Below are 211,232 nucleotides of genomic sequence, written 5' to 3'. Positions count from 1 at the left end.
ACAATGACCGCAAGGCCTGGGGCGAAAAGTTCGGCATGACGCATTTCGTCAATCCGAAGGAGGTCGAGGGCGACATCGTGCCTTACCTCGTCAACATGACCAAGCGTGGTGCCGACCAGATCGGCGGCGCCGACTACACCTTCGACTGCACCGGCAATGTCAAAGTGATGCGCCAGGCGCTCGAAGCCAGCCATCGCGGCTGGGGCGAAAGCATCGTCATCGGTGTCGCCGGTGCCGGCCAGGAGATCGCAACGCGGCCATTCCAGCTGGTCACCGGTGGGACCTGGAAGGGCACCGCCTTCGGTGGCGCACGTGGCCGCACCGACGTGCCGAAGATCGTCGAGTGGTACATGGAAGGCAAGATCCAGATCGACCCGTTGATCACCCACACCCTCAAGCTCGAAGACATCAACAAAGGCTTCGACCTGATGCACTCAGGCGAAAGCATCAGAAGCGCCGTGGTTTACTGAGCTCCCACTGCCGGCCAGGCCCCCATGGCCGGTCCCCTAAACGCCACGGCTTTTCGCCGGCCCTCAAGCCTCCCAGCTTGGCCCGCGTGTTCCCAAAGCCATGGCGTAGACCGGCGGTGCGTCCGAGGTTCCACAACCCCTCGGCCGCGCTGCGGGCATCTTTTTGAGCGGTGGCAGGTCGATGTCCCCAAGGTTATGCCGGGGCGGGACTCGCGTACAATTCGCAGCTGTCATGTTGCAGCGACCGCATAGAGGAAAGTATGCCGCGCTGACGGTGATTTTGGGAACCCTCATGGCGCATCTATTATGATCGACTGGGAACGGGAGAAGACCTATCCGTCAGAATCTGACACTTGGAGTGCGTAGCGCGTGTGCCTGCGCTCGCCCTTTTTTGTTAGGGCATGTTTGGCCACCAAGTCCTGCAAGTCTCTTGTCGCCGTGGCGCGGGACGCCTGTGTGATGGCGATATAGTTCTCGGCGCTGAGCCCCCCTTTGAAGCCGTCAATGCCCTCGCGGAACATCCGGGCGATGGCCTTTTCCTGGCGCTCGTTGAACTGATCTCGGTAGCGTTCGTAAAACTTGGCCTTGGCGATGGAGAATTCGACACGAGCGAGTGTTACGCGCTGAGCGTCAAGGATCGTGTTGGCAAAGTAGAGCAGCCATTCCGTTATCGCATTGCTCTTATTGCTGGCCTCCAGGTTGTCGTAATAGGCCTTGCGGTGGCGTTCGATCGTGTAGGCCAAGGCAATGAGGGTGGGCTCACCCAGGTTTTGCGCCAGAGCCTTTTCGCACAGAGCACGTCCTATGCGGCCATTACCGTCCTCGAACGGGTGAATGCTCTCGAAGTAAAGGTGCGCGATACCGGCACGTGTCAACGCAGGAAGCGGCATCTTGCCTTTGGGCGAAGTATCGTTGAACCACTTGGCGAAGGCGTCCATTTCAGTTTTTACACGCACCGAAGGGGGAGCTTCGAAATGAACTTTTGGCTTATCCAGCCGATTGGAAACGATCTGCATCGCATCGGCATGCTGGCGATAGTTGCCGATGGTCTCGAGACGCCGCTCACCCGACATCACCATCTTATGCCAAGCACAAAGTGTGCGATGCGTGAGCGGATCGGCAAAATGCAAATACACGTCGGCCATCATTTCAGCGATGCCGTGCTCCGCAGGCGGAACGCGCCTGGTCGTGCTGTCCAAACCAAGTTGCTGGCGCAAGGATGACTGCAGGCTTTCGCGATTGAGGTACTCCCCCTCAATCGCGGACGTCTTCAGTGCTTCTTCGCTGATGAGATCGACGCGAATCTGGTCGCGTTCGTGAGAGCCGACATGACGAAAGACACCCAGGAACTCGCCCGAGCGCAACAGGAACTCGCTTTCTAGCGGCTCCAGTACCTTACTGTCGTAGGAAAAATTCGGCCAGTCGGCCTGCTGCCAGTTCCATACCATGAGTTATAGGGCTCCATTCTATAGCTCACGATATGCGTAATTGTGAGTGATAGCAATCTTCCCTATGCCTCATACTTGGCGGCTTTGTGGCGCGGCACAAAGGTTGGACCCGTCGACTACAAACGTTGCCGTTCTGCCTCTTCTAGCAGAGTGATCACGTTCTCGACGGTTTCCTGAACTGACACCGAGTGACCGTTCCGATCTGAGTTTATCGCTGTTGTGAGTTGGCATCGCTGCCGATCACGAACACCACATTGGACATCATCGAGGCAGCCGGCCTCGGTCGGGGCATCTTCAGCATCGCTGGGGTGCTCAATCTTGTCGGCGAGCTCGTTTGCGTGAATTCACCGACAAGGGGAGGTACCGTACCAGGGGAGTTATGTTGGGCCGAGCCTGCGCATCCTCTCTTCGAGCGCACGTCGAGTGGCGACAGTGATTGTCTCACCTGTTCGTTCTGCAAGGCTGCGCGCAAGCTTAGAAATGAATTTGCACGACCATTTGGTGGACGGTGCGACGCAAACCCGCGGATAATGCTGTGCCCGACGCTCCGTGTCCTTGCTCCCTTCGCGGCCCACCCGGCCGGCGCCTTTTTCAAGGACCAATCGCTCTACTTGGCCGATATGGCCTCATCGGGCCGTAGGTGTCCGTGCCGCTGAATTTATCGCTGCCGATCGGTTGTTCACGTCTCGCTCCTATCGATGTTGCCAAAAGGGATGCGACAATTCGTTATGACAACGACGGGTTCCGCGTTGTCTTTAGCGCTTCCGGTTCCGATAAATCTTTTCGACTTCTTCTCGAGGGCTCGTGTTCTGCACGTCGCCATTTGGATTTGGCGCTGGATTGTCTCGCGTGTCCCTCGTCGGCTTGTCCTTGGGATCGGGCTGTTTGGGATTGGGCGACTTATCTGGTTTGGATTTGGACATCTGTGTGAGCTCCTTTTGCAGCAACAATTCGCGACTTCGAAAGATGGTTCCGCAAACTGGCAGACGCGGCATTCAATGTGCGCTTAGCAAATGACCGTAGCTAGAAGTGGGGGTGAAGCTGTTGCCGTCGACTCTGCTAACAGCGGCCGGCCGATTGTGGAGTTCCAGATCCGCATTGTCCGGATGGCGTGTCAGCCGAACTAAAGGCGTATGTTGGTTTGCGCCGAGTCGAGCGCGCCCGGGGGAGATTGATCTCGGCGTTGTCTCTCGATCTCAAGCCGTGTCATCGGCTAGCGACCGGTAACGTCGCTCGTCTGCTCTGTCATGCACAAGGCTGGACGCCAGTCTTGAGCGGAGAGGCAGGTGCCGAACACATCAGATGCCCGACCCAGTCGAGAGCGATATCTTTGGTCTTGGCGCGCCATGTCAGGAATGGCTGGCTGCCTTGCGCCTTGCTTACACGGGCCCAGTCGCTCCATTCCTGCATTGCCCAGATAAGCACCACTTCCGAGTCGTTGCGCATGGCGGTGCGAAATGCGCCGACGAGGTGGAGCCCAAGTTCCTTCGCCGGCCCGAGCCAATGCTCCGACACCAGTTGCAGATAGTCCTGTGCAAAGCCTGACTTGATGCTGACGATCTCATGCAAAAACACCTTGGCACCCACGACGGTGCCTTCGGCACAAAGCTGTTCGATAGGGGGCGAGCAAGGAGCTGCAATCAACACGCGGTCGAAGCCGCCGCTACGGTAGCTTTGCGCGGTGAGCCACCATGTCTCCAGGGCTTTGTCCTGCATGGTGTCGGTGCCTGTCTCATGCGCGAAACTGGCTGCAAGGCTCTCCCAGTCGTCGTACTCCCACAGGTTGACCACCTGAGGCCACTGCCCGGTACTGCCGAGCGTGCCCCAGACACCGAAGCACTTCTGATGGCGTTCGGCACTGTGCCGACCCCAGTCGGTCGTCATATGCCTGAAGTAGTTAGCCCGGTTGGCGCCAATGATGTCGATGTATTCGTGGATGTAGATCTTGGAACTCATTCGTGGCCTCCCACCGGTCACCGCTAGAAGGGCAGACGAAGAAAGATGCCCATTTCGCCAAACGCCGCCCGGAGCATCGAGCAATTGCATCTGAGGATACTTCGGTCGTTCCGCTGGACTTAGCGGGACCTCTTGGTCGACGACGCCGTCCAGGGCAGCATCACATGTCCCAGCCAGCGCACCAGCGAACTGAACAGGAAACCCATCAAGGCCACCGTGCAGATGCCGACATACATCCGGTTGGCTTGAAACAGCGACCACGAATGCCAGATGCGGTAGCCTATGCCCTGGCTTGCCTGGACGAACTCGACGCCGACGATGACCAGCACCGCCGTGCCGATGGCGATGCGCATGGAAATGAACAGCTGCGGCAGCAGCGCCGGCCAGGTGACGTGCCTGAACATGTTCCAACCCTTGGCGCCAAACGAACGGGCCGCCTCGTGGTAGTTCTCGGGGATGGCGAGCACCGCCTCCATGCATTGGATCCAGACCAGGAAGAACACGGTCATGCCGACGAGCAGCACGCTTGGCAGTTCGCCTAGGCCGAAGATCAACAGCAGCAGTGGCAGCAGGGCAAGCTTTGGCACCGTGTATAGCGCGGTGAGGAATGGCTCCAGCGCTGCGCGTGTCAGGCGCGACAGGCCGAGCAACAGCGCGGCGCCCAACCCGGTGAGGACGCCGATGGCGAAACCTGCAAGCACGCGAAGCGCGCTTGCCATCACATCTTGCTGCAACATGCCGGTGCGCGTCATCTCGACCGCCGACATGAAGATCGCGCTTGGTGCAGGGAAAAAGCGGGAATCGAGAAGGCCGGCGCGGGCACAGATCTCCCAGAGGATGAAGAACACGACAGGCGTGGCCATTGCCAGCACCTTTTCCTGCCTTTGCGCCCGGCGTGCATAACCGCGCGGGTCGCGCTCTGCTTCGCCCGGCCTGATAGTGATGGTCTTTTCCATGCTCGTCGCCTCCTCCGCGTCGATCTTGATTTTCAGGCAGCGTGCTTGCCGACCTGCTCGCGCAGCAGGTTCCAGATTTCCTGTTCGAGCTTGGCGAACATCGGCTCACCGCGGATTTCCGGCGCACGCGGCCGCGCGAACGGCACCTCGAATTCGGCGATGATGCGTCCCGGCCGCGCCGACATCACAACGACCCTGTCGCCGAGCAGCAGCGCTTCTTCGAGGCTGTGGGTGACGAAGACGACAGTGCGTCTGTCCTCTTGCCAAAGCGTCAGCAATTCGTCCTGCAGGATACGGCGGTGCTGGGCATCGAGCGCGGCGAAAGGTTCGTCCATCAAAAGGATTTCGGGCTCGACCGCCATGGCGCGGGCGATGGCGACGCGCTGCAGCATGCCGCCGGAGAGCGCCGGCGGATAGGCGTGGGCGAAGTCGGCAAGACCCATTTTGCCGAGCCACGCGGTCGCGCGCCTGTCGGCCTCGGCGCCGGCCATGCCGGTCATCTCCAGGCCGAAGCGGACATTGGCCTGGATCGTCTTCCACGGAAACACATTGTAATTCTGGAACACCATGGCGGTGGGGACCGCTCGCGTGCCGCTGGCGTGCACCAGGATCTCGCCCTCGCTTGGCTTGTGCAGGCCGGCGATCATCCTGAGCACCGTCGATTTGCCGCAACCTGACGGACCAACGAGGCAGACGAATTCGCCGCTCCGTATGTTGAGGTCGACACCGGCGAGCGCTTCGACATTGCCGTTGGCGTCATAACGCTTGCGCACGCCCCGCACCTCGATCTTGGCGGCTGCTTCGGCGACCAGCGGCATGGCCGTCGCAACGTCGGTTATGCGCAATGAGTTCATCTGTCGCTCCGTCAGGAAGTGCAGTTCGGTGGGCGCCCGCAGGCATTCGTGGACGAAAGGCTAGGCCGGCCAGCAACGTCAAAACAATCGCTTCCGCAGATTTTCCGGATAGCCGGAAAATTGCCGGTTGCGTTTGACAGCCTGCTCCGTTCGACGCCTAATCGACGTGTCTCAAGTGGTGGAAATCATTGCTGCTTTGGACGGCGGATGCGCTGCGGCGAAAGTTGTGCTCCGCAATGTTGTTTCAATCCCGCGCCGGGTTTCTGGCGGTCACAGCAGGCCACGAACGGTGAGCGCCAGGCGTTCGGCCGATGGCGGACTGCATCTTGAAGAATGATTTGCGAGATTGCACATGCAGATCGTCGGCATCGACACTGGCGGCACCTTTACCGACACGGTCATCCTGACTGCGGATGGACGCGTCGGCGTCGGCAAGGCGCTGACGACACACGGGCGGCTGATGGAAGGCGTGATTACCTCGCTTGGCGTCGCCTCGCGCTCGCTAGGCAAGAGCCTGCGCGAAATCCTCGACACCACCGACATCCTGTCGCACGGCACTACGGTTGGCCTCAATGCGCTTCTGACGGGTACAGGTGCCAAGGTCGGCCTGCTTGTAACTGCAGGCTTCGAGGCGACGCTGCCGATGGCACGCTCCAACAAGGTGCACGGCCTGCCCGACGAGGACAGCATCAATGCGCTCAAATGGCGTAAGCCGGAGCTGCTTGTTCCCCGCCGCCGCATCATCGGTGTGCGCGAACGCATCGATGTCGACGGCAATGTCATCGTGCCGCTGGACGAAGAGCAGGCCCGCCTCTCGATCCGCCAGCTCGTTGCGCGAGGTGCCGAGGCGATCGGCATCGCGCTGATGTGGTCGCCCGTCAATGGCAGTCACGAACGCCGCCTCGCCGAGCTCGTCGCCGAAGAGGCGCCAAGCCTGCATGTGACGCTGTCGAGCGAGCTTGCCCCGCGCATCGGTGAATACGAGCGGACCGCGACCGTCGCCATGAATGCCTATGTCGCGCCGCTTGTCCGCGACTACCTGACCTCGCTCGATGAGGCACTGCGCAATGAGGGATTTGGCGGCCTGTTCCTGATCGTGACCATGGGCGGCGGCGTGCGCCGCGCAAGCTCGCTGTGCGATGCACCGGTACATCTGCTTCAGTCAGGACCGGTGGGAGGCATCATGGCGGCTCGCCAGGTCGGCGCACGGCTCGGGCATGCCGATGTGCTCGCCACCGATGTTGGCGGGACCAGCTTCGATGTCGGCCTAGTCGTGGGGGGCGCTTTGCCTGCCGCTTCACGGCCACGCATCGACCGGCACAGCCTTGCCGTTCCGGCAATCGACCTTTCTTCGATCGGAACGGGTGGCGGCAGCATAGCTTACGTCGATCCCGAGCTTGGCGTGTTGCGCGTCGGCCCGCAAAGCGCGGGCTCGATGCCCGGCCCGGCCTGCTACGGCCGCGGCGGTGCGCAACCCACAGTGACCGATGCAGCCGTTGTTCTGGGCCATCTTGATCGCCTTGGCGGTGCACTCACGCTCGATCGCGCAGCGGCGCGATCAGCAATTGCGCCGCTAGCCAGCAGGCTCGGCTTGGAAGTTGAAGCGGCGGCCGAAGGGATATTGCGCGTCGCCAATGCACAGATGGCCGATCTCGTGCGTCGTGCCAGCGTTCAGCGCGGTCATGATCCTCGCAACTTCGTGCTTTACGCCTATGGCGGAGCGGCCCCCCAGCATGTCGGGCGCTACGCCGCCGAGATCGGTGTCAAGGCAATCGTCATACCGCGCCTTGCGCCGGAGTTTTCCGCCTGGGGTGCAGCCTCCAGCGATTTGCGGACATCCTATGAGATCGAGCTTCCCGCCCGACCGCTTCAGGATTTCCGCGACGGCGAGATCGAAGCATTCGGTCGGCTCGAGCAGCGCGCTCGAGGCGAATTTGAAGGGCTGGTGGAGGCAGGCCTGTCAGGTGCCATCGAGATCAAGCGCAAGATCGGCTTGAAATTCTCCCGCCAATTGCACCGCATCGACATCGAAGTACCAGTGTCGCGGCTCGGAAGCGCCGACATCGCCAATGCTGAAGCGGCATTCCGATCCCGTTACGAGCAGATCGTGGGCCGGGGCTCAGCCCACGCCAAAAGCGCCATCGAACTCGCGGCCATCGTTGTCGAGGCGCGCATGCCGATTGCCATGCCCAATGCCGCTCCAGCGCTGACGCGCGGCGTGCCTCTGCCGTCCCGGTACCGGAAGGCCTGGTTCCTGGGCCGTGAGTGGGAAACGCCTGTTTTTTTGTGGGACGAACTTGGCGCCCGCGCGGAGATATCAGGGCCTGCCTTCATCGAATCCGAGCAGACAACGGCAGTGATCCATCCCGGCCAGATGGCGACAATTGACGAGGACGGCAATCTCACCATCGCCGTGTATTCTGCCCACACGCGCTCGCTGTCGTCCAGGATCGAGGAATTCGCATGACGGTCGGCCCGATCGAACTCGAAATCATCCGCCACCGGCTGGAGGCCATCAATGCCGACGCCGGCGAGACGCTTGTCCGTGTCTCAGGTTCGCAGATCGCGTCCGAGGCGAGCGACTTCAACACCGCAATCATGACCGCCGACGGCACAGTGGTCTCATGCAGCAAATTTATTCTCGTTCAATCAACCTCGCTCAACCTGATCGTCCGCGACATCCTTGATCGCTACGGCGAAAACCCGGGCATTGGTCCCGGCGACCAGTTTCTCACCAATGACCCCTATCTCGGGACCCTGCATCAGCCCGACGTCACGCTGGTGGCGCCGTTCTTTGATGGCGAGCGGCTGGTCGCCTGGGCAGGATCGACAGTGCACGAGCCGGATGTCGGTGGGCCGGTCAGCGGCGGCTTCAACTATGCCGCCCGCTCGATTTTCGACGAAGCCATACCGATCCCGCCGATCAAGATCGTCGAGGCGGGCCGCATCCGCCGCGATATCGAGCGTGACTATCTTGCCCGCACCCGAACGCCCGAGCTCAACGCGCTCGACTTGCTGGGCCAGATCGCGGCGAACCGTGCATCCGAGCGCCAGGTGCTTGAGCTCTGCGCCGCCTATGGCACCAGCGGCCTCGTCGAGGCGATGGACAGGCTGCTTGCTTCAACTGAGGCGGCATTCCGCCGCCGCCTCGCCGAACTGCCTGACGGCGTCTGGCGCGAAAACTCTTTTATCCAGCATGAGCAGCGCAGCGGCGCCGACTATCTGCCGAACCAGGTCTATGCGGTCCGGCTCGTCATGGCCAAGACGGGCGACAGGCTCACCTTCGACTTCACCGCGAGTGACGATGAAGCGCCAGGAGCGGTCAACGCCACCTATCCGACACTGGCCAACTTCACCATGGCGGCAGTGCTCGTCCATATCTGCCAGGGACTGCCGTGGATGCCGGGCGCCATCTGGCGGACGATCGACCTCCGCACCCGCAAGCGGTCTGTGGTCGATGCCGAATGGCCGGCTGGCGTGGCGATGAGCACGGGTACCTCGGCCCAGGCGATCCGCAATTGCGTCAGCGGTTGCCTGGCCCGCTTGCTCGACGGTTCGGCAGCGCATGCGCACATGGCCATGGCGTCGTCGCAGTCGTCTGGTGCCGGTGGCATGTCGATTTCCGGACACAGGCTCGATGGCAGTCCCTTCACCACGCTGTTTCTGGATGAGCTGAGCGGCGGCGGCGGCGCCACCTGCAATGCCGATGGAAGCGACACATCAGGCACTGCGACGTCACCGGGTGCTACGCCCTCGAACCTCGAAACCAACGAAGCATATTATCCGGTGCTCTATCTGACGCGCCGCGAACTTGCCGATTCAGGCGGGCCGGGCAGGCGCCGTGGCGGTGTCGGCGCGATGCATGCCTATCGTCCGCATCAGACGCAGCGTTCGATCGCTCTGTTGTCCATGGCGCAAGGATTGCAGCATCCAGCGACCATGGGGGCGGCCGGTGGCGAGCCCGGATTGCCGAGCGGCTTTGCCATCATGAGCAGCGACGTGCCTATAGCAGACTCGAAAGGCTGGTCGGATCTTGCGGATGTCACTGATGTTCGGCTGCCGGATGCTGCGACCAGGCTCCACCCCGATCAGATACTGGTCACGTCCTCGCAAGGCGGGGGTGGCTTCGGCGATCCGCTCGAGCGCGATCCAACTGCTGTTGCTGTTGATGTGCTCGATGGCCTTGTCAGCGTCGGCGGTGCGTTGCGCGACTTTGGGGTGGTCCTGCGCCTCGACGACGACCGGGCAGTGATCGACTATGCCGCGTCGGAGGCGGAGCGACAAGCGCGCCTCAGGGCCCGGCTCGGCGGTCGCAAGCCGCGCAAGGGTAAAGGTCCGGTCAGCGGACGTCGACTTTCCAGCCATTTCCGGGCTGTCGAAGCGCCCGGCGGCGAACAGGTAGTATGCGCCAGCTGCGGCCATGGCATCTGCAACGTGGGTGCCGGCATCTATGCTTGCCTTGACGTTTACGAAGCGGCGGCAGGCGAGCGATCGGCCATCACCGATCGCTATCCCGGAAGTGAGCGTTTCCGCATCCGCCATTTCTATTGTCCCGGCTGTGCCCGACAGGTCGACGTCCAGGTCGCGCTCGCAGGTGAACCGGTACTCGAGGCGATTGAATTGCCGGCCCTCGGCAAACCGACAGAGGCAAGACCATGACAGCCATCCCTTTGCCCTACGGCGACGATCCCGACACAAAGGGTTTTTGGGACGCGACCCGTGACAAGCGCCTGGTCGTGCAACGCTGCAAGGCCTGCTCCCATTGTCAGTTTCCGCCCCATCCGTTCTGCGCTCAGTGCGCCCATGACGAAACAGAATGGGTCGAAGCGGCGGGCAGGGGGCAAGTGTGGTCGTTCGGTATTGCCCACGGCCCGACGCTGCCAGGTTTCCAAAATCTGGTGCCATATCCGATGATCGTCGTCGAACTCGAAGAACGCCCACATATCCGCATGGTCGGCAGCCTGGTCGCCGCACCCGACGCTTCCATCAACAGCGTTCCAGCTTCGGCCATCCGCATCGGCCTGCCGGTCGATATCACCTTCACCGCCGTCTCCGACGACATCACTCTGCCGCGCTGGATGCCGCGCGCATCCGAGAGTCTCAAGCCATGACCGATACGATCTTCCTCAAGGACCGCACGGCAATCGTTGGCATTGGCGAGACTGCTTTTGGCAAGGCGATGGCGCAGAGCGAGGAGCAGCTTGCCTGTATGGCGATCAAGGCGGCACTCGATGACGCGGGCATCTCGCCGTCGGAGGTCGATGGGCTGTGTTCGCTCAACATGGAAAATGTCTTCCAGCATGACATTGCGCGCGACCTCGGCATGAAGGAGGTGACCTATTATGCGCAGATGCCCGCCGGCGGTCATGGCGGTTGCGGCACTGTCGGTCACGCCGCTATGGCAATCGCCACCGGCCAGGCCAACGTCGTGGTTGGTTGGCGCTCGCGCAAGCGCAGCGGCCGGGCAAGCCGGGTCTGGGCCCAACTGGAACAGCGCATCCAGGGCAGCCGCGACACCTGGTTAAGACCCTGGGGCATCATCCGGCCGGTCGACGAGGTCGGCGTGATGTACACCCGATACATGCACGAGTTCGGGGCCACCCGCGATCATCTCGCCAATGTCGCATTGGCATTCCGAAGCCATGCCAATCGCAATTCCAATGCCTTCATGTATGCCAAGCCGATGAGCCGCGAGGACTATTTCGCCGCGCGCTGGGTCAGCGAGCCGTTGTGCCTGTTTGATTGTTGCCTTGAGACCGACGGCGCGATCGCATTCGTCGTAACCTCGTCGGAGCGCGCCAGGGATTGCCGCACCAGGCCTGTCTACATCCATGCCGCAGCTCAGGGCTTTGACGGCGGCAGTGCCATCCTTGCCAACTACTTCACGGCCGATCCGATGCGCTCGCAGGCTGCGACCTGCGCGAAGTCGCTGTGGCGCCAGAGCGACTTCCGCGCCTCCGACATCAAGGTGGCGCAGTTCTACGACGCCTTCACGCCAGAGGTGTTCTTCACGCTTGAAGGCTATGGCTTTTGCGGGCGAGGCGAAGGCGCGGCCTTCACCGAGGACGGCGGCATCGCGCTTGGTGGGCGCCTGCCGGTCAACACTGGCGGCGGCAGCCTCTCGGAGGTCTATCTGCATGGGTTCAACATGATCAGCGAAGGCGTGAAGCAGATGCGCGGCAGCTCGACCGGGCAGGTCGACAACGCCGACTGCTGCTTTGTGAGCTCAAGCGATCTGGGCCCGACCTCCGCGGTCGTGCTGCGCAACTGAGATGGAGGGCTAACGATGCACGACACTATCGTCTGGATCAGCGGTGCGACGCAGGGCGTCGGCCTCGGGCTTGCCCGCAACGTTCCTTTCGCCAAAGCCCGAGTCATCAATCTGTCGCGCCGCAAGCACCCCGATTACGAGAGCGTCACGTTCGACCTGGCCGACCCCTCGACGTGGGATCGTATCCGCGGCCATTTCATTCGGGAATTGGCTGCGTTTCGCGGCAAACGCGCCATCTTCATCCACAACGCATATTATTCCGAAGCGATCGGCGTGGTCGGCAAGGTCTCCTCGCAGACGTATGAAAAGGGCGTGCTTGCAAATCTCGCCGCACCCTTCGTGCTTGCCGAAGCGTTTCTCGACGCTTGCCGTCCGGGCTACGAGGCAGGACTGGTAATGCTCTCGTCTGGTGCAGCGGTGGCTGCGCTCGAAGGTCTTGCCACCTACTGTGCCTCCAAGGTTGCGATCGAACACTGGGTCGAAGTTGTCGCGCGCGAGCGTGAAAGCCGCGGCGGAACCGGACCGTGGGTGGTGGCCGTGCGGCCGGGCGGCGTCGACACGCCGGCCCTGCGCGCCGCATCCGAAGTCGATCCCGAGCTTTATCCGCGCGTGGCGAGCCTTAAGCGCAACATTGCCAATCGCGTCGACATCGACACAGCCGGCAGGCGGATCTGGGCGGCGTTGCCGCCAGCTCCGGATACAGCGGTCATCTCGTTCGCCGAGCCACCTAGCGACCCGGCATTCCACTTCGGTGGACCGCGCATAAGGCAACTCGCCGGGTCGAGCTGGAAGCTGGTCTACGACGCCGGCTGATGATGAGTTTGCCGACCGGTGGAGGCCGGCGGCCAAGAGGATCAACAGGGAGGAAGCAATGAAATCTCTATGGAAGAAGCTGGCGCTTGCCGCCGCCATGATCGGGGTCAGCTTCGGCGTCCATGCCGAGGGCTCTGACGCGCCCAAGCCACTGCCGCAGCGCGAGAAGGTGATCGTCGCCATGACCGCCAAGGTCGAGGCATACATACCGATGCTCCTTGCCGAGCGAATGGGTGAGTTCGACAAGGAAAACATCGACATCGAATACACCTTCGCCAAGTCGAGCGACGGCATCGTGCTCCTGTCCACAGGTCGCGCTGACGTGCTTGGCGGCCAGCCGAGCGCGGCCGTCTTCAACGCCATCGCCAGTGGGGCCGACATTCGTGTGGTGGCGCCGCTCTTCGTCCAGTCGCCGGCGTCGAAGCAGGGGATCTGGGCCAACAACGCCTTTCTCAACGGCCGCAAGTTCACCGTCGATCTGTTCAAGGACCAGACCGTCGCCAGCGCCATCGGCCTTGGCTCGACGGCCTCCTACTTCCTGCAGACGGAACTGGAGAAAGTCGGCCTGTCGCTCAAGGACGTGAAGTTCCAGACCATGGCTTCGCCGGACATCCTGGTGGCGCTTGAGAACGGTGCCGTCAATTTCGGTTATCTGATCGATTCCATCTGGCAGAAGGCTGATGAATCCAAGGTGTCGCTGGCCTTCGTCCAGGGACCGGAGATGTCGGCAGGCTCGTGGAGCTTTGGCCCGCGCCTGCTCAAGGAACGCCGCGACGTCGGTGAGGCGGTGATGCGGGCGCTGGTACGCACGACGCGCACCTATCTCCAGGGCGACTACCATAACAACCCTGAGATCATGAAGATCATGCTCGAGGAACTGCAGCTGCCCGAGGAGACGCTGAAGAAGGGTGTCTCGCTGACCTTCGATCCTAATCTCTACATGCCGGCCGATCTCGCCATGCGCCTGCAAAAGACTTACGCGCTCATTCCCGAGGTGCTGTCTTACAGCGAGCTGATGCCGGAGGATCGCGTTGTCGACCAGGGCTTCATTGCTGCCGCGGGAATTCCCATTCCGGCGAAATAGGCAGGTCGTCATTGGCCCGGTGCAATTCCGCGAGGCGTTGGTGCCGGGTCGCTATCTGCCTGAGGGTGGACCCTAGCGCAGCCGTGCCGGGGCTCTCCTCGGGGGCGTTGCTGATAAGCCCCACGGCGACCGGGATACGCATGAACTTCGACTGGAAGGATGCCGCGACCGCGGTCACGCCTTCCGCCGAGAAGCCGCGGGAGGTGGCATAACCTTGTTTGCGAACCGATCTGACCTTGTCGAGCAGTGCTGTCACGCTGGCTGTGCGCCTGGCCGGCGGTTCGGTGCGGAACATGCGCTTGGCAATCTCCACCACCATCTCCTGCGGCTTGCCCGACAAAAGCGCCATGCCCGCCGCTGTCGACCAGTCGTAATCGGTAAAGCCTTCGACATGGACGCCTGCGTGAAAATCGGAGCCGGGAATGATCGCCGAACACTGGACCCAGCGGTCGTTTTGCATACACAGCCACACTGTCAGACCGGTGCGGCGATGAACCTCGTCCATCAAGTCGGAAACCGCCGTACCACCGAAGAAGGAACCTTCGAGGCGCCGGGCGAGCGTGACGATCCGGTAGGATGGCAGGTAGACCTTCTGGCGCGGGTCGAAGGCGAGGTAGCCAGTGCGCACCAAGGTCTTCAAAATGTCGTCGGCGCTGGAGTTGGGGATGGCGAGCGCACGGCTGATCTCGGTCGTTCGCGCCGGCCGCGGATTGGCCTGGAAGTATTCGAGTACAGAAAGCACGCGCAGACTGGATTTCACCACACCGCCAGAACGGTCGTTGGTGACGCCCCGCAGCAGTTCGTTGGGTTCTTCGAATCCCAACTCCGCCCGTCTCGCCGTGCTGGCCGCGGATCCCATGGCGCTCTCCTCTCCTTGCGCCGGTATGCCGACGCAGAGCGTTTCGTGCGCAGCTTGGCACCTCACCAGGAACTTGAATTCGGCCATTTGGCCTAGGCCAATTGCCCGTCAATCCGAAAACCCTACCGAAAGACCCCGACATCATGCAGACCATGCCACAGGCAATCCGGCACGCCCGCGACGAACTCGATCTCAGTCTGGCCGATCTCCAGCGCATGTTCCGCAAGAAGACCGGGATCGCCTATGTCGGCCGTGTCGATGCGTCGCCGCAGGCGCACAGCTGGTTTCGGCGCTTCGGCGAGGATGTTCGATTCTGCTACGTCAATCCGCGCGGTGGCGAGGCCGGCGGCGTACCCGTCTTCACTTCGATGGCAGAGGTGCCTGACTACATCGACCTCGCCGTGGTCAAGGTGGCGCCGGCGATCGTTCCGCAGGTGATCGCCGATTGCGGTCGCCGCGGCGTGCGCGACGTCATTGTCTTCAGCTCCGGTTTTTCGGAAGTGGGTGCTGAAGGTGCTGCTCTTGAGGCCAAGGTCGCCGAGGCGGCGCGCGAACATGGCGTGCGCGTCATCGGGCCGAACACCAACGACAATACCTTCGAGCAATTTCCCGTACCCGAGCATCATCGCGGCGGCCTGATCGGGTTGGTCACCCAAAGCGGCTTCAACGGCCGGCCCGTTGTCGAGGGCGTCGCCATGGGGGCAGCCTTTCGGCGCTGGGTGACGGTAGGCAACGAGGTCGATCTCGAGGTTGCCGACTTCATCAACTACTTTGCCCACGATCCGCAGACGTCAGTCATCGCTGCCTATGTCGAGGGCTTCAAGTCGATCGCCAAGCTCAGGCTGGCGCTTGAGGCGGCGAACGCAATGAACAAGCCGGTGGTCATGCTGAAAATGGGGTCGACCGAGCGAGGTGCGCGCATGGCCGCTTCGCACACCGGCCACCTCGCTGGGGCGGATGCGGTCATCAACGGCTTGTTCAAGCAATATGGCGTGATCCGGGTCCGCGATCTCGACGAGTTGCTCGAAACAGCCAATCTGCTGGCCAAGCTGCGGGCGGGCCCGGGCCCCAACTGTGCGCTCTATTCGGTTTCGGGGGGCTCAACGACGCTGATGGCCGAGCTGGCCGATAGCTATGGCGTGAGCTTTCCCGAAATGTCGCTGCCGACGATTGAGAAGCTTTACACCTACCTGCCCAACTACGTCACTGTCTCCAATCCGATAGACAATGGCGGCGGCTTTGTCATCGCTGCCCCGCAGCAACAGCGTATCGAAGTGCTCGAAACCATCGCCGCTGACCCCAACGTCGACGTAATCGTGGTTGGGCTGACAGCAGCACTTGGACTGCTCTCCGACAGTTTCGCCGCCGACGTGCTGGCTTTTGCACCCCGCTCACCCAAGCCCATCGTTGCGGTATGGGGATCGGTGCTGACGGACAGTCCCGGCTATCGTGACCTGGTCAAATCCGGCGTGCCGATCTTCCGCTCGTTCCGCAAATGCTTCCGCGCCATGCGCGCGCGGGCCGACTACGAGGCTGCGAAGGGGGCATTCCGGCGCCGCTCGTGGCAAGCAACGCCGTTGTCCGTCGCCCAGCAGATAGCGTTACGACAGAATGGCTTGCTTGACAGCGGGCAGGCCGCCGCCCTGCTTGAAGGTGCTGGGATAGACCGTGCGCAAGAATGCCTCGTGACCTCGCCCACGGAAGCTGCCGACAGGCTCGCGGATTTGGGCGGGCGGGTCGTCATGAAGCTTGCCTCGCCCGATATCGCGCACAAATCGGACGCCGGATTGGTGGAGCTCGGAATAACCGACGATACAATGGCTGCCAGTGTGTTTGATGTGCTGATTGCAAAGGCCAAGGCTCATGCTCCCGATGCCAGGATCGAAGGGGTTTTGATGCAGGAGCAGATCGGCTCGGGTGTCGAAATGATCGTTGGCCTGACACAGGATCCCGACCTTGGCCCCACGATCACCGTCGGAGCAGGCGGCATCTATGCCGAGATACTGAAGGATGCCGCCACGCGCCCTTTGCCTGTAGACAGGGACGACATTCGCGAAATGATCGCAAGTCTCAGGCTTTCCCCGCTGCTTGAAGGTGCCCGAGGTGCTGCTCCATCGAACAAGGAAGCGCTTGTCGATTTGGTCTTTCGGACCGCGCAACTGGGGCTTGCAGCAGGCCCGCGCATCGTGGAGCTGGACCTGAATCCGGTAATTGTCTTGCCAACCCGTGCGGTGGCCGTGGACGCTCTGGTTATTAGTCGCATCACCGACTGATACGGGCCATCGGTACTTCCGTATTGGCGACCCCGCCGGCCAGGGTAACCGTCCTGAGTGATTAGAGACATCGTCCTACCCGGCCTACGTTCAGCTGCTTGATCAGCGGCGATGCTGTCATGGTAGTTCGTTCATAATCCTGAACGCATCGTCTGTTTCTGCTCTCTTTCTTGTTCGGTCGATCTCGGATTACCCTATGCCTCATACCTCGCGGCTACCACTCAAGCCAACGAGCGTGTAGCGGCGACAATGCGCGCGCAGCCTTCCTTGATGACGTCTTCCGACGTGGCGAATGAAATTCGGAAGTAGGGGTCGCATAAAAAACCGGCCCCTGGAACAGTCACGACACCAAAGGCCTCCAGCAAGTATCTGCAGAAATCGGCCGAGCTTTCGATCGCGCCGCCTGACGGGGTTTTGCGGCCAAGCAGCCCAGCGCATTTTGGCATGATGTAGAATGCTCCTTCCGGCACCGCGCATTCAAGGCCCGGTGCATCGCGCAACAGGCTGAGTGCCAGGTCGCGCCGCTGCCGATAGATCGCAAGCCATTCGCTCAGATAGGCTTGTGGCCCGTTCAGCGCTTCGATCGCTGCAGCCTGGCTGACCGAGCATGGACCACCGTTCGATTGGGTGAAGACCTTGCGAATTGCCTTGACCCATTCGCTGGGGCCGCCTGCATAGCCAATTCGCCAGCCGGTCATCGCATAACATTTGGACACGCCGTTCACAGTCAGTGTGCGCTTGCCGACAGCGGGCGAGACAGCAGCGATCGTAGCGAAATGGTCTTTTTCAAACACGATGTGCTCATAGAGGTCGTCGCTCAGAACCCAAACATCGGGATAGTCGGCAAGCACGTCGCCCAAGGCCGCAAGCTCGTCAGCCGTGTAGACCGCGCCTGTCGGGTTGGAGGGTGAGCACAGCAGCAAAAGGCGCGTGTTTGGGTTCAATGTTCGAGCCAGTTGCTCCGGCGTCATCTTGAATCCGGTTTCAATGCCCGTCTCCATCAATCGCGCAGTAGCGCCGGCAAGCTCGATCATCCCGATATGCGATGTCCAGCACGGGGTTGAGATCACCACCTCGTCGCCTTGGCCGGCAACAGCTTGAATGGCAACCGCCAGCAGCGGCTTGGCACCTGAGGCCACAACGATCTGATCGTTGGAGAAATCAAGCCCGTTGTCGCGTCGGAATTTTGCAGCGATGGCTTGTTTCAGCAGCGCTGTGCCGTCAACGGCTGTGTAGCGGGTTTGCCCGCTTTCGATGGCGACCTTGGCGGCTTCGCGGATGTTTTGGGGTGTGTCGAAATCGGGTTCGCCGACCGAGAAATCAAAAAGCTCTCTTCCATCTTCTCGCAGGCGGTTGGCCATGTCGAAAACATCCGAAATCGCCGAAGGGCGTAGTCGGTCGAGGTCGGGGTTCAGTCGTGGCATCGGATGCTCCTCACGCCGGCTGGATGTCTGACAAGTCCATGTTCGGCCCAAAATTGTCCGGTCCGACAACAACATGGATCACTGCCAGTTTGCCGCTTGCCCAGGCCCGTTCGAAGGCAGGTGCAAAATCTTCGGTGCGGGTCACCGTCTCGCCATGTCCGTAGTAACCCTCGGCTAGTTTGGCGAAGTTCGGGCTTTCCAGTTCGGTGCCGGTATGGCGGCCGGGATGACGGCGTTGCTGGTGCATGCGGATGGTGCCGTACATTGCATTGTCGACGACGATGCAGATCGGGTTGACGCCATGTTGCGCGGCCGTCGCCAGTTCCTGTCCGTTCATCAGGAAATCGCCGTCGCCGCCGATGTTGACCACCGGCCGGGTGGGATCGACGATCTTGGCTGCGACCGCGGCCGGCACGCCAAAACCCATCGCACCAGATACCGGCGCCAGACCGCAACGGTACGAGCGATAGGAGTAGTAGATGTTCGGCCAGTCGCCGGCATTGCCCGCGCCCGTGGTCATCACGGTTTCTGCTGGCAGGCGCCGGTTGAGAAAGCGCATGACTTCGCCCATGTCGACCGGACCCCTTTGCGGCGGCAGATCCATCATCTGCAGATATTGCGCCCGCAATTCCTTCCGGGCAGCGCCCCAGGCCACAGGCCGTAGCGGCGCCATCTCCAGAAGTGCCTCGGCGAATGCATTCGGGTCGGCCTGAACCAGCATTTGTGCATTGTAGAGACGGCCGAGTTCCTCGGCGCCGGGGTGAACGTGGATCAGTGTGTTTTCGGGTTGGGGCGATTTGATCAGCTGAAATTTCAACGTGTCCCCATCGCCCAGCCTGCTGCCGATGGCTACGATGACATCAGCCGTGAGCGCATAGTCATTGGGCACCGGCGTACCGCCGAAACCAAGGTTGCCGACATAGTTGTCATGGTCGTTTGGAAACAGCCCGTGTCGGCGAAATCCAACACAAACCGGCAGATCGTGCTTCTCGGCTGCAGTGATCATGGCGCGATGGCCGGCTTCGCTCCAGCCATTGCCGCCGAGCAGGATCAGCGGGCGTTTGGCGTCGGCTAAAAAGTCGCGGATGCTGGCCATGTCGGTAGCCGAAGGCGCGACCGGGGTATATTTGGCCGCTGGCAGATCAGGCACATCGCTGGTTTCGCGAAGCATATCTTCGGGCAGCACCAGTACCACTGGGCCCGGACGGCCGGAGCGGGCTACACGATAGGCGCGGTTGACCAGTTCGGGGATGCGGTCGGCGCTATCGATCTCACAAATCCACTTCGCCATCTGGCCAAAGACACGGCGATAGTCCATTTCCTGGAAAGCTTCTTTGTCGCGATGCGCACGGGCGATCTGGCCAACAAGCAAGATCATTGGAGTAGAGCCCTGAAACGCCGTGTGGACGCCGATGGATGCGTTGGTGGCGCCTGGACCGCGTGTCACGAAGCAGACGCCTGTCTCGCCGGTCAAATCAGCATGGGCTATCGCCATGAACGCCGCGCCGCCCTCATGTCGGCAACTGACATAAGCCAGTTTGTCGGTCTGGTCGGTCATTGCATCAAGGGCAGCCAGATAACTTTCACCAGGTACGCCAAAAATCGTCGAGCAGCCGTTCTTGATGAGGGCATCCACCAAGATTTTTCCACCAGTTCTCGTCACGGTCCGTCTCCCGATTAGGCGCAGTCTGGGAGCATCGGTAGCCGCATCAACTTGGGCCGGACAATCGAATTGCATTCAGGCCCGATGAAAGAATCTTTGTTTTGGATCGGCACGTTCGGTTGCCGACAAACCAACGAATTCAGTTCGCCGGCCCCTTGGGGTTCGCCAATTTTCTGCACTGGGGCCCAATTCTATTCAATTGAACCTCTTGGAGTTGAGGCCGATCAGTCCACCCGACTGCAAATCTTGCGGAAGGTGACCGGTAATGACGTCGACAAAAGTGGAAATTCCATACCCCGACATACAGCTCTTCATTGGCGGGGCTTGGCGTCCGCGCAGTGGCATAGGGATAGAAATTATTGGCCCGGCAACTGGACTTGCCGTCGGACACTGTGCTGTTGCCGAACAAGCGGATCTAGACGACGCGTTGGCGGCGGCGCTGAGCGGCTTTCGGCTTTGGGCCGGTACTCCAGGGCATGATCGAGCCATGGTTTTGCGCCGCGCCGCCGATATTCTGGATGCGCGTGCTGTCACTATTGGCGGGCATATCCATCTTGAACAGGGCAAGCCGCTCGATGAAGCCGAGGCTGAAGTGCGTTTTGCCGCCGAAGTCCTGCGCTGGAACGCCGGCGAGGCGGAGCGCATCTACGGTCGGGTGATCCCCGCGCGCCGGCCCGGCGAGCGGCTGATGGTTCTGCCCGAGCCGATCGGCCCGGTGCTTGCTTTGACGCCGTGGAATTTTCCGATCTATCAGCCCGTTGCCAAGATCGCTCCAGCTCTTGCCGCGGGCTGTTCGGTCATCGTCAAGCCATCGGAAGAAACACCGGCTGGCGCGGCAGCCCTGGCCCGCGCGCTGCACGAGGCGGGGCTGCCCGCCGGCGCGCTCAACATGGTATTTGGCAACCCTGCAGAGATTTCAAGCTATCTGATTTCCTCGCCTGTCATCCGCAAGGTCTCGTTCACGGGTTCGGTTGCCGTTGGACGCATAATCGGGGCGCAGGCAGGGCAGGCGTTGAAAAAGGCAACCCTGGAACTTGGAGGCCATGCGCCTGTCATCATCTGCCCCGATGCCGACCTGGAGCGGGCAGCAATGCTCTGCGCAGAACACAAGTTCCGAAATGCGGGTCAGGTCTGTGTCTCTGCAAGTCGCTTCATCGTACATCGATCGGTGCTGGAAAGGTTCACCAGTGCCTTTGTCGTGGCGGCTAAAGCTCGAGCAATCGGCCCGTTGATCAATGCGAGACGGGTGGCGGCGGTTGCAGAGCTGGTCCGCAATGCGGTGCAGGCCGGTGCTAATTTGCGGGCCGGTGGGCAAGAGGGCACGGCACCTGGTTTCTTTTTCCCGCCGACAGTCCTGTCTGATGTGCCGCCAATGGCTCGGATCATGCGCGAAGAGCCGTTCGGCCCGGTTGCCGCGATCTGCGCTTATGACAGCTTGGACCAAGCGCTCGACATCGCAAACAGCTTGCCCTTTGGGCTGGCCGCTTACGGGTTCACCAACACCAGCGACGTGGCTGAACGCCTCGTGAGCGGGTTAGAAGCCGGAATGGTGCTGATCAACGACTTCGCAACGATGTATCCCGAAACGCCTTTCGGCGGCACCAAGGACAGCGGATTTGGTAGTGAAAATGGCAAGGAAGGCGTCGAGGCCTATCTTCGCCCGAAGTTTGCGGCACTGTCACGCGGTGCCGATTGCTAGGCCTGTCACCGTTGTTGGATAGCCGCGGTGCGGCTCGTTGCCTGCGCGCGCTTCAAATCGCAAGGCGCAAACGGCATGCCCGCAGTATGATGCCTACATAAGCAATTGAGAATGTTATGAAAAACGAAACCTGCAGTCGAAGCGGGCAGGTTCCACATTCAACAGGATTGAAAGTAATTCATTAGCTGGATGGGCACAACAAATGCCAGCTACGCACTGCCGGACGTGGAGGAGCGAACGGCAATCTGTGCAGGATACAAACACGGGAGGAAAACACTGTGAACAACGACGATCTTGTGAACGTTGCCTTGTCGCGACGCCAGTTTGGCAAGGGCCTGTTTGCCGCAACGTCCCTTATAGCCGGCTCGACTTTTGGCCTCATCGGCAAGGCCTATGCCTCCCAGCCCAAGACGGGCGGCCACTTGCGAGTTGCGAGCTACGCAAGCAGCGCCAACGACACCATGGACCCGGCCAAGGCCGTTTTCGCCAATGACTACTTCAGGTGCTTCACCTTTTACAATGCGTTGACCCGCCCCGATGTGAAGGTCCAGGCGCAGCCCGATCTTGCCGAGAGCTGGGAAGCTTTCGACGGCGCCAAGCGCTGGGTCTTCAAGATCCGCAAGGACGTGAAATTCCACAACGGCAAGGCTTTTACGGCCCATGACGTCGTCTATTCGATGAACCGACACAAGGTCCCAGAGACCGGATCGGCTGCCAAGGCGATTGCCGACACTTTCGCCTCCGTCACCGCCACGACTGACCATGAGGTTGAGTTCGTTTTGACCGATGGCAATGCTGATTTGCCGCTGGTCCTGGCAACGGCCCATTTCGTCATCGTCGCCGACGGAGCTACCGAATTCTCCGACGGCGGCAATGGCACCGGCCCTTACAAACTCAAGGAATTCCGCCCGGGCGTCAAAACCCTCGGCGAAAGAAACGCGAGCTACCACCGACCCGGCGCCTATGTCGATTCCATCGAAGTGTTTGGGATCAATGACGGCATCGCGCGCACCAACGCGCTGGTTTCGGGCCAGGCGGACATTATCTTGAAGGTTGAAAAGAACACGCTTGCCGTCATCGAAGGCAGCGGCACCGCAGAAGTGTTCCGCACGCCCTCTGCTGGCTTTCCGTGCGTGTCGATGCAAATGGACCAATCGCCGTTTGACAACAATGACCTGCGCTTGGCGATGAAGTACCTGATTGACCGCGAACGGCTTTTGAAGACGTCGTTCCACGGGTACGGCGTTATCGCAAACGACCATATCTTCCATCCCGACAGCGCTTACTACAATGCCGACATCCCGCAGCGCACGATGGATCTCGACAAGGCAAAGTTCCACCTCAACAAGGCAGGCATGGTTGGCCAGACCATCGACATGCATGTATCCGAGGCTTCGGTTGGCGGCATCGATATTGGTCTGACGATGCAGCAAGCCGCGGCGAAGGCTGGGCTGACCTTGAACCTGCGGCGCGAGCCGGCTGACGGCTTCTGGTCCAACATCTGGGCGAAGCGCGCCTTTTATGCGGCGGAGTGGAACCCGCGACCCGTCTACGACATGATCCTTTCACTGGCCTTCATGCCGGGGGCAGCCTGGAACGAGACGCACATCAAAGACGAGAAGTTGGCGGGTCTTATCGCCGAGGCGAGGGGCGAGACCGATCAGAAGCGTCGCAAGGAGCTTTACGGCGCTGTCCAGCTGATCAGCAATGAATCCGCCGGCTATGGCATCCCGCTGTTCTTCGATTTTGTCGATGCGACGACCACCAAGGTCAAAGGCATAGATGCAATCCCGCTCGGCTATCTTGGTGGGCTTTACTTTGCCGAGAGCGTCTGGCTCGATCAGTGATCAAAGTGGGGCTGCGGGACTTGCCCGCAGCTCTTGTCGATCCATTCCAATAATTGCTTGCGCAATTGAACACGTCTCGCGCTCTCCGGGTTGAACCGGAGACGTTTGAGGTGGTTGTTTCTGAACGATGAAAGGGCAGGCCTTGTTTGCCACGCTCATACTTAAACGAGCCGGCGCCGGGATCTTTACGCTTTGGTTCGTCTCCATTTTGGTGTTTGCCGCTTCGGCCATCTTGCCTGGCGACGTGGCCGAAGCCGTGCTTGGTCAGTCCGCCACGCCTGAAACCATTGCGGCATTGCGCGAAAAGCTCGGCCTGACCCGTCCGTTATGGGAACAATATGGCGATTGGCTGTTTGGCTTCGTCTCGGGCGACCTCGGCCAGTCCCTGGCCAGCGGCGCCGATGTCACGCAGCTGATCATGGACCGATTGTCCAACACGCTGCTGCTGGGCGGCCTGACAGCGGCGATAGCAGTGCCCTTCGCGCTTTTGATCGGGCTGGTCGCGGCAACCTTTCCAGGCAGTGCCGGCGACCGGGCTGTCACGATAGGCTCGCTGGTGCTGGTCTCGGTGCCGGAATATCTGATGGCGACGATACTAGTGATGATCTTTGCCATCAAGCTGGGCTGGTTTCCGGCTGTTTCATACACCACCGAGTTCACGTCGTTTGGTCATCTGTTTTCGGTCATGGTGCTGCCAATACTGGCGCTTTCGGCCTCGATTACCGCGCAGATGGCCAGGATGACGCGGGCTACCGTGCTGAACATCTTGGGCAGCACCTTCATTGAAATGGCCCTGCTGAAAGGCGTTTCGCGCTGGCGGATCATCTTCACCCATGCGTTGCCCAATGCGATCGGCCCCATCGCCAATGTCGTGGCACTTAACCTGGCCTATCTGCTGAGCGGCGTTGTGATCGTTGAGACGATCTTTGCTTATCCCGGCCTTGCCAAGCTGCTGGTCGACGCTGTGGCCAGCCGTGATTTCCCGGTCGTGCAATCCTGCGCGCTGATCTTTTGTGCCTCATACACAGTGCTGATGCTGGTCGCCGATGTGCTGGCAATTCTCGCCAATCCGCGGCTGCGTCGCGGCGGCCATTAAGCACCGACAGGAGAACCACAACATGCAAACATCGATTTCTTCCGAGCCAGCCATCGTAGCAGTGCCAGCAAAGGCTGCACGTCTTGGCGCTGCGGGTTACGTCGGAGTGGCAATCTTGGTGTTCTGGCTGCTTATCGCTATCGCGGGCCGGTTAGTTGCACCTTACGACCCAACCGAGTTCGTCTCCGATGAGGGTTTTCTTGCGCCGTCGCTGCAGTTTCTACTTGGGACGGATTACCTCGGCCGCGATCTTTTCTCACGGCTTTTGGTCGGCACTCAACTGACGCTGGTCATGGCGCTGATCGCGACGATGATCGCTTCGAGCGTCGGCACGTTCTTAGGGGTGTTTGCGGCCGTGGCCGGAGGATGGGTCGATATGGCGTTGAGCCGGGTCAACGATGCGTTTTTGTCCTTTCCCACAACCATACTGGGACTTGTGATCATCGCTGCGCTTGGCTCGCATATCCCCGTATTGGTCATCACCACCGGGCTGATCTACTCGACCAGCGTCTTTCGTGTCTCGCGAGCACTGGCCATGGACCAGGCGCAACTGGACTATGTCGTGGTGGCAAAAGCGCGAGGCGAGGGACGCTGGTGGATCATCGCCCATGAAGTGCTTCCTAATATTTTTGCGCCGTTGCTCGTCGATTTCGGCATGCGCCTGACCTTTGCGATCCTGTTTCTCAGTGCACTCAGCTTCCTTGGACTAGGCGTCCAGCCACCGCTTGCCGATTGGGGCACTTTGGTGCGCGAAAACATGACCGGGCTGACATCGGGTGTTTTCACGCCGATTTTTCCTGCCATGGCGATCGCCAGTTTTGCCATCGGCCTGAACCTGATCGTTGACGATCTGGCGACGCGCTCCGGCCAGCACATTGTGGGCAAGCTGATCTGATGAAAAACCACCTGAGCTTCAAAAACCTGACCATATGCCGGGACGATACGGGCGCTGCGATCGTCAAGGACATCTCGTTTGACGTGGCGCCAGGCAAGGTCGTGGCACTGATCGGGGAGTCGGGGTCAGGCAAGACCACAGTGTCGCTGACCGCCTTGGGCTATGTCCGCAGCGGTTTGCGCGTGACTGGCGGCACGGTGACATTCGGCGACACCGATATCCTGGCCTTGAGCGGCCATGCCTTGCGCGACTTCAGGGGGCGACGCATCGCCTATGTCGCGCAAAGTGCGGCCGCAGCGTTCAATCCTGGATTGACGATCGGCTTTCAGGTCGCCGAAACGGCAAGCATCCACGCACTTGGCACAGCGGCCGAGCGTCAGGCCCATGTCTTCAAGTTGTATGAAGAGCTTCAGCTACCCGCCGCTGCCACTATCGGAGACAGATATCCCCATGAGGTCTCCGGCGGCCAGTTGCAGCGGCTGATGGCGGCTATGGCGATGTCGGCTGGGCCTGAGTGCATCGTTTTTGACGAACCGACAACCGCGCTTGACGTCACAACCCAGGTCGATGTGCTCAAGACGTTCAAGGACCTGATCCAGGGCCACGGCATCGGCGCGGTTTATGTTTCGCATGATCTCGCTGTGGTTGCCCAGATCGCCGATGAAATCGTCGTGCTACAGGCTGGCGAGATTGTCGAGCATGGCACGGTCGAGCAGGTGATCAACAAGCCTCAGCATCACTACACAAAGCTGCTGATCGCAGCCAGCGATCCTGAAATCGCCAGCAAGACGGCAAAACTGCCCAAGCGACCAGCTACTGTGCTGATTTCTGACAGCAGTAAACATGCCGAGATGATGCCCACTGAAGGCGATCCTGTGTTGCGCATCCGCGATCTTTGCGTCGGTTACGGCGCCACCAACAGGCAGGGCGAGCCGAGCGTCAAAGTGCTGAAAGACATCAATCTGGACATCAAGGCGCGATCAATCCACGCCGTCATCGGTGAGTCCGGATCGGGCAAGTCGACGCTCGCGCGCGCCATATGTGGGCTGACGCGCTTTTACCAGGGGCAGGTCCTTCTTGATGGCGCAAGCCTCTCACCCGACTTGAAAAGCCGCACTCGGGCAGAGCTTGGTCGGGTGCAGATGGTGATGCAGATGGCCGATGTCGCCCTCAATCCCGCTCATACGATCGACAAGATCCTGCGCCGACCGATTCAATACATCACCGGCGAAACAGGCAGTGCTGTTGACGATCGGATCGCTGATCTGCTGCACAAGGTGAAGCTTCCAGCCGATGTGGCAAGGCGTTTGCCGCGCGAATTGTCGGGCGGGCAAAAGCAGCGCATAAATCTGGCGCGCGCCCTTGCCGGTCAACCGCGGGTCGTGCTGTGTGATGAAGTGACGTCGGCACTGGATACGGTGGTGCGCAATGCCATCATCGATCTGATCTGGAGCTTGCGGGAAGATCTAGGCCTGACTTTCGTGATGATCAGCCATGACATTTCAACCGTAGCCGCCCTCTGCGACGAGGTTGCGGTGATGCACCGCGGCCACGTCGTCGAACAAGGTGGAACCGAAAGCACGCTGCGCGCACCTCGCCATGCCTATACGCGCAAGCTGATGCGCTCGGTTCCGCATCTGCGTGTCGGTTGGCTGGAGCAGGCTATTGATCACAGGCACACAGACACCCAATTGGTTTTGGAGGGGTGAGGACCACAGGCGGCGCCCAGGCTGGATCGTCCATTGCGAGCGGTGTTGATGTAAGAGTGCTGATTGAAGCGTGTCTGTCGCTGGCAAGGAATGATCATGGCAAGAAAACTCCCGCCCTTTGCGGCCCTTCGTGCCTTTGAGGCACTGGCGCGCCGCAGGACGTTGCAGGACGCGGCGGACGAGTTGTTGATCTCGAGCTCCGCCGTCAGCCATCAGGTCAAGTCGCTTGAAACTTTCCTGTCTGCAAAGCTTGTCACACGCACCGCCAGCGGCCTGATCCTGACGCCGATCGGGCGCAAATTCGTCGACGGACTTGGCGATGCGCTTGATCGCATCGAAGCCGCAACGCTTGCTGTCTTGAGCACCCGCCAGCACGGTGTGTTGAAGATCCATCTGTTTCAATCTCTGGCGCAGTCCTGGCTGATTCCGCAACTTGCGGATTTCATGTCCACCAACCCCGACATTTCCATCCGCACCCACACCATGCAGGACGATGTCGATCTGTCGGGAACGGACATCGATCTGGCGATCGCGTTTTTCGACGGCAAACCTGACAATCCCAATGCCACCGAAAAACTGATCGACGAGAAGATATTTCCCGTTTGTTCGCCGAAGTTCATCGAAACCCATGGGGCAATCACATCTCCCACCGATATCTTGCGCCACAAACTGATCGCCTGTTCTTACACACCCGATGAATGGCGTATCTGGCTTGAGGCGGTCGGGGTCGATGCCTCCAATATCGGCCCGCCGCAGCTGATGTTCGACAAACGGTCTCATGTACTGCAGGCAGCCGATGAGGGTCTGGGCATTGCGATGGAGCGGACGCCGTTTTCGTCGGTGATGATAAAGCGCGGCCAACTCATCCCCGCAGTCGATATCCGGATCGCCACAGGCGCGGGGTATTATCTGGTGGCGCCGCCGCGCTCGCTTGTGCTCACCCATGTGAAGCAGTTTCGCGCCTGGTTGAGAACCATCTGCGCCGACGAAGGGGCGGTGTCCCCGAAATAGGACTGGTGCATCTCGGCGAGCTCAGAGCCGATCGGGATGTTCAATGGAGAGGCCCAGCAACGCACGACGGCGTAGCCATTGGGACGGCCGATAGCGACCGTCCTGGTAGTGCTCCGAAAGATTCGTCAGGATCTGCAGTATCCTGTTTGGGCCGATCACATCGCCGAGCGCCAGGGCGCCATGCGGATAGCCAAGCCCAAGCATTGTGCCGTCATTGATGTGTTGCGGCGTTGCGATCCTTTGACCGGCGATTTCACTGGCGGTGTTGACGATCATTGCCAGCATGCGCTGGGCGATGAAGCCGGGGCTATCGTGGATCATGGTGACCTTGCGTCCAAGCGCTGCAAACAGGGCGCAAGCCGCAATCTGTATTTCTGATGTGGTGGCCGGCGAATGCATCAGCGTGATCCGTCGGGCATCGGGAAACAACATGTCCACCGCGATTGTCCGACGCGGATCCAGTCCCTGGTCGACAGCACTTTGCGTGGCGTCGTGTCCAAAGGGGGTGACGAGGATCAAGGCGTGGCTGGTGGGCGAGGTCCCGTGCTCCAGCTCGATATCGGCTATGGAGCCAAGTATCGCGCAAAGCCTGTCGCGGCTATCTGGGTCCACTGGTGAGACCCAGACGGGACAGGGCAACTTTGCCCAATCGAGCGCTGCCGGCTCTGGCTGACGCTGTGCCGTGTCGCCGTCATAGGCGTAAAAGCCACCACCTGTCTTGCGACCGAGCACACCGCCGGCAACCCGCAGCGCAGCTATTGGCGCTGGACGGTAGCGTGGGTCTTCGTAATAGCGGTGATAGATCGATTCCATCACGCCGTGTGAAACATCCAGCCCCGTGAGGTCGAACAGTTCGAACGGCCCCATGCGAAATCCGGCCGCCTGCGTCATCACCATGTCGATGTCCTGGTGGCCACATATCCCTTCCGACAGGATGCGTAGGCCCTCTGTGCTGAAGGCACGACCCGCATGGTTGACAAGAAAGCCGGGCGTGTCGGCTGTGCGCACAGGTCGATGACCCATCTGCACGGCCCAGCCGCAGAGCAGGTCCAGCACATGCGGTGCTGTCTTCAAACCGCCGATGACCTCGACAAGCTTCATGACAGGAACCGGGTTGAAGAAGTGAAAACCTGCAACGCGCTCAGGTGTTGAAACAGCACTGGCTATGGCTGTGACCGACAATGAAGAGGTGTTGGTGGCCAGAACGCAATCTCTGGAAACCTGGGCCTCCAGCCTCGCCATGATGTCATGTTTGACCGACAGCTCTTCAACTGCTGCCTCTATGACCAGGTCGCAATCTGAAAAGGTGGCAAAGGACGATGCCGCTTTCAGTGAATTCAGTGCGTTTTGGGCCTGTTTTGCCGACAGGCGGCCTTTCTCCATCCGTCGGTGCACCATGTCGCCGACAAAGGATATGGCATTGCCCACATTTTCAGGGTCGATATCAAAAATTCGAACCTTGTTCCCGGCTTCCGCTGCGATCTGCGCGATCCCGCGCCCCATGGCGCCGGCGCCAACTATGCCAACGGTAAAACGTCTATCCATGCTTGATCCACCGGGTTGGCCGTATCGACGTGGCAGTCCGAGATGTTGCCGCGCAATAGATGCGCAGATTTAACGCTATCTGAAGTCGAGAGATTGCTTTCGCATAGATCGCAACAACGAAGTTGTTCACGTGTCGTCGCGATTATGACAAGTTCTTCGCCGTTGACGAAAGCTTACAATTCATGGATGCCAGATAAGTTATTCTCCGATTGTTGTATCGCGCGAGCCGGCGCCGCGTCATGTCGATTCTATTCAAAGGCATTGCGTTTTTTTCAATTACGAAACCGGATCGCCAAGCGTAAGCCTCTTGCGAGTTGGCGGGGCGCAACACGACCCTGATCGACAAAAACGCGGCACAAGTCCGCACAGACAGGAGCTCGGGAGGCGAATGCGCATCATCCCAACGGAAGCCGAAGCCGCCGACCTGCGTGGTCAGGCCTTGGACTTTTGTTACAAGACAATCCCCTCGACGGTGCGTGGACTTGAACGCCAGGGCACAATGAGCGACGGCGACTCGGGGGCGTTTTTCCAAGCACTTGGCATGGCCGGCTGGATTGGCCGCCATTGGCCCGTTGAATATGGCGGGCGCAGCGCAACCCATGTTGAGACAGCGATTGTCGATGAGGCTTTGGGCTACGCGCGCGCTCCGCTTTCAGCCTACCTGCTTTCGGTGAAGGTCTTTGGCAACTCGTTGATGCTGTTCGGCACCGCCGCGCAAAAGAGCAAATATCTGCCCATGATCGCTGCCGGCGATGCGATGTTCTGCCAGGGATTTTCCGAACCCATGGCGGGATCCGATTTTGGATCGTTGCGCACGACGGCCGTTAAGTCGGGTGATGAATACATCGTCAATGGCCACAAGATCTGGACCTCCTCGGCGGAGGTCGCAACCCACATGTACCTGGCGGCGCGCACTGATCCACAAGCGGTCAAGCATCGTGGGATCAGCCTGTTTGCGCTGGACATGAAGACGCCGGGGATCACCGTCAACAGCTTCCCAACACTGGGCGGCGGGGTGCTGAACGAGGTGTTCTTCGAAAATGCCCGCATTCCGGCGGAAAACCTGCTGGGTGACGAAAACCGCGGCTTCCATCAGGCAATGCGCAGCCTCGATCTGGAACGCTCCTGCATGGACCGAGTCGGTGCGGCGCGGTTGTCGCTCGACCGGTTGGTCGAATATGTCGGTCAAGATGGCAGCGACGGGGCAGGTGGACGTCTTGGAGACGTGAAGGCGGTGCAAGAAAAGATCGGCGAATTGCGCACCAAGCTTCAGGTCGCCCGCAGCTTTGGCTATCTGATCGCGCGCAATCTCGACGCAGGCAAAGGCGTCAGCGCCGAGTTCTCGTTCGGCAAGCTTTACGTCGGTTTGCTGACCCAGGCGATCGCTGATGCGACGGTCGATATCGTCGGCACCCTGGCACAATTCGAACACGGCTCAGCGCATGCGATTTTCGATGGCCTGTTTCCTGCGGTTTATCGTGCCTCTCCAGCGCTGACGCTGGCTGGCGGATCGAGCGAAATCCAGCGCGGCGTGATCGCGGTGCGTGGCTTGGGGTTGCCCAGATGACCAGTCTTTCCGGGCCGCTGGATGGCATCCGCGTCGTCGATTTCTCAGGCTATATCGCAGGTCCATTCTGCACCCAGCTGCTTGGGGATATGGGTGCCGATGTCATCAAGGTAGAACCGCCGACCGGCGAGCAATGGCGGGTGCAGGATCCGTTCGCTGCCGGCTTCAGCAAGAGTTTTGTCGCGCTGAACCGCAACAAGCGCTCCATCGTCCTGGATCTCAAGACCGATGCGGGGCGTGAGACCGCAAAGGAGTTGGTCGCGTCGGCCGATATCATGGTCCATAACTATCGCCCCGGTGTCGCCGAACGTCTGGGCATCGGTTATGGCGCGATGCACGCGCTCAATCCAAAGCTGATCTATGCGGTGAATTCTGCTTACGGGCCGAATGGCCCGCGCGCGCTTCAGGCCGGATACGATCTTGTGATCCAGGCTGTTTCCGGGTTGATCGCTTCCAATCCGCGCCCTGACGGCAAGGCACCACGTCGTTACGCCGGCATAGCGCTGATCGATTTTACAGCCGGCCAGATGCTGGCCTTTGGAGTGATGACAGCACTGGTGCAACGCCTTCGCAGCGGCGTTGGCCAACGTGTCGAAAGCACGTTGATCGAGGCGGCACTGAGCCTTCAGCGGCAAAAGCTCGTCTCGGTCGAGGCGGTGGATGGTACCCATCAGCAAAAGGCGACCGGAACGGTGCTTGATCGTGTGCATGCCTGGGCCGTTCAGATGAACGACCTCGTTGAGCGTGAGCTCTATTATCGTACTTACGAGACCAGTGATGGTTATGTCACGGTGGGCTGCCTGAACGTTCCCCAGCGACAGCATTTCATGGCCATTGTCGGCCTGGATGACCCGTGGTTTGAAAATCCCGACGCCCCACCGCAATCACCAGAAGAAGACAGAAGTCGCCGCGCGTTGACGCTCTACGCCGAAGCCGCGTTCACCGAAAAAACGACAGCAGCCTGGGTCGAGACCTTTGAGGCATGCGGTGTTCCTTGCGCGCCTGTGCAGATGTCGGACGACCTGATGTTTGACGAACAAGTCGAGGCCGGAGATTATTTCATCGACTTCGAGATGCCACAGTTCGGGCGTGTCCGGACAATGGGCTGCGGCCTGTCTTTCAATGGCCGGCCAAACGGCCACCGTCCTCCGCCTGCATTGGGTCAGCACACCCAGGAAATCCTAGACGAGTTACGTGCCTATCAAACGTCGGCGAAACACGCCTGACGGACTTTGAAGGCGTTATCTTCAAATATGGGAATGCCAGCATGAATGCCGTGTCGCACGTAAGTGACAAGATCAGCGAAGCCGATCTGGAGATGATCCGCGAGGTGGCCCAGGCCTTCGTGGCGAAGGAATTGACGGCAAAGATTGCCCGGCAGGCCGAGGCTGGAAACTGGGCTGCTGCCAGTGCGCTTTGGCGTGAGGTTGCCGATTTGGGCTGGGTTGGTCTGATGGCTCCAGATGCCTTTGGGGCCGAAGGTCTGCCTGCGGTCACCTTGATCGCGCAAGAGCTTGGCACCGCAGCGTTTCCGATGCCCTATGCGGAAACAGCGGCCTTCGTGGTGCCGATGCTGGCGCGCTACAATGACGGATCGTTGGATGGGCTTATCGATGCGGTCAAGATGGGCCGCCAACTCGTCGCGCTAGCTATGCCGGCGAGTGGATTTCCCACGACGGCGGCAAGCTGTGCGCGGCCGTTGCTTGAGGACAATGCTGGCGGCACGCCTTGGGTCGCCGAACATCTTGAGCGAGCGGATGCCGTTTTGATCCCGCTAGAGGCGAAAGATGGCCTTGCTTTGGCATTGGTGCACAGGCCAGCTACCGGCTGGGGCGGCAATAACAATCCAGATATTGCCAACAACGCCTTTGTCACACTGGATTGGGCCGCCGTCGCGCAGGGCGAAACGAGACTGCTTGGCCAGGGCAATCTTGGCTGGGTCGATCTGGAGGCAGCCCTTGATGTGCTGCGTACGGTGATTGCGGCACAGGTGGTTGGTCTATCTCGTGCAGCACTTGAGCTGGCGGTGAGTTATGCCAAGGAACGCGAAGCCTTCGGCACGATGATCGGTTCGTTTCAGGCGGTGCAGCAACGTCTTGCCGAAGCCTATATGGAAAACACAGCCGCCCGGCTGCTGGTGGCGGATGCTGCGCTCGCCCCTACGGCGGCCGCGGTCGCCATGGCCTCGATCCAGGCCTGCGAAGCCGGGCGCAAATGCACCTTCACCGCTCAGCAAATCTGGGCCGGCATGGGCTACACGCTGGAGGTGGACGTTCAGCTGTTCTTCCGCCGCGCCCGCGCGCGCCAGCTTCTGCTCGGATCGCCCTGGCACCAACGCGAGAAGGTCTGGGACGAGGCAGCCCAGCAAGGGTGGGCCGCCTGAGCCCATGCCAGCCATCACACGTGTCTAGAATTTCGACTTCGGTTCGCTCATCGGCGATCGCTGGGGGCGCATCTTGGAGGCCGGGCAATGTTCCAAACCAAACTTACCGAAGTGCTGGGGATTCAGCATCCGATCGTGTGCGGTGGCATGTTTCGCGTCGGACGCGCGCCGCTTGCCGCTGCCGTCTCAAATGCCGGGGGACTGGGCATCATCACGTCTGCGACTTTTCCTGATCTGGAAACATTTTCTGCGGAAGTCAGGATGCTGCGCCGGCTCACCGACCGGCCGTTTGGCGTCAACATCAACCTGTTTCCTACCGCGCGCCAATATTCGCCCGCCGATTTCCTCGAGGTCTGCATCAACGAGTGCGTCCCAGTGCTCGAAACGTCTGGCCACAGTCCTGAACCCTATATGGAGCGGATCAAGACCGCCGGATTGAAGATCATCCACAAGGTTCCCGCCGCCCGCTATGCGCGCAAGGCGCAAAGCATCGGTTGCGATGCCGTTGCCATTGTCGGCAATGAAACTGGCGGCCATCCCGGCATGAGCGATGTGAGCACACTCGTCATGTTGCGCCAGGTCGCGGGAACCCTCGATATTCCGATCATCGCGGGCGGTGGATTTGGTGATGGCGCTGGACTTCTGGCAGCGCTCGGCCTTGGTGCCGACGGCATCGTGATGGGGACGCGCTTTGTGGCGACACGTGAATGCGCAACGCATCAGGCGGTGAAAGACTGGATGGTCGACGCAACGGCGGAAGACACCGTCATCATCCAGAAATCCATCGGCTCGCCGATGCGCGTGGCTAAAAATGCATTGGCCAATCGTGTCGTGCAGATGGAAACCGAAGGCGCAAGTCTGGAGGAACTGTTGCCGCTGATTTCGGGCAACAGGAACCCCGCGGTCTATTCCGAAGGCAAGCTCGATGATGCCGTCTGGTCCTGTGGCCAGGTTGTCGGGCTGATCAAGGACGTACCCAGTTGCGCCGAGCTCATCGACCGCATCATTGCCGAGGCCGTGGCGACCTTGGCTTGCCTGAACATCAAACGGATCTGAACGGGGAGTTGTCGGTGTGAAAGAATCTTTCTCCAGCTTTGTCCACGGTCTGGCCCATGCCGACATTCCCGAACCGGTTTTGGCGGTCCTGCGGCGAAGCATCGTTGACACGATGGGCGTGGCCTGCATCGGTCGGACCACTGAAATGTCGGTGCGGACAGCAACGCTTGCCAGCCGGTTCTGGGCGGCTGGGGTGGGCACGCCAGGCGCAAGAATGATGTTTGATGGTTCGGTGGTCAGCCCGGCAGGGGCTGCCATGCACGGTGCCTATACGCTGGATTCCATCGATGCGCATGATGGTTATTCGGCCGTCAAGGGGCATGCCGGTTCGGGAATTTTTCCTGCGGTGATGGCCACCGCCGACTATCTGCGCGCCGCGGGGCGTCCGATCGACGGAAAGACCTTCATCACGGCTTTGGTGACGGGATATGAGGTCGGCTACCGTTCGGGCCTGTGCATGCATGCGACGGTTGCGGACTATCACACCTCAGGCGCATGGACCGCCGTGGGTGCGTCTGCAGCAGTTGCCAAACTGATTGGGCTTGACGCCGAAGGCATCCGCCAGGCCGCCGGTATCGCCGAATATCAGGGCCCGCGCAGCCAGATGATGCGCTGCATCGACTATCCCACGAACCTTCGCGATGGCGTCGGCTGGGGCGCGCCCACTGGTGTCATGTCGGCGCTGATGGCGGAAACCGGCTTTACTGGCGCACCGGCGATCACCGCCGAGGGCGACGCCGCCGAACCGTTCTGGGCCGACCTCGGTACAGTATGGGAGATCATGAACACCCACTACAAACCCTATCCGGTTTGCCGCTGGGCGCACTCCTCGATCGATTCCGCCCATGACCTCATGGTCACCCACAGGCTCAAGGCGAGAGAAGTCGCCAAGGTGCAAATCCGTACCTTCCACTATGCAACTCGGCTCGCCGGACACGCGCCGAAAACGCTGGACGAGTTTTGTTATTCGATAGCCTTCCCGGTTGCGGTGATGATCGTGCGTGGCCAGATCGGCGTTCCCGAACTGCATTCATCGGTGTTGAGCGACCCCGAAATCACCGATCTTGCCCTGCGGGTCGAACTGATTGACGACGACCATTTCACCAGGATCAGCACGCGCCAGCGGTGGGCACAAGTTACGATCACGACCAAGGATGGCACACAATATCGCGCCGAGCCCCGCACGCCGCGCGGCGATCCTGAACTGCCGATGTCGGACCAGGAAATCTCCGACAAGTTCCACCTCTTTGCCGACCCGTTGTTGGGGATGCATCGGGCAACGGAGATCGAACGGCTTAGCGCGGTTATCGACACCCAGCCTGGCGCGTTCGAGGAATGGTTCGAACTGGTCCATGCCCCGCTCAGCCCACAATGAGCCGGGCAGGTGGCACGCATGCAGCCTGCCACGGGCACTGATCAGCTAGTAGCGGAGGTAGCATGAGCGTCGCCGAATCCGAGCCGCAAGCCCCGCCTGTCCTTCTGGTCGAGCGGCTCTCGGCCGCCATCGCCATCTTCCGTATCAACCGGCCGGAGGCCAGGAACGCCCTCAATCAGGCGGTTCGCCACGCGCTGGCAACAGCGTTCCGCAAGGCCGCGGCTGAAAGCGATTTGCGCTGCATCATCCTGGCTGGAAACGAAAGCAGTTTCGCAGCCGGAGCTGATATCCGCGAGATGGTTGATACGAGCGCTGTCGATCTTCATCTACGCCACAATGAGCGGCTTTGGGGCGCCATCGCCGACTGTCCGGTGCCAGTGATTGCCGCCGTCAACGGGTTTGCCCTTGGCGGTGGAATGGAATTGGCAATGCACGCCGATATCATCATCGCTGGCCGTTCCGCGAAATTTGGCCAACCTGAGGTTCGTTTGGGCATCATGCCTGGCGCCGGCGGTACGCAGCGTCTGGCGCGGGTGGTCGGGAAGTTTGTTGCGATGCGCCTTTGTCTGACCGGCGCGATCATTTCGGCGCAAGAGGCGCAGGCCATCGGCCTTGTTAGCTTGCTGGTTGACGATGACGCGGTGATGCCTGTTGCGATGGAGACCGCACAGGAACTGGCAAGGCTTGCGCCGATCGCTGTGGCGCAAATCAAGGAGATCATCTTGCAGGGCGCCGACATGCCGCTTGGGGCCGCTCTCACCTTGGAGCGTAAGGGTTTGCAGGTCCTGTTTGCCACCAAAGACAAGCACGAAGGCATGAGCGCCTTTTTGGAGAAACGCCAACCGACCTTCCTCGGAGCCTGAGCAGATGCCCCAGCAGCCCGTGGTCTATGAATACAGCGCCGGGATCGCGCGTATCCGCCTCAACAGGCCGGAAAAGCTCAACAGCCTTTCGGCACCGATGGTCGCGCAACTCGTCGAACTGCTCGAACAGTTGCATCATGACCCACAGGTGCGCTGCGTTGTGCTGGAAGCTGCGGGGCGCGCATTTTGTGCCGGTCAGGACCTGTCCGAGCGCCGCGCCATTGTCGACGGCGCGACGATGGATCTGGGAGAAAAACTGGATGGTGGGCTCAACCGGGTCGTTCGCGTACTGAGTGATTTGCCTCAACCGGTGGTCTGTGCGGTTCAAGGGGTTGCCGCAGGTGCTGGGGCCAGTCTTGCCTTTGCCTGCGATATCGTGATCGCCGCAAACTCGGCGTCATTCGTGCAGTCTTTCGCCAAGCTTGGTCTTGTGCCGGATGCAGGCGCGAGCTGGGCCTTGCCGCGGCTGGCAGGCCGGGCGCGGGCGGCTGGTCTTGTGCTCCTGGCTGAACCACTGCCGGCGCAACAGGCCGCCGACTGGGGCATGATCTGGAACTGCGTTGACGATGATGTTCTGGCTGATCATGTGACCGAGGTCGCCACCACATTGGCCACCCGTTCGGCCACCGGCCTCGCTTTGTGCAAGGTCGCCTTGCAGGCATCATATGGAAACAGTCTCGATGCCCAGCTCAATTTGGAGCGCGACTTGCAACGCGAGGCAGGCTTCACCGAATTCTACCGGCACAGCATTCGTGCGTTTTTCGCGCCACGCTAGTCGATGATCACGCCAGGGTTCATGATGCCCAACGGATCAAGCGCGTGTTTGACCGACTTCATCAAGGCTAGCTCGACGGGGTCGAGATAATGTGCGAGTGCCGACATTTTTGTGCGTCCGATGCCATGTTCGGCGCTGAACGAGCCGCTGCGGCGCATCGCCTGGCTGTAGCATAGGCGGTAAAACCTTGCGTCAAGCCCGACGGGTGCCTGCTCCGGTGTCTCGCCTTTGGCAGGCAGCAGATTGAGGTGCAGATTGCCGTCGCCAGCATGGCCATAAGCGATAAATCGCGCCGCGCCGGCCTCTTGCTTTAGACCTTCGCGGATATCGCTCAGATATGCAGCCAGTTCGCCAAGCGGCACCGATACATCCGCCGAGGCGATCCAGCCGGCCCGGCCGATCCCGTCAGTTGTCGCTTCACGCAATTGCCAAAAGCGCGCCCGCTGCGCCTCACTCTGCGCAACGACAGCGTCGGAAATGATGCCGCTCTCCAGTGCTTTCGCCAAAGTTGCTTCCAGCAGGCTGCGCGAGCCGGCATCCGCGTCGATCTCGATCAGGGCATGGGCGGCTGCATCGACGTTGACCGGTGCCATTGCGCTTCCGTCTTCAAGTGCCAGCGCCAAACCACCTTCGCCGAAAAGCTCAAAAGCTGAAACGACCGCGCCTGCGCCCTGCAACTGTCGTAGAAGTCCAATTGTGACGCCTTCGCTTTGAAGTGCAACGACAGCGCATATCCGTTGGACAGGTTTGGGATCGAGCCGCAACACGGCGGCACAAATCACCGCCAATGTCCCTTCAGATCCAATCAGCAAATGCTTCAGATCATAGCCGGTGTTGTCTTTGCGCACCTTGCGCAATCCGTTCCAGATCGCACCATCGGACGTTACAGCCTCGATGCCAAGGCAGATATCCCGCGCCGAACCAAAGCGGAGCGCCCGAAATCCACCGGCGTTGGTCGCCAAAGCGCCGCCGATCTGCGCTGAACCTTCGGCGCCGAATGACAGCGACAGTGACATGGATGCGTCCATGGCCGCTGCCTGGGCATTGGCGAGCAGGCACCCTGCCTCCACCTCGATACATCCATTCGCCGGTTCGATGGCGCGAATGGTGTTCATGCGCGCCATCGACAACAGCAATGTCCCTTGGGGCGCCCTTGTGCCGCCAACAAAGCCTGTGGCACCCCCCAAGGGCACCACACCGATGCGCTCCTCGGCGCATATGCGAAGGACATGCGCCACCTCGGCAGTGCTGCTGGGCCGGGCCATGTGCAGGGCTTGGCTCGCTGGGACGCCATATGGCGCATGCGGTGCGACCGCTTCGCCTTCGACAAGACCTCGTGGTCCGAGCGCGCCTTCAATCCGCGCTGCTATTCGTTCAGATATGGGGTTCAGCATTTGATAGCCCGATCTTGCTTTGCAGAGTGAGGCCCTGTGCAGCTGAAAGTCGGCCACCACCGGCGCGACCAAGATTTTGACATTGCACGTTAGTCCAACAATGAGGCTGCCGGATAAAGGCCAACTTGGAGATGTTTGCAGCTAGGTGCTTGGATCTCCTCTCTGCCATGATCGACCAAGGCGCTGTTATCCATCGCTTTAATGAAACGCACCATCAATTGAATTGTATTCAGAGGTGTTGGTATCAATTTCAGGAAGCGGAACGCCAAGTGACTGATCTGCGTCGTCTAAGGAAGTTCCAAAGCCTAAATCGACCGGATGGCACTGCGGTTCTGTATGGCGTATCCACAGCAAACGTCTGGGGCTTCACTTTCCGTTTGGCCTTAGCGCCAAGATTCTGAGTAGCTTTTGTTCCGGCCCAGGAGGGCCCAAAGCCTCGCTCCTGCTGCCGACCCATTGCGTTCGGCGACGCAGTTGTCAGTCGGTCTCTGGAAATTGCTGATAGTGCGCGCCGGTCACGCCGGCGGCATCCAACTCGGCTTTCAGGACTTCGCTGATGCCCGGGTTGGGCATCACGATGAACTTGTCGATCCAGACATGATGATCGCCGATCTGCGAACGGCTGAAGACCAGATCCTTGTCTTTGCTGCCGTCAAGGAACCATAAGTTACGGAACTCGAACGTCGTCTTCTGCCTGTCCACCGTATCCAGGCGGGTGCAGGGCGCGAACCAATAGCGATGGGCGGCGTGGCTGCCGTTTTTCCAGACGAACTCGACCGGGAAGAACTGATGCAGGTTCGGTTCGAGCCTCTCCACTACGCCCTTGAACTTCTCATCAACGAACAATCCGTAGCCGCTATAGATGTCGGTGATCCTCCGCCTCGGGCCGTCGAGCGTGAAGCGGGTCGGAACATGGTCCTTCTCATAGGGCCGACCCCAATAACTGTAGCCGGCCCTGATCCGAATCCCGTCATCGCGCGTCATATCGACTGGCTTGATCCTGGAGGCATCTCCATCGAGCGCCTTCATGCCGTAGCTATAGATTTCCCTATTATCGTGGCTGAGAAAGTAGACCATCCGATATCTCTGTTGGGCACCCTGTCCTAGCATAAGGGGAGCGTCCTGAACGCGCAGCCCCCTCCGCCCTCCCGGCTTCGCAGCGGGAAGGAGCCGAGCGACCGCTCCCTACCCTATCCAAGACGTGGTCCGATTATGGGTTCACGACCTAGGGTCCGAACCCTAGGTCTTTTCGCATGCCCGCTGCCGTGACGCGGCAATGACTGCCAGACCGATCGCGCAGCGCGTACCCGGTCGCACGATCAGCTAGTGAGCTCTTTGCGCTGGGTGTCTGCAGTGACGCTCATCAATGCGTCGGCCACAAGCTTGGGCGCGACCAACGGACCGCAGTGGTTGGTATCAATCTCCAAGTAGGCCCAACCAGCGTGAGAACGGAAGCGCTCGGCTATTGGCGCAAAGAGCGGTTCGAATGCCTCCCCACGAACCGGAAAACGGAAAAAAGTTCTTGAGAGCTTGTTTGCAGGGTCTGAGCCTAGAAGGCGGATGGGTTGTCGAAAGGTCTCGATTGGCTGTGGGCTGGCTGCGAGCTTTTCGACGTACCAGCGACGCAGGTGGTCATCGGCAATCCACCCACGCTCACCTTCATCCATCTCATCTGCAGATCCGAATGATGTCAGCCACCCCTTGCCATGACTGCACGCCCAAGCCTCCATCTCGTTGCGGAAATCCTGACCGTTGAGGTCGAACAAGGATTGGCCGTCTTCTGGCACCTCTGCATCCAGGTACACAACATGGGCCAATTGTTCAGGCAGGCGATCGGCAACGCCGGTAACAACCATGCCGCCGTAGCTCCATCCCACCAACACGACATGACGCCGTCGTCGTTTGAGACTGTGGCCTCAGGGTTTTCCGTATTCCGCGGGGCGTAGCTCATCATGAGCATTTTTACGACTGTGTGGTGATGGACCGGAACCCTAAAGTCTTCTGCGCATTTTGGTTGCGTGACAAAGCCGGCGCCCACGATTGAGCCCGACCGAATTCCAGCGGGCTGGACGGTCAAACTGGGGGATTCTCCAGTAATAGGCACAGCTATCCACAGCGGGACCGACGTTGGCTCTTGCCGATCGTCGATGTGTCTCGCCGACCCTGATCGACGCCGCGAAGAAGACCCTTTCACCGAGCGCTTCATCGCTGATTTTCCAAGCCGCATTATTGTTCATCGGTCACGCTTCCAGGTTGACCTGAACAGGGCGCGCGAAGCTGCAATCTATCTTTCGCCCGAACAATCGTGGGGGCTTAAGGTATGGCGAGACCTGCCCTCTGTGGACATCGTCGCGGAGTCGCATTCCTTTCACGACGCCTATTACGGCGAGTTGAAACGTGTGCTCACCGATATCGAGAAGCGCTACGGCAGGTTCGTCCTCGTCGACGTCCACAGCTACAACCATCGACGCGATGGGCCGGGTTCGATGCCGACGTCGCAGAATTCGGCGCCCGACATCAACATCGGTACGTCCTCGATGGATCGTGAGCGATGGGCGCCGATTGTGGACGCGTTCATCGACGCTCTGCGCAGCCGGCGCCTTAATGGCCAAGCCATCGACATACGCGAAAATGTATCGTTCCAGGGCAAAGGGGAACAGACCCGCTTCGTCCATGCCAATTTTCCCAATACCGGATGCGCTATCGCGGTGGAGTTCAAGAAGATCTTTATGGACGAATGGAGCGGCGAGCCTGACTGGGCAACGATCGAGCAGTTGCGCGCAGCACTTGCGTCAACAGTGCCGGCTCTTGAGGCGGCGCTGCGAGGTATGGAATGAAACCGAAGCTCGTTGACCCACCGTCGCTACTGGCAACAATCGAAGCTGACCTGGATGCGCTGGTGGTGCGAGGGAAGCCGATACGCCACGATTTTGCCGAGGGGGGTCGTTTGCATATCGATCGACCGCTGCCCTTTCTCTGGGTCTATGTCGGTCCCGATCACACGGCTGCATTCCAAGCAGCTTCTGCCAATGCCTCCTATTTGATTGCGACCGACATTGGCCTTGCCGGAGAGATTTGCCAGCTTGTCGCGATGCGAATGCGCCGCTGTTGCGGCGCGTTCCTGGTCGTCGACATGGGCGAACTCGCAGAAGACCGGTTCCTGAGCGACGACGCACCGTTCCTGCCGCCTTTCGAAATCGCGTTGGCGAGCGGCGAGACGACTGAAGAAAAAGCCGCGCTCAATCGTTTTGCCGCGGCTGCCTCCGGTCGCGAGGCCAAATACCGGACGCCGCGGGTTGGCGATCTCGACCTGGTCGCCAGCCCACGGCAGCATCTTCCTGACGCTCTGGTTGACGTTGCCTGGTTGACCGTGCGGTTCGCCCCCGTCTATCGGATTCCCGGCAGCGAACGTATCTATCCGGCATTGCGCGATCTAATCGTAGCCAACATGGTAGATTCCGCGCTTCAGGCAGTCAGCGCTTTCCTCAAGGCATCAAAGCTTGAAACTCCGAAAACGCACCGGTCGCTCGGGCGGCGTGTCTTCATCGATACAGTCGCCCGCGCCGACAGAGCGATAGATAAGGTCGCGTCAGCATTCGATTTCCTGCTTGCTGTCACTCCGATCAACGCTGAGCCTGCGTGGCAGGAGTTCAAGGCAGGAGGATTCGAGCGAACACCGAAGCTGCTTTACCGGCCCCTCGAATTCGAGATCTCTACCGAAAAGCGGAACCTCTACTCGGTCTCGCTTGAGCATCTCGAAGATCCACTTCTGGCTGGACTACTCTCTGAAAAGCAGCTGGAACTGGATCTTCAGTTGTCGATGCTTGCGGCACGTGAGACACCTCGTTTCAAAGAATTGGGGCGCGCGCTATATGGTGGCGTCGAAACTACCTTGGCTGCACTGGCGCGGTCTATTCTTGAGCACATTGCAAGTGAAGCGCCACCAAAACAAGACAGGTCTCTCAGTGCCGAAGCTATCGCTTCGGCAGCCCGAGAGATGATTGCTGGATACAGGATGGCTTCGCCCGATTTCGATGCATCGGTGGAAATCCGTTCCGACTTGCCTGCCGGCCTCCTTGTCTCTCGCAACCGGCTTTTCATTTCACGCGATACCACGCTCCCCCCCGAACGTCTGGCGGCGCTGCTAAGTCATGAGATCGGCGTGCATTTGTTGACCTACTTCAACGGCAATATGCAAGGGCTATCCATCCTGCGCAGCGGGCTCGCCGGCTACGAAGGCATGCAAGAGGGACTGGCCGTATTGGCGGAGTATCTGGTTGGTGGCATGACTGCGGCTCGTTTGCGGCTGATCGCAGCAAGGGTCATCGCTTGCCAGGGAATGCTTGACGGAGCGATGTTCGGAGAAACATTCCGGATTCTCAATCAGGACTACGGCCTTGATCGTCGCAGCGCCTTCAATGTTGTCTTGCGGGTGTTTCGAGGTGGCGGTTTTGCAAAGGACGCCATATATCTGCGCGGTGTAATCGAGGTGCTCGATCATTTGAAGGACGGCGGCAGCCTTACGCCATTTTGGATTGGCAAAATCTCCGCAACTCATTTCGGAGCGATCCAGGAGCTCAGTGCCCGGGGACTGTTGCAGGCACCGCGGCTTGAGCCTGCCTTCCTCTCTTCCGACACTGCGCGTCCGCGCCTCAAAAAGGCGATGGCGGGCATGAATCCGATGCAAATGGTAGCCTGACGGAGCTCTGAGATGCGCATTGCGTTTTTTGTAAACTCCGTCGTGAACGAGACGGTCGGATATACGACGACAATATTGGCGCTGACGGCGACCCAGCGCGGGCACTCGGTAGTGTATGTGGAGCCGGGAGATTTCATATTGAGGCCCGATGACAGCCTGGCTGTCAGCGCCGTAGTCGTGCCGGACACTCCTTACAAGACCCCAGACAAGCTGTTTGAGGCGCTCCAGGAGGCAGCCCGGCAGAAGAAGACATTCGCAATTGGCGACATCGACATTTTGTTTCTGCGTAACGACCCATCGCTTGACGCGACCGACCGGCCATGGGCCGCCAATGCAGGGATCATGTTTGGACGGCTCGCGGCAGAGCGCGGTGTGGTGGTGGTCAACGATCCAGACGGCCTTGCACAGGCACAAAACAAGCTCTACCTGCAGGCGTTTCCTGAAGTGGTCCGGCCCGCGACGCTCATATCGCGCAGCATCGCAGAGATCCGCGCTTTCATCGACAAGCAGCCGAAAGGCTGCATCGTCAAGCCGCTCCAGGGGTCGGGTGGAAAGAATGTCTTCCATATAGCTACGCCCAACGACTTCAATCTCAACCAGATATTCGAGGCTGCTAGCGGTGAAGGCTATCTGATAGCCCAGGCCTACATTCCAGAAGCCAAGACCGGCGACGTGCGCCTCTTCTTGATGAACGGGATCCCGCTGCAAAGCGGCGGCAGCTATGCTGCCTTTCGTCGTGTTCCCGCAAAGGGCGATGTGCGTTCCAACATCCACGCGGCCGGTACCGCGCGCAAGGTCAAGGTGACCGACAAGATGCTCGCACTGGCCGAACTGGTTCGCCCCAAGCTGATCAGCGACGGAATGTTCCTTGTTGGCCTCGACATCGTAGGTGACAAACTGCTCGAGATTAACGTGTTTACGCCAGGTGGATTGGCGAGGCTTGCCGCCATGTACAAGACGGATTTCGCCTCGAGCGTGGTTGGCGCGCTTGAAGAGAAATTGACGCAACGCCGAGCCTACGGGATGGCAATCGCCAACGCCCGGCTAGCGGCGCTTTGAAGAGCAGTCTGGCGCCGAAAAGTTCGCTGGCTCTAGTCGTTCAGTCACCGGCCGCTGCCGATTTCTTTCCGATGAACACGGTAGCCATTGCGCTAGCCCAATCATCTGCGTGATGGGTCAAAGGTGTTGGAATCGGTTGCTTGATAGACGATTCCTATCAACCGTGGCGGCACCTGCAGCTTTGCGGACCCTGGGCTTCCTCAGGAGGGAAAGGGCACAACGTAACATTGTGGTTGTGTCTTGAATGGCGTCACTGGCGGCATTGCCGTCGAGGACCACCATCGAAAGGCTGGTAGGAATTGTCCTCGGGCCGATATGACCGGTATCTGGCAAAACAGTAATCGACGTGGCCCGCGGCTGGGTAGACTACCTCAGCTGAAACGAAGTCGCCCGAGATTGTAGAAGTTTGAATCGCTTGCACCTCTGCACCGCCTGTACCCGACATCGGGTTGCTGGCGACGTTTTGTGCCATGAATGGGGAGACGCATGCGCGGAGCCTCCCACTGTAAGACAAGTAGGAATTGTCGTCGGGACGATAGGAGCGATACTTCTCAGTGCACCATTGCAGATGCGCCGTGACCGCCTGGTCCTCTTCTTGAGGTTGCCCTGAGGCTGGTTCAAGCCCCTTAATGCCTGATGCGACTCGGGTCTCTGAAGCAAATGCCTTCTGCGAAACGGGTCGGGCTGGCAGTCGCTCAAATTTTTGTTCCGTTACATCCACCTTCACGGGCCGGCCAGTCCAGAGGGTGCTTTGATCGGTGATCAAATCATGGCCAGGTTCGGCCGTGAACAGCGCCGTCGCAGTTATCAAACCACCCACGAATGTGATCAATGCCAGGCCAAGACTGCTCAAGGCATTCAGCAGCAGCTTCATGACGCGCTCCCTGCAATGTCAGGGCTAGAATGCGCTGCCGCCTATCATGGTTCCAAACATCAGCTGCCGAGACTGGCGAGTTCCGAGGGTGCGTCATTATCAGACACGGGAGCGCGCGGCCGCATAATGAAAAGCATGCAGATAGCGCGACGCCGCGAAGACGAGAAACGGGCGTGACGTAAGTGGCTGACCATCACTTTTGTCGTTCGCGCGCGTGTTGATGGAACGGAATTGTCGTTGAGCGGTTACGCCGGTCTAACGCAAAAGGAAGCCAAGCTATGGATCACACCAAACATGCCAGACTTGCTAGCGACGAATTGATCGAGTCCATTCTGGATGGCGCAACGGTATACGGTGCTGACGACTCCAAGGTCGGTACGGTTTCGCATGTTCACGGCAGCGGATCCGCTGCCCAGATTGTCATCGACGTTGGCGGGTTTCTTGGTATTGGCGCCAAACCTGTCGCCGTTTCTGCCGGCGAACTCGATTTCATGCGAGACGAAGATGGGGAAGTGCACGCAATCACGTCCTGGACCAAGGACCAACTCAAAGACATGCCGGAGCATTACGACTAAGTCCGCTACTTTTGGTCGCGGCGGCGTCTGGGCATGGCGCCGCCGCCGGTTACTAGGGCGGTGTTTCCCGACCATCATTCTCAGCGTGATCTACCCTGGCATTTCGATGGAAATAATCCTCGCGGAGTTTGTTTTGCTGTACACAGGGAGGCGACGATGACGACCGAAGTCGTCACGCGGTGCATATGACGATCGAGGACGTTCTTTACCTCGCCGTGGTTCTGGGTGCAGCCGTGTCTCTGACTTAGCACCTGGTCAGCATTTGAGCGGCCGTGCCGGGCTTGGGTCTACTGATTTGTTTTACGTTGCTGTCGCATTTGTTGTGGCCAGCGGATTCTTCTGGTTGGCTGGCTATTAAACGCACCGTCCACGGAAGAGGGCCGGTGCGATGCGTCCTTCTGCTCTTAACTTTTGTGAATGCATGAGCTCACGCCACGGCAGTAGTGTCCTCCATAGGGGTAGCTGCACGGGAGGGACACAATGAAGGGACGCCGGCGATCTGAATTGACATTGGGCGATCTCGAAACGTTCCACAGCTTGTTTCAGCGGATTTGCGTCGAGCGAAGCCTAGCCTTCAATTCTGCTGCTGCAATAAGGATCCGCGATACCCTCTATGCGGTCTTCAACGCAGGGGTCCGCGACGAGCGCTTACTGCGTGAGTGCGTGCGATCGCGGGGGCGGCGTGTGTAGTGAACCGCACACAAGCAAAGCTGAAGTGGTACTAGGATAGATTGAGGTCAATGTCCGATGGGGCATTTCACGCACACCCTCCATTCGCCAGAGTCGTTGGCCGCCATGTATGTGGAAGCGCGGAAGAATAAGTCCACGACGATTTCGACCCGAAAAGGTATCCGCGCTCTTCGAATGGTGTTGCCTGCCTATCGCTTCGCGGACGAGGAATTGATTGCATTTGTTGTCGAGGCTGCCATCGACGCAGGGCTTGCGGTGGAATTCGACACTTACCAAACCAAATGAACCAGAAGCGCATCACATAACATCGTAAGCAAACTGCTGATCCCAGGTCTTCGTCACCCGGATCATTTTCCTTCCAGTGCAAGGCGAACCCAATCGAGTGCTTGTTCAAGGGAGGGGAATACGCGTTCTTCACCACTCAGCGGACCGAAACCAGCTTCCAGGTTCCATTGGCCTTTTTGTTCGTAATAATCAGTCTCGAGATGCGCCAGTATGGCGACCAGAACGTTGTCGAACATGACCAGCCTGCCTTCAACAGGAAGGTCGTGGTTTGCAACGGCGACCTTGTGTGCTTCAATCATTTCACGCCTCCGCTCCTCAAAGCCGGCCGTGCGAATTTGGTTCCTGGGTCGATGGAACAAATCCGCCCTTACACTTTCACTGGTAAGCCGAGTTAGGTGATTGGGCATAATTGGCACGCTGGCCGCAGGAGCAGAAATGCCGCATTCCCTTGTCCTGCAATTGTCAAAGCGCGATCTGATTACTGCAAACGAGCAGCAAGTTCTCCTAAACGCTTTCGGTAGGCAGTTGCGCTTCAAGGCTGGAGCCGAGATTGTAGCCGATGGGTCGAGGCCCATGACAAGCCTGATCTTGAGCGAAGGCATAGTCGGCCGCGCCAAGATTCTTGCCAACGGTACCCGCCAGATTAGCGCTCTTCATGTTCCAGGCGATTTTCTCGACCTTCACGGCTTTCTCCTGAAGACGATGGCGCACGGCGTGGTCGCACTGACAGATTGTCTCATCTCTGTCGTCGACCACGCGGTGCTCAAAAACATTACGGAGACCGCCCCACATCTCAGCCGAATGCTCTGGCTGAATACCCTGATCGACGGATCGATACACCGTGAGTGGATCGTTCGAATGGGCAGGATGTCGGCAACGGCACAAGTGGCGCATCTGGTTTGCGAGATGTTTGTAAGGCTGGAAATCGTAAACAGAACCGTCGGAAGGACCTTTACCTTCCCCCTGAGCCAGATCGTATTGGCCGACATTTTGGGGCTGTCGACGGTTCATGCAAACCGCTCTATTCAGGAGTTGAGAAGATCAGGTGCCATTACCTGGCAGAACTCGCGGATCGAGATTAGTGACTGGACGATGCTGGTCGACATTGCGGAGTTCGATTCGACATATCTCTGCCTCGACTTCGAACCGCGGTGACCCTCAATTTTGTAATTGCGCAATGCAGTTGGCACCAAGCGATCGATCATGCGTTCCACCCGCCTCGGCCAACGATCTGGGGGAAATTGAAAAGTCGCGCATATAGGTCGATTGTGCAGTGATGAAACGTTTTGCCTTTGTGCTTGCCCGAGATTTCACCTTATCGCCGCTCTCCTTGTTCGTGGACACGCTGCGTCTGGCAGGTGACGAAGGCGATCGTAGCAGGCGCGCAGCTTTCGACTGGCAGATCGTTGGAGAACTTGGGCTCCCAATACGGGCGAGCTCAGGCATAGAATTGATACCCACCGTGCCCATCCGCCGTCCCGAGGACTACAACCAGATACTGGTCGTCGGCGGGCTGCTTGAGCGCAAGAACTCGCTCCCGGATGCGTCGGTGGCGTTCATTCAGCGCGCAGCAAGACAGGGGGTTCCCGTGGGTGCCCTGTGTACTGGCAGCTTCGTGCTGGCTGAAATGGGCCTGCTCGACGGGTATCGTGCGTCGGTAAGCTGGTTTCACGTCAAGGACTTCCGGTCCCGCTTCCCGGATGTGAACGCATCCTGCGACCGGCTCTTTGTAATGGACCGGGACCGAGCGACTTGCTCTGGGGGAGCGGGGGCGGCTGACCTGGCTGCTCATTTTGTATCGGAAACCGTGGGTGAGCAGCTGGCGTCCAAGGCGTCACGGATATTGCTTCTGGACAGGATAAGGGATGCCGATGCACTCCAGCCCAACTTGGAGCTCTTTCCGGAAGCAAAATCCGCTGCCGTACGCCGGGCGCTGCTCGTAATGGAAAGCAACCTGCAAGAACCGCTCGCCATTGGAGACGTTGCAAGTGCTGTGGGAGTGTCCACCCGGCAGCTGGATCGAGATTTCGCGGTACAGCTCAACACGAGCCCAGCACGTGCGTACATGAAGCTGAGGATCAGCCTGGCAACCCGTTTGCTTCAAACAGGCAAGACCGCGGTCGCTGATGTCGCCCTGCAGGCGGGTTTTGTGAGTCCAGGACATTTCAGTCGTGTGTTCCGCAAGGTGACAGGGCGAACACCAACGCAGGTGCTTCGAGACCAATAGGCTGCCGCACGTTTCTCGTCTTTGCTAGGTCGAGCCGCACCTCCCGAGGTTAGTACCCGCCGATGATCGGCAATATCTCTCCGGTAATGTAGCTCGAGCAATGCGACGAAGCGAGAAACACGTAGGCTGGCGCGATCTCTTCGGGTTGCGCGGGGCGCTTCATCGGGGTCTTGGCGCCGAAGGTCGACACGTCTTCCGCTGCCTTGTCGGAGGGGTTGAGCGGGGTCCAGACAGGCCCTGGCGCTACCGCGTTCACCCGTATGCCCTTGTCGATAAGGTTGGCGGAGAGCGCTTTTGTGAACGCATGGATGCCGCCCTTGGTCATCGAGTAGTCGACCAGCTCCTTGCTGCCGCTAATGCCGGTGACCGAGCCTGTATTAATGATGGCCGATCCGGGCTGCATGTGATCGACGGCAGCCTGGCTCATATGGAAATAGCCATACAGGTTGGTCTTGAGGGTGGTGTCGAAATGCTTCTCTGTCAGGTCGGCGAAATCGCTTGAATGGACCTGAAAAGCGGCATTGTTCACCAGGATATCGAGGCTTCCGAGTTGTTTCACCGTCTCCGCAACGGCCTTGCGGGAAAAGGCTCTGTCGGCGACGTTGCCGGGAAGCAGGATGCACTTGGCACCCTCTGCCTCCACTGCTTGCTTGGTTCGTTCTGCATCGCGATGTTCGTTGAGGTAGCTGATAGCTATATCGGCGCCTTCGCGCGCAAACAGCACCGCCACCGCCCGTCCTATGCCAGAATCTCCGCCCGTGATCAGAGCGACCTTGCCGGCAAGCTTTTCCGATCCCTTGTAGTAGGGCGCGTCATAGAGAGGCGCTGGATCGACCTGCGTTTCATGCCCGGGCTTCGCCAAGTGCTGCTTAGGAAACGGAGGGACGGGGTAGAGGCGCGCTCCTGCCTGCATTGCCTTCGTTTCGGATCTCTGTTCCTTGGCGTCGTCGGCATCTACCTTGCGCTGGATTGATTGCTGCTTCTTGACTTCAGCATGCGCGGACATGGCAATCTCCGATTCAGTGAGCCTCGCGGCGGTCTCGAGTTGCGATTGCGTTGTTGCCATAGGCGGGACGAGTTGGACGCGTTCGCGTCGGGCTTTTTCCCGGCCGGAGCCCGCCCGGCTTTGCGCTTTTGCTTGTTGGCATACGTGTCCTGTCGGCTCGTGGCGTCTCGCGCTCCCGTGGGGGGATTACATGCGGTGCAAACGCCTATCTGGACGGACAGTTCCCGACGCGTGGGAACCTTGAGCGGGGCGAACGCTTATTTCCCCGGCGCGAGGACCAGTCATGCATCGACAGAACCAATCCCCATCGACTGCCCCCCAAGCGGCGGCTGCGGCTGTCTCGTTGCGCTATGTAAATGACGACGAAGCGGGGATTTCGCGCCATCGCTCGGGCAAGCGTTTTCGTTATCGGGACACGAATGGGCGGTGGCTCGATGATCCCAGCACGATCGCCCGGCTCGACGCGCTCGCCATCCCTCCAGCCTGGACTGACGTTTGGATCTGCAGCGATGCTCGCGGGCACGTCCAGGCGACCGGACGCGACCAGCGAGGGCGCAAGCAGTACCGGTATCATGCGAAATGGTCGGAAGTCCGCGGCGAGGACAAATTCGCCAGTCTGCGCGATTTCGCCAAGGCCCTGCTCAAGCTGAGACGGCGTGCGAACCTCGACCTTGGCAAGCGGGGACTGCCGAGGGACAAAGTGATCGCCGCCGTGGTGTGGCTGCTCGACAACGCAATGATCCGCGTTGGAAGCACAAGCTATGCCCGCGACAATGGCAGTTTCGGGCTGACGACGCTGCGAAACCGTCACGTCAAAGTTGATGGCTCAGAACTCAGGTTCGCTTTCAAGGGCAAGTCTGGCAAGGATTGGCGTCTGCGACTGACCGACCGGAGGATGGCCCGCATCATCAGACAAATCCAGGAATTGCCGGGTCAGAGCCTGTTCCAATATCTTGGTGACGACAGTTCCAGGTCCACCGTTACGTCCGACGAAGTGAACGACTATATCCGGCGCGCCACCGATGGGCCGTTTTCCTCAAAGGATTTCAGAACCTGGGGCGGCACGGTGCGCGCGCTGGCGCTGTTTGGGGGGCGTCCACTCCCGGAGGACAAGCGAGCGGCGGCCGTGGCGTGCAATGCAGCTATCGACAAGGTCGCGCACCAGCTTGGAAACACCCGAGCTGTTTGCAAAAAGGGCTACATCCACCCCGAGGTGATTGCTTCCTGGTTGCAAGGACGTTTGCCAGCTGAGCTTGCCGCCATCCGTCGCCGGCGGAATGCATGGATGGATGCGGACGAACAAATTGCCGCGCAGTGGCTGGAGCGGCAAGAGCGCTCGCGGCGCGGTAGGGACGCAAGCTCGGCTCAGTCAGGCCCATCACGTGTACGCTAAGGCCATCGGCATCTTGCAGGATTGATCGGGCCTCGACGCCATGAATACGCGCCTTCTAGGCGAGTGCCCCAGCTACAAGCACGATTGCGCCGATAGTGATTAGCAACAGGCCTGGCCAGTTTTGACCTATGCCAAGGACACCCACACCGCCACGCCGAGGTTCCAATGTGCGACCTGCAATGGGATCGGCATGACTGTCACTGAGCCGACCCCGATATATGGCCGCCAATGCCAACATCACGACGCCGCAAAGGACCAGCAAAGCGCCAAACCACATAATTGTTGCCATGACGTACCTCCCCATCGGCAGGGTTCGCATGCCCTAGCCTTGGCTGTCTTGCCTGCGCAAACGTTCGTGAAGAGCGGTTATCTGCTCCCATCCAAATTGCACTTTGGAACGTGTGACGATCTTAGCCGAAGGATGCTGCCGGCTCAGTGGAACATGTGCTGCGTGGCGCAAGGCTTGCGACAGGTGGTCGAACGCCATTCCGTGTGGCTGGTGCTCCTTGCTTTCAAAGAAGGTGGCGGGCTCGTCGAAATCGACAGAATTGATGTCTTTCATCGTACAACCCCCAGCATTCGAGGTGCTGAATGAAGAAGCTCTCTTTGAACGCGCAACCTGGCAAACTCGATCCATCGTAAGTGCGCGATAGAGCAGCTGGCCAACTGGTCAACCTAACGCAGTGCACAAATTTACTAAGTAGCCGACGCCCTGCCACTTGCGATTGCAGCCGCTTGCCCAACGATTGGGGCTGGAGAAAGTCGGAGGCCGGGTTGCCCATGCCGTACAGAGCTTCGGTGGCTTCCTTGGATGGGCGAGGACCATTTGTCAGGTTGGCTGGGGTCAGCCTCGAGGGCTTCAGGTCAAAATCAGCAAGGATCAATTCCAAGGGGTACCAAATGTAACCGGGGAGCCGAATACAGCTGGTCAGAAGAGAACAGCCGAAGCATGTATAGTTACTACGAAACACAGCCCTCACGGTGAGATGTCAGCCCCGCAGCTCAAACGCAGCTGAATCTTCGTTGCAACCATGCCCATGGGAAAGCGTTGGTAGGGCTCGGGGGCTACAACCAAGGAGAACGATCGTGAGGAAACTCATTATTGCACTCGGTGCCGCTGCTCTCATGACCGGAACAGCCTGGGCCGCCACTGTTGACGGCGTGGTCAAGGAGTACATCAAGGAGACGAAGGTTATCACACTTGAGGACGGCAAAAGCTTTACGGTGCCGCCAGATGTGGCGATCCCTCCGGAAGTTGCCGTTGGCGCGAAGGTCTCGATTTCCACCGCCGATGACGATGCCACCAAGGTGACCGGAGTAACGCTCTCGCCGTAACGAACCTGCTTTGGCATTCTACCTTGTTTGGTAGAGGCCACGGCGTGGTTTCTACTCCTTTTCTCCATGCCTTCAGAAGCCCCGCCGCAATGCCTGCGGCGGGGCTTTCGCTTGAGCCAAGGATGCGTTGACAGATTATCGCGGCACGCGCCGCTCCTTTGCTCAGCTTTCCGCCTTGAACGACTTGGCAAGGGTATCGAGCTTGGCCCTGTCGCGTCCGTGACGACGGACCAGATCCTGCGCTTGCAAGGGCGAGAGATCGCTCGTTTCGACAAGATGCTTTACCAGTTCGTCGTCCGTGGGCAGCCTCGGTTGTCGTGGCGACTTGGTGTCCTTGGGGTCCATAAGGCTCATCCTTTTTGAAAGGGCTGTTCGCTGCGCTAGGCGGGCAGATTGGTTGAGCGGGTTCCATGTTCGGCAGAAACAGCCGAGATTCGTGCAACTTCGGGGTTGAAGGCACCGTGATTGGCGAGCGTCGCTGCCGCCGGCTCGGGGGACGGGTAGGCCCACATGACGTCGTGCGCCGCTTCACCTACGGCGGATACGCTCCAGAAATGGGCTATTCCCCAGTCCGGCCGGTGGACAGTCTTGTGCGATTTCGTCAGCATTTCGAAGTAGATGTCTTCGAAGGGGACATAGAACACGTCCGGCTCGCCTTCGACGCAGATCACCTGCGCGTGGGTCGTGGAGGCTATAATGGCATCCGAAAAGGCGACGGTTACCGTCCCATTGAACGGGCTGATGTTGAGGTGTTCCGTTTGCATCACGATCTCCAATCCATGACGCTTGAGGCTCGTCAGGCTTCTTTTTGATTCTGGTGTTCAACTCCGCAGGCAGAACAAGGGTTCCTTGTCTTTTAACCGCGTGGTCGATGTTCACTCGTCGCCACGCGATAATGATGAGCGCGCGTCCCAGCTATGGCGTGGGCGGCCTGCGTCGACGGTCTAATCAAGCTTTTGGCTGATTACGTGGCTCTCACCGCCTGTTTCCAGGCTGCGATCCGGCAGGCCGAGGATGAGCAGGCTCACGACAGTGATCGCGGCAACCGTAAGCAAGATGTAGAGACGTGACTGCATAATCGGCTCTTGGTGAGAAAGGATTAAATTGATTGGTGTCCTGCTGAGTTCCCAAAATGGCCAAACTGCATGGCCATGCGCGCACCAACGCAAGACTGCGGCTGAAGAGTGAGAAATCATCAGCAAAGGCCGACAACGGGGCCCAGGAAGGCCTGCCGGTAGAACCGGCAGGCCTTTATGAGGGTGGATGGGGCGTTATGCCGCCAGTGCCTCACGGTTGGCCTTGCTATCGGCCAACATGGTCAGAGCCTTGTCTGTCGTCTCTTCTTCAGCGAGGGTCGCTGCAAACAGCTTGGCAGCTTCGGGCATTTTCATGATTTCCGCCCAGCGGCGCAGCGTGCCGTAACGGGTGATCTCATAGTGCTCAACTGCCTGCGCAGCGGAGATCAAGCCGGCATCGCCAGCCGCGGTCCCCTTGAAATCTTCAAGAATTTCCTCGCCCTCTTCAAGGATGCCGTCGATTGCAGGGCAAGTTTTCCCCTGCGCACGCTTGCCGAGGATTTCGAACACCTGCTGCAGGCGCTCGACGTGGCCTTCCGTCTGCTCGCGGTGCTTGTCGAAGGCGGCCTTCAGTTCAGTCGAACTGGCGCCGCGCGCCATCTTGGGTAGAGCTTTAAGGATCTTGCGCTCGGCGTAGTAGATGTCGCGAAGGGTGTCATAAAACAGGTCGTCAAGACCCTTTTCCTTGGTTGGCATGGTGCATTCGCTCCCTTGGGTTGAAGTCCCCTGCAGAGAACGGATGGCCTGAATTCAGGTTCCAGACCTGACGGTTTTATTCCGCTGCTGGCTGTTTCGCGCGTTGGGAGCGTTACCCCGAGCGCTTTACCGATGGGTCTTCGGCCGGCAGTTCTTCGACCTGGTTCTGCGGAAACACCGAATGAAAATCGACGGTTGCGATCACGTTACCCGCTTCATCATATATGCGTGTGGACAGCATGCTGGGATCTTGTCGTTCAGCGACATGATCGAGAACATTTTCCGCCATGGCCTGTTTTGCCTGAGCCTTGGCGGCCTCCACGTCAGCCAGCTCAAGCACAACGGGTGCAGCATCAGTCTCATGCATGAATTCGAAACGATATTTGGGCATGTGTGCCTCCGAAAGTTGCTCGTCGGATAAGCGCGTCGGTGCCAGTAGGTTCCCGAAGAGCCCGTGCAAGATAACAGAACCCGTAGACAGCGCGGTTATGACACAGCGTTTCCTGCGCTTTTTTGGCAACTTAGGAGGAACCGCTGAGGAGCGCTTGCGCGGCCCCTCGTGGGCGGAGAGGCACCGCACGTTGGCGTTGATCACATAAGACAGACAAGAGCGCGCGCAGTTGCGAGCTCACGTTTGCCGGATCCGCATCGGCAAATCAGCATGAGCGTCTCGAGCGAAGCCGCCATGCCGCGAGTACTCCGACAATCGATGCTCCTGCCACCATCGCGAGCATTGGCAGATCGCGCATGCCCACTGAAGCCTCACCGGTGGCGGGTTGAGCGTTTTCAGCTGGAGCAATCACCGTTTGGAGATCGGACCGGCTGCCGTGCAGCACAGAGTATGCGCGCGTCAGCTCGGCACCAAACAGGAATATCTGCGAGGAATAATAGACCCACAACAAGATCACCAACAGGCCCCCAGCTGCCCCATACGAGGATGCTATCGAGCTGGTGCCGATGTACCAGCCGATAAGTGACTTCCCTAATGTGAACAGCGCTGCTGTGACGAGCGCACCGGTAATGACGTCGCGCCACGCCAACCTGCGGTCAGGCAAGACTTTGTATATTGTAGCGAACATTCCTGTGATGAGCGTGAAGGAAACAACCGTATTGGTAACACTAACGATCATGGTCCCGAAGGGCATGTAGGCATTGATCAAATTGCCCATCGCGGAGATCGCAGCACTTGCAATGAGGGACACCAACAGCAAGAATCCCAGCGCTGCGACGAGACCCAAGCTTGCTGCCCGGGCCCTCACCAGCCGCGATACCGAGGTGCCCTCAGGCTCGACTTTCCAGATGACGTTTAAAGCCGTCTGCATTTCGCCAAAAACTCCGGATGCCGTCACGAAAAGGGTCACCAGACCGATCAGAGTTGCCCACAATCCTTTAGTGCTGGAAGAAGCAGTTTCGAGGGCAACCTGAAGCAAATCCGCACTTTGCACCCCCATGAGGCCAGTGATCTGGGCTGACAATGCCAGCTGAGCAGCTTCATGGCCGAACACCGCGCCGGCGATGGCTACAACAATCAGCAGGATTGGTGCCAAAGAGGTCGCGGCATAAAACGCCATCGCTGCCCCATGGCTGAGCGCGTTGTCGTCAATAAATGCGATCGAACTTTCTTTCGCCAGCCGCCACATGTTTGCGATCATCATGGCATTTCCTCCTGGCCCGGTGACGTAGTCCCATTCGCTTGCGAGATGAGCTAGGCCGGTGCATGGCGGCTGCAGCCTTTTTGGCATCTTGTCGGCCGGAGTGGCCGCTCAGAGCTCCGTTTCAGCGTAGCCGGATAGAACTTGTCAGCTGGAGCTTGGTCACCTCATCCGCAAGCTGCATAGAGTGGTTGTCGCTCGAGCTGCCGCAGCTACAAGAGCCTACTTCAGGCTCACCGAGGCAACGCTGTCTTCATAGTCCTTCTTAGGGTCACCCAGGCCCAAGAACATTTTCACGCCGGCGACCAGACTGGATGCGTCGAGCCATATTTGCGCGTCGGCCGGCTCAAACCGAAGCAGGCAGAGCTTTGGGTCATCCTTGCCCTTCTCGAACCATGCCGCCACAAAGCGGTTCCAAAGCCGGTCGATCGTTTCGCGGTCATTGTCGATCCTCAACGTGCCATGAACCGTTGCAAACAGGTCATGCTTTTTAGCCGCGTAGACCAAAGTGGCCTTCCTGGCGCGGGTAACCTTTTGCGCAATTTCCGTATCTTTGGCGGTGAAGAAATAAAGTGTCTTTCGCTCGCCATCAAACTGCGCAGTCATCGGGCGCGCATCGACACCGGCAACACTCAGCATGACTGTCATGTCTGCGCGAATGTACTTCCAGAACTTCTCTTCGAACGCTTGCTTGTCGGGCATTCTTGGATCCTCCAAATGATGAGCGGGCAACGATTTGCGGCCAGCGCTGGACCTAGGCGCCAGCTCGACGGTCGGGTTTCGGAGCTTTGGCGTCTTCCGATCTTTCGGCGATTTCCTGCCCGGCCCCCGAGGCCTTTTCGGTAGCGGGGCTTGGAACGGGCCGAGGGGATCGTTTTTTCATCCGGTAGCCGGGTTGCTCGCTTCCACCGGGTTCGACTTCGAATCCTCTTTCGGAGCCTGCAGGGTTTTGCCCATCTGAATGGCGGACCTTTTCCTCAGCCTCATCGAGAGGTGCAGTATTTCCGTATTTGTCGGATGGTTGCTTGTTTGCAGCGGCTTGCTGGGAAAATTCCTCATGGCTGTCGCTTGAACTCTTGGAGCGAGGTGCGCGAGCGCCTGTTTCCCGCTTGTTGTCGTCTGGCATGGCGAGATCCTCTTTGGAAGAAACTCAACCGTCGAGAGCCGCAGAGGTTCCTCTCAGACCAAGCGGGAACCCAGGGCGGACGCGCTGGCAACGAAGAGAACTATTGGCGGCTGAAGCCAATGCTGGCAGTGACAATTCGTGCCCCGGTTCGCGGGTGTCGTTCAATTGTAACAACACGCATTTCGCCCAGTCTTGAGCTTGCCAATTGCATCGACGCAATGCGGGTGCCCGACCCACGATCGGGCCATTTGACCTGAAGATTGAGGGTATCGCCGCTTCGTTGCCCAGACAGGCTGGCGCGTCCACGCGTCGAGCCGACATACGAGCCGGAATAGCTCAAGCCCTTGGTGTGCAAGTCGATGCCAATGCGCCGGGACAGGATAACCTTCGCACGGCAATTCCCGTCCAGGTTAAGAGTACTGCCGATGGTGCGGGAGTTCAGCGTGCAGCGGACCGAAACCGCATTGGCGTCCGGTCTCAACCTCACCTGCCCGGTACCTTGCCAGGTGCCCGACAGCGATTGGAGAAAGTCGTTTTCCGTTTGAGGAGTTGCCGACAATGCAAGCGCCGCGAGCGGCAAAGCCAGAAGTGCCCTATTCATCGGTCCTACCCTTGGCAACGCCCCCGTTCTGACGATGGTGTCAGAAGCGCCGTCGCACAACGTTGAGTGAACCTGTCGGTTCCATCCCCAATCGAGCGGGGCAGGGAACAAACGATAGCGGAGGCGATCGCACCGAGGCCTGGAGCAAAGTGGGCCCCACTGGTAGCAGCTGGGGCCCTTTGCTTTTCTGATCTTTCGGGTCGACGGCCACCGATGCGGCCGGACTTGTGATCAGCCGTTCAGAGTGTCCTTGATCGCCTTTGCAGGCGCAAAAGTCAGCTTTTTCGACGCTGCGATTTTGATGGTTGCCCCAGTCGAAGGATTGCGGCCCTCGCGCGCCGGCGTCTCTTTCACTTTGAACTTGCCGAAGCCAGGAATGCTTGTCTCGGCCCCGCCCTTTGCTGCGTCAGCGATCTGCTTGAAAACGCTTTCGACGACCGTCTTGGCCTGCGCCTTTGTGAGGTTCTGGTCGGCAGCGATCTTGTCTGCAATTTCATTGGTCGACGTCATTGCGAAAATACCTTCTGTTTCGTGACCACATTTGTATGGCACGAAAAATCGCCTCGGCTAGAGGCATGCAGGTGTGGGGCCGAGCTATCCCACCAAAAAATACGCCGAATTGGCTTACTATTGCCGACTTTGCCCTTACCGAGGACCAAACTCGCTCGGCGCACCCCCCGTTGCTCCGCATTGACATGTCCAGACGGGCCGGCCTTGGCGGGGGCGGGCCGCAATGGTAGCGACCCGGGTCTGAAAAAGGAAAAGCCCGCCGCGGGGAGGAGGTCGCGACGGGCTCAATATAAGGAAGCGGCCTTGGGAGGAGTTGGCCGCTTTGTGTTGCCACTTCAGGGAGGAGGAAAGCGGCAACAACAGTGAGATAGTTATTCGCGCTGGAAGCTTCAAGGCGTGGCCAAGTTCCCTACGCACTCCTTGGCCTCTGGTTCGCCAGGAAGGGCAGGCATAGCTGTTCGACGTGCAGCCTAAGATATGTTCGAGTCTGTACGGACCATCCCATTTCGCCTAGGGAAGCCGCCAGTCACAGCCGCTGGTGGTGATCTGCCAAGGTGCGGATTCCAATCTTTGCCGTGGTCATCGCCCCAGGGCGATTTCGTGCTCATGCAGCACGGGCGATAGCGGAGCCGTTTTCATCGAACAGTGTCACTCGGTTGCTGTCGATTGCGATACCGACCGTCTCGCCGATGCGGACTGATGTGTCTGCAGGCGCGTTGACGTTGATCAGGCCGAGGCGGTCGTTTCGGACGAAGACGCTGGTGTTGCCGCCGAGATATTCGGCGACCTCGACCGTTCCGCGGCAGTTGCCATTGTCGGAGGCGACGAGCGTCAGATGCTCGGGGCGGGCCCCGAGCTGGGTCGGCGCGCCGGTGAAGGCAAGCGACAGCGCGCCTTGGCCGGACAGGTCGAGTTTGCCATCGCCCGATGGGGCGCAGGCGAGAACGTTCATCTTGGGGCTGCCGATGAACTGGGCGACGAATAGGTTGGCGGGACGCTCGTAGAGCTCGTGTGGGCTGCCATGCTGCATGACGCGGCCCTCCTTCAGCACGACGATGCGGTCGGCCAGCGTCATCGCTTCGACCTGGTCGTGGGTGACATAGATCATCGTGGCGCCGAGGGCCCGGTGCAGCTTTGCGATCTCAAGCCGCATGTCGACGCGGAGTGCTGCGTCCAGATTGGACAGCGGCTCGTCGAACAGGAAGGCGACCGGTTGGCGCACGATGGCGCGGCCAATGGCGACGCGCTGGCGCTGGCCGCCCGAGAGCTGGCGCGGGTAGCGGTCGAGCATATGGGTGAGCTTCAGCGTGTCGGCGGCCTGGTCGACCTTGGCCTTGATCGCATCCGGCGACAGTTTCGCCAACTTGAGCCCGAAGCCCATGTTCTGGCGCACGGTCATGTGCGGATAAAGCGCGTAGGATTGGAACACCATGGCGAGCTGGCGCTCGACCGGCGGCGCCTTGGTGACGTCGTGGCCGTCGATCAGCAGGTGGCCGGAGGTGGTCTCCTCGAGGCCGGCGATCATGCGCAAAAGCGTGGACTTGCCGCAGCCGGACGGGCCGACGATGACGACGAACTCGCCGTTTGAAATGTCGAGGTCGAGATCCCGGATGATCTCGGTGCCGCCATAACGCTTGCCGGCCTTTTGCAGAGAAATCGTAGCCATAGAACCTCCTGGCAGAAACTGTGTCAGCCCTTGACCGCGCCTGCTGTCATCGAGCCGCTGATCTGGCGATACATGATGAGGCCGAGCAGTACAGGCGGCAGCGCGCCGACGATCATGACGGCCGAGGCCACGCCCCACTGCACGCCGCCGCCGCTGGCGGCAAAGAAGAACGAGGCGCCGACGGTGATCGGCACGGCCTTCGACGTGGTCAGCATCAGGCCGAACAGGAACTCGTTCCAGGCGGTGATGAAGCCGAAGATCAGGCTGGTAACGATGGCCGGTCGGCACAGCGGCGCAATGACCTTGGCCAGAATCTGGAAACGCGTCGCGCCGTCCATCAGCGCCGCCTCGTCGAGCTCGCCTGGCAGGTCACGGATGGCGTTGACCAGGATCACCAGCGCCAGCGGCAAGTTGACGATGGTGAGGATGAGGCCGAGGCCGAGGCGCGTGTCGAGCAGCGAAAGCCACTGGAACATCATGTAGAGCGGGATGGCGAAGATGATCAGCGGCACGGCGCGCAGGTTGATGGTGAGCGGCAGCAGCGTGCGTTCGCCGAGCTTGCCGCGGGCGATCGCGTAGGCTGCTGGCAAGGCGAGCGCCACAGCGAGCAGTGTTCCGAGGGCAGCGACCGCAATGCTGTTCATCAGGTAGAGGAAGATGTTCAGCCGGTCGGAAACCGTGAAGACGGTGGCGTAGTTTTCGAGCGTCGGCGCATAGACCCAAAGGCCCGGATTGGTCGACAGTTCGCGCGCACTCTTCAACGAGGTCGAGAACGTGACGAGGATCGGGAAATTCATCGCAAGGGCGGCGATGGCAAAGACGATCCAGCGGAGGGCGTTGATCATCAGCGGGCTCCCTTGCGGCGCGCGGCAAGTGCGTTGAGCCCGTAAAGGACAGCGAACGACACCACGAACAGGATGACCGAGGCGGCGACTGCCTTACCGATGGCGCCCTGCTTGAAGAAGGCTTCATAGATGTAGATCGATAGCGAGGCGGTGGAGCCGCCAGGGCCGCTGCCGGTCAGTACATAGACATTGTCGAAGACGCGGAAGCCGTCGATGAAGCGGATGAGCAGGGCGACAACGATCGTCGGCGCCATCAGCGGCAGCTCGATGTAGCAGAGACGGTGGCGATAGCGTGCGCCGTCCATGGCAGAGGCCTCGATGATCTCCTTTGGGATGGCTTGATAGGCCATGTAGAAGAGCAGGAAGGCGAAGGGTGTCCACTGCAGCGTCTCGACCGCTGTCAGCGTCCAGAAGGCCGAAGTCGGCCCGAGGAACGAGAAGCTCGCGCCGAACCAGGTCCAGAGATAGTAGGGCACGGGGCCGACGAATTCGTGCAGCACGAGGCGGTACATCAGGCCGACAAGCGCCGGAGCCACCATCAGCGGCAGCATCAGGATCGCCATCAGCCAACTGCGCCTTTCGACGAGCGGCGAAAGAAAAATGGCGAGGAACAGGCCGAGCGAGCATTCGAGCACTGCGGTGAGCAGTCCGAAGCGGAATGAAAACCAGCTCGCTTGCCAGAACGAACTGTCGTTCCAGACTGCAGCGAAGTTGGAAAAGCCTGATATATCGGGGCTGCGCAGCGTCTCGAAGCTGACCTCGGAGACTGAGTAGACGAGGTTGACGATCGCCGGGAAGCCGAGGAAGACGAGGAGAAACAGCACCAGCGGGACTGCCAGCAACCGGAATTCGGACGAGGGGGCGCGTTGCGAAATCGTTGTCATCAATCGATCTAAGGCTGGCGTTCCAAGGGAAGCAATGGTGGCTGGCCAATACCCGAAGGCCCGCCTAGGCGGAAAAGGTGGCAGGATCCCCGTGCCATGGCAGGGCATGGAGCGGGAGGAGGTGCCGAATCCTGAACCGGTTGAATGGCCGGCGGCGGCCGCCGCCGCCGGCCATTCGCTTACTTGAGCAGCTCAGCCATGCCCTTTTCGGTGTTGGCAAGGGCGTCGTCGAGTGACTGTTGGCCCGACCAATAGCCGGTGAACTCCTTGGCCTGAAGCTCGTAGACCGAGAGTGCCTTGGCCGAGGTGCCGCCGTTCATGACGTAGCCGTATTTGCTGGCGAACTCGCCGAGCTTGACCAGATCGGGACGCTCGGTCGCCACTTCCTTGACGACGTCGGGCGTGAGCGCCGGTGCACCGTTGTTCTTGGCGTAGATAAGTGCCGCTTCCTTCGACGATAGCCACTTGATGAAGGCCTTGGCGCCATCCTTGTTCTCGGCGTTCTTGTTGAGGCCGAAGCCGAGGCCATGGATGTGGGTGAAGCGCCCCTCGGGTCCGGCCGGCGGCGCGATGGTCTCGGTGACCCCGGCAACCGTTGGCGACTTCTCCTTGGAGGTCAGGTCGGATGCCGCGGCGTTCCACTGCATCATCGCGGCAACCTGGCCCGAGGCGTAGGCGGCATTGGCCTCGGCGAACTCGTAGGACAGCGAGTCGCGGGGGGTGGCGCCGGCGTCATAGAGTAGCTTGTAGATCTCGAGGCCCTTGCGGTAGGCGTCGGAATTGACCGTGACTTTGCCGCTCTCGTCCATCCAGTTGCCGCCATAAGAGCGCGGCAGCGACTGGAACACCATCATGTTGAAGAGCAGGTTCTTGAGTTGCAGCACGGTGCCGTAGCGGGTCGGGCTGTCCGGGTTGACCGCCTGGGTGAAATACAGCGCGGTCGCCGCATAGTCGTCCCACGTCCACTCGTCCGGGTTCTTGGGCTCGAGCTTCTTGCCGAGGTGCTTCTCCGAGATTTCGGCGAACTTCGCCTTGGCCGCGTCGTCCTTCAGCACAGCCTCGATCAGGTCCTTGCGGTAGTACATGAAGTGCAGCGAGAGATCGGTCGGAACGCCGAACTGCTTGCCTTCATACTGCATGGTAGACAGCACGGAGTCGCCATAGACGGCCTTGGCCTCATCCGAAAGCTCGACCGGTTCCATGAATGGCGCGTAGCGGCCAATGGAGTAGGTGGCGAGCAGATTGGCGTCGAAAGCCTTCGAGCCGGCGGCGAGGTCGGCCTGCAGCTTGTCCCAGAAGCCGTCGCGGTTGAAGAACAACAGCTCGACCTTGTTGGCGTCGGTGACATCAGCCTTGGCGTTGTAGGCATCGGCAGCGGCGCGCAACGCGGTCTCCTCGGGACCGCCCGGCCAGCCGAGCACTGTCACCTTGGCGAAAGCGGGGCTCGCCATCAGGCTGGCGATCGCGACCGCGATCAGGCCGCCCTTTCTGAGCGTCGAAAATGTCATATGTGTTCTCCCTCTTGGTCAGTTCTGACGTTTTGCTAGATCCGCGATGCCCACGACGCCGGCGCTCTCGCCGAGTGCTGCTGCATGAAGCCGCGGGGTGAGCCGTGGCGGCAGGCTTCCCAGCGCCTGCCGGACGGATTCGAGATAGCCAGGTGCAAGGCCGATGCCGCCGCCGATCACTATGCGGGCAGGGTCGAGCATGAGCTTGATGTTGCGGCACAGGAGTGCGGTCTGGCCCACCGATGCCATTATGATGTCCTGCGCCCAGGCATGGCCCGAAGCGGCTGCTTCGAAGACCTCGCGCGCGGTGGCGCCGGGCTGGTGCGGTACTGCCTGTGCAGCGATCCAGTTGCCGGACACATGGTCCTCGAGAACGCCTGCATTTTCATCAAGGCTGCGCAGCAGGCCGAAATGTCCGGCTACCCCGCCAAGCAGGCGGCCGTTGACGATGATGCCGCCGCCGATGCCCGTGGAGATGGTGAGGAAGACGAGATCCTGGCTCTGGCCGGCACCAAATGAGAACTCGCCCCAGGCCGCTGCCTGGGCATCGTTGGAGGCGAGCACCGCATCCGTGCCGGTGAGCTTTCTTACGGTGGCGACCAGCGGGAAGCGGTCAGGAATATCAAGGGTCTTGCGGTTGAGCGGCGACCAGAAGCCGTCGTCGATAATGCCGGTGACGGCGACACCGACGCTGTCGTAGCGGCCATTCCAGCCTGAAATCGCGTTGAACAGAGGTGCCAGCCACTGCTCCGGATTGCCGCTACGCGGCGTTGGCATCTTGTAGGTTTCGAGTACCTCATCCCCACGCACCAGTGCCGCGAGCATCTTGGTGCCGCCGATGTCGAGCGCGAGAACGGTGTCGGTCATGGCGATCACGCCCCGGCCTTGGCGATGGTTTCGTCGAGTGCGGCGCGGAACCATGAGGTCACATATTCCGGCCGGGTGATGGCCGAGCCGACGACCACCATCGAAGCGCCGGACGCCAGCGCCTGCTGCGCCTGAGCAGGGGTGCGAACATTGCCCTCGGCCACGACATGAGGCGTGAGCTTGCGCATTGCCGATATCAGCGCGAAATCGGGTTCAGTTGGCTCGACCGGGCCGGTGTAGCCGGCGAGTGTCGAGCCCACCACGTCGGCGCCCTCGGCCAGTGCCTGCTCTGCGTCGGCGAGGATGGAGCAGTCAGCCATGGCGGCACGGCGGTGGGAATGGATGCGCTCGATCAGGGCCCTGGTCACGACCGGGCGGACGCGCTGGGTGGCGTCATAGGCGATGACGTCGGCACCGGCGGCGGCAAGCGCATCGACGTCTTTGAGCCAGGGGGTGATGCGGACGGGTGTGTCGGCAAGGTCGCGCTTGATGAGGCCGACGATCGGCCTGTCGGTGGCGGCGCGGACGGCGGCGACATACTCGGCGGATTCGATGCGAAGGGCGGCGGCACCGCCGTCGATGGCTGCCAGCGCAAAACCCACTACCATCTCGGCCTTGTCCATTGCTCCGCCCTTAACAGGCTGGCAGGACACGATGAGGCCATTGTCCAAGGCTTTGAAGTCAAGCGGCACGCGGGCATCTCCTGTGATGCCCAAACGGTAGCAGTCTAATACCAGATTGCAACAGGCTTTAAACTGGTATTATCGCATCAGTTCGATTACGAAGTCGTAGACGTCGCCGCGATATTTGGTCTGGGTGAATTCGACGATCTGGCCGTCGGCGAGGAAGCAGCGGCGCTCCATGACCAGCAGCGAGGTGTCTTCGGCCGTGGCGAGAAGCTGGCGTTCCTCGTCGGTGGCGGGCTTGGCTTGCATCCGCTGCAGCGCCCGGACCGGCAGGGCACCGGTGGCCTCGAGATATTCGTAAAGCGACTCCCTGACTGCCTCGGGATCGGGAACGAAGCGGGCTGGCAGCGTGGCGATCTCGATGGCGATCGGCGTGTCGTCGGCGGTGCGCAGGCGACGCAGGCGCACGACCTTTTCGCTGCCGGAAATGCCCAATGCCATCATCTCGGCAGGCGAAGGGCGTGAAATCTCTCGTGAAATCCAAACGCACCCGGGTTCCAGCCCGCGCGAGCGCATGTCCTCGGAAAAGCTTGTCATGGTCGCCAGAGATTTCTCCAGGCGCGACGATACGACGGTCTTGGCACCCTGGCGACGGTCGAGCAGCCCATCTGAGACAAGACCGTCGATGGCTTTGCGCACTGTGACACGTGAGATGCCAAGCGCATCGCACAAGGTGCGCTCGCTGGGGATGACGGCGTTACGCTTGAGTTGGGTGGTGGAGATCGCCTGCTTGATGGCGTCTTCCAGCCGTCGGTAGAGCGGCTCGCCGCTCTCGCCCGAAAGCTGTCGTGAGAGGAAGTCGAGGATTGCCTGATCGCCCATCGGAACCACCTTTGAAAGTCGCGCCTTTATGCAGAATTTTTCTCAGGTGTTAAACTGGTATTGTCTATTTCGCTTGATTTGGCACGAATTGCTGCCGACACACGGCACATCGTAGGTGTCGCAATTCGGGTTGTGTTGCAAAGTTTTCTGGGTTGCAGCGGTTGGCCTGATGGCGGCCTCTATCATGCCGCCAGAATGGTGAACTGCTCTGCCAGGGAGGGATTTGGATTGAAGGTGTACCTCGCCTGTCGTTTGCGCATCATATGAACCATTTCGATGCCGGACAGGATGATGCTGGTGGCGGCCGGCGACTTGAAGCCCAGCATCGGTCGCACACGGTGCTTGATGCGCCGGTGGTCCTGCTCGATCCTGTTGTTCAAGTATCGACTTTTCCCGATCGTGATCGGTTTCAGCCGGCGCCGGGAACGATCCCGCAATCGATTTGCCGCATCGCAGGAAGCGATTGCTTCGTGGTTGGTCTGGCTGCCGTCAATGACGATGCGATCGGGCCGGCCATGGCGCTCCAGGGCCTTCCTGAAGAAGCGCTTGGCCGCCAGCAGGTCGCGATGCTCGCTGAACCAGAATTCGACCGTGTCGCCAACACTGTCGATGGCGCGGTAGAGATACATCCACTCACCGCGAACCTTGATGTAGGTTTCGTCGACATGCCATTCGCCGGTGACAGCACGCTTGCGCCGGTTGAAGCGCTCCAGCAGCAGCGGCGCGAAATGAATGACCCAGCGATGGATCGTCGAATGATCAACGCCGATGCCGCGTTCGGACATCATTTCCTTCAAATCACGCAGGCTCAGATTGTAAGCCAGATACCAGCGCACGCATAACAAGATGACAGACTGATCGAACTGGCGGCCCTTAAACATTCGGAACTTCTCAAAAATCGATGACGGTTCCTCCCACGCCACCAGTTACCAAAAACGTTGCAACAGATCCCCTTGAAGTCCTCACTGTTTGGCCCTGTCTAGCCACCATCCTCGGCCGGGTTGTTGACATAACGACCTAAATTGATGGCGGGGTTGCGCGGTCCAGCCAGCGAGCGGCCGGGCCGGCCTACCGGCGCATTGGCCTGTTGGAGGTAGGCGCTGAAGCCGTCTGTCGGTATCGCGCAGTTCAACATTGATGCCAGCCCTCTTCAGAGTTTCGCCCACAACGGCCATAACGCGTGGCTCTTCGGGAAACGACGGGCAGAAGACTATCGGAGGAAGGTCGAGGTCGTTCGGATGGCCTACTTCCGCAAGCAATTGCTTTGAAGGGGCGGGAGTGCTCTGGCGTAGAACGGCATGGACAAAGGCGGGTCTGCTTTGCGTCTTATCTAGGTTGTGGAAGCTCGCCTCATCGTTCCTGGCGGCAGATATTGCGTTCGCCATGCCACTTGCAAAGGGAGTCTTTCGAGCCGGGCGACCTTGCGCCGCCAGCTCTCAGATCGCCGATCTAGGTAAGCCCAATCCCGCATTGGCGTTCGGTCTCAACCTCACCTGCCCGGTACCTTGCCAGGCGCCCGACAGCGTCGCCTCGGCTAGAGGCATGCAGGTGTGGGGCCGAGTTATCCCACCAAAAAATACGCCGAATTGGCTTACTATTGCCGACTTTGCCCTTGCCGAGGATCAAACTCGCTCGGCGCACCCCCGTAGCTCCGCATTGACATGTCCAAACGGGCCGGCTCGGCAGGCATCGAGCGGTGCGCTGTAAAGCGCCACCACCGACTGCCCAACCCGAAGCTGTTGCGGATGGCAGGATTATCCGGACTTGTCGGTCGACAGCTATCCATTTCCGCGGCAAGTTGCTATGTTCCATGTTTGTTCTTGATTTGCCAAGGTCGATCAGAGGGACCCGGGAGCGGCAAGGCTGACGGAGTGGGGCATTTTCAAGTGCGGGGAATGATGAGCACTGCCTATCTGGAAAAGCTGAACGATCGTCAACGCGAGGCGGTCGAGCATGGAGTTGGCCTGCCTGATGAGGAGATCGGCGGACCCCTGCTGATCATTGCGGGTGCTGGTTCGGGCAAGACGAATACGCTCGCCCATCGGGTCGCCCACCTGATCGTCAACGGCGCGGATCCCCGGCGCATTCTACTCATGACATTTTCGCGTCGTGCGGCCTCCGAGATGGGGCGACGCGTCGAGCGGATCTGCCGGCAGGTCCTGGGCGAAAATGCGGCCGTCATGACTGACGCCCTGGCATGGTCAGGAACGTTCCATGGGATTGGTGCGCGCCTGCTCAGGATCTATGCCGGGCAGATCGGAGTGAATGTCGATTTCACGATCCATGATCGCGAAGACAGCGCCGACCTGATGAATCTGGTACGGCACGAGCTCGGCTTTTCGAAGACAGAAAGCCGGTTTCCGACCAAGGGAACATGTCTTGCCATCTATTCTCGTGTGGTAAATTCGCAAGCCTCTGTCGGTGACATACTGAAAGCCGCCTATCCCTGGGCGGTGGGATGGGAGGATGAGCTCAAGCAGCTCTTTTCTCGTTATGTCGAAGCCAAGCAGGCGCAGAACGTCCTCGACTATGACGACCTGCTGCTTTACTGGGCCCAAACCGTTTCCGAGCCGGAGCTTGCCGAGGACATCGGAAGCCGCTTCGACCATGTCCTTGTCGATGAATACCAAGACACAAATCGCCTTCAGGCATCGATACTGATGGCCCTGAAACCGGGCGGCCGCGGCTTGACGGTTGTTGGTGACGACGCGCAGTCGATCTACTCCTTCCGCGCCGCCACCGTCCGCAACATCCTGGACTTTCCAAACGAATTTTCACCGAAAGCCGCCGATGTCATCACGCTCGATCGCAATTACCGATCGACACAGCCGATCCTCGAAGCCGCAAACGGCGTCATTGGGCTCGCAAGCGAACGCTTCACTAAGGACCTCTGGACGGATCGCCAATCGCTGCAACGTCCACGTCTCGTGACTGTCCGGGACGATGCCGACCAGGCGAAGTTTGTAGTGGAGCAGGTGCTGGCGGCCCGGGAGACGGGCGTCACGCTCAAGCAGCAGGCCGTGCTGTTTCGCTCCTCCAACCATAGCGGCGTCTTGGAAATCGAGCTCACGCGACGCAACATTCCGTTCGTCAAGTTTGGCGGGCTCAAGTTTCTCGACAGCGCACATGTGAAAGACCTGCTCGCGGTCTTGCGGTTTGCCCAAAACCCGCGCGACCGAGTCGCCGGTTTCAGGCTGCTCCAGATGCTTCCAGGAATAGGCCCCCAGACGGCAGGCAGAATCCTTGATACGATAGCATTAGAGTCAGAGCCGCTGCTGTCGCTTGCAGAAGTGCCGCCGCCGCCGAAGACAGGCGACGATTGGACGAGTTTCGTCGCGCTTCTTTTGGGCCTGAGGAAATCCGCTGCCGGCTGGCCTGTTGAACTCGCGGCAGCACGCGCCTGGTATGAGCCGCATCTTGAGCGGATTCACGAAGATCCAGACACACGTAAGGCCGACCTCGTGCAATTGGAGCAGATCGCGGCCGGTTATCCCAGCAGGGAGCGCTTTCTCACCGAACTGACGCTGGATCCCCCTGATGCGACGAGTGATCAGGCAGGTGTGCCCCTTCTTGATGAGGACTATCTGATCCTTTCGACGATCCACTCCGCCAAGGGCCAGGAATGGCGCTCGGTGTTCATGTTGAATGTCGTTGACGGCTGCATCCCCTCCGATCTTGGGGCGGGGACCACTGCAGAATTGGAGGAAGAACGGCGCCTGCTTTATGTCGGCATGACCAGGGCGCGGGACAGCCTGGCGCTAATCACGCCACAGCGCTTCTTTACCTACGGACAAAACGCCCAGGGCGATCGTCACATCTATGCTTCCCGCACTCGCTTCGTCCCAGCGCCTTTGCTCAAGCTCTTCGAGCAAACGACCTGGCCGAAAGTTCCCGCAACCGGCGTAGAGCCCAGTTCACGTCAGGTGCGGGTCGATGTAGGCGCACGCATGCGGTCGATGTGGAAGTGAGGATGGCTGGGGGCGTCCTTGGCAGTTTTGGAGGGGCGGAGAGACAGAACAAGGACTGTCAGGTGGCGCTGTCTATGGATCGTTTGCTGAAACCGTGCCGGTTTCGCCGATGATCTTGCAGGCCCTGATGGTTGATGCGGCTTCCTGGAGCAGGGCGGAAACTTTCTGTGGCGAAAACAACTCGACGGCGCTGGCCATGGCCAACAGATCAAAGACGATGTCACCCTGGCTACAGTCGTTTGCCGGTGTTTCGGAGTGGCCGACCTGCTGGCGATAATTGCGGATTGTTGCGGCGGCCTGCTGCAAAAGCCGGGCGGTTTCATTGGGCGTCAATGTGGAAGCCTTGTCTGCGGCATAAGTAAGTTCGATGATGAAGCTACTATTCGCCGTCGCCTTCATGTCGCCTCGTCATTGACAGATTCATATCATCCGGTCGCGTCTATATTGGCGTAATTAGAGACTTAGCAATCGGGCATAGACCCTCGAAACGGGCAATCACCGACATCTGCTCAACGGCCACCGCACCGTTTCAACGACTGGCGGTCTCTTCGCTGTTGAAGAGCGCTGATAAGGATTGCTGGCCAATACGTGCGTCGTGCATGTCGTCAATTGAGGTGGGCCTGCGAAAGCGGCCCGCTTGGACGTCGCCAAGTCGGGCCGCCTGTTACGCAGCATGGGGTTCGGCGGGGCAGCCAACGCAACGCTCAATTCGTCGATGTAAGGCGTTGCACCGGCATGCCTGCCCCACTTTCCCAATGTCAAAATCGTACTCTCAGTCGCAGTGCGATGACAATTAGCTCATTGGATTTGGAGGCTTAGGCACTCTGGCTAAGGCCTGGAGCTCCTGGCGTAGTGGGTGATAGTGGAGCGTGTGGCGCTCAGCCTCGCTCCAAGCGGCGGGCCTGTCGTTTCCAGCCTCAGGCTGCAGGCGTCACGCGGCCGGATCGCCAAAGTGCTGGAATTGCTCGCGATCGGGAACTTGGGGACGACGAGCACGTTGATCTTGGCGAAGTGACCTCACTCCCCTTTGAGGTGTCGCTCCGACCTCAGGCCCCCGGGCCTCATCTTGTCAGGGCAGGTTTTGGAACGACGTTGGCCCTGATATCGAGGCGTCGGGGCACCGAACCTACCGGCGGCACGATTGCATGCCTTGAACCAACCACGCTTTCTGGCAAGGCACATTTATCGGCAGCGCCATTGTGCTCGCCGTGCTGTTCGACAGAATCCGCAATTTCCGACTGAGCGAATAGATTGTTCCTGGGTGGCGGACTGTGCATGAGGATCGCAACCTCGACGCTGCATTTCCGGTGCATTGAGACCGAGCAGATTTCCACACAGATGCGCGCGAAGATGGTGCTGAAGATCGGCCCATAAAGACCCCGAGGCTTGGGTTTTCGGCCTTGGGTCTGTGTGGTCTATCCGCGTTTGCGTATACAGCGTTCTTATACGACTTCGCGTATAATTCGAAATCAGACGCATTTGCGTATATTGACGATATATACGCTATCGCGTATATCAATGCACGGAGGCTGCCATGAGCGAACAGATCGCCCGTACGGAAAAACAACTCGGCGCTATCTTGCGCCGCGCCCGCAAGCAGGCGCGACTGAGCCAGGGCGCACTGGGCGAACAAATTCACCTGCGGCAAGGCACGCTTTCGCGCCTCGAAGCCGGGGAGCCCGCCGTGCAACTGCGCACCCTGATGGAAGCCCTCTCGGCCCTGAACCTTGAGATAGTCGTCCGGCCGCGCAGCCAAGGCAGCGCAAGCGACATCGAGAACCTATTCTGATGGCAAGGAAGCGAACTCACATCCCTCTCAATGTCTTCCTGAACGGCCGCCATGTCGGCGTCTTGCGCCGCGAGGCGACAGGCGCAATCGACTTTCAATACGTAAGCGACTGGCTGGACTGGGGCGCCACATTTCCGGTGTCGCTGTCGCTGCCCCTGCGCGAAGACCGGTATATCGGCACCCCGGTCATCAATGTATTCGACAACCTGTTGCCTGATAGCGACCCTATCCGCAAGCGTGTCGCCGAGCGCGTCGGCGCTGACGGCACTGACGCCTTCAGTCTGCTGAGCGCCCTCGGTCATGACTGCGTGGGCGCCCTGCAATTTCTGCCCGACGGTGTCGACCCCGGCGGCGCCGGTGGCACAGACGGTAAGCCGGTCACTGACGCCGACATCGCCGACATCGTCAAGAACCTCCACGCAGCACCGCTCGGCATGGGCGAGGATGAAGATTTCCGCATCTCGATTGCCGGGGCACAGGAAAAGACAGCGCTGCTGCGTAAGGATGGACAGTGGTTCAAACCCACCGGCACCACTGCCACCACCCATATTCTCAAACCGCAGATCGGGCAGCTCCCCAACGGCATCGATCTCTCAAATAGCGTCGAGAATGAGTATCTTTGTCTGAAGCTGTTGGAAGCGCTCGGGGTCCCCGCCGCAAATGTCGCGATCGCGGACTTTGGGGGACGCCGCACACTCATCGTCGAACGCTTCGACCGCCTTTGGACGAAGGAGGGACGGTTGCTTCGGCTGCCTCAAGAAGACACCTGCCAGGCCCTATCGATCCCGCCCACCAAAAAATATCAGTCCGAGGGTGGGCCCGGGATGCGGGATATCATCAACCTGCTGAAAGGCAGCGACACGCCTGAAGCTGACATCGCGACATTCATGCGCGCCAATATCATATTCTGGCTGCTCGGCGCGACCGACGGTCACGCGAAGAACTTCAGCATCTTCCTTGGGCCCGGCGGACGCTTCCGCATGACACCGCTCTACGACGTCCTGACCGCCCAGCCGAGCCTCGATCAGCAACAGGTCCCCCGCAAGAAATTCCAGCTCGCGATGTCGGTCGGGAAAAACCGCCACTATGCCATCCACGACATTGTGCCCCGTCATTTCATGCAGACGGCGGACATTGCAGGTGTCGGCACCCCGACGATGAAGGCAATCTTTGAAAACATCCAGGCGAACGCTGAGCGTCAGGCACAAGCTGTCATTACTTCGTTGCCGCGCAACTTCCCCGATCAACTCGTGACTTCGACCATGGTAGCCATCGGCCACCGCGTCCGGCTCATCGCCGATTCAATGGCCGCGGCCCCACGCGGTTGAACAACGCAAAACCGCCATTGGGTAGCTGCCACAATGGCACTTCGCGAAATAGTTGGGCCGAGCCAGCGCTTATGGCGCTAGGGTGATATTCTTCGGTCCAGTCTTGCCCGAGCTTTGACAAGCTGCGTCTCGACCGCAATAACGCTGTGATGCGTTCACCGCAGCGGAAGTGCCGTTCCGGTGTCGCCAAATCAATCGTCGCCGCGGACATGATTGCCTTCTGTGGCCGGAGATCTGCATGGCATTTCGTTTTGTTCACACTGCCGATGTTCATCTCGACTCGCCGTTGCGTTCGCTGGCACTGCGGAACGCTGAACTTGCCGAGCTTGTTGGCGATGCGAGCCGACAGGCCTTTGTCGCAATCGTCGACCTTTGTCTTTCGGAACGGGTAGATGCACTCGTCATCGCCGGCGATCTTTATGATGGCGACCAGACGTCGATGAAGACCGCACGGTTTTTGGCCACCCAGATGACGCGTCTCCATCAGGCCGGTATCGCGGTCTACAAGATCCGCGGCAATCATGACGCACTGTCGCGGATATCCAAGCAGCTCACTTTTCCTGAAACCGTGACCATATTTGGCGGGCGAGCCCAGACAGTGCTCCAGACCTCAGGCGGTCTCGATGTCGCTTTCCATGGATTGAGCTTTGCCAGCCCAAAGGCGCCCGAGAGCCTGCTCCCCAAATATGCGGCAGCCCGGGAGGGTGTGGTGAACATAGGTATCATGCATACAAGCCTCGCCGGTTCTCCCGGCCACGATGTCTATGCGCCGTGCAGCGTAGCCGAGTTGCAGCGACATGGTTTTGACTATTGGGCACTCGGCCACATTCATGTCCGCAACGTCTATCCCGGTGCGGCGGCGGTCGTGATGCCGGGAATGCCACAGGGCAGGGACATCAACGAAGCCGGACAAAAGTCCGTTACCCTGGTGACTGTCAGAGACGACCGCTCAATTGCTTTCGAAGAAAGGGCGGTGAGCATTGCGCAGTTCGAACGAGTGAACGTCGATTTGACCGGTACATTGGAATGGGCGGAAGCCGTCGGGCGCATTCGAACTGCACTTGAGCAGGGCAGGACGGTGGTCAGGTCGCGCCATGCCGTGACCCGTCTCAAGCTCACGGGTACATCGCCGCTATCGTGGAGCCTTATCCGCGACAGGGATCTGCTGCTCGCCGAAGCCGAGCAACTGGGCGAACTCATTGGCGATACTTGGGTGGAAAAGCTTGAGCTCGATCTCTCGCCTCACGGCTCTCTGGCATCTGAAAGCGCTGCCGACCCGATATTCGAGCTTGCCGAAACCATGCGCGCCGACACCCGCTCCTTGGCATTTCGTGAGGAAGCGAAGGCGCTTGTGCTGAGGACGCTCGCAGACCTGCCACCCGACGCGCGCGAATTCGCCGGAAAAGATGCGGCAGGGCTGGAGGAATTCCTCGACCGGGTGCTCGGCGGCGGCGCCGAGCTGGTGACCGCCCGGCTCAAGGCAGGTGGCGCGCAATGAGGCTCAGGCGCCTTGACCTCGTCCGCTATGGCAAGTTCACCGACAAGACTGTCGATTTTGGGCAAAGGCCCGAGCAGGGACCCGACCTTCATATCGTCTTTGGGCTGAACGAAGCCGGCAAGTCGACCGCATTGTCAGGCTATCTCGATCTGCTGTTTGGGATCGAGGAGCGCAGCCGCTACAATTTCCTGCATGAGTATGGTGCCATGCGTATTGGCGGGGTGCTCGAACTTTCAGGTGAAGAGCAGGTGTTCGCCCGCACCAAGCAGCGGAACAATTCGTTGTTCAACGAAGTCGGCCAACCGGTGAGCGAAGTTGCGCTTTCTGCCCATCTCGCAGGTCTTTCCCGCGATGCCTACACCACCATGTTCTCTCTCGATGACGAGACTCTGGAAGCCGGCGGGAGGGCAATACTGGAGTCACGCGGGGACCTGGGCAAACTGCTGTTTACGGCCAGTGCCGGGCTTGGTCATGCCAGCGACACTCTTGGCGCTCTTGAGGCGGATGCAGACAGGATCCACCGCAGGCAGGCGCAGAACACCGAGATTGCGCTCCTCAAGAAGCGCCTTGCCGAACTGAAAGCCGATCGCGATGCGATAGACACCCTCGCATCGACCTATGAGAGCCTGGAAACCGAGCGTAGCGACGCAAAACAACAGTACGACCGCACTGTGTCTGAACGGGCGGCCCTGACCGCAAGGCTGGAGACGATTTCGAAATATCTGCGCGCATTGCCGATGCTGAACGAGCTGGAGCGGAAGAAGGCGTTGCTGGCTGAACTGCCGGACCTTGTCACGCCGGCCAGGACATGGACTGGCAGCGTCGCTGAAATGATCGACGACGATGCCAGCCTCAGGACAAGGCAGTCCGCGCTCGCTGACGAGATCGAAAAAGTGCATGGCAGGGTCGGATCGATCGAGCTGGACGAACAAATCCTTGCTGTTTCGGAACGGGTGCGCGCCATGGCAGACTGCAAGGCCCGATACATTTCCGCTGGCCTCGACCTTCCGGCTCGAAAGACCGAACTGCAAATCCTCGACAATGCTGTGGCAAGCTGCCTGTCGGCCCTAGGCCGGTCGGCTGAAACGGATCCCGAAAACTTGCTTGTACCTGCGGCTATTGTGGGTGCTCTGCGCAACCTGCTTGAACAGCGCTCGGGCGTGGTGACGGGCCTGCGTGTCGCACGTGATGAGGCCTCTGCCTCATTCGACGCGCTTCAGGCTGCACGTGAGCGTATTGGCGAAGAGCCTGCAGTGCCAGCATCAGCCAGGGCGCGGGTGACGGCGTCGCTTTCGCAGGCCAGGGAAGGTGAATACCTTCGCGAAATCCGCGCCTCGCGCGAGATCGAGGATGAAAACCAAATCCTGTGGGAAGCCGCATTGCATCGCCTGCATCCCTGGACTGGCGATGCCCAGTCGCTTTCCGGGATTTCAGTTCCAAGCGCTTCACAAGTGAGCGCTTGGAAAGGGCGCGCCGCCGAACTCGCCAAGGCGAAGGCGGTGCTTGTAACGCGCATTGCCGAGCATGAAGACGCCAAGGCATTGCTATCGAGCAGGCTTGATGCCCTGCGTTCGTCCGGGGACGCAGCTGACGACGAGACGGCAGCTGCAATCCGGCGCGATCGCGATGAAGCTTGGCAAAAGCACAGGGGAGAGCTTGTTGGCGAAACGGCCGATCGGTTTGCCTTGGCCCTTGCCCGCGACGACGCTGCCGGGGTGGGTAGACTGGCCAACGCGCATTTGCTTGCTGAAACGCGCGCAGCGAGGCTGAGCCTTGCTGAAACCGAAGCCGTCCTCACGCGGGCACTTGCTGCCCTCGCTGCGAACCGCCTCGAAGGTGAGGCGTTAGTGAAAGAGATGATGGCCGGGGCCAGCGATCTGTTCACGCACAGGCTGGATGTCTCTGTCGAACGTCTGATCGAACTGATTGAGGATCGTAGCGCAGCTCGCAAAGACGCTCTCGATGCCTGGGCAAGGATCGACATTGCCCGCAGGAAAATCGAGCGAGCGACCGAAGACGGAGATGCCCTGCGCCTCGCGCTGGCTGGGTCGCTCGAGAGTGTAGGCATTGCCCCAAACATCGGCGACGGTCTGGAGATGGTTATTGCTATTGCGGAACAGTTCTTGTCGCGGCAGTCCAGGTTGGACGGCGAGCGGGCCGAAGCGTTCCGGACGGTAGCTGCCAAGGAAGAAGAGCTGGCAACAAGACGGCGCGCGGTCGAGTTGGCAGAGCGCCGTGATCAGGACTGGCTTGATGGCGTAACCGAAACGCTCAGGGGAACATGGCTGGAGAGCGGTGTTTCAATCCCCGGCCTTGCGAGCGTTCTCGATCAATTGGCGGTCCTGACGAGATCGCATCAGGAACGAAAAGCCCTTCAACTGCGTATCGACAAGATGCAAGCAGACAGGGCGAACTTCAGTTTCGACGTTGTAGATGCCGCCGCAGGAGTGAACCATCCTGTCGATGATGACGATCCGGCACAGCTAGCGGTCGCCCTCCAGGAGCGACTGGAGCTCGCCGATCGTGCGAGGGAATACAAGGCGAGCCTCGCTGCCGAACTGCAGCGGTTGAGAGGTATAAAGGACAGCCTTGACCAGGTGGCCGTGGCGCACGAGCGAAAGAAAAGCGAAATGCTTGAGGTCTTCGCTGTCGAAACCCTCGCAGAAGTCATCGGGCGCGACGAACAACTACGCGACCGGGACCGCCTGGGTCATTCAGTGATCGAGCTTGAGGAGAAGCTCTGTGCCGAGCTCGCAGTTGAAAGCACAAGTCAGGCACAGGCGGTTTTGGGCGGCCTAGCGCCGGAGTCCCTGGGGGTAGAAAAGGCCGAAATCGATCGGCGGCTTGCTGATCTCGACGAGGCCATCGAGGCGCAACTCGTCCGACTGACCCGGGCGGGTGACAGGCTGGACGGAATCGGTGGAGACAGCGCGGTTGCCCGCATCGATGCCGAACGCCGGACAATCCTGCTCGATATCGAGGAAAAGGCAGCAAGGTTCATCGAACTGAAACTGGGTGTCATGGCTGCAGCAAATGCCCTGCGCCTTTATCGTGAACGCCATCGCTCAAGCATGATGGCACGCGCCTCTGACGCATTTGCGTTGATCACCCGAGGGCAGTACACCGGCCTGACGACCCAGCCCGTCAAGGGTGGAGAAGTCCTCATCGCATTGCAGCGTGATGGGCTTTCGAAGGTAGCTGATGCCCTGTCAAAGGGCGCGCGCTTTCAGCTCTATCTGTCGCTGCGACTGGCCGGCTATTACGAGTTCGCACAGCTACGCCCGTCGGTGCCGTTCGTCGCCGACGACATCATGGAAACCTTTGACCACGTCCGCTCCGAGGAAGTGTTCAGGCTGTTTGGGGAAATGGCGATGACCGGCCAGGTGATCTACCTCACCCACCACCAGCATCTTTGCGAAATTGCCAGGGAGGTCGTGCCCGGCGTGAAAATCCATGAGCTCGCTTCGTGATGGTGTGAAGCCGACGACCTGTTGCCGGGTGTGAAAAGGAGGCCGGCGGATAGCGCCGGCAAATTGACCGCTCGTCGGAGGCGATCTGTCCCGGTTCCCGCTCGCGCGGCGCTATGCTGAACCTCCTTAGGTCACCTTGTTAACCGATCGAGCCGGCCGCGAATTTGCTTCGACATCGTCCCGGCATGCCCGCTCTGGCGGACGTGCCGATGTCTACGCCTTATGCGCTGCTCTATTGGTTTTTCGAACGACGATGTTGCATCGTTACAGCGAGTAGTTCTGCTCCGTCTCAAGACACCTTAGCGCGCATACAGGGCCGAAAGCGTGCGCCTCTAAGGCGGAGAACTATGCGGGCGCATTTCTCAAAGATATGTTCTGACGTCGATTGCTCTTAGTTTGGTCCATGACGGACCTGGTGGATTTTTCCGTATATTCGCAAACACTCATATTGACGGCGCCGGCCCAGATTCCTAAATCAGCTTCTGTCGGGAAGAGGCAAGGGTCGGAAATATTGAATCAGACGGGCAGAAGACGTGGCCGTCCTGCGACCGGGACGGAAGCAGTTCATCTCAGGTTTTCGGCAGATGTTTTGGACGCACTCGATGCATATCGGAGTGAGTATCTCTCGAATGTCAGCCGGCAAGAAGCGGTGCGAAAACTAGTCGAAAGCCACCCAGAGCTAAGTGCCTTTCTTCGACTTGAATAGCTCACTGGACGCTTCATGACCCAAACCACGTCGAGTCCGCCCAGGTCGGGATATGGCATCAGGTGGTTGCTGCTCTCTCATAGAAGGAAGCCTGTTTAGGAAACTGGGGGAGGGTGCGGCTCAGGTGGTCGGCATCCGCCCAGCCGAGATCAACCGCATGGCCAGCTCCTTCGAACACGACGATCTCAAAGGGGCGCTGGCGCTATGACAAGGACACTCCTTCGCAGCTTAGAGCCGTATAGCCTTACCCTGCGGCCGACCCAGGGGTCTCATCTGTCCCGTTCTGCGGGAGGTTCCCCAAAGAGTGAGAGTGCGGACCGGATTTCCGTGACGGGTTGAGGCTGGAGAAGAGGTCTCTGGGGCCCGTCATGGAGTTTGATCACATGACCCAGGTTACAGTTCCTTATGCGCGCCGTGATACGAGAGGTGGTTACAAGGTTGATGTCGCACGCGGGGAGCGGGTTGCGCGCGTCTCCTCGGAGTGGTTCTCGCGCCCGGCTGACGAGCGCTATCTCTCACTGTCCGAGCTGGCTCTCTCGGTCCGCGATCGTGCCGAGCGCAGCCGGACCCGCGTGGTGGAGAGCGCCCTCATCCATGTGGAGGCGAACAGGAGCGACCCCGAACGGCTGGCGTTAATCCTGCCCGGAACTGATCTGCCGATCGCACCGACGCACTGGTCTTTTGGCCAGCTCGTGAGCTTGGTCGGAGCACCAGCCGCCTATCTGCGCCAGCTTCCGGCCGCGCTCGCTGGCATCAACCTACAGTACGGCCTGACCTCGAACCGGGTCGAACAAATCAAGACACTTGAAACCGATGGCAGTCGGGTCGAACTGCGCGCCGTCACCGGGCCCGATTATGGCCGCATCTACGATCATGAGCTGGTCGAGGCTGTGCAGCGCATCGCCGGCAACGGTACGGGCGATACCCGCTGGAAAGTGCCGGGGGTGCTTGACTGGTCGACAGAGACGTACAATCCCCGCGTTGACATCACCAAGGATACGACGACGCTCTACGCCTCGGACCGCGATGTCTTTCTCTTCCTCGTCGACGACCTGAACCCGATCGAGGCCGGCCGCCTGCCGGACGGTTCACCCGACCTCTATTTCCGCGGCTTCTACTGCTGGAATTCCGAGGTCGGGGCGAAAACGCTCGGCATGGCGAGCTTCTATCTCCGGGCCGTGTGCCAGAATCGGAATCTGTGGGGCGTGGAGAATTTTGAGGAAATCACAATCCGCCACTCCAAATATGCCGCAAACCGCTTCGCGCACGAGGCCGCGCCAGCGCTTCTCAACTTTGCAAACTCGTCGCCCATGCCCTTCGTCAATGGCATCAAAGCAGCCCGTGAACGGATCGTTGCACGCACCGACGAAGACCGCACCGACTTCCTTCGCCGGCGCGGGTTCTCCAAGGTCGAGACCCGCAAGATCATCGACACGGTGCTGGCCGAGGAAGGTCGCCCGCCTGAGAGCATCTTCGACTTCGTGCAGGGCATCACTGCCGTCGCCCGCGACAAGCCGCATCAGGACGCCCGCCTCGACATGGAGGCCAAAGCCAAGAAGCTGCTCGACCGAGCGGCCTGATTGGGGCAAGCCGGAGATGCGTTTTTCCGCGTCTCCGGCTTTGCGCCTCAGTGTCTTTCATGTTCGCCGGACCGTGGCGCTGCCCCCTTGAGAGGAAGAGGGCCGCGCTTTGTTTCGTGACGGGTTGGAGGTCGAGAGAGAGGCTCTCGGCCGCCCGTCGCGGAGTAAATCCCGGTGGCTACTGCAACTCAAAAGATCGTCCTGTCGTCCTCGCGCGACATTCCCTTCAACAAGCTGGTTCTGAGCCAGTCTAACGTCCGGCGCGTGAAAGCCGGCGTCTCGATCGAGGACCTGGCAGCCTCGATTGCCCGGCGGGGCCTAATCCAGAGCCTCAGCGTCTTCCCGGTGGTTGGCGCCGAGGGTGGCGAGACCGGCATGTTCGAGGTGCCCGCTGGCGGCCGCCGTTTCCGGGCGCTGGAGCTGCTGGTCAAGCAAAAGCGCCTTGCCAAGATCGCGCCAGTCCCTTGCGTCGTTCGCGAGCGCGACAGCGGCATCCTCGCCGAAGAGGTCTCGCTCGCCGAGAATATCGAGCGTGCGCCCCTTCATCCCCTTGACCAGTTCCGCGCCTTCCAGGACATGCGCGACAAGGGCATGAGCGAGGCGGAGATCGCAGCCGCCTTCTTCGTGCCAGCCCAGGTGGTCAAGCAGCGACTGCGGCTGGCGTCCGTATCGCCCGCGTTGCTCGATGTCTATGTCGAGGACGGCATGACGCTGGAACTGCTCATGGCGTTCACGGTGTCGAACGACCACGCCCGACAGGAACAGGTCTGGGAGGCTATCAAGGGCGCCTGGTCGAAGGAGCCCTACCAGATCCGGCGTATGCTGACCGAGACCACGGTGCGCGCCTCGGACAAGCGGGCCATCTTCGTCGGCGTTGCGGCCTACGAGGCCGCTGGCGGCGTCATAATGCGTGATCTCTTTCAGTCCGATGATGGCGGCTGGTTGCAGGACCCGGCGCTGCTCGACCGCCTGGTCGCCGAGAAGCTGAATGCCACGGCCGAGGAGATCGCCGCCGAAGGCTGGAAGTGGATCGAGGTCGCGGTCAGCTTCCCCTATGACGCGACGCGCGGCCTGCGCGAGCTGCGGTGCGAACCGCTTGACCTGTCAGCTGAGGAGCAGGCGACAATCGAAGCGCTCAACGCGGAAAACCATAAGCTCAACGTGGAAAATGAAGGCGCCGACGAACTGGCCGACGATGTCGGCCAGCGGGTTGGCGAGATCGAGATGGCGCTCGCCGCCTTCGAGACCCGACCGGTGCGCTTCGAGGCAGACGACATCGCCCGCGCTGGTGTGTTTATCAGCATCGCCCATGACGGCGGTCTCCACATTGATCGCGGCTATGTGCGGGCCGAGGACGAAGCGCCGATCCTCCCGGAGGGCGAAACCAACGTCGAGACCGGCGGCGATCCGGCCGAGCCCGCCGTGCAGCGGGCCGTCATCACGAGCGGCGGCCAACCCGCCGAACCGGAGGACGACGAGGACGATGTGATCAAGCCGCTGCCCGATCGCCTCGTCACCGAGCTGACGGCCCATCGCACCCTGGCACTGCGCAATGCGCTAGCGGACAACCCGCATGTCGCGATAACCGCGCTGCTGCACAAGCTGGTCTCCGACGCCTTCCAGCATCGCATGTACAAGGGTGCTATGGAGGCCTCGGTCAGTCACGTTTTCTTCCCGGTGCAGGACGAGACGTTGAAGGACAGCCCGTCGGCCCGCGCGGTGCACGAGCGCCACGAGGCCTGGGCGGGCGACATCCCTGCCGAGGACGACTTGCTGTGGGACTGGCTGGTGGCGCTCGACGACACGAGCTGCATGGCGCTTCTGGCACATTGCGTGAGCTACGGTGTCAACGCGCTCTACGAGAAGCCGAACCCGTATAGCGGCAACGGCGTCTCGCAGCATGGCCTCGACAAGCGGCTTAACCAGGCCGATCGGCTCGCCCGCGCAACCGGCCTCGACATGGTGGACGTTGGCTGGCGTCCGACCGTCGGCAACTATCTTGGTCGGGTCACCAAGTCCCGCATCCTTCAGGCGGTCCGCGAAGGGGCCGGCGAACAGGCCGCGCAACTCATTGACCATCTGAAAAAGGGCGACATGGCCAAGGAGGCTGAACGCCTGTTGGCGGACATCGGCTGGCTGCCGGAGCCGCTGCGGCTGGCCGCTGAACCCGAAGCGGCAATCCCGGACATTTTGGCCGGTGGCGATGAAGAAGGCGCCGCGCTGCCTGACTTCCTCGCGGGCGATGACGAGAAGGACACCGTCGAAAACGAGGAACTCCACCTCGCTGCGGCCGAGTGAGCGCACCCGCGGAGCGGTTTCGGCCGCTCCGCCCGTTGCTGTCGAAGGGGCTGCGCCATATCGCAATCCATTCCGACGCCCCGCCGCGACGTCTTCCAGCTACTCGTTCCAGTGGATGTCGAGGTCGACGCCGCCACGGGCGACGCATCGCAGCCGCCGGCATGCGGGACGAGCCGGGCGCCGACCGCACCAGAGTGAGAGGACGGCGGGGACGGGTTTGAGCCCGTCCGGTCGAGAGAGAGCGCGCTGGTCCGGCTCGTACGTATCCCGCTCTCCGAGGTAACCTCCATGCTTCACGCCCCGATCCCCGGAGCCGCTCCGGCGGCCTCACTTACGCTCGTTCCCGATACGCCTCCGGTCGCCGCCACCATGGCCGCTGCGGGATTTCTCCTTCCACATCTTGAACAAGGCAGCCCGGTCGATGCCGCGACCGTGCGCGCCGCTATGGAGCAGGCTTTCGGCACGTCCGACGCAACAGGCGCCTGGGACTGGAAGACGGCATATGACGCCTGCGAGGCGGCCACTGTCATGTTCGTCCGGAAATACGGAAGGGCGCTTTTCCGTAAAACCGCGTCTCCGGCTGCACGGCTCGCCGCTTTGACCAAGATCGCCGGCCTGCTGCCGACGCATACGCGCCGGTCCGAGGAGGCACAGACATTCCAGCAATTCTCGACGCCGATCCCGCTTGGCCTGGCTGCGCTGACCGCCGCATCGCTCACACCCGCCGACCGGGTCCTGGAGCCTTCGGCCGGCACCGGCCTGCTCGCGATCTTCGCGGAGGTGGTCGGTTCCAATCTCATCCTCAACGAGCTGGCCGAAACCCGCGCCGATCTGCTCACATCTCTCTTTCCGGCCATTGCCGTCACGCGCTTCGACGCCGCCCAGATCGACGATCACCTCGATCGCAGCGCCATCCCCAGCGTCGTGATCATGAACCCGCCGTTCTCGGTTATGGCGAATGTCTCTGGACGCGTGGCCGACGCCGCCTATCGCCACATCGCCTCGGCGCTGGCGCGGCTCGCGCCCGGCGGCCGGCTGGTGGCGATCACCGGCGCGAACTTCTCGCCCGAGCTGCCGGCGGGGCGGGACAGCTTTGTCCGTCTGCAGGAGCGCGGCCGCGTCATGTTCACGTCCGCCGTCGCGGGCTCGGTCTATGCCAAGCACGGTACGACCATCGGCACGCGCCTGACCGTCATTGACAAAGCCCCGGCCGAAGACCCCAGGCGCCTCCCGGATTCCGCCGGTGTGGCACCGGATGTGGCGACGCTGCTCGCCTGGATCGAGCGGGACGTTCCGGCTCGGATGGCCGCGACGCTTCCGAAGGCCACGGCCGACGGCGCCTTGCGCACGGTGCGCGGCTATCTCGCCCGGGCCGCGTCCACCGCGCCCGCCAGTCGCATCGCGCAGATCGAGGGCGTGCCGCTCGCCTATGAAACCGTGGACTGGACGCCGCCCGACGGCGGCCGTCTGTCGGACTCGATCTATGAGCCCTATACGCTTCAGTCGATCCGAATCACGGACGCTCAGCCTCATCCCACCAAGCTGGTTCAATCGGCCGCCATGGCGTCGGTCGCGCCGCCCAAGCCGAGCTACCGTCCGATGCTTCCGACCGCGATCGTCTCCGATGGCGTCCTGTCCGACGCCCAGCTCGAGACGCTGATCTACGCCGGCGAGGCCCACGGCGAATATCTCGCCGGCGTCTGGACCGTGGATGAGACTGGCGATCTCGTCACCGCCGCGCCGGACGATACGCCCAACGCCATCCGCTTCCGCCGGGGCTTCATGCTCGGCGACGGCACCGGCGCCGGCAAGGGCCGCCAGTCGGCCGGTATTATTCTGGATAACTGGCTCCAGGGCCGCTGCAAAGCCGTCTGGATCTCGAAGTCGGACAAGCTGCTCGAAGACGCGCAACGCGACTGGGCTGCCCTCGGAATGGAACGTCTGCTGGTCACGCCGCTGTCGCGCTTCCCGCAGGGGACGTCCATTCGGCTGAACGAAGGCGTCCTATTCACCACCTATGCCACGCTACGGTCCGATGACCGCGGGAGCAAGCTTTCGCGCGTCAAGCAGATCGTCGAATGGTTGGGCTCCGATTTCAACGGAGTGATCATTTTCGACGAGTCCCACGCGATGCAGAACGCCGGCGGCGGCAAGGGAAGCCGGGGCGATGTGGCCCCGTCACAGCAGGGTCGTGCGGGCCTCCGACTCCAGCACGCGCTCCCGAACGCCCGCGTCGTCTACGTCTCGGCGACGGGTGCGACCACCGTCCACAATCTTGCCTATGCCCAGCGGCTCGGTCTGTGGGGCGGCGACGATTTGCCGTTCGCTGCTCGCGCCGAATTCGTCGAGGCGGTGGAGAATGGCGGCGTCGCGGCCATGGAGGTTCTCGCTCGCGACCTTCGCTCGCTCGGCCTCTACACGGCCCGGTCGCTCTCCTATGACGGCGTCGAGTACGAGCTAGTCGAGCATCAACTCACGCCCGACCAGACCCGCATCTATGACGCCTATGCCGGCGCCTTCGCGATCATCCACAATCATCTCGACGCGGCAATGCAGGCTGCCAACATCACCGGCGACAGCGGCACGCTGAACCCGCAGGCGAAGTCGGCCGCACGCTCGGCCTTCGAAAGCGCCAAGCAGCGCTTCTTCGGCCATCTGCTGACCAGCATGAAGACCCCGACGCTGATCCGTTCCATCGAACGGGACTTGGCGGACGGGCACACCGCCGTCATCCAGATCGTCTCGACCGGCGAAGCGCTGATGGAACGGCGCCTGGCCGAAATCCCCACCGAGGAGTGGAACGACGTGCACGTCGACATCACCCCGCGCGAGTACGTCCTCGACTATCTCGCCCATTCCTTCCCGGTGCAGCTCTATGAACCGTTCTCCGACAGCGAAGGCAATCTGTCGTCGCGGCCGGTCTATCGGGACGGCCAGCCCGTCGAGAGCCAGGAAGCGGTCGCCCGTCGCGAAGAGCTGATCGAACGGCTCGCATCGCTTGAGCCCGTGCCCGGTGCGCTTGACCAAATCGTCCAGCGCTTCGGCACTGACGTCGTCGCCGAGATCACCGGCCGGTCGCGCCGTGTGGTGCGCAAGGGCGCGCGCCTAACAGTCGAGAGCCGGGCGGCGTCAGCCAATCTCGCCGAGGCGGCCGCCTTCATGGACGACAAGAAGCGCGTCCTTGTCTTCTCCGATGCCGGTGGCACAGGCCGCAGCTATCACGCGGACCTCGCAGTCAGGAATCAGCGCCTGCGCATCCACTATCTCTTGGAGCCGGGCTGGAAGGCCGATGCCGCGATCCAGGGGCTCGGCCGCACCAACCGGACCAATCAGGCGCAGCCGCCACTCTTCCGGCCCATCGCCAGCGACGTGAAGGCCGAGAAGCGCTTTCTCTCGACAATCGCGCGCCGGCTCGACACGCTCGGCGCCATCACACGCGGGCAGCGCCAGACCGGCGGCCAAGGCCTGTTCAGGCCCGAGGACAATCTCGAAAGCCCATATGCCCGAGATGCGCTGCGCCAGCTCTACCTGCTGATCGTGCGCGGCAAAGTCGCGGGCTGCTCGCTCGACCGCTTCGAGTCTGCCACCGGACTGAAGCTCATGGACGACAATGGCATCAAGGACGAGCTGCCCCCGATCACCACCTTCCTCAATCGGCTACTGGCGCTCACCATCGACCTGCAGGGCCTGCTCTTCACTGCGTTCGAGCAGCTCCTGACCGCCAAGGTCGAGGGCGCGATCCGCAGCGGCGTCTATGACATCGGCCTCGAGACGCTGCAGGCAGAGAGCTTCGTCGTCACCGACAGCCAGGTGATCCACACCCATTCGGGCACCGGGGCCGAGACGCGTCTGCTCACTATCACCCGCCGGGAGCTCAATCGCCCGACGACCCTGGCCGACGCGCTCGACCATCTCTCCGATCCACGGGCGCGCCTGCTGGTCAACGGCCGCTCCGGTCGCGCCGCCTTGGCAGTTCCCGCGCCGTCGATGATGCTCGACGATGGCGAGATCGAGCGCCGCGTCTGCCTAATCCGGCCGATGGAGCAGCACTACGCGCCGCTGCGCATGATGGACGAGAGCCATTGGGAGGAAGCCGATCGCGCTGCCTTCGCAGTGGCCTGGGACGCCGAACTCGCCGAGGTGCCGGAGTTTTCCGACAGCACGATCCACATCGTCGCGGGGTTGTTGTTGCCGATCTGGAAGCGCCTGCCGAACGAGTCGACCCGTGTCTATCGGCTCCAGACCGATGCCGGTGAACGCATCATCGGCCGCCGCGTCTCGCCCGCATGGGCCGCGAACGCCGTGACCACGGGCGCCGCGTCGCTAACCCCTGAGCAGGCTTTCGCCGCCTTGATGGACGGCACGACGATCCTCGATCTCGCCGACGGGCTCCAGCTCCGCCGCGCTCGCGTCATGAGCGCCCACCGACTGGAGCTGTCCAATTTCACCGGGGCCATGCGGGATCGTCTGCGGGCTTATGGCCTGTTCAGCGAGATCATTTCGTGGAAGCTTCGCTTCTTCGTGCCGATAGACTCGACCGGGCACGGCGTCCTCGCCAAGTTGCTCAACACCTTCCCGGTGGCGCGCATCTCCAAACGGGAGGCCGCGTGATGGCATATCAGGACGCTTCCGATCTAGCCTACCGTCTCGGCCGGCAGGCCGAGGCGGTGTGCCGGCACTACCTCGCCAACGGAAGGCGCGAAGGCGGCTACTGGCTGGTGGGCGACGTGCGCAACACGCCAGGCCGGTCGATGTATGTGCGCCTGAAGGACTCGCCGAAGGGTCTGGCCGGCAAATGGACCGACGCGGCGACCGGTGAGCACGGTGATCTGATTGATGTCATCCGCAAAAGCTGTGGCCTGGCCGACTTCAAGGATGTCGCCGACGAGGCTCGAACTTTTCTCAGCATGCCGCCACCAGAGCCCGAATCTCGTGCGCAGCAGCGGCAGAGCCCTGCATCGCAAGGCTCACCCGAAGCGGCCCGATGGCTGGTCCGGATGTCGCAACCGATCCATAACACGATCGTACAGGCGTATCTCCGGGAACGCGGCATTACGGATATACGCGGAACCGGAAGCCTGCATTACCACCCGCACTGCTACTATCGGCCCAATGAGCATTCGCCGACCCAGACTTGGCCGGCTATGATCGCGGCCGTCACCGGTCTCGATGGCAAGATCACCGGGGCACATCGGACATGGCTCGATCCACGCCGTCGCGACAAGGCGCCGATCGACACGCCGAGGCGGGCAATGGGCGATCTTCTTGGGCACGCGGTCTGCTTCGGCATCGGTGGCGAGGTGATGGCGGCCGGCGAAGGCATCGAGACCGTGTTGTCGCTCCGGCAGGTCCTTCCCGACATGCCGATGCTGGCGGCGCTCTCCGCAGCCCATCTCGCCGCCATCTTGTTCCCCGACACGCTGCGGCGGCTCTACATCGTCCGCGACAATGATCCGGCTGGCGACGGGGCGCGCGACAGCCTGATCGAACGGGCGAATGCGGTCGGCATCGAGGCGATCGTGATTTCGCCCGAGCTTGGCGACTTCAACGAGGATCTCCGCACCCTCGGCATCGACGCTCTGCGGACAGAAGCCCGGTTGCAAGTCGCACCGCAGGACGTGGCCCGCTTCATGGCGTTGGCAGCATAGCCGGCGGGTGAACGGTGTTGCGCGATGCCGCCGTGCTCGGCGGATGCGTCAATCCGTCGGATGGGACCGCGCCTCGGCCTTCGAGTGGGCGATCGGCCCACAGTCCAGCCAGCCAGGCAATGGCGGCGGCCGACTATTTTCCGGCGGCCCTGCGGGCCTTTCCATCGCGAGGCAAAATAGCCGGCCTTAGCCATCGTGCCCTCCGCTCGCGCTCCGGGTGCCCGGCCGTCCGGCCCGTGGGCTTCGTCGCCATGAAGGCCGCGACGGTCGCGGTCCAACCGACGGAGCATCCCATGCGCGAGCACCACGACGACGAACCCCACCACGAATCTTCACCCACCGACCACCTCCTCAACGAACTCCAGCTCCACGGATACCGTCCCTTCGCCGACGAGCCAGACCAGCGGCTGTTGCCCGACGGCAATCAGATCGCGGGCGCCGTCGCCGACATCTTCGATGCCCTGATCGGCACTTTAGCGGACACGCGCCTTGAACCCGACCTCGACGATCTCCTTTGGTCGACTGTCAACGTCTTTCACCGGGCCGTCGGCCGGATCGACCGGGAACTGGATGACAACGAGCAGGCTCAGAAGCGCGCGCACCGGGAGCAGGACGGCAGCGAGGTGAAGTCGGTCGAACTGGAACGCCTGGTCACTGAGGGCATCACGTTGATCGAGCGCCAGAACGCTTTCGAGCTGATGCGCGACCAGGCCGCCGAACACTACGAGCGCCACATCGGCAAGGCTTGGCTCCCGCGCAACGGATCGAAGGTCAACCATCGCAATCTGACCTCAGCTATGATCGACAGCCGTGATTTCCTGATGGCGAAGAAGCGTGCCGACCAGGAAGTACTCCTCCCGCCGGGCCCGAAGATCGTCGTCACCGGCGGGCTCGACTATGACGACCACCGGCTGATCTGGGCCAAGCTCGACCAGGTCCACCAAAAGCACCCCGACATGGTGCTGATCCACGGCAGGTCGCCAAGGGGCGCCGAAAAGATCGCATCGCTGTGGGCGAAGAACCGCAATGTCCCGCAGATCGGCTTTGCTCCCGACTGGACGAAGCACGGCCGAGCAGCCCCTTTCAAGCGCAACGACGAGATCCTACAGATCGTGCCGAAGGGCGTGATGCATTTTCCTGGCACAGGCATCCACGACAATCTCGCTGACAAGGCGAAGAAGCTCGGCATCCCGGTCTGGAAGTTCGGCGGCGCGTGAGCGCCGCCATGTTCACCTTGGCACACGCGGACCGCTGAACGACTTCAATGCTGCCCGCGTCAAAACTGCGTGCCGCGCTTGCGCAGGGCGCTCGTGCACGGATCGACTGTCACTTCAAATAGCCTCAGAAATCTTGTCTCAGTCATTGCCTACGCTGAAACGGCTCCGACCGGATAGAAGCGCGCGCCTCATGCTTCCAATTTGATACAGCCTGTTCTGTAGATACTACTCTTGCTTGGCCCCGATCGGCTGTCACGTCAAACGAACACCGACGCTTGGCAAATTGCATTCTCGATCATCGGCACGGTGCTGTCGGGTTTGCGGCTGTCCGGCGGATCGCTGGTATGGCGACGCCCAAACCGACAGGGGCATTTGTTAAGCTCAGTCCCCGCGCCGGCCGTTCGAGCGGGACCAGGCTGTGCGATTAAGACCGTCCCGCCTTGATAGTCATGGCCTTGGCTCGGCGGCGGTGCTGCATCGGTTGCATAGGCCCGCCAACGACTGCAGCCCCGCGCGCTCGCGGGCACCGGCGGCCGTCTGAGGCAACCCGACCGAACGGGACCGGGGTGGGCGTTATCCGTGGGGCGCAGGTGCGGAAGGCGGACACAAGAGCCAGGAACGCGGATGGGACCTGCGGGCAAGTCGTTGCAACCCGTTTCAGGCGGGAATTGTCGCCAGCATCTCCGTATACCATCCGTTCAGCGAGCGCTCCAAACGGCCTCTTCTATGGGCTGATCTGGCCGAAGGCCGGCTAACGCCTCGACCGCCTATGCCGCAACAGCGCGTCTCAACTTTCTTCCCCTGCCGGCACCCACCCCATGCAGCGAGCTGCATGGGGACCCCGGGATGGCCGTCATTCCTCGCGAAACAAGAAACTCGATCCTGCGCCGTCCTACGCTTTGCTGCGGTCGCAAGCGATGCGTCGTCGATCGCCTCCGGCCCTTCGATCGCCATCGAGGCCGCATGGTGCGGGCTCGGAAAACGGAAAACGGAGAAATACCATGGCGACCATCGGCACCTTCAAGAAGACCGGCAACGAATTCACCGGCGAAATCGTTACCCTCAGCCTTCAGGCCAAAGGCGTACGCATCGTCCCCGATCAGCGCGCCACCGGCGAGAACGCCCCCAGCCACCGCGTTCTGGTCGGCCGCGCCGAGATCGGCGCCGCCTGGTCCAAGACCTCCAACGAGGGCCGCGACTATCTGGGCCTCAAGCTCGACGATCCAAGCTTCAATGCCCCGATCTACGCAAACCTCTTCGATGACGAGGAAGGTGATACCTTCTCCCTCATCTGGTCCCGCCCGAACGGCCGGCGCAGCGACTGAGCCCAATCAAGGCCCCGGCCGAATTGGCCGGGGCCTCTCCGCAACTGGGGCGGCTCGCTAACCGCCTCCATTCGCGCAACTGCTTGCCAAGCCGCAGACATCTTTCACCCAATGAAACTGCCACACGTACTTCCGGCATCTGGGACCCGATATCCCCGTCGCTTCTTTATCGTGCCTAGGCGTCTCAAGGCTCGATGAGCCTCCTCGGGATCATCGAAAGTTTCGATCATGGCCTGTCCATTGGTGCCAATCCGCCCCCAGTTCCGAATGACCGACACGCCGCCAAACAAGGTCGGATGGAGGGTGAGACTGTAGAACCGACGCATATTCAGGGCCGGGTCGACGCGATGCAGATGAATGTCGTCTAGGGGGAGGCGCATGCCGAGAGTCTCTGTGCGAACGCGTACCGTGTCTAACAACAAGTTTGAATCGATCCGCCATGATCGATTCATGACGGTGATGCCTTTTCAAAGCGAAGCGCGGGCCACTTCTGACCGCATTTGTTGTGCGCTACAGCCGCAGTGAAGCATGAGGACTGTGTTCCAATCACTCGACGAAGATGGAGCTGGCGCCGAAGAGCACCGGCGCAACTACAAGTCGGACGGACTGTCCCATTCTCGTGCTTCGTCCTTTATCCAGTGGAATCTGTTTTTGCCGACAGACGCTGTCATGTCATCGCGCCGGAACCAGACAGCCCGGCCGCATCGGAGGGGCAAATTGCCGGCAGTAAAAACGATCTGCTCGTCCGATCGCATGCGCATGACTTCGTTGGGTAGGATAAGTGGTCGCCGATACAATTGCTTTGATCGCGACCGAGACGATCCTGACATCTGGCTGGTGCGGCTGATCTGGTCGACCTCGACGGTGGTATCACCGCAGCGCCTTGAGATATAGTCGGCAGTATCAGGATCGTTGATCGCCGCGAAACTGATCCACGATGCGCTCTCGAACCATTTGCTCGTGGCGTCTCGACCGCCATAGGCCTCGCGCATCTGCCCGATAGACTGGAAGATCATAATAAGCGTCAGGCCGTATTTGCGCCCTGCATCGCGTGCTGTTTCGAGTATGGTGAGATAGCCGAGCCGGGCGACCTCATCGAGCATGAACAGTGTCTTTGTGGCGGCGCGCCCTTTTCGATTGTAGATTGCATTCATGAGAGCGCCGATAATGACACGGGCAAGACCCGGGTGCGCACCCAGAACCTTGAGGTCGAGCGCGATAAAGAGGTCGGTATCGCCGTTTGCCAGGTCGTCAGTTGCGAATGCCTCGCCCGATACCAGCGCCGCATAATTCGGATAAGAGAGCCAGTGTGTTTCCTTGACGGCGTTGGCGTAGACTCCGGAAAATGTCTCCGGGGTCATGTTTACGAATGCGGCAACGTTTTCTTTCACAAACTCGGATGCCGACTGCTGATGGATCTGCGTGAGACGTTCTCGCAGTTTCGGTTCGGGCTCGGAAAGATTGGAGCGTACTTGCCTTAGGGTCTGTTCCCTTGGCCCTGTATGTCCAGACAGACACACGTCGGCGATAAGCGCGGTGAGAAGCTGTTGGGCAGAGGCGCGGAAAAAGTCGTCTCGCGCGGAGGTCTGTCGTGCATTGTCGGTCATGACCCAGGTCGCGACCGCGGCAATGTCCTCTTCCTTCGTGCCTCCAAAGCGACCGATCCAATCGAGGGCATTGAAGCCAATTGCCGCATTGGCGGGATCGAGCACGACGACATTGCGGCCAGCTTTGCGGCGATGTTCTATCACCATCGGCGCAACCTCCAATGATGGATCAAGCACAACCAGCCCGCCACCCCATTTGAGCGCTGTGGGGATTGTTACTGAAGTTGTCTTGAAGCCGCCAGAACCGGCAAAGACGATGCCATGACCTGAGCCGAAAGAACCGTCAAAGCAAAGCAACGGCTCGCGTCCACCCGCGCCCCAGCTCTCCTTGTTGTGGGCGCGAAAAGCTATCGCCGATACGCTGCACTGGTCGACACGGTAACGTTCGCCAACCACAACCCCGCCTGTATTAGGAAAGAGCCGCTGGGCCTCCTGCATGCTCATCCAATTGGCCTCGCCGTAGATGGCACGCCTGCCGTGAATGTGCCGCGGAGCAGGCTTCACGAACGTGGCGTTGCCTTTCATGGCGACGGTCAACGCGAAGCAGCCAGCCAACATTGCAATCACTGCGCCAAAAATTGTGGCGGGATCGGAATGAGACAATACTGACAACCCTGCCGGCACGCGATCCGCGAGTTCGGAAAGCCTCATTGTCTCACGTAAAATGGCCACGACCAAAGTGGCCACACTTCCAACCGTTACGCCCCAGCCAGCCGCTTTGACGGTTGTTGCTCCTGCTGCCGCGAAGAGGAAGATGATCCCAACCGTTCCCGACAGGACATAGGGCAGCGCAACGCCGGCACGACCCAATACCAGACGCGAGGTGGCGTTCGATCCCAGCGATACCAGCCAATGTTCGCTGCCGGTGACGCCCAACAGCGTCGCGACCATCAGGATTGGGGGCGTGAGGGTGAGCAGCAACCTATTTGCCGGCATTGCCGAATGCCTCAGCGCCGATCGTCGTCAGCCTGGAGCGCTCTGCTTCGTCAGCCCGCAGCCGTCTACCTGCATCGATTAGCAGACCGAGCAGAAGCGTCCGCTTTTCGTGGCGGAGCCCTGCCTTGATGATCAGGCCGCCAAGCTCGATCGTCTCTCTTGCGTCCTTTTTGCGGGCCTCCGATATGACAAACCGCGACATGCGCTCAAGCCTCACCGCTGCGGCGCGCAGCTTGGCCAGCGGCGACCGCCGCGGTATCCATCCCTGTAGATCCGTCTTTCGGTTTTCCGGCTGGTCTTTCGGGGCTGTCGCGAAACCGCGCTGAGAGTTCCTCGAACGCCGCCAGCAATACCGCTTCGTCAATCTCGATCTCGCCGAGTCCGGCCTTGAGCGCAAACCGGCCAATGCGCTCAGCCTCGCGCGTTTCCGCCTGCTTGAGTTCCTCGTGCAGGCGGGCGATCTCCGCCTTGATTTTCGATGGTGGCTTTTTCATTCCGGATAACCCTTGCTTGTCTGGATCGAGCGAAACGCCAGACAAGGATCGACGGGGAGCAGGCGAAGTGCATCCCCGTTTATTCTCCAGTCGGCTGTGCCGACGCTGTGGACGATGATCCCGCCGTTCTGAAGGAGCGGCCAAGGGCGCAATTATACGTCGCTGACGCGACGCCTTGCTCAACGGCCTTGCTGCCAGCCGGTCCTGACGAACGCACGAGTGTCCGTTTGTTGTCCAGGAGCAATCTGAGCCGTGGCTGTCCCGCATTTCTCCGTTAGCATCGTCAGCCGCGGTGACGGCCGCAGTGTGGTGCTGTCTGCCGCCTATCGCCATTGTGCCAAGATGGCGTACGAACGTGAAGCGCGCTCGGTCGACTACACACGCAAGCAGGGGCTGCTCCATGAGGAGTTTTCAGCGCCACCAGATGCGCCGCAGTGGCTGCGCAGCCTGATTGCGGACCACTCGGTGGCAGGTGCTTCAGAAGCCTTCTGGAACAAGGTTGAGGCTTTTGAGAAGCGCTCGGATGCTCAACTTGCCAAAGACATCACCATGGCGCTGCCGCTTGAGCTGTCAGCCGAGCAGAACATCGCGCTCGTGCGTGACTTCGTCGAACGACACATCCTCGCCAGGGGCATGGTTGCGGACTGGGTCTATCATGATGCGCCAGGCAATCCGCATGTCCATCTGATGATGACACTGCGGCCGCTGACCGAAGACGGGTTTGGGTCCAAGAAGGTTGCCGTCATTGGTCAGAATGGCGAAGTCTTGCGTAACACCGCCGGCAAGATCGTCTATGAGCTATGGGCCGGGGGGATGGACGACTTCACGGCCCTTCGCAATGCCTGGTTTGAGACGCAGAACCAGCATCTGGCACTTGCCGGGATCGACCTGCGCGTTGATGGCCGCTCTTATGCCGAGCGTGGCATTGATCTCGTCCCGACCACCCATATTGGTGTTGGCGCCAAGGCGATCCAGCGCAAGTCAGCGATTGAAGGTCATGAGCCGTCGCTTGAGCGGATCGAGCTGCTCGAGGCACGGCGCAAGGAGAATGCGAACCGGATCCTGAAGCGGCCCGAGATCGTGCTCGACATAGTCTCCTCCGAAAGAAGCGTCTTCGACGAACGCGACATCGCAAAGATCCTGCTTCGTTATGTCGACGATGCCGTCATGTTCCAGCAGCTGATGGTGCGCATTCTGCAGAGCCCCGAGGCGTTGCGCATCGAGCGCGACAGCGTCGACCTGGCGACGGGCGCAAAGATCCGTTCCCGCTACACCACGCGCGAGCTGATCCGCATCGAAGCTAAGATGGCCAAACAATCGTTGTGGCTGTCGCAGCGCGCATCGCATGGCGTTCAGGAGAAGGTCGTGGACAGCGTCTTTGCGCGTCATTCGCAGCTGTCGCAGGAACAGCGTGTCGCCATTGAGCACGTCGTGGATGAGGCAAGGATCGCAGCTGTGGTTGGCCGTGCCGGGGCGGGCAAGACCACGATGATGAAGGCAGCACGTGAGGCCTGGGAGCTGGCCGGTTATCGTGTTGTCGGTGCTGCCCTTGCCGGCAAGGCAGCGGAGGGCCTTGAGAAGGAAGCGGGCATTGTCAGCCGCACGCTGGCGTCGTGGGAGCTGCGCTGGAAACAGGGCAGGGACATGCTCGACAAAAGCACGGTGTTTGTCATCGACGAGGCCGGCATGGTCGCCTCAAAGCAGATGGCACTGGTCGTTGAAGCGGCAACCATGGCCGGCGCAAAGCTTGTGCTGGTCGGTGATCCCGAGCAGCTCCAGCCGATTGAAGCAGGTGCTGCGTTTCGGGCGATCGTTGACCGCATCGGTTACGCTGAACTCGAGACCATCTACCGCCAGCGCGAAGAGTGGATGAGAGCCGCTTCGCTCGATCTGGCGCGCGGCCGGGTCGCACAGGCGCTCGGGGCTTATGGTGAGCACGGAAGAGTGTGCGGGTCAGAGCTCAAGGCGCAGGCGATCGCCAGTCTGATCGCCGACTGGAACCGGGATTACGATCCAACGAAGACAACACTCATCCTGGCCCATCTTCGGCGTGACGTGCGTGAGCTCAACAGCTTGGCGCGCGAGAAGCTCGTCGAGCGCGGGATTGTCGGCGAGGGACATGCCTTCCGCACCGAAGACGGTCTTCGTCAGTTCGACGCTGGTGACCAGATCGTCTTCCTCAAAAACGAGACTTCGCTCGGGGTGAAGAACGGCATGATCGGCCGTGTCGTCGAAGCGGCACCAAACAGGATCGTTGCGGCTATCGGCGAGGGTGAACATCGCCGGCTGGTCACGGTCGAGCAACGTTTCTACCCCAACATCGATCATGGCTATGCGACCACGATCCACAAGTCGCAAGGCTCGACTGTCGATCGGGTCAAGGTGTTGGCTTCGCTATCGCTTGATCGGCATCTGACCTATGTCGCAATGACCCGACACCGGGAAGAGGTGGCGCTCTATTACGGGCGTCGTTCCTTCGCCAAGGTGGGCGGGCTCGATGAGGTTCTGTCGCGAACGAAAGCCAAGGAGACCACGCTCGACTATGAGCGCGGCACACTCTACCGGCAGGCACTGCGCTTTGCCGAAAACCGCGGGCTGCACATCTCGCGTGTTGCCCGCACGCTCGTTCGCAACCGGCTCGACTGGATGCTGCGCCAGAAGGAGCGGCTTGCCGATCTGGCGCAACGGTTCCGTGTTCAAGGCGAGCTGTTGCAAAGCCCGTCAACGCAAACCCGGAAAGAGGCCGAACCGATGGTCGCCGGTGTCACGCTGTTTGCCAGATCGCTGGCCGATGTCGTCGAGGAGAAGCTGCTTGCCGATCCGGCCCTTGCCAAGCAGTGGGAGGAGATGTCCACGCGCTTGCGCTACGTCTTTGCCGATCCGGAGGCCGCCTTCCGGGCGATGAACTTCGATGCGGTTCTGACTGACCCGAAGGCCGCGCGACAGACGCTCGATCGGCTGGTCGGCGAGCCGGCATCGATCGGAGCATTGAAAGGGCGGACGGGCCTTCTCGCGTCAAAAACTGACAAGGAGGCGCGCCGTGTTGCCGAGCTCAATGTGCCGGCGCTGAAGCGCGACATCGAGCACTATCTCAAGCTGCGCCAGGTTGCTGCCGAGAGGATCGGGGCCGAGGAGCAGGCGCGCCGTCATCGCGTCTCGATCGACATCCCGGTGCTGTCAACGGCGGCAAGGTCGATGCTGGAAACGATCCGCGCGGCGATCGACCGCAACGATCTTTCGGCTGCTCTCGACCATTGCCTCGGCAATCGCGAGATGAAGCTCGAGATCGATGGCTTCAACCGTGCCGTCACCGAACGGTTCGGCGAGCGGCGCTTTCTTACCAACGCAGCCAGGGAGCCATCGGGCACTCTCTTCGACAAGGCCGCCGAAGGCCTCCGACCTGTCGAGCGCGAGAAGCTGCGTGAGGCCTGGCCGGTGATGCGCGCGGCCCAGCAGATCGCTGCCCATGAGGTGACAACGCAGACATTGAAGCAAACCGAGCAGCTACGACTGGTGCAACGCCAGGGCATGGCATGGAAGCAATGAAACAGGGCCGCAGCATAAGCGTTCTGGGCACCGCTGCCGTTGGTGCGATGCTTACCCTCTCAGGCTGGATAGGCGGCTACAGGTTCAACCTGACTTCCAGCGCGCCAATCGGGCTTTGGCGCATCGAGGCGATGGAACGCCCTGTGGCGGTTGGGGACGTTGTCTTCATTTGTTCTCCGGCGACAAGCCTGTTCAAGGATGCGTTCAGTCGTGGCTATCTCCGTCGTGGCCTTTGTCCTGGCGGGCTGGCGCCGCTGCTCAAGACCATCGTGGCTGTTGCTGGTCAGCGCGTCCGCATCGGCGAGGATGTGATCATCGATGGCAGACCGCTTGCTTTGTCGCGCGTCCGTCACAAGGATGGCGACGGCAGGAGGATTGCTCCCTTTGCTGGCGGCATCATTCCGTCCGGCTACCTCTTCCTTCACTCACCCATGGCGAGCTCTTATGATTCACGGTATTTCGGGCCGATCCCCGAGACCGGCCTCCTCGGTCGGGCCAGCCCAGTCCTCACCTTTCGTCCCTGATTATGTGCGTGGCATCACGCTGGCAGGGGCTGCCGCTTTAGTCGGCGGCGTAGCTTGGAGCGGCGATCCGCTGACCTTGCCTTTCGCTCTCGCCTTTCCAGCTCTATGGGCATGGTCGCCATCCCGCTTGATCGCGGCCCTCGTGTCGGCGGGATACTTCCTCGCGGCCTCACGTGGCCTGCCGCAGGGCGTGGTCAACTACTATGCGTCAGATCTCTGGCCAGGACTTTTGCTCTGGATCATCGCATCGCTCTCTTTCGTTTGCGTGCACGCCGCGATGTGGACCAGGCAACGAGGATGGGGGAGGGCGGTGCGCTATCTGGTGACAGTGGTGCTGATGGGGCTGCCGCCCTTTGGTATTGTCGGCTGGGCTCATCCACTGACGGCGGCAGGCGTTTTGTTCCCGGGGTGGGCATGGTGGGGTCTCGCTGGAACCTTAGTTGGCCTCACGATGATGGCATCGCGGTTCTGGCCCGCTGCCGTCATCTCCTTGGGGGTATTCTGGTGGACGGCTGTTATATGGACGCATCCCGTTCCACCGACTGGATGGAGGGGTGTCGATCTCGCACTGGGGCAAAGATTGGGGCGAGACGGCTCGTTGGACCATCACCGTGAACTGATCGCGATGGTCCGGCGGGAGGCAGGGGAGGAAGATCGCATTATCGTTCTTCCCGAAAGCGCGCTCGGCCTCTGGACTCCTACCATCGAGAGGCTCTGGCGCGCGGGCTTGGAAGGCAGCGACATAACCATAATCGCTGGAGCAGCGATGGTCGATGCGAAAGCCTATGACAATGTGATGGTCGCAATTACGGCCGAAAGCGCCCAAGTTCTTTATCGCGAGCGCATGCCGGTCCCATTCTCCATGTGGCAGCCTTGGCTTGCATGGACCGATGAGGGCGGTGGAGCGCGGGCGCACTTCTTTGCCAATCCTGTGGCCGAACTCAGCGGTCAAAAAATTGCGTTGTTGATCTGCTACGAGCAACTCATTTTCTGGCCCGTGCTGCAATCGATGCTGCACTCGCCAGAAATTATCATCGCCACCGGCAATAGTTGGTGGACGGCTGGCACTTCAATTGCCGCCATCCAGAGAGCCAACGCTGCATCCTGGGCTCGATTGTTCGGCGTTCCGCTGGTTGTCGCCTTCAATCTCTAATCAAAGAAGACAAGTTCCGGCGGTTCGGCCGAGACCAGCGATGTGTGCGAAGCTAGCAAGGGGAACCGTTAGGCAACCCAAAAGTTGAAGTGATGAAGCGATGGTCCAGAACCACCCTCCGCTTCATCAGTGGGGCCTGCCGCGAATCCCTCCCGGCAGGCCTTTCGCCACTTGGATGATGTGGCCGAAACCGGTCATGAGGCGGCAGGAGGTGTCGCGTCAGTGCGCCGATGAGGCAAAAAGTTGCCATACGTCATATTGTTGATGGGCAGATTGTCGAACGCGTCAGAAGTCGCTTTTCGCGACCATTGTCCAGCGAGAACATACCGCCCCGGCCGGGGACAACGTCGATGATGAGGTTGGTGTGTTTCCAGACCTCGAACTGTGAAGCGCTGATGTAGACTGGGGTTTCGCCGATCGTTCCAAGTAGGACATCGTTGTCGCCGATGATGAAGTCCGAGCGTGGGTAGCACATTGGCGACGAGCCGTCGCAGCAGCCGCCGGACTGGTGGATTAGTACCGGCCCGTGGTCGGCGATGATTTCCGCCAGCAGGGTCTCCGCGTCTGCCGTCGCCGAGACCTTTTCCAAAGATGGTTTGTCGAACATGTCGCGCCTTCCGATGATCACTGGACGGCGTGACCGGGTGGTCACGCCGTCGGCGCAGTCCGGGAGGCTCTTAGAAGAAGCCGAGCTTCTTCGGGCTGTAGCTGACCAGCATGTTCTTGGTCTGCTGGTAGTGGTCGAGCATCATCTTGTGCGTCTCGCGGCCGATGCCCGACTGCTTGTAGCCACCGAACGCCGCGTGCGCGGGGTAGGCATGGTAGCAGTTGGTCCAGACTCGGCCGGCCTGGATGGCGCGGCCGAAGCGGTAGAGCCTGTTGGCATCGCGGCTCCAGATGCCGGCACCAAGACCGTAGAGCGTGTCGTTGGCGATCGACAGCGCCTCGTCGTCGTCCTTGAAGGTGGTGACCGAGACCACCGGCCCAAAAATCTCCTCCTGGAAGATGCGCATCTTGTTGTGGCCCTTGAAGACGGTCGGCTTGACGTAGTAGCCGCCGGCAAGATCACCCGGCAGATGAGCGCGCTCTCCACCGGTCAGCAGCTCGGCGCCCTCTTGGCGGCCGATATCCATGTAGGACAGGATCTTTTCCAGTTGCTCCGACGAGGCTTGCGCGCCGATCATCGTCGCCGGGTCGAGCGGGTCGCCTTGGACGATCGCCTCGACGCGCTTCAGCGCGCGCTCCATGAATTTGTCGTAGATATTCTCGTGCACCAGCGCGCGGCTTGGGCAGGTGCAGACCTCGCCCTGGTTGAGCGCGAACATGACGAAGCCTTCGATCGCCTTGTCGAAGAACTCGTCGTCTTCGGCTGTGACATCCTCGAAGAAGATGTTCGGCGATTTGCCGCCGAGCTCGAGCGTCACCGGGATCAGGTTCTGGCTGGCATATTGCATGATCAGCCGGCCGGTCGTCGTTTCGCCGGTAAAGGCGATTTTGGCAATGCGCGGGCTCGATGCCAGCGGCTTGCCTGCCTCAAGACCGAATCCGTTGACGATGTTCAATACGCCGTCGGGCAGCAGGTCGCCGATCAGATCGGCCCACAGCATAATGGAGGCAGGGGTCTGTTCTGCCGGCTTAAGCACCACACAATTGCCGGCGGCAAGTGCCGGCGCCAGCTTCCAGCAAGCCATCAGCAGCGGGAAGTTCCACGGTATGATCTGGCCGACGACGCCGAGCGGCTCGTGGAAATGGTAGGCGACGGTGTCGTCGTCGATCTGCGACAGGCTGCCTTCCTGGCTGCGCAAGACGCCGGCGAAATAGCGGAAGTGATCGATCGCCAGCGGCACGTCAGCGGCAGTCGTCTCGCGGATCGGCTTGCCGTTGTCCCAGGTCTCGGCGAGCGCGAGCAGGTCGAGATTTTCCTCCATTCGGTCGGCGATGCGGTGGAGCATCAGGGCCCGTGTCGCAGGCGCGGTCTTGCCCCAGGCGTCCTTGGCCTTGTGGGCGGCGTCGAGCGCTGCCTCGATGTCGGCTGCGTCTGAACGGGCGATCTCACCGAGCGGCCGGCCGGTGACCGGTGAGATGTTCTCAAAATAGCGGCCCGACTTCGGGGCCACCCACTGGCCGCCGATGTAGTTGTCGTAGCGCTTGGCGAAGGGCACCTTGGCGGTGCGCGAAAACTCGACCTTGTTCATGGACTTCCTCCCGAGAAGCAACGCTGCGGGATGCAACGTGTCGGGAGGAGCGTCGGAGAATATCCGGGTCGTGTCAGCCGGGGTCGGGAAGATCGCCGGTGCCAACTGTCGCACAATTGCGACAGTTCCGGGCAGCAACATCAATGTGCGCGGCGGATGCCGAGGCGATTGAGCTTGCGGTGCAGGGTGGCACGCGAAATGCCGAGCTGCTGGGCCGCAGCGGAGACGTTGCCGTCGGCACGTGAAAGCGCGCGGTGAAGTGCTGCACGTGCGGCCTCGTCGAGGTCTTCCGCGACCCTCATGTGGCCCCCGACAATATCGGCGACAGGCAGCCGCCGCTCGAGCCTTTCCCTCGTGATGCTATAGGTCAGGCGAGCCTGCCTCGTTGCGCCGATGACCAGGTCGTCGGCATCGACGGCGATCATGCCGCCAGGGTTGCGCTCGACTTCAGGCGTCAGGATGATACGGGCTTCGGGGAAGGCGAGGCGGAAATTGTCGGCCTCGATGCGGCGCGCAGCATCGCCCACGGCAAGTGCGATCAGGTTCACGAAACCTTCGGTCAGGTCGGCCCGGCAGGACGATACGTCGAGGGCCGCTGCTACATTGCCATGGTGGTCGTAGATTGGGGCGGTGGTGCAGGAAAGTGCCGTATTGCGCGACAGGAAGTGCTGGCCGCGATGGATGGTCAGCGGCCGCTGCTCGACGAGGCTGGTGCCGATGGCGTTAGTTCCCTCGCTTTCCTCGCTCCAGATGGTGCCTGTCCACAGGCCCCAGCCATGGAAGGTTTCGTCATCGGCGACGGCGCCGCGCCGTTCGACTGGGATACCGTCGCGGTCGGCCAGGAGCACGCAGCAGCCGACCCCGCCGACGGCGAGATAGAGTCGATCGAGGCTGGACTGGGCCGCTGATACCAGGGGCTCGATGCGCTGCCTGGCCAGCGACAGCTCGGCCTCGGTCAGGCGCTCGGGAGGGCTTCGGTGCGTCGGGTCCAGACGGTGCTGCGACGATCGTTGCCAGGAAGCGACAAGCGCCGAACGCGCAGCGTCGCTCGACTTCAATGCCGCCTGTACCTTGTCGGCATGCTCGACGATTGCGGTGCCTCTCATCCTCTCCTCCGACGTCTGCACCCTTCCTTGCCGTTCCCGCACAGTCGTTGCCTGCTTCAACGCTCTGGTCAATTAGCCCTTAGACCCAGACGTGCATCCAGGCCGGCGAGCGGGGAAGCTCGCCGGCCTGTGGCGGCCGGACGTCAGGCCTTGTGGTGAACGTCCTGTAGCCCGTAGACCTGCGTGGCGATCCCTGCCTGGCGCGCCTTGATCTGCAGGGAGAGGTATTGCGAATAATGCCTGGATTGGTGCAGGTTTCCGCCGTGGAACCACAGCGCTTCCTGCTGGGTCGGCTTCCACATGTTGCGCTGCTCGCCTTCCCAGGGACCGGGGTCCTTGGTGGTGCTGGAGCCGAGTCCCCAGCATTTGCCAACTTTGTCGGCGACGTCCTGGCTGATCAGGTCGGCTGCCCAGCCGTTCATCGAGCCGTAGCCGGTCGCATAGACGATGAGGTCGGCTTCCAGTTCGCGCCCGTCGTCGAGCACGATCGAGGTTTCCGTCAGCCTCTCGACGCCGACGCCGCTGACTAGCTTGATCCGGCCGTCGGCAACGAGGTCGCAGGCGCCAACGTCGATATAGTAGCCAGAGCCGCGCCGGAGGTACTTCATGAACAGGCCGGACTCGTCGTCGCCGAAGTCGAGCATGAAGCCGGCTTTCTCCAACCGCTCGTAGAAGGCTGCGTCCTTGTCGCGGATCTTGTTGTAAATAGGCACCTGGAACTCGTGCATGATGCGATAGGGCAGGGATGCGAAGATCAGGTCTGCCTTGCGCGTCGTCATGCCCGAAGCGATGGCGCGCTCCGAATAGAGGTCGCCGAGCCCGATCTCCATCAGGGAGTCGGACTTGACGATGTGGGTGGAGGAGCGCTGCAGCATGGTGACGTCGGCGCCGCCCTCCCAAAGGGCAGCGCAGATGTCATGCGCGGAGTTGTTGGAGCCGACGACCACGACCTTCTTTCTCGTGTAGGCGTCCGGCCCGGGGTGCTGCGAGGAGTGCTGCTGCTCGCCCTTGAAGATGTCCTGGCCCTTGAATTTCGGGACGTTTGCCTTGCCGGACATGCCTGTCGCCAGCACCAGCTGTTTGGGCTTCAGCACGATCTCCTGGCCGTCGCGTTCGACTACGACGGTCCATTCCGCGGCAGTCTCGTCATAGCCGGCGGATTTGCAGATGGTCGAGCTCCAGTAGTTGAGCTCCATGACCTTGGTGTACATCTCCAGCCAGTCGCCGATCTTGTCCTTCGGCGCAAAGACCGGCCAGTTCTCGGGGAATGGGATGTAGGGCAGGTGATCGTACCAGACCGGATCGTGCAGGCAGAGCGACTTGTAGCGCTTGCGCCAGCTGTCGCCAGGCCGCTCGTTCTTCTCGATGATGATGGTCGGCACGCCCAGCTGCCGCAGCCTGGCCCCGAGCGCGATGCCGCCCTGGCCGCCGCCGATGATGACGGTGTAGGGCTGGGTAGTGAAGCCGAGCTCGACCTCCTCGGCTTCGCGCTTTTCCTTCCACGTCCGGCGGCCGGCGTCGCTGCCATGCTCGGCGCCCATCGGGCGCAGCAAGCCCTTGGGTTCCTCGTGGCCCTTCAACTCGCTCATTGTGGTCAGCAGCGTCCATATCAGACCGTTCTTGAGCCTGATGTGGCCATAGCCGCGTGCCACCGCGGTCTCGAACTCGAACCAGCCGTCGGTTATGCCGTCGTTCTGGCTGGCCAGTTCCTTGTCGTCCTGGCGGAACCGTCCCGGCTTGGTCGACGCCAGCTGGCTCTTCAGCATGTCGCGGACCTGGTCGTGGCCTTCCATGGTCTTGAGATTCCAGGTGAACGTCACGAGGTCGCGCCAGTAGCAGTCCGCCTGGAACAGGTTCACGGCGGCGTCGATGTTGCCGCCCGCAAGTGCCTTTTCCAGCTCGCCGAGAATGCTGTCGATCTTGATCTGTGGGCTGTCGTCGAGCATTTTTTTCCTCCGAATTGTCGATGGTGGTTTGCCAGGGAGCGGCGCCTTGCCTGGCGCGATCCCGAGGTGGGGACTTGGCGGACAGGTCAGAATCTCCCCGGTATTTCTGCAGCGTTCAGCCGGGGCGTCGATGCCCGAACTGTTCGATAGGCTTTCCTCCGATTGCGGTCGCTCCATGCACAGCAAGTGCCGTGCCAAGTTGCGGATCGCGGGAAAGGCCGGGTTTCCAGGGGAAGGTGAGGCAGGACCTGTTGCAGCGCGCCTGCGGCACGCCACAGCTGTTGCAGCAGGCGCTGCAACAGCTCAGTTGAGCGCAATTAGCCCGTAGCGCTTGATCTGGCGGTGGATAGTGGACCGGTCGACGCCCAGGCGGCGGGCGGTTTCAGAAACGTTCCAGTTACATGCGGTAAGCATCGCCTTCAGCGTCGCCGCGCCAGAGTCCGTATCGCTTTGGCAGCCGGTGACCTCGGTGGCCGCCACCAGCGCCTCGGGCAGGTCGCATAGCTCGATAACGCCTTCCTGGCAGAGCGCCGCCGCAACCGCGATCACGTTGTCGAGTTCGCGGATGTTGCCCGGCCAGCCATGGGCGCGCAGTGCGAGCTGTGCCGCGGGTGCGATTGTCAGCGTTTCACCGTCCAGCCGATGGCGGGCGATGACCGTGTCGAGCAGCCAGTCGAAGTCGCTGCGCTCGCGCAGCGGCGGGATGGAAAGCGTTGCGGCGTTCAGGCGATAGTAGAGGTCCTCGCGGAAGCGCCCTTCCTGCACGAGCGAACCAAGATCGCGGTGGGATGCCGAGATGATCCTGAGGTCCACCGGCTTCGGCCGCGATGCACCCACCGGCAGCACTTCCCGTTCGGCCAGCACGCGCAGGAACCGGCTTTGTAACGCAAACGGCATGTCGCCGACCTCGTCGAGGAACAGCGTGCCGCCGTCGGCCTCCTCGATCAGTCCTTTGCGGCCCTTGGCCGAGGCGCCGGTAAATGCGCCGGGCAGGTGGCCGAACAGCTCGCTTTCGATCAACTGCTCTGGAATGGCGGCGCAGTTGATGGCGACGAACTTGCCCTTGGCGTCAGCGCCGTCGTGGATGGCCTTGGCGAGATATTCCTTGCCGGTGCCGGTCTCGCCCTGGAGCAGGATCGGCAGGGGCTTGCCGGCGAGCTTCGCCGCCTTGGCCTGGAGCGCCGCCATTTGCGGATCGCCGCCGCTCAGGCGGCGCAGCGAAACCGGGATCTGGTCGCGCGCCAGCGCCGGCACCTGGACCTTGTGATGCGGCTCGATGGCGTGGGCAAACAGCGCGTTGCCGTCGCGGGCGAAGACCAGGCGGTCCTGTGTCGGGCGCCGCCGGGTGAGGTCGGGCAGGTCGTCGATCTGCATGTCAAAGAAGCGCGCGATCGGCTGGCCGATCAGCCCGTCCGGCTGGCGCCAGTCGAGCCCGACCGAACGCGCCAGTATCTTGGCGCCGCCATGGGTCATGCCGATGATGCGGCCGGCGCCATCAATGGAAATCGCCGCCTCCGGGTCGACGTCGAGGAACTCTGGAGAGCGGGCAAAGCGCAGCACCCATTCGTCGCGGGTCTGGGCCATCAGATTGGCCAGTTCGATCCGTCTCACGGTGGCTGCAACTAAATGCAGCGCGAGGTTCTGGCTGGTCTTGCGGATCGGTGAGCTCAACAGCGAAATGTCGAGCACGGCGGCGAGTTCGCCAGTGGTGTCGTAGACCGGAGCCGCGGTGCAAGACAATGGCGTATGCGTGTTGTCGAAATGATCAGTCTGGTGGATGGTCAGGGCCTCGCCCGCCTCCAGGCAAGCGCCGACGGCACAGGTTCCGGCGCGCGCCTCCGACCACTCCGAACCCAGATACAGACCGGCCTTGCGCAGATTGTTGTCGAACAACGGATCACCGAGAAAATCGACCGTCACGCCCTTGCTGTCGGAAAGCAGCAGGACGTAATTCTGACCCGCCACCTGCCGGAACAGGTTTTCCAGGCCGGAACGGGCGATGGCAATGAGTTCCTCCGACTGCTGGCGATGCTCGCGCAGTTCCCCGTCGGGTAGGATGTAGGCTTCGCACGCCTGCGTCGGGTCGAGGCGATGCTGCTCGATACAGCGCAGCCACGACTTGACCACCTGCTCGTCGCGCCCGGTCGAAGCTCCGAGGCTGACGCTTTCGATCTCGCGAATATGGTCGCTATGCGAAAACATCTGCAATGCGGCCGCCTCCCAACGCGCCGCCCTCCCATTTCCTCCTGATGCCACATGACTGCATGACCCCTTGATAATGTAAAGGAGTGGGCAGCATGTCGCCGGGAAAGACGGCTATACAACCATCAATAATGCAATGCAGGTGCTTAGGCTTGCAGCTCGACGACGTCTGCGCCGCGGTAGCCTTTGGCATCGGACAAAGCGCGCCACATGACCGGCATTGACTGCCGGATTGCTGTGTCGGCTTGAAAGCCACCGGACTCCGTGCTTTGTCGGGCGGACATATAGGAGCGGGCGTATCTAAAGCGCGCAGCTGCCAGTCTCGTGAGGATTAGCCGCCTTATGTAGGTTAAAATAGTCGGGATTGTACTTTAAATCGGACGGTAAACGGCTTTTGATTGGTTGCGTGAGCGTACCACCTATGGTTGAAAAAATCGCGTAATAGGAATTATGGAACTGTCCGCCTAAGAAATCTCAGGCCCGTGTCCCTCGGGAAAAAGGCCTGCTGCCGAGCAAATCGTTGGGCGTGATGTCCTTGTAAAGTCGATTCTGGCATATCGGTATGATCGCTCGGCGGATGGCGCGGGTGCGGATACGCGCTTCCTTTGAACTAGTGATCGGCGAACCCGCCGAAGCCTTCCACTAGTCGAGGCTACTGCGCTCCTCTCGCTCTGCTGGCGAGAGCCCGTTCGTCACGGCCCGACGAGTATCTCGGAAAATTCTTCTGTGGTTTCAGACGCAGGATCAGAAATGAATCCCGGCTGTTCTCTGCCAAGCAACTCAAAATTCCCGCTGCCGGACCGTAGCGTACCAATCTTCTCCTGCGTCCTTATTGAAGTCGCTGCAACAAAACCCTGCAGTCCTGGTATAAAATGCGGCTGAGGCTTCAAGCTCGAGGACCGCCATGACCGCCCCACGACCTTCCAAGACGCACATCGGAAACCATCGGCTGCATCCCGAAACATTGATGCTGAGCTACGGCTTTGATCCGCAACTGTCGGAAGGAGCGGTAAAGCCGCCCGTGTTCCTCACCTCGACATTCGTGTTCAAATCAGCGGAAGAGGGACGCGATTTCTTCGATTTTGTCTCCGGCCGCAAGGAGCCGCCGAGCGGAACCGGAGCCGGCCTCGTCTACTCGCGCTTCAATCATCCCAACAGCGAAATCGTTGAGGATCGCCTCGCCGTTTACGAAGGTGCAGAGGCGTGCATCCTGTTTTCGTCCGGCATGTCGGCGATCGCAACCACCTTGCTGGCCTTTGCGCGTCCAGGCGATGCCATCGTGCATTCACAGCCTCTTTATGGCGGCACTGAAACGTTGTTTGCTAAAACCTTGGCCAATTTCGGCATTCATGCTGTTGGTTTCGCCGACGGCGTTGATGAAATCGCCATTCGCGCGGCCGCTGATGAAGGCCGCCAACAAGGCCGCGTCTCGGTGATCTTTATCGAAACGCCCTCGAATCCAACCAACACGTTGGTCGATTTCTTGGCTGTCGCACGCATCGCCGATGAGATCGCCGCCAAACAAGGCTATCGCCCGGTTATCGTGTGCGACAACACGTTGCTTGGACCGGTGTTCCAGCGCCCACTTGACCACGGTGTCGACATTTCGGTTTATTCCCTGACCAAATATGTGGGCGGCCATTCCGATCTGATCGCCGGGGCGGCCCTCGGCAGCAAGGCCGTCACCAAACCGATCAAGGCTCTCAGGGGAGCGATTGGCACGCAACTCGATCCCCACTCTTGCTGGATGCTCGGTCGCTCGCTGGAAACGCTGAGCATTCGCATGGAGAAGGCCAACGCCAACGCCCGCATCGCCGCTGAATTCCTGGCCGAGCATCCGAAGGTCGCAAGGGTGGCCTATCTGCCCTTCCTCGGCAAAGGCACCCCCGCTGCTAACGTCTTCAAGACACAATGCACAGGCGCCGGGTCGACGTTCTCATTCGACATTGTCGGTGGTCAGGCCGCAGCGTTTGCCTTTCTCAACGCCCTGCAGATATTCAAGCTTGCCGTCAGCCTCGGTGGCACGGAATCGTTGGCGAGCCACCCGGCCGCGATGACCCATTCGGGTGTGCCCAAAGACGTCCGGGAACGGATCGGCGTTCTTGAATCGACAATACGGCTGTCCATCGGCGTCGAGCATCCCGACGACCTTGTCGCTGACCTCACCCAAGCGTTGGCTGCCGCCTAAGTTTTCTAGTGCTCGTTTCTTAAAACATGGTTCGGCCAGGCGCCATGAGATCCCTGCCCGGAGCCGGGAATACCGGCCCGGCAGCTTGGGGAACGTTCATAGTCGCGGACGATGCGAACCAGCGGAGCAGCGCGCGCTGGCTCGTTGATTCGTGGGGCGACTGGGAACTGCGGCGCTGGCGGCGTCAACGCGCTACTGGTCATCGAGAGGGCCTCGGGGACACGACATTCACCGGTTCAGGTGCGACCAATCCGAGCCGCTATGCGCGGCTGCTCCTGTGGATTGCATTCGCTTCGCCGATCACCCAATCACGGAAAATGCGCACCTTTTTCGACTTGCTCCGCGCCTTTGGATAGATCAGCGAATAGGATCGACCGTCACGTACGACATGCTCGAATGGCCGGATCAAACGGCCACTTGTGAGTTCATCCTGAAAGAACGTTGGCACCACCATGGCGACGCCCTCGCCCTGGAGCGCCAGTGCGACATCCATGGCTTGAACGCCGAGCACAAGGTCAACGCTCAGTCCAACTGCGCTCTTTGTAACGCCAATTTCGGACAGCCATCTGCTCCACCATCGCGGGGCGCCGTAGCAACGGAGCCCCCCCAATAGATCTGCTGGTTGGTGAAGGCCAACTCGGTCACGGTACTCCGGCGTGCAAACGGGAGTGTACTCGATGGGGAACAGGGGAAAGACTTCATGTTGTGTCCACTCACCATCGTCCCCTCGGATGACCGCGTCAACATCGTCCTTTGTGAAGTCAACAGTGTCGCCCGTCTTGATCCTGATCTTGATGTTCGGGTTCGTGTCCTGGAAAGACCGTAGTCTTGGAATCAGCCAGGCTGACGCGATTGTCGGCAGGGCCGAGATCACAAGGGCAGAACTTGCCTTTGATGTCAGGTCGTCAAAAGCAGCACCCAGAAGACCAAGCGCCTCGGTTATCTTTGGCACCAGTTCTCGACCGGCCAAGGTCAATGTGACCTGCCGCGGCTCCCTGATGAACAGGGCCATCCCGACACGGTCCTCAAGCAGCTTTATCTGATAGCTGACGGCCGACTGCGTCATGCTCAGCTCCTCAGCAGCTCGCGTGAAACTCTGATGTCGGGCTGCCGCTTCGAATGCGCGGACAGCAGCAAGTGGAGGTAACTTGTTCATGCAACAAGCATAAGCATTCTTGATGGCAGATTGCCACTTTTCGTTTTGTCACGAGCGCCAGCTACTGCGATCGTGCGGCCTCAAAAGGGCTGATTGGACGATGTTCAGGTTACTGTCGATCTTGAAACTGGCTGTTGGTCGGAAGCACAGGCAACTGCCGTCTTCGGTCGAAGCATTGAATGATCATCTGCTTTCAGACATCGGTGTCGACCGAGCGGACACTACCTACTATGCCCGGGGCAGTCGGCAGGAGAGGGAAACCTCTGCCTACGGAAGCGACTTGAAACAACAGCCGACGGCCCTGCGCCCGGCATGTCGATGTATCGCCCTGCCACGGGAATCTGAAATCAAGTGAGATCTGAATGGGTGCTGCAAAGAAGCGCCCGCACCTCAGGCAAATGTCGCTATCCGTGTGAGGGCAGTGGTCAGACGCACATTGGATCTCGTACAATGGCTGCGCCATACAATTCAGTTTTGGCGCTTCCTCCGACGGCAGCTACCGACTCACCCAAACTCGGCATGGACAGATTTGCGCGACCAAAGTGACGGTCCCCTGGCGGACATTCTGCCAGTCGCTTCGCGCACAAAACACGGAACCGTTTCGGCCCATATCGGTTGTTACACATCAACTCAGGAGGTCATCGACATGGTTTTCCGAAGCACACTTGCTGCCACCATCCTGCTTGCAGGGACCGCATTCGCAGTTGCCCAGACTGTTGTGGTGACCCCTGAAGAGGAGATCGTCGTTCGAGAATACGTCAAGACCAATCCAGTGATCGTCGAACGTCCATCCAACTTCGAACTGGTGGTGGGAGCGATCATTCCCGACATTCTCAAGCCGGGCGCCCTTGCCGACAATAAGTATCAGTATGTCGTCATGGACGGTCGTACAGTTCTTATTGATCCGCAGACTCGCAAGGTCGTCTACATCATGGACTGATCGAATGGCGACTTGGTGCAAAACCCGGCATCAGGTCGCCTTTTGCTGGGGCGCTTGTGTCGCAGCGACTTTAGGCAAACTAGCGAGCTCACTACCTTGCTTGCGTGAGCTGTCGCAGAGACCAGCTTCACGGAATACCAGGGCTTGCGTTCATGCAACCCTCCCACATCCGGGGCGTTGTTTTAGATGGAAATCGTTCCAACCATACTGATCAACGGCCCCGGATTCTCCCTTCGCGAGATACGGTCAGTTGGCGAGGCCGTCGAGTTTCTCGACGAGTGGCCGGTAAACGCCCGTGGACCATTCTTCTATTTAGCGCAGAGCGCCATGCATGGGGCCGGCAACGGATCGATATCTGTCGAGCAGGCCAGGGAGGCGTTCACGACTTTCTGCGCCGAGTCCGGCATCCTCTTAATCGAGCCGCCTGGAAGTACCTGACGCGCTTCTATCGTGCGCTCACTCATCGGACAGAGGCACCAAGCACTCGATTACGGGGCATTGGCCGCAGGGTTAGTCGTTACATCATTTGCTTTTAAAGCAAGGACCTGCTCGCATTTGTAATACTCCAAAGCGACGCCAGACGATGCGGTAGCAGGTGAAGTGCACCCCGATTTTGGACCTCGTGGCTGGATTTCCGGGCTGTGGCTCACGGCGGATGGGATGCGCCGGAACCGTTCGTGAGCGATATCGGCGGCTTGTTGCCGAGGGCGCTGTGAGGACGAACCTCGTTGTAGCCTCGACGCCAATGCTCAATCTTCCGGCGGGCGTCGTCAAAGGTCAGGAACCAGTGGGCATTCAGGCATTCCGCCCGGAACTTGCCGTTGAACGACTCGATGAACGAGTTGTCGGTCGGCTTTCCGGGCGGGAGAATTCGAGCACGACCTCCCTCTGGTAGGCCCACATATCGAGGTCGCGCGACACGAACTCGGAGCCCTGGTCGACGCGGATCGATTGCGGATATCCGTGCTCCCGGCATACCCGTTCGAGCGTGGCGACGACGTCCTCGCCGCGATAGCTGAAGCGGGGATCGACGGCTGGCGAGAAGCGCGAACAGGTGTCGATGATGGTGAGAACGCGCAGCTTCCTGTCCGTCGCCAGCTGATCGTGCACGAAGTCCATCGCCCAGGTCTGGTTGCGTCTTGTCGCCTCGGTTCGATCGTCCTGAGCTTCGCCTTCACGCGCCGCTTCGGCGTCTTGTTCCGCAGCTGAAGCCCCAACTCGTTGTAAAGCCTGCGTGTTCGCTTCATGTTGATGGCCCAACCCTTGATCCGCTGCTTCAATCCGGCCTGCTCGCCGCGCCTGGATTTGTAGGTGTAGAGGGAGCGGTCGATCCGCAGGGCCTAGCACGCCGTGCGAACCGACACACTCCAGGCCTCCCGCACCTCATCGACCAGATGGCGACGGCGGGCAGGCCGCAGAGCTTTTTTTGCAGCACGTCCTGCAGCATGGCCTTGTCCAACGACAGGTCAGCCACGATCCGCTTCAGCTTGGCGTTCTCGTCCTCGAGTTGGCGCAGCCGCTTCACCTCCGACGGCATCAGACCTGCATAACGCTTGCGCCAGTTGTAGAATGTCGTCTCAGATATCCCGGCCTTCCGGCACACCTCGCCGATCGCCGTTCCGTCCTCAGGGGGGCACGTCAACCGGTCGGCGGCTCTTGCTTCACGTTCGCTTCGGGCGATACTGTGCGGTCAGGTCGCATTCGCGGGATATTTTGGACATGGGTCCATGACGGACGGCGAAAGTTTCCTCGCATACAAGAATCTGCTGCTGTTTCTTGTTACAGCGGGTGTGGTCGTCCCGCTTTTCATGCGCCTGAGGATAAGCCCGGTGCTTGGGTTCCTGACTGCGGGAGTAATTCTCGGTCCTTTCGGCCTCGGCGCCCTTGCTCAGGACGTCCCATGGCTTTCGGCGATCTCGATCGCTGATGCTGAACAGATAGCAGGACCCGCTGAATTTGGCGTAGCCTTTCTCCTCTTCATGATGGGGCTAGAACTGTCGTGGGAGCGTCTGATGCGCATGCACAAGCTCATATTCGGGCTTGGCCTCGCGCAGGTGGTGGCGTCGTCGATCATACTTGGTCTGGTTGCATTTGCACTCGGCCAGACACCACTATCAGCCCTCATTCTTGGATCCTCACTGGCCCTCTCATCGACCGCTTTGGTCTTGCCCTCGCTTGCGGAACGCAAGAAGCTCAACTCAGCCGTGGGGCGTACCGCGTTCGCAGTGCTGCTATTTCAGGATATTGCGGTTGCACCACTTCTGATTTCCGTCGCTTTACTCGATGTGCGTAACGGCGCTGTGGGCATGGGGGCGCTCTACACCATCATTCCGGCAATTGCCTCCCTGGGTGGACTTGTTATTCTTGGGCGCCTCGTCTTAAGGCCACTCTTCAAGCTAGTGGCCGCAACGAGCAGCAACGAACTTTTCCTGGCTGCGTGTCTGCTTATCGTCGTTGGTACGGGGCTAGTCTCCGTCGCTAGCGGTTTGTCGATGTCTCTTGGTGCATTCGTAGCCGGGTTGCTTCTTGCCGAAACGGAGTATCGCCGTCAGGTCGAAGTGGCAATCCAGCCGTTCCAGGGTTTGCTGCTGGGGCTATTCTTCGTAGCTGTGGGAGCCAGGCTCGACCTCACTCAGTTGCTTGATTACCCTTTGCCAGTGATTGGATCCGTCTTTGCGATCATCGCGATCAAGTCTCTTGTACTTTTGCCGATTGCGCTGAGTTTCGGCCTTTCGCAGCATCTGGCACGGGAGATTGCTCTCGTCTTAAGCCCGGCAGGCGAATTTACCCTTGTGCTGATCGGAACTGCGATGGTCGCCGGCATCGTGCCCGCGTCCGCTGGTGCGACGGCGATGCTAGCGACCACGCTTTCAATGTTTGCGATCCCTCTCCTCGTACGCGTATCGGAGCGCCTGTCCTCACGGGGCGCAAGTGAAGAGGCAAGCCTGGCAGCCCTGGCTCCAGCTGTGACAGACCGTGCCGAGAGAGTAATCATTGCCGGATTTGGGCGGGTAGGCGATCTTGTTGGCCAAATGCTGACCCGACACAAGGCGCCGTATCTGACGGTAGATAACAACGCTGCTCTCGTGGCACGTGAGCGAAGCCGGGGTGCAATGATCTACTATGGCGATGCGACCCAGGTCGAATTGCTACGCAGATGCGGGATCGCTTCTGCCCGCGCTCTGGTCGTGACCATGGATAAGCCGGCAGCAGTCGAGGCTGTGGTCGCTGCCGCACGCGCCGAACGGCCAGACCTGGTCATCGTCGCGCGTGCGCGCGACCCAGAACACGCCGCCAAGCTCTACGACATCGGCGTTACCGACGCTGTGCCTGAAACGATGGAGGCCAGCCTTCAGTTGTCGGAAGCTCTTTTAGTCAACATCGGCGTGCCGGCAGGTAGCGCAATCGCTTCAATCCATGAAAAACGCGACGAGTTTCGGCGCCTGTTGCAACGACCCGACAAGTCAGGGAAAGAGCGCATGGGGATCCGATTGTCCTCCCGCAAGTGGAGGACGGGCAGGCCCTAGGAGCGCGGACCAACATCGTCATTTCAGGAGCAAGGCAGAGTGGGGCAACCGAATGCCGGCCCGATTGCGGAGCTATTGCCAATGTCGCCGCCAGAGCCTGCTACAGGTTCTCATCCTTGGGCTGACTTCAACCACCATACTTTTCACCCACCCATTTGGCATTCCAGATATGAACGCTCCGGTGCGGGTGAAGCGATCTCAGCACCCTCGTTTCAACTGGTGGCCGGCCGTGTGGCAGGGGATAGCATTTGGTGGCTGCACGACGACTTCAGCATCGATCCATACATCATGGTGCGTGTTTTTCTGAACGCGGCTTTTTGCCAAAGGCAAGAATGCGAGCGGCCGATTATTGCGTTTTGCTCATCAAAAGATTGAAATAATAAATTTGTCTAAACTAATTGCTCGTGCTCTCTTTCCCGTCATAACAAGAATGCGGGAACAAAGCTGTGCGCGATATTCCAACTGCATCGATCGCAGACCTCACCTCTGGACAGTCCTTTGCACTCACCGGGGGAGCTGTCATTCAGGCCGACGGTTCGCAAGCAGTCAGTGACATCATCGTCGGGGTGGATGGGCGGTTTGTCGCGGTCGGCCCTGGGCTGGACACCAGGTCCTGCGGCGCCTGCGTCGACATTACCGGTATGCTGGTTTCGCCCGGCTTTCTCGATGCGCACCAGCATCTCGACAAGACCGGCGTGCTGCGCTTCACGCCCAATCCTTCCGGTACGCTCCAGGGCGCACGCGAGGCCTTCGCCAAATATGCCCGGACCGCCGGTCCCGACGACATCCGCGAGCGAGCGATGCGCACTATCAAGCGGTGTCTCTCCCGTGGCACGACGGCCATTCGCAGCCATGTCAACGTCGACAAGGATGCGGGCTTCTATGGCATCGAGACACTGGCCGGCGTCCGCCATGCGGTAAAAGACGACATCACTCTCCAGCTAGTCGCCTTTATGACACCGCATCCCGGCCAGGACTTCGATTGGCTGGCTGAGAACATCGACAGTGCGGTCGCGCTCGCCGATGCGGTGGGTGGCACGCCTGCGGTCTCCGAGGACCCGCCACGTTACCTCGACATGCTGTTTACCGCCGCCGTAAAGGTGGGAAAACCTGTCGATCTGCATCTCGACGAACACCTCAAGGCCGATGTGCACCTGCTGGACGCCGCGCTCGATCGGGTCGAGCGCTTCGGCATGCAGGGCCGCACCGTGTTCAGCCACGTATCCGTGCTGAGCGCCCTGCCCCGCACGGAATTCCACCGTATCGCCGAGCGTCTGCTGGCGCTTGATGTCGGCGTGGTCACGTTGCCAGCGGCGAACCTCTACCTGCAGGGCCGCGACGCCGAGATGCTGCCGCCACGCGGCCTGACGCGCGTCGCCGAGCTCTACCGCGCCGGAATAAATATCGCCACAGCGTCGGACAACATCCAGGATCCGTTCGTGCCGACCGGCTCGGGCGACATGCTGGAGATCGCGCGCTGGACACTGCTCGCCGGCCACCTACGCGGCGACGAGCTCGCCGCCGCCCACCGCATGATCACGACGGCCCCTGCCCGCCTGATGGGCCTCGGTAAGGATTATGGCCTTGTGGCCGGCGCCCGCGCCGACTTCATCGTTACCGACTGCATCGATACCGACACGCTGGTTGCCGGCGGACCGGACCGGACCTTCGTCTTCTCGAAGGGCCGCCTCGTCTCACAGAGCGCGACCGACACCTTTGGCTTGAAGGAGGTCGCGTAGGCCGAGCAGCGGCTCCGGGGGGATTGGAGTTCAATCTAATGGGAGAATGGGATGAAGAGCACTGCCATTTCACGTCGTTCGCTGCTTGCCTCCACTCTCGGATCGGCCCTTGCCGGCATGATATGGCAAGGCCATGCCCACGCCGAAGATTTCAAGATGGGCCTTCTGGTGCCCGGAAGTGTCGCGGAGGAAGGCTGGAACCGGATCGCCTATGACGCACTGAAGCGCGTCGAAAAGGAACTCGGCGCCGAAATCAGCTATGTCGAGCTGCCCGACAACCCGGCTGCCTTCGAAAAGGCGTTCCGCGACTATGCGAGCCACGGCTACCAGGTCGTCCTGGGCCACGGCTTCCAGTTCCAGGATGCTGCGCTGACGACGGCGGAGGATTTTCCTGAGACCGTCTTTCTCGTCTCGTCGAGCTATGTCCATGAGGGCAACGTCATCGGCCTCAACACCGATGCCAGCCAGCCCTTCTATCTGATGGGCATGATCGCCGCGAAGATGGGCAAGGGCGCGGGCCTTATCGGCGGCATGGAAATTCCGCCCATCGCCCATGCCTTCGAGGGCTTCCGGAAAGGTGCCGAGAGCGTGAACCCGGATTTCCCCGTGTCCACGGTCTTCATCAACAGCTTCACCGATGCGAGTGCTGCCAAGGAAGCCGCAGTCAGCATGATGTCACAGGGCGCCGATTTCGTCGTTCCCAATGCGAACGCTGCGGGACTGGGCGTTATCCAGGCCGCTCAGGAATCGGGCACGCAGTCCGGCACCTTCAGCGTCTACAGCGACTATACGGAGGTCGCTCCCAAGAACATCCTCGGCACGTTCATCGCCGATTACGGTCAAGGCATCGTACGCATCGTCTCGGGCATTCGGGATGGCACCGTGCCGCAAAGCAATGTCGATTTCGGCCTGAAGGATAAGGACGTCATCAAGTTCACCTTCAACGACGAAGCCGCCAGATCGATACCGCAGGACCTGCGCACTAACCTGGAGGAGGTGAGTGCAAAGATCGTTGCGGGCGAGATCCAGACACGCGCGAAATAAGCGCGACCCCTGGGAACCAATCAAATGGGAGGAAGAGCAATGAGACTTTCACGCAGGACGTTCGTGGAAGGAGTGGCGGCGCTGTCCATCGCCATGTCCATTCCGACGATGGGATATGCCGAAGACTTCAAGATGGGCCTTCTCGTGCCCGGCAGCGTTTCGGAAGAGGGATGGAATCGGATCGGCTTCAATGCGCTGAAGGGCGTTGAAGGGCAGCTCGGGGCCAAGATCAGCTATGTCGAGCTGCAGCAGAACCCGGCGTCCTTCGAAAAGGCGTTCCGCGACTATGCCAGCCAGGGCTACAAGGTCATCCTCGGCCACGGCTTCGAGTTCCAGGACGCCGCTCTAGAAGTCGCGCTCGACTATCCGGACACCTATTTCCTGATCTCCTCAAGCAGCATCCATGAAGGCAATGTCATCGGCCTCAACACCGATACAAGCCAGCCCTTCTACCTGATGGGCGTGATTGCCGCGAAGATGGGCCGCAAGGCTGGCCTTGTGGGCGGCATGGAAATCCCGCCGATCCAGCAGGCCTTTATCGGCTTCAAGAACGGCGCCAAGAGCATCAATCCGGACTTCCCGATCAGCGAGGCCTATATCGGCAACTTCACCGATACGACCGCTGCCAAGGAAGCGGCCCTCAGCATGATCTCGCAGGGCGCTGATTTTGTGGTGCCGAACGCTTCGGGTGCCACCGTCGGTGGCTACCAGGCAATCTCGGAATCCGGCCCGGACGTGCGATCCTTTTCGATCTTCAGCGACTTCACGCAGGTCGCGCCCAACAACATTCTCGGCCTCTACGTCGCCGATTATGCGCAGGGTGTTGTGGAGGTCGTGCGCTCGATCAAGGCCGGCAGTCCGCCAAAGGAAAACGTCATCTTCGGCCTCAAGGACCCGAAGGTCATGTCCTTCACCTTCCGCGATGACGGCCCGATCTCGGTGCCGCAAGACATCCGCGCCGAGGTGAAGGCGATCAGCGACAAGATCGCTGCCGGAGAGATCAAGACCGGCGCTGAATAGCCGGCATGCGCTGCGGCCGACCCATCCGGCCGCAGCGCATCATTGCACGCCACACCAACATCCGGACCGATCCATGGAACAGGTAAACCAGGGGCGTGAGAACGTGTATCCTCAAGCAGCCCAAGCCTTCTACCGGACGCTCTCGCAAGCCGCGATCAGCGCCGCAACTCCGATCGCGGCGGTCCTCGTGGCGCTCGCTTTCGGTGCCGCCCTTTTGTGGGTGAACGGCTTCAACGGCAGCGACGTGGTCACGGTAATGATCTTCGGCTCATTTCAGGACATGCGCTCTGTCGGCGAAATCCTCCTGAAGGCGACCCCCCTCATCCTCATCGGCGCGGGGCTCTGCGTCGCCTTCCGGTGCAGCATCTGGAACATCGGCGCCGAAGGGCAACTCTACGTCGGCGCGATTGCCGCAACCTTGGTTGGCACCAACTTGGAGGGGTTGTCGGTGTGGGTGCACGCACCGCTGGTCATGCTGGCAGGCGCGGTTGCTGGCGCAGCCTGGGCCGGCATTGCCGGCTATCTGAAGGTGCGCTTCCAGGCGAGTGAGATCGTGACAACGATCATGCTCAACTACATCGCGATCATTCTCACAAGCTATCTCGTCACCGGCCCCATGAAGGATGCGAGCGCCGCTTATCCGCAATCGGCCCGCCTGTTGCGGGAAGCCTGGACGCCGCGCATCGTCTCGGACATGCGCCTGCACATCGGCATTCTCGTCGCAGTAGTGCTTGCAGTGGCGCTCTACATCTTCCTGCAGAAAAGCAGCCGCGGCTTCGCCTTGCGCGTCGTCGGTCTTAACCCGCATGCGGCGCGCTATGCCGGCATGAACGTAAAGCGCAATGTGATGATCGCCATCTGTATCAGCGGCGCGATGGCAGGCCTTGCCGGGGCGTTCGAAGTGGCCGGCGTCACTCACCGGCTCTACCAGAACATTTCGCCCGGCTACGGCTTCGAGGGCATTGCGGTGGCGCTGCTTGCCAACAACAATCCACTGGCGGCGATCATATCGGGAGGGCTCTTCGCCACGCTTCGGTCTGGCTCGGAAGTGCTCCAGATCACCTCGCAAGTGCCGCAGGTTCTTGTGCTTGTCATCCAGGGCATCGTCATTCTCTCGGTCGTCGCCTTCGCCAAATTGCGCGACACCCTCAGGATCGTGGCCTGAAAGCGTGGAAACTCCAGCAAAGCCAACAGCAAAACCTTAGGCGACTTCCCTGAAGGGTCTCACCCATGGACGACATGATGCTTCTTACCTTCCTTGCGACGCTGGCCGGCGCCGCCTGGAGGCTTGCCACACCACTGATCTTTGCCTCTATCGGGGAGATCTTTTCCGAGCGGGCTGGTGTGCTCAACATCGGCCTCGAAGGCACAATGCTCGTTGGCGCCTTTTGCGGTTTTGCGACCGCCTTTGCGACCGATAGCGTCTTGCTGGGGCTCATCGCGGGTATCGCGGGGGGTATGGTGTTTGGGCTGATCTTCGCCTTCTTCACCATTACCATCAAGGCGGATCAGATCGTCGTGGGCGCAGCGCTCAACCTGCTCGGCTTGGGCCTGACGGCCTTTCTGTTTCGCACTTACTACGTCTCCACCGGCAAGGGAATCGAGATCGCACAGCCGATCAACATCCCCTGGCTCAGCGACCTCCCCTTCATAGGGGAGGCCTTCTTTCGCCAGAACCTGATCGTCTACAGCACCATCCTCGTCACCATCCTCGCCGCACTCGTGCTCTACCGCACGTCCTTCGGCCTGACCTTGCGCGCCGTTGGCGAGCATCCCAGGGCAGCCGACGTCGCCGGCAGGAACGTCGCAGCCTATCGCTACAGCGCCGTGTTGGTCGGCACTGGCCTTGCAGGGCTCGGTGGCGCCTTCCTGACGCTCGGCCACTCCAACCAGTTCGTCGAAGGCATCACGTCTGGCCGCGGCTTCATCGCGCTCGCGGTGGTCGTGTTCGCGCGGTGGTCGCCGATCGGTGCCTTCTTCGTGTCGCTGCTGTTCGGCCTGTTTTACGCCTTGCAGCTCATGCTCCAGGCACAGGCGTCGATCGTCGTGCCTTACCAGCTCCTGCAGGCACTTCCCTACATCATGACGATCATCACGCTCGTCGTGGTCCGCGGCAAGGGCGCAGCCCCGAGCAAGCTCGGCCAGCCCTACGACATGAGGTGATCGAGGTGTCCCCAAAACCCTTCCTGCGTATCGAAAACATCCGCAAACGTTTTGGCTCCGTTGTCGCCAGCGACGGCGTCTCACTGGAAATCGATGAGGGCGAAATCCACGCGCTGCTGGGCGAGAATGGCGCTGGAAAAAGTGTACTGATGAGCATGATCTGCGGCATGGTCAGGCCCGACGAAGGCGAGATCGTCTACAAGGGCCAATCCGTCCGCTTCAACAGCCCACGCGAGGCGATCCGACAGCGCATCGGCATGGTGCATCAGCATTTCATGCTCGTGCCCAACCTCACCGTCGCGGAAAACTACATCCTGGGCCAAGGATCCGCCCTCCGCGTCATCAACGACATGGACAAGGTTCATGCAAGGATCCGCGAACTCAGTGAGCGATACGCGCTCGACGTCAGGCCTGAGGCGCGCATTGAAGACCTTTCCGTTGGCGAGCAGCAGCGCGTCGAAATCCTGAAAGCGCTCTTCCATGGCATCGACCTGTTAATCCTTGACGAGCCGACAGCCGTGCTGACGCCACAAGAGACAGACCGGCTGCTCGCCTTGATGGGTGACCTCGTCAAGGATGGAAAGACAGTGGTCTTCATTTCGCACAAGCTCGACGAAGTCATGCGCGTCAGCAACCGCATCAGCGTCATGCGCGACGGACGCCTGGTGAAAACCGTCAACGTTGCCGACACGGATGCCCGTGGCCTTGCCCGCATGATGGTGGGGCGCGATGTGCGCATGGAGCTGCCGCGCGGCCCCGCGGCCCCCGGTCGCATCGTCCTTTCGATCGAAAACCTTGCCTGCCGCAGCGAGACTGGCCTGCCTGCGCTGCGCGGCGTGAGCCTCGATGTGCGCAGTGGCGAGATCGTCGGTATTGCCGGCGTTTCTGGCAACGGACAGACCGAACTCTCGCTTGCCCTTTGCGGCCTTCTGCCCGTCGATTCAGGCCGCGTCGTGCTGAATGGCCAGGACATCACCGGGCTTGATCCCGCCCGGATAAATGCCAGGAGTGTTGCCCATATCCCTGAGGATAGGCACAAGCACGGTATTGTATTGCCGCTCTCGCTTGGCGAAAATACCATCCTCCAGCGCTACAACGAAAGCCCGTTCGCCACCAGCGGCATGCTCAATCGCCGCCCCATCAGGGAGCATACCCGCGACCTGATCAGACGTTTCCGCATCAAATCCCGTGATGTAGACCAGAAGATCAGCGAGCTTTCAGGCGGCAACCAGCAGAAACTGGTCGTGGCACGGGAACTTGCCCGCAATCCCGATTTCATCCTCGTCAATCAGCTCACCCGAGGCATCGATATCGGCGCCATGGAATTCGTCATGGAGGAGATGCTGAAGCAGCGCGACAACGGCCGCGCCATCCTGCTCATTTCCACCGAACTCGAGGAACTCTTCGCGATTTGTGACCGCATCCTGGTGATGTTCCATGGCGAAATCCTCGGCGAACTGCCGCCTGACCGCAATCGCCTGGACGAACTTGGCCTGCTGATGGCGGGCCAGACAGCGAATGTGGTGCAACCGCCACTTGCCGGCTAGACAGGAGGGGCTGCGACGTCGTTCGATGGCCGCAAACCATTGATTGGCATAACGGACCATCTGTAGCCGGCTGGTCCCGAAAGATGGGTGGCTCGATATGAACATAACGCTGCGGCAACTCAGGGCTTTCATAGCCGTGGCCGAACTCGGACAGTTCAATCTTGCCGCCAGCAGCCTCCACCTTACCCAGTCGGCCGTCAGCATAATCATTCGAGATCTCGAATCCGAGATCGGCGTACGCCTGTTTGACCGCCACACCCGCATGGTTTCGCTCACCCTCGTGGGCCAGGAGTTCCTGCCGCAGGCCCGCAAGATACTGAAAGACCTGGAACTTGCGGTTGGCGACATGCGCGACAACGCCTCGTTGAAGCGCGGCCAGGTGACGATCGCTGCCGCGATCGTGCTCGCTGCCACTATTGTGCCGCCGATCATCGCTGCGTTTGTGAGCATGCATCCCGAAATCCTGGTCAGCATCCGCGACATGCCGGAAGAGGCAATCAGCCCGGCGCTCAAGCGCAACGAGGTCGACATCGCCATCGGCACACTGTCGGAAGACGACCCCGAAATCACTGCCACGCCTCTGATGCGCGACAAACTCATGCTGGTCTGCCGGGAAGATCATCGTTTCGCCAGGCAAAAATCCGTGCGCTGGGCCGAGCTGAAGGGCGAGACTCTGATTACTCTCGCAGCCGCGAATCCGCTTCGGAGTATCGTCGAGCACAATCTCATTCGTGTTGTGCCCAATTTCCAGCCAAAGTACGAAGTGCGCTTCTCGACAACTGCTATCAGCATGATCTCCGCTGGCATGGGCGTGGCCGTCTTGCCGGAGAATTCCAGCCAACTGGCCTCAGCGGTGCGCGTAACCACCGTGGATCTCGTCGACCCGACCGTCATGCGAAATGTCTCACTGCTGCAACGCCGCCATCACAGCCTGTCGCCAGCAGCAGAACATTTGAAAGCGGCCTTCGTGGCGGCGATGCCAACTGAAAGTGCCGGCACGCTCGCCTAACTGCGCGATCCAACCGCCGTCTTGGTTTTGGTCGAGCCTAGCCTAGACCTGTCAGGATGCACTGAACGTTACGAACTCGCGGCTGTTGAGCGCGTTGACCGTCTCTTCGGCTAAACCTTCTGGCGGCCGACTTGCCGGAAACCAGTGCGCCTCATCCCATTGGCCGGAGGCTGTCACGCGCGGTTCTCCTGAGAGTATTGAAACCGCGTAGGTGATCGAAAGCACGTGGTGGCCAGCAACGGTATCGAACTGGTCACTGATGAAAACCGCAGAGACCGGCCATGTGAGGATTCCCAGATCCTCGTGAAGGCATCGAACAATCGACATGGCGCAGCTTTCTCCGCGCCGTATTTGGCTCCCCGGCATCTGCCATAGCCGGTCTGCAGAATCCTTGGACCTGACCAACAGGATGCTGCCGCGCTCATTCCTGATGAGTGCGCGAGAGGTCAGTTCGATGCGATTTGGCAACGATGCTTCCATCCCTCGCGGACGGGCACCGTGAATATTGCCGTTTGCTCCTGGAATGGAAACGCTCTTCATCGGTTCGCCTTTCACACGATTGGCTGGCAATGCGGGCCGAGCAGGACAAGGAGCCGGCGACGCCAGGGAGCGTTGTGGAACCCCTTGAATGCGCCGCCGGCCTACGCCGGGCTTTGGGAACACGCAGGGCAAGCTGGGAGGCTTGAGGCCCGCGAAAAGCCCGGACGTATCTCTAGTTGACCACCCCGCCTTTGATGCGTTCGCTTGCGTGCATGGGGTCGAAGCACATGCTGATGCCTTCGAGCGCAAGCTGGGTGATCGTCGGGTTAGTGTTGCCCTTCATGTTGAGCAGTCTTGCCTGCGCAAGGTCCGCAACGACGGAAAGGGCAAGCGAGGTTGCGTCAGTCGCCTTGTCGAAGATGCCGATTGGCGCCTTGATCCGGGCAAGCGTGCTCTCGCCGTGGCCGCGTCTGCGCAAGGCCTCGCAACGTTTCACATGGGTACGACGGCTTCCCAGAGCACCGATGTAGAAGGCGGATGAGGCAAGCGCGGCCTCGAGCAGCGGCAATTCGCGGTCGATATCATGGAAGAGCAGCACAGCAGCCGTGTCAGCATCCAGCTGGTCCGGCGACGGAGTTTGGCCCCGCTCGATCTCGACGACGTCAAAGCCGGATACTTCCGCCACGCGCGCAACCATGCCGGCCTCCAGAGGCGTGCCGGCAACAAGCATGCGCTGCCTTGGGCGGTAGGCCCGCACAAACTCCTCCTTTTCCCAGCCACTCACGCCCTCGCCTGGTTCGAAGAAAAGAGCCTGCCTGCCAGGGTGGTATCGGAGGCGCGCGGGCGCGCGGCGGTGCAGCGCGGCAAGCACATGGCGGAGCGCGGTTGCGTCTCGCAGGACGTGGATAGCCAGCGTGATGCCGCCTCCACATGGCAGCACGATGTCGAAGAAGGGCGAGCCTTCGCCGAGGCGAAGCTTGCGGTCGATGCCCTTGTGAAGGGCGATCACGGCGTCAGCGGCGACGGCCGCTTCGGTGCAACCGCCGGAGACGAAACCGCAATAAAGCCCGTCATCGCGTACAGCCATCTGCGCGCCGATGGCGCGGGCAGCGCCATCTCGGATTTCAACGAGGGTGACGAGGGCGACGGTGTGGCCCTGCTCGATCGCATCAGCGGCGAAGGTCAGGATGTCGATCGCATCGTCCGATAGGAAGGCGGCGCAGGGTTCTGGCGCGAGCGTTTTCAGCTCACTGGCAATGCGGGCGCCCATCTCATTCCCCTCCTTGCGTTCCTTGCCAGCGGCGCACCATGCCGGGATCGAGATCGAAAAGGTCGAGCACCCGGCCGACAGTGTGGTCGACCATCTCTTCAAGGCTTTTCGGCTTGGCGTAAAAGGCCGGAACGGGCGGATAGATGATGCCACCCATTTCGGTGACCTGCGCCATGTTTCTGATGTGGCCGAGATGGAGCGGGGTTTCGCGCAGCATCAAGACGAGACGGCGGCGCTCCTTCAGCACCACATCGGCGGCGCGGGAAAGCAGATTGTCGGTCGTACCCGTCGCGATTTCCGCCATGGTCTTCACCGAACAGGGGGCGACGATCATGCCGAGCGTCTTGTAGGAGCCGGAAGAGCAGACGGCACCTATATCCTTGTTGGAATGGTTGACCGTCGCCAGCGCCTCAAGGTCCTGCTTGGTGAAATCCGCCTCGGCAGTGAGCGTGATGCAGGCGGCGCGCGACATGATCAGGTGCGTCTCGATCTCGAGGTCGCGCAACACTTCGAGGATGCGCTTGCCGTAGACCACGCCGGAAGCGCCCGAAATGCCGATGATCATGCGTCTTGGCCGCGTCGTCATGACCTATCCCACTGATTTGAGGAGTGCGGCAGCTCGAGCCGAAGCCTCGTCGCTGATGCGGGCACGGACGCCGTGGAAGTTGGGGCCGCGTGTTGCGTCGAGGCCCATCCGCGAGGTCGTGCCGATGCCACTTGCCGAAGGGTCGAGTGCGTTGCCCGGAAGTCCCTCGATGATGACGACGTCCTTGTGCGGCTGGAAATGCGTGGCAAGCGCCCAGAGCACTTCGCTGTCGCGGGTGATGTCGACATCGGCGTCCACCACCACGACAGTCTTGAGGTACTGGTCCCATCCAAGCAGGCCGAGCATGACCTGCCGCGCCTCGCCCTCGCGCGTCTGGTTCATCGCGATATAGGCGTGGAAGTGGGTGCCGGAGGACGGGTAATGCACTGCGGTGATCGAAGGGAAACGCGCCTTCAGTTTCTCCACCACCTCCGCCTCGCGTGGCACGCGGCCGAGATTGAGATGTTCGGCCGAATTGCCGCCCGCGACGGAGACAAGGATCGGATCGCGCCGGCGCATGATGGTTTCGACGGTGAAGAGGTTGTTGGTCGAACGGTCGGAGGAATAGCCGGTGAACTCGCCGAACGGCCCCTCCTCCACATGGGCCTCGGGATCCAGCACGCCCTCCAGCACGATCTCGGCATGGGCGGGGACGCGAATGCCGTATTTTGGCGTGCGCACCACCTGCAATGGCTCACCCATCAGGCCGCCGGCGACATCGCGCTCGTCCTCGCCGAAGGCAAGGCGGGCGGAGGCGGCGATCATGAACAGCGGGTGGCCACCGATCACCATGGCGACCGGCATCGGCTCGCCCTTCTCCTTCGCCATGTTCATCAGGCGCCAGAGATGGCCGCGCGAATGCAGCGAGGTCGCGAGCGAATTCCTCGAATGGATCATCGCGCGGTGATAGCTGAGATTGCCGGCCCCGGTTTCCGGGTGCTCGCCGATGATGATGCCGCTGGTGATGTATTTGGCGCGGTCGGTGTCGAAGTGCTTCAGCATCGGCAACGCGTGGAGATCGACGTCATCGCCGGAGATGATCTCTTCCGTGATCGGGCCGCTTTCCAAAAGCTCTGGCGCGAACGGCCTATTAGAGCGAGCCTGGTAGGTCTCGTGCAGCTTGTCGGCGGTCGAACCCAGCAGACGGGCGATGCGGTCACGCGAGGCAAAGATATTGCAGACGACCTCACTTTCGATGCCGCTGACATCCTTGAGATGCAGCATCGGATGCTGGCCCTTGTCCGCAAGGTTCCAGATCAGCGCGGTTGCGTCCTGGTCGTCCGAGACCGGCCGGTCGATGGTGATGACATCCTCGGGATGTTCCGACCGATAGTCAGCGAGGAAACGGCGGACGTCTTGCTTGTGATGCTGGGTCATGTCTCGGCCTCGATGCAGCGGGTAGATAGCGGCGCCCGGAGGGCGCCGCCGTGGTCAAATCACGCGAACTCCAGGTGCCTTCCGGTGGCGCGGTCGACGCCGGCATAGGAGTCCTTTAGGCGTGCCTGGGCATCCTTCACGTCGCGCGGCGGCGGCGACGGGTCGATGCCGACGAGCTTGGCGATGTTGTTGCCGAGATAGCCTTCCAGATATTCCTCGGAGAGGTTGATGCCGTGCGGCGGGTCCTTGCAGAGCACTTCCAGCTCGCGCAGCCACATGCCCGGATCGTTCGGCGGGCTATCCGTGCCGAAGACGATCTTGTTTTTCGGCAGCTGCTGGGCGAACTCCACGATGCGCGACTGGAAGCACCAGCCGGATTCGCAGTAGACGTTCGGCGTATCCATCGCCATCCAGAAGGATTCGAACGAGTAGTTGCCGCCCGTCTGGATGCCGAAATGGCCGATGATGAAGTTGACCATCGGGAACTCGCGGATGATCGGGTAAAACATCGTCGGGATGGTGTACGGACCGTCGCCGGTGTGGATGAGGACGACAACGCCGAGTTCGGCGCACTTCTTCATCGCCGGACGTAGCCAGTCGAGTGCGCGGTCAGGGCGGTAGCCGTGCATGTTGGCATGCAGCTTCAGCATCTTGAAGCCGTATTCCTTGACGTGGAATTCCAGCTCTGCTGCGCCGTTTTCAGGGCCCCAGCGCGGGTTGTAGTTGAAGTTGCCGATGAAGCGGTCCGGATACGTCTGACATAGCTCGGCGCAGTAGGCCATGTAGTCGCGAATACCGTCGCGGCCCTTGCGGTTGCCATCACGGTAGCCGGTATTGCCCGGCGGCGGCTGGATGAAACCCATGTCGATCCGGCGCGGCTTGCCGTTGATCATGTAGGGGCCGTCCATCAGCTTCAGCATGCGCTCGCCGGTGAAGGGCGTACCCGTATGACGCCATGCCTCGTCGACGAGGTTGGTCGGGTGAAGATGGGTATCGATGATCATGATTCACTCCGTTCAATTTTATGCGGCGAGCGCGACGCCGTGCTGGCGCAGATACGCTTCGGCTTCCTCGACGCTCGCCGGAGCCTTGGTCGGCTCGAGGCCGATCATGCGGGCGGTGTTGTTGCCGAGGTAATCCTCGAGCGTATCCTCATCTAGGTTGAGGCCCTGCGGCGGCTCGTGGCAGAGGACTTCCAGAAGGTTGATCCACATGCCCGGCTCGTTCGGCGGCGTATCTGAGCCGAACAGGATCTTGTGCTTGGGCAGGACCTTGGCGAATTCGACGATGCGCGACTGCAGGCACCAGCCGGATTCGACGTAGACACTGGGTGTGTCCAGCGCCATCTGCATCGGCTCGAACACGTAGACGCCGCCGGTCTGAACACCGAAATGCGCCAGGATGAAGTTCACTTCCGGGAACTCGCGGATGATCGGGTAGAACTCCGTCGGGATCGAGTACGGGCCGTCGCCAGTATGCACCTTCACCATCAGGCCGAGCTCGGCGCATTTCTTCATGGCCGGACGCAGCCAGTCGAGCGCGCGGTCGGGGCGGTAGGCGTGCATGTTCGCCTGCAGCTGCACCATCTTGAAATCGAACTCCTTTGCGTAGCGTTCGATTTCTTCGGCGCCGTTCTGCGTGCCGTAGCGCGGGTTGTAGACGAAGCAGCCGAGGAAGCGGTCGGGATGCTCCGTCACCATCTTTTCCGTGTACGCCATGTACTGGCGGATGGCGGCCTTGCCTTCTAGGTCCATGACTTCATGGGTGTAGATAGTGTTGCCCTGCGGCGGCTGGATGAAGGCCTTGTCGATGCGGCGCGGCTTGCCGTTCACATAGTACGGGCCGTCCATCATCTTCAAAAGCTTGTCGCCGGTGAACGGCGGACCGTCGTGGCGCCAAGCCAGGTCCACCAGATCGGTGGGATAGCAGCTTAGGTCGATTATCATTCCTGTTCTCCTGTCGTAGAGGGTCCGGTCGATGCGGGGCCGCGCGATGAACGCCATGCCGGCAAAAGCCGGCATGGGATGCGCGATCTCAGGAAATGCCAATGACGGGGAAGGAAAGCTGGTGCTGATGCCGCGGGGCGGCTGCAGCCAACAGGTGTTCCTTTCACAGAGAGCATCGACATCGCGGCCTCATCGTCCAACAGACGGTGAGCAATTGTCGGCGCTTCTACTCGCCTTTGAAGAAACCATGAGATCGCCTTTTTGTCAATCGACAAACTGCTCTAACTCATTCTTTTTAAATGATTTTTCGCAGAGCAAGAGGCGACCGTCCGCGCACTGGAAATTGCGCGGACGTCTTGGACAGAGTTCTTGAGCAGGCGCTTAGGACGGGAGAAACGACGCTAGGCCGCCAGGCATGCACGCAAGTTCCTGTCTATGCCGTCACGGTCGAGATTGCGGCCGATGAAGACGAACTTCGACTTCCGCGTGTCCTCGCCCCAGCTGTGGTCCGGGCGGAAATCGACCAGCTTGTGCACCGCCTGGAGCACAAAGAAGCGCTCGTCATTGGCCACCGAAACGATACCTTTGGTGCGGAAGATGTCGTCGCCGCGCTCGTCGAGATAATCCTTCAGGAAGGTGGCGAGCTTCTCGCCGTCGAACGAGTGCGGGTAGACGAAGGAGTGAGACTTTACCGTCGCGTCATGGCTGTGCGGTCGCAGTGCGGGAGCGTGGCCGTGATCATGATGGTGCTCGTGGCCATGGTCTGGATGGTCGCAGGCCGAATCGTGGCATTCGTGGTGGTGATGGCCATGCGCGTCGTGGTCGTTGTCCATGTCGATGTCGAGTATTTCCGCCCGCTCGCGCACGTAGGACGGCCGGAAGCCGTTGACGCCGAGGATGTTCGTAAGGTCCACGACGCCGTAGCTGGAACGCAGGATGGGTGCAGTCTGGTTGAGCTTGCGCAGCGACGCCTCCAGCGAGCCGAGCGCCTCCTCACCTGCAAGGTCGATCTTGTTGACGATGATGCGGTCGGCCGCGACGATCTGGTTGACCGCCTGGTTGTCGCTGCCGTCCAGCACCGGATCGTAGAGGTGCTGGTCGATATGCATGGCATCGACGAGCGTGACGATGGCATCCAGCTCGACCTCGTCGGCGACACTGCGGTCTACGAAGAAGGCAGTGGCGACGGGGGTCGGGTCCGCCAAGCCCGAAGTTTCGACGATGATGTGGTCGAACTTGTCCTTGTGGCTCAAGAGCTTCTTCATCACGTCGATGAGGTCGTTGCGCACATCGACGAAGCAGCAGATGCAGCCGTTCTGCATCTGAAAGATCTCCTCATCGGAGGCGAGCACCAGGTCGCTGTCGACGTCGACTTCGCCAAACTCGTTCTCGATCACCGCGATGCGGTGGCCGTGGCGTTCGGTGAGGATGTAGTTGAGCAGCGTCGTCTTTCCCGATCCGAGGAACCCAGTGAGGATCGTGATGGGGAGCTTCTGGCTCGCGGGTTCGATATGCATGTTCATGCGCCCTTCTCCCTCAAGGCTTTCAGGATGTCTTCCGGAGTGATCGGATAATGGTGGAAGCGGACGCCGATGGCATCGTGGATGGCGTTGGCGATGGCCGGTCCGATGGCGATGATCGGATCTTCGCCGACGCCCTTGGCACCCCATGGGCCGCCCGGATCCGGTGCTGCCTCGAGGATGATCGTCTCGATATCAGGCATGTCCATGGACAGCGGCATCTTGTAATCGACGAGGCCGGCGTTGAGCGACCGACCGGTTTTCTTATCGATGATGTAGTCTTCGGTCAGCGTGTGGCCGATGCCCTGCTGTATACCGCCCTCGATCTGGCCCTGTGCGGCGATCGGGTGGATAACACGGCCGACATCGTGCACCGGTATGACGCGCTTCACCTCGACGATGCCGGTTTCCGTATCGACATGTACCTCAGCGAAATGCGCGGCAAAAGAATAGGACTTGGTCGGCTCGTAGGTGCCGTTCGCAACGATGTTGGCTGCGGGAATGCCGCGCGACGGACCCATCGCCTCGGCGACCGTCATGCAACGACCAGGATCACCGATGACAAAGACCTTGCCTTCGGAAAGGTCGATCTCGGCCGCAGAAACCTGCAGTTTCATCGCAGCGCGATCGAGAACGGCCGCGCGCACCTTGCCGGCGGCCATCTTGGCGGCCGTGCCGACGAGATAGGTCGTGTGGCTGGCAAAGGCGCCGATGTCCCACGGCACAACGTCGGTATCGCCATGGATCGTGCCGACATCTTCGAAGCGCACGCCGAGTTCTTCGCCAACGATCTGCGCTAGCGCGGTATGCGCGCCGGTGCCGAGGCCAGCGGCACCGGTGAGCAGCGTCACCGTGCCGTCCTCGTTGACCTTCACCGTGGCGTTGCCCTGTTCCTTGATGCCGGGATAGGCGGAAGAACCGTGCATTTCGCAGCCGATGCCCCAGCCGGTTCGCATGTGCGGGTGCCTGGGATCCGGCGTACGGTCGCGGTTGCGCAGCTTTTTCCAATCGAGCACGTCGATGCCGTGCTGGAGGCAGATTTCCAGCCCGTGGCCGAGGATCGGATGGCCCGACGGGGCGATGTCGCCGGCGCGCACCACGTTCTTCAGCTTCAGCTCCGCTGGGTCCATGCCGAGCCGCTCTGCCGCCTCGTCCATCTGGATGTCGAGCGCATAGTAGCTCTGCACCACGCCGTAGCCGCGGAAAGCGCCGTTGATCGGCGTGTTGGTGTAAACGCAGCGCCCCTCTAGGCGCACGTTTTCGCAGCGATAGAGCGAGGTGGCGGCGGTGGTGCCAACGATCGTTACGCCCGGGCCGTGCGAGCCGTAGGCGCCCGAGTCATAGACGAGCTTCATGTCGCGGGCGACGAGCGTGCCGTCGTTCTTGAAGCCCTGCTTCAGCCATATCTTGCAGGGATGGCGCGAGCGGCCGGCGACGAAGGTCTCGTGGCGAGTGAATTCCATCTTCACCGGCCGGCGCGTTTCCTTCGCCAGCAGTGCACAGAGGAATTCATGCTGGAACAGATCCTGCTTCGCCCCAAAGCCGCCACCCATGTGGTCGACGAGCACGCGCACCTTGGTGAGCGGCAGGCCGAGTACTTCGGCCAGGATGCCGCGCACCATGAAAGAGGTCTGGGTGGAGGTCCAGAAGGTCAGTTTGTTGGAGCCGTCCCAGTCCGCGATGCAGACATTCGGCTCCATATAGGCCGGATGCGGGCGCCCGCCTGAGAAGGTGCCCTCGAGCACGAAATCCGCCTGGGCAAAGCCCGCTTCAACATCGCCGCGATTGATACGCACCGGATCAAGTACCAGGTTGCCGCCCGGCCCGACCTCGTGAATCAGCGGCGCACCCGGCTGGGCTGCATCCTCCGGCTCGAAAACGGCCGGCAAGGGCTCGTATTCGACCTCGATCAGGTCGAGCGCCTCGTCGGCGATTTCTTCGCTGATGGCGGCGACTGCAGCTACGCCTTCGCCCCAGAACCGTACCCTGTCATCGAGGATGAACTGGTCCTTGGTGCAGGAAGCCGAGCGCGGATGCGGCGAGCCGTAGTGCAGCACGCGCGGTACGTTCTCGTGGGTTAGCACCGCCTTAACGCCGGGATAGGCGAGCGCCTTGCTGACATCGATGCTCTTGATCCGCGCATGGGCGATTGCCGCGCGCTTGATCTTGCCGTGCAGCATGCCCGACAGTTTGACGTCGCCAGTGTATTCGGCCTCGCCCGTCACCTTTTCGAGCACGTCGTCGCGGCGGACGCTCTTGCCGACGATCTTGAATTCGCGCTTTTCGATAGGGGTCGTCATGTTCATGATCTTGCAGCCTCCATCTCGATCGCGGCGGCTTTGATCGCGTCGAAAATCTTGGTGTAGCCGGTGCAGCGGCAGATGTTGCCGCTGAGGCCGAAGCGGATGTCCTCGTCCGTCGGGCGCGGATTGTCGTCGAGCAGCTTCTTGGCCATCATCAGGATGCCCGGCGTGCAGAAGCCGCATTGCGAAGCGCCGTAGCGCATGAAGGCATCCTGCAGCGGATGCAGCACATCGACGCCCGGCTGAAGCCCCTCGATCGTCTCGACCGTGCGGCCTTCGGCCTCCACTGCAAGCATCAGACAGGCATTGACCGGCTCGCCATCGACGATGACGGTACACGCACCGCAGTCGCCGACGTCGCAGCCCTTCTTGGTGCCGGTGAGGCCGACATCGTCGCGCAGCGCATCGAGCAGCGAACGGCAGCTATCCACCGTCATGTCGCGCGGCTCGCCATTGATGATGAGTTCGACGATCCGTTTCATGCGAAAGCCTCCAGTGCCTGTTTGATGGCGCGCCCGGTCAGCACACCGACCATGTCGCGGCGGTAGTCGGCGCTGGCGCGCACGTTGCTGATCGGCGTGCACTCTTCCATCGCCTTGTCGGCGGCGTTCTTGACAGTTACCGCGTCGAGCGCAGTGCCGCGGAGCATGGCTTCGGCTTCGGGCGCGCGCAGCACGGTGGCACCAACCGCGCCGAGCGCGATGCGGATGTCATTGCAGAGACCGTCTTCCATAGTGAGGCTGACAGCGACGCCGACGGTGGAGAGTTCCATCGCCTTGCGGCGGCCGTGCTTGAGATAGGCCTTGCCGGCGTTGTCGCCGGCCGGCGGCACGGTGATGCCGGTGACGATCTCGCCCTTGGCCAGCACCGTCTTGCCGGGGCCGGTGAAGAATTCGGCAAGCGGGACCACCCGCATGTTGGTGCGGCTGTAGATATGGATGAAGGCGCCATCGGCAATCAGTGGTGGGATCGTATCGGCCGACGGCGAGGCTCGGCAGACATTGCCCACCACGGTCGCACGGTTGCGCACCTGGATGGAGCCGAGCGAAGCAAAGGCTGCGCGCAGGTTCGGGTAGCGCTGGCGCACCAGCGCCAGGTTTTCCAGTCGCCCAACGGTCACCAGCGCACCAAAGGTCAGGCCGCGTGTTTCGTCATAGGTGATGTCGGAAAGACCCGGGATCTGCTTGATGTCGACGACATGGCGCACCCGGCGCAGTCGTTCGCGGATCTCGACCAAAAGGTCCGTCCCGCCGTTGAACAAAAAGGTGTCGTCACCGAGATCGGTGAGAAGACGGGAGGCCTGCTCCAGCGTGTCCGCCCGATGGTATTCAAAGCGCCTCATGTCATTCCTCTAGGATTTCTGGCCGTTTAGCCTCTTGGGCTCAGGGCTCGTGCTCCGGCGGCGCGACGGCCGCCGGACTCATGTTTGTTGCTGTTCAGGCGAGGTCGGCCGCCGGCGCACCGTTCTGCAGCTCGCTGTCCTCACGCTCTTTCGCGGGCACGCCGTTGAAGAGGATGTTGAGCAGTGCTGCCGCAAACGTGCCGACAAGCACGCCGCTGTGCAGGAACTTGCCGACCGCGGCCGGAAGCTGGGCGAAGATGTTGTCGGCCACGACCGGCACCATGGCGAGCCCGACGCTGACCGCGACGATGTAGAGGTTGCGGCGATTGGCGACGAAATCCACCTTAGCCAGGATCTTCACACCCGTCGCCGAGACCATACCGAACATGACAATGGCGGCACCGCCGACGACGTAGCTCGGGATCGAGGCGCTGACGAAGGCGACCTTCGGCAGCGAACCGAGCAGGATCAGGATGACGCCGCCCGCAGCGACCACATATCGGCTCAAGACGCCGGTGATCTGCAGTAGACCGACATTCTGCGCATAGGTGGTGTAGGTGAAGGTGTTGAGCAGGCCACCGATGATGTTGCCCACGCCGTCTGTTCTGAGGCCGCGGGTAAGCTCGGCCTGGGTGATCTTGCGCCCGGCCATGTCGCCGACCGCCAGGAATTGCCCGGTCGATTCGATCATCATGACGGTCATGACCGCACAGAGAGACAGGATCGACCAGAACTCGAAGACCGGCCAGCCGAAGGCGAGCGGGTGGACGATGCGCACCCAGCCGGCGTCGGCTACGCCATGGAAATCAACCTTGCCGGATGCGATCGCGATGGCAAAGCCAATGCCGATGCCCATCAGCACCGCTAGGTTGGACAAGAAGCCTTTTAGAACCCGCGTGAGCAGCAGGATCGACAGCAGCACGATGGCTGCGACGGAAAGCGCGAAGGGGGCGCCATAGGCCGGGTTCGGGATCATGCCTTCCGGCCCCCGGATCATCGGTTGGCCGCCAGCGGCCCAGTTGACGCCGACGCGCATCAGCGAAAGGCCGATGACCAGCATGACCGTGCCGGTGACCACAGGTGGGAAGAACCGCACCCAACGCCCGAAAAAGGGCGCGGCGATGACGGTGAAGACACCGGAGGCGATGACCGCGCCAATGACGCCGGGCATGCCGAGGTCCGGATTGCTGCCCGTTGCGATGATCGAGGGAACGGCAGTAAACGAAATGCCCATCATGATTGGCAGCCGGATGCCGACGTGGCGGCCGAAACCAAGAGCTTGGATGATGGTGACGATGCCGCAACAAAACAGATCCGCGCTGACCAGCATGGCGATCTGATCCTTGGGCAAATGCAGCGCGCTGCCGACGATGAGCGGCACCGCGACAGCGCCGGCATACATGACGAGAACGTGTTGCAGGCCGAGAGCGAAAAGGCTCGGAAACAGGTACTTCTTCTCGACGGGATCCGTCGTATCAAGATTGGACATTCGCTATCCTCCCAGCGAATAGTGTTCCGGCGCGGTGGGGGGCATCTTGGCCTCATGTTTTGTCACCGCACGCCGTACAAGGGGGATCATGCGGCTGGCCAAATCAGCAAACAATCGGCACAATCATATTTATTCATCTAGTAACTGAATGAATGGACCGGCATGGACGTCACGCTGAAACAGCTTCGCGCCTTCGTCACCGTGGCCAATCTCGGGCAGTTCACGCTGGCCGCCGACAAGCTCGGATCGTCGCAATCGGCCGTCAGCACCCTGGTGCGGCAGCTGGAGCAAAATCTTAATCTTCGTCTCTTCGATCGGCACACCCGCCTGCTGCGCCTCACCCAGGCGGGCATTGACATCCTGCCGATCGCAGCCCGCGCCGTTGCCGATATCGAGGGCATGGTGGAGAGTTCGCGAGAACTGAATGCGCTGCGGCGCGGTAAGGTCACGATGGCCGCCGGCACGGTTCAGGCCGCCCTGATGCTGCCGCAGCTCGTCAACGCCTTCACCAAGCTCTACAGCGAGATCACGGTCGAACTGCACGATGTCGCGGAGAAGACCGTACTGGAACAGGTCGCCAGCGGTTTGGTCGATCTCGGACTCGGCACGGTGCCGGAAGACGATTCGGAACTCGTCGGCACGCGTCTTTCCACCGACGAGTTCTTGGTGGTGCTCCATGCCGACGACCCGCTGGTGAAACGTCCCGAGTTGCGCTGGACCGACCTTGCCGACTGCAAATTGATCGGTCCGCAGCGTGGCAACCCGATCCGCGACCGGCTGGAAAACGAACTTGCGCGCAACGGCATCGTTTTGCCGCTGGACAAATCGATGCAAGAAGTGGCTCTGCCGCTGACGATCATCGGCATGGTTGAAGGCGGCTTAGGCGTCGCGATCATGACCTCGGCCGTCACGCGTCTTGCGACCTCCATGGGTCTCGTCGTCCGCACACCGACCGAGCCGCACATCAAGCGCGAGGTTAGCCTGATCCAGAAGCGGACGCGTTCCCTTTCGCCTGCCGCACGGTGCTTCCGCGACTTTCTGCTGAAGTCCGTTCATTGACCCCGCGACCAGTTCGGCTCCATCCGACATTTCCGCTTGCCTGCCCAAAGCGCGCATGACGTGGCGCCGTGACTAGGCGACTGGTGATGGAAGCAGGCTGGCTGGCGATAGTTTGTTAGCTGCCCCGTGCGATCGCGACAGTGCCTTGAACGCCATTTCGCGCGTGAGGATTCCAACGGGTGCACCGCTGTCCATGACGACGATAGCCTCCTGGTCTGCCAAGAGTGGAAAGCTCTGGCCAAGGGTGGCTGTGGCATCGATGGATGCGGCACAGTTCGCCCGATCTGGCTCGGCCGAGGTAAGCACGCGCAACTTGGCGCCATGCACAACGATCACAGCAGGATGCTGGCGCAACAGTGCGGTTGTCCGGTCTCCTGTGGCTTGTGCCTGCGTCAGCACGGGAACCTTGGCAAAGGCATCGTGCGTGTACAGGGCGCGCGACAGATCGACCTTGCGGACGAAGCGCTCGACATAATCGTCCGCCGGGCGGAACAGGATTTCCTCTCCAGTGCCAACCTGGCGCAGTTCGCCGTCCTTGAGGATGGCGATGCGGTCGCCGAGATGTAGCGCCTCGTCGAGGTCGTGGGTAATGAAGATGATGGTCTTCTTCAGCCGGGCCTGAATGTCCTTCAACTGTTCCTGCATGTCGCTTTTGATCAGCGGATCCAGCGCGCTGAAGGCCTCGTCCATCAGCAGCACGTCTGCCTGCGTCGTGAGCGCCCGAGCCAGGCCGACGCGCTGCTGCATGCCGCCTGAGAGCTGCCTGGGAAAGCGGTTCTCGAAGCCCTTCAACCCGACGAGCTCAAGCTGCTCCATGCCACGCGCCCGCGCTTCGCGCTGATCCACGCCCTGGAGGATCGGCCCGCAGATCGTGTTCTCCAGAACCGTTTGATGCGGCAACAGACCGAAACGCTGGAACACCATGGAAATGCCGGTGCGACGAAATGCCAGCAGTTCCTTGGCATTCATGTCCATGATGTTGCACCCGTCGACGAGGATGCGGCCCGAGGTGGGTTCGATCAGCCGGTTGAAATGGCGGATCAGCGTCGATTTTCCCGAGCCCGAAAGCCCCATGATAACGAAGGTCTCGCCGCGGCGGATCGAAAAATCGATACGCTTGAGGCCGACGATGCAGCCGGTCTTGTGCAAAACTTCCGCCTTTGCCGCGCCGGCCTGGAGTGCGGCCATCGCATCATCCGCTCGGTTGCCAAAGATCTTGTAGACCTTGTCGACCTGGATTTTCACGTCCGAAGCAGTCACTGCCCTACTCCCCATTGTCGAGGTGCTTCTGAGCACGACGTCCGTAGGACTGTGCAATGCGGTCGAAGATCACTGCCAGAAAGACGATGGCGATGCCCGCAACCAGGCCTCGGCTGACTTCCAGCCGCTGAATCCCCTGCAGCACTTGGTATCCAAGCCCGCCCGCACCGATCATCGAGGCTATGACCACCATCGACAGCGCCATCATTGTCGTCTGGTTGATGCCGGCCATGATCGTCGGTAGGGCCAGTGGGATCTGGACCTTCATGAGTTTTTGCCCCGGTGTCGCGCCAAAAGCGACTATTGCCTCGACTACCTCGCCATCCACCTGACGGATGCCGAGATCGGTCAGCCGGATGACCGGCGGGATGGCAAAGAACACGGTGGCGAGGATAGCTGGGATCTTACCAGGTCCGAACAGCATAACGAAAGGAATGAGATAGACGAAGATCGGCAACGTCTGCATGATGTTCAGAAGCGGCAGCGCCACCGAGCGCAACCAGTCGGAACGTGCCATCACGATACCAAGTGGGATCCCAAGCACGACGGCGACCGCAGTTGCAGCGAGCATCAGCGCGACAGTCGCCATGGCATCGTTCCACAAGCCTACGGCACCGATGAAGAACAGCATGATGACCGCGCTGCAGGTCATCCTCAGGTTTCGCGAGGCCGAGTACGTCAACAGTGCGACGCCGGCGATCGTGACATACCAAGGCAACCATTGCAGGAAGGCTTCCATAGCGCCCAGAAGCTTGAGCAGCGGCCCCAGCATCCGCTCGAGCGTGTCGCCATAGTTTGTGACAACCCAGCTGAAACCATCATCGATCGCAAAACGAAGCCCGCGAGTGTCGAAGAGTTCCGGAAAATTGTCTGCCACGGGGTGACCCTTTCAAAGGTTGGTGACCCGCTGCCGGCCGCTCTCGCGGAGGCGGCCGGTTCTCGACGTTCCGAGTACAGCCCCAGGCAGCCAGTCGGGCATCGTATGTGAAGGGCGGCCGCGACTGGGGGAAGATACGCGGCCGCCAGGCTGCGATCAGAGTGCAGCCTTCACCTTTTCGGCGACATCGGCCGGAACCCACGTGGTCCAGATCGCCTCGTAATTTTTGAAGAAGTACGTAGCGACCTCTTCGGGGGACGCCTTGTTGTCGTCGCCCCAAGCCAGCACGTCACTGATCTCGACGTTCGGCACCTGCATCTTCGACAGGAATTCGGCAACGGCCGGCGCCCTGTCTTTGAGGCTGGTAGTCACGGCGACAGCAACTTCGCCAACGGCCCAGCCGGTCAGTTCCGGCTTTTCGCATTTGGCATCGGTCAGGCAAGTGAACTTGGCCGGGTTATAGGCCGGCATGCCGAGAACCTTGAGCTTGTATTTGCCGATCACCTCGGTCGGTCCCCAGTACCAGCCAATGAAGGGCTTCTTGCGCGACACCTGCCTGGCGATCATCGCCTTGAGGTTTGCGCCCGAACCGGTTGGATAGACCTCGTAAGTCGCCTCCAGGTCGAGCGCCTTGACCAGATTGTTGGTAATGATCTCGCAACCCCAGCCAGGCGGGCAAGCATAGAAACGGCCCTTGCCTGGATTCGAGGGATCCTCAAACACCTGCCAGTTGTCCTTGAGATCGCTGACGGATCGGATCTCCGGATGCGCCTCGGCGATGTAGTCCGGGATCCACCAGCCCTCTTGGCCACCGCTGGCAAAGATGTCACCCGCCTTGTAGACGGTGCCCTTCGCCAGCATCTGATCCCAGGTCGACTTTACAGTAGAGACCCAGAGCTCGGGTGCGATGTCAGGCTCTCCCTTGGCAAGCATCGACGATGCTGTCGGAACCGTGTCGCCCGGCACGATCTGGACGTTGCAGCCGTAGCCTTCGGCAAGGATTGCCTTGGTGACATAGGCGAGCGTTCCGGCGGACAGCCAGGTCATTTCGGCGATCGTGATCGGATCCTTCGTCCCGCATTCCGTAGCCTCGGCGGCATTGGAGCCGAGCGCCATGCAGGCAAGGCAAACTCCCGCAAGAATGGATGTCTTGAGCTTCATCGCAGTTCCCTTTGTTGTCGTTGTGATGGCCTCGAGGGGTACGATGTAGAAAGCGGTCACTTTTATCAAACCGAAATAACTGATGCAGATTTCAGAAAAACTTTAGCGGCAGAGTGCTTCGATCCGCTCCGCGAGGTCGGAATCGACCATCACGCCCTCGCGCTCCGTGCGCTTCCTCGCAGCTTTCCGGCCCTGGCCGGGAAGGCGAGCATCGGCTTGCGCCGCGATGGCGCCGAGGAGACTTGCTACATGGTGAGAAAAGGTCGTCGAGAAGGCTAACGTGTCGAAGGCGATGAAACAGTGGCCTGTTCTCGGCGGCCCGCCCATCGCGTCGGAGAATGGGCTCGCATCCTTGCTGAGCACCGAACCCGAAAGACAGGCGGCGAGAATTTCCACCAAAAGCCCGACGCCGAAACCCTTATGGCCGCCGGCCGGCAGCATAGAGCCCTTGAGTGCCGCAGCCGGATCGAGCGTCGCAGCGCCATGCTCGTCTATGGCCCAGCCGGGCTCGATCGGTCGGCCCTTGCGCGAGCGCAGCAGGATTTCCGATTTGGCTACCACACTTGCGGACTGATCGAGCACAAATGCGATACCGCCCGCTTCATCGGGAACACCAAGTGCGAATGGATTGGTGCCGATGACTGGCACGCGTCCGCCGGGTGGGGCTATGGAAGCAGGCGCATGGGTGGTGCAGAGGCCGAGCAGACCGTCTTCGGCGATGCGCTCTGCGTGATGGCCGAGCACGCCGCAATTATACGAGTTGAACACCGTCATCGCGGCAACGCCGTTCTGCCGCGCAGCGGCGATAAAACGATCCCATCCGGCATTGATCGCCGGATGGGCGAAGCCGGTCGCCGCATCGACCACTACCGCGCCAGGACGCGGCTGCGACACGACGGGCAACGCCTTGCCGTCGACCTTGCCGCAGCGGACATGCTCCGCATAGATCGGTACATAGAGCAGCCCGTGGCTGCGAATGCCGTCGCGCTCTGCCAGCATCGTCGAGCGGGCGACAGCGGCGGCATTGTCTTGGCTAGCGCCCGCAGACGTGAGGGCACGCAGGCACAGTTGCTCGATCGCAGCGAGCGGCATCATCCGTTCGGTCATGGGGTATCCTCAGTCGTTGTCGGTGGTGCCGGCGCCGGCGCCCTGGGCACGCGACAGCTCTGTGGCCGCCACATATGTCTTCGCCGCCAAGCCGAGCGCTTCGGCATAGCCCCCAACGTCGGTCGCCGCCGGTCGCGGTGCCCCGAAGCGGGCGGGCGTGTCATCGACGTCACAGGACATCAGGCGCAGGGTCGCGGCTGATGGCACCCACTCGGCGACATCGCTTACCCGCACCAGCGGCACCAAATCGCCACCTCCAAGCCGCACAGCGAGGGTCAACCCCGCGTTCATCGACGCCGCACCCGCCAGACCGATCAGTAGCAGGCCGCAATCCCGATCCTCGAGGACGATCTCTTCAGTCTCGCCGCAGCACAGCGCATCGATGGCCGCCTGGCCGGCGAGAATCTTCTGCCGGTCGTCAGTAAGGGCTGCGACAACGACCCGGATGGCATCGACGCCACGCGCCGACAACCAGACGGCAGCCTGGCCTATGTCTTCCGCGACGCCATGAGGCAATCCCGCTCCGCTGGCGGCCTTGCGGGTGAGCGTCTGCACTTCGTTGTAAGAAAGCAGTATCGTCGTCATCGCAGCACCGGAAGCCAGCAATCGTCGGTTTCGCCAACAGCGATTTCGCCCGCCGTCGGTGCGCCCTGAAAAAGCGTGATGCGCGTCCAGCGATCCGAGCGCGGGTCGAACTTCGATGCACCGAAGAATGCAAGCTTGCAGCGCAGCATGTTGATCGGCCGGCAACGTTCCGAAAGCAGGTTGTCGCGGATCTCAGAATAGGGCGCGTTGGCCGCCGCCTGTATGCGGCGAACCGCATGACGATGCTGTGGGAAGTCCGCGAGGAACGCAGCGACTGTCCGCGTTCCCGGCTCGTCGGCAAGGTCGGCGTCAAGGCGCTGTATCTGTCGTGCGATGTCGAGGGGAAGTTCGAGATCAGCGCCAGGCTCGGAAGCGCGACGGCCAAGCCGAGGCTCCAGCTTCTCCTCCGAAACATACCAGAACTGCGCAGTCTCGGCCGGCTTGTCGAACGCGATGGCCAACGCCCAGCCATAGTGGTCACGCAGGAGCCCGCAAAGTGCTGAAAGCCTCATGCCCGGTTGGAGCGTCGCCTCCCGCACCGAAGCCATGCTGTCCACAAGGTCGTCGTTTTCAGCTCCTGCCATTTCGATGACAAGTGCTGCAAGAAGCTCTTGAAAGTCCACGGACATGAACCGCGAACGATCAAGCAGCGACCCGACAGGACACGAGACGGCCCGCAGCCTTGCAGGGTCGATCCAGGCTTGGGCTTCAGCCCATTCCCCACGCAAGCCCAGGATGCGCGCCATCAAGGCGTCGTCTTCGACCGTCCACTGATCGAGATGCGTGCCCGCCTGTCGCCAGAGCTCGGCGAGCCGGTGCAGCGTCGCATCATCAAGGTACGGTTTGGACCGCACCCGCGCCAACGCGGTCTCGCGGGCGAGAACCCAGTTGTTCAACAGCAACGGATGATTTGCCAGGAACGGTGCCATGCCGAGACCGGTGGAATTGCCGACCCCAATGTGGCGACGCAATTCGGGTGCAAGCGGCACGAAGGTTTCCGGTGCTCGGCACCTGGCGACATGCTCGACGAGATCGTGGGAGAATTCGCGGATTAGCCAGACCGTCAGCATTTCCGCCTGAAAGGGCCCGTCCAACCACTGGCGTTCCGCCAACACGAAGCGATCGGCAATGCCGAACTTGCCGTTGCCATACACGGCGGTGGTGCGCAGGAGGTAGCCGACCTCGCTGAGGCGGTCCCTATCCGGCTGCCGCCCGCCCGCCAGACGATCGGCGACATGCTCGAAGAAGCGGACTGACTTATTGGCTCGGCTCAGCACCAAATCGCGCGGCCCGAACCGGCCTGCCTCTTGCCGTGGCGCGTTCGCCCGCAGCCGGTCGATCTCGGCGACATCGGGAACGCCGTCATAGAGCACATAACTCGTGTCCCACGCCTCGGCGATCACCCGGTCGGAGCGTAGCTCGTCAGGCAGCGGGCTGGAGAAGGCGACGAGGCTGTAGTCATGCCCGCCAAGCTTGAGCGTATAGACCGCGTCGCCGAAACCTCGGTCGTCCATGCTCCAGACCGGACGGCTCACCGACGAACCATCTTCAGCAAGACTGCGGATCAAGCTGCGTAGGAAACTGAGCCGCGTCGGAAAGGACGCGCCCATCCTTCGCAGACGCATGACGACATCAGGCGAGCGAAGCGTCAGCGCCGGTCTTGCCTCGAGGTCCAGTACCATCTTGGTCATGACATCGGCCCGAAAGACGCATTGTAGAAGCGTAGCCAGTTGCCACCCAAAATGTCGCCCACCTCCTGTTCGGAAAAGCCGGCCTTCTGCAGGCCGCCGCGCAGGTTGCCGAGGTCCGCGTTGCTGGCGAACCAAGCCGGCTGCCGGGGAAAGCCTGCGGCCGACGCCGAGCCTTCGCCGTAGTCCAGCGTCTTTGACCAGCGGCCATTGCGCATCCACGTCACCACCGAATCCGGCTGATCCTGGCAGAGGTCACTGCCGATACCGACATGTTCGACGCCATAGCGCGAGGCGGTGTCCGCGACCATGGCGCAGAAACTCTCCAGCGTACAGTTCGATCCATCCTTCATATGGTGAGGATAAAGCGACAGACCGAGCATCCCGCCCGACTGTGTCAGCGCCTTCAACACAGCGTCTGATTTGTTGCGGAGGACAGGATACCACCAGTGCGGATTGGCATGGGTGATGGCGATCGGCCGCGCCGAGAGTTCTATCGCCTCCAGGGTGGAGCGTTCGGCGGAATGGCTCATGTCGATGACCATTCCGACACGGTTCATCTCGGCGATGGCCTGGCGGCCAAAGCGGGTGATGCCGGGATCATCCCCTTCATAGCAGCCGGTGGCAAGCAATGACTGGTTGTTGTAGCTCAGCTGCATGAAACGCACGCCGAGCGTGTGGCAGATCTCGATCAGGCCGATATCGTCTTCGATCGGCGACGGGTTCTGCAAGCCAAAGAAGATGGCCGTGCGCCCTTCCCGCATGGCGCGCTCGATATCGTTGCCGGCGCGGCCGGGGAAGATCAGATCGGAATGGCGCTCGAAATGGCGGTTCCAGCCGATGATGTTCGCCACCGTTTCGCGGAAATTCTCATGATAGGCGATAGTGGCATGCACTGCGTGCACACCGCCGGCTCGCATCTGGGCGAAGACGGCCGGGCTCCAGTTGGCATATTGCAGGCAGTCGACGAGAGGGCTGACGGTCTTTGCGTCCATGGCCTTACTCCGGCTCCCCCGCCCTGACATAGGCGGTCTTGACCTGGGTGTAGAACTCGGCCGCCGAACGGCCCTGCTCGCGCGAGCCGAAACTCGAGTCCTTCCGCCCGCCAAAAGGCACATGATAGTCGGTTCCCGCCGTCGGCAGATTGACGGTGACGCAGCCCGTTTCTGCATGTCGCCTAAAATGGGTGGCGCGGGCGAGCGAGCGCGTGAAGATGCCGGCAACGAGGCCGAAACGCGTATCGTTGACGAGGGAAAGCCCCTCCTCGTAGGAACCCACCTTCTGCACCGCGGTAATGGGTGCGAACATTTCCTCGCGGTTGAAGTCCATCGCATTGGTGGTGCCAGTCAGCAGCGCTGGCGCCATGTAGAATCCGTCATGTGCAAGTTCGATGCGATCGCCACCAACCGCCACTTCCGCGCCACACGCGCGAGCGCGGTCCATCCAAGCGAGATTCGCAGCAAGCTGGCGTTCGCTGACAACCGGGCCAAGCTGGGTGTCCGCTGCCAGTGCATGTCCAACCTTCAACCCGCCAACCGCTGCGGCCAGTTTTTCGACGAAGGCGTCGTGGATCTTCTCGTGTACGACAAGGCGCGAAGAAGCGGTACATTTCTGACCGGTGCCGGAGTAGCCGCCGCCAATGGCGGCCATCACGGCCAGATCGAGCTCGGCATCGTCCATTACCAGCAGGGCGTTCTTGGAGCCGAGTTCAAGCTGGAACTTCGTCAGGTTCGCGGCCGCGGCGACAGCGACTTGGCAGCCGACATCGTAGGATCCGGTGAAGGTGATGGCGTCGACGCCGCGGTGCCCGGCAAGCCCATTGCCAACGACCGCACCCGGTCCCATCAGCAGCTGGAACGCACCGTCCGGCAGGCCGGCACGATGGATGATGTCGGCAAGGGCCCAGGCCGAGGCTGGAGTTTCATTGGCCGGCTTCCAGATCACGGCGTTGCCATAGGCGAGCGCCGGGGCAATCTTCCAGCTGGCCGTCGCGGTCGGGAAATTCCAGGGTGAGATTACGGCAACCAGCCCCATCGGCTCGCGGCGGACGTCGATCTCAACACCGGGCCGCACCGAGTCAGCATTCTCGCCAAGCTGGCGCATCACCTCGGCCGCATAATAAGTGAAGAATTGCCCGGCGCGGAAAACCTCACCACGGCCCTCGGCGAGCGGCTTGCCCTCTTCGCGCGAAAGCAGTTCGCCGAGTTCGGCCGAGCGTTCTATCAGTTCCATGCCGATCCTGTTGAGCATCGCCTGGCGCTGTTCGAGCCCGATCGCCCGCCAGGCCGGAACGCCCGCCAGGCCGGCGGCAACGGCTTCGTCCACATCGGCCGCATCGGCCTGCGCATAAAGACCGATGAGGTCGGTGACATCGGACGGGCTGCGGTTTTCGTGGAAGCGTTCGCCCAGCCGCCAACGACCGCCGACCAGATTGGCGTAGCGTTTTGCCATGTTCGTCTCCATTGTTCGGACGAAAAATCAGCTACCGGACGGCTTCAATCAAGCAGATATTTCTGTTACCAATTTCAGAAGAATTGAAGTTGGTGACATGATCAAACTGGAAGCATTGCGGGTCTTTGTGACGGTCGCCGAGAGCGGGAACATCAAGGATGCCGCCGATGCGGTCGGTCGCACGGCCTCCGCCGTTTCGATGACCCTGAAGCAGCTGGAAGATGAAATCGGGGGGCCACTGTTCCAGACCGACCGCAAGAACAGCCTGACTGCACTTGGCAACCTGATGCTTGATCTCGGTCGCGAGCAGATTCGCAGTTTCGACAAGTCGGTCAGCATCATGCGCGCCTTCGCGCACAGCCGCATCGGTAGCCTGTCGATCGCCACGGTGCCTTCGGTCGCTGCGAACGTGTTGCCGCCGATCCTGCAGCGGTTCCTCGAAACCCGGCCACAGGTCCAGGTCGAGCTGTTCGACATCGACAGCGCGCAGGTGCGGCGGATGGTGGAAAGCGGCGTCGCCGACATTGGAATTGCCGGCGACAGCCGCGCCGGAGGCGGGGTGGAGTTCAGCTCGCTGTTCAGTGACAGGTTCCAACTGCTCTGCAGGGAAGACCACGACCTCTGCCGCCTAGAACGTCCTATCGAATGGAGTGACTTGAGCGGCGCTACACTGATCCGCAACGGTGCGTCCGACAGGATCGAAGCCGAGGAACACAAACGTCTGTCTGCGCAGTCACTCATCACAGTCTACAACGTCACCTCACTCATCGCGTTGGTGAAAGCGGGCCTCGGGCTCACCATCCTGCCCTCGCTCACCATGCATGGCGCCCATGACGGCGTGGCGGTGCTGGAACTTGCCGACACGTCGGCGAGCCGACAGGTCGGGCTGGTCGAACGGCGCGATGTCCCCCCCTCCCCCATAGCCGCTGCCTTCCGCGCTTTCGCCTTAAGGGAGATCCCGGCGCTGGTTGCAGAGCGTCTGGGAAGACGCAAAGACCAATGACCTGCGGCACGGCTTCAGACTTGGCATCGGATCGAACGCGGAAGGCTGGATCGATGAGGCTAGAGTTCTGGGAAAAGTTCCAGTGACAGCCACTCGCGATCTGACAAGCCCCGAGGGGCTAAACTTCCGCCCGCTGTTTCAGCAACTGCACAACGATAGCTCCAAGAACATCACGGCTTCGCCAGGCAGCTAGGGCGAGAAGAAGCGCAAGTCTGTTCGTGAGGCATGCGTCCTCGATCTTCGCCGCCAGAACGTTGCCGATTTCCCGTGCGTGAAGTGCACCCCGATTTGGACCGCCCGGCTGGAGGATTTTGGCTCACGGCAGATGGGACGCGCCGGAGCCGTTCATGAGCGATATCGGCGGCTTGTTGCCGAAGGCGCTGTGAGGACGAACCTCGTTGTGGTCTCGACGCCAATGCTCCATCTTCCGGCGGGCGTCGTCAAACGTCAGGAACCAGTGGGCATTCAGGCATTCCGCCCGGAACTTACCGTTGAACGACTCGATGAACGAGTTGTCGGTCGGCTTTCCCGGGCGGGAGATGGTCGCGCGACACGAACTCGGAGCCCTGGTCGACGCGGATCGATTGCGGATATCCGTGCCCCCGGCATACCCGTTCGAGCGTGGCGACGACGTCCTCGCCGCGATCGCTGAATCGGGGATCGACGGCCGGCGAGAAGCGCGACCAGGTGTCGCTGTCATGGCAATTGCTGCCTGTATCCGCGAGGACGTTGGATCACCACCACTCAAGTCGGATAAACCATCCCGGCAGTTTCATGGGGTGCCCATTGAACCAACTGCCTGCTGGGCACGTAACAGAAGTGAAAACTGGATCTTGCACGGGAACCGCCATGAACGGCAACATGAATATCGACAAGCGTGTGGAGGCTACGACGAGAACCGGCAGGTCGGCATGGGTCACTGGCGCCGGGTCCGGCATCGGACGTTCTCTGGCGCTACGACTCGCCCAGGAGGGCTGGAACGTTGCGGTCAGCGCGCGGACGGTGCGGGACCTCGCTACTCTGGCCGCTGAAGCGTCTGATCGTATCCATCCGTTTCCGCTCGACGTCACGGACGCGGAAGCCGTGCTTGCCACCGTTGTCAGCATCGAGGATCACCTTGGGCCGCTCGACCTGGCTGTGCTGAATGCCGGCAGCTATGCCCGCGACTCCGCCGCGCAATTCGACTCCGCCGCCTTTCGAAGCACCGTCGAGGTCAACCTGATGGGCTCCGTCCATTGCCTTGCTGCTGTGATGCCGCGCCTGCTGATGCGCAGGGCGGGACACATTGCCGTGGTGTCCTCGGTCGCCGGCTATGTCGGCCTGCCCGGTGCCGCCGCTTATGGCGCTTCAAAGGCCGCGCTCATGAACATGTGCGAAGCGCTCTACCCCGAACTCGCGGCACACAACGTTCGCCTGAGCCTCATCAACCCGGGTTTCGTCGACACGCCGCTGACGCAGAAGAACGACTTTCCGATGCCCTTCCTGATTTCGACCGATGCGGCAGTCGATCACATCATGGCCGGGTTGAAATCGCGGCACTTCGAAATTGCCTTTCCATGGAAGATGGTGCTGTCGCTGAAGTTTCTGGCGGTATTGCCGGCCCGGCTGCGCTTTGCCGTGACGCGGCGCATGGTTCGCGACTGACCGCCACCCGATCAATCTCTCGCCAGCAGGAACTGGCCGACGTCGATCCTCCCGCTACGGAAGCCTGTGGCACAATAGCGCAGATAGTAACGCCACATCCGCCTGAAGCGGGCGTCAAAGCCGAGCGGCTCGATGTGATGCCAGGCGGCGACGAACGCCCTGTCCCAGGCAAGCAGCGTCCTATCGTAGTCGGCCCCAAAGAATTTCACGTCAACCACCGACATCCCCCGCTCGGATGCGACGGCGTTGAAGGCCGTGGGCGATGGCAGCATGCCGCCCGGAAAGATGTAGGTCTGGATGAAGTCGGCGTTGCGGCGATAGTGGGCAAAGTGCTCGTCGGCAATGGTGATGGCCTGGACCATGGCGTACCCGCCGGGCTTGAGGAGCGACCGGAGCGCGTCGAAATAGGTGGGCCAGTTTTCCTCTCCGACAGCTTCGAACATTTCGATGGAAACGATCTTATCGAACCGCCCGGCGCAGTCGCGGTAGTCCTGAAGCCGGATTTCGACTTTGTCTGCAAGACCGGCCTGCGTAAGGCTTTCCCTTGCGAACTCGGCCTGCTCACGCGAAAGCGTGAGCCCGGTCACCCGACAGCCCGTCGCGCCCGCGGCATATTTGGCAAAGCCACCCCAGCCGCAGCCTATCTCCAGCACATGATCATCCGGGCCAAGATCGAGCGCTGCGACGATACGGGCGTATTTGGCCCGCTGCGCATCGGCCAGGGATTGATCGTCGCTCAGGAACAACGCCGACGAATAGGTCATCGTCTCGTCGAGCCAGTGCCGGTAAAAGTCATTGCCCAAATCGTAGTGGAAGGCGATGTTGCGCCGGCTGCCAGTGCGCGTGTTGGCGCAAAGCCGATGCCGCAGGAAAGCAACCAGCCTGGCTGGCCCCGATGTATCGAGGATAGAACCGAGCGGGGCTTCATTTGCAAGACCCAGTTGCATCAACGCGCCGAGGTCGGGCGTGTCCCAGTCGCCATCGACATATGCGCGAGCTAGGCCTAGGCTGCCGGAGCTGGCCAGCTTCCACACCAGCCTGCCCGACCCCACGTTGAGACTTGCCGGGGGGCCCGGTAGTGTCCCTTGGGCGTGGTGCGTGCTACCGTCGGCAAAGCGGATGGTGAGATGGCCCGCGACGATTCTGTCGGCCCAGCGGCAGAGAAATCTCGCCCATAGCGGCCGGCGAAGCCTCCTCGCGGAGAGCGACTTTCCTGCGACATTGGTCATGAATGCTGGTGTCCTGAAATCTTGCCCGCCACGATGGTCGTGGCCACCCTGCTGGCTGCGGCACGATGGCTGTGCACGGGAATGCCCTTCCACCAGATGCGCAGCGCCTCCCAGTGAATGCCCACGGTCACCTTTATCGTCATCAGCGGGTAGTGGAATAGCGCACGCAGAAGCGCGCGATCCGACAGCGGCTCGCGCTGGCCTGAAAACGAGGCGACCAGAAGCAGGCCCTCCGCGTCAGATTCATCGATGCGCACGAGCACGTTGTTGCCCGGCGGCTCGATGTGGAACCGGTAGAAGCACGACATCGGCGTGAAGGGCGAGACGTAGAGTTCCTTGGCGCACCCCTGTCGCACAGGCCCCGTCGTGCCGTCCTCGACCGGAATTACATAGGTGTGGCGCTCGCCGAAGGTATTGCAGACCTCGTAGAGGATGGCCCTAAGCGCACCGCCCGAGGCGTAGCAGAAGTAGACTGTTAGCGGATTGAAGACGTAACCTAAGATGCGGGGATAGCAGAGCACCCGGATGCTCATGCCCTCCTCCAGCCTGCCAGCTTCACGCAATCGCGCTTCGATCCAGATGCGCAGGCCGCCGGCGCTGCCGTCGCCGTGATCGGCGTCCCAGAAGCTCAGCATGGCCCGCCGGTTGTAGCCGAACAGACGGGACGCGACACTCGTGGCGTGCAGTTCGTCGAAATCGAGTAGCAGCGAAAAGACGCGGTAATGCAGCCTGTGCCGGCGCGGCCGGACGCGCATGTGCATCACCTCGCCCAGGAACAGTGCCGACTGGCCACTCATTCCGCAGCCTCCAGTTGGGGTTGGAGCGCAATGCGCCCGGATTCGTTACGCACGTGCCAGGGCCGCCGCACATCGGTAACGCTCTCGGCCGCGGCCAACCCAGCCTGCAATCCGTCCTCGTGGAAGCCGAAGCCGAAATAGGCGCCGCAAAACCAGGTGTTGCGCCTGCCCTGCAGGCGCCAGAGCTGCTGCTGGGCGTCGAGCGCGCGCTGGTCAAACAGCGGATGGGTATAATGATAACGTCCGATGACCTGCGACGGTGCAGCCTCTCGGGTAGGATTGAGCGTCACGAACAGCTGATGGCGCATGTCGAGGTTTTGCAGACGGTTCATCCAATAGGTCACGCACAACGGTTGGGCGTTTTCGGTTCTGCTTTCGCCGATATAGTTCCAGCTCGACCAGACACGCCGGCGCTTTGGCATCAGGCTTTCGTCGCAATGCAGCACTGCCAGATTTTCGGTGTAGCGGAAGGCGCCAAGAAGGTCGCGCTCCTCATGGTCGGCATCGGCCAGCAGGCCGAGCGCCTGGTCGGCATGGGTGGCAATGACGACATCGGTGAAGGTATCGGCATTTCCTGCCATGTCGGTGACGACGACACGGCCGCTTTCCCGCGAGATGCTGCGGACCCCGACGCCGAGCCGGGCGCCCTCGATAAAGCTCGCGCTCAGCCGATGGACATATTCGCGGCTGCCGCCAAGAACAGTTCGCCACTTCGGCCGATCGGCCAGGCTGAGCAGGCCATGGCTGGCAAAGAACCTGACAAAGGCAAGCAGCGGATAGGCGCGCATCTCGCGCGCCGTTGTCGACCAGATCGCCGCCCCCATCGGCAATAGATGGTCCTCGATGAAGGCCGGCGCATAATCGTTGCGGTCGAGATATTCGCCGAGGCTGACGCTGTGTAGGTCTCCTCGAAGCAGCAGAGCAGGCGCCTCGCGGTAGAAGCGCAAGATGTCACGCATCATCCGCCAGAAGCGTGGCCGCACGACATTGCCGCGCTGGCCGATCAGGCCATTGATGCCGGAGCCGGAATATTCGAGCTTGCCGCCCTCAAGCGAGGCCGCGAAGGACATGTTGGAGCTAGCAGTCGGCACCCCGATTTCGTTGAACAAGGCAACGAGGTTGGGATAGTTGCGCTCGTTGTAGACGATAAAGCCAGTATCGACGGGCAGACTTCCGTGGCTCGTCGGAACCATGACCGTGTTTGAATGACCGCCCAGGCGTTTCTCACTTTCATAGAGTGTGACGCTGAGCCTGCGACTGAGAAGCCAGGCAGCAGAAAGGCCCGCAATCCCCGATCCAACGACCGCCACGCGGCGGGCATGATCAGGCAACTCTTTGTTGGTGTGCATTCCCGCTTTCTGCCTTTCCGATCCTGCTGCGTACTTGTTTGTTGATACGCAGCGCAGGTCGCGCCGGATCGGTAGGAGACGAAATTTCGTGCATCGGTGATCCGACGGGTGAAAGGCGACGTATCTGCGGCATGGATACGTTCGTTCCCATAAGCGCGCCGGCGTGGCAGAAACGCTCTATGGTGGGGCATTGGCGCTCCGCGCCGCGGCATTGCGAGTTGGGAAGTTTGAGTATGCGCCGCAAGACTGATGCCGACCGGACACCCGACATGGTCGCACTTTTGTGCGCGGTCGGTGCGCGGCGCGACCTCGACGCTTATGAGGCGCTGTTTCGCCACTTCGCGCCACGCGTCAAAGCCTATATGGCACGCTTGGGCGGCGACGGCCAGCTTGCCGAGGAGCTGATGCAGGAAACAATGATCGCGGTATGGAACAAGGCCGACAGGTTCGATCCGTCGAAGGGCGCGGTTTCCACCTGGATCTTCACCATTGCACGCAATCTGCGCATCGATGCGTTCCGGCGCGAGAAGCGGCCGGACTTCGACCCCAACGATCCTGCTTTCGTGCCTGACGACGCTGCCCTGGCCGATGCTGAGCTCGACGCACGCGAGGTGTCCGAGCAATTGCACGAGGCAATCGCGGCGCTGCCGGAGGAACAGGCGGCACTTCTGAAATTGTCCTTCTTCGAAGACCAGTCGCACAGCGCGATCGCGACGCGCCTGAATCTCCCTTTGGGAACGGTCAAGTCGCGCATGCGCCTGGCCTTCGAAAAACTGCGCACCGCGCTCGCTCACTTTGGAGACGTATCGTGACTATTCGTCACCATCTAAGCGACGACCTGCTCGTCAGCTATGCCGCCGGCAGCCTCGCTGAAGGCTGGAGCATTGCGGTCGCCACGCACCTTGCCCTTTGCCCATCATGCCGGCGCAGCCTGTCGGTGGCCGAAAGCATTGGTGGCGACCTGCTCGAGAACATCTCCGACAATGCCTCTGTCGATCACTCATGGGCCAGCGTGCGCGCACGCCTGCAGCAGGCGCCGAAGATTGCAGCAGGCGGAACCCCCGAAACGCCACCCGCCGGCTACAGCGGCGGTTTGCCTGAGCCGTTGCGCTCCTATGTTGGCGGTGACTTTGATACTCTCAAATGGCGTCCGCTCGGGCGCGGGGCCTACCATATCCCGATTAGGACCCGGGATCGCGAGACCATGGTGCGGCTGCTGCGCATCCCAGCCGGCAAGCCAGTGCCGGAGCACAGCCATGGCGGGCGCGAGCTCACACTGGTGCTCAATGGCAGCTTCGCCGATGGCGGCGAAGTGTTCGCACGCGGCGATATAGAGGATGCCGACGCCAGCCTGACGCATCAGCCCGTGGCCACGCCGGGCACCGACTGCATTTGCCTTGCGGTAACGGACGCGCCGCTGAAGTTCCGTAGCTGGATCGTTCGCGCGATCCAGCCGTTCCTGGGAATCTGACCGGGCGCCCTCGCCCTGAGAGCGCCAATGATCGCAATTTACGCCATCGCCTATGCTGCCACTGCCGTGGTCTTCTTCAGCCTGGACTTCGTCTGGCTGTCGACCATATCGACCAATTTCTATCGCAGCCGGATCGGCATACTGCTTCTCGATCAGCCCAATCTTGGCGTCGCTGGCCTTTTCTATCTCGTCTATGTCGCTGGCATCGTGCACCTCGCGGTGACGCCGGCGGTGAATGGCGCGAGCTGGGCGACGGCGCTGGTCAATGGCGCGCTGCTCGGGCTCGTCGCCTACGGCACCTACGACATGACCAACCTGGCTACGCTGAAGAACTGGTCGGTCTCCGTCAGCGTCGTCGACATGATTTGGGGCGTTGCGCTCACCGCAACCGCAGCAACTTGCGGATATTTCTTCACTGCCTGGATGCTAGCGAAGGCCGGCTGATCGTTCCCTGCCGCGCACGCAGCAAGGCACGTGCGGCACGACCGGCGACACCCTGTTCTGTTTAGGCCGGCAACAATCAGTTCATCGTCACCACGCCCGCAGTTAGAGTGGTGGCAAATGCGGTCCATGCCGCATAAGGCAGAAACAGAACTGCCCCCAGCCTGTCTTTGTTCCAGGCGACCGCGATGAAGGCCAGCACGGCCACCAATGCTGCGACCACGACGACCAAGGCCAAACCCGGCTGCTGCGCCCCGAAGAACACGGGCGACCACAGGAAATTCAGCGCTATCTGAACGAACCACAACTTCATCGCGTTGCTGTTTCGATCGCGAACCCAGCACCGCCAGCCGATAATCGCTATGACGATATAGAGCACCGTCCACACCGGGGCAAAGACCCAGTTTGGCGGGGTGAACGACGGCTTGTTCAAGCTCGCGTACCATTCGCCCGGTATAGAGGAGTAGCCGATGAACATACCGATGAGAACGACGCCCAGCATGAAAGACATGAGCGAGAAAACTTTCGACATCAAGGTTCCTTTCCATCGGCAGGTGAAGACGAGAAGCGCACGACTATCGCAGGCGCACTTGGTTCTTCACTATGAGCCTTGATGTGCTCGCCCCGTGCTGTCGATGCGGGCTCGCAAAGATCGTTGCGCATCTTCGCCGAGGGGAAAATTCCACATCACGGCAATGGCTGCGGCCTTGGGCAGAATGGGGAGCCAGGCATAGAGTGCAGACAGCGTAGCGAGGGCTGTCTCCGGCATGGCTTGGCCACCTGTAGCGTCAAAACCCGACCAGGCAAGAATGGGGAATACCAAGCCGACGCCGAGCGCAAGCGATAGCTTGGTGGCCAGCCCCCAGGCGGCAAAATAGAGCCCCGAACGCTGCTCGCCCGAACTGGCCGTGTCGTAGTCGATGACATCGGCCTGTATGGCTGGCGGCAAGGCGAGATCGAAGCCCAGAAGCAACCCGGTCGCCGCGCAGATGATGGCGAAAGGCACGATGTCGCCAACTCCAAGGAAACCGGCGAAGGCAAACACCGCGCAGGCGACGGTCATCGCCCCACACCACGTACGGTGCTTGCATGCTTTTGCTGCAAGCCAGACGGCCAAAGGTACACCGAGCATCCCACACAGGAAATAGAGGAAGAGCAGCGGGCCGCGCAGTTCGGCAGCGCCGAGCCGTTCGGAGACGAAATAGAGAAACAGCGTCGCCGGGATTGCGTTGGCAAAGCCGTTAAGAAGGAACGCGGCAATGAGCCGGACGAACGGCCTGTTGCGCACAACGAAGTGCAGGCTGACCGCCAAGCTCAGCTTCCTCGTCGAACGATTGGCCGGCTCCGGCACGGTCTTGACGGCAAGCACGGCGGCAGAAGGCAGGAGCAAGATCGTCAAGACGGCGACGGCGGCCAAGCCGTGGAGGCCGTCTATGTTGTCGAGGCCAACCGCGAAGGGCAGCACGACTGCGATAAGCGTTCCGACCAGCGTCGCCCCTTCGCGAAAAGCTGAAACCACCGAACGTCCGCGATAGTCCGTGGACAGTTCCGCACCCCAGGCCGTATAGGGCAACAGCGTTCCGGTATAACCGACCGAAAGCAGGGTGCTCCAAAAGGCGAGATAGCCAACACCAGCGCCCGACGGCGGCCAGAAGACCATGAATGCGGCCAGGGCCGTCAACGGTACGGACATCAGAAAGAATGTCCGCCTGCGCCCGGATTTGATGAATACTTGGTCGCAGAGCCAGCCGATCAGCGGATCGCATGCTGCATCAAGCAGCCGAATGAGCAGCAGAACCGTTCCGACGGCAGCGATGGGCACCCCGAGATTCTGCGCATAGAAAGTCGGCACGATGACGTAGAGAGGCAGTGCCACTGCTGCCAGCGGAATGGCCGGCAATGCATAGCACAACAGCTTCACGGCCTGCCCCGACACGCGGCTTTCTGCATTGGCCATCTAGTCGCCTATGCGTGCGGTGCCCTTGGCCCCATCGTCACGGACCCAGGAAATCCTGCGCTCACCGAGCGACGTGATCTTGAAGCAGAACTGGCGTCCCTTGTACCAGCTTGGCCATTTTTGGCAGAGAGAGTTGCGCTCGATCCACCAGCGGCCTTCCTCCTTTGGCGCGAACATGCTTGCCGCCGAAATTCCCGAAACATCTCCCACGACAACGCCATCTGTGCGATAGCGCAAAGGCAAGGCAATGCCGAACGGCGTGTCCAGTCGCACAGTCTCCCCCGCGATCAGCTTCTTGATCTTGGGCCCATCCAGTTCCTCGGCAGACGCTGCCCCAGCAGCCAGGCTCAGCGTGGCCAGCAGACCCCATGCGACGGCTGTTGGTGTCTGATTTGACAAGACCCACTCCCTATTTCTTGACAGTGCCCGGCAGGGCGTAAGCTGACAGGCCTGGAACCCGCACGGTCAGCGGCGATGAAACTCCACCCGTGTCAGCGCTACGGGCAGACCAAACTTCGTCACAAGTGCCTTGTTGAGCACTGTGCCATCGTCCTGCAGCCTCATAGTGTCGTAAAAGCGCACTCGGTTGCTCTTGTTGCTGGCATCGAGATCCGCAACGTAGCTGAAGCGTGCGGTATTGCCGCTGATCGTCACCAGCGTTTCCCCGATCACGTCCTCGCGTGTGCCGCGATACTTGTCCCTGGCGACCTTTTCGAAGCGCCAGGTCTTTCGGTCGCGCTCGCCATTGTCATAGGCGAAGTCCTCCACCAGCGTCAGAGTCTTGCCGTTCCACTTACCCATTAGGTCGACGGTGAACTTGCGCTTGACGCCGTTGATAGCGCTGAAGCTGCCGACGGCTGATGTTTTTCCGGCAAAATAGCCTTCCAGTGTAAAGTCACCTGCGGCCGCAGGTGCCAAGCCAAGCAGAAGTGTCATTGCCAAGCCTGGCAGGCCAAATTTCCCGCCGTACATCGCATGCCTCCAACCTTCTCGAAAAATTGAACTCGAAGCTTGATACGGCACCACAGACCGGCTGGATCACTCGGCGGGCGCAAAGCGGGTTTGGCACCAAACCGTGCAAGTGCCAACGCCACGGCTTCCTCCACTGCGCTTATCGGCGGCGGTGATCTTCAACATTCTGGCCCGCAGCCGTGATCCGGCGCCGGGCGCGATTCCCCAAGCGTTGAAGCTGGCTCACGAGCCGATCGCCGACTGCGCTCGCCATGACAGTCTCAGGAGGACAAACAGCCATGGAACGCGCCGAAGTACTGGACCTGATGGGAACGCTGAAGCTCTGCGGGATGCGCTCGGCCTATGACGAGATCATGGGCGTCGCCATTAAGCGTCAGCTCAAACCGTTCAGGATCGTCGGGGATCTGTTGCAGGCAGAGATATCGGAGAAGCAGGCCCGCTCCAGCAAATACCAGCTCATCGTCGCCAAGTTGCCCTTGGCCAAGGACATCGAGGACTTCGACTTCGCCGACACGCCGGTCAACGAACCCCTGATCCGCGACCTCGCCGCCGGCGCGTTCGTCGCCGATCAGCGCGATGTCGTCCTGGTCGGTGGGACAGGTACCGGCAAGTCACATCTCGCAATCGCCATTGCCCGTTACCGGAGTGAGTTTCCGAGACGCGACTGCCTACGCAAACTGGCTATCGGATCGCACCGGCGAAACATGGCAGCTGCCTACCGACGAAGAATGGGCGTTCGCAGCAGCCGAACGGTTCGTCGACGACACGCTGGGGATCGAAGACAGCAACAACCCCGCCGCACGCTGGCTCGCGCGTTGTCGCAGTGAGGCAGAGGCTTCGAAAGGACGTGACCCAGAACCCAAGCCCCACGGCCACTTTGGGGCGAATTCGAAGGGCGTCTAAAGGTCACAGCATGCATCCATCGGGAAGCCAGGATATTGCTGCCTGGTTGCAGGCTTGGTCGTCCTGCTCGCGCACAGAACTCTGCCCGGCGGGGATATCGCAGATTTCGTGATTTACCCGATATGCGTCATGGCACTGATTGGCTTTGGAGTGGTGGGGCGGCGCCGTCAGGCTGTTTGCCGGATAGCGAACTCACTTTCATCTCATGGTGCAGCCCCAGGATTGAACTCCAACGTAGCAATCCCCACTTCGGGATCGTTTTGGCACGGTCGAACGTTCCTCTATGTCGCCTATAGGAGGTTGCCATGATCAATCATGCTGAGCACCAACTCGACATAGAGGATCTGTTGAAAGAGCCTGAGGGTGACTACAGTGCCCACGCCTTGGCTCACAAATATCGTTTGTCGCTGGGACAGGCCGTCGCCCTTATCAAGGTTCATGGTCCATCGCGCACCAAGCTCGACGCGATACTGGCACCGCAACGTTATCCTTAATGCCAGGGGCGTCTATTTTCGACGCTGGTCGACAAGCGCCAGCATCAGGCGAGCCGCCCGCCACCGAAACAGCCTCGACATTGAGAGGCTGTGCGCGCAGAAGAAGCAGCCCCCGCAGTCGCCGGCGACCACAGGGTTGGGGCTAGGTCGATCTCCAACATTGACTCGACCGTTACGCGCACTCATTCGTCGCTCCCCACTCTCAATCGGCGTGATGAGCGAAGGTTGCGCATTCAGATTTGAAGTTCGCTCAGGCACCAATCTGGAGCGGAATTGGATGCTAGACTTTTGAGCCCTTCATGAACTGGCGCGTACGATGCTGAATGGAAAATGGTTTCGCGATGGATCGCTTCCCTTAGAGACTGAAGCTGCTGGCGGGCTCATTCTAATGTTAGTCACAGCACTGGCATTGGCGTTCGCCAACTTACCCGCAGCGCAATTTTTTTCAGACCTACTGCACAGTGATGTTCTTGGGCTATCGATCCTTCACTGGGTTAACGATGGCCTGATGGCGGTGTTCTTCCTGTTGATGGGGCTGGATATCAAACGTGAGCTGCTTGTTGGACAACTAGCTACGTGGCAGCGCCGAGCTCTGCCCGGAATTGCTGCCGTGGGCGGGATGATTATGCCTGCGGCAATTTTCGTGGCTATCAATTGGGGGCAAGGTGTCAATCTACGTGGTTGGGCCATCCCATCGGCGACCGACATTGCATTTGCGTTAGCCGTAATCTCGCTGCTTGGTCGACGCGTTCCGATTGGGCTGAAGGTATTTCTAACCGCTGTGGCGATTCTTGATGATCTCGGCGCGGTATTGATCATCGCGCTCTTTTACACTTCGGAGTTGTCGCTGTGGAACCTGGGAATGGCGGTCTCAACGTTTACTGCGCTCGTCGCACTTAACAGGACTGGGGTGAAGTACCTGGCCCCCTATCTCATACTTGGCGCTGTTTTGTGGTCCTTCGTGCTGAATTCCGGCGTCCACGCAACAGTTGCGGGTATTGCCGTTGCGCTCACAATCCCCATGGGGATTTCTTCAAGCGACAGTCCTAGCACCCCCCTCTTTCGGCTGCATCATGCATTGGGCCCTTGGGTCGCATATCTTGTCGTTCCGATGTTCGGGTTTGCGAACGCTGGTGTGTCATTTTCTGAACTTTCTCTATCCTCTGTATTGAATCCGGTACCGCTGGGGTCAGCGCTCGGCCTGTTTTTGGGAAAGCAGGTCGGGATATTCACTTTCGCCTGGCTTGCCATCAAAGCTGGCGTTGCGGAGCTACCTCGGCATGCTTCATGGTTGCATCTCTATGGGGTGGCCGTACTGTGCGGCATCGGTTTCACCATGAGTCTTTTCATTGGCTTCCTGGCATACCCAGAGTCGGAAACGCTACAGACGGAGACCAAGGTTGGCGTGCTTCTCGGCTCGCTTTTCTCTGGGGCAGTCGGCTGGGCGGTGGTGCGCTTCGCCTCCGCAAAAATGCCTTCTAAAGCACTCCACAGTTGATCGAGACACCAGACTATGGATTCTTTTAGATGACGAATTTGTCGGAGCAGACAAGAACACCCGGTTGGCGATGGGTTGCCACCGAGTTGTTGTTCATTTGGCCAGCCGATGCTACGACTATTTGTCAAAATCGCTGGGCTTGACGTGTGAATAGAGAATCTGGCCGCGCCGCAATCTATGTGTCAGCCGTGTTTGCCATTTACCTGGCGGCGGCAATGTTACTGCCTGCGGCCGTGGACTTGTATTACAACCACGAGGACTGGCAGGTATTTGTTTGGTCAGCCGTCATCACTGGAGGTGCCGCGTTAGCAGTCGCGTTGGCGACACATGGCAACGTTCCACCAGCCTCCACCCGTTTTGGTTTCCTGCTGGTCAATTTGTTATGGCTTACTATGGCGGTGGCTGGAGCCCTGCCGTTGTTCATTTCGTCGCTTCAGCTGAGCTTCGCCGACGCTTTTTTGAGTCAGTCTCCGCTATAACCACAACTGGCTCGACTGTCATTACTGGCCTCGACCACAGGCCGCCAGGCGTGCTGCTGTGGCGGTCAATCTTGCAATGGATGGGCGGTCTGGGCGTGATAGCACTGGGTCTCTTCCTATTGCCTTTCCTAAAGGTCGGCGGCGTCGCCTATTTCAAGATCGAGTCCTCCGACATCGAAGACAGGCCCTTCGAACGTTTCGCAACGTTCGCTGTCAGCCTGATAGCTATTTACTCAATGTTGACGCTGGCTTGTGGACTCTCGTACCTGCTGGCAGGGATGACGGGTTTCGATGCGCTGAACCACGCTATGACAACCATGTCGACTGGCGGGATGTCGACCTACGACGCATCGTTTGGCCAGTTCGCAAGCTCTCCGCACATACTGTGGATCGCTACAATCTTCATGTTCATCGGCGGGCTGCCGTTTTCGATTCTGATACTATTTGCTATTCGTGGGCGTTACGATGCACTTCGTGACCCCCAGATTCGAGTGTTTGCCGGATACTGTCTCGTTTTTGCCGTCGCCGTCGCAGTCTATCTGAGCAGAGGTTCTCAAAGGCCTTTCTTCGAAGCTTTGACGCACTCCGCTTTTAATTTCGTATCCGTGATCACTACAACGGGTTACGCCTCCAGCGACTATTCCGCATGGGGTCCATTTGCCGTGGCCTGCTTTTTCGTAGCGACCTTTCTTGGTGGCTGCTCCGGATCGACAGCGGGCGGTATCAAGGCATATCGATTCCTTGTTCTCTACGAAATGACGGTCAATGGCTTACGGAGGTTGGTTTATCCAAGTGCCGTCATTACCATCCGCTATGGCGACCGTGTCGTCGACGCCGAGATGCAGCGGGCCGTCGTGCTGTTCATCTCGGCCTTTTTTATGATTTGGGGGATCGTCGTCATCCTGCTCGGCGCTACCGGGCTTGATCTTGTTACCGCGATCACGGGCTCTCTGACTGCCCTGACCAATGTCGGCCCAGGCATGGGCGACATTATCGGTCCGGCGGGCAACTTTGCGTCGTTGCCGACCGCATCCAAGTGGATTCTGTCGGCAGCCATGCTCCTCGGAAGGCTGGAAATTCTCGTTGTCTTAGTGGTGTTCACTCCAACCTATTGGCGCAACTAACCAGGGTGGTCACGCGGAGCTTGCAACTGCTCACCTTCACGTTTTTCCATGAGGGAGCGCGCCCGGCATGCCGTTGACGCGCATTTGAATGCGGAGAAGCTGCACAGATTATGTTCGCCTGAAAGCCTGCATGATAATGAACAGAGCGTAATCGCCGATTGGAGTGGCACACGGAAAAGGCGGTATATGCTTTTCAAGCGAAGAACGCAGGCGCGCCTGGGCGATAGGATCAGAGGATTCCTCTGGCCGCGCCGATCGTTCTTGCGTTCCGCGCGATATTTCACAAAACGAGTTCTCCGTCTCACAGCCGCACCTCACGCGGTCGCTGCTGGGGTTGCGGCTGGAGTGTTTGCTTCGTTCCTACCCTTTGTAGGTTTTCACTTCCTCATCGCTGCCATAGCCGCATTCCTGTTACGGGGAAATATTGTAGCTTCCGCTTTGGGCACCGCGATCGGTAATCCAATTACATTTCCTTTCATTTGGGCCGCAACGCTGGGACTTGGGCGGTACATCCTCTACGGCCAAAATCCCGGCAACTTGGTTCCGCTGCAGCTTGGGCAAGTCATGACCCAACTTGACATCGTTCAGCTTTGGGAGCCGTTGATAAAACCCATGACCGTTGGCGGCATTCCGCTTGGTGTTCTCGTTGCCGTGGTTTTCTATTCTTTGACCCGGTCAGCGCTGGTTGCGTTCCGTGAACGCAGGCGCATGAAGTTTGCAGCCAGGCCCCACAGGGCTTCTGGCAGTCTGCTGTGACGACGTGTGACGTGTAGCCGGCGAGCCCTTTGTAGGCTCATTCGCTGCGAGGCCATCCCTCCACTAGCCCCTCTCAAGGCTGCCGCTCCGATCGGCGGCCTTAAACACCCCTTAGAATCGTCGAAAGTCGAACTATGTGCAGCAGCAACTTATGTGCCACCAGGGCATAGACCTCGATCACTCAACGGCGGGGCGACGACGGCTCCACCGACAACGTCTTCTCAGTGGGCACACATGGTCGCCCTTGGTCGACCATTCTTCACCACGCTACGGCAAGCGCATCCGATACAAATGTTTCAAAACCCGCTTTCTGAAATGGCGCGGCAAGGCTGGCGCTAACGATCGTGACATTGAGTTGCGCGATCGTGGCATCGACTTGATTGTTGGAACGGGAGTATTAAGTCTCGGTTGAAGAATATCGGTAGGGTTAAGGCGGCAGACCGAGGAGACGACCGTTGGCGCAAGACAATAGGTTCGGATCGGTCAGTTTTGACATCGTCTCGCCGACATTCCACGCGAATCCATTTCCCACACTGGACCGAATGCGAGAGTTCGGTCCGGTTGTTCCCATGAAACTGCCTATCGTCGGCCGGACTTATTTGGCGGTAACGCACGACGCATGCTCGGCGCTGCTTAAGGATCACGAGAACTTCGCGCGCGATCCCGGCAATGCCGGCAGCCGGACCCAAGAACGCGTACTGAAATATTTGCCCAGAACGATAGGGCTACTGGCTCTGAATATGCTTGGGCACGACGACCCTGAACATCGCCGACTGCGCAGTCTAGTGGATCATGCGTTTCAGCGCCGCACCATCCAGAGCATTAGACCGATGATATCGGCCATTGCCGATCGGCTACTCGACGGATTGGAAGGAAAACACCAGGCCGACCTTATGGAAGATTTTTGCCGTGACCTGCCGTTGTCGGTGATTTGTGCAATGCTCGGATTGCCGGAAAAGGACCATGATCGGTTCAAATCCTGGTTGGGAGGGTTGAAGGACACCGCCAACATCGGAGCGGTAATCCGGGCAATTCCTGGGGTCATCCGGGTCGTGAGGTACCTTCGCCGAACTTCGCGACCAGGAGGCGGCGTACTAGCTGACGGACTCATCGCTGCGCTGCGCGATGCGGAATCGGACGGCCAAACGCTAAGCGAAGACGAACTCGTCTCCATGATCTTCTTGCTTTTCGGAGCTGGGCAAGAAACCACAACACATCTGATTGCGGGAGGGCTTTTTGCTCTGCTTTCTCATGAGGACCAACTGCGACGATTGAAAGCCGATCCGAACCTCATGCCTATGTGCGTGGAAGAGTGTTTGCGATATGTATCGCCAGTGCAAATGACAAAGCCACGTTTCGCTGTCCAAGACATCTTTTGGCAAGAAAGCCGATATCGTCGCGGCGATATGTTCGCGAGCTTTCTAGCTGCCGCCAACTGTGATCCCCTAAAGTTTGAGGACGCCCATCGCTTCGACATTTCGCGTCATCCGAACGCCCACCTTTCGTTCGGAACTGGGGTGCACTTTTGCCTCGGCTTTCAACTCGCTCGGGCAGAGGCTGCAATTGCGATCGAGCGCATTATCAGTCGGTTTCCCGACATTCGGCTCGATGGAACCGAGCACCTCCATTGGCGTAAGCGTCTAGGTATTCGGACCCTAGAAAAATTGCCCGTTCGGCTGATGGACTAACACCTTGTGTGTGGAATTTTTGAGTTCGCTCACACTGAAGCGTCATTGGCTTTTTCACGGGCTTTGAGCACCGTTGTTACGCGATGGCTCTAGCCGCCTGCGCGAGCAGCGCCATGGCAACCTTCAGTCGAGAACTCAGCGAAACACTCCGCTACGGCTCATTGTCGTCCCAGTTGGGCCGAACGGCAAGGAACGTTAGTGAAGCAGACCAAGCAATAAGGACGAGTCCATTGAGGCCCTCCAGTCCAGCTATGATCCGCAAGTCGCCCGTAGCGTAGACATCGCCAAAACCGAGTGTCGTATAACAGGCGAGCGAGAAATAGAAGAAATCTATGGGGCTTTCGCTCAGTTGCCCTGCAAGCTGCCCGAACTCCGGATGATGGTGGAGCCGGGCAAAAACGATTGCATAACCACCGATGCTCACAACATGACTGAGAAACGTCAGGAGCAGAAGCGCGACAATTTCGACTCGCTTGGACAGACGATATTGTCGGTGGAGCCCGGCAACTGTTGCGAAAACCTCGAAATGCAGAACGCTAGTGGCGATAATAAGCGCTGCGGATATCAGGCAAACCCAAACAACCGTTGCCAATTGATCCTTCCCCCCAACGCTTTCGCGCCTTAAGTTTCCACCAAAGTCTAGAGGTAAACAAGGCTAGGTAACTAGCCACGTTAGACGCGAGGAGAAATTCGGATGGCGAAAGCCACCGCTGGGCCGCGAGCGCGCGAGAAGCGCCGCAGTCGCCGCTCACAGGCGTTGTTGGTCGTCTCTCTCGCGCTTCCGCCAATCTAGCCGAGACCTTCCCCCTCTTCGTCGCGGCAGTGGTGCTGGCGCACCTTGCGAATGCCCACGACAGTAGCGCGCTCTACCTCGGTGCCCGAACCCTCTACCCGCCGCTCTATGCAGCAGGAATCTGTCTGGTGCGCTCGCTGATGTGGAACATCACTTGACCTGCCACCGAGTTTTTCCTTCACCTGGAGTTAGAGTCCGGCGTCGATTTAAGGACGGTTCACGGAAGATTAGGTCATCGCGGTTCTGCGCAAGCAAGAGGCGGGTGCAAAGGCTGGCGATCTGGCCCGCAATCACGGGGTTTCCGAGGCGACGCTATAGCATGGCGGCATGGACGTGTCCGACGCCAAGCGCCTGAAGGCCCTAGAAGACGACAACGCGAAGCTGAAGAAACTGCTCGCCGACCAGATAGGCGCCATCGCCGAATGGAGGCAGGACTTTAACACCGCGAGACCGCATTCCTACCTCGGATACCAGACCCCGGCGGCATTCGCCGGAACCCTCGCCGCAACCGGCTCCGACGCTTCGCTCGATAGGGGCTCCGCGTCTCCGCCGGTTGCTCAACCCGCGCCCTACGGCGTAACAGAAACGGCCGAGCCTCAAGCCCGGGCGGTTCCGCAATTACAACCATCGAGCATCGTCATTTCCGCGCGCCTGCGACGTAGGGCGTCTGCCACGAATATTCGTGACATGGCATGGTAGAGGGGCTCCCGAGATACCAGCCGTGCCGTCCCGTAGCCAAGCATCGAGGTCAACATCAGCGGGATAACGTTGTCGTAGTTGCCTGTCATTTCAAGAATGATAACGAATGCGGTCATAGGCGCCTGCACGACGCCCGCGAAGTAGCCAGCCATTCCAAGTAATGCAGCCAATCCCACGTTGGCACCCAGGAGCAGCCCGAGGCTGCTGCCCAGTCCAGCGCCAACGGACAGAGAGGGGCAAAAATACCACCGGGAATTCCTGGCAACATCGAAAGCAAACCAGCAAGTAGCTTTTCTGCGAAATAGAATACCGGAAGCGGCACACCTTCGATTGCACTACGGGCTTGATCGTAACCGGTACCGAAGGTCAAGCCGTCTGATGAAATTCCAATCAAAGCGACACATAGTCCACAAGCTCCTGAAAGGATGAACGAGCGGCCTAGGTGTCGAAGCTATGAAGGTTGTTCATTCGAGGAGGGACTGAGAAGCTGGGATTGCGAAGCCAACATAGGCGCAACAAACAAAGCCCACTGGAGTGACGAACAGCGGCATCCAAGATCTTCCGTCACCGGAGAGGAATTGCCGGAACAGGAATTGCGCCTGATCGGCCATCTTGGTGAAAAGAACGCTAATTAGACCAATTGCGATTGCTCCCTCCCAGAAGACAAAACGGGGGCGCCAAAGGCGCGGCGAAACCCACATTGCGCGCGAGCGCCGAAGCATCGGCACCCTACGAGGCTGTTTGGAAAATCTGGTCATTGATGACTTGTAGGCAAATTGTTTCAATGACGAAAGTTAAGGGTGCTCATTGGGCGAGAAACCCGCGCCGCGTATACCCTTGCTGCCGCAAATTCCGGTGACAGGGGCATGGAATTGAGGTGAAATTCTAGGGCCCGCGCCGCTTCATCAACAACGTCAAGCATGGTGCTCCTAGGGTGGCTGCTTGCGGCCTCATGTCAGTCAAGCTCAATCAGGGGCTTTCCGTCCAGCACAGCCGCAACATCCTGATCCTGATTTCCCATCATCGCGGCTACGCGCTCCAAAGAGGCTGTCAACATGGCCTGCTCCCAATCGACCAACTTGTTGAACTCGTTCTGAAACCGAGCCTGCACGCCATCTGGTGAGGCAGCCAGCAAGCTGCGTCCGGCTTCGGTCAATGAAAGCCAAGTTTGACGCCGGTCCTGTTCGCCCTTGCGGCGCTTTATCATTCCCCGGGATTCGAGCTTCTGGATCAGCGCCGTCGTGGTTGCCTGGGTGATGCCCATTCGTCCCGCGACATACCCTGCCGTTTGCTCGTTGGTCTCCTCGAGCAACTGCATGAAAACCAACTGGGAAGGGGTAAGCCCAGTCGCGCGCATCACTGCCCTACCGTTGAGTTCTGTGGTGCGCAATATTTTGCGCATCGCAGTCAATGCTTGCTTGGTCCGGTCTTCCAACTATCGCAGCCCATTTCATTTCTCGGTCGCATACTACCTTCCGATCACTGCAAGCCCAATAGCAATCCAATGTGTTGGCAGTGATGTCGAATAATTGCGAAATTCCTAACTATTTTTTTTTCATCCCTGCCAGAAGCCATCTAAGTTCCCGCAAATGTGCGTTCCTTAACATGCTGTTTCTGTGAGATAATACGTGACGCCAAGCGCCTGAGCAGGAGCTTTCGACCAATTTATGCGGTTGACATTTATTTCGTAAAACCTAAGCTTATGCCATTGCCGAGCAGGGATAATTCCGGCATCAGAAAATTTTGGTGGTAGGTTTGTTGAATGAAATAGGGTCCAGCAAGGCGGGCGGCACTCCACTCCCGATCAAGGCGACTCGCGGTCCGACTGCCATTCGCAAGCCACGCACGGGCGACGGCGTACGAGTGTGGCAGCTAATCCGCCAAACGCCAGGGCTGGACGACAACTCGCTCTACTGCAATTTGTTGCAATGCAGCCATTTCGCGTCCACCTGCGCGATCGCTGAAAGCGACAATCAGATCGTTGGCTGGATGTCTGGCTACATTCCCCCGCACCAGCAATCCACGTTGTTTGTCTGGCAGATATGCGTGAGCGCTGTGGGGCAGCGACAGGGATTGGCAAAGAAGCTCATTGCCGATGTTTTGGCCAGGCAAGCCAGCAGCCAAATCAAGCATATCGAATGCACCATCACCGAGTGCAATGCCGCGTCGTGGGCCCTCTTCAGGTCCATCGCTCACAAGCTCGATGCGCCGATAGCCCAGCGTATTCATTTCTCGCGGGATGCCCATTTCGACCACCTGCATGACAGCGAATTTGCCGTCACCATCGGCCCGTTTCACCGGGACACTGCGGCACGCCTCGCCGCCTGACGCTTCTGGCACGAACGGCGTTCAATCTTGGACGCCAGGGAGACTACCAATGCCCACCACTGGAACAATCGCCGAAACGACCGCTTTTGAGCGGGTCGAAAGTCGGGTTCGATCCTATTCCCGCAGCTTTCCCAGACTGTTCGACAAGGCAATCGGCGCGACTCTGTACGACACTGCAGGCAATGCCTATATCGACTTTCTCAGCGGCTGCTCATCGCTCAATTATGGCCACAACGACCCAGACCTCAAACGGGCTCTCGTCGAATACCTGTCGGCGAACGGCATCACCCACGGGCTGGACATGTTTACCGACGCCAAGCAGAGATTTTTGACAAGCTTCGAGCGCATCGTGCTGAAGCCACGGGAAATGGATCATCGCCTGCAGTTTACTGGGCCAACAGGCGCCAATGCCGTCGAAGCGGCGATCAAGCTGGCGCGTAAAGTGACCGGCCGCCACAGTGTCGTGGCGTTCACCAATGGCTTTCATGGCGTCACGATGGGTGCGTTGGCGGCGACCGGCAATTCCAAGCATCGCGCCGGTGCCGGCACACCCTTGTCGGGCGTCACGCGCGCCGCATTCGAAGGCTATTTTGGGCCCGACATCGATACCGCCGAAATGCTGGATCGCCAGCTTTCCGATCCATCAAGCGGCATTGATGCGCCCGCGGCGATCATTGTGGAAACGGTGCAGGGAGAAGGCGGTCTCAATGTCGCATCGCCCCAGTGGCTACGCAAAATCGAGGCCATAGCACGCCAGCATGGTGCGCTCTTTATCATCGACGACATCCAGGCCGGTTGCGGGCGAACAGGAGGGTTCTTTTCGTTCGACGGCATGGGGTTGTCGCCTGACATCGTCACGATGGCCAAGTCGCTCTCAGGCCTGGGACTGCCACTGGCGTTGACGCTTATCAAGCCGGAGCACGACATCTGGAAGCCAGCCGAGCACAACGGCACCTTCCGCGGTAATAACCATGCCTTCGTCACCGCGACGGCAGCGCTGGAGAAATTCTGGAACGACGATAGGTTCAAAAACGAGGTCGCCGACAAGGCCGCCTATCTCGCCAAACGCCTTGAAGCTGTAGCCGAAACCCATGGCCTGGCCACCAAGGGCCGCGGCATGATGATGGGGATCGATGCTGGCTCCGGCAAAAACGCCGCCAGCGTCTGCCAGGCATGTTTTGAGCGCGGGCTGATTATCGAAACCTCGGGAAGCCACGACGAAATTGTCAAAGTCCTGGCCCCGTTGACCATTTCCAAAGAGCAATTTGCGGCCGGCCTGGACACGCTTGAAACGGCGTTCGCCATGACCATGGGCGCCATGCGCCTCGCCGCCGAATAGGAGTCACCTCATGATAGTCAGAGAGTTGGAACACGCGCGTCAGACAGATCGCCTGGTCAACGCCGACGGCTGGGACAGCACACGCTTGCTGCTAGCCGGCGACGGCATGGGCTTCAGCTTCCACATCACCCGCATTCACGCCAACACGAGCCATGTGTTCCACTACAAGCACCATTTCGAGAGCGTCTACTGTATCTCTGGCGAGGGAACAATCGAGGACCTGGCCACGGGCAAGGTCCATCAGATCCGCGCGGGCACCGTCTACGCACTCAACCTGCATGACCGGCACCGGCTTACCGCCAACAGCGAGCTGGTCATGGCTTGCTGCTTCAATCCGCCCGTCATCGGACAAGAGGTGCACCGCGAAGACGGTTCGTATGAGGCCATTGTCCGGCCTGCGATTGCCGACTGACATCACTCAAAACGAAAGGCTAAGCCATGACATTACATGCACCCGTCGTCGCCGGCCCCGACGACTACCCCACTCGTCGACCTGGAGAGCGCTGGCTCAAACGCAAGGATCCTACCGTATGGGGCCAATGGTCTCCGGATGCACCGCTGACCCATGATCAAACGCGCGCATTCGAGCAGCACGGATACCTCGTTCTCGACGACGTATTTTCGCCGTCAGAGATTGCTTCGCTGCAAGGCGAGTCCTCAAGGATGCGCTCCGGCGACGCCGAACTTGATCCCAATAACATCATCACCGAACCGGGCTCGAAGGAGGTGCGGACGGTGTTTCGTCTGGACCAGCAGAACGCGCTGTTTGACCGCCTGGCACGCGACGAACGCATCGCTGGGCGTGCCGGGTTTCTGCTGAACGACGACGTGTATCTCCACCAGTCGCGGCTGAACTACAAGCCGGGATTCACCGGAAAGGAGTTCTACTGGCATTCTGATTTCGAGACATGGCACGCGGAGGACGGTATGCCGCGGATGCGGGCAGTCTCGGCTTCGGTTCTGCTGACTGACAACGATGCGCTCAACGGCGCACTGATGCTCATGCCTGGCTCGCACAAGACGTTCGTCTCTTGCGCGGGAGCAACACCTGACAACAACCATGCGACCTCGCTGCAGAAGCAAGAGGTAGGCGTGCCTTCGCAGCAGACCCTGTCGAGGATGGCCGAAGCGTTCGGGATCGAATGTGCACCTGGCAAGGCAGGCACCGTCATTCTGTTCGACTGCAATACGCTGCATGGATCGAACGGCAACATCACGCCTTTCCCGCGTTCCAACGCGTTTTTTGTCTACAATGCTTGGAGCAATCGCGTCGGAGCGCCCTTCGCGGCAAAGGCGCCGCGACCCGACTTTCTGAGTTCGCGCAGCCCTTCGTGCCCGATAAAGGTCGAACGCGGCCTGCTGGCCTGATCCGCGCCCTCAGACGTGCCCCAGAAGACGACGCCCCGCCAGATCATGGGGCGTCCGGAGAAATCATGACCACGACCAGATCCCACACGGTGGAAAAAATCGGCGGCACATCGATGTCCCGCTCGAAGGAACTGCTCGATACGGTCCTGATAGGTGACCGCAGCGAAGACGCTCTCTACAACCGCATTTTCGTGGTCTCGGCCTATGCAGGGGTGACCGACAGCCTGCTCGAGCACAAGAAGACCGGCGAGCCGGGTGTCTATACGCTGTTTGCCGGTGCGGAAGGCGGCTGGGTCTGGGGCGACGCGCTCAATGTGGCAGCAGAGAGGATGCAGACGCACAACGCCACTGTCTTCGCCGACGACGGTGCGCGCCAGACCGCCGATCGATTTGTGCGGGAACGCATAGAGGGCGTGCGATCGTGCATGATCGACCTGGCGCGCCTTTGTTCCTTCGGCCACTTCCAGCTCGAACATCACCTGCTGACAGTGCGTGAGATGCTCTGTTCGCTGGGCGAGGCTCAGTCCGCCTTCAATACAGTGCTGCTGCTCAATCTGCACGGCGTCAATGCCCGACTTATCGATCTGACCGGCTGGCGCGAAGGGGTCCAGCACGATCTTGACGAGTGCATCCGGCGTGCGTTCGCCGATGTCGAACTGAGCCGAGAACTACCGATCGTGACCGGGTACGCCCAGTGCACCGAAGCGCTTCTGCGCAGTTACGACCGCGGCTACAGCGAGGTCACACTGTCGCGCGTGGCCGTGGTGACCCAAGCCAGTGAAGCCATTATTCACAAGGAATTCCACCTGTCTTCGGCCGATCCACGCATCGTTGGGACCGGTGCTGTCCGTGTGATCGGGGCAACCAACTACGACGTTGCCGACCAGCTGTCGAACATGGGCATGGAAGCGATCCATCCGCGCGCCGCCAAGAGCCTGCGCCAGGCCAGCATTCCGTTGCGGGTGCGCAACGCCTTCGAGCCCGACCACGAGGGTACGCTGATACGAGCCGACCTTGCAGCTCAGTCTGCCCAGGTCGAGATTGTCACAGGGTTGAAGAATGTGTTTGCCTTCGAGTTCTACGACCAGGATATGGTCGGGGTGAAAGGCTATGACGCCGAGATACTGGAAGCGCTGACGCGCCACAAGATCTGGATCCTGTCGAAGACCTCCAACGCCAACACGATCACTCACTTCCTCAAGGGTTCGATGAAGGCAATCAAGAGGGTCGAGTCGGACCTGTCCAACACCTACCCTAACGCGGAAATCACACTGCGAAAGGTCGCGCTGATCTCAGCCATCGGGCGCAACATCGCAGACCCCACCATACTCTCTCGCGCCATCGACGCTTTGGCAAAGGTTGAGATCGCGCCGCTAGGCATCCATGCCCTGGTCCGCAAGGTCGACCTTCAGGTGATCGTTGAGGAGGCCGATTTCGAGCTGGCCGTCACAAGCCTGCATCGGGAGCTCATCGAAACACGGCAACTGGCTGCAGCCGACGACTTGTCCCAGCTGAATGCCGCGGCCTGAACTGGGGCGCGATCGATCTAAGCTGATCCAGGCTCCACAATACCGACGCATATCAAAACAACAGGAGTATGAGAGATGAACGGATTCGGAAAAACCGTATTGATGGCGCTTTCGGGCGTTGCCATGTCCGCACTCGCACTCAACTTGGCCAATGCCGCGACGCTTGGGCAGATCAAGAAGTCGGGCACGATCCGCATCGCCGTCGCCAATGAGATCCCCTATGGATATGTCGACCCCAAGGGCGAGGCTCTCGGCGCCGGCCCCGCGGTTGCCAAGAAGCTGATGGAAAAACTCGGCATCGAAAAGATCGAATGGGTGACGACCAGCTTTTCTTCGCTTATCCCCGGCCTTCAGGCGGATCGCTTCGATATGGTGGCGGCCGAGATGGCTATCCTGCCCGACCGCTGCAAGACGGTCCTTTTCTCCGAGCCCAATACCTCCTACGGCGAAGGACTTCTGGTTGCTGCAGGCAATCCGAAGGGTATCAAGACGTATGACGATTTCGCCAAGAAGCCCGCGCTAAAGGTCGCGATCATGGCGGGTGCCGACCAGTTGGAGATGATGCAGGCGTTGGGCGTTGCCGAAGGCAATCTCGTGACCATCGCCTCCAACGCCGATGCAATCTCGACGGTTTCAACCGGACGGGCTGATGCCTATGCCGCTACCAGCCTGACGGTGAGCGGACTGGCCAACCAGAACGACGGCGTGGAAGTGGCGTCCGACTTTGCCGATCCGGTAGTGAACGGCAAAGAGGTTCGCAGTTGGGGCGGGTTCACATTCGCCAGTGGCAACGAAACTCTGCGTGATGCCGTGAATGAGGCACTCTCCGAGTTCAAGAAAATGCCGGAGTGGAAGGAAATCGTGACCGGTTACGGGTTCACCGAAGCTGACGTTTCGGGATCGACGGCTCACAACACAGCCGATCTTTGCAGCGCCGACTGAGCTGACGGAATAGTCGCGATCGAGGCGGGTGCCCCGGCGCCCGCCTTTTCGGTTCTGAATACCTTTCTCGCGGAATCAACTCATGCACTGGTCTGAATATCTCCTTCCCCTGACGGAGGGCGCGTGGGTCACAGTCCAACTCACCGTCTATTCCACAATCTTGGGCGGGGTTCTCGCCTTTGTCTTCGGCATAGGCAAGCTGTCATCCAACCTGGCAATCAAGAGCGTCTCGGTCGGCTATATCGAAGTCTTCCGCGGCACATCGTTGCTCGTGCAGCTATTTTGGCTGTATTTCGCTCTCCCCTTGGCTGGCATGGCAATCGGTATCGACCTGCGGCTGCCGCCAGTGGTTGCCGGCGTGCTGGCACTTGGCCTCAACATCGGCGCCTATGGTGCTGAAGTCGTGCGCGGCGCCATCCAATCTGTACACCAGAACCAGCGCGAAGCGGCGCGTGCCCTTAACTTCACGCCAAGGCAGACGCTGTTCAACATCGTCATCCCACAGGCTATTCCTGAGATGATGCCTTCATTCGGCAACCTGGCTGTACAGAACCTCAAGGATACCGCGCTTGTTTCACTGATAAGCCTCGGCGATCTGACCTTTCGCGCCGAGCAGATCCGCAACTTTACCCAAGACAGCACCACAATCTACACGTTGCTGCTGTTGATGTATTTCGGAATGGCTGTGGTGCTCACAATCATCATGCGCATTGTCGAACGCTTCGCCGGTCGATGGCGTATGGCGGGGAGCTAATCTCATGCTTTTCGGCTTCGAATGGGACCTGACGAACCCGTTGAACTTTGCCATCTCCATCCTGCCTATCTTGCTGGTTGGCATGTGGGTGACAATCCAGGCGACCGTACTGGGCTTCTTCGTCGCTTTGGTACTCGGGCTCGTTCTCGCCGTTCTCAAGAGCGCACAGTCGCGGTTCGTTGCCTGGCCGGCAAAACTCGTCACCGAGTTCATTCGCGACACTCCGCTGCTGGTACAGTTGTTCTTCCTCTACTACGTACTACCCGAATACGGCATCGTGCTGCCGGCTTTCATGACCGGGGCGCTCGCCTTGGGCATTCAGTACAGCGCGTATACGTCGGAAGTCTACCGCGCCGGCATCGAGGCTGTCGGCAAAGACCAGCGTGAGGCGGCCCGTGCTCTCAACCTATCTGCTGCCAACACCTTCACACACATTGTCGTGCCGCAGGCAGTGCCCCGCATCGTGCCGGCAATGGGCAACTATCTGGTCTCGATCATGAAGGACGTTCCAGTGCTGTCGGTTGTGACCGTTCTCGAAATGCTCAACGTCGCCAAGATCATCGGCGACCGCACCTTCGACTATCTCGTACCGTTGTCGCTGGTTGGCTGCCTTTATCTCATCATGACGCTGGTGGCCTCGGCAGGCGTCCGTGTGCTCGACACCCATCTCCCCAAGCAAGGACTTCCGTTGAAATGACCGATGCCATCATAAGATTCGACAAGGTGGTCAAACGTTTTGGAGACCTCACCGTGCTCGACGAGCTCGATTTCGAGGTGAAGAAAGGCGAAAAGGTCTCTATCATCGGTCCTTCAGGGTCGGGCAAGTCGACGGTGCTGCGTATCCTGATGACGCTCGAGGGGATAGATGGCGGCGTTGTCTATGTCGACGGCGAACCACTATGGCATGAACTGCGCGAGGGCGCGCTACTGCCGGCTGGCGAAGGGCATCTGCGCCGGATGCGCTCCAAACTGGGCATGGTTTTTCAACAGTTCAACCTGTTTCCTCACATGACGGTGATGCGCAACATCACCGAAGCGCCAGTAAAAGTACTGGGCCTTAGCAGGAAGGACGCGCATCTACGCGCCGAGGAACTACTAGATCTGGTTGGCCTTGCCGATCAAGCGAAGAAGTTCCCGCATCAGCTGTCTGGAGGGCAGCAGCAACGTGTCGGTATAGCGCGTGCACTTGCGATGAGGCCCAGCATCCTGTTGTTTGATGAACCAACCTCGGCACTCGACCCTGAATTGGTGGGCGAGGTGCTTACGGTTATCGGCCGGCTTGCTGAAGAACACGACCTGACCATGCTGCTCGTAACCCACGAGATGCGGTTTGCACGCGAGATATCCGACCGTGTCTGCTTCTTCGACCGCGGGCAAATCCGGGAAGAAGGGACGCCGGAAGAGCTTTTCACCGATCCAAGTGAAGATAGAACACGTGAGTTCCTGAAAGCGATCCTGGATTAGGCAGTTCGGTGCAACGCCTCATTCAACAACATCGGCTTGAGCTTGATTGTTCCCAATGAAATGAGCCCGATCGATCGTTGCGACGGGTGGTAGGCCCGGCAGGTTTGGTTGCAGCATCCCGATAGGACGCTGGGCGCGGTAGGTAAGCAGTTGGCGAACCTATCTTCCGACTTCGATCCCCGCAATTTCGGCTTCCGCAAGCTAAGTGACCTAGTCCGCAAGACTAGTGCTTTTGAGATTGAACATCCGGATGGCCGGGCCATGCGCATCCGCGAAAAGCTAATGCCAGCGAAGCCCTCGCCTATGCGGAAGTCATGACTGGCTTCACCAACGGTTCGTGGCCAACCACTTAATCTGACTGGCGAGCAGTCAAATAGCGCGCTAAGGGCGCTACCATCCCCTCTCCTCAAACGCTCTCTTGCCGGTAGATTGCGCAGTCTGTCGCATCTTGGTGAGGCCACTCACGCTAAGCCTGCAGGAAAGGTGGCAACGGGCCGATGAACCGCTGCGCGGGAGGGCGCGCGCGGTGAGGTAAAGAGTTCGAGCCGTTCGTGCGCTTGCATTGAGCGTCGTCTGGAAGCGGCAGAGCATGACGGGCTTCTTCAATAAGGAGCCTGATCATGCCCCACCTGTTCTCGATGCTCGCATCAGCCCGCCGCGCCAGCGGCTGATCGACGACATGACCTCGCGCCGGTTCAGCCAGGAGACGCAAGTCGATCCATTACGGCCGTCCAGCGCGCCAGTCATCGGTTCTGCGTGGCTCGCCTTGCCAAATGGCAAACAGAATGTGTATGTATGCCAAATGGAGGCAAACTATGCGACTGCAGCCTATTGTCGTCACCCCTGCCAACACCGCAAGTCCCGCCATCTCCGATGACGAGGCCGATGCCCTGGCGCGCACCACCGTAAACCTATTCAAAGCGTGGAGCCTGACTGACGCGGAAGCATGCAGTCTGCTCGGCGGTATGTCCGCTCGTACATGGGCACGGTGGAAGGATGGCGCGCACGGGAGGATCGACCGCGACCTCCGGACGAGGATGGCCCACCTGATGGGCATCCATAAGGGGCTGCGCTACCTCTTCAAGGAGCCGGCCCGCGGATATGCTTGGATCAGGAAACCAAATTCGGCGTTTGGGGACCAGTCAGCGCTGCAGCTGATGCTGCGAGGCGAGATCTCGGACCTCGCGGCGCTCCGCGAGTGGCTCGACGCGGAGCGTGGAGCGTGGTGAGCGGACTGGCGGTACGCCGCCGGGTCAAATGGCCGCAAACCTACCGCATTATCCGCTCTATCCACCCTCCGATCGACCTTTTCGATGACATCGCCGATCCCAAGGACTGGGAAGCGCTCGTGTCCGTCGAGGCAAAGACCAATCCGCGCGTCAGGCTCGAAGTCGGCGACCTCGGCAAGGTTCCTGCTCACCGGCGTGTCGCAGGAGCCGGCGCAAGCTACGTCATGGCTCCCTTCGTTCACTGTTCGCCGCTCCGGCCAGGGAGGTTCACGGACGGGACCTACGGCATCTATTACGCCGGCAACAGCGAGGAGGTGGCGCTCGCGGAGACCATCCATCATCACGAGAGATTAATGGCTGCCACCACTGAGGATGCCGGCTGGACCTCGGACTTCAGGGTCCTCATTGGGAGTGTGGATCGCGACCTCGACGACGTGAACGCCGTTCCCGCAGTTCTGCACCCGAACGACTATGTCGCTTCCCAGGCCGAAGGGCGGGGACTGCGGGCGGCTGGAAGCGACGGAATGAACTGGAACAGCGTTCGGATGCCTGGCGGAAGCTGTGTCGGAGCCTTCTGGCCGGATGTCGTGAGTATCCCGAAGCAGGGACGGCACTACTGCTACCATTGGAACGGCGCGCGCGTGGATTTCGTCCGCCAGTATGACACGGGCACCGTGCTTGCGGTTTCCTGAGGTCTGGTGCGCACCATCACCGCGCGTAGCCATGAATCCACGGCCTGGACGACTTCAGTATGGGCCGTCGTAGTGCCGCCGGCCCACCGAAACCTGTCGTTTATTCGGTCCCGCCAGACGGCAGAGCCGGGGCCGATTGCGGCCCGGCATCTTGCGGCGCATCCATTATCGTTGGCGGACGTTCAGGATGGCACTCTGATAGTCCCAGTCTGCTCTCCACGCGAGAATTGAAGAGACCACCTTTGGTATTTTGACTGATAAGACCCCCCCATTGGTCTGCGCGGCCGCATCGGAATGGCAGAAAAGTCGTTTCCAGCGGACATGACCAGCGAACGTGCCTTCCTACGCTCATAGCGTTCTCAGGGCTGGTCGTTGGCAATTGCTCGTTCAGTACAACGCGGTCATGTCCAATGTGGACCCGCCCAACAAGGTCATGCTCGTTGCGACAGAACTCGTTGATCACCGTCATTCGACAAGCAGCGGACTGAGGTATGGGCTCGACAATAACTCAGCTATCTCGGCTCCGTGATGTACTACGGTACCTTGCAGCGGTATACTTCCTTCCTGCAGCGCAGAAATCAGCGAACCTGCATAGCCCGCCGCTAACTGCGTCAAAGCGTTGAATGGTCCGAGGCTTCGGACCGATGCAAAGCGGTGGCAAACAGTTCGTTCCGTCGGCTGGCGTCCGCGATAGCCCCGTGCGGTGACGACGACCAGAACCACGTCGTCCTCTATCACCGGCAGTCCGTTGTAGAGCAGGGATTTCAGCATGTCGCGGCGGTGGCGCAAGTCAAGGTCATCAAGCAGGAACCGCATATATTCGAGATGATTTGGATAGCGGATAGTCTTAAACGTTGCGTTCCTCAGAGTGGAAACGGACAATAGCTTGAGACAGTCAATTCCTCCCGATGTGGCAAAAGCCTCGTAGTTGACACCCTCTGCGCAAAAGCGTTCGTAGTCCTCCAGCGGAGACAGGGCCACCAGTTGCCCGTCACGTATGGCCATACTGGGTAGGGTGTATTCGTCGATCAGCCCGTCGACGTTCCATATCTGACCGTAGCCAAGCCTGTTATTCGGATATCGTGGAATTGCGCCAAGTCGAATAATGAGATCGGAAACCGGCGAAAACTCGCGCAACAATCCAAAGGCAATATTCTCGACGATTCCTGGTGAGGCGCCGCAGCCGGTCATGACAGCCCGCCTCCGGGACAGCGGCTCGAGGACGGACCGCGTATGGTCCTTCGCGGCTGAAAAATCCAGATAGTGCACGCCGGCTCGGGCGGCCGCCGCAGCGATCCGTGGTACCGTAATGTCAGGCACGGCGGAAACCACCATGTCCTGGCCCGACAAGATCGGATCCAGTTCTTCACCTCCGCCTAAGGCTCGAAAACCGGCATCAATGTTCAAGGCCCGCGCACGATGGAGTGCATCTTCGTTGTGGTCGACGAGTTGGATCGCGAAGTCGCTGTTTTTGGTGAGGGTTACAGCTAGTGCCGTGCCTACATTGCCTGCACCGAATATGGTGAGCTTGAACTTCTCCATTGCGCCCTCAGGACTTGAAGCGCGAAACGAAAGACCGGAGCCGCTCGTTCTGCGGATTCAAGATGATGTCGTCCGGCCGGCCTTCTTGGGCAATGATGCCGTGGTCAAGAAACAGGACCCTGCTCGACACCTCGGCGGCGAACGACATTTCGTGGGTAACGATGGCCATGGTCATACCACCCTCCCCCAGTCGCTTAATCACTGCCAGGACTTCGCCGACCAGTTCGGGGTCGAGCGCGCTCGTCACTTCGTCGAGCAGCAGCACCTCCGGTTCCATGGCTAGTGCACGGGCAATCGCCACGCGCTGCTTCTGACCGCCAGAGAGATGGTTGGGATAGGCCGCGTGCTTGTCGACAAGGCCGACTTGGTTCAAGAGGTCCATTGCCAGGGCATCGGCTTCCTGCCGCGGGCGACCGCAGACCACGATGGGCCCTTCCGTCACGTTCTGTAGCACGGTCTTGTGCGGGAACAGGTTGAAGTGCTGGAACACCATTCCAACATGGCGGCGCAGCGTTCCAATGCCGATCTTGTCGCCAGTGTCGCGGAAGCGGTCGCCCACGTCCTGTTGACGGAAGCTCACGACGCCCTGGCTTGGCGTCTCCATCATGTTAAGGCACCGGATAAGGGTCGACTTGCCAGACCCGGACGGGCCAATCAAGGCAACCACTTCGCCACGGAGCAGTGAAAGGTCAATTCCCTTGAGCACCTCGTGCGAACCGTAGCTCTTGCGCAGGCCGACGACTGAGATCACCGGCACGGCTGCGGTAGAATTGGCGTTGGTTTTCATGGCCCGTTTCCGTTAATCGCTGACCCGAAGGCGTTTTTCGATCCAGTCCGCCGCCTGCGTTAGCGGTAGCAGCATGGCAATATAGAGGAGGGCCATCACTGTGTAGGATTCCAGTGGCCTGTAGGTCTGGCCATTCACGACCGCGGCCATGTAGGCGAGGTCGGCCACAGAGATGACTGAGACAAGCGAGGTATTCTTGAACTGGATGACCGACTGATTAATGAAGGACGGCAGCATCCGCTTGAGCGCCTGGGGCAGTACGATGCGCCTCATCGACTGCCACGGGCTCATCCCGATGGCTGCGGCCGCCTCTCGCTGGCCCTTGTCGATCGACACGATGCCACTTCGGAAGATCTCGGCGTAAAAGGCGCCGACATAAAGCGACAAGGTCAGCAGGGCTGCAACCCTGTTGTCGATCGAGCCGCCGACGAGCAACGGAAATGCATAGTAGAACCAGAGCAGTTGAACCAGCAACGGCGTGCAGCGGAAAATCTCCTGGTAGGCGCGCGCCATCAAATTGAGAACCCGCCAGCGCGAAAGCCGCGCAGCGCAGGCCACAAAACCGATCAGCACACCAAATAGGATCGAGGCGAAGGTGTAGACAACACTGATCCACAGGCCCCAGACGAAAAGATCGTAATACTGCCAGACCGAGTGAAAGTCCCAGTTATATGTCATGCACTGGCTCCCTCGATACGGACCAATGCGCCCAGACAACAGCGCTCGGGTCGACCGGCGGGTATCGGCGGCGCCCACTCCCTGCCGCTCGTCCGATCCCTGATGGGTGCAGGCTCGGTCATGCTCGTTTCCCCTGTTTTGAGTTGGCCAGCGAACGAACCCCTGTCACCGGCGCACCGATAGTTGATCGCAAGCCGCAATTCGGCAATGCAAACAATCGCCGACCGCTTAGCGATTTTATCGTAAGGACGAAGATGCCGAACCGAAGCGGGACAGAATGCCCGCAAGACGTTGCCTGTTTGCGTCCGAGACCGTCACAAGCGGAAGACGCAACTCGGGAGACGCAAGGTTTGCAAGCGCCAGCGCCGCCTTGACGGGGCCTGGATTGCTTTCGACGAACATTCCATCCACAAGTTCGGCGATCATTTCATGGTACGCGAGCGCCTGAGCGACCTCTCCCTGTTGCCAGGCCGCGACCATTGCCACCATTGGCGTGGGCGCGACATTGGCGACCACGCTGGTGACGCCGCAAGCGCCGAGCGACAGGAACGGCAAGGTCAGAGCATCATCGCCCGAATGGATAATCAACTTTTCGCCGCAGGCAGCACGAAGCTGTGTAACGCGAGTTGCCGAACCTCCCGCCTCCTTGATGGCAACGATATTGGCGCATCGCTCCATCAGGGCCGCACAGGTATCCGGCGCGATCTCGATGCCGCATCGGCCCGGTACCGAATAGAGCATCACCGGCAGCGACGTCGCCTGCGCCGCCGCAGTGTAATGGGCGACAAGACCTGATTGCGTTGGCCGATTGTAGTATGGCGTGACGACGAGCACTGCGTCTGCGCCGGCCTTTTCAGCACGCTGTATCTTATCGACGGTCTTTCTCGTGTCATTGCCGCCCGCGCCCGCCATAACCAGCGCACGCCCGTCGGCCAGCTTCACCGTGCGCGCGATGAGTTGATCGGCCTCATCATCGGACAGGGTCGCGGCCTCGCCAGTGGTGCCGACAGGTACCAGGCCGGCAACACCAGCGGTGATCTGGCGGTTTACCAGTGCATCGAACGCCTCCCAGTCGACGGCGTCACTTCTGAAGGGAGTGACGAGTGCCGTGAACACGCCGGCGAAACGTTGAGACAGGTTATCCATTGCCTAGGTTCCTCATCTTATCTTGAAGCAATCCGCACAACTGAACCGACCGATGGCAGGCGCTTCGGAAACGAGCCATTGCGCAGCCGAAATCGCGCCCTCGGCGTAGGCCGCAAGCGTGTGAACGACGAACGTCAGGGAGACTTCGCAGGAGCCGAGGTTGAAACGCACCTCATTGAACCCCGCTGTATTGCTTTTCCGGCGCGTGACAACGGTGGTGGCTCCTGCCGCAAAGCCCATCACGCTGCTGCGTTCGGCCTGAAGACCTTTGGCCAGCAGGTCCGATGGCCCGGACACCGCGCTGGGCCGGCTATGCTCGTGGGCTTCGACGACCGTCGGCTCCACTCCTGGCAACTGCCGGGCGAAGCCGAACGCGACCTGCGTGAAAGCCTCGAAGCCAAGTGCGAAATTCGCGCTGATCAGGAGCGGCCGGAAGCGCGACAGCGCCGTCAGTCTGGCATCCTGCTCGGCAGTGTAGCCAGTCGTCCCGATGACCATCGGAATGCGTTTAGCGCCCATGGCGTTCTGGAGCGCCATGGAGGCTGCCGGCGTGGAGAAGTCGATCATCACGTCACAGTTGCTTTTCATCGCCGCTGCGGCCGGGCGATACACTAGGCTGCCGTTCGCAACTGGCCTGCCAATCAGGTTCGAGCTGGGCGAAACCAGTGCAGCGGCCAATTCCAAGCCGGGATTGGCCAAGATAGACTCGACCAGTCTTGTTCCGACACGCCCAGAGGCGCCAACGACTCCGATGCGCATCTCCACCCGCCTCAGTCGATGACCACCTTGGGCTCGGACATCTCGCGCAATGCGATGCGCACGCCCTCACGGCCGAGGCCGCTGCGCTTGACACCGCCGAACGGTACGTGTTCGGCCCGAAAATCCGGCCCTTCATTGATCATCACGCCGCCGACGACGAGATTGCGGGCAAAGGTCTTGATGAGTGCATGGTCGTTGGTGAACACGCCTGCCTGGAGGCCGTAGGCGCCCGCATTGACCTCGGAGATGGCGGCAAGCGGATCGGTGAAGCTACGGATGGCGATAATCGGGCCGAACGTCTCGTCGGCAATTACAGGCGAATCTGTCGCAACATCCGCAATCACCGTCGGTGCCATCACCGTCGCGTCGCGGGTGCCGCCGGTCAGAAGGGTGGCACCGCCCTTGATCGTCGCCAACACGCGATCCTCGATGGTCTTTGCTGCCGACATATCGATAACCGGGCCCATGTCGGTGTCGTCCCTGGCGGGGTCTCCGAATTCGACGGCATCGACGGCGGCGAGAAGCTTGTCGGTGAACGTCTTTTCGATGTCTCGGTGAAGGTACAGCCGCTTTGCGGCCGCGCAACTTTGGCCGGCGATCTCGAAACGATGAGCAACGGCAGTGGCCACTGCCTTGTCGATGTCGGCGTCGGGCAGGACAAAGAGCGGATCGTTGCCACCGAGTTCCATCAGGCAGCGGACGAGGCCAGAGGCGTTCTTCAGGGCCAAGCCGGCGACCGGACCGCCGGTAAACGACAACAAGTCGATGGGGGCACGCGCGAGAGCCTGCGCCGTATCAGCGCCGCCATTAACGATCTGGAACAGGCCCTGCGGCCAGCCGGCCTTTTCGGCCAGTTCGGCAAGCCGGTTCGCCGCGAGCGGCGCCTTGGGTGACGGTTTTGCCACGACGGCATTCCCGGCCGCGATTGCCGGCCCGAGCTTATGGCACAGCAGGTTCAGCGGATAGTTGAATGGCGTGATCGCCCCCACCACGCCCACCGGCTCATAGGTGATAGTCGCAAAGCGATCGGCACCGCCCTCGACGATGCCGCAATGCAGTACTTCGCCGTCAAGGAAAGTGGCGGCGTCGCCGGAGAGCTTCAGTGTGTTCTGCGCACGGCGAACCTCGTTGCGGGCTTCGCGGATGGTCTTGCCCATCTCTGAAGAGATGATACGCGCAAGTGTCTCGGCGTCGGCAGCTATTTCAGCAGCCAGGGTGTTCAGCAAGGCACGGCGGATGGCCGGCGTCGAATGCCGAAATTCCTGCTGCACCGTCTTCGCCCGTAGCAGGGCTGCCTCAATGTCAGTGGCCGAGCTTATGGCAATCTCCCCGACGGTCTCGCCATTGAAGGGATTGTTGACGGCCATCGCGTTCGATGCGGTGAATGCCGATTTTCGAAGTTGCGTCATAGGTTCGCGTCAACCTTTCTGAATTGGTCGTTCTCGATGTCGTCCGAGGCGACATGCGTGAGGCCTGCAATGGATGTGGGCCGCAGCGGCCAACGCTGGCCGATCAGGTCCTTGGCATGGACCGGTGGATGGCCCGGTCTCAGTTCGTTCATAAGCGCAGCGACATGGGTGGCACAGAAGCGGCCCTGGCAGGCGCCCATGGCAAAGCGGCCGTTGTGTTTGACCTCGCGGCCGGACAGCACATCGGATGGCCCGATCAGGCTGTGCAGGTCGCCTGCCGTGCGGCCTTCGCAACGGCAAAGGATCGTGTCACGAGGCAGGGAAGAGAGCGGGGCGGGTGGATTGACGGGGGAAAAAAGCTGGGCAAGTAGCGCCTGTGCTTTTCGCTCCCGGACAAGCTGGCGTTCGATCTCGTCCGTCGATGAGGAAGCGGCCGTGAGCAGCCGCGCAACCTGGCGACCGGCCCTCGCGCCATCGGCCGCGGCCGCAACGGCACCGAGCGCCTCCCGGCAGTCCCCGGCGTGGATTACGATCGGACCGCACGGCATATCGATTGCTGCCGGATGCAGGCCGAAATCGTTGGCCCGGATGCCATCGTGAAGGCCGATGCGATCGGCCGTCATGGTCCTCATCGTGCCATTGCGATCCTTGAGGGTAGCCTCCAGGCCCGATCTGGTGCGTTCGATGCTCATCAGGGTCGTGCCTCGCTGCCAGGGCGTACGCGATGCAACGACGGTCAGAAGATAAGACAGTGCGTCGGCAAGCAGGCCGGGAAACCTGAGCAGGCCTAGACCGTCGCGGATGCTGCCGAACGGATCGCCCGCCTCGACTATGGCGACCGGCGGATTGCCCAACCGGATCATCTGAGCTGCGACGGCGACGAGCAAGGGGCCGCTCCCGGCAAGCAGCACACGCCGCTGTGGAGGCCTGCCGGTCTCTTTCATCATCACCTGGAGACCACCCGCTGTTGAAACGCCCGGAAGCTGCCAACCCGGACGCGGGTGGACTGTCTCGACGGCCCCGACGGCGATGACGACGGCGCGGGCCCTCAAGGATTTCACGGTGCCGGCGCCGCGGTCCTCAAAAAGTACCAACCCATCACCGTCCATACCCAGAAATACGGACATGTGGCGCAGGCCGACAACGAATGCGGTAAGCGCGGACATCAGTTCTGCGTAGCGGTTGAGCGCGGCACGGGATTGCCGTATCGGCGCGACACCCTCGATTGGCTGGCGATAGATCGCGCCGCCAAGGCTTGGTCGTTGTTCCAGAATGTCGACCGAGAGGCCGGCGCGTGCAGCCTCGATTGCCGCCGCAATTCCGGCTGGACCGCCGCCGACCACGATGACGTCCCTGTCAAACATCATTGCCTGCCAATCTTTCCACGCATAGGCCACTTCTGGCCGGTGTCAGGCAGGCTTCGGTCACGCAACCGCCTACCCTGACGAGGCAGCATTGGCAGGCACCAATGCCACAGAAGAAGCGAGTATCCTGTCCCGACGCGTCGGGACCGAAAGTCTGAATGTCTTGAGCCTCAAGTGCGGCAGCTATGCTCTCGCCTTGGCGAAAGGGGATCTCTTGAGCCATCCATTGGAATGTCTCGTCCGTCATGCGGCAACTCCGATGCCAGCGAACCGACCCGGGTCGAACGCGGTGATGTCGAAAGCCGGGTGCTTGGCGCAGGCAAGCTGCGCGATCGCCCTGCCGGCAACCGGCCCCAGGCAGATGCCATCGCCCTCGAAGCCAGTAGCCAGATATGCATTCCTCAGACCCGGCAGCGCGCCGACCAGCGGCAGTCCATCAGCCACTGCAGTGCGCACACCGGCGAAGGCCCGGAGCAGGCGAACGCCGGCAAGGCCAGGCACCAAAGATACTGCGTCAGCGAGGATGCGCGAAACCGCGGCCAGATCGTTCGATTGTCCTGCGTCGCTGTCTTCCCTGGTGCCGCCGATGAGAAACTGTCCCGTTCCTAACGGATCGATGACAAGTCCGAATCCGCGGGAACGGGTGGCCAAATCGCCCGCCTGGCTGCCCTTGCTGAGCAAATACCGGCCCGACATGATCGCGCCGGGCATCGCCGCATTGAGAGCAGGCGCGCGCTCCGTCACCAACAACTGTCCTTTGCGCGGACGCAGGACACCATCGAGGCCAAGCAATCGTGCCGAGCCGTTGCCTGCCGCGATGATCACTGCGTCGGCCAGCACCACGCCCTTTTCAGTTGCCACACCGCGCACATACCCGTCATGATCGACCAGAAGGCGGTCCACGGTGGAGGCCCGCTCGACGATGACGCCAGCAGCCGTCAGCAGCCGATGGACGATCTTGTAACCGATGGCGTGACCCTCATCTTGGACCTCGATCGCCAGGCGCGCGTTGGGCGACAACACCGGGTAGCGTTGCCTCAGCCTCTCGCCCGCAAGCCTTTCAATGCCCACGCCGACGCTTGTCAGCGCTGTTGCATGCGTCTCCAGCAGCGCGCATTCGGCGTCCGAGGCAGCAACGATGAAACTCGAGCGCGTCTGGTAGACATCGGCAAATAGACCGTCCCGGGCAAGCTTGCGATAGAGCTCGATGCCGGCGAGCGCGGCAGACATCATTGGTCCCGGTCGCTTGCTTGCGACCGAAACGGCCCCATCGGCCGCCCCAGTTGCCTGCGCGGCGGGAGCTTGTGCCTCGAGCAGGCGTACTTTCACGCCTAGTTCGGTCAGAAAGTAGGCAGCCGACGCGCCGACGATGCCCGCCCCGACAATGATGGCCGATGATATGTGCGATGGAGCTGTCACGGATGAAGCGGCCCGGCTACTTGCGATGCCCAATACTGGCGGTGGCCGCGCCTGCCCGTCGATACAAGATCGCAGCCTTGGTTGTTCACGAAATTTGTATCGGCTAAAAGGATCTGATCCCCAATCATCCGCCTCCGGGGGAGCCATGGCGAAAATCAGCCTGACATTGATCCAGACATTCTATCAGGTCGCTAGGCACGGCTCCTTTTCCGCCGCCGCGCGCGAGCTGAATCTCAGCTACCAATCAGCGGCAAATCACGTGCGTCGCCTCGAACAGATCCTGAATGGCAGGCTGATCGATTCCGAGCAGGGTGCAAAACGGATTGCCCTGACGCCACGAGGACGGACGCTCTACAATCTGCTTCACCCCGAGTTGGACATCATGCTCGAACGGCTGACGAAGCTGATCGAGAACCAGCGGTCTTCCCTGCGCATAGGCATGCCACAGGCAATCTTCTTCTACCTGTTTCCCAAGGTGCTCTCACGCTTTCGTCAGAGTTTTCCGGAGCTCGAGCTCGACGTCTACGAGCGCGACACGGTCCTGGCCGAATTGGTGAAGAACGGCAGCCTCGATATCTGCATCTCGGAACGATATTTCGGCGATCCCATCGTACCTCAGCGGCTATTGGGCAGTTACCGGCTGAGCCTGGTCTACCCCCGTGCTTGGGGCCCGCCGCCAGACCAGAAGGACATTCCGCTGTGGACCCGTGGACGCCCGTTCATCACCTACGAACCAGGGCAAACCCTGCGCAACCTTTCCATCGATTATCTCAGCCGCAACGGGGCCGAGGTCCAGCCGCTGCTTTCCACCTCTGGCAGCTCCAGCGTCAAACGCTGCGTAGAAAACGGCTTGGGCTTCTCGATCATCCCGTTCTGGTGCATCCAGCCGGAGGATGTGGCGATCGAAAGCGTCAGGCTGTCCAACCTCCCCGAGGTTCGAGTCTATTTCGGCAATGCCGGCTTTCTTCAAAAACATCCCATGGTGCAGCAGCTCTTCGAAGATTGCCTGAGCGAGTTGGTCGGGACGTTCCTCGACCCCCCGCGAGACGAGGAATTCAGGCCGCCAGCCCTCTAGGCCTGGCAACATACAAGAAATGAGATAAGCACTTCTAGGTCTCTAGCATTGCTCGGGATCGCTTCCGGGATAGGCTGCCTTGAACCGCACGGACCGTGTCCAGCCGAGAGGGGACGGATGCACCAGGGTGGCCAGGAACAAGGGAGATCCAGACAAATGAAATTCTTCACAAAGATGTGCGGCGTTGCCGTCATGGCGCTGTCCATGATGGGGACGGTCGCCTCGGCTGGCACGATCGAGGACATTCGAGCCCGGGGCGTGCTGCGCGTCCCCGCGATCCTGAATGAGGTCCCATATTTCAACAAGGACCCGCGGACGGGCGAATGGCAAGGTTTCGTCATCGACATGGCGAACGACATTGCCAAGACCCTTGATGTCAAGGTTGAGATCGTAGAGTCTAGCTGGTCGAATGCCATCCTCGACGTCCAGAGCGGCAAGGTCGATTTGGCTTTTGCTGTTACGGCCACGCCTGCCCGCGCGATGTCGGTGTCGTTTTCCGACCCAACCTACTACAATAGCTTCATCATAGTTTCGTCTAAAGACGAACTCGCCAACAAGACCTGGGGCGAACTGAACGACCCGAAATACACATTCGCGGTTGATCTCGGCTCAGCCCAGGACCTCATCACGCAACAGTACCTGCCAAAAGCGAACATCCTGCGCTTCAAGACGCGTGATGAAGCTATCGTCGCTGTCACCACCGGCAAGGCCGATGGCCTCGTCAACACGATGCTAAACGGTCTGGTGATCTCGAAAAAGGCTCCCGGGATCGGCAGCGTTCGGGTTCCTACGCCGGTGCTGTCGACGCCTTCGGTGATCGCTCTGAATTACGGTGCGGACGATGTTTTCAGCAGCTTTGTATCGGCCTGGGCGGAATACAACCGTCGAATTGGCAACAACCAGACATGGATCGTCAAGAGCCTCGAACCCTCGGGCATTTCATTGGACGACATGCCGGTCGGCTTCGGCTTCGGCGGCTAACATAGCGATATGATCGCCGCTCGATCCTTCCCGCTAAAGGGGGAAGGATCGATGCCGTTAAGGCGCACACACACATTCGCTATGATTCGCGCTGATGGAACTGACCCCCGTTCTACCAAGCATGACAAGCCATGCCGTGCCGTTGGCGTCATGTATCGTCGCGACCACAATCTCTCCCGGGGGGCAAAGCTTCTCATAGAGCAACTACGGCCAGGGGGCTCCGGGGGCGACGCATCGGATTGAAGGCAACAGCTCACATAGTGCATGGCCCATGGAAATTGTCTTGTCCACCCGACGCTGCGTCTTCGCCCAAATAGGCGAGTGGCAAACGTTCTTGGCAGGTTCCGGCTCTATAAGCTGCAGTGGAGCCTGTTGCTGGACCTAGCCGGGCGATAGCGCCTTACCACTCAGCCATGACCAGTGAGCTGTTGAAGCTCACGCAAAAGGGTTTCCGCCAACCGTCGGCGTGGGCCTTTTTCAAGCATCATCATGATCAGGGAACGATGCTTCTGCGGCGTTCCGAACGGGATGCGCCGCAAGTGATTGCCGTTATCGGGCGCGCAAGCTCGGGTCGGCGTGATCGAGATGCCGAGCCCGTGCGCGACAAGAGATTCCACAGCTTCGATCGAATCGATCTCCATCACCGGCTGAACATGGATCTTGCGGTCGAGAAGATGCTGTTCGATCTGCTGTCCTGCCCAGGTTCGCCGGTTGAACCAGATGAAGGGATAAGCCCGCAGAATATCCTCGTCAGCGGCGTCGGCCATGGAAAGCGGGACGATGACATTCAGAGGTTCCTGGCAGATCGGGAAGGACGCCAGTCCATCCGGAAGGACGCGCGGCTCCGAAACAACCGCAAGGTCAATGTCCCGGCTACGCACGGCTTGGGCGAGTTCGCCCGAAAGTCCGCTGCGGATACGTACAAGCAGTTTGGGATGGGTGAGGCGAAGTCTGGCGAGCGCGGGTGGGATCAGGTTCACGAGCACCGATGGCACGACGCCGATCGTCACGGTGCCGACGAGACTGTCTTCGCTGGTTAGGGCGCGAATATCGTCAGCGATCTTGAGCATCCGCCTCGCATGCTCGACCAGCGCAAGACCGGTGTCGGTGAGCGTTGGCGGTCTTGAGGTGCGGTCTACGATCTGAAGCTGCAGTTCCTCCTCGAGCGTCTTGACCTGCAAGCTGATGGCCGAATGGCTGAGGCCCAGCGCGCTGGCCGCTGCGGTGAAACTGGGCTGTTCGGCGATAGCCACAATGGCCTGAAGAAAGCGAAGATTCATGGGTCACAAATAGCGTTAAATTTTCTCACACTAAAATAAATAATATCTCGCTGTTGTCTAGGTTTCATTCAATTTATGTCCTGCTCCGGTGGCGCCCGGGGAACCGTGGACGCGACGACTGGGCAGGAGGGGCAGCGTGCATATTCAAGGACCGCTCGCGGGCGTTCGCATTCTCGACCTGAGCCGGATTCTCGCCGGTCCGAGTTGCACCCAGCTTCTGGGCGATCTCGGTGCTGACGTGATCAAGATCGAAAAGCCCGGAGCCGGCGACGATACCCGCGCCTGGGGGCCGCCTTTTGTCGAAGACGAGAGCGGCAATGCCACAGGGGAAAGCGCCTATTACCTTTGCGCCAACCGCAACAAGCGCTCGGTCGCACTCGATATCGCCACCCAGGAAGGGGCGGATACCGTCCGCGAACTGCTGGCGCATTGCGACGTCCTGGTTGAGAATTTCAAGGTCGGCGGGCTCAAGAAGTACGGGCTTTCGTATGACGACCTGAAAGACCAATTTCCACGCCTGGTCTATTGTTCGATCACCGGTTTCGGCCAGACCGGCCCGAATTCCGACAAGCCGGGCTACGATCTACTCGCCCAGGGCTATGGCGGCATCATGAGCCTGACCGGCCCCGCCGACGGCGAGCCGACGAAAGTGGCGGTCGGCATAGCAGACGTCATGACCGGGATGTATGCGGCGACCGCCATTCTGGCTGCCCTGCGCCACAGCGAAATGTCCGGCCAGGGCCAACATATCGACATCGCCCTTGTCGATGCTCAGATCTCGTGGCTGATCAACGAGGGTACCAACTATCTGCTTTCGGCCAAGCTGCCGGTGCGCCGGGGCAACCAGCACCCCAACATCGTGCCGTATCAGGTTTTCGAAACCAGCGATGGCCACGTCATCGTGGCGGTGGGCAACGACAGCCAGTATCGGCGCTTTTGCGATCTCATCGAAGCCCCCGAACTTGGACACGACGAGCGCTTCGCGACCAACGCCGCCCGGCTGAAAAATCGCGAGACGCTCATCCCAATGATCGCGGAGAAGCTGCGTCTCCTCGCCAGGAACAGCCTGATTGCCGGCATGGAAGCAAACGGCATTCCCGGCGGACCGATCAATACGCTGCGAGACGTCTTCGACAGCGATCAGGTCGCAGCCCGGGACATGAAGATTTCCATGCCTCACCCGCTCGCAGGCGGCGGCGTTGTCGATCTGATCGGCAACCCGATCAAGATGTCGAAGACGCCGGTCACCTATCGTCGCCCGCCGCCGGTTTGCGGGGCAGACACCAAAGCCGTGCTCGACGAATTCTTGAACCAGCCCGCCGATCGCAAGCACCGGCCCGTTGCAAGCTAACCCCAGACGAGGAGACACTCGATGTTTCAGCTCAGCCCCGCTCAAAAGCTGCTTCAGGATCAAGCGCGCGATCTCGCCGAAGGCCATGTGCGTGCGCGTGCGGCGGAAGTCGACCTCACCGAAGAATACCCTTGGGACAACATCGAGAAGCTGACCAAGGCCGGTTTCATGGGCATGACGATTCCGAAGGAATATGGCGGTCGAGGGCTGACCTATCTGGATGCGGTCCTAGTGATCGAGCAAATGGCTCGGACCTGTGGGGTCACCGGACGCATCGTGGTCGAGGCCAACATGGGCGGCATCGGCGCGATCATGGCCTACGGTACTGACGACCAAAAAATGCAGGTGGCGCCTTACGTCCTTGCGGGCGACAAGCCGGCAATCTGCATCACCGAGCCAGGGGCAGGCAGTGCGGCAACAGAGATGACCACGACCGCGATCAAGAAAGGCGACCGCTACATTCTCAACGGCGAAAAACACTGGATCACCGGAGGCGGCGTCTCCAAGGTGCACCTGATCTTTGCCCGCGTCATTGAAAACGGCGAGGAACAGGGCATTGGCGGGTTCATCGCCATTCGTGGAGAATCGCAAGGCTTGCGGGTTGGCAAGCGCGAGCCGGCCATGGGCCTGCGCGGCATTCCCGAGACCCATCTGCATTTCGAGGATCTCGAGGTGCCCGAAGCCATGGTCGTGCGTCCGCCTCATGGCTTCCGCCGTGGCTTCGCCGCTTTGATGAGCGCTTACAACGCCCAGCGCGTCGGTGCTGCGACCGTGGCGCACGGGATCGCCCAAGGTGCCTTCGAGATCGCGCGCGACTACGCCAAGGCGCGCGAGCAGTTCGGTCGCCCGATTGCCGAGTTCCAGGGTCTGCAGTGGATGCTTGCGGATATGTCGATCGGCCTCGCCGCCTCGCAGGCGCTTATCTACAAGGCGGCGATCAATGCCGGGACCGGCTTTCCCAGCATGCAGGAAGCTGCCCAGGCCAAAATCCTTGCATCCGAGACGGCGATCAAGGTTGCCAACGATGCGCTGCAGATCCATGGCGCGATGGGTTATTCACGCAATTTGCCCATGGAACGCATGGTTCGTGATGCGCGCATGTTCACGATAGGCGGCGGCACGGCGCAGATGCTGCGCAATCAGGTCGCCTCGGCAGTTCTCGAGATGAAGCTGCCGCAGTCGCGCGACGGTTATCGCGACCTTGCGGAAAAGGCGTGAAAGCCGATCCGGCTGACCTGAACACCCCCCACAGAACAAGGAAGGCAAGGCCGATGGAGCCCAGCCTCGATCCTGGAGCCTATTTCGGTGGAGCTGGACGGCAATGACGACCTTGGTCTGGCCCCGCTTTCTGACGCCCGAGGGCGCGCGCGAAATCATGCCCGGCATGGTGCTTTGCCTGACGGTCGCGATGGCGGCAACCTTTCTGAGCACTCACTATGGCGCGCCTGTCATGCTGTTTGCCTTGTTGTTGGGAATGGCGTTCAACTTCATTGATCCGGCTGGAAAGTTCATTCCCGGTGTGGCCCTGGCTTCCCGTTCGGTTCTGCGGATCGGCGTGGCGCTGCTTGGAGCGCGGATCACGCTTTCGGACATGATGGCGCTTGGACCTCTCCCGATTTTTCTGGCGATCGGGGGCCTGGCGACAACCATCCTGCTGGGCCTAGGCCTCGGCCGGTTTTTTGGTCGCCCGGCCGCATTCGGCATCCTCAGTGGCGGTGCGGTCGGAATTTGCGGCGCTTCGGCAGCGTTGGCGCTGACATCGGTTTTGCCCAAGGGAGAGCGCGGCATATCCGAGCGTGACACGATTTTCACCGTTGTCGCCGTGACTGCGCTGAGCACGGTCGCCATGATCGCCTATCCTGTCTTGGCTTCATTTTTCGGCTTCGATAACAGGCTGTCCGGCATCTTCATCGGGGCGACCGTGCACGATGTGGCCCAGGTGGTCGGCGCCGGCTACTCGATCTCGCAGGAGGCGGGCGACGCGGCCACCATCGTCAAGCTGTTGCGCGTCGCCATGCTGGTGCCCGTGGTCGCTACCATCACCCTTCTCATGACCCGTTCGGGACTGGGCACGCGCGCCAGATTTCCGCTTTTCCTGTTAGGCTTCGTATTGTTGGTGATCATCAACAGTGTCGGTCTGATACCAGCGCAGGCTTCAACAGTCCTGGCCGATGCGTCGCGATGGGCGCTGGTGATAGCCATAGCCGGGCTTGGCATGAAAACGTCGCTGAAGGATTTCTTCGAAGTCGGCCCCCGGGCCATGGCGATCATTGTGGCGGAAACCGTGTGGATCGCAGCTTTCGCCGCAATCGTCCTTTCCACCCTCGCCTGACAACTATCCCGGTCCATTGGCAAGCTGCTGCACGCCCGCGGCAGATTGCGAAAGCCCTGGTCTAGCCGAGCATTCGGCCGAAGATCGAAAAGACCGCCTTCGACACGCGGCTCTCGACGCTCATCTCGGGATGCCATTGCACGGCGAAGATAGGGTGGTCGACAGCCGCGACTGCTTCCACGACACCATCCGGCGCCAGGGCTTCGATGCGAAGGCCATCACCGAGCGTCGCAACGCCTTGATAGTGGATGGAATTGATCTCCACCATGCCCGTTCCAAGCTCCCGGTGAAGCAGGCCGTCCGGCGCGACATCAAGCGAATGGCTCCAGGAAAACTGGCCCGGGCCGTCGGTTCCGGCCGGGGCGTGATGGCGCAACATCCGGTCCTCTGCACCAAGCCCGTCCTGCAGCGTGCCGCCCAGGGCGACATTGATTTCCTGCAGGCCCCGGCAAATCCCCAGCACCGGAAGCCGGCGGGCCTTGGCCTCCAGGATGAGATCAAGGGCAACGTGATCGCGGGAAGGGTCGAACGGGCCGGCGCCGGCGCTCGCGCCATACCGTGCCGGCTCGATGTTCGACGGACTGCCGGTAAGGATGATGCCATCGAGCTTCGCCAGGACAGAACCTGCCCGGGCCGCTGTGGGGATGGGCGGAATCAGAACAATGTCGGCGTCGAGCTGCTCCGAGATTCCGCTCACATAGCGGCTGGGCAAATACACGCCCGGCTCGCCCCGGAAATCGCATGAACAGGACATGACGCCGATGCAAGGACGCATGGTGAAATTCTCCTTGTGGTGTGTGGACGATGCCAACTACCGGCGCGGCCGGTTTCGCGGGCCAGGCGGCTGGTCAGTGCGCTGCGGCTTCCGAACCGCGCTTGCGGAAGAAGTCTGTCAGCGGGCTTTCGGGTTTCATCAGGCTGCGCTCGGCAATCAGGCCTTCAACCATCGCCCGGTCACCGGAGCGGATCGCGGCTTCCATCAATGTCAGGTTGATGACGTCGCGCTGCGCGATCGAGCCTCCGAACAGATGCGCCGAATGCCGCGCTTTGGAGATGAGTGTTTTGGCAGTCGCGTAGTCCTGCCGACCGAAAGCGTGAAACCCCTTCACGATCGAGAGCCCGGCAGTGCGGATGACGATGGAACTGGTGCTTGGCCCTTCGGCATTGGCTTCCATGGCGGCGATCAGCGCCTGCGCTTCGGCCTCTCGGCCTGTCGCGGCAAAAGCCATCATCGCGTGCATGTCGTTGAAAGCGATATAGGCTTGATCGATTACTTCGGTGTAGCGTTCGGCTACGGGGGTCCAGCGGTCGCCACAATCCACTCCGTCCATCGCCAGCCGCCACAGCATCGCGGCGCTGTCATGCATGTCCATCAGCGCCGAATCCCTAGTGACCGTCATATAGCGGTCGTGGATCGCCAGCGCCTTGTCGAAATCGCAGTTCTCCAGGTGATAGAGATTGAGATGCCAGCGGTTGTGGATCGAAAGGTAGTTCTCGCCCGCCCAGTTTTCCTCGCAGCGCTCCATGAATGAGATGCCAAGCTCGGTCTTGCCCTGCATTTCGTAGCAGTGCGCCAACCCGTGCACGCCCCATGTATCCCGCGGGTTCAGCGCGACGCAGCGCAACGCCATCTCTTCGGCTTGGGCATAATGGCCCGATTCCTCCAGCCCGAACGCCAGCATTCCAAGGATGTAGGAGTACTCCGGGTCGGCCTCGCTCCAATGACGGATGATCCGCGCGGGGCGATCGCGTGTGGAACTCGCAGAGCCCAGGAGGAAATCGGTCTGGTGGCCGAATTGCAGCGCGCAGAGGTCGCGCGGGCAGTTGAGCAGAATGTCGGCATAAGCCTGCGAGGCGGCGTAGAAATCACCCGAAAGCCAAAGCTTGATTGCCTTGATATGACCAAGCTCGCGCCTGTTGGCTTGCGGCGCGAGACGCTCGAGCAACGCAAATTCACGCGCAAGATCTGCCTGATAACGCTTGTCTGAGGCGGTAAGAAGCAGTCCCGCCTGAAAGCAGCGTCCCATGATGAAGTCGGGGTCCTCGGCCAGTACCGCTGCGATCATCGCCCCGGGATCGGGTGCATAGCCCAGCATTCGCACCGCCGCGGCATGAAAGGCATCAACCGATGCCCTGTTGCCGTGCGACACGGCTGCGCCAAAACCGTCGATCAGACCCATCGTTCAACTCCTCGGCTCAGGCCACCGGACACGCCAGGGCATTTCCAGTTTGATCGCTTCGGCCCCCCGGGCTTCAAGTGCACGCGAGGGGGTCGTCTGGGCTGTCTGCGCAGGCCAGAGCCTGCGCAGAGTCTTCTCAGAGGTTGCCCATGTAGCGGTCGCGTTCGACAGGGGTGACTTGCCGATGGACGAAGTCCCGCTCACGCTCGGCCTGCTGGACCAGGATCGCCAGGCCGTCGCCCATTACCCTTTCCATGAAAGCCGAAGCCTTGGCCAATTCGATCGCCTTGTCGATGGTGGTGGGCACAGGGTCGGCATCGGTCCGCTTCGAGGCATCGCCAGTGGTCGGCTCGCCCTTGGGCGACATGTGCTGCTCGATGCCGTCGAGGCCGGCGGCCAGTTCGCAGGCGAGCAGGTAGTAGGGATTGCAGTCAGCCGCCCCGTCCCGCTTTTCGATCCGCACCGCACTGTCCTTGCCCTCGATGATCCGCAACGCCACGGTTCTGTTGTCGAAGCCCCAGGCGGTGTTGATCGGGCAGAACAAGCCCGGTACCCGGCGTCGATAGGCGTTGGGCGTCGTTGAGACAGCCAAGGACATCTCGGCCATCCGCGCCTGCATTCCCGCAAGGAACGACAGGCCCAGCTTGTTGATGGTGCCGTCATTGGCGAAGGCGTTCTTGCCGTCTTTCCACAACGAATAATGGGTATGGAAGCCAGATCCAGATTGGTCGATGAACGGCTTGGCCATGAAGGTGGCCAGATATCCTGCGCGCCGCGCAATGTCCTTGATCATGTTGCGGAACAGGATCACCCGATCGGCCCCGATCAAAGCCTCGTCATAGCGGATGTTCACTTCAACCTGTCCGGCCGCATATTCGGGGTTTGATTGTTCGATCGGAATGCCGATGGCCGTCAAATGGTTGCGGATCGGGCCAAGCACGTGTTCAAGTTCGGCCGAACGATTGATGCCGTAGACCTGATTGTCTTTTACTTTCGGCAACTTGGTTTCCGGGTCGACCAGGTAGAATTCAAGCTCGGTGCCGACCAGCACGTCAAAGCCCATGGCCTTGGCGCGCTCGACCTGGCGCTTGAGCACATTGCGCGGGTCGACCGGAACCGGCTTGTGATCCATGCCTTCGGTATAGGCGAGGCAGATCGCCACGCCTTCTTCCCAAGGACAGGCGACCGGGGCGGCCAGCGGAAACATGTGAATGTCCGGATAGCCGTTGTCGAAACCGCAGAACGGCGTTTCCCAGATGTCGCAGGTCATGTCCATCGCAAACATCGCTCCGATGATCGCGATGCCGTTCTCGCAGGCTGACGGCCAATGCGCCGCCGGAATGCGCTTGCCGCGCATGATACCGTTCATGTCGCCGAATCCGAACGACACGGTATGAGTGCCCGGGGGCAGGTCGAAGATGGGCTTGCTGTGATTGCTTGCTTGATTGCTCATCGCTGCTTCATTGGCGACCTGCCGGCCACCGCTCCCTAATTTTCTGGTTGCTGCGGCCGCCGGAGGTCGACTCCGGCGGCGTGGTCTTTTGACGTCAGTTGAATACGCGGCCGAGGTTCGCGTATGTCTGGGGTCGGGCGGTCCTCAGCCAGCGGGCAAACACGATGCCAATCACGCCGATCCCGGCGATGATGATCGGATAGGCCTGGACGAAGATCGATTCCGAGCCACTGACCAGCGCCAGATGGCTGGCCATCAGGTAGAGGCAAGACGCCAGGGCGATCGTCGACAGCGCCGGAGCGATCAGCCGCCGCCAGGCATTCACGCCGCGATGATCCTTGCTGAAAAACGCGATCACCGAAACCGAGACCACACACTGGATCATCAAGATGCCAATAGCCGTGAAGGCCGAGCACAGGCCGACAATCACTTCCGGCTTCAGCCCCGCCAGGGCGAACACCAGCACGATCGCAGCCACCATGATCATTTGCACGATGCCGGCGGTCTGCGGCGACTGATGTTCGGCATGGGTCGCGGCCATCTTGGCGTTCAAAAGCCCTTCACGCGCGATCACGAAGAAATAGCGGTTGATCGTATTGTGGAACGACAGGACGCAGGCAAAGAGGCTGGTGATCATCAAGACTTGCAGCACCACACCGGAAAAGCCGCCGAGATGCTTTTCCATCGAGACCTGATAGAGCCCGGTGAAATTTGCCTCTGCCGCCGCAACGATGTTCGTGGGGCCGTAATCAAGCGCGATGGCCCAAGTCGAAAACGCGTAGAAGACCGCGATGATGGCGACAGCCAGATAGGTGGCGATGGGGATGGTCTTGCGCGGTTCGCGAGCCTCCTCGCCAAAGATCGTGGTGGCCTCGAAGCCGATGAACGCGGAGACGATGAACACCAACGCAAGGCTCAGATTGCCTGAGTTCACCGCACTGAACCCGAACGGCGCCAGAGTGATGCCCTCCGGTCCCCCGCCGTTGACCAGAATGGCGATGCCCAGCAGGGACAAGACCACCACCTCGGCGATCATGAACACGCCCAGCACGCGGCCCGAAAACTCGATCTTGCGCATGCCGCAGAGATAGACCCCTACGTTGAGCATGAGGCAATAGATCCACCAGGGAATGTCGAGCCCGGTGTACTGCGTTACGATTGCATTTGAGAAGATGCCGAACAGCGTCATCGCCATGAGCTGGACCGCGATGTAGGACGCGATCGAGATCAGCGCGCCGCCGACGCCCATAGGCTTGCCGAGACCCTTGGCGATGTAGGGGTAAAAGGACACCGCCCCGCCGATATGGGCGCTCATTGTGGTGAACCCGACGCTGAACAGCAGATACATCGCGCCCACCAGAATGAAGGTCAGCGGAACACCCGTGCCGTTTCCGGCAGCGAAAGCATAAGGCGAAACGCCCACCACCACCGCCAGTGGCGCGGCGGCTGCGACGACGAAAAAGACGATGTGCCAGATGCCCATGGCATCTTTGCGCAGCTGTCCGCTGCCCGCCTCCAGAATAGACATGAACTTCCCTCCCTTATGGTTTCATTCGCCTCTTCCGCCGCATCCCTCCAGACACGACGAAGGCATAGTCACGTGCCGGCTGTTGCTCCTGCGCGCATCAGACCTCCAGCACCAGATCGGAGGTCGGCTGCGCGCAGCAGAGCAGCACATACCCCTCGCTAGGCCGCTCGAACGGCTCGACCGGATAGTCGAAATCGCCGCTCACCACGCGTGTCTTGCAGCTTTCGCAGCTACCGGCGCGGCAGGAATAATCGGGATAGAGGCCCTGCTCCTCGGCAAAATCCAGAAGCGAGGGGGCATCAGCGGACCAGCGCGCCGAGACTCCGGACTTGGTGAACGTCACGAGGGGGCCGTCGCTCGTGCCGTTGCTAGGAGCATGGCGCGGGGTGAAGTCGGAAGAGGGCCCAAACAGCTCATAGCGGATATCTTCGGCCCTGACGCCCAGGTCCAGCGCCATGTCATAGGCGCGTTGCATGAAGGCGCCCGGCCCACAGAGATAAACCTCACAACCGGCCCCGGGCAGAAGTGCTGCCAGTCGGTCACGGTCCAGGTCGCCCGTGCTGTCGCAGCCGGCACAATCGGAGGTGCCGTACTTATAGCAAATATGCACGCTCATGTTCGCCGCCCGCGCCGCCAGTTCGCGGATCTCCTGTCCAAATGCATGATGTGCGCCATCGCGGCAGACATGGACAAAGGCCACACGCCGCGCCGAGCCTGCCAATTCCTTGGCCAGCAGCATCATCGGCGTGATCCCTACCCCGCAGCTGAACAGCAGCACCGGCTTGTCGGAGCCTTCGCGCAACCGAAACTCGCCGCGCGGCGCCGAAGCGCGCAGGACATCGCCCGGCTTCACCTCATCGTGCAGCCAGTTTGAAACGTATCCCGGCGGCAGAGCGGGCTGCCCTTTAGGTGCCCCCTCGCGCTTGACCGTCAGCCGGAACGCTCCGTCGGAAAGCCCGGAAACCGAATACTCGCGCCGCAACGCACAGCTGCCATCGCCAACAAGCGCCTCGATGATCAGATGCTCGCCACCGCGCGCTGTCATGGCGCCCTCGGGGCGCAGCCAGAAAGACGAGATGCCGACGGCTTCTTCGTGCCGCGACAGGACGGTGTAGGCGTGAAACTTGCCGGTCATGCCGAAAGCCGCACATTCAGGTGCTCGACCCCGTTGACGAAGTTCGTCTGCACATATTCCGGTTCGCCCACAATCTCGATCTTGAGGTTGCGGTCGAGGATTTCGTTGACAAGCTCGATCAGTTCCAGTCGTGCCAGCCCCGCGCCAAGGCAAGTATGCACGCCGCCGCCGCCGAACCCGGCATGAATCGGCAGCTTGGGCCGCGTCACATCAAAACGAAGTGCATCGGGAAAGCGTGTCTCGTCGAAATTGGCCGAGGCATACCACATCACCACCTTGTCGCCGCGTTTGATCGGCGTGCCTGACAGTTCGGTATCGCGGGTGGCGGTGCGGCGGAAGTAGAGGATGGGCGAAGAATAGCGCACGACCTCCTCCACCGCATTCGACACGAGGTCGCGATTGTGGCGCAGCATCTCGAACTGATCGGGATGCTTGGCGACAAGCAACGCCAGATGCGACATCGCCGTGCGCGTCGTCTCGTTGCCGGCAAAGATCAGCAGGCGGAAGAAATTGGTGTACTCGTTGTCGGTCAGCCGCTCGCCCTCGATCTCGGTCGAGACCAGCTGGGACACCAGGTCGTCCTGAGGCACAGCGCGGCGCTCCTCACCCAGTTTGCGGGCATATTCGCTCAGCGCGTGGGCGGCCGGGCTGTTGAAGGGTAAAAGCCGCAGCGGCGTGGTGTTGCCATAGGCATGCGGATCCAGCGGTTCGGCCGATGTGCCGGCGACCAGATGGTCCGTCAATTCGATCATCAGGTCTCGGTCGGCCTCGGGCACGCCAAGCATGTCGCAGATGATGCCGATCGGGATCGGTTTCGACAGCCCCCCGACCCAGTCGCCGCCGCCTTGCGCCTGCATGGCGCCCAAAAGATCGGCCGCGCGCTTGCGCACCGTGGGGATGTAGCGCTGGATCGCACGGGGAATGAAGCCGGGGTTCACGAGCCGCCGGAGGCGGCTATGCATCGGCGGATCCATGTCGATCATCGAGGCGCGCGCCTCCAGGGCGTCATCGTCGATCGAATAGATCTGGATGTGACCCACAGCCGAGCTGAACAGCTCGGTATCGCGGGACACTGCAACGACATCGTCGAACCGGCCGACCGACCAGAAACCATCCGTTTCCGAGCCATCGATCGGATTCCACGCCAGCCCCTTCATGGCACGCAACCGCGCGAAAGCGGCCTGTGGAATGCCGGCATCGAACAACGCCGGATTGGACAAATCCCAAGCAAGTGTTTGCCGTTGCTGCATGAATCCTCCCTGTGCCGCGGCCGTCCAATTCCTCCCTGGCGGCCACATTTCCATTGCTTAGCAGCACTGAATTCAGTATTCAATACCTTGTTGCAGAGACGGCGGCGGAACTTTTGGTCCAGAAATCCAGCTGTCGGGAGGAGACTTTCATGCCCACATACAAGCGCGGTATCGACCTCCCGTGCTATGTCGAAGCAGGCGTCGGCAGCCCTGTGGTGTTCCTGCACAGCATGGCTGGATCGGCGGATTCCTGGTGGCCGCAGATCGAGACCTTGCGCGGGACGCATCGCTGCGTCGCCTGGGACATGCCCGGTTACGGCGGCTCGGCAGCGATCTCCGAAACCACTCCGATGGCCGAGATGGCCGATCTTCTTGCCCAGTTCCTGCGCGAGAAGCTGCAGGTCGAGCGAGCGCATCTTGTGGGGCTGTCGGTGGGTGGAATGATTCTGCAGTCGTTCGGCGCGCGCCACCCGGACATGGCTGCGAGCCTGACAATCATGGACAGTTCGCCAAAATTCGCTTTTGGATCGTCCATGCGGCCCGAAGAGTTCATCGAACCGATCCTCGCGCAGCTCGCCAGCGGCATCGCGGTGCACCAATTCGCCGATGGAATGGTTCGCGCCATCATGGCGCCCGACACGCCCGAGGCGATCCGCGCTGCGGGCGTCGGAGCTATGGCGCGCGCCCGTCCCGAAGGGCTTGCCTTGTGCACCCGGCTTATCGGCGGACATGACGGGCTTGAAGACCTGCCGCGCATCGCAACACCCACATTGGTACTGGTCGGCGAGAAGGACGGAGAAACGCCACCGTCCTATTCGGCCGAGATCGCTGCGCGCATCGGCGGTGCCGAGATGCAGGTGATCCCCGGTGCGGGGCATCTGTCGAATGTAGAAAACACGGCTGCCGTCAACACCGCGCTCACAGCATTCCTGAACCGCCACCGCTGAGCCTTTCAGCCAAGGGATTTTCAATGAAAGCCGCAGTCCTGCGCGCCTTCGGCGCACCGCTCGAGATCGAGACCGTCAGTCACGCCAATCCCGGTTTCAGGGAGGTCCTGGTGGAGGTCGCAGCCACTGGGCTTTGCCACACTGACCTGCATTTCATGCAAGGCCATTTGCCAGTGCCGGTGCCGGCGATCCTTGGCCATGAGACGGCCGGCGTGGTGTTGGCCGTGGGCGCGGGGGTCTCTGCCTTCGCGCCAGGCGACCACGTTGTCGGTTGCCTTTCGGCCTTTTGCGGCGGCTGTGAATTCTGCCTCTCGGGCCGCCCCTCGATCTGCGAGGGTGGCGATCATCTGGTGCGGACTGAGGAAGAGCCCTCGCGCCTGTCATCAGCTGGCCATGCTGTCACCCAGTTCATGAATCTCTCGGCCTTTGCCGAGCGGCTCCTCGTGCACGAGAACGCCATCGTGAAGATCGACAAGGCAATGCCGCTCGACCGCGCAGCGCTGATTGGTTGTGGTGTGACCACGGGCTTTGGCGCGGTGGTGCATACGGCAAATGTTCAGGCCGGCCAGTCCGTCGCGGTGGTCGGCTGCGGAGCGGTCGGGCTGTCGATTCTGCAAAGTGCGCGCATTGCCGGTGCGGTGGATGTGATCGCCATCGATATCAATGACGCCCGGCTGGAAACGGCCCGCCGTTTCGGCGCAACTGCCTCGATCAATCCCACCGGGCGAGATGTGGTGGCTGAGGTGCGGGCGCTTACCGACAACAAGGGTGTGCATGTGGCCTATGAGGCGGTCGGAACGCCGAAACTGGTGGAGCAGTCCTTCCTCATGACCCGCAAGGGCGGCACGACAGTGATGGTCGGCCTGATGGGCGACGGCGCGCGGATAGACCTGCCTTTCGCTCACTTCATTGCCGAACGCCGTGTGATGGGCTGCGATATGGGTTCCAACCAGTTCCGCACCGACGTGCCGCGGCTGGTGCGGCTTTACCTCGACGGGCGGCTCAACCTGGACGATATGATCACCGCGCGCATCCCGCTTGCCGGCATCAACGAGGGTTTCGAGGCGATGAAGCGCGGTGACGGCATCCGCACGGTCATCGATTTCCACGGCTGACGACTTGCCGCACAGAAATCTTGCCCGCATATGGCAATAGTGCAAACCTAAAGGTGGGTGGAGCACTTCGTTGGACCAATTCAAGAAAGGGCCTTCATTGGCAGAGTTTAAGCCAATTATCGTTTACAACCAGCGGCTCGCAGACGAGGTCCACCGCCAAATCCTGCTGGCGATAACTGGCGGGATCATCGCGCCCTCCGATAGGATCGTCCAAGAGAAGCTCGCCGCCGAGTTCCAGATTAGCCGCACCCCGGTGCGCGAGGCGCTGTTGCGGCTGGAACAAGAGGGTGTGCTGGTAACTGCTGGTCGCGGCGGTTTTGCGCTACGGTTGATTTCCGACGAGGATGCGCGCGAGATCTATTCCGCCCGGCAGTCGATCGAGGGCTACAGCGCGCGTCTCTTGGCGGAGGCCAAGGACGAGGCTGCCTTTGAAAGGATTGCCGAGGTTATCCGGACGGAAGAGGCGCGCCAAGTTACCACCGCTGCCGAATATTATGAGGCCAACAAGGCCATCCACCGAACCTTTGTCTCGCAAACCGGAAACCGCTACCTGCTCGAGATGTTCGACCTGATGTGGAACCGAAGCATCTCTTTCCATGTGTTCGCCTCGACCATGAGTGGCAGCGCCTTGGCAGAATCGCTTCGTGCGCATCTTGACCTGCTGGATGCTGTGCACAGCGGCGACGGCGACGTGGCGGCCCGGGCAATGCGCGAGCATATTGCCCAGGGACTCGACCTGCAGCTGAACGCGATGCGGGCAGCCGGGCGCAACGGCAAGACGCAACGGCAGGCATAAGGCGGCGAGTCCTCCGACACCTGGCGTTGATGGACAAGGACGGTCTGCGGATCATTCCATGTCGCAAGCTCTTGGTGAATGTGGGCAATGATGTCCGAGCGCTGCTGGCGGTTTCGCCCGCATGTCTGATCGCCTCCGACGGAGGCCAGCATCATCTACATCGGCTATCGGTGCCGACCCCACTTGCGGACACCGCATCCTCAAATCCAGACCGTATTCGAATGTGGCCGACGCTTGCGGTGTTGTTGCTGCTTACCGTCTGGATGGTGGGTTTAGTGCGTCGTCAGCAGTAGCTGGACCAGCTCAGTTCTGTTGTGGGCGTGAAGTCGCTGGCAGAGTTTGCCGACATGATCCTTGACCGTATATGCGGAAATCCCCAGCGCCCGCGCGATCTGTTTGTTGGACTGGCCGCGGCAGAGCAAAAGCGCCACTTCGCGCGATCGCGCCGGCAACTGGTTTAAGGCATATGCCCCGCCGATCGTCCGCTCATGGCGCGACGCAACGCTGGACTGCGCTATCCAGCCGATCGGCGCACCGCGGAGCCGGCCAGTCTCCACCATGGTGGCAAGGGCGAGCGAACCGGCCCGGCAGAGAATATCCATGCTATCGACTGCCTCAGCGCGATAGGGTCCCGTCTCACCGCCGTTGGCGGTGTAGACGACGCCAACCACGCGACCCTCTACCAGAAGCGGCCCGGCCATGCAGTGCTTGAAGCCCCAGCGCCTCAGCAACTGAAAATTATTGCAGTGCTGCCAGCCAGACGAACCGACCACCGTCGACCCGTCGACAGGCCGGCCTTTCTCGAAAATATAAGCGAGCAGCGGGTCGTATTTGTCGAATTCATCGCTGTACTCCCGGATGAAGCCCTCAGGCGCCTGCTTGCTGTAGACAAGGCTCGGCTTGTGATCATCCAACAGGTAAAGCCCAACCGTGGGCGATCCCATAAGCTTGCCGATTTCGCGGTGACATGACTCGCCAAGAGCCTCGAGTGAGCGGCTTTCAGCAACGGCCAGCACGGCTTGGCCGACTTCTCCCGTCGAATAGTTCGATCGTCCAGCCGATGTCCCCGACATCATTTTTTCCTCCTCAGCCCTGCTGCTCATTTTTCGAGCTTGTCAGGAACGTGTGGCAAGGCTCCGCGCGGTGCGCGAGCGTTTCTGCCGAGGCGGGAGTTTCAAGCAACCTCGGCAAAAATCAAGCTGACTGCGGCGGCGAAGACTGCCGTTTGCGCGACTATCTAGCCATCCACACCAAAGACTCCCCATTTTGCGTCGGCTTTGACCGCGCCGAGATAGACGCGTCCGCATTCCTGTACGATTTCGTCAGCCATCAGGATGTGCTGGGTACCCGAATGGATATCGCGATAGAAACGCTGCATGGTTCCGTTGTGAAGTGACGCGCCGCGCGCCGCACGGTGGGCGAAGGTGCCGACATCGGAGATGACGTCATGGACATGACGCATCGCAAGCTTCACATCGGCGATCTGCTCGACAGAAGCGTTGCGGCCGGCATCGAAGGTTTCGGCCATGCTCGCCCAGGCCTGATAGGCAAAGGCACGTGCCGAACGGAAGCGCGCCTCAGCCCGGGCGAACTCATATTTGAAGGTCGCGCTCTCATTCATCTTGCCAAACGCGTCGACGCGAACCTTAGCCAGTTTGGCAAGTTCGTCGAGCATGCGCCGCCCGACGCCAAGCGCCCATGTCGTGTGACCCCAGGCCGTGTAGCCAACCAGCCCGAGACTACCCTGCAGGCCGCCTCGCTTGGCATTACCGTCGTTGAAGCCATAACAGAGGTGCTTGGGCACAAAGAGCTCGTCGGCATCCTTGAGCGTGTAGTCAAAACTGCCTGTGGCGCGCAGACCGAGCACATCCCAATTGCCTTTCAGCTCGATGGTCTCGCGCGGGTGATGGGTGATGACGATTTCCGGCTGACCATTGGCTTGCTTGACCATGGTCTTGCCGTCCGCCTCGGTAACGAAACAGCCAGAATGGATCCAGGCGGCGTGATGAATGCCGCTGCCATAGGCCCAGTTGCCGCGGATCATGTAGCCGCCTTCGACCGGCCGCGCATAGCCTCGCGGCACACCGTTTCCGGCAACCATGACATCGGGACCCTCGGCGAAAATATCGGCTGCGCCCTTCTCTGAGACAAACAGCGACATCACACCGCCGACAGCGTTGTTCACGATCACGCACCAGCCGGCAGAACCATGCGCCCATGCCACGCGTTCGCCGAGCCGCATCGCGTCGACGTGAGAAAGTTCAGCACCGCCAACCTCCTTCGGCATCATCATGCTGAAGAGACCTGCATCACGCAAAAGCATGTATGTCGCATCGGATAGCCTGTTCAGCTGTTCGCTCTCTTCCGCAGCCGCCTCGATCGCTGGCAGGATGTTTTCGACATGGGCGGCCATCTCGGCCAGCGACGGATTTCCGGTTTTCTTGAACTCGACGACTGACATGTTCACAGGCTCCACCCTTGTTGGTCTGCGCCTTGCCGGTCGTGCCAGGCGCTTTCTCGCTGCACTGTTCCAACCGGGCGTTGCGTCAGCAACCCCCTCAACTGGGGGGCTTGCCCAAGCAGCTTACCGTTCGGAAACTGAGCGCTTATGGGAGTTGGCGAACCGCCGAACAGGTCGATGAAGACCTGGTGGTTCCATACGGGAGTGAGATCTGGATGACCGGTGTCAAAGTCATCGGCTTCTGCGGCAACGCGCAGAGGCCGTCGAAAACACGTGCGCTTGTCGAAGCCGTTTCCGAAAAAATCCGCCAGCGCCATGGCTTTTCCGTCGAGATATTCGACCTGGTGGACGCCGGAGAAGGGTTGGCCGCCTGTTCACCGGCCGGATTGAACAAACAGGCCCGATCGATTGTGGAGGCGATCGAAAACGCCGACGCGCTGATCGTCGGCAGCCCGGTCTACAAGGGTTCTTATGCCGGGATGTTCAAGCATGTGTTTGACCTTGTCCATCCGTCAGCGCTGATCAACCGACCCGTGCTTCTGACCGCAACGGGCGGCGGCATGCGCCATTCCCTCGTCGTTGAACATCAGCTTCGACCGCTTTTCGGGTTTTTCGAAGCCTGCACCATCCCGACAGCGATCTATGCCAGCGAAACCGACTTCACCGATGGCGTTCCAAGCAATCCCATCGTGCTCAAGCGCATTATCGACGCGGTCGACCAGTTTGCCGGCCTCGCCGGGCGGCCATGCTGTGTCGCCGCCGAATAAACAGGGAGTTTTCAGATCATGACACTGCAACCCGGACCCTTTCCGGCCTTGGAAGGTTTTGAGCGCGCCGAGTACGAGATCCGCGGCATTCGCACCATCGTGCACAGTATCGGCGAGGGCTTTCCTCTGGTCTTCCTGCATGGCGCAGGTACGTTTACCGGCTTCGAATTCGCCCGCACGCTGGCTACGGGCGCGAAAGTCATTATTCCCTATCATCCAGGGTTCGGTGACTCGGCAGACGACGATCGCATCACCTCAATCGACGACTATGTGCTGCATTATGCCGATCTGATTGACCGGCTCGGGCTTGAAGCGTTCGACCTTGCCGGCTTCTCGCTTGGCGGTTGGATCGCAGCCGAGTATGCGGCTCGGCAAAGCAGCCGTCTGCGTCGGCTGGCACTGATTTCACCGGCGGGTCTGGTCGTGCGCGAACACCCCGCGCCCGACCTGTCCACCGTCAGCCCGCCAGAACTTCCCGGCTATTTGACCCATGACCCGCGCGTCGCGCTGGGATATTTTCCAACGACCCAAGACCCTACATTCGGCGCGTCGCTTGGGCGCGAGATGGCGGCGCTCGGTCGCCTGCTTGCCATCGAACCGCAAGGTAATCCGAAACTGGGTGCCTGGCTTCATCGCATTGCTGCTCCCACCTTGCTGCTTTGGGGCAGCGAGGACCGAATGCGGCCGGCTGCGCAGGCAGACGCCTGGCTGAAGTCCATCCCCGTTTCCCGTCTAGAGCTGGTCCCAGGCGCCGGGCATCTCCTGTTCGAGGAAGCGCCCCAGGCGACCACCCTGCTCCGCGATTTTCTCGACGCCTGACGGCACCCTTAACGACGAACACCAACTCACAAGGACAACTACATCATGATTGTAATGCAGGCCGGTGTGACAAAAAGCGACGAAGCCTATGACGGCACCGTCTGGAGTATTCTTGGCCAGACATACACTCTGAAACAACAATCGGATGCCTCCATGGCGTGGCACGCGATCCTGCCCCCAGGCACCTTTGTTCCCCCTCACATGCACCCGACCCAGGACGAGTTTGTCTCGGTCTTCGAGGGCCGCCTCGACCTCTGGCTCGACGGCAAGGAAGTGATTGCAACCGCAGGCGACCTGATCCGCATGCCGATGGGAGAGCCGCACGGCATCTTCAACAAGTCTTCCGGCACTGTGCGCTGCCTGTTCTGGGTCTCGCCGACGCGGGTCCTGCGCGGACTGTTCGACCGCATCCACAATGTCGGCGATCCGGCTGAAGTCGTGCGTATCGCAGCCGAACACGAGGTCAATTTCCTGCCGCCGCAGTCCTGACGGCGACACATCTTTCCGCCTGTCTCAGTCGCCGCAGGCGGAACCCCCGCGGAAATGGGCCGCAGCTCGAACGAAGCTGCAAAAATAGGCGACCACACTCACGCAAAAACCAGGTTTTCCAACGGGGGACGGACGATGAACTGGGACACAATTACCGAAAACGACCGGTCGCGCATCCGGCGATGGCAAATCGGCATGCTTGCACTCGCCTTGGTGTGCGAGGTCTTTCTTGCGGCGGATTGGTATGCCTTCGCAGCAGTCATTCCATTCATCTCCGAAACCCTGCAACTCGACCCGGCCGAAGCCGGTTTCGCGCAGGGTATCTTCGCGTTGACCTACGGCATCGGCATGGTCGTGTGGTCGCATTTCAGCCGGCACATGACGGCGCGCATGATGCTTTTGATCGGACTTGCCGGCACCGGCCTGGGCATGGTCCTGCAGATCTATGTGCAGAGTTATGGCCAGCTGGTCGCGTTACGTCTGTTGATTGGTTTCTTCGACGCGGCGATCTTTCTCGGCAACATGAAGCTGGTCATAGGCTGGTTTCCGCAGTCTCGACGCGGCAGCATCATCGGCCTCATCCTGGCGGCATACAGCCTGGCGATCACGCTTGATTTCGCGCTTGGAATTCCGCTGACCATGGCCTTTGGCTGGCGTACATTCTTCGCTGTTCTGGCCGGCGGGACGTTGATCGTCGCTCTCATCAACTGCCTCTTCGCCCGCAATGGGCCGGCCGAGATAGGCATCAACGGTTTTGCCTGGGAGCCGCCGCTGCCGCGTGGCGCATCGATCCCGATCAGCGTCATCTTCCGCTCGAAGTGGATCATCGTTGGGGGTCTGGGCATCGCTGCCTGCACTTTCGCCATTGCCGGAACGGCGACCTGGGTCGTGCCGGCCTTCATCGCCGTGCAGAACATGCCAGTCGAAAGCGCTGCTGTTATCGGCACGCTAATGGGGCTGTCGCAGGTGGTGTTCCTGGTCGTCGGCGGTTACGCAGCCGACCGCGTAGGCAAGGTCTTCATGATCAAATTCGGCACCGCGATGGCGCTGATGATCGCCTTCGCCTTCACCGCTGCGGCAATCTATCCGATGTCGTTTGGCTGGCTGCTGGTTCTGGCTGGCCTGAGCGGCATCGCGGTACTTGGTGGCGGCGCCATCTTCGCCCTGCTCACCGAGAAATACGCCGACGAACTGGCGACCGTAGCAGTTGGTTATGCGGAAGTCCTCGGCGTGGCGGCGAGTTTCGTTTCTCCGTGGATGATGGGCCTGGTGATCAGGGCTTCGGGCGGCTCGTTTTTTGAAGCCTTCATGGCCTTCGCTATGGTCGAAGCGGTCTTCGTGGTGATCCTGCTTTTCTTGGCTCGGGAAAAAATTGCCCGCCCAGGCGTGATGGCGGTCACTATCAACTAGGAGGATCGGGAGGTTCGCTGTCTGCCGGACCTCCCGGCGATGCACAGCACCGCATCATCTTGCAAAACGCGCTGTCCTTCTGTCTTCAGGCCGCCGAGCCCTCGGTCATCTTTGGCAGAGTTTTGTTCCTATGGCGCTGATGCGGGACGCAGAGCTTTCAGTGCGGCCCGATGGATTTGCTCGTTTGCCGCCATAAGCACGGTGTCGTAGCGCGACGCATCACCGAGCTGCCGTCCATCCCAGTCGGTCACGGTGCCCCCCGCAGCCTGCACGATGGGCATTTGCGGAAGGATATCGTAGTCGAAGACGTTGCTTTCGATGAGAAGATCGATCCCGCCAAGTGCCAGGAGCCCGGCGGCGTAGCAGTCGTGCGAAAAGCGAGTGAAGCAGACCTTTGCCGCCAGCGCGGAGAACCGGTCATGGCGAGATCGGTCGAACTGTTCGAGCGCCGATGTGTAGAGGATCGCTTCGTCGAGCGCTGTCGTGCCGCTGGTGTGGATCGGCTCCCCGTTCAGGGTAGCTATCTCGCCGGTACCGAACCAGCGTTCCCTCGTGATCGGCTGGTTGATCAGTCCGAGCACCGGCTTGCCTCGGTGGAGAAGCGCGATCTGGGTGCCGAAGGCAAGTGAGCCGGAAACGAAGGATTTGGTGCCGTCGATGGGGTCGAGCACCCAGATCCATTCGGCGTCGGTTCGGCAGGCACCGAATTCCTCACCCCTTATGCCATGGTCGGGAAACTGCGCCTCGATCATCTGCCGCATCGTGGCTTCCGCGTCCCGGTCAGCAACGGTGACGGGGCTGGCGTCGGCCTTGGTGTCGATGGCAAGGCGTTTTCGGAAATGGGGGCGGATCACGTCGGCGGCTGCATCGGCCATCGCATGGGCTAGTGCCAGATAGGCAGGCTCGTGGGTCATCCTTGCGTCCTTTCGGCTTCGGTAGCTATGGCGTCGAGCAAGGCCCGAATGGTTTCGACCTGCCTGCAGGCGGCAACGGCTTCCTGCTGGAGGCGCACCGTCAGATCGCCGGAGCCGATCTGCGTGAAACTGGCGGATCGGGCAGCGATGAAGGGGTCGGCCTCCTCCGAGGGAAAGCGCAAGGCGGGTGCGAAATAGCCCTCCTCCTCCTCCAGCCCGAAAGCCAGTACCTGCGGCCGCTCCTCGCCCAGAAGCAGCAATTCAACAAACATCGCATGCATCGGCAGATGGCCCTTGCCGGACTGGCATGCGACATGCGCCCAGCCGCCGCGGTCCGGCTGGACGAGACAATCCTTGACGTGGACCTCACTCACAAAGGGCGCCTGTACCGCGAGCGCGGGCAGCGGCAGCTCATAAGCGTTGACCATGTTGCCGAAATCGAACAGCAGGCTGAGGCGCGGGTTGGTGACCGCCTTCAGGATACGGACCAGTTCCTCGGATTTGAGATCCTCGTGCTGTTCGAGTGTGAAACGTAGGCGCCCGTCGGGATCGAACGCCGCCAGCTGCCGCAGATCGGCGATCGTGCGGTCGATGATCTCGGAAACGCGCCCTTCGTAACGCGGATAGCAGCGCAGCGAGGTTGCGCCGGTGGCGAGCGCGATGCGCACCGCGTCCGCGAGGCCTGTCACTCCCGTCGTGCTTGTCTCGACATGCAGCTCCAGCCCGAGACCCTTCATCGCCGCGCCATAGGCGTGTAACGCCTCTTCGGACATACGGCTCAGGCTTGCTTGCTCGCCATCCTCGACGTGGATCTTGAGACCGGACAGGTTTTGCGCCCTGGCGAATTCGGCCACGCGCAACGGCGACATTCCGCCAAAGCGCATGTTGAGGTGGAAGGCGTAGGCATGGGCAAACAGCGGCGCGCTGCGCGCCCGCTGCGCCAGCCCAATGCGGAGGGGAGCGGCCAGCGTGGCAATTCTTGCCCGCCAATCGGGGACTGCCAAGGCAGCCCAGGACATCTCGGTCAATCGGCCGGCTCCTTCGCTGGATGTCGGTTCGGGTGAAAGGGTCAGGCAGCGAGAACCAAAAGGTCGCGATGGGACACGCTGACCTCGACCGGCGTGCCTAACAAGGGCGGCGGCCGGTCGGGCTGGTTGAACGTGTC

184 protein-coding genes and 11 pseudogenes (1 of these 195 only partly in view) are annotated in these 211,232 nt (G+C 60.7%); 98 read left to right on the top strand and 97 right to left on the bottom strand.

Annotated elements, in window-relative coordinates; translation table 11 throughout:
- Window positions 1–470, top strand: a 470-nt coding sequence (locus IHE39_RS18550; protein ID WP_192567504.1) for a zinc-binding dehydrogenase, incomplete at its 5' end; no start/stop codon positions are given.
- Between the two features lie 332 nt (window positions 471–802).
- Here the strand turns inward: IHE39_RS18550 and IHE39_RS18545 are convergent.
- From IHE39_RS18545 to IHE39_RS18525, 5 genes and pseudogenes are all read right to left on the bottom strand, one after another.
- Window positions 803–1,918, bottom strand: coding sequence for a Fic family protein (locus tag IHE39_RS18545; RefSeq protein ID WP_192567503.1), 1,116 nt, complete (start codon window positions 1,916–1,918; stop codon window positions 803–805).
- A 386-nt stretch (window positions 1,919–2,304) separates the two neighbouring features.
- Window positions 2,305–2,400, bottom strand: a pseudogene (locus IHE39_RS30730) (type II toxin-antitoxin system VapB family antitoxin); the annotation flags it as partial.
- A gap of 763 nt (window positions 2,401–3,163) precedes the next feature.
- Window positions 3,164–3,874, bottom strand: a complete 711-nt coding sequence (locus tag IHE39_RS18535) for an NIPSNAP family containing protein (RefSeq protein WP_184771502.1) — start codon at window positions 3,872–3,874, stop codon at window positions 3,164–3,166.
- 119 nt (window positions 3,875–3,993) lie between these two features.
- Complete coding sequence (locus IHE39_RS18530; protein ID WP_184771503.1) at window positions 3,994–4,830, bottom strand: ABC transporter permease; 837 nt, start codon at window positions 4,828–4,830, stop codon at window positions 3,994–3,996.
- Between the two features lie 32 nt (window positions 4,831–4,862).
- Complete coding sequence (locus tag IHE39_RS18525; protein WP_184771505.1) at window positions 4,863–5,684, bottom strand: ABC transporter ATP-binding protein; 822 nt, start codon at window positions 5,682–5,684, stop codon at window positions 4,863–4,865.
- 352 nt (window positions 5,685–6,036) lie between these two features.
- Here IHE39_RS18525 and IHE39_RS18520 point away from each other — a divergent pair, with 352 nt between their 5' ends.
- The 6 genes from IHE39_RS18520 to IHE39_RS18495 are packed head-to-tail and all read left to right on the top strand — an operon-like array spanning window position 6,037 to window position 13,852.
- Window positions 6,037–8,151, top strand: coding sequence for a hydantoinase/oxoprolinase family protein (locus IHE39_RS18520; RefSeq protein ID WP_184771507.1), 2,115 nt, complete (start codon window positions 6,037–6,039; stop codon window positions 8,149–8,151).
- Entirely contained in the window at window positions 8,148–10,343 is a 2,196-nt protein-coding gene (locus tag IHE39_RS18515) for a hydantoinase B/oxoprolinase family protein (RefSeq protein WP_192567502.1), read from the top strand. Before IHE39_RS18520 ends, IHE39_RS18515 begins: the two co-directional genes overlap by 4 nt.
- On the top strand, window positions 10,340–10,795 hold the full coding sequence (locus IHE39_RS18510) for a Zn-ribbon domain-containing OB-fold protein (RefSeq protein WP_192567501.1): 456 nt from the start codon (window positions 10,340–10,342) through the stop codon (window positions 10,793–10,795). Before IHE39_RS18515 ends, IHE39_RS18510 begins: the two co-directional genes overlap by 4 nt.
- Window positions 10,792–11,955 carry a thiolase C-terminal domain-containing protein gene (locus tag IHE39_RS18505; RefSeq protein ID WP_192567500.1) on the top strand — a complete coding sequence of 388 codons (1,164 nt, stop codon included), beginning with the start codon at window positions 10,792–10,794 and terminating at the stop codon, window positions 11,953–11,955. Before IHE39_RS18510 ends, IHE39_RS18505 begins: the two co-directional genes overlap by 4 nt.
- Before the next feature lie 15 nt (window positions 11,956–11,970).
- Entirely contained in the window at window positions 11,971–12,768 is a 798-nt protein-coding gene (locus IHE39_RS18500) for an SDR family NAD(P)-dependent oxidoreductase (protein WP_184771515.1), read from the top strand.
- Window positions 12,769–12,826: 58 nt separating this feature from the next.
- The gene (locus IHE39_RS18495) at window positions 12,827–13,852 is read left to right on the top strand and encodes an ABC transporter substrate-binding protein (protein ID WP_184771516.1); all 1,026 of its coding nucleotides are present in this window, start codon (window positions 12,827–12,829) and stop codon (window positions 13,850–13,852) included.
- Here the strand turns inward: IHE39_RS18495 and IHE39_RS18490 are convergent.
- Window positions 13,815–14,798, bottom strand: a complete 984-nt coding sequence (locus tag IHE39_RS18490) for an IclR family transcriptional regulator (protein WP_192567499.1) — start codon at window positions 14,796–14,798, stop codon at window positions 13,815–13,817. The two genes, IHE39_RS18495 and IHE39_RS18490, sit on opposite strands and share 38 nt — an antisense overlap.
- A 56-nt stretch (window positions 14,799–14,854) precedes the next feature.
- On the opposite strand from IHE39_RS18490, the gene IHE39_RS18485 reads away from it, so the two are divergent.
- A complete protein-coding gene (locus tag IHE39_RS18485) occupies window positions 14,855–16,984 on the top strand; it encodes an acetate--CoA ligase family protein (RefSeq protein WP_192567498.1) in 2,130 nt (709 codons plus the stop codon).
- A 221-nt stretch (window positions 16,985–17,205) separates the two neighbouring features.
- On the opposite strand, the gene IHE39_RS18480 is transcribed toward IHE39_RS18485, so the two are convergent.
- Window positions 17,206–18,408, bottom strand: coding sequence for a pyridoxal phosphate-dependent aminotransferase (locus IHE39_RS18480; protein ID WP_192567497.1), 1,203 nt, complete (start codon window positions 18,406–18,408; stop codon window positions 17,206–17,208).
- A 10-nt stretch (window positions 18,409–18,418) separates the two neighbouring features.
- Window positions 18,419–20,146, bottom strand: coding sequence for a thiamine pyrophosphate-dependent enzyme (locus IHE39_RS18475; RefSeq protein ID WP_192567496.1), 1,728 nt, complete (start codon window positions 20,144–20,146; stop codon window positions 18,419–18,421).
- Between the two features lie 190 nt (window positions 20,147–20,336).
- Between IHE39_RS18475 and IHE39_RS18470 the strand changes: the two genes are divergently transcribed.
- The 6 genes from IHE39_RS18470 (at window position 20,337) to IHE39_RS18445 (ending at window position 28,328) form a co-directional block, all read left to right on the top strand.
- Window positions 20,337–21,770 (top strand): NAD-dependent succinate-semialdehyde dehydrogenase, encoded by a 1,434-nt coding sequence (locus tag IHE39_RS18470; RefSeq protein WP_192567495.1) that lies wholly within the window; start codon window positions 20,337–20,339, stop codon window positions 21,768–21,770.
- 278 nt (window positions 21,771–22,048) lie between these two features.
- Window positions 22,049–23,617, top strand: coding sequence for an ABC transporter substrate-binding protein (locus IHE39_RS18465; RefSeq protein WP_192567494.1), 1,569 nt, complete (start codon window positions 22,049–22,051; stop codon window positions 23,615–23,617).
- A 142-nt stretch (window positions 23,618–23,759) separates the two neighbouring features.
- Window positions 23,760–24,713, top strand: coding sequence for an ABC transporter permease (locus IHE39_RS18460; protein WP_246485539.1), 954 nt, complete (start codon window positions 23,760–23,762; stop codon window positions 24,711–24,713).
- A gap of 22 nt (window positions 24,714–24,735) precedes the next feature.
- On the top strand, window positions 24,736–25,608 hold the full coding sequence (locus IHE39_RS18455) for an ABC transporter permease (RefSeq protein ID WP_192567492.1): 873 nt from the start codon (window positions 24,736–24,738) through the stop codon (window positions 25,606–25,608).
- Window positions 25,608–27,317 carry an ABC transporter ATP-binding protein gene (locus tag IHE39_RS18450; RefSeq protein WP_192567491.1) on the top strand — a complete coding sequence of 570 codons (1,710 nt, stop codon included), beginning with the start codon at window positions 25,608–25,610 and terminating at the stop codon, window positions 27,315–27,317. Before IHE39_RS18455 ends, IHE39_RS18450 begins: the two co-directional genes overlap by 1 nt.
- Window positions 27,318–27,413: 96 nt before the next feature.
- Entirely contained in the window at window positions 27,414–28,328 is a 915-nt protein-coding gene (locus IHE39_RS18445; protein ID WP_192567490.1) for a LysR substrate-binding domain-containing protein, read from the top strand.
- A 21-nt stretch (window positions 28,329–28,349) separates the two neighbouring features.
- On the opposite strand, the gene IHE39_RS18440 is transcribed toward IHE39_RS18445, so the two are convergent.
- A complete protein-coding gene (locus IHE39_RS18440; protein WP_192567489.1) occupies window positions 28,350–29,873 on the bottom strand; it encodes a 3-hydroxyacyl-CoA dehydrogenase in 1,524 nt (507 codons plus the stop codon).
- A gap of 388 nt (window positions 29,874–30,261) precedes the next feature.
- On the opposite strand from IHE39_RS18440, the gene IHE39_RS18435 reads away from it, so the two are divergent.
- The 7 genes from IHE39_RS18435 to IHE39_RS18405 all read left to right on the top strand — a co-directional run bounded on the left by IHE39_RS18435 (window position 30,262) and on the right by IHE39_RS18405 (window position 37,892).
- Window positions 30,262–31,440 (top strand): acyl-CoA dehydrogenase family protein, encoded by a 1,179-nt coding sequence (locus IHE39_RS18435; protein WP_192567488.1) that lies wholly within the window; start codon window positions 30,262–30,264, stop codon window positions 31,438–31,440.
- Window positions 31,437–32,666, top strand: coding sequence for a CaiB/BaiF CoA transferase family protein (locus IHE39_RS18430; protein WP_192567487.1), 1,230 nt, complete (start codon window positions 31,437–31,439; stop codon window positions 32,664–32,666). The genes IHE39_RS18435 and IHE39_RS18430 overlap by 4 nt, the downstream gene beginning before the upstream one ends.
- 50 nt (window positions 32,667–32,716) lie before the next feature.
- The gene (locus tag IHE39_RS18425; protein WP_192567486.1) at window positions 32,717–33,823 is read left to right on the top strand and encodes an acyl-CoA dehydrogenase family protein; all 1,107 of its coding nucleotides are present in this window, start codon (window positions 32,717–32,719) and stop codon (window positions 33,821–33,823) included.
- Between the two features lie 87 nt (window positions 33,824–33,910).
- On the top strand, window positions 33,911–34,879 hold the full coding sequence (locus IHE39_RS18420; RefSeq protein ID WP_192567485.1) for an NAD(P)H-dependent flavin oxidoreductase: 969 nt from the start codon (window positions 33,911–33,913) through the stop codon (window positions 34,877–34,879).
- 16 nt (window positions 34,880–34,895) lie between these two features.
- Window positions 34,896–36,254, top strand: coding sequence for an MmgE/PrpD family protein (locus IHE39_RS31095; RefSeq protein ID WP_192567484.1), 1,359 nt, complete (start codon window positions 34,896–34,898; stop codon window positions 36,252–36,254).
- Between the two features lie 62 nt (window positions 36,255–36,316).
- Entirely contained in the window at window positions 36,317–37,117 is an 801-nt protein-coding gene (locus IHE39_RS18410; protein ID WP_192567483.1) for an enoyl-CoA hydratase-related protein, read from the top strand.
- 4 nt (window positions 37,118–37,121) lie between these two features.
- Entirely contained in the window at window positions 37,122–37,892 is a 771-nt protein-coding gene (locus IHE39_RS18405) for an enoyl-CoA hydratase-related protein (RefSeq protein WP_192567482.1), read from the top strand.
- Here IHE39_RS18405 and IHE39_RS18400 read toward each other — a convergent pair.
- From IHE39_RS18400 to IHE39_RS18390, 3 genes are all read right to left on the bottom strand, one after another.
- Window positions 37,889–39,157, bottom strand: coding sequence for an FAD-binding oxidoreductase (locus IHE39_RS18400; protein ID WP_246485557.1), 1,269 nt, complete (start codon window positions 39,155–39,157; stop codon window positions 37,889–37,891). The two genes, IHE39_RS18405 and IHE39_RS18400, sit on opposite strands and share 4 nt — an antisense overlap.
- Before the next feature lie 606 nt (window positions 39,158–39,763).
- Window positions 39,764–40,363, bottom strand: coding sequence for an imm11 family protein (locus tag IHE39_RS18395; RefSeq protein ID WP_192567480.1), 600 nt, complete (start codon window positions 40,361–40,363; stop codon window positions 39,764–39,766).
- Window positions 40,364–40,605: 242 nt separating this feature from the next.
- Window positions 40,606–41,169, bottom strand: coding sequence for an alpha/beta fold hydrolase (locus tag IHE39_RS18390; protein ID WP_343070104.1), 564 nt, complete (start codon window positions 41,167–41,169; stop codon window positions 40,606–40,608).
- A 135-nt stretch (window positions 41,170–41,304) separates the two neighbouring features.
- Here IHE39_RS18390 and IHE39_RS18385 point away from each other — a divergent pair, with 135 nt between their 5' ends.
- The 3 genes from IHE39_RS18385 to IHE39_RS18375 are packed head-to-tail and all read left to right on the top strand — an operon-like array spanning window position 41,305 to window position 45,044.
- Window positions 41,305–42,123: an N-formylglutamate amidohydrolase gene (locus tag IHE39_RS18385; RefSeq protein ID WP_192567478.1), complete on the top strand. Its 819-nt coding sequence runs from the start codon at window positions 41,305–41,307 to the stop codon at window positions 42,121–42,123.
- Window positions 42,120–43,985 carry a flavohemoglobin expression-modulating QEGLA motif protein gene (locus IHE39_RS18380; RefSeq protein WP_184771542.1) on the top strand — a complete coding sequence of 622 codons (1,866 nt, stop codon included), beginning with the start codon at window positions 42,120–42,122 and terminating at the stop codon, window positions 43,983–43,985. The genes IHE39_RS18385 and IHE39_RS18380 overlap by 4 nt, the downstream gene beginning before the upstream one ends.
- 12 nt (window positions 43,986–43,997) lie before the next feature.
- Window positions 43,998–45,044 (top strand): glutathione synthetase, encoded by a 1,047-nt coding sequence (locus tag IHE39_RS18375; RefSeq protein WP_192567477.1) that lies wholly within the window; start codon window positions 43,998–44,000, stop codon window positions 45,042–45,044.
- 250 nt (window positions 45,045–45,294) lie between these two features.
- On the opposite strand, the gene IHE39_RS18370 is transcribed toward IHE39_RS18375, so the two are convergent.
- Entirely contained in the window at window positions 45,295–45,918 is a 624-nt protein-coding gene (locus IHE39_RS18370) for a BA14K family protein (protein ID WP_184771546.1), read from the bottom strand.
- A 278-nt stretch (window positions 45,919–46,196) separates the two neighbouring features.
- Between IHE39_RS18370 and IHE39_RS18365 the strand changes: the two genes are divergently transcribed.
- On the top strand, window positions 46,197–46,493 hold the full coding sequence (locus IHE39_RS18365; RefSeq protein WP_184771548.1) for a PRC-barrel domain-containing protein: 297 nt from the start codon (window positions 46,197–46,199) through the stop codon (window positions 46,491–46,493).
- Between the two features lie 747 nt (window positions 46,494–47,240).
- Window positions 47,241–47,468 (top strand): hypothetical protein, encoded by a 228-nt coding sequence (locus tag IHE39_RS18360; protein ID WP_192567476.1) that lies wholly within the window; start codon window positions 47,241–47,243, stop codon window positions 47,466–47,468.
- Window positions 47,469–47,530: 62 nt separating this feature from the next.
- On the opposite strand, the gene IHE39_RS18355 is transcribed toward IHE39_RS18360, so the two are convergent.
- On the bottom strand, window positions 47,531–47,767 hold the full coding sequence (locus IHE39_RS18355; RefSeq protein WP_192567475.1) for a hypothetical protein: 237 nt from the start codon (window positions 47,765–47,767) through the stop codon (window positions 47,531–47,533).
- A 136-nt stretch (window positions 47,768–47,903) separates the two neighbouring features.
- Between IHE39_RS18355 and IHE39_RS18350 the strand changes: the two genes are divergently transcribed.
- Together IHE39_RS18350 and IHE39_RS18345 are read left to right on the top strand one after the other, a co-directional pair.
- Window positions 47,904–48,623: a Crp/Fnr family transcriptional regulator gene (locus tag IHE39_RS18350; protein ID WP_184771553.1), complete on the top strand. Its 720-nt coding sequence runs from the start codon at window positions 47,904–47,906 to the stop codon at window positions 48,621–48,623.
- Window positions 48,624–48,744: 121 nt separating this feature from the next.
- Window positions 48,745–49,695: a GlxA family transcriptional regulator gene (locus tag IHE39_RS18345; RefSeq protein ID WP_210322433.1), complete on the top strand. Its 951-nt coding sequence runs from the start codon at window positions 48,745–48,747 to the stop codon at window positions 49,693–49,695.
- Between the two features lie 49 nt (window positions 49,696–49,744).
- Here the strand turns inward: IHE39_RS18345 and IHE39_RS18340 are convergent, their stop codons facing one another.
- Entirely contained in the window at window positions 49,745–50,701 is a 957-nt protein-coding gene (locus IHE39_RS18340) for an SDR family oxidoreductase (protein WP_192567533.1), read from the bottom strand.
- 283 nt (window positions 50,702–50,984) lie between these two features.
- Here IHE39_RS18340 and IHE39_RS18335 point away from each other — a divergent pair, with 283 nt between their 5' ends.
- Window positions 50,985–52,094 (top strand): DNA topoisomerase IB, encoded by a 1,110-nt coding sequence (locus IHE39_RS18335; RefSeq protein ID WP_192567474.1) that lies wholly within the window; start codon window positions 50,985–50,987, stop codon window positions 52,092–52,094.
- A 322-nt stretch (window positions 52,095–52,416) separates the two neighbouring features.
- Here the strand turns inward: IHE39_RS18335 and IHE39_RS18330 are convergent, their stop codons facing one another.
- The gene (locus IHE39_RS18330; RefSeq protein ID WP_184771559.1) at window positions 52,417–52,656 is read right to left on the bottom strand and encodes a hypothetical protein; all 240 of its coding nucleotides are present in this window, start codon (window positions 52,654–52,656) and stop codon (window positions 52,417–52,419) included.
- Window positions 52,657–53,180: 524 nt separating this feature from the next.
- On the opposite strand from IHE39_RS18330, the gene IHE39_RS18325 reads away from it, so the two are divergent.
- Entirely contained in the window at window positions 53,181–53,429 is a 249-nt protein-coding gene (locus IHE39_RS18325; protein ID WP_312880907.1) for a DUF1344 domain-containing protein, read from the top strand.
- Between the two features lie 162 nt (window positions 53,430–53,591).
- Here IHE39_RS18325 and IHE39_RS18320 read toward each other — a convergent pair whose 3' ends face one another.
- The 18 genes from IHE39_RS18320 to IHE39_RS18240 form a co-directional block, all read right to left on the bottom strand.
- Window positions 53,592–53,774 carry a hypothetical protein gene (locus tag IHE39_RS18320; protein WP_192567473.1) on the bottom strand — a complete coding sequence of 61 codons (183 nt, stop codon included), beginning with the start codon at window positions 53,772–53,774 and terminating at the stop codon, window positions 53,592–53,594.
- 35 nt (window positions 53,775–53,809) lie between these two features.
- Window positions 53,810–54,193, bottom strand: a complete 384-nt coding sequence (locus IHE39_RS18315) for a DUF427 domain-containing protein (RefSeq protein WP_184771757.1) — start codon at window positions 54,191–54,193, stop codon at window positions 53,810–53,812.
- A gap of 180 nt (window positions 54,194–54,373) precedes the next feature.
- Window positions 54,374–54,505, bottom strand: coding sequence for a hypothetical protein (locus IHE39_RS30975; protein WP_281399378.1), 132 nt, complete (start codon window positions 54,503–54,505; stop codon window positions 54,374–54,376).
- A gap of 195 nt (window positions 54,506–54,700) precedes the next feature.
- Complete coding sequence (locus IHE39_RS18310; RefSeq protein ID WP_184771565.1) at window positions 54,701–55,201, bottom strand: YciE/YciF ferroxidase family protein; 501 nt, start codon at window positions 55,199–55,201, stop codon at window positions 54,701–54,703.
- A gap of 112 nt (window positions 55,202–55,313) precedes the next feature.
- On the bottom strand, window positions 55,314–55,592 hold the full coding sequence (locus IHE39_RS18305; protein ID WP_192567472.1) for a DUF6894 family protein: 279 nt from the start codon (window positions 55,590–55,592) through the stop codon (window positions 55,314–55,316).
- Window positions 55,593–55,857: 265 nt separating this feature from the next.
- On the bottom strand, window positions 55,858–56,856 hold the full coding sequence (locus IHE39_RS18300) for a YihY/virulence factor BrkB family protein (RefSeq protein ID WP_246471209.1): 999 nt from the start codon (window positions 56,854–56,856) through the stop codon (window positions 55,858–55,860).
- A gap of 219 nt (window positions 56,857–57,075) precedes the next feature.
- On the bottom strand, window positions 57,076–57,555 hold the full coding sequence (locus tag IHE39_RS18295) for a pyridoxamine 5'-phosphate oxidase family protein (RefSeq protein ID WP_192567471.1): 480 nt from the start codon (window positions 57,553–57,555) through the stop codon (window positions 57,076–57,078).
- Between the two features lie 52 nt (window positions 57,556–57,607).
- Entirely contained in the window at window positions 57,608–57,979 is a 372-nt protein-coding gene (locus IHE39_RS18290; protein ID WP_192567534.1) for a hypothetical protein, read from the bottom strand.
- Between the two features lie 100 nt (window positions 57,980–58,079).
- On the bottom strand, window positions 58,080–58,580 hold the full coding sequence (locus tag IHE39_RS18285) for a hypothetical protein (protein ID WP_192567470.1): 501 nt from the start codon (window positions 58,578–58,580) through the stop codon (window positions 58,080–58,082).
- Between the two features lie 231 nt (window positions 58,581–58,811).
- Window positions 58,812–59,090 (bottom strand): HU family DNA-binding protein, encoded by a 279-nt coding sequence (locus IHE39_RS18280; RefSeq protein ID WP_184771573.1) that lies wholly within the window; start codon window positions 59,088–59,090, stop codon window positions 58,812–58,814.
- Window positions 59,091–59,694: 604 nt separating this feature from the next.
- Window positions 59,695–60,756, bottom strand: coding sequence for an ABC transporter ATP-binding protein (locus tag IHE39_RS18275; protein WP_192567469.1), 1,062 nt, complete (start codon window positions 60,754–60,756; stop codon window positions 59,695–59,697).
- A gap of 23 nt (window positions 60,757–60,779) precedes the next feature.
- Window positions 60,780–61,601 carry a carbohydrate ABC transporter permease gene (locus IHE39_RS18270; protein ID WP_192567468.1) on the bottom strand — a complete coding sequence of 274 codons (822 nt, stop codon included), beginning with the start codon at window positions 61,599–61,601 and terminating at the stop codon, window positions 60,780–60,782.
- Complete coding sequence (locus tag IHE39_RS18265) at window positions 61,601–62,485, bottom strand: carbohydrate ABC transporter permease (RefSeq protein ID WP_192567467.1); 885 nt, start codon at window positions 62,483–62,485, stop codon at window positions 61,601–61,603. Before IHE39_RS18265 ends, IHE39_RS18270 begins: the two co-directional genes overlap by 1 nt.
- A gap of 179 nt (window positions 62,486–62,664) precedes the next feature.
- Complete coding sequence (locus IHE39_RS18260) at window positions 62,665–63,993, bottom strand: extracellular solute-binding protein (protein ID WP_184771581.1); 1,329 nt, start codon at window positions 63,991–63,993, stop codon at window positions 62,665–62,667.
- 18 nt (window positions 63,994–64,011) lie between these two features.
- Window positions 64,012–64,860, bottom strand: coding sequence for an ROK family protein (locus IHE39_RS30725; RefSeq protein ID WP_192567466.1), 849 nt, complete (start codon window positions 64,858–64,860; stop codon window positions 64,012–64,014).
- 5 nt (window positions 64,861–64,865) lie between these two features.
- Window positions 64,866–65,552 (bottom strand): N-acetylmannosamine-6-phosphate 2-epimerase, encoded by a 687-nt coding sequence (locus IHE39_RS30720; protein ID WP_343070103.1) that lies wholly within the window; start codon window positions 65,550–65,552, stop codon window positions 64,866–64,868.
- Between the two features lie 69 nt (window positions 65,553–65,621).
- Window positions 65,622–66,368 (bottom strand): GntR family transcriptional regulator, encoded by a 747-nt coding sequence (locus IHE39_RS18245; protein WP_192567465.1) that lies wholly within the window; start codon window positions 66,366–66,368, stop codon window positions 65,622–65,624.
- A 182-nt stretch (window positions 66,369–66,550) separates the two neighbouring features.
- Window positions 66,551–67,249 carry an IS6 family transposase gene (locus IHE39_RS18240; RefSeq protein WP_192567531.1) on the bottom strand — a complete coding sequence of 233 codons (699 nt, stop codon included), beginning with the start codon at window positions 67,247–67,249 and terminating at the stop codon, window positions 66,551–66,553.
- Between the two features lie 1,017 nt (window positions 67,250–68,266).
- Here IHE39_RS18240 and IHE39_RS18235 point away from each other — a divergent pair.
- On the top strand, window positions 68,267–70,336 hold the full coding sequence (locus tag IHE39_RS18235; protein WP_192567530.1) for an ATP-dependent helicase: 2,070 nt from the start codon (window positions 68,267–68,269) through the stop codon (window positions 70,334–70,336).
- Window positions 70,337–70,408: 72 nt separating this feature from the next.
- On the opposite strand, the gene IHE39_RS18230 is transcribed toward IHE39_RS18235, so the two are convergent.
- Window positions 70,409–70,735 (bottom strand): hypothetical protein, encoded by a 327-nt coding sequence (locus IHE39_RS18230; protein ID WP_192567464.1) that lies wholly within the window; start codon window positions 70,733–70,735, stop codon window positions 70,409–70,411.
- A gap of 1,135 nt (window positions 70,736–71,870) precedes the next feature.
- On the opposite strand from IHE39_RS18230, the gene IHE39_RS18225 reads away from it, so the two are divergent.
- The 10 genes from IHE39_RS18225 to IHE39_RS18180 all read left to right on the top strand — a co-directional run bounded on the left by IHE39_RS18225 (window position 71,871) and on the right by IHE39_RS18180 (window position 91,195).
- Window positions 71,871–72,125 (top strand): helix-turn-helix domain-containing protein, encoded by a 255-nt coding sequence (locus IHE39_RS18225; RefSeq protein WP_184771585.1) that lies wholly within the window; start codon window positions 71,871–71,873, stop codon window positions 72,123–72,125.
- Complete coding sequence (locus IHE39_RS18220) at window positions 72,125–73,453, top strand: type II toxin-antitoxin system HipA family toxin (RefSeq protein WP_192567463.1); 1,329 nt, start codon at window positions 72,125–72,127, stop codon at window positions 73,451–73,453. Before IHE39_RS18225 ends, IHE39_RS18220 begins: the two co-directional genes overlap by 1 nt.
- Before the next feature lie 238 nt (window positions 73,454–73,691).
- Window positions 73,692–74,951 (top strand): metallophosphoesterase family protein, encoded by a 1,260-nt coding sequence (locus IHE39_RS18215; RefSeq protein WP_192567529.1) that lies wholly within the window; start codon window positions 73,692–73,694, stop codon window positions 74,949–74,951.
- Window positions 74,948–78,421, top strand: coding sequence for an ATP-binding protein (locus IHE39_RS18210; RefSeq protein WP_192567462.1), 3,474 nt, complete (start codon window positions 74,948–74,950; stop codon window positions 78,419–78,421). The genes IHE39_RS18215 and IHE39_RS18210 overlap by 4 nt, the downstream gene beginning before the upstream one ends.
- 1,089 nt (window positions 78,422–79,510) lie before the next feature.
- A complete protein-coding gene (locus IHE39_RS18205) occupies window positions 79,511–80,707 on the top strand; it encodes a DUF932 domain-containing protein (RefSeq protein ID WP_192567461.1) in 1,197 nt (398 codons plus the stop codon).
- Between the two features lie 174 nt (window positions 80,708–80,881).
- A complete protein-coding gene (locus IHE39_RS18200; RefSeq protein ID WP_192567460.1) occupies window positions 80,882–83,005 on the top strand; it encodes a ParB N-terminal domain-containing protein in 2,124 nt (707 codons plus the stop codon).
- Window positions 83,006–83,293: 288 nt separating this feature from the next.
- Window positions 83,294–87,616: a strawberry notch-like NTP hydrolase domain-containing protein gene (locus IHE39_RS18195; RefSeq protein WP_192567459.1), complete on the top strand. Its 4,323-nt coding sequence runs from the start codon at window positions 83,294–83,296 to the stop codon at window positions 87,614–87,616.
- Complete coding sequence (locus tag IHE39_RS18190; RefSeq protein WP_192567458.1) at window positions 87,616–88,653, top strand: DUF7146 domain-containing protein; 1,038 nt, start codon at window positions 87,616–87,618, stop codon at window positions 88,651–88,653. Before IHE39_RS18195 ends, IHE39_RS18190 begins: the two co-directional genes overlap by 1 nt.
- A gap of 293 nt (window positions 88,654–88,946) precedes the next feature.
- Window positions 88,947–89,870 carry a DUF2493 domain-containing protein gene (locus tag IHE39_RS18185; RefSeq protein ID WP_192567457.1) on the top strand — a complete coding sequence of 308 codons (924 nt, stop codon included), beginning with the start codon at window positions 88,947–88,949 and terminating at the stop codon, window positions 89,868–89,870.
- A gap of 1,001 nt (window positions 89,871–90,871) precedes the next feature.
- Window positions 90,872–91,195, top strand: coding sequence for a DUF736 domain-containing protein (locus IHE39_RS18180; RefSeq protein WP_184771593.1), 324 nt, complete (start codon window positions 90,872–90,874; stop codon window positions 91,193–91,195).
- Window positions 91,196–91,299: 104 nt separating this feature from the next.
- On the opposite strand, the gene IHE39_RS18175 is transcribed toward IHE39_RS18180, so the two are convergent.
- The 4 genes from IHE39_RS18175 to IHE39_RS18160 all read right to left on the bottom strand — a co-directional run bounded on the left by IHE39_RS18175 (window position 91,300) and on the right by IHE39_RS18160 (window position 94,232).
- Window positions 91,300–91,575, bottom strand: a complete 276-nt coding sequence (locus IHE39_RS18175; protein WP_246471211.1) for a WGR domain-containing protein — start codon at window positions 91,573–91,575, stop codon at window positions 91,300–91,302.
- 210 nt (window positions 91,576–91,785) lie between these two features.
- Window positions 91,786–93,738, bottom strand: a complete 1,953-nt coding sequence (traG, locus tag IHE39_RS18170) for a Ti-type conjugative transfer system protein TraG (RefSeq protein WP_192567456.1) — start codon at window positions 93,736–93,738, stop codon at window positions 91,786–91,788.
- Complete coding sequence (gene traD, locus IHE39_RS18165) at window positions 93,725–93,940, bottom strand: type IV conjugative transfer system coupling protein TraD (protein ID WP_192567455.1); 216 nt, start codon at window positions 93,938–93,940, stop codon at window positions 93,725–93,727. The genes traG and traD overlap by 14 nt, the downstream gene beginning before the upstream one ends.
- A gap of 4 nt (window positions 93,941–93,944) precedes the next feature.
- Window positions 93,945–94,232: a TraC family protein gene (locus IHE39_RS18160; protein WP_192567528.1), complete on the bottom strand. Its 288-nt coding sequence runs from the start codon at window positions 94,230–94,232 to the stop codon at window positions 93,945–93,947.
- Between the two features lie 252 nt (window positions 94,233–94,484).
- Here IHE39_RS18160 and traA point away from each other — a divergent pair, with 252 nt between their 5' ends.
- The 3 genes from traA to IHE39_RS18145 are packed head-to-tail and all read left to right on the top strand — an operon-like array spanning window position 94,485 to window position 99,455.
- Window positions 94,485–97,778 carry a Ti-type conjugative transfer relaxase TraA gene (traA, locus tag IHE39_RS18155; protein ID WP_192567454.1) on the top strand — a complete coding sequence of 1,098 codons (3,294 nt, stop codon included), beginning with the start codon at window positions 94,485–94,487 and terminating at the stop codon, window positions 97,776–97,778.
- Window positions 97,775–98,302 carry a conjugative transfer signal peptidase TraF gene (gene traF, locus IHE39_RS18150; RefSeq protein ID WP_192567527.1) on the top strand — a complete coding sequence of 176 codons (528 nt, stop codon included), beginning with the start codon at window positions 97,775–97,777 and terminating at the stop codon, window positions 98,300–98,302. Before traA ends, traF begins: the two co-directional genes overlap by 4 nt.
- 13 nt (window positions 98,303–98,315) lie before the next feature.
- Window positions 98,316–99,455 (top strand): conjugal transfer protein TraB, encoded by a 1,140-nt coding sequence (locus IHE39_RS18145; protein WP_343070107.1) that lies wholly within the window; start codon window positions 98,316–98,318, stop codon window positions 99,453–99,455.
- A gap of 253 nt (window positions 99,456–99,708) precedes the next feature.
- Here IHE39_RS18145 and IHE39_RS18140 read toward each other — a convergent pair whose 3' ends face one another.
- From IHE39_RS18140 to IHE39_RS18120, 5 genes are all read right to left on the bottom strand, one after another.
- A complete protein-coding gene (locus IHE39_RS18140; protein WP_192567452.1) occupies window positions 99,709–100,062 on the bottom strand; it encodes a DUF779 domain-containing protein in 354 nt (117 codons plus the stop codon).
- Between the two features lie 70 nt (window positions 100,063–100,132).
- Window positions 100,133–101,650, bottom strand: coding sequence for an aldehyde dehydrogenase (gene adh, locus IHE39_RS18135; protein ID WP_192567451.1), 1,518 nt, complete (start codon window positions 101,648–101,650; stop codon window positions 100,133–100,135).
- 140 nt (window positions 101,651–101,790) lie between these two features.
- Window positions 101,791–102,756, bottom strand: a complete 966-nt coding sequence (locus IHE39_RS18130; protein WP_192567450.1) for a helix-turn-helix domain-containing protein — start codon at window positions 102,754–102,756, stop codon at window positions 101,791–101,793.
- A gap of 143 nt (window positions 102,757–102,899) precedes the next feature.
- A complete protein-coding gene (locus IHE39_RS18125) occupies window positions 102,900–104,702 on the bottom strand; it encodes an NAD(P)/FAD-dependent oxidoreductase (protein WP_192567449.1) in 1,803 nt (600 codons plus the stop codon).
- 303 nt (window positions 104,703–105,005) lie between these two features.
- Window positions 105,006–106,904: a sigma-54-dependent Fis family transcriptional regulator gene (locus tag IHE39_RS18120; protein WP_192567448.1), complete on the bottom strand. Its 1,899-nt coding sequence runs from the start codon at window positions 106,902–106,904 to the stop codon at window positions 105,006–105,008.
- Between the two features lie 904 nt (window positions 106,905–107,808).
- Between IHE39_RS18120 and IHE39_RS18115 the strand changes: the two genes are divergently transcribed.
- The gene (locus IHE39_RS18115; protein WP_192567447.1) at window positions 107,809–109,092 is read left to right on the top strand and encodes a cystathionine gamma-synthase family protein; all 1,284 of its coding nucleotides are present in this window, start codon (window positions 107,809–107,811) and stop codon (window positions 109,090–109,092) included.
- A 259-nt stretch (window positions 109,093–109,351) separates the two neighbouring features.
- Here IHE39_RS18115 and IHE39_RS18110 read toward each other — a convergent pair whose 3' ends face one another.
- Window positions 109,352–110,248, bottom strand: a complete 897-nt coding sequence (locus IHE39_RS18110; protein WP_192567446.1) for a LysR substrate-binding domain-containing protein — start codon at window positions 110,246–110,248, stop codon at window positions 109,352–109,354.
- A 646-nt stretch (window positions 110,249–110,894) separates the two neighbouring features.
- On the opposite strand from IHE39_RS18110, the gene IHE39_RS18105 reads away from it, so the two are divergent.
- Both IHE39_RS18105 and IHE39_RS18100 read left to right on the top strand, forming a co-directional pair.
- Window positions 110,895–111,188: a DUF1236 domain-containing protein gene (locus IHE39_RS18105; protein ID WP_192567445.1), complete on the top strand. Its 294-nt coding sequence runs from the start codon at window positions 110,895–110,897 to the stop codon at window positions 111,186–111,188.
- A 186-nt stretch (window positions 111,189–111,374) separates the two neighbouring features.
- The gene (locus tag IHE39_RS18100; protein WP_184771620.1) at window positions 111,375–111,626 is read left to right on the top strand and encodes a DUF982 domain-containing protein; all 252 of its coding nucleotides are present in this window, start codon (window positions 111,375–111,377) and stop codon (window positions 111,624–111,626) included.
- Between the two features lie 208 nt (window positions 111,627–111,834).
- On the opposite strand, the pseudogene IHE39_RS18095 reads toward IHE39_RS18100, so the two are convergent.
- Window positions 111,835–112,869, bottom strand: a pseudogene (locus IHE39_RS18095) (IS3 family transposase).
- Between the two features lie 46 nt (window positions 112,870–112,915).
- Here IHE39_RS18095 and IHE39_RS18090 point away from each other — a divergent pair.
- From IHE39_RS18090 to IHE39_RS18050, 9 genes are all read left to right on the top strand, one after another.
- The gene (locus IHE39_RS18090; protein ID WP_192567444.1) at window positions 112,916–114,715 is read left to right on the top strand and encodes a cation:proton antiporter domain-containing protein; all 1,800 of its coding nucleotides are present in this window, start codon (window positions 112,916–112,918) and stop codon (window positions 114,713–114,715) included.
- An 81-nt stretch (window positions 114,716–114,796) separates the two neighbouring features.
- Window positions 114,797–115,090: a hypothetical protein gene (locus IHE39_RS18085; RefSeq protein WP_192567443.1), complete on the top strand. Its 294-nt coding sequence runs from the start codon at window positions 114,797–114,799 to the stop codon at window positions 115,088–115,090.
- 71 nt (window positions 115,091–115,161) lie between these two features.
- A complete protein-coding gene (locus IHE39_RS18080) occupies window positions 115,162–116,454 on the top strand; it encodes an amidohydrolase family protein (protein WP_343070102.1) in 1,293 nt (430 codons plus the stop codon).
- Window positions 116,455–116,505: 51 nt separating this feature from the next.
- Window positions 116,506–117,498: a BMP family protein gene (locus IHE39_RS18075; RefSeq protein ID WP_184771626.1), complete on the top strand. Its 993-nt coding sequence runs from the start codon at window positions 116,506–116,508 to the stop codon at window positions 117,496–117,498.
- Window positions 117,499–117,591: 93 nt separating this feature from the next.
- Window positions 117,592–118,518 carry a BMP family protein gene (locus IHE39_RS18070; protein WP_312880921.1) on the top strand — a complete coding sequence of 309 codons (927 nt, stop codon included), beginning with the start codon at window positions 117,592–117,594 and terminating at the stop codon, window positions 118,516–118,518.
- Between the two features lie 73 nt (window positions 118,519–118,591).
- A complete protein-coding gene (locus tag IHE39_RS18065) occupies window positions 118,592–119,683 on the top strand; it encodes an ABC transporter permease (RefSeq protein ID WP_192567442.1) in 1,092 nt (363 codons plus the stop codon).
- A gap of 65 nt (window positions 119,684–119,748) precedes the next feature.
- Complete coding sequence (locus IHE39_RS18060) at window positions 119,749–120,681, top strand: ABC transporter permease (RefSeq protein WP_184771632.1); 933 nt, start codon at window positions 119,749–119,751, stop codon at window positions 120,679–120,681.
- 5 nt (window positions 120,682–120,686) lie between these two features.
- Window positions 120,687–122,228 (top strand): ABC transporter ATP-binding protein, encoded by a 1,542-nt coding sequence (locus tag IHE39_RS18055; protein WP_184771634.1) that lies wholly within the window; start codon window positions 120,687–120,689, stop codon window positions 122,226–122,228.
- A 97-nt stretch (window positions 122,229–122,325) separates the two neighbouring features.
- Entirely contained in the window at window positions 122,326–123,237 is a 912-nt protein-coding gene (locus IHE39_RS18050) for a LysR family transcriptional regulator (RefSeq protein WP_192567441.1), read from the top strand.
- Window positions 123,238–123,288: 51 nt separating this feature from the next.
- Here IHE39_RS18050 and IHE39_RS18045 read toward each other — a convergent pair whose 3' ends face one another.
- The 6 genes from IHE39_RS18045 to IHE39_RS18020 form a co-directional block, all read right to left on the bottom strand.
- Window positions 123,289–123,777, bottom strand: coding sequence for an NUDIX domain-containing protein (locus IHE39_RS18045; RefSeq protein ID WP_192567440.1), 489 nt, complete (start codon window positions 123,775–123,777; stop codon window positions 123,289–123,291).
- Between the two features lie 172 nt (window positions 123,778–123,949).
- Window positions 123,950–124,987 carry an XdhC family protein gene (locus tag IHE39_RS18040; protein ID WP_192567439.1) on the bottom strand — a complete coding sequence of 346 codons (1,038 nt, stop codon included), beginning with the start codon at window positions 124,985–124,987 and terminating at the stop codon, window positions 123,950–123,952.
- Window position 124,988: 1 nt separating this feature from the next.
- Entirely contained in the window at window positions 124,989–125,573 is a 585-nt protein-coding gene (locus IHE39_RS18035) for a UbiX family flavin prenyltransferase (RefSeq protein WP_192567438.1), read from the bottom strand.
- Window positions 125,574–125,576: 3 nt separating this feature from the next.
- Window positions 125,577–126,950 (bottom strand): UbiD family decarboxylase, encoded by a 1,374-nt coding sequence (locus IHE39_RS18030; RefSeq protein WP_192567437.1) that lies wholly within the window; start codon window positions 126,948–126,950, stop codon window positions 125,577–125,579.
- 59 nt (window positions 126,951–127,009) lie between these two features.
- Window positions 127,010–127,954, bottom strand: coding sequence for an amidohydrolase family protein (locus IHE39_RS18025; RefSeq protein ID WP_192567436.1), 945 nt, complete (start codon window positions 127,952–127,954; stop codon window positions 127,010–127,012).
- 18 nt (window positions 127,955–127,972) lie between these two features.
- Window positions 127,973–128,896: an amidohydrolase family protein gene (locus IHE39_RS18020; RefSeq protein ID WP_184771647.1), complete on the bottom strand. Its 924-nt coding sequence runs from the start codon at window positions 128,894–128,896 to the stop codon at window positions 127,973–127,975.
- A 46-nt stretch (window positions 128,897–128,942) separates the two neighbouring features.
- Here IHE39_RS18020 and IHE39_RS18015 point away from each other — a divergent pair, with 46 nt between their 5' ends.
- Entirely contained in the window at window positions 128,943–129,269 is a 327-nt protein-coding gene (locus tag IHE39_RS18015) for a hypothetical protein (RefSeq protein ID WP_184771649.1), read from the top strand.
- A gap of 28 nt (window positions 129,270–129,297) precedes the next feature.
- Here IHE39_RS18015 and IHE39_RS18010 read toward each other — a convergent pair whose 3' ends face one another.
- The 5 genes from IHE39_RS18010 to IHE39_RS17990 form a co-directional block, all read right to left on the bottom strand.
- Window positions 129,298–130,419 carry a CobW family GTP-binding protein gene (locus IHE39_RS18010; protein WP_184771651.1) on the bottom strand — a complete coding sequence of 374 codons (1,122 nt, stop codon included), beginning with the start codon at window positions 130,417–130,419 and terminating at the stop codon, window positions 129,298–129,300.
- A complete protein-coding gene (locus IHE39_RS18005) occupies window positions 130,416–132,722 on the bottom strand; it encodes a xanthine dehydrogenase family protein molybdopterin-binding subunit (protein WP_184771653.1) in 2,307 nt (768 codons plus the stop codon). The genes IHE39_RS18010 and IHE39_RS18005 overlap by 4 nt, the downstream gene beginning before the upstream one ends.
- On the bottom strand, window positions 132,719–133,201 hold the full coding sequence (locus tag IHE39_RS18000) for a (2Fe-2S)-binding protein (RefSeq protein WP_184771655.1): 483 nt from the start codon (window positions 133,199–133,201) through the stop codon (window positions 132,719–132,721). The genes IHE39_RS18005 and IHE39_RS18000 overlap by 4 nt, the downstream gene beginning before the upstream one ends.
- Complete coding sequence (locus IHE39_RS17995) at window positions 133,198–134,061, bottom strand: FAD binding domain-containing protein (RefSeq protein WP_184771657.1); 864 nt, start codon at window positions 134,059–134,061, stop codon at window positions 133,198–133,200. Before IHE39_RS17995 ends, IHE39_RS18000 begins: the two co-directional genes overlap by 4 nt.
- Before the next feature lie 94 nt (window positions 134,062–134,155).
- A complete protein-coding gene (locus tag IHE39_RS17990) occupies window positions 134,156–135,550 on the bottom strand; it encodes a nucleobase:cation symporter-2 family protein (protein WP_184771659.1) in 1,395 nt (464 codons plus the stop codon).
- Between the two features lie 162 nt (window positions 135,551–135,712).
- Between IHE39_RS17990 and IHE39_RS17985 the strand changes: the two genes are divergently transcribed.
- Window positions 135,713–136,609 (top strand): LysR family transcriptional regulator, encoded by an 897-nt coding sequence (locus tag IHE39_RS17985; protein ID WP_184771661.1) that lies wholly within the window; start codon window positions 135,713–135,715, stop codon window positions 136,607–136,609.
- A gap of 72 nt (window positions 136,610–136,681) precedes the next feature.
- On the opposite strand, the gene IHE39_RS17980 is transcribed toward IHE39_RS17985, so the two are convergent.
- From IHE39_RS17980 to IHE39_RS17945, 8 genes are all read right to left on the bottom strand, one after another.
- Window positions 136,682–137,869, bottom strand: a complete 1,188-nt coding sequence (locus IHE39_RS17980) for a quaternary amine ABC transporter ATP-binding protein (protein WP_312880912.1) — start codon at window positions 137,867–137,869, stop codon at window positions 136,682–136,684.
- A gap of 4 nt (window positions 137,870–137,873) precedes the next feature.
- Entirely contained in the window at window positions 137,874–138,746 is an 873-nt protein-coding gene (locus IHE39_RS17975) for an ABC transporter permease (protein WP_184771665.1), read from the bottom strand.
- 156 nt (window positions 138,747–138,902) lie between these two features.
- Window positions 138,903–139,907 (bottom strand): glycine betaine ABC transporter substrate-binding protein, encoded by a 1,005-nt coding sequence (locus tag IHE39_RS17970; protein WP_184771667.1) that lies wholly within the window; start codon window positions 139,905–139,907, stop codon window positions 138,903–138,905.
- A 102-nt stretch (window positions 139,908–140,009) separates the two neighbouring features.
- The gene (locus IHE39_RS17965; RefSeq protein ID WP_184771669.1) at window positions 140,010–141,014 is read right to left on the bottom strand and encodes an Ldh family oxidoreductase; all 1,005 of its coding nucleotides are present in this window, start codon (window positions 141,012–141,014) and stop codon (window positions 140,010–140,012) included.
- 9 nt (window positions 141,015–141,023) lie between these two features.
- Complete coding sequence (locus IHE39_RS17960; protein ID WP_184771671.1) at window positions 141,024–141,599, bottom strand: DUF3726 domain-containing protein; 576 nt, start codon at window positions 141,597–141,599, stop codon at window positions 141,024–141,026.
- On the bottom strand, window positions 141,596–143,134 hold the full coding sequence (locus IHE39_RS17955) for a hypothetical protein (RefSeq protein ID WP_210327607.1): 1,539 nt from the start codon (window positions 143,132–143,134) through the stop codon (window positions 141,596–141,598). Before IHE39_RS17955 ends, IHE39_RS17960 begins: the two co-directional genes overlap by 4 nt.
- A 152-nt stretch (window positions 143,135–143,286) precedes the next feature.
- Window positions 143,287–144,282, bottom strand: coding sequence for a membrane dipeptidase (locus tag IHE39_RS17950; protein WP_184771672.1), 996 nt, complete (start codon window positions 144,280–144,282; stop codon window positions 143,287–143,289).
- Window positions 144,283–144,286: 4 nt separating this feature from the next.
- Complete coding sequence (locus tag IHE39_RS17945; RefSeq protein ID WP_184771674.1) at window positions 144,287–145,738, bottom strand: aldehyde dehydrogenase family protein; 1,452 nt, start codon at window positions 145,736–145,738, stop codon at window positions 144,287–144,289.
- Between IHE39_RS17945 and IHE39_RS17940 the strand changes: the two genes are divergently transcribed.
- Window positions 145,737–146,741 (top strand): LysR family transcriptional regulator, encoded by a 1,005-nt coding sequence (locus IHE39_RS17940; protein WP_184771676.1) that lies wholly within the window; start codon window positions 145,737–145,739, stop codon window positions 146,739–146,741. The genes IHE39_RS17945 and IHE39_RS17940 overlap by 2 nt on opposite strands.
- A gap of 316 nt (window positions 146,742–147,057) precedes the next feature.
- Here IHE39_RS17940 and IHE39_RS17935 read toward each other — a convergent pair.
- Window positions 147,058–147,433 (bottom strand): annotated as a pseudogene (locus tag IHE39_RS17935) (integrase core domain-containing protein); the annotation flags it as partial.
- Window positions 147,434–147,515: 82 nt separating this feature from the next.
- Between IHE39_RS17935 and IHE39_RS17930 the strand changes: the two are divergent.
- Complete coding sequence (locus IHE39_RS17930) at window positions 147,516–148,385, top strand: SDR family NAD(P)-dependent oxidoreductase (protein ID WP_343070106.1); 870 nt, start codon at window positions 147,516–147,518, stop codon at window positions 148,383–148,385.
- Window positions 148,386–148,396: 11 nt separating this feature from the next.
- Here IHE39_RS17930 and IHE39_RS17925 read toward each other — a convergent pair whose 3' ends face one another.
- Genes IHE39_RS17925 through IHE39_RS17915 form a run of 3 tightly spaced genes read right to left on the bottom strand, consistent with a single transcriptional unit; the run spans window position 148,397 to window position 151,760 of the window.
- Entirely contained in the window at window positions 148,397–149,614 is a 1,218-nt protein-coding gene (locus tag IHE39_RS17925; protein ID WP_184771678.1) for an SAM-dependent methyltransferase, read from the bottom strand.
- Complete coding sequence (locus tag IHE39_RS17920) at window positions 149,611–150,411, bottom strand: DUF1365 domain-containing protein (protein WP_192567435.1); 801 nt, start codon at window positions 150,409–150,411, stop codon at window positions 149,611–149,613. The genes IHE39_RS17925 and IHE39_RS17920 overlap by 4 nt, the downstream gene beginning before the upstream one ends.
- Window positions 150,408–151,760: an NAD(P)/FAD-dependent oxidoreductase gene (locus tag IHE39_RS17915; protein WP_192567434.1), complete on the bottom strand. Its 1,353-nt coding sequence runs from the start codon at window positions 151,758–151,760 to the stop codon at window positions 150,408–150,410. The genes IHE39_RS17920 and IHE39_RS17915 overlap by 4 nt, the downstream gene beginning before the upstream one ends.
- A 233-nt stretch (window positions 151,761–151,993) precedes the next feature.
- Between IHE39_RS17915 and IHE39_RS17910 the strand changes: the two genes are divergently transcribed.
- From IHE39_RS17910 to IHE39_RS17900, 3 genes are read left to right on the top strand one after another with little or no spacing between them, the layout of a single operon-like run.
- On the top strand, window positions 151,994–152,572 hold the full coding sequence (locus IHE39_RS17910; protein ID WP_184771780.1) for a sigma-70 family RNA polymerase sigma factor: 579 nt from the start codon (window positions 151,994–151,996) through the stop codon (window positions 152,570–152,572).
- Window positions 152,569–153,231, top strand: a complete 663-nt coding sequence (locus tag IHE39_RS17905) for a ChrR family anti-sigma-E factor (RefSeq protein ID WP_184771684.1) — start codon at window positions 152,569–152,571, stop codon at window positions 153,229–153,231. Before IHE39_RS17910 ends, IHE39_RS17905 begins: the two co-directional genes overlap by 4 nt.
- 27 nt (window positions 153,232–153,258) lie before the next feature.
- Entirely contained in the window at window positions 153,259–153,675 is a 417-nt protein-coding gene (locus tag IHE39_RS17900; protein ID WP_192567433.1) for a DUF2177 family protein, read from the top strand.
- A 76-nt stretch (window positions 153,676–153,751) separates the two neighbouring features.
- Here the strand turns inward: IHE39_RS17900 and IHE39_RS17895 are convergent, their stop codons facing one another.
- The 4 genes from IHE39_RS17895 to IHE39_RS17880 all read right to left on the bottom strand — a co-directional run bounded on the left by IHE39_RS17895 (window position 153,752) and on the right by IHE39_RS17880 (window position 156,565).
- The gene (locus IHE39_RS17895; protein ID WP_192567432.1) at window positions 153,752–154,204 is read right to left on the bottom strand and encodes a TspO/MBR family protein; all 453 of its coding nucleotides are present in this window, start codon (window positions 154,202–154,204) and stop codon (window positions 153,752–153,754) included.
- Window positions 154,205–154,273: 69 nt separating this feature from the next.
- Window positions 154,274–155,629, bottom strand: a complete 1,356-nt coding sequence (locus IHE39_RS17890; protein WP_192567431.1) for an MFS transporter — start codon at window positions 155,627–155,629, stop codon at window positions 154,274–154,276.
- On the bottom strand, window positions 155,630–156,028 hold the full coding sequence (locus tag IHE39_RS17885; RefSeq protein ID WP_246485536.1) for a hypothetical protein: 399 nt from the start codon (window positions 156,026–156,028) through the stop codon (window positions 155,630–155,632). It abuts the gene before it with no gap.
- A gap of 66 nt (window positions 156,029–156,094) precedes the next feature.
- Window positions 156,095–156,565, bottom strand: a complete 471-nt coding sequence (locus IHE39_RS17880) for a DUF3833 family protein (RefSeq protein WP_192567430.1) — start codon at window positions 156,563–156,565, stop codon at window positions 156,095–156,097.
- Between the two features lie 178 nt (window positions 156,566–156,743).
- Between IHE39_RS17880 and IHE39_RS30715 the strand changes: the two are divergent.
- From IHE39_RS30715 to IHE39_RS17845, 8 genes and pseudogenes are all read left to right on the top strand, one after another.
- Window positions 156,744–156,947: pseudogene (locus IHE39_RS30715) on the top strand (IS21 family transposase); the annotation flags it as partial.
- Window positions 156,880–157,239 (top strand): annotated as a pseudogene (locus IHE39_RS17875) (ATP-binding protein); the annotation flags it as partial. The pseudogenes IHE39_RS30715 and IHE39_RS17875, both read left to right, overlap by 68 nt.
- The gene (locus IHE39_RS17870; protein WP_192567524.1) at window positions 157,178–157,504 is read left to right on the top strand and encodes an SUMF1/EgtB/PvdO family nonheme iron enzyme; all 327 of its coding nucleotides are present in this window, start codon (window positions 157,178–157,180) and stop codon (window positions 157,502–157,504) included. The pseudogene IHE39_RS17875 and the gene IHE39_RS17870, both read left to right, overlap by 62 nt.
- A gap of 305 nt (window positions 157,505–157,809) precedes the next feature.
- Window positions 157,810–157,998, top strand: a complete 189-nt coding sequence (locus IHE39_RS17865; protein ID WP_192567429.1) for a hypothetical protein — start codon at window positions 157,810–157,812, stop codon at window positions 157,996–157,998.
- A 316-nt stretch (window positions 157,999–158,314) separates the two neighbouring features.
- Window positions 158,315–159,496 (top strand): Na+/H+ antiporter NhaA, encoded by a 1,182-nt coding sequence (nhaA, locus tag IHE39_RS17860; protein ID WP_192567428.1) that lies wholly within the window; start codon window positions 158,315–158,317, stop codon window positions 159,494–159,496.
- A gap of 146 nt (window positions 159,497–159,642) precedes the next feature.
- Window positions 159,643–161,099 (top strand): annotated as a pseudogene (locus IHE39_RS17855) (TrkH family potassium uptake protein).
- Between the two features lie 48 nt (window positions 161,100–161,147).
- A complete protein-coding gene (locus IHE39_RS17850) occupies window positions 161,148–161,855 on the top strand; it encodes a DUF2062 domain-containing protein (RefSeq protein WP_343070101.1) in 708 nt (235 codons plus the stop codon).
- Window positions 161,856–162,310: 455 nt separating this feature from the next.
- Entirely contained in the window at window positions 162,311–163,543 is a 1,233-nt protein-coding gene (locus IHE39_RS17845; RefSeq protein ID WP_246485535.1) for a cytochrome P450, read from the top strand.
- Between the two features lie 151 nt (window positions 163,544–163,694).
- Here the strand turns inward: IHE39_RS17845 and IHE39_RS17840 are convergent, their stop codons facing one another.
- The gene (locus IHE39_RS17840) at window positions 163,695–164,135 is read right to left on the bottom strand and encodes a potassium channel family protein (protein WP_192567426.1); all 441 of its coding nucleotides are present in this window, start codon (window positions 164,133–164,135) and stop codon (window positions 163,695–163,697) included.
- Between the two features lie 98 nt (window positions 164,136–164,233).
- Here IHE39_RS17840 and IHE39_RS31145 point away from each other — a divergent pair.
- The 3 pseudogenes from IHE39_RS31145 to IHE39_RS31250 form a co-directional block, all read left to right on the top strand.
- Window positions 164,234–164,494: pseudogene (locus IHE39_RS31145) on the top strand (MAPEG family protein); the annotation flags it as partial.
- 76 nt (window positions 164,495–164,570) lie between these two features.
- Window positions 164,571–164,738, top strand: a pseudogene (locus IHE39_RS31255) (transposase); the annotation flags it as partial.
- 9 nt (window positions 164,739–164,747) lie between these two features.
- A pseudogene (locus IHE39_RS31250) lies at window positions 164,748–164,930 on the top strand (integrase core domain-containing protein); the annotation flags it as partial.
- A 2-nt stretch (window positions 164,931–164,932) separates the two neighbouring features.
- On the opposite strand, the pseudogene IHE39_RS31245 reads toward IHE39_RS31250, so the two are convergent.
- Together IHE39_RS31245 and IHE39_RS17820 are read right to left on the bottom strand one after the other, a co-directional pair.
- Window positions 164,933–165,462, bottom strand: a pseudogene (locus tag IHE39_RS31245) (chloride channel protein); the annotation flags it as partial.
- A gap of 528 nt (window positions 165,463–165,990) precedes the next feature.
- A complete protein-coding gene (locus IHE39_RS17820; RefSeq protein ID WP_192567424.1) occupies window positions 165,991–166,470 on the bottom strand; it encodes a MarR family winged helix-turn-helix transcriptional regulator in 480 nt (159 codons plus the stop codon).
- Window positions 166,471–166,781: 311 nt separating this feature from the next.
- Between IHE39_RS17820 and ectA the strand changes: the two genes are divergently transcribed.
- The 12 genes and pseudogenes from ectA (at window position 166,782) to IHE39_RS17760 (ending at window position 176,680) form a co-directional block, all read left to right on the top strand.
- Window positions 166,782–167,363: a diaminobutyrate acetyltransferase gene (gene ectA / locus IHE39_RS17815; RefSeq protein ID WP_343070100.1), complete on the top strand. Its 582-nt coding sequence runs from the start codon at window positions 166,782–166,784 to the stop codon at window positions 167,361–167,363.
- A 49-nt stretch (window positions 167,364–167,412) separates the two neighbouring features.
- The gene (gene ectB, locus IHE39_RS17810) at window positions 167,413–168,702 is read left to right on the top strand and encodes a diaminobutyrate--2-oxoglutarate transaminase (protein ID WP_192567423.1); all 1,290 of its coding nucleotides are present in this window, start codon (window positions 167,413–167,415) and stop codon (window positions 168,700–168,702) included.
- A gap of 10 nt (window positions 168,703–168,712) precedes the next feature.
- Window positions 168,713–169,114, top strand: coding sequence for an ectoine synthase (locus IHE39_RS17805; RefSeq protein ID WP_192567422.1), 402 nt, complete (start codon window positions 168,713–168,715; stop codon window positions 169,112–169,114).
- 26 nt (window positions 169,115–169,140) lie between these two features.
- Window positions 169,141–170,070 carry an ectoine hydroxylase gene (gene thpD / locus IHE39_RS17800; protein WP_192567421.1) on the top strand — a complete coding sequence of 310 codons (930 nt, stop codon included), beginning with the start codon at window positions 169,141–169,143 and terminating at the stop codon, window positions 170,068–170,070.
- The gene (locus IHE39_RS17795; RefSeq protein ID WP_343070099.1) at window positions 170,034–171,599 is read left to right on the top strand and encodes an aspartate kinase; all 1,566 of its coding nucleotides are present in this window, start codon (window positions 170,034–170,036) and stop codon (window positions 171,597–171,599) included. Before thpD ends, IHE39_RS17795 begins: the two co-directional genes overlap by 37 nt.
- Window positions 171,600–171,674: 75 nt before the next feature.
- A complete protein-coding gene (gene ehuB / locus IHE39_RS17790) occupies window positions 171,675–172,541 on the top strand; it encodes an ectoine/hydroxyectoine ABC transporter substrate-binding protein EhuB (RefSeq protein WP_192567420.1) in 867 nt (288 codons plus the stop codon).
- 82 nt (window positions 172,542–172,623) lie between these two features.
- Window positions 172,624–173,295, top strand: a complete 672-nt coding sequence (gene ehuC / locus IHE39_RS17785; protein ID WP_192567419.1) for an ectoine/hydroxyectoine ABC transporter permease subunit EhuC — start codon at window positions 172,624–172,626, stop codon at window positions 173,293–173,295.
- Window positions 173,296–173,299: 4 nt separating this feature from the next.
- Complete coding sequence (gene ehuD, locus IHE39_RS17780) at window positions 173,300–173,992, top strand: ectoine/hydroxyectoine ABC transporter permease subunit EhuD (protein WP_192567418.1); 693 nt, start codon at window positions 173,300–173,302, stop codon at window positions 173,990–173,992.
- Window positions 173,989–174,759, top strand: coding sequence for an ectoine/hydroxyectoine ABC transporter ATP-binding protein EhuA (ehuA, locus tag IHE39_RS17775; protein WP_192567417.1), 771 nt, complete (start codon window positions 173,989–173,991; stop codon window positions 174,757–174,759). Before ehuD ends, ehuA begins: the two co-directional genes overlap by 4 nt.
- A gap of 129 nt (window positions 174,760–174,888) precedes the next feature.
- A pseudogene (locus IHE39_RS17770) lies at window positions 174,889–175,077 on the top strand (OST-HTH/LOTUS domain-containing protein); the annotation flags it as partial.
- A 497-nt stretch (window positions 175,078–175,574) separates the two neighbouring features.
- Window positions 175,575–175,988 carry an MbcA/ParS/Xre antitoxin family protein gene (locus IHE39_RS17765; RefSeq protein WP_192567416.1) on the top strand — a complete coding sequence of 138 codons (414 nt, stop codon included), beginning with the start codon at window positions 175,575–175,577 and terminating at the stop codon, window positions 175,986–175,988.
- The gene (locus IHE39_RS17760; protein ID WP_192567415.1) at window positions 175,982–176,680 is read left to right on the top strand and encodes an RES domain-containing protein; all 699 of its coding nucleotides are present in this window, start codon (window positions 175,982–175,984) and stop codon (window positions 176,678–176,680) included. Before IHE39_RS17765 ends, IHE39_RS17760 begins: the two co-directional genes overlap by 7 nt.
- 465 nt (window positions 176,681–177,145) lie before the next feature.
- Here IHE39_RS17760 and IHE39_RS17755 read toward each other — a convergent pair whose 3' ends face one another.
- The 9 genes from IHE39_RS17755 to IHE39_RS17715 form a co-directional block, all read right to left on the bottom strand.
- On the bottom strand, window positions 177,146–178,222 hold the full coding sequence (locus IHE39_RS17755; protein WP_192567414.1) for a saccharopine dehydrogenase family protein: 1,077 nt from the start codon (window positions 178,220–178,222) through the stop codon (window positions 177,146–177,148).
- A gap of 7 nt (window positions 178,223–178,229) precedes the next feature.
- Window positions 178,230–179,009: an amino acid ABC transporter ATP-binding protein gene (locus tag IHE39_RS17750; RefSeq protein WP_210327606.1), complete on the bottom strand. Its 780-nt coding sequence runs from the start codon at window positions 179,007–179,009 to the stop codon at window positions 178,230–178,232.
- Window positions 179,010–179,021: 12 nt separating this feature from the next.
- On the bottom strand, window positions 179,022–179,687 hold the full coding sequence (locus tag IHE39_RS17745; protein WP_192567519.1) for an amino acid ABC transporter permease: 666 nt from the start codon (window positions 179,685–179,687) through the stop codon (window positions 179,022–179,024).
- A 237-nt stretch (window positions 179,688–179,924) separates the two neighbouring features.
- Window positions 179,925–180,833 (bottom strand): 4-hydroxy-tetrahydrodipicolinate synthase, encoded by a 909-nt coding sequence (dapA, locus tag IHE39_RS17740; protein WP_192567413.1) that lies wholly within the window; start codon window positions 180,831–180,833, stop codon window positions 179,925–179,927.
- A gap of 12 nt (window positions 180,834–180,845) precedes the next feature.
- Complete coding sequence (locus IHE39_RS17735) at window positions 180,846–181,592, bottom strand: 4-hydroxy-tetrahydrodipicolinate reductase (RefSeq protein ID WP_192567412.1); 747 nt, start codon at window positions 181,590–181,592, stop codon at window positions 180,846–180,848.
- Window positions 181,593–181,603: 11 nt separating this feature from the next.
- Entirely contained in the window at window positions 181,604–183,001 is a 1,398-nt protein-coding gene (locus tag IHE39_RS17730; RefSeq protein ID WP_192567411.1) for an aldehyde dehydrogenase family protein, read from the bottom strand.
- Complete coding sequence (locus IHE39_RS17725) at window positions 182,998–184,398, bottom strand: FAD-dependent oxidoreductase (protein ID WP_343070098.1); 1,401 nt, start codon at window positions 184,396–184,398, stop codon at window positions 182,998–183,000. The genes IHE39_RS17730 and IHE39_RS17725 overlap by 4 nt, the downstream gene beginning before the upstream one ends.
- Complete coding sequence (locus tag IHE39_RS17720; RefSeq protein WP_246485550.1) at window positions 184,358–184,588, bottom strand: 2Fe-2S iron-sulfur cluster-binding protein; 231 nt, start codon at window positions 184,586–184,588, stop codon at window positions 184,358–184,360. Before IHE39_RS17720 ends, IHE39_RS17725 begins: the two co-directional genes overlap by 41 nt.
- Before the next feature lie 20 nt (window positions 184,589–184,608).
- A complete protein-coding gene (locus IHE39_RS17715; RefSeq protein ID WP_192567409.1) occupies window positions 184,609–185,931 on the bottom strand; it encodes an NAD(P)/FAD-dependent oxidoreductase in 1,323 nt (440 codons plus the stop codon).
- Between IHE39_RS17715 and IHE39_RS17710 the strand changes: the two genes are divergently transcribed.
- On the top strand, window positions 185,930–186,859 hold the full coding sequence (locus IHE39_RS17710) for a LysR family transcriptional regulator (protein WP_192567408.1): 930 nt from the start codon (window positions 185,930–185,932) through the stop codon (window positions 186,857–186,859). The two genes, IHE39_RS17715 and IHE39_RS17710, sit on opposite strands and share 2 nt — an antisense overlap.
- Window positions 186,860–187,015: 156 nt before the next feature.
- Entirely contained in the window at window positions 187,016–187,840 is an 825-nt protein-coding gene (locus tag IHE39_RS17705; RefSeq protein WP_192567407.1) for a transporter substrate-binding domain-containing protein, read from the top strand.
- Window positions 187,841–188,247: 407 nt separating this feature from the next.
- On the opposite strand, the gene IHE39_RS17700 is transcribed toward IHE39_RS17705, so the two are convergent.
- Complete coding sequence (locus tag IHE39_RS17700) at window positions 188,248–189,120, bottom strand: LysR family transcriptional regulator (protein ID WP_192567406.1); 873 nt, start codon at window positions 189,118–189,120, stop codon at window positions 188,248–188,250.
- A 136-nt stretch (window positions 189,121–189,256) separates the two neighbouring features.
- Here IHE39_RS17700 and IHE39_RS17695 point away from each other — a divergent pair, with 136 nt between their 5' ends.
- From IHE39_RS17695 to IHE39_RS17685, 3 genes are all read left to right on the top strand, one after another.
- Window positions 189,257–190,471, top strand: coding sequence for a CoA transferase (locus IHE39_RS17695; RefSeq protein ID WP_192567405.1), 1,215 nt, complete (start codon window positions 189,257–189,259; stop codon window positions 190,469–190,471).
- Window positions 190,472–190,492: 21 nt separating this feature from the next.
- Window positions 190,493–191,689, top strand: coding sequence for a 3-sulfinopropanoyl-CoA desulfinase (gene acdA, locus IHE39_RS17690; protein ID WP_192567404.1), 1,197 nt, complete (start codon window positions 190,493–190,495; stop codon window positions 191,687–191,689).
- 103 nt (window positions 191,690–191,792) lie between these two features.
- A complete protein-coding gene (locus IHE39_RS17685) occupies window positions 191,793–192,803 on the top strand; it encodes a YeiH family protein (protein ID WP_192567403.1) in 1,011 nt (336 codons plus the stop codon).
- Between the two features lie 61 nt (window positions 192,804–192,864).
- Here the strand turns inward: IHE39_RS17685 and IHE39_RS17680 are convergent, their stop codons facing one another.
- The 6 genes from IHE39_RS17680 to IHE39_RS17655 all read right to left on the bottom strand — a co-directional run bounded on the left by IHE39_RS17680 (window position 192,865) and on the right by IHE39_RS17655 (window position 200,349).
- Complete coding sequence (locus IHE39_RS17680) at window positions 192,865–193,578, bottom strand: gamma-glutamyl-gamma-aminobutyrate hydrolase family protein (protein WP_192567402.1); 714 nt, start codon at window positions 193,576–193,578, stop codon at window positions 192,865–192,867.
- Between the two features lie 73 nt (window positions 193,579–193,651).
- Complete coding sequence (locus IHE39_RS17675) at window positions 193,652–194,983, bottom strand: tetratricopeptide repeat protein (protein WP_192567401.1); 1,332 nt, start codon at window positions 194,981–194,983, stop codon at window positions 193,652–193,654.
- A gap of 136 nt (window positions 194,984–195,119) precedes the next feature.
- A complete protein-coding gene (locus IHE39_RS17670; protein ID WP_192567400.1) occupies window positions 195,120–196,436 on the bottom strand; it encodes a glutamine synthetase family protein in 1,317 nt (438 codons plus the stop codon).
- 94 nt (window positions 196,437–196,530) lie between these two features.
- The gene (locus IHE39_RS17665) at window positions 196,531–197,964 is read right to left on the bottom strand and encodes an APC family permease (RefSeq protein WP_192567399.1); all 1,434 of its coding nucleotides are present in this window, start codon (window positions 197,962–197,964) and stop codon (window positions 196,531–196,533) included.
- Window positions 197,965–198,061: 97 nt separating this feature from the next.
- A complete protein-coding gene (locus IHE39_RS17660; protein ID WP_192567398.1) occupies window positions 198,062–199,099 on the bottom strand; it encodes a 2Fe-2S iron-sulfur cluster-binding protein in 1,038 nt (345 codons plus the stop codon).
- On the bottom strand, window positions 199,096–200,349 hold the full coding sequence (locus IHE39_RS17655) for a cytochrome P450 (protein WP_192567397.1): 1,254 nt from the start codon (window positions 200,347–200,349) through the stop codon (window positions 199,096–199,098). Before IHE39_RS17655 ends, IHE39_RS17660 begins: the two co-directional genes overlap by 4 nt.
- Window positions 200,350–200,498: 149 nt before the next feature.
- Between IHE39_RS17655 and IHE39_RS17650 the strand changes: the two genes are divergently transcribed.
- From IHE39_RS17650 to IHE39_RS17640, 3 genes are all read left to right on the top strand, one after another.
- Complete coding sequence (locus IHE39_RS17650) at window positions 200,499–201,296, top strand: alpha/beta fold hydrolase (protein ID WP_192567396.1); 798 nt, start codon at window positions 200,499–200,501, stop codon at window positions 201,294–201,296.
- A 23-nt stretch (window positions 201,297–201,319) separates the two neighbouring features.
- On the top strand, window positions 201,320–202,411 hold the full coding sequence (locus IHE39_RS17645) for a Zn-dependent alcohol dehydrogenase (RefSeq protein WP_192567395.1): 1,092 nt from the start codon (window positions 201,320–201,322) through the stop codon (window positions 202,409–202,411).
- 70 nt (window positions 202,412–202,481) lie between these two features.
- Window positions 202,482–203,207, top strand: a complete 726-nt coding sequence (locus IHE39_RS17640; RefSeq protein WP_192567394.1) for a GntR family transcriptional regulator — start codon at window positions 202,482–202,484, stop codon at window positions 203,205–203,207.
- Between the two features lie 272 nt (window positions 203,208–203,479).
- On the opposite strand, the gene IHE39_RS17635 is transcribed toward IHE39_RS17640, so the two are convergent.
- Together IHE39_RS17635 and IHE39_RS17630 are read right to left on the bottom strand one after the other, a co-directional pair.
- Entirely contained in the window at window positions 203,480–204,283 is an 804-nt protein-coding gene (locus IHE39_RS17635) for a LuxR C-terminal-related transcriptional regulator (protein ID WP_192567393.1), read from the bottom strand.
- A 161-nt stretch (window positions 204,284–204,444) separates the two neighbouring features.
- Complete coding sequence (locus IHE39_RS17630; protein WP_210322434.1) at window positions 204,445–205,668, bottom strand: acyl-CoA dehydrogenase family protein; 1,224 nt, start codon at window positions 205,666–205,668, stop codon at window positions 204,445–204,447.
- A 17-nt stretch (window positions 205,669–205,685) separates the two neighbouring features.
- Here IHE39_RS17630 and msuE point away from each other — a divergent pair, with 17 nt between their 5' ends.
- The 4 genes from msuE to IHE39_RS17610 all read left to right on the top strand — a co-directional run bounded on the left by msuE (window position 205,686) and on the right by IHE39_RS17610 (window position 209,153).
- A complete protein-coding gene (gene msuE / locus IHE39_RS17625; protein WP_312880915.1) occupies window positions 205,686–206,435 on the top strand; it encodes an FMN reductase in 750 nt (249 codons plus the stop codon).
- 18 nt (window positions 206,436–206,453) lie between these two features.
- The gene (locus IHE39_RS17620) at window positions 206,454–207,254 is read left to right on the top strand and encodes an alpha/beta fold hydrolase (protein ID WP_184771714.1); all 801 of its coding nucleotides are present in this window, start codon (window positions 206,454–206,456) and stop codon (window positions 207,252–207,254) included.
- Between the two features lie 45 nt (window positions 207,255–207,299).
- Complete coding sequence (locus IHE39_RS17615) at window positions 207,300–207,743, top strand: cupin domain-containing protein (protein ID WP_184771716.1); 444 nt, start codon at window positions 207,300–207,302, stop codon at window positions 207,741–207,743.
- A 195-nt stretch (window positions 207,744–207,938) separates the two neighbouring features.
- Entirely contained in the window at window positions 207,939–209,153 is a 1,215-nt protein-coding gene (locus IHE39_RS17610; protein WP_246485534.1) for an MFS transporter, read from the top strand.
- A 128-nt stretch (window positions 209,154–209,281) separates the two neighbouring features.
- On the opposite strand, the gene IHE39_RS17605 is transcribed toward IHE39_RS17610, so the two are convergent.
- The 3 genes in view from IHE39_RS17605 to IHE39_RS17595 are tightly spaced (at most 50 nt apart) and all read right to left on the bottom strand, a layout consistent with a single transcriptional unit that may run on beyond the window.
- Window positions 209,282–210,067, bottom strand: a complete 786-nt coding sequence (locus tag IHE39_RS17605) for an inositol monophosphatase family protein (RefSeq protein ID WP_184771720.1) — start codon at window positions 210,065–210,067, stop codon at window positions 209,282–209,284.
- Window positions 210,064–211,086: a TIM barrel protein gene (locus IHE39_RS17600; protein ID WP_246485548.1), complete on the bottom strand. Its 1,023-nt coding sequence runs from the start codon at window positions 211,084–211,086 to the stop codon at window positions 210,064–210,066. The genes IHE39_RS17605 and IHE39_RS17600 overlap by 4 nt, the downstream gene beginning before the upstream one ends.
- A gap of 50 nt (window positions 211,087–211,136) precedes the next feature.
- A protein-coding gene (locus tag IHE39_RS17595) for an ABC transporter ATP-binding protein (protein ID WP_192567390.1) crosses the window boundary here: on the bottom strand, window positions 211,137–211,232 show its 3' end. 963 nt of this gene lie beyond the right edge of the window; 96 of the gene's 1,059 nt are visible here — the last part of the coding sequence; its start codon lies off the right edge, out of view; the stop codon is at window positions 211,137–211,139.

The sequence above is a fragment of the Aminobacter carboxidus genome (assembly GCF_014863355.1).
Classification (GTDB): domain Bacteria; phylum Pseudomonadota; class Alphaproteobacteria; order Rhizobiales; family Rhizobiaceae; genus Aminobacter; species Aminobacter carboxidus.
This window is presented reverse-complemented; position numbering and strand designations above follow the sequence as displayed.

What these genes read in the sequence shown, in the direction of transcription:
- IHE39_RS18545 (WP_192567503.1), bottom strand. Translation starts at nt 1,918, where the DNA reads ATGGTATGGAACTGGCAGCAGGCCGACTGGCCGAATTTTTCCTACGAC.
- IHE39_RS18535 (WP_184771502.1), bottom strand. Translation starts at nt 3,874, where the DNA reads ATGAGTTCCAAGATCTACATCCACGAATACATCGACATCATTGGCGCC.
- IHE39_RS18530 (WP_184771503.1), bottom strand. Translation starts at nt 4,830, where the DNA reads ATGGAAAAGACCATCACTATCAGGCCGGGCGAAGCAGAGCGCGACCCG.
- IHE39_RS18525 (WP_184771505.1), bottom strand. Translation starts at nt 5,684, where the DNA reads ATGAACTCATTGCGCATAACCGACGTTGCGACGGCCATGCCGCTGGTC.
- IHE39_RS18520 (WP_184771507.1), top strand. Translation starts at nt 6,037, where the DNA reads ATGCAGATCGTCGGCATCGACACTGGCGGCACCTTTACCGACACGGTC.
- IHE39_RS18515 (WP_192567502.1), top strand. Translation starts at nt 8,148, where the DNA reads ATGACGGTCGGCCCGATCGAACTCGAAATCATCCGCCACCGGCTGGAG.
- IHE39_RS18510 (WP_192567501.1), top strand. Translation starts at nt 10,340, where the DNA reads ATGACAGCCATCCCTTTGCCCTACGGCGACGATCCCGACACAAAGGGT.
- IHE39_RS18505 (WP_192567500.1), top strand. Translation starts at nt 10,792, where the DNA reads ATGACCGATACGATCTTCCTCAAGGACCGCACGGCAATCGTTGGCATT.
- IHE39_RS18500 (WP_184771515.1), top strand. Translation starts at nt 11,971, where the DNA reads ATGCACGACACTATCGTCTGGATCAGCGGTGCGACGCAGGGCGTCGGC.
- IHE39_RS18495 (WP_184771516.1), top strand. Translation starts at nt 12,827, where the DNA reads ATGAAATCTCTATGGAAGAAGCTGGCGCTTGCCGCCGCCATGATCGGG.
- IHE39_RS18490 (WP_192567499.1), bottom strand. Translation starts at nt 14,798, where the DNA reads ATGGCCGAATTCAAGTTCCTGGTGAGGTGCCAAGCTGCGCACGAAACG.
- IHE39_RS18485 (WP_192567498.1), top strand. Translation starts at nt 14,855, where the DNA reads ATGCAGACCATGCCACAGGCAATCCGGCACGCCCGCGACGAACTCGAT.
- IHE39_RS18480 (WP_192567497.1), bottom strand. Translation starts at nt 18,408, where the DNA reads ATGCCACGACTGAACCCCGACCTCGACCGACTACGCCCTTCGGCGATT.
- IHE39_RS18475 (WP_192567496.1), bottom strand. Translation starts at nt 20,146, where the DNA reads ATGCAATTCGATTGTCCGGCCCAAGTTGATGCGGCTACCGATGCTCCC.
- IHE39_RS18470 (WP_192567495.1), top strand. Translation starts at nt 20,337, where the DNA reads ATGACGTCGACAAAAGTGGAAATTCCATACCCCGACATACAGCTCTTC.
- IHE39_RS18455 (WP_192567492.1), top strand. Translation starts at nt 24,736, where the DNA reads ATGCAAACATCGATTTCTTCCGAGCCAGCCATCGTAGCAGTGCCAGCA.
- IHE39_RS18450 (WP_192567491.1), top strand. Translation starts at nt 25,608, where the DNA reads ATGAAAAACCACCTGAGCTTCAAAAACCTGACCATATGCCGGGACGAT.
- IHE39_RS18445 (WP_192567490.1), top strand. Translation starts at nt 27,414, where the DNA reads ATGGCAAGAAAACTCCCGCCCTTTGCGGCCCTTCGTGCCTTTGAGGCA.
- IHE39_RS18440 (WP_192567489.1), bottom strand. Translation starts at nt 29,873, where the DNA reads ATGGATAGACGTTTTACCGTTGGCATAGTTGGCGCCGGCGCCATGGGG.
- IHE39_RS18435 (WP_192567488.1), top strand. Translation starts at nt 30,262, where the DNA reads ATGCGCATCATCCCAACGGAAGCCGAAGCCGCCGACCTGCGTGGTCAG.
- IHE39_RS18430 (WP_192567487.1), top strand. Translation starts at nt 31,437, where the DNA reads ATGACCAGTCTTTCCGGGCCGCTGGATGGCATCCGCGTCGTCGATTTC.
- IHE39_RS18420 (WP_192567485.1), top strand. Translation starts at nt 33,911, where the DNA reads ATGTTCCAAACCAAACTTACCGAAGTGCTGGGGATTCAGCATCCGATC.
- IHE39_RS18410 (WP_192567483.1), top strand. Translation starts at nt 36,317, where the DNA reads ATGAGCGTCGCCGAATCCGAGCCGCAAGCCCCGCCTGTCCTTCTGGTC.
- IHE39_RS18405 (WP_192567482.1), top strand. Translation starts at nt 37,122, where the DNA reads ATGCCCCAGCAGCCCGTGGTCTATGAATACAGCGCCGGGATCGCGCGT.
- IHE39_RS18400 (WP_246485557.1), bottom strand. Translation starts at nt 39,157, where the DNA reads ATGGCCCGGCCCAGCAGCACTGCCGAGGTGGCGCATGTCCTTCGCATA.
- IHE39_RS18395 (WP_192567480.1), bottom strand. Translation starts at nt 40,363, where the DNA reads ATGGTCTACTTTCTCAGCCACGATAATAGGGAAATCTATAGCTACGGC.
- IHE39_RS18380 (WP_184771542.1), top strand. Translation starts at nt 42,120, where the DNA reads ATGAAACCGAAGCTCGTTGACCCACCGTCGCTACTGGCAACAATCGAA.
- IHE39_RS18375 (WP_192567477.1), top strand. Translation starts at nt 43,998, where the DNA reads ATGCGCATTGCGTTTTTTGTAAACTCCGTCGTGAACGAGACGGTCGGA.
- IHE39_RS18370 (WP_184771546.1), bottom strand. Translation starts at nt 45,918, where the DNA reads ATGAAGCTGCTGCTGAATGCCTTGAGCAGTCTTGGCCTGGCATTGATC.
- IHE39_RS18365 (WP_184771548.1), top strand. Translation starts at nt 46,197, where the DNA reads ATGGATCACACCAAACATGCCAGACTTGCTAGCGACGAATTGATCGAG.
- IHE39_RS18360 (WP_192567476.1), top strand. Translation starts at nt 47,241, where the DNA reads ATGGGGCATTTCACGCACACCCTCCATTCGCCAGAGTCGTTGGCCGCC.
- IHE39_RS18355 (WP_192567475.1), bottom strand. Translation starts at nt 47,767, where the DNA reads ATGATTGAAGCACACAAGGTCGCCGTTGCAAACCACGACCTTCCTGTT.
- IHE39_RS18350 (WP_184771553.1), top strand. Translation starts at nt 47,904, where the DNA reads ATGCCGCATTCCCTTGTCCTGCAATTGTCAAAGCGCGATCTGATTACT.
- IHE39_RS18345 (WP_210322433.1), top strand. Translation starts at nt 48,745, where the DNA reads ATGAAACGTTTTGCCTTTGTGCTTGCCCGAGATTTCACCTTATCGCCG.
- IHE39_RS18340 (WP_192567533.1), bottom strand. Translation starts at nt 50,701, where the DNA reads ATGTCCGCGCATGCTGAAGTCAAGAAGCAGCAATCAATCCAGCGCAAG.
- IHE39_RS18335 (WP_192567474.1), top strand. Translation starts at nt 50,985, where the DNA reads ATGCATCGACAGAACCAATCCCCATCGACTGCCCCCCAAGCGGCGGCT.
- IHE39_RS18330 (WP_184771559.1), bottom strand. Translation starts at nt 52,656, where the DNA reads ATGAAAGACATCAATTCTGTCGATTTCGACGAGCCCGCCACCTTCTTT.
- IHE39_RS18320 (WP_192567473.1), bottom strand. Translation starts at nt 53,774, where the DNA reads ATGGACCCCAAGGACACCAAGTCGCCACGACAACCGAGGCTGCCCACG.
- IHE39_RS18315 (WP_184771757.1), bottom strand. Translation starts at nt 54,193, where the DNA reads ATGCAAACGGAACACCTCAACATCAGCCCGTTCAATGGGACGGTAACC.
- IHE39_RS30975 (WP_281399378.1), bottom strand. Translation starts at nt 54,505, where the DNA reads ATGCAGTCACGTCTCTACATCTTGCTTACGGTTGCCGCGATCACTGTC.
- IHE39_RS18310 (WP_184771565.1), bottom strand. Translation starts at nt 55,201, where the DNA reads ATGCCAACCAAGGAAAAGGGTCTTGACGACCTGTTTTATGACACCCTT.
- IHE39_RS18305 (WP_192567472.1), bottom strand. Translation starts at nt 55,592, where the DNA reads ATGCCCAAATATCGTTTCGAATTCATGCATGAGACTGATGCTGCACCC.
- IHE39_RS18300 (WP_246471209.1), bottom strand. Translation starts at nt 56,856, where the DNA reads ATGATGATCGCAAACATGTGGCGGCTGGCGAAAGAAAGTTCGATCGCA.
- IHE39_RS18295 (WP_192567471.1), bottom strand. Translation starts at nt 57,555, where the DNA reads ATGCCCGACAAGCAAGCGTTCGAAGAGAAGTTCTGGAAGTACATTCGC.
- IHE39_RS18290 (WP_192567534.1), bottom strand. Translation starts at nt 57,979, where the DNA reads ATGCCAGACGACAACAAGCGGGAAACAGGCGCTCGCGCACCTCGCTCC.
- IHE39_RS18285 (WP_192567470.1), bottom strand. Translation starts at nt 58,580, where the DNA reads ATGAATAGGGCACTTCTGGCTTTGCCGCTCGCGGCGCTTGCATTGTCG.
- IHE39_RS18280 (WP_184771573.1), bottom strand. Translation starts at nt 59,090, where the DNA reads ATGACGTCGACCAATGAAATTGCAGACAAGATCGCTGCCGACCAGAAC.
- IHE39_RS18275 (WP_192567469.1), bottom strand. Translation starts at nt 60,756, where the DNA reads ATGGCTACGATTTCTCTGCAAAAGGCCGGCAAGCGTTATGGCGGCACC.
- IHE39_RS18270 (WP_192567468.1), bottom strand. Translation starts at nt 61,601, where the DNA reads ATGATCAACGCCCTCCGCTGGATCGTCTTTGCCATCGCCGCCCTTGCG.
- IHE39_RS18265 (WP_192567467.1), bottom strand. Translation starts at nt 62,485, where the DNA reads ATGACAACGATTTCGCAACGCGCCCCCTCGTCCGAATTCCGGTTGCTG.
- IHE39_RS18260 (WP_184771581.1), bottom strand. Translation starts at nt 63,993, where the DNA reads ATGACATTTTCGACGCTCAGAAAGGGCGGCCTGATCGCGGTCGCGATC.
- IHE39_RS30725 (WP_192567466.1), bottom strand. Translation starts at nt 64,860, where the DNA reads ATGACCGACACCGTTCTCGCGCTCGACATCGGCGGCACCAAGATGCTC.
- IHE39_RS18245 (WP_192567465.1), bottom strand. Translation starts at nt 66,368, where the DNA reads ATGGGCGATCAGGCAATCCTCGACTTCCTCTCACGACAGCTTTCGGGC.
- IHE39_RS18240 (WP_192567531.1), bottom strand. Translation starts at nt 67,249, where the DNA reads ATGTTTAAGGGCCGCCAGTTCGATCAGTCTGTCATCTTGTTATGCGTG.
- IHE39_RS18235 (WP_192567530.1), top strand. Translation starts at nt 68,267, where the DNA reads ATGAGCACTGCCTATCTGGAAAAGCTGAACGATCGTCAACGCGAGGCG.
- IHE39_RS18230 (WP_192567464.1), bottom strand. Translation starts at nt 70,735, where the DNA reads ATGAAGGCGACGGCGAATAGTAGCTTCATCATCGAACTTACTTATGCC.
- IHE39_RS18225 (WP_184771585.1), top strand. Translation starts at nt 71,871, where the DNA reads ATGAGCGAACAGATCGCCCGTACGGAAAAACAACTCGGCGCTATCTTG.
- IHE39_RS18220 (WP_192567463.1), top strand. Translation starts at nt 72,125, where the DNA reads ATGGCAAGGAAGCGAACTCACATCCCTCTCAATGTCTTCCTGAACGGC.
- IHE39_RS18215 (WP_192567529.1), top strand. Translation starts at nt 73,692, where the DNA reads ATGGCATTTCGTTTTGTTCACACTGCCGATGTTCATCTCGACTCGCCG.
- IHE39_RS18210 (WP_192567462.1), top strand. Translation starts at nt 74,948, where the DNA reads ATGAGGCTCAGGCGCCTTGACCTCGTCCGCTATGGCAAGTTCACCGAC.
- IHE39_RS18205 (WP_192567461.1), top strand. Translation starts at nt 79,511, where the DNA reads ATGACCCAGGTTACAGTTCCTTATGCGCGCCGTGATACGAGAGGTGGT.
- IHE39_RS18195 (WP_192567459.1), top strand. Translation starts at nt 83,294, where the DNA reads ATGCTTCACGCCCCGATCCCCGGAGCCGCTCCGGCGGCCTCACTTACG.
- IHE39_RS18190 (WP_192567458.1), top strand. Translation starts at nt 87,616, where the DNA reads ATGGCATATCAGGACGCTTCCGATCTAGCCTACCGTCTCGGCCGGCAG.
- IHE39_RS18185 (WP_192567457.1), top strand. Translation starts at nt 88,947, where the DNA reads ATGCGCGAGCACCACGACGACGAACCCCACCACGAATCTTCACCCACC.
- IHE39_RS18180 (WP_184771593.1), top strand. Translation starts at nt 90,872, where the DNA reads ATGGCGACCATCGGCACCTTCAAGAAGACCGGCAACGAATTCACCGGC.
- IHE39_RS18175 (WP_246471211.1), bottom strand. Translation starts at nt 91,575, where the DNA reads ATGCGCCTCCCCCTAGACGACATTCATCTGCATCGCGTCGACCCGGCC.
- traG (WP_192567456.1), bottom strand. Translation starts at nt 93,738, where the DNA reads ATGCCGGCAAATAGGTTGCTGCTCACCCTCACGCCCCCAATCCTGATG.
- traD (WP_192567455.1), bottom strand. Translation starts at nt 93,940, where the DNA reads ATGTCGCGGTTTGTCATATCGGAGGCCCGCAAAAAGGACGCAAGAGAG.
- IHE39_RS18160 (WP_192567528.1), bottom strand. Translation starts at nt 94,232, where the DNA reads ATGAAAAAGCCACCATCGAAAATCAAGGCGGAGATCGCCCGCCTGCAC.
- traF (WP_192567527.1), top strand. Translation starts at nt 97,775, where the DNA reads ATGAAACAGGGCCGCAGCATAAGCGTTCTGGGCACCGCTGCCGTTGGT.
- IHE39_RS18140 (WP_192567452.1), bottom strand. Translation starts at nt 100,062, where the DNA reads ATGTTCGACAAACCATCTTTGGAAAAGGTCTCGGCGACGGCAGACGCG.
- adh (WP_192567451.1), bottom strand. Translation starts at nt 101,650, where the DNA reads ATGAACAAGGTCGAGTTTTCGCGCACCGCCAAGGTGCCCTTCGCCAAG.
- IHE39_RS18130 (WP_192567450.1), bottom strand. Translation starts at nt 102,756, where the DNA reads ATGAGAGGCACCGCAATCGTCGAGCATGCCGACAAGGTACAGGCGGCA.
- IHE39_RS18125 (WP_192567449.1), bottom strand. Translation starts at nt 104,702, where the DNA reads ATGCTCGACGACAGCCCACAGATCAAGATCGACAGCATTCTCGGCGAG.
- IHE39_RS18120 (WP_192567448.1), bottom strand. Translation starts at nt 106,904, where the DNA reads ATGTTTTCGCATAGCGACCATATTCGCGAGATCGAAAGCGTCAGCCTC.
- IHE39_RS18115 (WP_192567447.1), top strand. Translation starts at nt 107,809, where the DNA reads ATGACCGCCCCACGACCTTCCAAGACGCACATCGGAAACCATCGGCTG.
- IHE39_RS18110 (WP_192567446.1), bottom strand. Translation starts at nt 110,248, where the DNA reads ATGAACAAGTTACCTCCACTTGCTGCTGTCCGCGCATTCGAAGCGGCA.
- IHE39_RS18105 (WP_192567445.1), top strand. Translation starts at nt 110,895, where the DNA reads ATGGTTTTCCGAAGCACACTTGCTGCCACCATCCTGCTTGCAGGGACC.
- IHE39_RS18100 (WP_184771620.1), top strand. Translation starts at nt 111,375, where the DNA reads ATGGAAATCGTTCCAACCATACTGATCAACGGCCCCGGATTCTCCCTT.
- IHE39_RS18090 (WP_192567444.1), top strand. Translation starts at nt 112,916, where the DNA reads ATGACGGACGGCGAAAGTTTCCTCGCATACAAGAATCTGCTGCTGTTT.
- IHE39_RS18085 (WP_192567443.1), top strand. Translation starts at nt 114,797, where the DNA reads ATGTCGCCGCCAGAGCCTGCTACAGGTTCTCATCCTTGGGCTGACTTC.
- IHE39_RS18075 (WP_184771626.1), top strand. Translation starts at nt 116,506, where the DNA reads ATGAAGAGCACTGCCATTTCACGTCGTTCGCTGCTTGCCTCCACTCTC.
- IHE39_RS18070 (WP_312880921.1), top strand. Translation starts at nt 117,592, where the DNA reads ATGTCCATTCCGACGATGGGATATGCCGAAGACTTCAAGATGGGCCTT.
- IHE39_RS18065 (WP_192567442.1), top strand. Translation starts at nt 118,592, where the DNA reads ATGGAACAGGTAAACCAGGGGCGTGAGAACGTGTATCCTCAAGCAGCC.
- IHE39_RS18060 (WP_184771632.1), top strand. Translation starts at nt 119,749, where the DNA reads ATGGACGACATGATGCTTCTTACCTTCCTTGCGACGCTGGCCGGCGCC.
- IHE39_RS18050 (WP_192567441.1), top strand. Translation starts at nt 122,326, where the DNA reads ATGAACATAACGCTGCGGCAACTCAGGGCTTTCATAGCCGTGGCCGAA.
- IHE39_RS18045 (WP_192567440.1), bottom strand. Translation starts at nt 123,777, where the DNA reads ATGAAGAGCGTTTCCATTCCAGGAGCAAACGGCAATATTCACGGTGCC.
- IHE39_RS18040 (WP_192567439.1), bottom strand. Translation starts at nt 124,987, where the DNA reads ATGGGCGCCCGCATTGCCAGTGAGCTGAAAACGCTCGCGCCAGAACCC.
- IHE39_RS18035 (WP_192567438.1), bottom strand. Translation starts at nt 125,573, where the DNA reads ATGACGACGCGGCCAAGACGCATGATCATCGGCATTTCGGGCGCTTCC.
- IHE39_RS18030 (WP_192567437.1), bottom strand. Translation starts at nt 126,950, where the DNA reads ATGACCCAGCATCACAAGCAAGACGTCCGCCGTTTCCTCGCTGACTAT.
- IHE39_RS18025 (WP_192567436.1), bottom strand. Translation starts at nt 127,954, where the DNA reads ATGATCATCGATACCCATCTTCACCCGACCAACCTCGTCGACGAGGCA.
- IHE39_RS18020 (WP_184771647.1), bottom strand. Translation starts at nt 128,896, where the DNA reads ATGATAATCGACCTAAGCTGCTATCCCACCGATCTGGTGGACCTGGCT.
- IHE39_RS18015 (WP_184771649.1), top strand. Translation starts at nt 128,943, where the DNA reads ATGAACGCCATGCCGGCAAAAGCCGGCATGGGATGCGCGATCTCAGGA.
- IHE39_RS18010 (WP_184771651.1), bottom strand. Translation starts at nt 130,419, where the DNA reads ATGAACATGCATATCGAACCCGCGAGCCAGAAGCTCCCCATCACGATC.
- IHE39_RS18005 (WP_184771653.1), bottom strand. Translation starts at nt 132,722, where the DNA reads ATGAACATGACGACCCCTATCGAAAAGCGCGAATTCAAGATCGTCGGC.
- IHE39_RS18000 (WP_184771655.1), bottom strand. Translation starts at nt 133,201, where the DNA reads ATGAAACGGATCGTCGAACTCATCATCAATGGCGAGCCGCGCGACATG.
- IHE39_RS17995 (WP_184771657.1), bottom strand. Translation starts at nt 134,061, where the DNA reads ATGAGGCGCTTTGAATACCATCGGGCGGACACGCTGGAGCAGGCCTCC.
- IHE39_RS17990 (WP_184771659.1), bottom strand. Translation starts at nt 135,550, where the DNA reads ATGTCCAATCTTGATACGACGGATCCCGTCGAGAAGAAGTACCTGTTT.
- IHE39_RS17985 (WP_184771661.1), top strand. Translation starts at nt 135,713, where the DNA reads ATGGACGTCACGCTGAAACAGCTTCGCGCCTTCGTCACCGTGGCCAAT.
- IHE39_RS17970 (WP_184771667.1), bottom strand. Translation starts at nt 139,907, where the DNA reads ATGAAGCTCAAGACATCCATTCTTGCGGGAGTTTGCCTTGCCTGCATG.
- IHE39_RS17965 (WP_184771669.1), bottom strand. Translation starts at nt 141,014, where the DNA reads ATGACCGAACGGATGATGCCGCTCGCTGCGATCGAGCAACTGTGCCTG.
- IHE39_RS17960 (WP_184771671.1), bottom strand. Translation starts at nt 141,599, where the DNA reads ATGACGACGATACTGCTTTCTTACAACGAAGTGCAGACGCTCACCCGC.
- IHE39_RS17950 (WP_184771672.1), bottom strand. Translation starts at nt 144,282, where the DNA reads ATGGACGCAAAGACCGTCAGCCCTCTCGTCGACTGCCTGCAATATGCC.
- IHE39_RS17940 (WP_184771676.1), top strand. Translation starts at nt 145,737, where the DNA reads ATGTTCGTCTCCATTGTTCGGACGAAAAATCAGCTACCGGACGGCTTC.
- IHE39_RS17945 (WP_184771674.1), bottom strand. Translation starts at nt 145,738, where the DNA reads ATGGCAAAACGCTACGCCAATCTGGTCGGCGGTCGTTGGCGGCTGGGC.
- IHE39_RS17930 (WP_343070106.1), top strand. Translation starts at nt 147,516, where the DNA reads ATGGGGTGCCCATTGAACCAACTGCCTGCTGGGCACGTAACAGAAGTG.
- IHE39_RS17925 (WP_184771678.1), bottom strand. Translation starts at nt 149,614, where the DNA reads ATGACCAATGTCGCAGGAAAGTCGCTCTCCGCGAGGAGGCTTCGCCGG.
- IHE39_RS17920 (WP_192567435.1), bottom strand. Translation starts at nt 150,411, where the DNA reads ATGAGTGGCCAGTCGGCACTGTTCCTGGGCGAGGTGATGCACATGCGC.
- IHE39_RS17915 (WP_192567434.1), bottom strand. Translation starts at nt 151,760, where the DNA reads ATGCACACCAACAAAGAGTTGCCTGATCATGCCCGCCGCGTGGCGGTC.
- IHE39_RS17910 (WP_184771780.1), top strand. Translation starts at nt 151,994, where the DNA reads ATGCGCCGCAAGACTGATGCCGACCGGACACCCGACATGGTCGCACTT.
- IHE39_RS17900 (WP_192567433.1), top strand. Translation starts at nt 153,259, where the DNA reads ATGATCGCAATTTACGCCATCGCCTATGCTGCCACTGCCGTGGTCTTC.
- IHE39_RS17895 (WP_192567432.1), bottom strand. Translation starts at nt 154,204, where the DNA reads ATGTCGAAAGTTTTCTCGCTCATGTCTTTCATGCTGGGCGTCGTTCTC.
- IHE39_RS17890 (WP_192567431.1), bottom strand. Translation starts at nt 155,629, where the DNA reads ATGGCCAATGCAGAAAGCCGCGTGTCGGGGCAGGCCGTGAAGCTGTTG.
- IHE39_RS17880 (WP_192567430.1), bottom strand. Translation starts at nt 156,565, where the DNA reads ATGACACTTCTGCTTGGCTTGGCACCTGCGGCCGCAGGTGACTTTACA.
- IHE39_RS17870 (WP_192567524.1), top strand. Translation starts at nt 157,178, where the DNA reads ATGTCGTCCTGGTCGGTGGGACAGGTACCGGCAAGTCACATCTCGCAA.
- IHE39_RS17865 (WP_192567429.1), top strand. Translation starts at nt 157,810, where the DNA reads ATGATCAATCATGCTGAGCACCAACTCGACATAGAGGATCTGTTGAAA.
- nhaA (WP_192567428.1), top strand. Translation starts at nt 158,315, where the DNA reads ATGCTGAATGGAAAATGGTTTCGCGATGGATCGCTTCCCTTAGAGACT.
- IHE39_RS17850 (WP_343070101.1), top strand. Translation starts at nt 161,148, where the DNA reads ATGAGGGAGCGCGCCCGGCATGCCGTTGACGCGCATTTGAATGCGGAG.
- ectB (WP_192567423.1), top strand. Translation starts at nt 167,413, where the DNA reads ATGCCCACCACTGGAACAATCGCCGAAACGACCGCTTTTGAGCGGGTC.
- IHE39_RS17805 (WP_192567422.1), top strand. Translation starts at nt 168,713, where the DNA reads ATGATAGTCAGAGAGTTGGAACACGCGCGTCAGACAGATCGCCTGGTC.
- thpD (WP_192567421.1), top strand. Translation starts at nt 169,141, where the DNA reads ATGACATTACATGCACCCGTCGTCGCCGGCCCCGACGACTACCCCACT.
- ehuB (WP_192567420.1), top strand. Translation starts at nt 171,675, where the DNA reads ATGAACGGATTCGGAAAAACCGTATTGATGGCGCTTTCGGGCGTTGCC.
- ehuC (WP_192567419.1), top strand. Translation starts at nt 172,624, where the DNA reads ATGCACTGGTCTGAATATCTCCTTCCCCTGACGGAGGGCGCGTGGGTC.
- ehuD (WP_192567418.1), top strand. Translation starts at nt 173,300, where the DNA reads ATGCTTTTCGGCTTCGAATGGGACCTGACGAACCCGTTGAACTTTGCC.
- ehuA (WP_192567417.1), top strand. Translation starts at nt 173,989, where the DNA reads ATGACCGATGCCATCATAAGATTCGACAAGGTGGTCAAACGTTTTGGA.
- IHE39_RS17765 (WP_192567416.1), top strand. Translation starts at nt 175,575, where the DNA reads ATGCGACTGCAGCCTATTGTCGTCACCCCTGCCAACACCGCAAGTCCC.
- IHE39_RS17755 (WP_192567414.1), bottom strand. Translation starts at nt 178,222, where the DNA reads ATGGAGAAGTTCAAGCTCACCATATTCGGTGCAGGCAATGTAGGCACG.
- IHE39_RS17750 (WP_210327606.1), bottom strand. Translation starts at nt 179,009, where the DNA reads ATGAAAACCAACGCCAATTCTACCGCAGCCGTGCCGGTGATCTCAGTC.
- IHE39_RS17745 (WP_192567519.1), bottom strand. Translation starts at nt 179,687, where the DNA reads ATGACATATAACTGGGACTTTCACTCGGTCTGGCAGTATTACGATCTT.
- dapA (WP_192567413.1), bottom strand. Translation starts at nt 180,833, where the DNA reads ATGGATAACCTGTCTCAACGTTTCGCCGGCGTGTTCACGGCACTCGTC.
- IHE39_RS17735 (WP_192567412.1), bottom strand. Translation starts at nt 181,592, where the DNA reads ATGCGCATCGGAGTCGTTGGCGCCTCTGGGCGTGTCGGAACAAGACTG.
- IHE39_RS17730 (WP_192567411.1), bottom strand. Translation starts at nt 183,001, where the DNA reads ATGACGCAACTTCGAAAATCGGCATTCACCGCATCGAACGCGATGGCC.
- IHE39_RS17720 (WP_246485550.1), bottom strand. Translation starts at nt 184,588, where the DNA reads ATGGCTCAAGAGATCCCCTTTCGCCAAGGCGAGAGCATAGCTGCCGCA.
- IHE39_RS17710 (WP_192567408.1), top strand. Translation starts at nt 185,930, where the DNA reads ATGGCGAAAATCAGCCTGACATTGATCCAGACATTCTATCAGGTCGCT.
- IHE39_RS17715 (WP_192567409.1), bottom strand. Translation starts at nt 185,931, where the DNA reads ATGGCTCCCCCGGAGGCGGATGATTGGGGATCAGATCCTTTTAGCCGA.
- IHE39_RS17705 (WP_192567407.1), top strand. Translation starts at nt 187,016, where the DNA reads ATGAAATTCTTCACAAAGATGTGCGGCGTTGCCGTCATGGCGCTGTCC.
- IHE39_RS17700 (WP_192567406.1), bottom strand. Translation starts at nt 189,120, where the DNA reads ATGAATCTTCGCTTTCTTCAGGCCATTGTGGCTATCGCCGAACAGCCC.
- acdA (WP_192567404.1), top strand. Translation starts at nt 190,493, where the DNA reads ATGTTTCAGCTCAGCCCCGCTCAAAAGCTGCTTCAGGATCAAGCGCGC.
- IHE39_RS17685 (WP_192567403.1), top strand. Translation starts at nt 191,793, where the DNA reads ATGACGACCTTGGTCTGGCCCCGCTTTCTGACGCCCGAGGGCGCGCGC.
- IHE39_RS17680 (WP_192567402.1), bottom strand. Translation starts at nt 193,578, where the DNA reads ATGCGTCCTTGCATCGGCGTCATGTCCTGTTCATGCGATTTCCGGGGC.
- IHE39_RS17675 (WP_192567401.1), bottom strand. Translation starts at nt 194,983, where the DNA reads ATGGGTCTGATCGACGGTTTTGGCGCAGCCGTGTCGCACGGCAACAGG.
- IHE39_RS17670 (WP_192567400.1), bottom strand. Translation starts at nt 196,436, where the DNA reads ATGAGCAATCAAGCAAGCAATCACAGCAAGCCCATCTTCGACCTGCCC.
- IHE39_RS17665 (WP_192567399.1), bottom strand. Translation starts at nt 197,964, where the DNA reads ATGTCTATTCTGGAGGCGGGCAGCGGACAGCTGCGCAAAGATGCCATG.
- IHE39_RS17660 (WP_192567398.1), bottom strand. Translation starts at nt 199,099, where the DNA reads ATGACCGGCAAGTTTCACGCCTACACCGTCCTGTCGCGGCACGAAGAA.
- IHE39_RS17655 (WP_192567397.1), bottom strand. Translation starts at nt 200,349, where the DNA reads ATGCAGCAACGGCAAACACTTGCTTGGGATTTGTCCAATCCGGCGTTG.
- IHE39_RS17650 (WP_192567396.1), top strand. Translation starts at nt 200,499, where the DNA reads ATGCCCACATACAAGCGCGGTATCGACCTCCCGTGCTATGTCGAAGCA.
- IHE39_RS17645 (WP_192567395.1), top strand. Translation starts at nt 201,320, where the DNA reads ATGAAAGCCGCAGTCCTGCGCGCCTTCGGCGCACCGCTCGAGATCGAG.
- IHE39_RS17635 (WP_192567393.1), bottom strand. Translation starts at nt 204,283, where the DNA reads ATGATGTCGGGGACATCGGCTGGACGATCGAACTATTCGACGGGAGAA.
- IHE39_RS17630 (WP_210322434.1), bottom strand. Translation starts at nt 205,668, where the DNA reads ATGTCAGTCGTCGAGTTCAAGAAAACCGGAAATCCGTCGCTGGCCGAG.
- IHE39_RS17620 (WP_184771714.1), top strand. Translation starts at nt 206,454, where the DNA reads ATGACACTGCAACCCGGACCCTTTCCGGCCTTGGAAGGTTTTGAGCGC.
- IHE39_RS17615 (WP_184771716.1), top strand. Translation starts at nt 207,300, where the DNA reads ATGATTGTAATGCAGGCCGGTGTGACAAAAAGCGACGAAGCCTATGAC.
- IHE39_RS17610 (WP_246485534.1), top strand. Translation starts at nt 207,939, where the DNA reads ATGCTTGCACTCGCCTTGGTGTGCGAGGTCTTTCTTGCGGCGGATTGG.
- IHE39_RS17605 (WP_184771720.1), bottom strand. Translation starts at nt 210,067, where the DNA reads ATGACCCACGAGCCTGCCTATCTGGCACTAGCCCATGCGATGGCCGAT.
- IHE39_RS17600 (WP_246485548.1), bottom strand. Translation starts at nt 211,086, where the DNA reads ATGTCCTGGGCTGCCTTGGCAGTCCCCGATTGGCGGGCAAGAATTGCC.